Genomic DNA, 161,747 nt, shown 5'->3' on the forward strand with positions numbered 1-161,747 from the left:
TCATTTACTTTTGCCTTGGGCTCAGCGCTTGCAGGTGCAGCCGGTGTCCTGATTGGGATGTACTATAACCAAATTGACCCATTAATGGGGATGACGCCAGGAATTAAAGCATTCGTAGCAGCTGTTTTAGGTGGAATTGGCTCAGTACCTGGAGCATCTCTTGGTGGTTTCCTAATTGGGATATTGGAAACATTTTTCCAATCAATTGGTCTTTCTGCGTACAAGGATGCCGTAGTTTACTTTGTGTTAATTGTTATTTTGCTCTTTTTACCAGCAGGTATTTTTGGCAAAAATACTAAGGAAAAGGTTTAGGTGGCAAAATGAAAGCAAATTGGAAATATATTTTGTCGTGGCTTGCAATCATGGTTGCCGGCTTTTATCTAATCAATACGCTGATTATGGTAGGTGTCATTGACGACTTCATCGAAAATATGTTAGTTACGATTGGAATTAACATTATTTTGGCATCGGGATTAAACTTAATTATCGGATTCAGTGGCCAATTTTCGCTAGGTCATGCTGGCTTTATGGCAATTGGTGCGTATACGACCGCAATCATTACGCAGCATATCAATAGTGAATTAGGCTTTATTGCTTCTGTACTGATCGGAATGGCGCTAGCGATTATTATTGCTGCTGTCATTGGTACCGCAACCTTTATCAGACTAAAAGGTGATTATTTGGCAATTGCCACTTTAGGTGCTGCCGAAATTATCAGAAACATTATTAATAATTTGAAAATTACGGGCGGTTCCGCTGGGATGTTTAATATTCCGCAGTTTTGTTCGTGGCCAACTGTTTATATCTTGGTCTGCTTGACGACCATTGTTTTGATGAATTTCATTCGCTCACGTGATGGTAGAGCGATTAAGGCTGTTCGTGAAGATGAAATTGCTGCTGAAGCAATGGGCATTAATACAACTAAGTGGAAATTAGCTGCCTTCGTTTTAGGCGGGGCAACTGCCGCAATTGCCGGTAGTTTACAGGCCTCATACGTCCAGACGATTTCACCTTCTAATTATGGCATTATGGAATCTATCTCAATTCTGGTAATCGTTGTTTTAGGTGGTGTTGGCAGTATGACCGGAACCTTTGTGGCAGCTACCGTATTAGGCATACTTGATACGGTTTTGCAGAACTTTGGCTCGTTGCGGATGGTGATATACGCAATTGCACTGATTCTGATTATGATTTTCAAACCATCAGGACTGCTGGGTAACTGGGAATTCTCCCTGAAGAATTTAACGCGTCGTTTTGGTAAAAAAGAGAGGGGCTAAAGAATGGAACATTTATTGCAAGTTGAGCATGTGGTGCGTAAATTTGGCGGACTGACAGCCGTTAATGACGTCTCCCTTCACTTAGACAAGCATGAATTAGTTGCTTTAATTGGTCCCAATGGCGCAGGCAAAACCACCTTGTTTAACCTGCTGACCGGTATGGTTCAGGTAACAAGCGGTAAGATTGATTTGCACGTTGACCAGCAAAACTATGACTTAACGCGAAAAAGCGCTGTTCAAATAGCTGATTTGGGGCTATCGCGTACTTTCCAAAATATTCGGTTATTTAAAAATCTGACGGTTATGGATAATGTATTAACGGCCATGACTAATGAGTACAAAGAGGGCTTTTTAACGACGGTTTTCCGTTTACCTAGTTTTTATCGCACAGAAAAAGAAATGCGAGTTGCGGCTGAAAAACTTTTAGACATTTTTGACTTGACCGCCAACAAGCAGACTTTGGCCAAAAATTTACCATATGGAACGCAGCGTCGGCTCGAGATTGTTCGGGCACTTGCAACAGAGCCTCAAATTCTCTTTTTGGATGAGCCGGCCGCAGGGATGAACCCAGAGGAAACAGCAGATTTAACTAATTTGATTAAGCATATTCAACAAGAATTTCAAATTACCGTCTTGTTGATTGAGCATGATATGTCCTTAGTCATGAATTTAGCGGAACGGATTTACGTCCTTGATCAAGGTCAAATGCTTGCCACTGGTACTCCAGAAGAAATTAGGTCAAATCCGAAGGTAATCGAAGCATACTTAGGAGAAGGTGAAGACTAGATGGCAATGCTAAAAGTAAGTGATCTTTCCGTTAATTACGGGGTCATTCAAGCGGTAAAAGGGGTCAGCTTTGAAATCAATGAAGGTGAAATCGTCACCCTTATCGGCGCTAATGGTGCTGGAAAATCAACTATCGTAAAAACGATTTCTGGTCTGCTCAAACCTAAAGAGGGGCAAATTATCTACCAGGGTAAAGACATTGTGCATCAAAAAGCACCGCAAATTGTGCTAGATGGGATTTCGCAGGTTCCGGAAGGACGGCATATTTTTTCAGGCTTAACGGTAATGGAAAACCTGCAAATGGGGGCTTTTTTACAAAAAAATAGTAGTGAAGCCGCCAAGAGCTATCAAGAAGTGTTTGACCGGTTTCCAATTCTTGCTAAACGCAAGAATCAGGATGCGGCAACTTTATCTGGTGGGGAGCAACAAATGTTGGCTATTGGCCGTGCACTGATGGCTAAACCCAAATTATTGCTGCTTGATGAACCGTCAATGGGTCTGTCACCTCTGTTTATCCAGCAAATTTTCACGATTATTAAAGAGTTAAATGAAAAAGGAACCACGATTCTTTTGATTGAGCAAAATGCCAAACAAGCGTTGTCAATTGCCAATCGGGGTTATGTTTTAGCAACAGGTCAGGTTCAGTTAACAGGTTCAGGCCATGAATTGCTAGCCAACCCTGAAGTTCAGAAAGTATATTTTGGTGGTTAGCTAAGTTAAAATAATTTTGCATTAATATGCATCATTTTATTTTAATTTAATTACCATTTTTGATTGACTTTCTTAAAGCCAATCGCTATAATTTTAAACATCAAACTAAATTCTGAGGAGGAAATTTCAATGGAAACTAATGATCATAATTCGATTGCTATTAAAATGACTTATACTCAGAATTTAGCAGCCTTGTTGTTGTCGCGAAGGACTTAACGAAATGAATTGCTTTTAGTAATTTATTGATGGTTAAGCCCTTGTTTGCGTCTTAATGAATGGGGCTTAACTACTTAGTAACAATGAGCCTCGTTCATTAAATGAACGAGGCTTTTTTATTGCCACTAGTAGTTTAAAGGAGAAAATAATGAATAAGTTTACTAAAAAAATGCTGGGAGTAATGACTGCCTCAGCTGCCGTGATAATGATGTCAGGATGTAGTGTTGCGAAGAATAGCAGTAATGCGGGAACAAAGCAAGATCATGCGGTAGTAAAAATTGGAGTTAACATGGAACTGTCAGGCGCAGCCTCCGGTTATGGCGAAGCCGAAAAACAGGGTATTCAACTAGCTGCCAGTGAAATAAACAAAGCGGGTGGAATCGACGTTAATGCTCATAAAAAGAAAATTAAACTAATAATTCGTGATAATAAAACGGCTATTGCCACTTCGGCTTCAGTAGCGGCGCAATTGACAACAAAGGATAAGGTAGCGGCCATTGTTGGTCCAGCTACGACTAATGCCGGAACTGCTCAGATACCTAATATAACTAAGGCAGCCGTTCCTAGCGTTAGTCCATCAGCCACGGATCCCAAATTTACTTTACAAAAAGATGGTAAGGTTCAACCATACGTCTTTCGTGCCTGCTATCAAAATAACTTCCAGGGTGGCAGCGCAGCGAAATTTGTCTTTAATCAGTTAAAGGCAAAGAGAGTTGCAATTTTAGCTGATAATTCAAGTGATTATGGCACTGGTTTGGCTAAGGCCTTTAAAAAGGCTTATCAAGGCAAAATCGTTGATAGTCAAACATTTTCAGCAGGTGACAAAGACTTCAATGCCATTTTAACTTCATTTAAATCAAAAAAAGTTGATGCAATATATGTTCCTGGATATTACACAGAAGCTGGTTTAATCATCAAGCAAGCGCGGCAAATGGGGATTAAAGTTCCAATCGTTGGTAGTGATGGCATGGCCGATCCTAAATTAGCCCAAATTGCTGGTAATAAAAATGCAACTAAGATCTACTACACGACGCCATTTTCTGTTCGGGCAGCTGCCAAGGATCCAGTTGCAGCTAAGTTTATGAAGGCATATAAGGCGCGTTATCACGAACAAGCACCGACTTTTTCAGCCCTTGCTTATGATGCAGTTTATATGATTAAAGAAGCAATTGAAACAGGTAAATCGGATGATTCAGCTAAGATTGCAACCAATTTAGCCAAGATTAAAGACTTTACCGGAGTTGCTGGCAAAATAACGGTTGACCAAAAGCACAACCCGGAAAAGCCAATTGCGACAGAAGAACTGACTAATGGACAGGTAAGCAATTCATTTAAAATTGAATAATTGAGTTACTTAGTAAAGTTAGCTGGTAGGTAACAAAAAATGCTTTTAAGGACAAATTAGATATTCAATCTAAGTCCTTAAGAGCATTTTTCGTTGGCTATAAATGTTTTACTGCCAGCTTATTTACGGTAGATTTTTTTAATTTTTTTAATATCAAGTGGCTGAATGGTATATTTGCACTCAGGATCCATAACTGATGGCGCTTTTTTATAATGACTAAGGCCAATAGCGTGACCCAATTCATGTTCAACCACTTTGACAATGTCTTCATGAGTCAAAATGATTTTTGAATGGTTTTGCAAGTAAAATTGATTTAACAAGATGGTGGCATCATGCATTCGCTTATTCTTAAGCTTGTAATGCCATGAAGTATATCCAGCAAAGTCGGTGGTGGTATTGTACCAAGGCATAATGACAATCTTAGCCTTATTAGGCTTCTTGGTCTTAACAAACCTAAACGCCTTGGTTTTGTTCCATGCCTTAATTGCGTCGTTTGAAGCGGCAATTAAATCCTTGTTTTTACCTAGTTGTAAGTAAACAGTTGCCTTAGCTTTATCCCAACGCCGGTAAGTGGTTGCTTTAGCCGCAGCGTTTTGGGTCGGTATCACAGGATTGTTAACAGTAAAGCAGCTTCCGATAGCTGCTGAAACCAATATTGTACTAATAAATTTATTTATAAAATGATATGTCCTATTCATTTTTTAACTTTCTATCTTTTTAAAAAATTAATTGCAACAATTCTAGCTGTAAAGCAAATAATATACATTATAACCTCAAAATGCTAAAATAAGAACACATATATATCGGGTTTTTACCTGCTATATATTAGCTACTTTTTAAATAGGCTAGAAACCAATTTGGAATTAGGTTAGCTAGAAGAGAAGCTTTTTGGCACCAAAATAAATGCCTTGATGATTAACCAAAATAATTTTTGGTTAATTTTAAGGACAAAACAACCTCACTTACCATTTTTGGCAAATGAGGCTGTAAGCAAAAAGTATTGATTGCTGCTGGTAAATGAACCTCAAAGTAATAAGAGCTTTTGACAACTTAGAGTTTCATTTTATTATATGAGACAATTTTTTTAGAATGTTCAGTCATATTCATAATTGTGATTGAAGAATTACGAGGCCCTTCACTGATATCAACGTCACCAAATTTAGCAGCGATGCTGCGAATGGTAAATCCGTGAGTTACAAGTAAGATGTTTTCTGCACCATCAAGCTGACTAATTAAGTTAAATCCTTTTCCGATCCTGTCCCAATATTCTTGGGCATTTTCAGCTTCGTGAAATGGATCAGCTTCCTTAATCCAGTCTTTGACTTTATCAATGGGCTCATTCTTAAATAAATCATAGTGATTTTTATAACCATGAGGTCCACCGATCATTTGCCAAGCCATGTCAGTATCCATGCCTTCAAAATAGCCATAGAAGTGTTCCCGGAAAAATGGGGTGGCAATGTGCTGTATTTCATCGCGATTAACGTTATGATTAATAATGATGTCGCAGGTGTCACTAGCACGTTTCAAATCGCTAGATAAGGCAATATCAAAAGGTACGTCTTCTAGTGCTTCACCTGCTTCATCAGCACCCTTAATTCCTGTTTCAGTTAAAGGAGTATCACACCAACCTTGCATCTTATTGTACCGGTTGATGTATGTCTGACCATGACGAACAATATATATTCTCTTCATTTACCTACTCAAATTTCTTTTTACTAATTTGCATATAGCTTTTTGACGTTTTGAATGTCAATATCTTGAATTGGGTAAATTGAACCAGTTGGGTACATGACAGATTGACCATTATTATGTTTAAGGCCGATTGCATGTCCTAATTCATGTTCAACGGTATTGACTACCCGTTCATAACTATAGTTGTATGAGGAGAAATTATCAAGGTAGTAAGTGTTTAATTTAGTATCAGCTGAGAATAATAAGCCGCTTTTTACATAGTAATGAAAAGTTGTGTAGCCAGCATAATTGGTGTTTGGACTATAAACTTGCTCAACTGTGATATCTGCGTTTTTCTTGTTCTTAGTTTTAACAAAGGTAAAGGCTCCGGTGTCATTCCAAGTCTTGATCGCTTCATCGGAAGCAGAAAGCAAGTTTTTGTTACCGTCTAAGTCAAGATAAACAGTGGCTTTTGGCTTTGGCCATCTCCAATCAGTAGAAGCATTAACCTTTTTAGTTTTCTTAGCAGACTTCTTAGCATGCTTTTTTGCTCGCTTAGCCTTTTTGACTTTTTTGGCTTTTTTCGCATAAACGACCTGATTTGGATTACTGGATAAGACATTGTTGTCAAGTGGTTCAAAACATCCGCTGATAGCGATAACGGCAATTAAAGCACAAGCTAGTTTATTTAAAAAATGGTGAAAGTTCCTCATAATTTATCAGCTCCGTTACTTTATATTTCTAGAGGATAATTGTAATATTATTAAATGTCTCGTTAACATTATTATAGACATATTTTCCTTTAATTTCATGGATAATCTTCTAATAACAAAAATTTTTTTAAATGAGCTCCGTGAATATCCCTGAAATCGATATCATGGTAAAATAGTAGACAGCTTTTTAAAAAACTAAAGATAACGTTATGTTAAAAAGCTGGTATTTTTTTAAAACGTATAGGTGACGTTATGTTAAACGCGACAGATGATAAAAAATTTGAACAAAAACATCTCGATCAAATCTTAAAAATGGTTCGAGCAAAGAAGGCGGAATTATCCTCGTCAATTAAGTCGGCAGAAGGCGAAGCCAAAGATATTAATTCGCATTTTTTCGACGATGTGAAATTGGATTATGATGGCTACTCGACTTCAATGGAAACCGCATTATCGATTCATCAACAGCAGCAACTGCTCGATGAACGTGAGAATGCATGGCAGCATGCCGCTAGACAACTGAGTACGATTCAAAAACTTGAAAAAAAGCCCTATTTTGCCCGGGTAGATTTCAAAGAAAATGGGCAAAAACCTGAGACTATTTATATTGGCTTAGGTTCATTTGCTGATAAAAATAATCACTTTTTGATTTATGATTGGCGGGCACCAATTTCCTCTATTTACTATGACGGAAAACTGGGAGATGTTTCATACCATTCACCAGAAGGTGAGATTACGGTTGAAATGACCAAAAAGCGGCAATTCATGATTGATGATGGTCAAATTGTTAATATGTTTGACACTAATGAATCAATTGGTGATCAAATGCTTTTAGAAGTGCTGGGCGAAAAATCCAGTACGCAGATGAAGTCAATCGTAACTACCATTCAGCGTGAGCAAAATAAGATTATTAGAAATACTGACGCTGACTTGTTATTTGTTCAAGGCGCAGCCGGATCGGGAAAGACTTCCGCCATCTTGCAGCGAATTGCCTTCCTGCTTTATCGCTATCGGGGCAACTTGACTAGTAGCAACGTCATTATGTTTAGTCCGAATCAATTATTTAATGACTATATCAAAAATGTTCTGCCAGAAATGGGTGAACAAAATATGGTCCAAATGACTTATTGGCAGTTTGTTGCCCGGCGTTTACCAGGAATGAGCGTTGAAAACCTCTTTGACCAATTCGAAGATGCGGCTGCTGATTCTGCGATTAGTCGTTTTAAAGATTCAACTAATTTCTTTGACCTCTTAACGCGCTATGCTAAACACCTCAATCGTCGGGGCATGGTTTTTAAAAACATTTACTTTCGGGATAAGAAGCGGCCATTTTTTACTAAAGAAAAAATTGGTGAAATTTATTATTCATTTAATTCCAATTACAACTTGAATAACCGGATTGATGCAACGCGTGAAGATTTAATCAAGATGTTGAACCGTAAAATAAGCTCTGAGAGCAAAAAGGCGTGGGTGTCAGATGCAATTCAAAGTTTGAGTCAAGAACAGCTTAACCAGTTGTATGACCGCCCAGATCAAGAGTTTGAATCTGAAGAAAAAGAAGAGAAATTCTTGAGCCGCAAAATTGTTGTGAAGGCTTTAGATAAGGTGTTCCAGCAAATTCGACGCAACAACTTTATCAACATGCGGGCACAGTACCTGAGTTTCTTACGTGCAGTGCCGAAAATGACGGATTTGGCTAAATGGGAAATTACGGAAAACGATTGGCGTGATCACGTTAATAAGGTCAAGGAAAGCTTTAAAAAGCATTACATGCATATGAACGATGTTTCAGCCTACCTTTACCTTTATGACCTGATTACGGGACGGCACGTCGATTATGAAATGCGCTATGCCTTTATTGATGAAATTCAGGACTATACGCCATTTCAGCTTTGCTACCTTAAATACAACTTCCCCCGGGCGAAGTTTACAATGCTCGGTGATTTGAACCAAGCGATTTTTACTAAAGACGAAAGTAAGAGTCTGCTAAAACAAATCAGTGGCTTGTTTGATCCTGAAAAAACTGACGTTGTTCAGCTGACTAAGTCTTATCGTTCAACTAAGCAGCTTACTGATTTCACCAAGCAGATTTTACGTCAAGGTGAAAAAATTGAGTCTTTCAACCGGCAGGGGCCAAAACCAGTGCTCTGGGGCCGAGAGAATGATCAACAGGCAATTGCACTACTCCAAAAGATTTTGGCAGATAATGATCAAGAGCAATTGACCACCGCCGTTATTACCAAAGACCTTGAACAAGCAAAATTTGTTGCTGACAAGCTAAAACAAGCAGGCGTTAAGGCTACCCTGATTGCAACTGCCAACCAGCGCTTGGTCGAGGGAACACTGATCATTCCGTCATATCTTGCTAAGGGGCTTGAGTTTGATGCCGTTATCATGTGGGGAGCTTCCCGCGAAAATTATCATCGAACTGATGAAACCCAATTAGTCTATACGATTACTTCTCGGGCAATGTATAAACTAGATGTTGTCTATGTTGGTCAAAGAAGTCCGCTGCTTGATGTTGACCCGCAGACTTTTATTGAAAAATAGGTGGCACGCAAAATGGAAAATGAGAAGTTTACTTTTAAAAAGATTGCTGAAATGACAGGGCGAGAGGTCTATTGCGTTGCCCGGCTCAGAATTGATACTTTTGTGACGGAACAAAAGATAACTGACCCAGAGCTTGATGACCAAGATCTAACCGCAATTCAAGTCTTCTTGCTTAATGAAAATCAGACCAATGCCTTAGCTGTTTGCCGGTTATTCGTGAATGATGGTAAATGGATGCTTGGCCGGGTCGCGGTTGCAAAAGCTGCGCGTGGTCAAAATCTTGGAACTAAGATGATGGCGCAAGTTCATGAATATTTGCAAAAGATTGGGGCGAAGCGGTTATATTGCCATGCACAGATGCAAGCCAAACCATTTTATGATTACCTTGGCTACCAGGTTCAGGGAGATGTTTTTACTGAAGCTGGCATCAAGCATGTGATGATGGCTTATGATTTATAAAAATTACAAACTCGCGTTAATGTACGCGAGTTTTTTAGTTAGAAAATGCCTGCTCTGACGGTTTTTGGTGCAAGGCAGAGATTTATTTTATAATGAATAAAAAAGATTAAGGAACTATTACTGATGAAAAATTATTTGCGTTTTAATCGCGATGAATGGGCCTCATTTTCATCTGAGGCTGCGGTTAAAATTACTAAAGAAGAGTTGGCTAATATTAAGTCATTAGGGGATGTTATTAATCTTACTGATGTCCAAGAAATTTATGGTAGTTTAATCAATTACCTCTATTTGGTTTACCAGGAAAAGTGTCGGCTGCAGCAAAAGCAAAGCGAGTTTTTACGGCAAAAAGTGACGGCAGCCCCTTTTATTATTGGAATTTCCGGTTCGGTTGCGGTCGGCAAGTCGACGACAGCCCGCTTGTTGCAGGTTTTATTGAGTAGAACATTTGCTAATTTAAAGGTCCACTTGATGACCACTGATGGTTTTATTTATCCCAATGATGAGCTAAAAAGACGTGGCTTATTTGATCGCAAAGGCTTTCCTGAAAGCTACAACATGAATTTGCTCAGGAACTTTTTGCGTGATGTCCTTAGTGGTAAAGATAATATCGCGTACCCACTTTATTCCCAGGAATTAAGTGATATTGTTCCCGGCAAGTACGGTCATGTTCAACGGCCAGATATTTTGATTATTGAAGGAATTAACACCTTACAGTTGCCGACAAATGGGCAAATTGTCACGAGTGATTTCTTTGATTTTTCAATTTATATTGATGCGGACGAAGATTTAATTGAAAAGTGGTTTATGCAGCGGTTTGTACGTGTCTTGGAACTTAATAAGAATAATCCCACTAACTTTTATTACGAGATGGCTAACGGGCCACGAGAAGATGCTTTACAACTGGCTCAGGATACTTGGCAAATGGTTAACTTGGTTAACCTGCGGGAGTATATTGCACCAACGAGACAACGTGCTAGCCTAGTTTTGCATAAAACGACAGGTCACCGAATTGATGAGATTTATTTAAGGCAATTTTAGTAATCTGTTTAGTTAAAAAGATGGCGAAAGCTGTGCGGGAGAAAAACGATGTTAGTATTAACAAAAAAGGACATTGAAAAGTGTTATTCACTTAAAGAGTGTATCGATGCAGTAGCAGAAGCATTCAAATACTTTTCAGCAGGCAAAGTTGACGTTCCCTTGCGAACGCAGATTGTGAAAAAGAATGGGCGCGATACTTTCTTATGTATGCCGGCTTTTTGTGAAGAAAAAGATGCTGCTTGCGTGAAGATTTTGAACATGTTTCCGAATAACATTGAGCATGGCCTACCCTCAATTAACGCGCAGGTGTTAAATATTGATGCAAATACCGGTGTCGTAAATGCCATTATTGATGGTAATTACCTGACGCAATTACGCACTGGGGCGGCTTCAGGTGTTGCACTTAAATATTTAGCAAGAAAAAATTGTACTAAGGGTGCACTAATTGGTACGGGTGCACAAGCGGCGACACAACTAGAGGCAATGCTACTTGTTCGCGATTTGGCTGAAGTTTTGGTGAGTGACCTTAACTTTGAGCGTGCACAGGAATTCGCTAGCAAAATGCAAACTAAGCTAGCCAAATATCAGACTAAGATTAAAGCCGTAAAAACAGGTAATGAGGCCGTTCGGGATGCAGATATCATCATTTCAGTTACCCCATCGCATAAACCCGTTTATGATTTTAGCAATGTTAAAAAAGGGGCAACAATTTGTGGCGTTGGTTCGTATCAACCACAAATGGAGGAAACCCCGGCAGAGCTGGTGGCACATGCTGATAAAATTTATTTTGATGCGAAAAAAGCGGTTCTAGCAGAAGCCGGTGATATTATTATTCCACTACAGCAAGGATTGATTGACGAAAGTCATTTGCAAGGTGAAATCGGTAAGGTAATCAGTGGTGAACTAGTTGGGCGTGAAAATGACGAAGAGACTATCTTCTTTAAAACAGTTGGCATTGCGGCACAAGACCTGATGGCCGCCAAAGCAATTTACGCTAAAGCCGCAGTAGCCAACAATTAGGTGAGTTAAGGCAGTTGTTATAATCACTAAAAACGCTAATTTTTTGGTACCTAGATGTGCGCAACTTTGTTATACTAAACACTATGAATACGATTTATTTACTATTAATAAAAAAATTTGCCTTGCCTCCGGCGCCAACTTTCTTGATGAATAATAATTAAAGTGAGTTTTAAAGGAGACAAAAATGGTACAGGCAATTAACTTAAAAAAAGGTATGGTTTTCAGTCAAGACGGCAAAATGATTAAGGTACTCAAGGCCAATCACCACAAGCCCGGAAAGGGTAATACCGTTATGCAAATGGACTTGCGCAATATTGAAAGTGGCGCAGTGGTTCATAAGACAATGCGTCCGACTGAAAAAGTCGAATTAGTTGATATTACAAAGAAAAATGCGCAGTTTCTTTACAATGAAGGTGATGTTTACACCTTCATGGATACTGAAACTTATGAGCAATATGAGGTCTCAGGCGAACAACTTGGTGACGATAAGCTATACTTAATGCCTAATATTGAAGTTCAACTTGAATTTGCGGATGGTACTAAGCTGCTTGGTGTTGAGCTGCCTTCAACCGTAACAATGAAAGTCGCTCATACTGAGCCTGGAATTAAGGGTGCAACTGTCACTGGTTCCGGTAAGCCTGCCACAATGGAAACAGGTTTAGTGGTTCAAGTTCCCGACTTCATTAAAGAAGGCGAAGAGCTGGTAATTAACACAGCCGAAGGTGCTTATAAGTCAAGAGCAGAAAGCGGAAAATAAGCTAAAACAAAAAGCCAAGGTCATAATTTTGACCATGGCTTTTTTTGTATATAACTTAGCGATCATCAACGGCAATTCTTGTTGTAGTCATTGAGTTTTTAAAACAATCTTCTTCTTGCAAACAAGAAGTTAAGATATCGATTAGATACATGTTGGAAAACTGCGAGTTAATAAATTTTTCGTTATTGGCAAAGCGGGGATTGTACACGTGAAATATTAAGTCACTTAGTTGTGCAACCGGATTGTCCATGTAACTAGTGATTGAAACAATCTTAGCGTCATTTTTCTTAGCTAAAGTGAGTGTATCGACAATACATTTGGTGACACCGCTATTGGAGATTGCTAAGAATAAGTCCTGCTTGCTGGCGATACTAGCGCGCATTTTCATCCAGTTGGGATCAATAAAGCTTTGTGCATCAAGTCCCATACGCATTAATCTAAGCCCGAAAGTATCAGCCGAAACACCGGAACTACTGGAACCGATGACAATAATGTGCTCCTGCTTTTTTAATAAGGCAATAAACTGCTTAATCATATTGTGATCAATCATCTGTTGCGTATTCTTAATCACGGTCTGGTAGAAAGTAAAAACTTCACTTACAATGTCATCATCGTTTTTGGCAATATTGGTGATTAAGTGGTGTCCGATATTAACCTTCATATCGGAATAGCTCTTACAGCCAATTTTTTTCACAAATCGCGTAATCGTTGCGCTAGACGTTGAAGTTTGCTGAGCTAATTCCGTAATTTTCATATTATTGATTTTAGGACTGTTCTGTAAAATATAATCCGCAATTGTTTTTTCATTTTTAGAAAAACTCAAATAATTTTTTTGGATTGCAACAAGTGGATTCAAAGTGGTTTCCTCCCGTGGCTTTGTTAAACCAGCTATATAATATTAATTTCACTTACCATTTATTATACTAACTACTGAAATGGGTGAAAATTATTTTCTTCAATTCGAAGATATCGTTAAATTTTTTATTTAGTGTAAACCCGTAAGTCACATTGGCAAGTTAAGCAGGAAAAATTTAATAAAAAAGTTCGCTGCATGATAAGTGGGCAATTTTGACCAGGTTAAAATGATTTTTAGACTTTTCTAGGGCATAGCGCCATAATTACAGCCAATTTTATCTTCCCAAAACATGGCATATTTTAGGCTAAAATGAAAATTATTTTCTAAAATGTAATATTGCGTAAATTATTTTCTTGTAGTATTATCAAAAATGAAAGGGGTATCAAACAGCAAAATGAAAAAACAGCCATATATATTACCACGAATTTGGATGAAACGTGATGACGATCAATTAACAATTAAAATATTAAATTGTCCGAAAAAAGAATACCAATTGTTTATCGGTGATACGCCAAATAAGACCGCCATTTCTACATTACTAGCAGTTAGTGCTAATGGCGAGTTTAAGGTGGAAGTCCCACGTGAACAATTACCAAAGTATTTTATTATTAAGGCCTCTGATGAAAGTTGTGGCACTAATTTATTTGCGGAACGGGTTTTACCGTTAAAAAATGCGATTAATGTTCGCGACATGGGTGGTTACGAAGCAAACGATGGTCGCTTTTTAAAGTGGGGTCAATTATTCCGTGGCGATCAACTGTCAAAACTAGATGAACAAGATCAGAAAATATTGACCAATTATCATCTGCAAACGATTGTTGATTATCGTTCCCCGCACGAGCGGCAATATCATCCCAACCATTTTTTACCAAGTATTTTGCAAGTATTAAATTGTGATCCGCAGTCAAGTTTTTCCGAAGCGGCGGCTAATGTAGTTGACCTGCAGGGCGAAAATGAAAAGCTGGTGCAATCGCTTAAAAATGGTGAGGTTCCGGAAAAATATATCAATGATCGCGGCGAAAACGTTATTGCAAGCTATCAAGACCTAGTGACCTCCCCGGTTGCGCAAGAAGCTTATGGTCGAATGCTCAAAGCAGTTGTGCGAAGGGAATGTTTACCTTTGTTCCATCATTGCCGCGGGGGAAAAGACCGAACTGGATTTGGCTCCATGCTTATTTTGCTCTTATTGGGTATAAAAGAAGATGAGATTGTCAAAGATTATATGCTGACTAAGACGATCAGAAAAGAACGTAACCAGCTGAAATATGATCTTTACCGAGAATTAGTTCAAAAGAAATCATACCTAGATTACCTAATGGCTATGATTGATACACGAGAATCTTACATTAAAGCGGCAATTGCGAAGATCTTTGCTTTATTTGGTACTCCTGAAAACTATTTTCAACAACATTTTGGTTTAACAATGGCGGAAATTACCGCCGCACGAGATTTTTATTTGGAAGAGGGGATTCATTATGACAGATAAAACTGCAAAAGTAGCAGTAATTTTAGCAAGTCACGGTTATTTTGCTAAAGAAGCACTGCATAGTGCAGAAATGATAGTTGGTAAACAGGATAATTGCGCCTATTTAGCGGTTACTGAGGACTTAAATCTTCAGCAGGCAAAAGAGCAAATGGAAGAAATGTTTACCCAGCTTGATACAAGTAACGGCACGGTGATTTTATGCGATATTTTAGGCGGAACGCCTTCGAATGTTAGCGGTACTTTTTGTCTTGAAAAAGAGAATACCTTAGTTTTAAGTGGTTTAAATTTACCGATGCTGCTAGATTTATTTACCAACCGGCAGCGCAGTCTAGATGAACTAGCCGAGTCCCTTGAAAAATCATATAAGATGGGCTTTCAAAATATTTCAGCAAGATTTAAAGAAGAGGAGCAGGAAGAAAATGGCAGTGGAATTTTGTAGAATTGATGACCGCTTGATCCATGGTCAAGTTGTAACAACCTGGCTCAACGTTAAGGAAATTGAACAAGTAATAATTGTTGATGATGCGGTAGCTAAGGATAAGATTCAATCAAATGTTTTAAAAATGAGTGTGCCGCGCAATGTTAAACTGCACATTTTTAGTACAGCTAAATTCTTAAAAATTGTCCCTAATAATCCAGTAACACGCAGAACAATGCTGCTTTTTGCTTCACCCTTTACCGTGGAAGATATTGTGGCAAGCGGCTACCAAATACCTAAATTAAATATTGGCGGTATTCGTGGTAACGATGAGCGTAAGCAATATACTAAAGCCGTCTTTTTGACTGATGAAGAAAAGCAGGCACTAGAAAAATTGCTGTCTCAGGGCGTTGATATTGAAATTCAAATGGTTCCAAGTGATGGAGCAGTAAAACTAAGCGAGGTCTTGCAAAAATGAAAGTCTTTATCTTAACGGCTTTAGCTTTTCTTTTGGGAATTGATGATGTTAGTACCAAGATGTTTCGCAGGCCGCTATTAATTGCACCAATTGTTGGTCTTATTTTAGGTAACTTACAGGCTGGATTAGTCATTGGCGCTACGCTTGAAATTATGTGGATGGGCATTGGTGATGTCGGTGCATATATGGCACCAGACATAATTACGGGGACCATGATTAGTACTTCGCTTGCCATCATGGGCAATAGTAATGGCTCAATTTCAACAATGGTGGCAACCGCAATTACTTTAGCCGTCCCGACCTCAATTTTGGCCCAGCAACTTCTTGTTTTGATTGAAACGATTAACTGTTCTTTGAACGGTTGGGCTAAACGGCTTGCTGATAATGCTGATGTTAAGGGGACTTATTGGCTTACTTGGCCACCAGCACTGTTATATGGGTTCACAAGATCTTTTCCAACCTTTTTAGCTTTGCAATTTGGTGCCGGTGCAATTCAACAAGCGATTAATGATTTACCTAAGTTCATTATCAATGGCTTGAGCACTGCGGGCTCGATTATTCCAGCGGTCGGAATCGCTTTGTTAATGATGACAATGCTAAAAAAGAGTGAACTATGGATGTTCGTTATTTTAGGCTTTGTGTTGTCTTCATATCTCAAGTTAGATATTTTACCGATTACGCTCATTGCACTCGTATTCGCATTCTTGTACGAACGGGCAACCCGTGAGCCAGCTGCTAAACCGGCAGCAAGTCAGGCAGTGCAAGCAACTGGCACAATTACTAGTGACAGCGATGAAGATGAGGAGGATTACGACTTATGACGGAAGAAAAGCTGACTGCACCGGAGCATAAATTAAACAACCGTGACATTTGGCGGATGTTTATGCGGTTGAATACAATGCGCATCACGCTTAACTATGAAACGCTGCAAGGAGTAGGCTTTATGCGTGCCATTGCTCCGGCTTTGGCTAAAATTTATCCTGATAAAAAAGATTTGTCCGAGGCGATGAAGCGGCACCTGGTTTTCTATAATTCTCATGTCAATTTTGATGCAGTCATTTTGGGATTATCTGCGGCCATGGAAGAGACAACGCCACCTGACGAAAAGGATGGTATCAACCCCTTAAAAACAGGGCTGATGGGTCCGTTGGCTGGTTTAGGCGACAGCCTAATTAAATTCACGTGGCTGCCAATTGTTGGAAGTATCGGTGCTTCGATTGCTTTTGGTGGCAGCATTTTTGGCCCAATCTTAATGTTTATTCTTTATAACGTGATTAACATGGGCGCGCGTTATTATGCTGTGTCGTTTGGTTATAAAAAGGGAATTGACTTTTTAAATAATAACCAGCAAAGTGACGTTATTCAGCGCATTTCAACGATGGCAAATGTAGTCGGGTTGATGGTCGTTGGAGCATTAATTTCAACGGTTATTAAAGTCAAGACGCCATTAAAAATTGTGGTGCACTCTAATGTTTCAAGTAAAGTCGGTGGCAATGTAATTAGTTTGCAATCGATGTTTGATAAAATTATGCCGGGTTTGCTAAGCTTGCTAGTGACAGTGGCAGTTTATTATTTGCTAAAAAAGACCAACGGCAAGCATGCGGCTTTACTTATTATTTTGATGATGATTATTGTTGTTGGACTAACGTATTGCAAGATTCTTTAATAAAAGTCAATGGCAATAAGTACTACCTGAAATCTTTGAAAGTGTTTACAATAAAAGATTTAAATGGTATATTTGTACTAAATAAGGACGTTACTTTTAGGAAGGCGTTACTTACAGTTTTTTACCTAATTAAACTGTGAGTAGCGCCTTTTTTTCTGGCGTTTATTACAAAAGAGGTGATAAATTTGTGGATTTTAAAGAATAATTTGAATAATAATGCAATTTTGATTACGGACCAAGCGGGAAATGAACGGATAATTCTTGGTAAGGCAATCGGTTACGGGAAGAAAATTGGCAGTACTGTTGATTTACAGCAAGCTCAAATTGAGCAAAATTACGTAATTGTCAATCACGAATCAGTGAAAGCCTTTCAGGAACTAATTAAAAGAATTGATGCGGCGAGTATTGAATATGCCAGACAGATTATTCAGAAAGGCGAGCAAGTGTTAAACCTAAAATTTAATGACATGTTGTTATTAACGCTATCGGATCATATTAGCTTTATGCTCAAAAGAGTTAAGCAAAACTTACAGTTTAATGCTCCCTTAGAGTGGGATGTTAAAGTAATTTACCCTGAAATTTTTGATTTTTCTGAATGGGCAGTTTCATTTTTGCGTGAACAAACTCATCTTAATGTGCCTCACTCGGAAGTTACTTATATTGCTTTACACCTTATTAACGCCAATTTTGCAATTAATGACATGGATACGACAATCTCGAGCACTAAAATTATTGAAGAAGTTTTAGCAATTGTTGCAGAGTATTACCACCAAAATGTCAAGGAAGACTCTTATAGCTTTAAGCGTTTAGTTAATCATTTAAGGTATTTTGTTTTGCGTGAGTTAAATAATGAAACCCCGAATTCAAAAAATTCAATTTTAAATGTAATAAAAATCAAATATCAGCAAGATTACCAGTGTGCTGTAAAAATTAGGGATTTTCTGCAACAAAAATATCAGTGGCAAATAGGAGATGATGAAATGTTATATCTGACGCTCCATTTAAATCAGTTATCACTACTTAATCATGAAGATCAAAATGAAGAAAAGAAGTTGAAATAAAAATGAAGAAAATTGAACAGGAAGCAAGTACCATTTTGAATTATGTGGGTGGAACAAGTAATGTCACTAGCCTAGTTCATTGTGCAACAAGACTTCGTTTTGTACTTAAAGATAATAATAAAATAGAAAAAGATAAGTTAGAAAAATTACCTAGCGTTTTAAGCGTAGTTTTAAGTGGTGGGCAATGCCAAGTAGTTATCGGCCCAAATGTAACAGATTTTTATGATGTCATTCAACAGGAATTAAAAGCCCAAGAACCAAGTAATGAAAACGAAGAAAATAAGAAAGAAAAGTTTTCTTTAACGAAGGTAATTTCGGGCGCCTTTTTGCCATTGATTTCAATCATGGCGGGTGCTGGCATGGTAAAAGCTTTATTAACGGTATTAGCCACACTGCACTGGCTGTCACCTACAAGCACATTGTATTTGGTCTGCTCAGCAGCTGGTAATTCTGTATTCTATTTTCTCCCTATTTTTTTAGGAGTAACTTTATCTAAACAATTTAAGGCTGATCCATTTGTTGGCGGAGCATTGGGTGCAGCTTTATTGGAACCCAATTTTACCGGCTTGATTGGTAAACATGGGTTAAAACTGTTGGGACTAGGACTAGAACCAATCGATTATTCGATGACGGTTTTTCCTATTTTTGTAATTATTGCGGTTTATGTCTTACTTGATAAACTGCTTAAAAAAATTATTCCCCGGCAATTACAATTGTTTTTGAATCCAATGATTTGTTTATTACTATTGGTTCCAGCAACAGTTTTAGTATTTGGTCCATTCGGTACCAATGTTGGTAATTGGATTTCAGCAGCAATTATGTGGCTATTTGGGAAGAGTCGCTTGATAGCAGGTCTTGTTTTAGGTGCCGCCTATCCGTTTTTGACAGTTTTAGGATTACATTGGGGTTTTACACCGATAACGTTACAAAACCTAAAAAGTGTTGGTGGAGATGTCGTTGAGGGTGTCAATGTTTGTGCTGTATGGGGACAAATCGGGATTGCATTAGGAACATTTCTGTATACTCTTCATAAAAAAGATAGTACTAAATTGCGTGAAGTATCTGGCTCTACAGCGGTAACAGGAATTTTTGCTGGTGTTACCGAGCCAATTTTATATGGTCTAATCATGCAATCCAAGCGCTTAATGATTATCACGGCAATTGCTGGCGGAATTGGTGGTGCTGTGAGTGGATTATGTCATGTCATGATGACATCGTATGTTTTCCATAACATCTTTTCGATTTTTATGTTGTCTTATAAACCGATTGGTTCAATGATAATGAGCTCTGGAATATCTTTAATATTAGGTATCATTTTGACTTACTTCTGGGGCTTTAAGAAAGATGAGGTAAATTCAGCTAAAGTAGCCGCAGATTTAATGCAAGCTGCCAATAAGGACCAAAAACCTAAAGCAAGTAGTCCATTAATTATTACCTCTCCGTTTGCAGGTAAGGTAATTGATTTGGCTAGTGTGCAAGATAAAGTTTTTGCAAGTAAAAGTGTTGGCAAAGGTCTGGCATTTATTCCAAATTCAAATCACGTTGTGGCTCCATTCAATGGTCAGGTCATTACAGTATTGCCAAGTCAGCATGCCATTGGCTTACGTGGCGAAAACGGTGTTGAAGTTCTCATTCATATTGGTTTAGATACGGTTAAATTAAATGGAAAATATTTCAAGATGCTAGTAAAAAATGGCGAACGAGTCAAGCAGGGACAGGAACTTTTAATAGCAGACTTAAAGCAAATCAAAAACGCCGGTTATGTACTAGAGTCACCAGTAATTATTACCAATCCGGAGCAATATCAGATTGAATTTAATGTCAAAGCAGGCGATCTTGTGCAAGAGCAAGACCAAATTATGACGGTACAGTAAAACTTAAAAAGCGCTTGCATAAAAATAACGATTAGTTATAATAAGAGATATAAATCATTAAAAATGGATTGTTACTCTTTGAGGCATTACCAGTAAGAGAAAGTATGTAAAGTACTTTCTAGTTGGTAATGGTCGCAAAGAGTTTTTTGTTTTGGAGGAGAAATCTTGTTTGGATTATTAAAAAAGCACAAACAAAAGTTAAGCGTTGTAGCACCTATTAGTGGAGTCTTTACTGAACTTGAGCGTGTTTCTGATCCTGTTTTTGCTCAAAAATTAATGGGTGATGGTTTTGCAATAAAGCCGCAGCCAGATGAAAGCGTTGTTTATTCGCCAGTCGAAGCTAAAGTAGTTTCACTCCCTGAATCTAAACATGCGGTTGGGCTCGTAACCGGTGACGGTGATGAGGTACTGCTTCATATTGGAATTGATACGGTTAATTTGAACGGTAAAGGATTTACAACATTAGTTAAGCTGGGCGACAAGGTAAACAAGGGCCAGGAACTGATTGAACTCAACCGGCAATTTTTAACTGCAAAGCAGGCGGATTTGACCACTATTGTTGTTTTAACCAAATTAATACCAGAGCATCAAAATTGGCACTTTGTTAAAACATTTGGCACGCAAGTAACAAGACAAGAAGATATAATCACGCAGTCAATTGATTAGGAGCACTAAATGCAAGTTATTAAAAAAATCAATAATAACGTGGCAATTTGCTTAGATCAAAACAATGACGAATTGGTAGCTTTTGGCAAAGGCATCGGTTTTCCGGCAATGCCTTATAAACTGACAGATTTGCGTAAGATCAGAATGACTTTTTACCGCATGGATACCCACAATTTTAAGTTAATCCAGGAATTGCCAGCAAATATATTGGATATCAGTGCCGAGATTATTCACGAGGCACAAGTTGTTCTTAAGCACGATCTAAATCCAAATATTTTGTTTAGTTTAGCGGATCACATTAATTTTGCGATTGAGCGGGCTAAGCAAAATCTTAAAGTTGAGTACCCTTTTTCCTATGATATTCAGGCGTTTTATCCGCAAGAATACCATGTAGGTGAATTAGCAGTGAAATTAATTAATCAAAAGCTGAATGTCAAACTACCACCGGAAGAAAAGATTGCCATTGCAATGCATTTCATTAATTCACAGATGGTAACAACATTGCAGTTAAGTGAAACTAGTTTTAATTCAATTGCTGAAATGGCCGTCAAAGAGGTGGAAAAGCAATTTGGTTTAACTGTTGACCGTAAATCGTTTATCTATAACCGTTTTGTTACCCACTTAAGGTATTACTTAAAGCGGCTAGAAAGTAAAAAGCAAATTAATGATGGTTCAAGCAAATTAATTAGAACAAGCTTTAAACAAAGTTACCCCAAGGTTTATCAGTGCACGGTAGATATTGTTAATCAGATTGATGGGCAGTTGCACACGACTAGTACGGATGATGAAGTTTTCTATTTAATGATTTATGTTCAACGAATGATTGTACAGGCAAGAGGAGGACAGAATGAGTAAACAAATAAAAGAAATGGCCAGACAAATTATTCAAGATATCGGTGGAAGTGGCAATGTTGTTAGTGTAACGCACTGTATGACTAGGCTTCGCTTTAATCTAAAGGACATGAGCATCCCGCAAGATGAAACAATTAAGCAGATTGCTGGTGTTCTCGGGGTGGCCCGTTCGGGAGGCCAATATCAGATTATTATTGGGCAAACAGTTAATGAGGTTTATGATGCGGTGGTTGCTGCTGGTAATTTGAATCAGTCAGCTCCAGTTAATGAACAAATCACCGAAGACCTGGGAACGAAAAAATGGACGTGGAAAAGTGTTGGTAACACAATTTTAAACAAAATTGCTGGCAGTTTGACACCGCTAATCCCCATGTTAATTGCAGCATCAATGTTTAAGATGCTGGTGGCAGTTTTGGGGCCGACAATGCTAAATGTGATTTCAGTTAAAAGTGACTTATACCAATTATTCAGTTTAGTAGGTGATGCCGGCTTTTACTTTTTCCCAGTGGCGATTGGTTATACCGCTGCTAAGCAATTTGCTGCTTCGCCAATCTTGGGGATCTTTTTAGGCGCAATTATGCTTGATCCCGGCTTAGTTAAAATTGTGGCTGCAGGCAAACCATTTACGGTTTACGGCATTCCCATGCACTTAACTAACTATGGTAGTACGGTTGTACCTATTCTGCTATCAGTTTGGATAATGTCTTATGTTGAGCGTTTCTTTAATCAGAAGATTCCGGCATCACTAAGGACAATTTTTGCACCTACCTTGACGATTGCCGTGATGTTGCCATTATCATTATGTGTATTAGGGCCATTAGGTGGTTTTTTAGGCGAATATGTTTCAAAGGCCATTATTTCTTTTGGACAATTAGGCGGAATAGCAGCAATTATTGGTGTTGGCTTGATTGGTGCACTATGGGAAATTCTAGTTATGACTGGTATGCATTTGGTATTGATTAGTGCAATGATTACAATCGTTGCCCAAACTGGGCATGATAATTTCATTATGCTTGGTTCGATTGCGGCAAGTATGGCAGTTGCCGGAATGAGTTTAGGAGCTTCACTGCGAATCAAAGATAAGCAAGAAAAGTCATTGGCATTAAGTTATTTTATTGCTAATTTTATTGGTGGTGTTACCGAGCCGGGACTGTATGGCCTAGCGATAAAGTATCGGCGACCATTTTTGGGGATGATGATTGGCGGCTTTGCAGGTGGCATTTATGCCGCAATAACACATGTTTCGGCATATGTTGTTGTTCCGGTTGCTAATTTTATGTGTTTAAGCGGCTACGTTGGCGGCTCAACGGCTAACCTAATTAACGGCGTGATTAGTGGCGCAATTGCACTAATTGTTGCAGCAATTGCGACTTACATGATAGGCGTTGAACCTAAAGCAAAATTGCAGTAAAGATAAGGAGAGAATGAGATGCATAATTTAATTATTAGAGCTGACGATTTAGGTTATTCTAAAGGCGTCAATTATGGTATTTATGAAAGTGTCAAAAACGGTGTAATCAATAATGTTGGCGTCATGGTCAATATGGCGGATACTTTGCACGGCTTAAGCTTATTAAAAGGGCTCGACTTTGATTTGGGGATGCACACGGTAATTTGTGCGGGTAGCCCTTTGACTGACCCGGCATTAATTCCTAGTCTGGTAACGGCAGATGGTAAATTCAAGCCTTCAAAGGCCTACCATGAAACTGACCATGATTTAGTAAATTTGGATGAAGTAGTTTTAGAAATTGAGGCCCAGTATCGCTATTTTTTGAAAATTGTTGGTCATAAGCCGGCTTATTTTGAAGCCCATGCAGTTTATAGTGATAACCTGCTCAAAGGCTTGGCAATTGTTGCTAAACGGCATGATTTACCATTGTTACCATTTGACTTAAACTTAGATCCAGTTAAGTTTAAGAAGAAAACAACGATCACGACCTTTATGGATAGCATGAAAAAGCATTATGATCCTTATCGCACCTTTACTAAAGCGGTTGAATTCGCCCGAACTCACGCTGAAGACGATGTTCCGATGATGGTCTGTCACCCGGGTTATCTTGACCAAAGTATATTGCAACAATCTAGTTTGACAACGCCGCGCATGCAAGAAGTGGATTTCTTATGTGATCCGTGGATTAAGCAAGAAATTGAAGATAACCAAATTCACTTGGTTCGTTATTCAGAACTAAATTAAAGTATGTTTGCGTGACTACGAAATTTGGCAAATAAAAACTCCGACGAGTAATTTACTCTCGGAGCTTTTTAGTCTTTACTATTTAATTTACTTAGATTAATGATTTGTCCTAGGACTAATTGAATATTAACTAAATAAAAAGGCAATGCAGTATGTTTAGATAACCGCAAACCGTGATAAACACGTCGAACCTGTAAAAACATGAACTTGCAATACTAAAGAAGGTGACGTCCCTTTACCTCTTATTTCTTACAGCTTTCACTTTAGCAGTTTTATCAAGTCGGAAGGGCACTTTAGCCTTCATATAGCAAGGTGTTTACTAGTCTTCCCACTTGCATAAAGTATATCCCTGATTAATTGCCTGTTGCAGCGTCATTTTTGTAATGTTGCCGTTAGCTGGTCGCAGGCCACGGCAATTAGGACTAAAGTGATATCTTCTGCCAGATGTAGGAGCAACATATACGGTCCGACTGTGATGGTCACTTGCGGCAGCTTGCTCTTTTTGAGCTTTTTGCTGCTTGCGTTGCTGTTGTCTGCGCTGCTTTTTTTGTAATTTAAGTTGTTTTTGCTTTTGCTGTCTGATAGCGGCTAGACGCTTTTGCTCAGCTTTTTGTCGTTGTTTTCTTTGCCGCTTTTGAGCATCTAACCGTTGCTGCTTCTTTCGTTCACGTTGCTTTTTTGCGGCTAATTGCTTTAGCCTTTTTGTTTGCTCTTTTTTCTTAGCGGCTAGTTGCTTACTTTTGGTTTTGGAAGCAGCCGTACTTTTTTGTTTGACTTGAGCAGATCGTGGCTCGGCTGGGTGGCTAGCAGCAGATTCAGAACTGCTCCTGAAAATATTAGCCGTCAAGATTACGATGACTGTTAATATCCAGAACCACCACTTCTTATAAAATGGTTTGTTAGTTTGCATAATTTACTCCCCTTTTAGATAACTGAAACCATTTTAAATAATCAAACCAGATATAGAAAATAATGTTGTGAAAATTCACTCATAAAATAATTACTTAGACCAATTATCCAAAATAAACGGGTAATTGGTCTTTTGGTGCAAGAAATTGTAAAAAGCTGCAGTTTGCTTAGTGCAGTCACTTACATTGGATTGCAGTTATTATCTAATTGAAAAGAGGAAAGCAGGTGAGAAAACCTTGTTATATCACGAATATTTGCTATTAAAAATATTGTTAAATTCAAACTCACTGTTGGGAATCGATCAGATTGTTGCCCAGCTTCAAACTACTAAGAGAACAGCTTATTCGGTAATTAATGGTGTAAATGTTTGGCTTGAAACACATGGCCTTGATCCGTTAATGGTTGTGCGTACTCATGGCTATTATATTCAGCCAGCTGAAATTAAGAAGGTTAAATCGTGGCTTAGTTGGGATTTGGAAAATGGCAAGATTAAGTTGCCACCACCTGCGCGAATTGCGGTAATTGAATTCACTTTGCTATGCAAAAAAAATCCGGTCACGTTGCAATACTTAAACGATTTAAATGGGGTAACAACTAGAACAACTCGTAGTGATCTTGCGCAAGTTAAAGCAGAAATTGAAAAAAGAAACTTAACCCTAAGCCTGCATGAGCATGGCTACCAAATAACTGGCTTAGAAGAGGAAAGCAGAAAATTCGCTGTCCAAAAGCTAGCCAATATTCAGGACACAATTGTTTATGACAAAATCGCGGGGTATCTTGACTTGGATACTAAGGATAAGCTGCAAATTGAGCAAATGCTCTTAAGTTTGGAACAAAATTCGGGCTGCTATTTAACGGATGAATCAATTTTTCAAGTAAAAGAATATATTTGCTTTGCCATAACTAGGTACCGGCAGGGACACTATTTAACACCAATTGGCCAAACGCAACGGCAGCTGGCGGATGAATCTAGTGAAACCAGTACTGCTGTTAGAAGTCTGTTGTCGCACTTGGGCGTTTCAGACCAACATTTACAGGCTGAGAGTCAACTACTGTTGAAAATTATTGATTCTAGGCAGATTAGCAAGACCAGTAAAAAAATTAGTTCACAAAAAATATCACAGATAGCAACAGAGATCATTAGAAACTTCTCGGTTATTTCTGGAATTGATTTAGTTAATAGTTCGAATTTACAAAAAGCACTGACAACGCATTTGATTGCAGCCAAAAGACGGGTCGAAGATAATGTGCAATTTTTAAATTCGAGTCTGATTAACGTTAAAAGCAAGTATCCGGAGATTTATTTTTTAACTAAAAAAGCTGTTTATCCTTTTGAACAATATCTAAATCAGTCACTGACTACAGATGAAATTGAACTGATTGCCATCTATTTTGGCGGTGAAATTGAGCTGCGAAATCATCTAGCCGATCAAGAAGCGCGTAAAAAAGTAGTGCTTGTCTGTGGTAGTGGAGTTGGCACATCGCGTTTGTTGAAAATTCAGTTGGAACAGTTATTTCCAAAGCAGCTGCAGATTAGCGTTGTTACCAAACAAGATTACGAGGAACTTGCCAGTCTTAATGCAGATGTAGTAATTGCAACCTTGCCTGTAACTAGCAAGGGACCACCAATTATTAATATTAATCGCATTTTAACGGATTATGATTTACAGACGATAAAGCAATCTTTGCTGGCACAGCCTAATGATTCTGCTACTTTGCATAATTCGCCAGCAGTAAAGACAACGCAAGTGTTGGATATTGTGAGCGAGTTTGCCCAAGTTAAGGATTTTCCCGGACTTACAACTGCGTTACAGAGTTATTTTGCTAAACGCGGTAAACCGGTTAAGAAAAAGCAGCCTTTTTTACCTAGTCTTAGTGAACTGTTGCCATCAAACCGAATTGTTTTCACGACTAAGCGGTGCACGTGGCCAGAAGCCGTTGAACTTGCTGGTAAATTATTGCAGCGCGATCAAGTTATAGACGGACAATATGTGACTAAAATGCGGCAGCAAATCGATCGGTATGGGCCTTATATGCGAATTATGGATGACGTAATGCTGCTTCACGCTAAACCGGATCAACCATGTAAGTATTCGCGCCCGGGGATGAGCTTAGTTTGCTTTAAGTACCCGGTTGATTTTGGCCAACAAGTTAAAGCCAAATATGTGTTTAGTTTATATGCACCGGCGGGCCAATCGCACTTAAAGGCATTAACGCAATTGACGGAAATTTTTTCTAAGCAAAAATTATTAGAGCAATTTAGAAATTCAAGAACAGCAGCCGAGTTAGATCGCTTGTTCAGTACAGTTATGAAAGGAGATGAGAAAGTAAGTGACGCCGCTAATAATGCCGGAGCTAGTTCAACTGAATGTTGATGTCAAAGACTGGCGGGATGCTATTTACCAATCGGGTGCCCCACTTGTTAAAAAGCACTTGATTACTAAAAATTATTTGGATAGTGTCATTAAAATTGCCGAAGAAACCGGACCATATATTGTTTTTATGCCTCATGTGGCGTTGTCACATGCCAAAACGGAAGATGGCGCACTGGGAGATGGCATTGGGTTAACGGTTTTGAGAAATCCCGTCCTGTTTGGCAATAAAAGCAACGATCCAGTTAAATATATTTTTACTTTAAGTTCGCTTAAGCCTGATGGCCACCTAGAGCAGATGGCTCGGTTAGTTAATCTGCTATCCAAGAAGGACTTTTTTCAAAGAGTAGCACAAGCAACTACTGTGCAAGAAATTATTAAAGTTATAGATGATATTGAAGGAGAAAAATAAGATGAAAAAAGCAATTATTACGTGTCGTGCAGGCATGGGTACAAGTACAATGCTAACGGTTCAGGTAAAAAACGTTGCTAAGAAAAATAATTGGGAGCTGGAAGTTAATCACACCAGTCTTGATGGCGTTGACAGCTTTAATGGCGACTTTATTATTGCCTTGAGCGATGTCGCGGATGATCTCCGGGCCAAAAGAAAAGATATTCCAATTGTGGGGATTAAAAACATGATGGATCAAGATGAAATCACCCAAAAATTGGCACCGTTAATGGAAAGTTAGAGAGGTGGAATTGAATGTTAAATTTTATTATTAGTTTTCTGAGTCAACCAGCCGTATTACTAGGTTGTGTGGCGTTTATCGGTCTAGTTGCACAAAAAGACAAGGATTGGACAGATGTAACTAAAGGAACAGCTAAAACCGTAATTGGTTTTTTAATCTTTGGTATTGGCTCAAGTACATTAACTGGCGTTCTACAGAATTTTAATGTTCTCTTTCAATCAGCGTTTCATATCCACGGCTTGATTGCATCACCTGAAGCCGCAACTGCGGCGGCGCAGACTAAGTACGGCTTTGTAGTTGCCTTAATTTTAATTTTGGGCTTTGCAATGAATATCGTGTTTGCCCGAATTACGCCGTTTAAAAACATTTTCTTCACGGGCCAGCACAGCTTATATTTTGCTTGTGTTTTAGGACTGGTTTTGAAGTTTAGCGGACTCAGCAACACTTGGGCAATCATTATTGGAGGCATTATCTTAGGACTTTGTGCCAGTGCCTTACCAGAGCTTTGCCAGCCGTTTATGCGAAAAATAACGGGTAATGATAATCAAGCGATTGGTCATTACAACATGTTTGGTTACGCCTTGTCAGGAGCAATTGGCTTATTATTTAAAAAACATCAAGATGAAACTACTGAAAACTTTAAGTTGCCGAAGTCATTATCAATTTTTAAAGACTTTTTGATGGGGCTGGCAATCGTAATGCTTATCCTATTTTATTTTTCAGCTTTAGTTGCTGGCCCGGTAGTAACTGGAAAATTGGCAGGACCTGTTGATTGGCTTGTTTATCCGTTTATTCAGGCAATGACCTTCACGGCAGGAATGGGCGTATTAATGTATGGTGTCGGCATGTTCTTAGAGGAAATCACCAATGCGTTCGTAGCGATTTCAACTAAATTTATCCCCGGCTCGCGGCCAGCGCTTGATGTCCCAACTGTTTTCCCATTTGCCCCAACCGCTGTTTTGATTGGCTTTGTTAGCTCATATGCAGCTGGATTAGTTGCAATCGGAATTATGGTTCTTTTGCACAGTCCGATTATTATTATTCCGGCAGCACATATTTGCTTTTTCTCTGGCGGAACTGCTGCTATCTTTGGCAATTCAACCGGTGGCTGGCGTGGCGCCATTGCAGGTTCGTTCGTAGTTGGGCTGCTATTAGCTTTTCTGCCGTTAATTTTAGTTCCCGTCTTTCAGCAGATGGGAATTAATAGCTCAACATTTCCAAACATCGACTATAATATCGTCGGCTCGCTGCTCCACGGCATTTTACAGTTAGTTCATTAGAGGTGCTTAAATGTTACAAAAAAATAGTTATGTTCAGCAAATTAGCGACTTAAATATTATGGCCGTAGTAAGAGACACCCCTGAAGAAACATTAAGAATTGCGCAAGCTTGTTTAAAAGGAGGCGTAAAAGCAATTGAAGTCAGTTTTACGGTGTCAACTGCTTTACGGTCTTTGACAAAAATCAGTGATGAATTGCCGGAAATGGTTGCTTGTGCCGGCACGGTATTAGATGCGGCAACCGCCCGTTTAGCTATTCTTAGTGGGGCAAAACTAATTCTGTCTCCGGCTTTTAGTCAGGAAGTAGCTGAAGTGTGCAATTTGTACCAAGTTCCTTATGCTCCGGGATGCAACAGCATGACTGAAATTACCACGGCTTTACGTGCCGGTGCTTCTTTTATCAAAGTATTCCCCGGTTCGACTCTAGGCGGAACTAAAGAAATAACGACAATTAAAACACCGATTCCGTTTATGCCGCTTCTTGTTTCTGGGGGAGCCACACTAGCTAATTATCGGGACTTCCTGCTTGCTGGAGCTGACTGTGTAAGTTTTGGCTCAGCTTTAACAGGTGACTCTGAAAAAATAACCAAAAATGCACTGTTGCTAAATAAGATCTTGAGCAATTTTCGAATAGACAAGAGGTAAAAATGGATATTATTACTAATATTTGTGCTGTGGTTAATGATGAAGCAACCGCTTTAAAGCAAGTTGAAGCAAGCATCAGGCATAATAATGAAGATTATCTAGAACTAGTTAAGCAAATTATTGCCTTAAACGGGCGACTGATATTTACCGGTGTGGGTAAGTCTGGTCATATTGGACGAAAATTAGCGGCAACATTTGCGAGTATGGGAACACCAGCATTTTTTGTTCATGCCACTGAGGCAATGCACGGTGATTTAGGCATGATTACCCCTAATGACTTAGTAATTGCTATTTCAAATTCTGGTGAAACAAAAGAAGCAACCACTGTCATTGCGCCAATTCACAGAATAGGTGCAAAGGTGGCCGCTTTAACTGGTAATAAAAACTCGTTACTGGCACGGGAATGCGACTATTTAATATTGGTTCATGTTGCGCGAGAGGCAGATCAGTACAATTTGGCGCCAACCAATAGCTCAACAGCCGCTTTAGCCGTAGGCGATGCTATTGCGTTAACAGTTGCAAAGGCTAAAGGATTTTCCGAAAAGGACTTTGGGATGTTGCACCCTGGTGGCAGTTTAGGTAAGCGATTGGTTCAAGAAGGCGTAATTAAGTAAAGCAGGAGGTAATAATGTTTAAAGGAATTATCACACCAATTGTCACGCCGTTTAACCGTGATCAAGAGCAGTCACTTAATTATCCAGCGGCCCAAAAGCTAACCGATTACCTAATAAAGGCTGGTGTTAGTGGGATTTTCGCATTAGGAACAAACGGTGAATTTCATGTTTTGTCACGGCAAGAAAAAATTGCATTTACAAGTAAAATTGTTCAATTTGTTAATCATCGTGTTCCTGTTTTTGCAGGAGCGGGTGCTTGTTCAACACATGAAGCCATTAGGCTTGCAACAGAAATGGCGCAAGTTGGCGTTGACGCTTTATCTGTAATTAGTCCGTATTTTATCAGGCCAAGTGCTAAGGAATTAATAGGTTATTATCAAGAGATTGCAGCAAGTGTTGATCTGCCAATTATTTTGTACAATATACCGCAAAACACTGGGTACAATCTTCCAGTTAGTGTAGTTAAAGAATTGGCGAAAAGTGAGAATATCGTTGGTATTAAAGACAGTAGCGGTGATTTAGAGCTGCTTAAACAATACCAAAGTATTGCCTGCGCAGCGGATTTTCAAGTATTAATTGGTTCTGATTCAAAAATTTTAGATGCTTATCATTACGGCGTGCGAGCTGCAATTGCAGGCACAAGCAACCTAATTCCGCAGATTTTAGTTGCCTTGGACCACGCCCTAAATGAGCAAAGGCAAGAAAAAGCACAGGAATTGCAAGAGAGTATTTCTGTTTTGCGTGCGGCACTTAAATTGGGGACGGTACCGGCTGTTTTGAAAAGAGCACTAGAACTAGCCCAAATTGCGGAGGTTGGCCCTGCCCGAAAACCGGTAGCGGAAACTACTCCCCAAGTTGATGACCAAATAATTGCAATGCTTAAGTTTTATCACCTATATTAATAAATACCGTTAATAAAAAATCATCTTGCAAAAACTATTTTATTGTATTATTGTATTGCATTGATACTGATGAAAATATCTGTATCTAGCAACTATAATAATGGTATGGGGTGATTTTATGGAGTTAGGGCCAATATCAGAATGGGTAACTGCAGTAGCAGAGATCGCTGCTGTCTGTGTAGCACTTTTTTTACCAGTTTATGATAAGAAAAAAGAAAAAAATAAGAGAACACGTAATATGAAGGCTATTTTTGGTTATTTAATCAAAAAAGCCTTGGATGAACATGATACCTCTAACTTGGAATCTTACTTTAAAATTGGCTATTTAATTATCGATAGTGACGATGATAAGCAGGTTTATTCAATGGTTCAACATGCGATTGAGATTTTAAAGAACGAAGATATTCCGCAAGATAAGAAGACCCAAGATATTACAAAGGTGTTGGAATATTTAAAACACTAGATAAAGTAAAAATTCACTTAGTTCGTATAACTAGGTGAATTTTTTAATAGTAAGTATTTTGCTTTTGGATAAATAATTAGCCAGAAGTGCTTGAGCCATATTTTTAGCTTGATTATCTTTTTAAGCTTGCTTTATTAAGCATAAAGCCTTATGTTTTTAGTAAAAGTTAACTATTCATAGCACAAAAATTGTTGGTAAATGAAATATAGCAATTTAGTTCAATGCTGATTTTTAAACCAAAGTGGGGTGAAAGCTAATGCAAGCCGGGCAACAACTATTCATAAACATTTTTCAAGCTGGCCAATTAGTTTTAATAATTGGCGTAGTAATTGCAGCTTTTTACGTTAAAACACATGAGCGAGAAATCTATAGTAGGCCAAGGCTCTATCCTAAAAAGATTGAATTATTCTTATCTTGTATACCTTTTTTAGTTCCATGGGCTGCGTTAATTGGTTACTTTATTTTTCCACTAAAAGCTGATTTTTCTGTTTACGTCAAGCGTGTACTAGATGTTTGGCCATTAATCATACTCTGCATAGTTTGGACACTAATTATGGTTTTAGCAATCCATCATGATTTGAAACTACGGAAAAAATATGGCGGTGACCCATAACCAGTAGGAGATAAATAAAAAAGAATCTGAGACTTACTACCAAAATATCTTTTAACTAAAAGCAGAAATCCTATTAAATCAAGGTTTAGCAATACCGAAATTTAATAGGATTTTTTGTTTAGAAGACTTTTTGCTCAGACTCTTTTTTTATAACTGAACTTGGACTACCTGAACACCAGCTTTGATGAATTCCGTAATTGTTTGACTAGGTGTAAAAGAGTCGGTAATTAGTAAATCAATGTCTTCTGCGTGACCAATGGTGAAGTTCGAAAACTGACCAAATTTGCTGTAGTCTGCAACCACAATTAGCTTGCGTGAATGCTTAATAATTGCCTGGTTAACTTTGGCTTCTTCGATGAAGGGAGTTGAGATGCCATGCTCGAGACTTAATCCGGCGCAACCAATAATTGCCCAGTCGGCGTAAATTTTTAGGAACGGATCAACTGCTAGATCACCGCTCATAATCATTTTGCGACTGATGTTGCCGCCACTAAGGATAATTTTGCTGTTGCTGTTACGCATATCGAGATTGCCAGCATAGCCATTGTTAGTCAGAATATTGACGTCTTTTTGCAATAAATAAGGAATTGCTTCGAAAGCAGTTGTACTTGAATTAATGAAAACCCAGTTATGTTTTTCGATGTGACCCGCTGCTTCTTCACCGAGTCGCTTTTTGATGTAACTGACAGAATCGGTAAAAGGCACTTCTTCAGGTTTGACCAGCGAAACCGTCCCTTTATCCTGAATGATTTTGCCTTGATTAGCTAAATTACTACAATCTCGCCGCACAGTCATGATTGATACGCCCAGTTTTTGACAAAGTTCATCTAAGGAGATGTTTTTTTGATGATTGAGCAAGTCAATTATTTTTTTGCGCCGATTTTTGATTACTTGATATGAATTTTTCATTTTGAGCTACCTATAACCTCTTGAATAACACTTGTTGATTATGAAAAATATCATAAAACCAATTAATTATCAATAAATATTGATGTTTTTTGCTAAAACACCATATAAAACATTATTTATCATTTAATATGGTTGAAAGCGTTATCAGATTAAAATATAATTACCATGAAAACAAGCTTAAAGGAAAAATTTTAGGAGGAAAACATGACAAATCCAACGAATATCAATCAAGTTACACCAGAAGTCTTTGCGGAAAATAATTTTCCAGAATGGGGCACTTTTTTAAATGAACAAATTGCAGCTAAAAAGGTCCCTGCAAAATCATTTGCAATCTGGTGGCTAGGCTGTATGGGTACTTGGCTTAAGACACACGAAGGAACAAATATTGCGATTGACATGTGGAACGGTACCGGTAAACACACTCATGGTGACGGTAAAATGCGCAAGGGTCACCAAATGATGCGGATGACTGGTGGCGAAGCAATGCAACCAAATCTTCGTAATAAACCTTATGTCATTGATCCATTTGCAATTAGAGATTTAGACGCACTTTGCGTGACGCATACACACCATGACCATTTGGATATTTATACTGCAGCTTGCGTTAACAAGTTTTGTCCGAACGCTAAATTTATTGGCCCGCAAGGCGTTGCCGATGAGTGGGAAGAATGGGGTGTTCCCGCTGAAAAAATTACGGTTGTCAAGCCCGGTGATGAAGTTAAGGTTGGTTCCGTAACAATTAAGGCTTTAGAAGCATTTGACCGGACTGAACTGGTAACAGAAGATGACCCTAACGTAAAGCTTGCCGGTACTAAACCAATCGAAATGGCTAAAGTTGCCGTTAACTATTTAGTTGAAACTTCAGGCGGCAATGTCTACCACTCGGGTGACTCACACTATTCCAACACATTTGTTAAGCATGGTAATGAAAATAAAATTGACGTTGCTTTATGCGCATATGGTGAAAACCCACGCGGTATTACCGATAAATTGGATGATTCCCAAGTTTTAAGAATGGCTGAAGCACTTAATACAAAGGTTATCATTCCAATGCACTATGACATTTGGAGTAATTTTTACAGTGACCCAAAGGATATTTTAGCTCTTTGGGATCGTAAGAGATACCGCTTACAATATCAATTTAAGCCATATATTTGGCAAGTCGGTGGTGAATTTAACTTCCCACAAGATAAGGACAAGTTTGAATACATGTATGATAGAGGATTCCATGATGCCTTTAAGAATGATCCAGATTTGCCATTCCCAGAGTTATTATAATTCACTTTTTGGTTAATTATCTGGTAGGAGGAATCATGTTACGTTATTTTTTTGAAAATCATCTGATTAATATCAGTCAAAAGCATCCCCAAAATTGGCAAGAAGCCATCAGAGTCTCCGGGGAAGTAATGAAGGCAAATAACCTTGTTACCGATAAATATATTGATCAGGTCATAGAAGATGTCAAGCAATATGGGCCATATATTGTAATTGTACCCGGAGTTGCAATGCCCCATTCACAAGCTGATAGTTCTGGGGTTTTAGGGACTGGTATTGGTCTAACGATTTTTGAACAACCGGTTTCCTTCGACCAAAATGATCCAGAAAAAGACGCTCAGTTGTTCTTTATGCTAGCTGCCAAAGATAATGCTACCCATATGAAAAATATTGCTAATTTATCTAACTTACTAATGGAAGATGGCATGATTGAAGACCTGTGTCACGTCAAAAATCTTACCGATTACCAACAAGTCATGGCTAAGCATGACGAAAGTAAAGAAAAGAGCAGGTAAAGAAAATGCAAAATATTTTGAATGTCTTACTAGCTATTTGGAGTTACTTCGCCACGAACGTATTAAATCAACCAGCCTTTATGATTGGTTTTATCGTTTTGATTGGTTATATCTTAGAGCACAAAAAGTGGTACGAAGTATTATCAGGCTTTTTAAAGGCAACTGTTGGGTATTTCATCTTAGCTGCGGGATCAGGCGGGTTAGTTAATACTTTCCGTCCCATCTTAGTCGGCTTAAAAGACCGTTTCCACCTCAGCGCCATGATTATTGACCCTTATTTTGGTCAAAATGCGGTTAACGCGGGAATCATGCAGCGTTTTGGCCGGTCATTTGCGGATACAATGCTGCTATTATTATTTGCTTACATTATCAATATTTTATTGGTGCGATTTTCTAAATACACTAAATTACGGGCGGTTTTTACGACCGGTAATGTCCAAGTTCAACAGGCAGCAACAGCGTTTTGGTTAATTTTATTCTGTTTTCCAAAACTGAACCGCTTTTCAATTTTAGCAATTATGAGTTTAATTCTTGGCCTTTACTGGGCTGTTGGTTCCAATTTAACCGTTGGTATTACGCAGGAACTAACTGATGGTGCGGGTTTTGCCGTTGCGCACCAGCAAATGTTCGGAATATATTTCTTCGCTAAATTATCAGAGATTATTGAAAAGCACGCGCTAAAGAAAAACCAAAATAAAAATAAACGGCTTGAAGATATTAAATTGCCAAGTTTCATGTCAATCTTTAATGACAACATGGTTTCAACTTCTATCTTAATGTTGATTTTTATTGGTGCAATTCTGGTAGTCTTAGGACCTGATTATTTGATTAAAGCGCACTTTATGCAAAAAGGGCAAAGCTTCATTTTTTACATCTTACAGACTGCTCTACAATTTTCCGTTTATCTTGCAATCTTACAGCTCGGCGTTAGAACTTTCGTTAATGAACTAACGGAATCCTTTACCGGTATTTCTGACAGATGGCTACCTGGGGCAGTTCCTGGTATCGATGTTGCTGCAACACTGGGTTTTGGTTCCCAAAATGCACAAACCATTGGTTTTATGTTTGGTGCACTAGGTCAGTTTACGATGATTATTTTGTTGTTAATTTTCCACTCACCAACCTTAGTCATTGCTGGCTTCATTCCGTTGTTCTTTGACAACGCTGCTATCGGCTTGTATTCCAATAATCGCGGCGGCTATAAATGTGCAATGATCATGCCGTTTATTTCCGGCCTGATTCAAGTTGCCGGCTCGGCATTAATTGCTACCTGGGTTGGCATGGCTAAATACGGTGGTTACCTTGGCATGTTCGACTGGGCAACAGTTTGGCCATTCTTCACTGTCGTCATGAAATACTTAGGTTACTTCGGTGTCGCACTCATTATTATCATGCTTTTGGCAATACCACAGCTGCAATACCGGGCAGATCCAGAAGGGTACTTCTTGATTACCGAAGATTATCCAGAATGGCAAAAATTAAATGATAAAGAAAACAATTAGAAAGGAAAGATTTAGTTATGAAGATTTTAACTGCATGTGCGAATGGTTCTGGAACAAGTTTGATGTTACTCAGAACAGTAAAAAAGACGATGGAAAAATTGGGTTACCAAATTACACAGGCTGATCACACTTCAATTTCAGAGGCAAAGGGAATTGCCCGCAACTATGATGTTGTTTTTACCTCTGTCCCATTCATTAAGATGTTTGATGAGGTAAAAAAGCGCGGTGGAGAAGTAATTGGCATTAAAAATGTTATTTCCGCTAAAGAGGTAGAAGACAAAATTAATGCTTCAGACATTCCAGCTAAGTTTAAAAAAGATTAGGAGCAAAAAATGAATTTACCAATGATGCAAGTAGCATTGGATTGTAACGATACGGCCCAGGCAATCAATGTTTTACGCCAAGTAGAAGATCAAATCGATGTCGTTGAGGCGGGAACAATTTTAATTTACCGCGACGGAATGAGTGCCGTTAAGAACTTACGGGCAATGGCTCCCGATAAGATTGTTTTAGCCGATGTTAAATGTGCCGATGCCGGGACAAAATGTGGTGTATCTTGTCGTGAAGCAGGGGCAGACTGGATGACCTGCATTAATGCCGCAACAGTCCCTACAATGAGCAATGCCCAAAAGGAAATTGAGGTTCAGGTTGAGCTTTATGAGGGCTGGGATAATAAGGACAGAATGCAAGAATGGCTTGATCACGGCATCCACCAAGTGGTTTACCACCAAAGTCGCGACGCCAAATTTGCTGGTCAAAAGTGGTCTGAGCAAGACGTTGAGAACGTCAAGAATTTAATTGCAATGGGCTTCAAGGTCTCCGTCACTGGCGGTGTTCATCCTGAGATTCTGCAACTATTTAAAGGTGTTCCCGTTTATACTTTTATTGCTGGCCGGGCAATTACTGGTGCTGATGATCCTCATGCTGTCAGCAAGCAGTTTAAGGACGAAATTAAGCGAATCTGGGGCTAACTGATAAAGGGGAGCAATGAATTAATCATTGGCGCCTCTTTTTTGTTAGGTCACTAAAAATTATTTAGGAGTAGAAAATGACCGTTAATTCACTAGGTATTTATGAAAAAGCTCTGCCACAAGAGCTAACTTGGCAAGAAACATTTGAACTCACCCATGAACTGGGCTTTAATTTTTACGAATTTTCCGTTGATGAAAGTGATGAGCGCTTGGCCCGGCTTGACTGGAGTCACGAGGAACGCAGCCGCATGCGGGATCTGATGTGGCAAACAGGGATGCGGATCAACAATCTGATGTTATCAGGACACCGCCGCTTTCCACTGGGGTCAAAGGATCCTGCTGTCCGGCAAAAGTCTGTGCAGATGCTGGCCAAAGCCGTCGACCTATGCGTTGATTTAGGCATTCACAATATTCAGATGGCCGGCTATGATGTCTATTATGAAGACAAAAGTGCCTTATCGCGCGAATTATACGTTGAAAATCTAACGAAGTGTGTGCACCTAGCAGCTAAAAAGAACGTGATGCTATCGATTGAAACCATGGATGACCCGTTTATTAATAACCTGGCCAAAATCAGTCATTATCATGACCTGGTCAAAAGCCCGTGGCTGCAGGCTTACCCTGACTTGGGCAATCTAAGCGCCTGGCCTGAAAACGATGTCCCGGCAGAATTAGAAAACTACATTGACACCATTTGCGCGATTCACTTAAAAGACAGTAAACCAGTAACGGCCACTTCCAAGGGACAGTTCAAGAACGTGCCCTTTGGTCAGGGTTGCGTTGACTTTGCCGGCCTGCTGCGGCTGCTTGTCCGATTAAACTATAGTGGCAGTTTTACCATTGAGATGTGGTCCGGTGATAACGGCGATGAACAGGCAGTGGAGGAAGTCAAGGCTGCCAAAGCCTTTTTCGATCAAATTTTTGCTCAAGTAGGGATTGAGCAGGAAGCAATTTAAGTAAGAGAGGAGCCAAAGATGCTCGAACAATTAAAACAAGAAGTCTATGAGGCCAACATGCAGCTGCCTAAGCTGGATCTAGTCACCTTTACCTGGGGCAATGTTTCTGGCATTGACCGCAAGCAGGGGTTATTCGTTATTAAGCCTTCTGGCGTGCCATACGAAGAACTGACGCCCGAGGATTTGGTTGTGGTTAATTTAAAGGGCGAAGTGGTAGAAGGCAGCCGCAACCCGTCAAGCGATACACCGACGCATACATATTTGTATAATCATTTTCCTAAGATTGGCGGAATCGTCCACACGCATTCACCATGGGCCGTAGCGTTTGCGGCGGCACAAATGGACATTCCGGCACTAAACACGACTCATGCCGATACCTTCTATACTGATGTCCCGGCCGCTGATGCTCTGACTAAAGCTGAAATCGAAGAAGACTATGAGGGCAACACTGGCAAGACGATTGTGCGTACCTTAAAAGAGCGCCACCTCGATTATGAAGCAACGCCGGGCTGTTTGGTCAGTCAGCACGGCCCGTTTACTTGGGGTGAAACTGCTGCTAAGGCGGTTTATAATGCGAAGGTCTTAGAAGTAGTGGCTGAGGAAGATTACCACACCTTGCAGTTAACGCGGGCAAATAGCCACTTGCCGCAATATCTGCTGGATAAGCATTACTACCGCAAGCACGGCCAAAATGCGTATTACGGGCAGGACAATGCACAATCAAAGACACATGCTAAACGAAAATAAGGTAAAATAAAACGGCTTTAAATAAAGCCGTTTTTCCATTTAGAATTTAGTTTCTTTGATATCGTCTTCTGGGCGATGTTCTTGAATACGAATAATTTGCCAAGGCAAGTTGCTACTAGTAATTTCTGTTAAGTCAATGGTCAACGCGTTATCTTGGAACGTGAATGCAGGTTCACACCGATTTTCAATCATTTCAACGCGGTTAGGCGCCACTGTTAGACCAGACACAATCACTTGTTTTGGCAAAGGCTTGTTGACAAAAACGTATTTTTGATAATGTAAATGACGATTTTGGAGAACAAAGCCCGAATCTGCGGTAAGATTGCATGGCTGGCTATCATTAAACGCGTGGCCAAAAATATGCATCCAGTTATTAACCGTGGTGAGTACCTCTTTTGTTGCAGAACTAATTGCATTTTTTTCAGTAACTTCGACATTAATAAAAGAGCTTTGCCCAATTTTGCGGTTAGCAACAAGTTTGTCGATGACATCGTCACTTGTTGCATCAATGCCATCACGACCATCAACGAGTGCAACCGTGTACTTAGCACAAGCAAGTTTAAATTCATCCTGCAGCTGATTAGTGGCAACTGCCCGTGCACCGATATCGCGCGCTGTTTTAACTAAAAAATCGGCGTCTACATCTTTCGTGCTTTTTAGTTTAAAATTTAAGATGATTGCAAAATCAGGATTCATTAATTCTCTCTCCTCAAAACATATTACTAAATAAGTTTAACCCAAAAGGTGGTAAATACGAAAGATGAAAATTATTATCTCACCAGCAATGAAGATGAAAGTCGACCGTGATTCATTTCCGGCTCGCTCACACCCCCAGTTTCTTAAACAGGCAAAAGAACTGGCGGCTTTTTTGCAGCAATGCAGTTTTACGCAGTTACAAGCAATCTGGCAATCAAGCGAGCGGACGACTAAAGAAGGACAAGAGCAAATCAAGCAGCTTAACCTAGCTAAAACGGACAACTTAACACCAGCAATTATTTCTTATTCTGGGATTCAGTATCAGTATATGGCACCTGACTTGTTTTCAGCCCAAGCACTTAATTATGTCCAAGAAAATGTGCGCATCTTATCTGGCTTATACGGTGTTTTACGGCCATTTGACGGTGTCTGGCCTTACCGCTTAGAAATGAAGAACAAGGCGACAGGTTTCACCGAACCAAATTTGTACCACTATTGGGGTGAAAAACTAGCAGATAATCTTTTTGGTGAGGATCATATTTTGATTAATTTGGCCTCTAAGGAATATTCTAAAAATATCGCGCCTTATGTAACAAAAACGCGGCGAATGATTACTATCGACTTTCAAGAATTCGTCAAGGGTAAGTGGAAAACCGTTGGGGTTCATGCCAAGATGGCCCGAGGAGAAATGGTTCGTTTTGCTGCAGAACACCAATTAACTAAGCCAGAGGAATTACAGAAATTTAATGATTTTGGTTTTCAATATATTGCCCAAGAAAGCACCACAGATAATTATGTCTTTCGAACTGAGTTTGATTTCAAACGGCGATAGTAAATTACTTATTGGGATAGCATAGACAACTTAAGAAATGAGGTTAATCATGGAAATAGTTTTTGTACGTCACGGCCAGACCGACTTAAATAAAACGAGAAAAATTCAGGGAGCACTTTTTGATCATGATCTTGATCACGAAGGACGCGCTTACGCCGAAAAGGCAGCCGCTAATTTTGATCCTTCAAGCTTTGATCTTGTTTTTTCTAGTCCGATGAAAAGGGCAGTCACAACGGCAAAAATTTTTACTAAAGGCCAAAAAGAAATCAGATTAGATAAAAGATTAATGGAGTTTAATTTTGGTGAATGGGATGGCCAATATTTAACTGAATTGGGTAAAAAATATCCCGATGCTATTGACCCATGGGGTAAAGCAGCTGCTAATTATGTTAAATATGCACCAAGTGGCGAAACTTTTGCTGAATTAAACGAGCGCTGTGGTGATTTTTTAGCTGATTTACACCAAAATTACCCGGATAAAAAGATTCTGGTTGTGTGCCATGGTACTTTAATCAGAATGATGTTCGCTCATTGCTTTACTGATGGTGATATTAATGCCTTTGAAACAATGGCTAACTGCGCTCTAGCCAAGATTTCAGTACGTGAGAATATTTTCCGGACTAATTATTATAATCGCGTATTAGTTCTATAATTCAGCTAAAAGCCGCAAAGTCGCGGCTTTTTTATTTGCTTACGGTAATAATTAGACTGCATATTTTTGCAAAAGTTCATTTACTTGACGATTAGGTTTAGTAAATGTATTCTGTTATCAAAGTGACACGGCGTCACTTTGGTGAAAAAGAGGTGTGCTCATGGTTAAGACTACTTTTATTAATTTACCGCAAGAGAAGAAGGAGCGGATTGAGCAGGCACTCCTTCATGAATTCAGCAATCATTCGCTTTCCAAGGCACAGGTTGCGCGAATTGTGAAGGAAGCAGACATTGCTCGTGGTGCTTTTTACAAATATTTTGCTGATTTAACTGATGCTTACCAATACATCTACCAGCGTGCGTTAAAGCAGATTCATGCTGAGATCAAGCTTTCAGAGCAGTACGATCCGCAAATGTTTTATCAAAGCGTTGTTACTTTTCTTGAGCAAACTTTGTGCAGTAAGTATGCCAAAATGGTTAAAATGCATGTGTTGTATAACGAAAGCTTAGTTAAGCAGCCATTCGCAAGCGAGAAATTAGTAAAACTCAGCGCGCAAAACTGGAGTGCAATGATGCTTAGCCATGCGGCAATTAGGGAAATTTTGGCAAACCCTACTTTAAAAAGTGCCATCCTTGCCCAGCTGCAAGCGGGCTTGTTACTGTTAAAAAAGGAGACTAAATAGTGTTTTTAGCAATTAAAGAAATCAAAAGGGAAAAATTGCGTTATGGCCTAATCATTTTGATGATTTTTCTAATCAGCTACTTGATTTTTGTTCTATCGTCCCTTGCTCTCGGCTTAGCAAGCGAGAACACACAGGCAATTGAATCATGGAATGCTAAACAAGTAGTGTTAAATAAAAATGCTAATGTAAGCATGAGCCAATCTGTTTTAAATAAAGATGACTTAAAAAAGGCTAAGATTGGAAAAGATGAGGCGTTACTTGGGCAAACGCCCGTGGTGGTAAAAAACAAACAGCGAAGCCAAGTTTCCGCTCAGTTCATTGGCGTTAAGAAAAGCCAGTTCATTTACCATGATCAGGAATTAATTGCTGGAAGAAAAGCACGCAAAGCTCATGAAGTAGTTGTTGATCAGGCTTTTAAAGTTAAGGGCTACAAAATTGGTGATCAATTAGAACTCAACGGAATGAAGCAAAAGTATCAGATTGTGGGCTTTGTTCAAAACGCCAAGATTAACATTGCTCCGATTATCTACGGAACACTGGCCAGTTGGAAAACCTTACGGCAGGGAATGCCAAATATGCGTGCTTCAGCAATTATTTCCCGCAATGCCAACTACCGCTATAACGATGGCAATAGCAAGACATATCCGATCAAACAATTTATTAATAAATTGCCAGGGTATACAGCACAAAATATGACTTTTCAATTAATGATTGGATTTTTGTTTATTATTTCACTAATTATTATTGCAGTCTTTTTATACATCTTAACTATGCAAAAAATGCATAATTTTGCTGTTATGCGCGCACAAGGAATTCCTAGTGGAACCTTGGTTTGGTCAACGGTTAGTCAGGCTATTATTCTTGTGGGAATCGGAGTAATTATCGGCTTGCTAGCAATGCTGTTAACGGCTAAAGTTTTACCAGCGGCAGTTCCAATGAGTTTTACGCCAACTATTATGCTCAGCGGCACTTTAGGCATGCTTTTAACAGGCATTATTGGCAGTTTAATTCCAATCAGATCAATCTTAAAAGTAGATCCAGCAAAAGCAATAGGTGAATAAGATGACAGTCATTGAATTACAAAATGTCCAAAAGATTTACGGTAAGGGCGCTGCACAAGTTCAGGCCCTAAAAGATATTAATTTCAAGGCCAATGAAGGTGAAGTTGTATTGATCATGGGACCTTCTGGGGCTGGGAAAAGTACTTTTCTAACTATTGCAGGTTCACTGCAAAAGCCAACAACTGGTAATGTTTTTATTAGTGGCAAGGATATTGCTAATATTTCGACTAAGCAGAGTAACTCTTTGCGCTTAAACCAGATTGGCTTTGTTCTGCAAGCTTATAACTTGGTTCCTTTTTTGACCATTCAAGAACAGTTCGAACTGGTCGATCACGTTAAAAAGCAGGGCAACATTACAAAAGAAACGTTGCAGCAATTGCTTGATAAACTGGGGATTACCAGCTTAGTAAGTAAATATCCGGGTGAATTATCGGGTGGTCAGCAGCAGCGAGCAGCAATTGCCCGCGCACTGTATGCTAACCCGCAAATCTTACTAGCAGATGAACCAACGGCATCACTTGATAGTGCGAAAGTTGATGAAGTTGGGCAATTATTTAAGGATTTGGCTAAGAGCTATCATAAGGCAGTAATCCTGGTTACCCATGATCCGCGTCTGGAAAAATATGCAGACCATATTTATGAGATGATGGATGGCGAAATGACAAAAAAACAATAGTTCTTAAATTAATATATTCTTTTAAATAATCTGAAATATAATTATTGGATACGCAATTTTAGCAAAATCTAAAATTGCGTATTTTTTCTTCCTAATTACTGAATACTAGGAATAGCAATGGGTTTAATAACGAGGGTAATTTTTTTGCTGGATACAAGTTACTATTTTAAGTGTAAAAAAAACACATTGTTCTTGACAAAACTGATTTAAATTTACTATTCTAATTAATAGATAATTAATTGTTATTTTATAAAACCATATATTCGCTAAATTGCAGCGAACTAAAAAATCTAATTTGCTTTTAAAAAAATTGTTTGAAATATCTAAAAAAATAATTTTTTATCAAAAATAACAAAAAATTATTAACCATGATGTGTTTTTGTATTGTGGTATGAAAAGCTTACTAAAAGCTTACTAGGTTAACACTTCAGTTAATCTAGTAGGATTGGATATGAAAATTACACGGAATTATTTGATAGTTGAGGTTTCAAAATGAGTGAAATACCAGAAGATAAAGCGATAGAAATATCGACAGATTATGAAAATCAAAGTATTAATATGCGCTTTTCTGAGAATTTAACGGATGATCGTGAGCGGGGCTACATTTTGTCTGCTGCTTTCTTTTCTTTCTGTGCATCTCAGGGATTGAGTAAAGATGAAATCAAAGATATGGTTTCATCATATTATGATGAGTTTTTGGATAATTAAAGCTAGCAGTTATTGATAGCTAGTATTGCTTTACCCTAATCACATATTGCGATGAGTAAAATGCTGAAGTTAATCAAGGGAAGACCAAAATGGCGAGAAAAAAAGAAATTGGAAGAAATAAAATTTTAAATATTGCCTATCGAATGGTTGTTAAAGATGGTATTGAGAGTCTTACTGCACGAAATATTGCGAAGGCGGGACACTTTTCAACGCAGCCTTTATATCTTGAATTCAACAGTATGGATGAACTGCGAACAGAAGTTTTGCGCAAAATTGCAGAGAACTTGAAGAGCAATATCTTGCAAAAAAAGTATACGGGTAAACCCATGATTGACATGGATTTATCATATATCGACTTTGCTAAAGAGCATGAAAATCTGTTTCGGGCCATGTTTGTTGATGGCAAGTTTGGCAGTAAAATAATTTCTGATACCTTAATAAATCTCGGAATTGCCAAGTTTAAGGAGCAATATAAGGATACGAAGCATCCGGACGAGAAGATTATGAACATCGTTATTGCTAATTGGATTACCACCATTGGCATCGCCTCTTTACTTGTTAACGGGATTGCCAACTTCTCACAAACGCAGATAGTTAATGTCTTGTCAGCTCAAATCAATGATGCAATTTTAAATGATTGGTTGAGTGAATCTAGCACAGTTTCTTTGTTTGAAACTGATAATAAGGAAAATAAAAAGAAGGGTAAAAAGTAAAACCCCGATTAGGAAAAGCGGCTTAACTGCCGTTTTTTTGCTACTTGAAATTTAAAAAAGCAAAATCATGGTTTAAGCCACAAAAATATAGATATGATATAATTGTCAAAGAAATTAGTTTCTGAAAGGTGGTTTTTATGAAAATCCTTGCATTATCTGGCTCAAATGCCAATAATTCGTTTAATGAGGCATTGCTTAAGTTTATTGCTAAGCAATTTGCTGACAAATATGACTTTAAACTAGCAACTGTTAAGGGATTGCCAATGTTTAAAGAAGGCGAAGACGCTCCTGAGTCCGTCCAAACCTTGAGTAAAGAAATTGAGGATGCTGATTTAGTATTAATCGGTTCTCCTGAACAACAACACTCGGTAACTAGTGCTTTGAGTAGCGCCTTAGAATGGCTTTCATGCACTTCACACCCATTTAAGGGCAAGCCAGTTGCTATTGTTTCAACTTCACCAATGCCTCAGGGTGGTTCTCGTTCACAAAGCCGTTTAAAGAGTCTTATGACTGCACCAGGCTTTAGTGCAAAGATCTTTAATGGTGATGAATTTATGATGGGTACTGCACCGAAGCAATTTGATGAAAATGGTGACTTAACTGATAAGTCTTCTGTTGAATTCTTAGGTCACTTCTTCGATGAAGTTGATGATTGGTACGCACAAGTTACTAAGTAGGAGGACCAAGAATGAAGATTTTAGCAATTGTTGGTACAAATGCCGCTTTCTCATACAATCGCTTTTTAGCACAATTTATTGCAAAGCGTTACGGTGATAAGGCAGATATTGAAGTAAAAGAAATCGATAAATTGACACCTTTCTGCAGAACAGAAATGGCTGATGATTCAATTAAAGCTTGGATCGAAGACATTAAGAGTGCGGATGGTATCGTTATTACTACACCAGAATATGATCACACAATTCCAGCTGCATTAAAGAGTAGTCTTGAATGGTTGGGTTCACATGCTGGTCCTAACGTAATGAAGATGAAGCCTGTTGCAGTAGCAGGTACTTCATACGGTAGCCAAGGTACTGGTCGTGCTCAAGAAGATATCCGTGAAATTTTACTTTCACCTGATATGAGTGCTAATGTTTTGCCAGGTAACGAAGTTTTAATTGGTCAAGCCCCAAGCAAGTTTGACAAGGAAACTGGTGAATTAACTGACGACGCAACCATCAAGCAATTAGATGGCATGATGGACAACTTCTTCAAGTTCGTTGAACAAGCTAATAAATAATCTTTTGCTAGTTTGACTAGCAGAGAGTAAAATAACCGGATAGGATTAACTATCCGGTTATTTTTGGTTAGAAGGGAAATTCTTATGTCTGATCCAGTAGTTTTACCAATTAAATCTGTGCGCAATCCACGTGATATCGGTGGATATACGGGTCTTTTGGGACGTAAAGTAAAAAAGCATCGCTTACTGAGAACTGGTAATATGAGTAAGATTGTACCCAGTGACGAACAGTTTTTAGTGGACTACGGCTTAAAGCAGATTATTGATTTACGTTCACCGGCTGAATGCAAGCAAAACCCTGACCAAGCAATTGCTGGAGTAAAACATTATAGTTGCCCACTTTCAGTTGAAGACAATACTGGTGGAAACGGTCTTGATATGCAAAAGGAGTTCGCAGAATATCGACGTGATCAGTATGCGGGCTTTCGGATGATGTGTCGGCGTTATCATAATCATATTTTGACTGAAACTGCACAGCATAGTTTTCACCATATTATTGAACTAATTGCACAAGAAGATGATGGTGCAACGCTTTATCATTGTTCCGAAGGCAAGGATCGCACCGGCTTAGTTACCGTGATCTTGTTATACATTTTGGGCGTTGATCTGGAAGTAATCAGGCAGGACTACCTGTATTCAAATTATCTGCTAAATGATTACCGGGCAAGCCGTGATCGGCAATTTAAAAAGGCGGGTGAAAATGACCGCTTTCGCGCCAATATGCGTGTATTGGGTTCAGTTGCCAATGCCTTTTTTGACACTAGCTTAATTACTGTTAATGAAAATTATGGCAGTCTTGATTCTTATATTGTTAATGAACTTGCAATTGATCAGGATCTGCAAGAAACGATTAGAGAAAAGTATTTGGAGAAATAGGAAAAACACACAAATGATTGAAAATTTAGCTTTAGAACAAGCAGTTGGACAGCATCACGCTTTAGGAACAGCGATTACTCTACAAATTTTTGGTACAACAGATGATACATTAATTAACGAGTCATTTGATTTAATTGATCACTACGAAGACCTGTTAACGGTAAACCGTGAGTATTCTGAAGTGATGGATATTAATCATGCTGCTGGCAAAAAGCCAGTTCAGGTCTCTAGTGCGGTTTATGATTTAGTTAAGCTAGCCGTAGAACAAAGTCGGGAAAACTTTGGCTTTAACGCCCTAATTGGTCCATTAGTCAAACTTTGGGCGATTGGCTTTAAAGGCGCGCATGTACCAACTGACGAACAGATTAAAGCCAAAATGAAGTTAACGGATCCTTTCAGTGTTGACTTAGATGATGAAAATCAGACTGTTTTTCTACAAAAAGAAGGAATGGAACTTGACCTAGGCGGAATTGCCAAAGGCTGGATTGCCGATCGGATTCGTGATTTTTGGCGTGCTTATGGCGTACGCGCAGGAATTATTAATCTTGGTGGCAATATCTTATTAGTAGGCGATTCGCCTAAGCGAGCTAGTGGTCAATGGACTGTTGGTATTCAAGATCCTAAAAAGCCACGAGGTAAAAATATTTCTTCAGTCATGGTTTCCGCATGTTCTGCTGTTACTAGTGGGACTTATGAACGTTATTTAATTGTCGATGGTCATAAATACCATCACTTGATTGATCCACGAACTGGCTATCCAGTCGAAACGGATCTGGCCGGCGTGACAACATTTACTAAAAATTCGGTGCAAGCTGAAATTGAATGTAAGCGACTCTTTTTTGCGGGTCATCCAATTGCAAATTGGCATGATGATCCTGACCGCATTGGTGCAATTTTCGTTTATAACGATGAGCACGTTGAGTATGATAATTTTGAGCAATAAAAAGCACTCATCCGTTTGTGACAAGCAGTAATTAAAAAAGCCGTAGCTAACTAGTAAAATTTAGCTACGACTTTTTTTGTTGGTCAATTTATTTAATTGTAATTGCTTTATGACAAAACTCTTGTTGAATTGTCGCTTTCTTTAGCCAAGCTTTTGCGCCATGGTCATAGTTCATGTTCTTACCGCCAGTGCCAGCACCGTCATTGGCAGAATAATACAGAGGATCGTAGACAAGAAACTTCCCTTTGCGGTAGCCGACAATTACCTTGCAGTGATTGCGGTGATTATCCCCGGGTTTTTGGTAAGAAGAAAAGCCGTAATACAAGACAGGGCTGCCACCTTGAACGTACATCTTGATATCGTTTAGGCTCAACTTTTTGCTTGAGATGTTGGCTACCTTTTTTCCAGTCTTAAAAGTTCGTGCATATTTTGCTAGCGCGCCCGGGCTGATTACATACCCAAAGCCGACACCAGTATAAACATTACCTTTTTGGCCACCTTTAATGGGTTGCATTGGCAGATGGTTTTGAACTTTAGTTAAAAACCTGGCAGTGATTTTTTGTCCTTGCGAGCCTAAAAGCATTGCCATTGAAGCGCCCGCACACCCCCAAGGCGTTTTTACCGGAACATATTGGCTAACATATGGAACCTTAACAACTTTGGCTTGATTGGGTTTAGCGACAGCATTTTTGTTAATATAACCAAATGCTTTTTTTCCTTTTTGATTGAGCCAATAATAGTGGTGTCCGTTATGGGTGAATGTTTTATTGACATTAAAGGTTTGATGAAAATACTTTGAGCTAGATTTTTTATTAGTGAAGTTACCCTGGTAAATGCCGTAATTCTTTTTGACAATTGCGACTTTAAAAGTTTTAACCTTTTTAGTTTGTGAAACTGCAGGATTAGCATCATTAACTGTGTTACTTGTACCAGGCTGTTTGGCCGTACCAATAGCAGGTTTAGTATCTTGATTTGCTGGCGTATTTATTACGGCACGAACATTTGTCGTTAAATTATTGCAATAAATTGGTGCCGTCAGTATAACGGCGGCAGAAATCGTCATGACTTTTTTAAAAATATTTTTTGCTCCCACTTTATCCTCCGTATAAACAATTACTTAATTTTTTGTACCAAAATAGTTTACTACAACAACTAATAAAATAGCTAATCAAATTTTTAAAGTATATATGATTTGCTAACAGCATGCTTTGATAAACTTGATGAGATAAAAAAAGCCTGAATCTGGTCAGATTCAGGCTTTGTAAATAGCATCTTAAAGTTTGTTTATGCGGCTGTTCGACTAATACTAAAGATATAGTTAAACATTCCGTTAGATAGACCTGGGGTACTGTAAATGATGAACCGTAAAAACGGTGAATTTAAGGTCTGCTGGATAAACCATTGATTTTGCAGAGCATTAAGCATTGATAGGATAATGTAAACAAAGAAATAACTGGCAAAAAAGGAAACAATTGCGCCTAATACACCGTCTAGCAGTGAGCCAAAACTAGTTGAGTGGGGATTTTTACTTGGAAACCAACTTTTGAAAACTTTAGTAACCATTTTGCCAATAAAAAGAATGACGAAAAAGGCTAAAAAGCGAAAAATCATTAAATTAGCGCTCGGAGTCAGTGTGGTTTGAATGTTTTGGCCGGTAATTTGACCATAAAGCCAATTGCCGACAGGATTTTGAAATAAAATTGCCGCAATAAAGACGATTGCCGCAAATATTAAATTAATAATTAATTTGGTAAAACCAGTATGATAGCCTTTATATGTTTTCCAGGCTAAATAGGCTAAAACAATTAAAGTAATAATCATGTTTATCTCCTTTGACGATATTATAGCTTATTTTGTTCATTTAGACTTTGACGGCTGTCGAAAAATATTTCATAATTATAGAGATGTAATGGCTTTACAATAAGCCATTTTTAGCGTTAAATTTATAGGGTGTGAAACAAGGTTTCACGGGTGAAAAATGAATCCTGAACAATTTGTCCAAGAATTATCAAAGCGTAATTTTAAATTAAATGAAAAACAAATCAACCAATTTAACCAATATTTTACCAGCTTAATTGCGGCTAATCAGAAGGTCAATCTTACTCGGATAACCGAAGAAGATGATGTTTACCTAAAACATTTTTTTGATAGTCTTACGCCGTTATTTACTTTTTCTGAAGTCTTTAAGCCAGGTGATACGGTCTGTGATGTCGGTGCGGGCGCGGGTTTTCCGTCGATTCCGCTCAAAATTTTGCAACCAGAATTAAAGGTAACAATCGTTGATTCACTGGGGAAAAGGTTAACTTTTTTACAGGACTTAATTGAAAAATTGCAATTGCAAGATGTGACACTTGTTCATGGGCGTGCTGAGGATGTTGGTCAAAACAAACTTTATCGCGAACAATTCGATATTGTGACGGCTAGGGCAGTGGCTAATATGGCAGTTTTAAGCGAATATTGCCTGCCGCTAGTTAAAAAAAGTGGGTACTTTGTTGCACTTAAGGGGCCAAAAGCGGAAAAAGAACTGCAAGATGGCCAAAAGGCAATTAGTCTCTTAGGGGGCAAAGTAATCCAGACCGAGGAACTCCAACTGCCAACTAGCAGTGAGGAACGGACACTGATTCTGGTCCAAAAGGTGAAAGCAACACCTAAAAAGTATCCACGGCAAGCGGGCACACCGCATCGTAAACCAATTCAATAAATAGGGGGACTCTTATATGTCATTATTTTCTTCTTTACGACATCGTGATGAAATTCCTAAAGATAAACAAATTCAAGATATTGAATTAACTAAAATCATTCCGAATTCTTATCAACCAAGGCGCGAGTTTTCCGATGAATCGATTCGTGAACTAGCTTCAACCTTAGACAAAGAAGGCTTGCTTCAACCAATTGTTGTTCGTGAACAAGGCGATAAATACGAAATTATTGCCGGTGAACGACGCTACTGGGCGGCGAAGCACTTAGGCTGGGAGAAAATTCCAGCAATTGTTAACAATATGGATGAAGCACAAGCAGCTTCACTTGCGTTAATTGAGAACTTGCAGCGCGAAGATTTAAATCCAATTGACGAAGCGCAAGCATATAACAACTTAATGAAGCTAAACAACTTAACGCAGACTGCACTAGCACAAAATATTGGTAAGTCGCAGTCATATGTTGCCAATAAAATGCGGTTATTAAAATTATCACCAAAAGTGCAAAGTTACCTTGCTAGCGGAGAAATTTCTCCTCGTCATGGCCGTTGTCTAGTTGGTTTAACGCAAAAAGATCAAGGTCGTGTGCTTGATGAAATTTTAGCAAATAACCTCAATGTCAGCGATACAGAAAAAATCGTTAAAGACGTTGACGGCTACTTTGAAGATAAGAAAACGCATGAACAGGATAAAGCGGAAAAGACCAAGCGTGCCGTTAACCGGATTCCTAAGGATTTAAAGGTACAGATCAACACGATTAAGCGTGCCGTTAAATTAGCCAAAGAATCAGGCATCAAGGTTAAGGTTAAAGAAAATAATAATCCTGATGATTATATGATCACGATTGAATTGAAGAGAAAGTAGGTTGAGCATGGAAAATATGGTAAGTGTAATTTCGGTTGCTAACCAAAAAGGCGGCGTTGGTAAGACAACGACAACGATTAATTTGGCAGCTTCGATTGCTGAACGTGGCTATCACGTTTTAATTGTTGATATTGATCCCCAAGGTAATGCTACTTCAGGCTTAGGAATTGAAAAGTCGGAAATCGATCAAGATATCTATAGTGTTTTGATTAATGATGTTCCTTTAAAAGACACGATTTTCCACACATCAACTGAAAAACTGGACTTAGTGCCTGCAACAATTAATTTATCTGGTGCAGAAACGGAATTAATCAGCATGATGGCGCGTGAAACTCGGCTTAAGTCAGCTCTTGACACGGTTAGTGAAAACTATGACTTTATCTTTATTGATTGCCCGCCATCTTTAGGACAGCTATCAATTAATGCCTTTACAGCTTCCAACTCAATCTTGATTCCGGTGCAAAGTGAATACTATGCTATGGAAGGTTTGAGTCAATTGCTGAATACTATTCGCTTGGTTCAAAAACACTTTAATAAAGATCTTGGCGTTGAAGGCGTATTGATGACTATGCTTGATGCACGGACAAATTTGGGTGCGGAAGTTGTTAAAGAAGTGAAGTCTTACTTTACTAACAAAGTGTATAAAACAATTATTCCACGAATCACTAAGTTAGCTGAAGCTCCAAGCTACGGCGAAGCAATTACAGAATATGCCCCTAACTCACGGGGTGCCAAAGTATACGATGATTTAGCTAAGGAGGTGTTAAAGAATCATGGAAAGAGACTCAAGAAGTAAAGAGACTAAGAGAAAAGGCGGCCTTGGGCGCGGAATTGAAGCTTTATTTGAAGATGAGCCACAGATTGAAGAAACTGAGGAAGAAATTCAAGATATCGACCTGAGTGCTATTCGCCCGAATCCATACCAGCCACGGAAAAACTTTGATGATAAGACACTAAAGGAATTATCAGATTCAATTAAAGAAAATGGCGTTTTTCAGCCAATTATCGTGCGCAAATCGGTTAATGGCTACGAAATTATTGCTGGTGAGCGGCGTTTCCGTGCTTCAAAGATGGCTAAGAAGAAGACCGTGCCCGCAATTGTTCGTGACTTTACTGAAAGTCAGATGATGGAAGTTGCTGTCTTAGAAAACTTGCAACGTGAAGATTTAACACCGCTGGAAGAAGCTCAGGCATACGAAATGCTGCAAAAGAACTTGGGCCTAACCCAAGAAGAAGTTTCTAAGAGAATGGGTAAATCACGGCCGTACATTGCTAATTATCTTCGGTTACTAACTTTACCTAATAAAACTAAGCACCTCTTGCAACACGGCGAACTGTCAATGGGACAGGCGCGGACATTATTGGGACTTAAGAACAAGGATAAAATTGACGAAGTAGCCAAGCAGGTCGTTAAAGAAGGGATGCCTGTTCGCAAGGTTGAAGCCCTAGTCGCCAACCTGAACGCGAAAAAGCCTCGCAAGAAGACGGTCCAAAAGTCAGCTTTTATTCGTGAAAGTGAACATCAGTTGGCAGATAAGCTAGGTTCAAACGTTAATATTTCTGAAAGTAAGAAGGGAAGCGGCCGCTTGTCGATTGGCTTCTCATCGGTCGATGAATTAAACCGAATTTTAGATATTTTAGGTGTGGATCTTGATGAATAAGGAAATCACTTATAATTTAGCGGATACGGTTTTAATGAAAAAGCCCCATGCATGCAAGACCAATGATTGGGAAATCTTGCGCTTAGGTGCTGATATTCGGCTAAAATGTATGGGATGCGGACATATCGTCATGATGCCGCGAGCAAAATTTACGCATAACCTAAAGAAGGTTTTGCATAAGGCGAATGATCCGGTAAATACGAAAAAAGAACTTTATGTGCCTAAAGAAGATATTGCTTTACCAGGTTTAAACCAAGATAATAACTAGTTTTAAAAAAGAAGAGGATAAGAATGTCATTAACTGCAGGTATTGTTGGCTTGCCAAATGTAGGTAAGTCTACTTTGTTTAACGCGATTACTAAAGCTGGTGCTGAAATGGCCAATTACCCGTTTGCTACGATTGAACCAAACGTGGGAATGGTTGAAGTACCAGATAAGCGTCTTGCTCGGATTCAGGAATTAATTCCGGCCAAGAAAATCGTCCATACCACTTTTGAATTTACCGATATTGCCGGCTTAGTTAAGGGGGCCTCTAAGGGTGAAGGCCTTGGTAACAAGTTCTTGGAAAATATTCGGCAAACTGATGCAATCATTCACGTGGTACGTGCTTTTGAAGACGATAATATTACCTCAGTAACCGGTAAAGTTGATCCTGAAGAAGATATCAATACCATTAATTTGGAACTGGCAATCGCTGACCTTGATGCTGTTAACCGTCGCATTGATAAGGTAAAGAAAATTGCCCAGCAAAATGATAAAGAAGCAAAAGCTGAATACAATGTTTTAGAAAAAATCAAACCGGTCCTAGAAGAAGGCAAGGCCGTTCGGTCAATTGATTTTACTGAAGATGAACAAAAGATTGTTAAGGGCTTGTTTTTATTAACGGCTAAGCCGGTCATTTATGTTGCTAATATTGCAGAAGAATCAATGGCTGATCCCGAAAGTGATCAGTACTTCCAGATTGTCAAAAAGCATGCTGAAAGTGAAAAGGCTGAGTGCCTTGGCATTTCTGCAGCAACCGAAGAAGAGATTGCTGGTCTAGATGACGATGAAAAAGCCGAATTTTTAGAAGCTGAAGGCGTTACTGAGTCAGGTCTTGACCGCTTAATTAGGGCAGCTTATCATATTCTAGGTCTCAGAACATTCTTTACGGCTGGCGGTCCGGAAACACGTGCTTGGACATTCCATGAAGGGATGAAAGCCCCACAAGTAGCTGGTGTTATTCACTCAGACTTTGAACGTGGATTCATTCGGGCTGAAGTTGTTTCCTATGATGACTTAGATAAATATGAAACAATGCAAAAAGTTAAAGAAGCTGGTAGATTACGTCTTGAAGGTAAAGACTACGAAGTTCAAGATGGTGACATTATTGAATTTAGATTTAATGTTTAGGAAGAAATAATGGCAGAAAAAAATAACGAAGAACAGTCAAAGATTGATAATTCTAAGCAAGAAAAGCTGAAGGAAAAAGTTGCAAGCCAAAACATGGAGGACGAAGTTAAGCAAACAGAGCCCGCACAATTGCGTGAGCAGCTTAGCAATAAAAACTCTGATTATGTTTACCGTTTGCAAAAAGAACTGGAAGCTCAAGGGTCAATGAGTGAAGAAGATGCAGTTAAACATGTAGACGGTCTTCTGTCTGACTTGGTAATAGCTCAACGTCATGGGCAACCGGCCAGTACATTTTATGGCATGTCACCTAAATTAAAGGCAGCCGACATGTTAAAGCCTAAGGTAAAAACTGCGGCTGATATTCCGTTTTGGCAATATGCAACCGATAGTGCCTTGTTATATGTAGCCTTATTTGTTGGTCTTTTTGGTGTGATTGCTTTATTTACACCTAACTCAAAGAACAACTCACAAATGGGAATCTTAACTTTGGTCATTGTTGGTGCCGGCATGGGCATTTTCATGACGAAATATAATGACTGGGTTTTACCTGCAGGTGGTAAAAATAAGAAGATACCATGGTCAAAATTGATTTTAGGTATGTGTGCAATCGTGCTAATTTTAATCGTTCTTATTTTCTTGTTATCAATTCCAGCTCTGCATGCGATCAATCCAGTATTACCTGGTTTTGCTGATATCATTATTGCTGCCGTTACTTATGGCGCTCGCTGGTTATTCCGGCGTCACTACCAAATTATTGGTTCCGTTTTCAATCCGGCTTCAAGAAATAAATAGAGTGCTATTTAATTTAAAAAGCGCTATACTAAGTTAACTATATATTTTTAGGGATAAATAGATTTTAAAATCTATTTATCCTTTTAAAATTTAGGCACATATGAAAGTCATTTCACATAGATAGAAAGAGGTATTTAATGATTAACACACTGCGTAAATCAATTAGGCAGTATAAGAAACAATCCTTATTGTCGCCGCTCTTTGTTACTGGTGAAGTTATCATTGAAATGTTAATTCCATATCTGGTTGGAATTTTAATTGATAACGGCATCATGAAAGGTAATATGCCTTATATTACTAGAGCTGGACTATTACTACTGATAATCACAATCGTTTCGCTTATTTTAGGTGCCGGAGCCAGCTACTTTTCCGCACATGCGGCAGCTGGTTTTGCAGCTAATTTGCGTAAAGACATGTTTTACCATGTCCAAGACTTTTCTTTTGAAAATATTGATAAATTCTCAAGCTCAAGTCTTGTTACTAGAATGACGACTGACGTTAACAATGTTCAAATGTCATACCAAATGCTAATCAGAATTGCGGTTAGAGCCCCAATGATGCTGATAGTTTCGATAATTATGTCTTTGATCATTAGTCCACGTTTGTCACTAATCTTTGTTATTATTGCACCAATCTTTGTCATTTTAATGGCCCTGATTATTAAGAGTGCTAACCCATATTTCCCTAAAATCTTTCGGGGATATGACCGAATGAACCAAGTCGTGCGCGAAAATATTCGGGGAATTCGCGAAGTTAAAACTTACGTTCAAGAAGAGCCGCAAACCGTAGAGTTTAAAAAATCTTCTGGTTTTATTTACAAGCTTTTCTCAACGGCCCAAAAAATTATGTCACTCAACGCGATGGTGGTCATGGCCGTATTGAATATTTCCAACTTGGCTATCTGCTGGTTCGGTGCTAAAGAAATTGTTGGCGGCAGTTTACAAGCCGGTCAATTAATTTCAATGTTTTCTTATTCAAACTCAGTTTTGAACAGTTTAAACATTTTGGCCATGATTTTTACTCAGCTGGTTGTTTCTGCGGCAAGTGGTCGGAGAATTGCTGACGTAATTAATGAAAAGCCATCAATTGAGAATCCGCGTAAACCATTAAAGCATGTTACTAATGGTGAAGTTATCTTTGACCATGTTAATTTTAAGTACAATCCGGATGATAAAAACCTTGCTTTGAACAATATCAATTTAAATATTAAGCCGGGTGAAACACTTGGAATTATTGGTAAAACGGGTTCATCTAAGTCGACGTTAGTAGCAATGATTCCGCGACTATACGACACTGATTCTGGTGCTGTCCGCGTTTCAGGTCATAACGTTAAGTCATATGATTTAAAGACTTTGCGTGATAATGTTGCCGTTGTTTTGCAAAACAATGTTTTATTTTCCGGTACGATCAAGGATAACTTGAAGTGGGGAAATGAACATGCAACAGATGAACAAATTCTAACTGCTGCCAAGATTGCACACGCCGATGACTTTATTCGTGAAATGCCTGATAAATACGACACAATGGTTGAGCAAGGCGGAAACAATGTTTCTGGTGGTCAGAAACAAAGAATTACGATTGCTCGTGCCTTACTAAAGAACCCAAAGATTTTGATTCTGGACGATTCAACTTCTGCGGTTGATACGCATACTGAACGGGAAATTCGTGAGTCTTTGGCAAAAGATATGCCGGAAACGACCAAAATTATCATTTCACAGAGAATTGTTTCAATTAAGGATGCTGATCGAATCGTTGTCATGGATGATGGTAAGATTCAGGATATTGGCACGCATGACGAATTAATGGAGCGTAATGATCTCTACAGTTCAATTGCCAAGTTCCAAGAAGAGCAAAAGAAGTAGGTGATAAATTTGGATAAAGCAGCAGAAAATAAAAAAACAAGTATGAAGGGTCAGCGGACCACAACCTTGTACCGCTTGCTCAAATTAATTGCGAATACTAGCCCTTGGATGTTAATTACGTCAATCATTGCTATTGTATTGACGGCCGGTGCCAATGTTATTGGTTCGCTTTTTATCGAGCGTTTAATTAACGTTTATATCATTCCGTTGACTAAGCAAGCTCATCCTAATTTTGGCCCACTTTGGCAGGCAATTACGGTAATGTTTGGCTTTTATGCTATCGGCTTTATTTCAAACTACCTGTTTGCAATGCTGATGGCCGTTTTGGCACAAAAAGTACAATATCGCGTTCGTAACGAAATGTTCGAGCATATGGAAAAATTGCCGATTTCTTATTTTGATGAGAATGATTATGGGGATATTATGAGTCGTTATACCAACGATATCGATACCCTGATGCAGATGATTTCGCAATCAATTCCGCAATTTATGAACTCGATGCTTAACATTGTGTTTGTTTTAGCAGCGATGTTTAGTTTAAGCTGGCAACTGACTATTTTTACTTTGATTATCTTTGCATTGTCAATTGGAATCGTGCGCTTTTTAACTACGCGTTCATCACACTACTTCCAAATGCAGCAAAAAGAATTGGGTCAAGTCAACGGGTACAACGAAGAAATGCTTAATGGGCTAAAGGTAATTAAGGTCTTTAGTCATGAGCCTGAAGTTGAAAAGGATTTTAACGTTTATAACAAGGCCTTAGAAGATGCAGCAGGTAAAGCTAATACTTACGCTACTGTCTTATTCCCAATTATGGGAAATGTTGGTAATTTGCTTTACGTTTTAATCGCCGTTTTGGGTGGTGCTGTTGCGCTTAACCATATTGCTCCCTTGTCTTTGGGGGTAATCGGTGCCTTCTTGCAGTTATCTAAGCAGTTTGCTATGCCAATTGCGCAAATCTCGCAGCAATTAAACTCAATTGTTATGGCGTTAGCTGGTGCAAAAAGAATTTTCGACTTGGAAGATGAACCGGTTGAAATTGATGATGGCGATGTCACCATTTCGAAAAATAAGGATGTCAAGGGTTCATGGTACTGGAATGTTCCGCAAAAAGATGGTTCAGTCAAGAAAGTTACCGTTAAGGGTCACATTGTTTTTGACAAAGTAAACTTTGGTTACTCACCTAATAAGCAAATTTTGTACAATATTTCGCTTGATGCTAAACCAGGCATGAAAGTTGCTTTAGTTGGTGAAACTGGTGCAGGTAAGACCACTATCTCCAACATGCTTAACCGTTTTTATGAAATTGGTTCAGGAACAATTACCTATGATGGCATTCCAATTAAACGGATCAAAAAAGATGACTTGCGACGGTCACTATCGATTGTTCTGCAGGAAACGCACATGTTTACCGGCACTATTATGGACAATATCCGCTTCGGTAACATGGAAGCCAGCGATGATGACGTCTACCAAGCAGCACACCTTTCACACGCGGATGAGTTCATTCATAATTTAGATGAGGGCTATAAGACTGTGATTGATGGTAATGGCGGCGATTTATCCCAAGGACAAATGCAGCTATTAAGTATCGCACGGGCAATGATTGCTGATGAACCGGTTATGATTTTGGATGAGGCAACTTCAAGCATTGATACTCAAACTGAGAAGTTGGTTCAAGCCGGAATGGATAACCTGTTAGCAGGACGAACAAGTTTTGTCATTGCGCACCGTTTATCGACAATTGTTAACTCGGACTTGATTTTAGTTCTTGACCACGGTCATATTATTGAGGCTGGTAACCACGAAGAGCTTCTCAAGGAGAAGGGTTACTACTACGAACTCTACACTGGCAAGAAAGAAATTGAATAAAATAAATTAATAAGAATCCTAATATCTACAATAAGTTGTCAAAGATATTAGGATTTTTTGTTTGCTGATTTTTAAAAATAATTGTTGATAATTGCTGATATCAGTGCACTTAAAGCTTACGCAAGCAAGGTTAAAGAAGCTTAAGGTTAACAAAGTAAAATTAACTTTCTACTAAAAAAGTATCTAATCAGAGCACATTTTTAGATGAAAACATCAGTTTGTGTTATTGTAATAAAAGAATAAATTCACGTGAACGTGTTATTGCGGTTAAAGTGCTACCTAGCAATAATTTAGCCGTTAACTAGTGCAGTGCTGAGTAAAAAGGAAATTATCAATGAACCAAATTATACAAATCCTCAATGATCGCCGGGGAGATTTATGGGTTGCCCTGTTGCAGCACTTACAAATATCGTTAGTATCATTGTTATTAGCAATGTTGATAGCAATGCCGCTTGCCTTTTGGGCAACAAAGCATAAAAAGGCGGCTGAATTTTTATTACAGCTAACCAGTATCTTGCAAACAATTCCGTCCTTAGCCCTTTTAGGTCTTTTGATTCCGTTAGTTGGGATTGGCACGATTCCGGCAGTGATTGCCTTAGTTGTTTATGCCTTGTTGCCAATTTTTCAAAATACTTATGTTGGACTAACCGGCATTGATCCCGCACTTGAAGAAGCTGCCAATGCTTTTGGGATGTCTAGACTGCAAAAACTGACCAAGGTTGAATTGCCGCTTGCGATGCCAACAATTATTTCGGGAATTCGGACTGCGCTAGTTTTAATCATCGGTACAGCAACGATGGCTGCGTTAATTGGTGCAGGTGGATTAGGAAGTTTTATCCTACTGGGAATTGATCGTAATAACACTGCCTTAATCATTATCGGTGCTGTTTGTTCCGGTCTATTGGCAATCACTTTAAGTGCGCTAATCAAGTGGCTTGAACATGCCTCAATTAGAACCACCCTTGGTGTTTTCGGCGTCTGCCTGCTTTTTTTAGTCGGTTCAGGTGTTTATCAAACAATCAATAGCCAGACGGAAACGGTGACGATTGCCGGTAAATTAGGTGCAGAACCAGAAATCTTAATTAATATGTACAAAGAACTGATTGAAGACGGTGATAAGCACGTCAAAGTAACCCTTAAGCCTAATTTTGGGAAGACAACCTTTTTGTTTAGTGCACTTAAAAATGACAAAATTGATATTTATCCGGAATTTACCGGAACAGTGCTGGAAACTTTAGCCAAAAAGCCGGTCACGACGACTAATTTAACCGAAAAGCAAACTTATCAGCAAGCGCGTGCAGTTCTTGCTAAGCAAGATAACCTTACCTTGCTTAAGCCAATGGCCTACGATAATACTTATGCGCTCGCGGTTAAAGCCAGTTTTATGAAAAAACATCAGCTAAAGACAATCAGTGACTTAGCAAACATTCAGAGCCAGTTAAAGGGTGGAATGACCATGGAATTTATTGATCGTGGTGATGGTTTTAAGGGTATTAAAAAGCTTTACCAGATTAATTTCCCGGTTAAATCGATGGAGCCAGCACTGCGCTACCAGGCAATTGAGCAGGGAAAAGTTAATATTGTTGACGCATATTCCACTGATAGTGAACTGCGGCAATATCACTTAAATATTTTAAAAGATGATAAGCATAACTTCCCAATCTATCAGGGAGCACCACTCATGCGGTCTGATTTTGCTAAACGGCACCCACAGATTGTAGCTAGTTTGAACAAACTGGCAGGCAGAATTACGGAAAAAGAAATGCAGGAAATGAATTATGAAGTAAACGTCAAAAATGCGGATCCAAGCCAAGTAGCCCATAAATATCTAGTGCGACATCATTTAATTAAGGAGAACTAGCCATGACAACAGCAATTAAATTTGAACACGTAAAAAAAGCCTTTGCTGATCAAGTGGTAGTTAATGATTTCAATTTAGACATTCAGCAAGGCGAGCTATTTGTTTTGGTAGGTAATTCTGGTAGTGGCAAAACGACTTCAATTAAAATGATTAACCGGTTGGAGGACCCCAGTTCCGGTAGGGTACTAGTTAATGATCAGCCCACCACTGATTATAATGTCCAAAAACTGCGGTGGAACATTGGTTACGTGCTGCAGCAAATTGCCCTTTTTCCTAATATGACTGTTGCTAAGAATATTGCTTTAATCCCTGAAATCAAGGGCGAAGTGAAGGGTAAAGAACAAGAGCAACGCGAAAAGGTACGCAATTTATTAAAGCAAGTCAACCTCGATCCAGATAACTACTATGATCGCTATCCGCGAGAACTATCTGGTGGTGAACAGCAACGGATTGGAATCTTACGGGCAATTGCTTTTAAGCCGCCAATTGTGTTAATGGATGAGCCCTTTAGTGCCCTTGATCCATTGTCGCGGACTAATCTCCAAGATCTTGTTATTAAGCTTCACCGGGAGCTGCATAATACCATTGTTTTTGTTACACATGATATGAGTGAAGCACTTAAACTGGCTGACCGAATTGGTGTTATGAAAGATGGCAATTTATTACAAGTAGCTGAGCCGCAAGAAATTCTGCGTCATCCTGCTAACCAGTTTGTCCGCGAATTCTTCCAGGGAAGTCTTGGCAATGATTTATACGAAACGCCTGTGCGTCAAGCAATCCTGTTTAATGAACTTAAAGAGGAGCAAGGAGATAGTCCTAAAGCGGCGCCTGTAATTAGTGTTGATGATAAATTAGCTAACTTGTTAGCTCTTTTAAGCGAGCATCCAACAATTGCTGTTCAAAATTCAAATCAAGAAATATTGGGCTATGTTGACCGGCAATGGATTATCAGGTATTTAAGTGGAATAAATGATTTTAACTAGCTAAGTTGGACCAAGTTGTCCAGCTTTTTTAATAAAAAGATAAGTTATGCTTGAATATTAGGTGATTATCAGATAATTGGCTAAAATAGATGGCAAAGAGTCTGCTACACTATAGTTAGCAAAAATAAAACGAAAAAATAATTTAGATAAATCTAACAAAAAGAAAATTAAAGAAGGGAATATGCCCGATGAAAATTTTAGTAGTTGATGACGATAAAGAAATCGTTGAATTATTAAGTATTTACCTTAAAAATGAAGGTTATACCCCTGTTGTAGCTTATAGCGGCAAAGAAGCCATTACTAAGCTCACTACTACTCCTGACATTGCTCTAATGATTTTGGACGTAATGATGCCTAGCATGAGTGGAATTGATGTAATTAAGGAAGTTCGGAAAGACTCGGATATTCCGATTATTATCGTTTCCGCTAAGACAGGCGACATGGATAAAATCCAGGGACTAATTACTGGTGCCGATGATTATGTTTCCAAGCCGTTTAATCCGTTAGAGGTAATGGCCCGTGTCCGTTCACTGTTACGTCGTAGTCAAAAGCAGGTTAAGGATGATGAACCTGATGTTCTTGAAATTGGGCCACTCATTATTAACCGTGATTCACATGAGGTGAAAACGATTGACGGTAAGGATATTCAGTTGACGGCACTGGAATTTGGAATTTTATATTTACTTGCCAGTCACCCTAACCGGGTATTTTCAGCCGATGAAATATTTGAACGTGTTTGGCAGCAAGAATCCATTGTTTCTGCCAAAACGGTCATGGTTCACGTTTCGCACTTGCGTGACAAGATTCAAAAAGCAACTGGTGGCGAAGATGTCATCCAAACTGTTTGGGGCGTAGGCTATAAGGTTGAGGCTTAGCTAAATGAAAAAAGAACGTGTCAAGTTAACAGCCGCGGAAAAAAGTGAACTTTTCGCTGAAGGCGTAATTACGGTTGTATTATTGTTGCTGCTCAATTTATCAATCGTTATTTTAATCAATCTGACCATTCTGCAAAATAAAAACTTGGTAAACGGTATTTATTTTTTAAAGAAAACAATTACTTTTGCTGGTGGACGGCATCTCTGGTCTTGGCAAAACACCTTTTTGGTAATTATGGGCATCGGGGATTTAATTGTCCTTTATTGGCGACTCATCAGGCGCTATCACCAGATGCAGTTGCGTCACGTTATTTCAGAATTGCATTATATTGCTCAGGGTCATTTTGATCACACCATTTCTTTTAAAGTGAAAACAGACCTGCAAAAAGTTATCGACTCGATTAATTCGCTAGTTGATAGCACGGTAACTGCTATCAATGAAGAAAGAACAATTGAAAAGTCCAAAGATGAATTAATTAGTAATGTTTCTCATGATATTAGAACGCCGCTAACCTCAATTATTGGCTATTTGGGCTTATTGAAATCAGGGGTCTCGGATCCTGAAGACCAGCAAAGATACCTCAATATTGCGTACATGAAAGCCGAGCAAATGAAATCACTTGCTCATGACCTGCTTGAATATACGACACTTAAGTCAACTAGTACTAAGCTTAGTTTGTCTTCTTTACACATCTTTTCGATGCTAGAACAAGTTGCTGCTGGCTTCGAATTTGAAGCGGATGAAAAGGGAATTATTTTTAATATTGAAACAAGACCTAAGGACCTAACGATTCAAGCCGACCCAGAAAAGCTTGTCAGAGTCTATAATAACTTGATTTCTAATGCTTTAAAATATGGTACTGGGGCAACGCAAATTAACTTGATAGCTAATTTAGTCAATAACAATGAAGTTGAACTGCGGGTAGAAAATAACGGTGCACGCATTCCAGAAGAATCATTAAAAAAGATTTTTGAGCGTTTTTACCGGATGGAGACTTCCCGAAATACTAAAACTGGCGGAACTGGGCTCGGGCTCTCGATTACTAAGAGTATTGTCGACTTGCATCATGGCAAAATTCACTGCGAATCAGATGATAATTGGACACGTTTTATCATTTGTTTGCCATTAGATCCAAAGAATGCAAAAACTCACGCCTAGCTGTGATATAATTTTGACTAGATAACTAATAGAGGGGTATAGCATGAGTATTTCTTTAAATACCTGTATTTTAATTTTAAAAGAACATCACCTGCTTAAGTCTAGTGCAGTTCAAGATACGGTGATTACGCGGATGGAATATGTTTCCTATGATTCACGTGATATCCAAACTAATACCTTGTTCTTCTGCAAAGGAGCAGGTTTTCGACCAACTTATTTATCAATGGCAAAAGATAACGGTGCTAATTGTTATGTTGCTGAACAGCCTTATCCGGAAGGAAAAGGAATGCACGCCTTGATTGTACGTGATGTTGCCAAAGCAATGGCCTTGTTATCGGCAGCATTCTTCCGGTTTCCACAGGATGATTTATACGTAATTGCCATTACTGGAACTAAGGGTAAGACAACGACGGCATACTTTTTAAAGGGGATGCTTGACCAAGTTAATGGCGGCAGAACGGCATTAATTTCTTCCGTTAATAATGTTGTGGGGCAAAAACCAGAAGATACGTTCAAGTCTAGCCTGACCACACCAGAATCACTTGATTTGTTCCGTGATATGCGTAATGCAGTCGATAATGGCATGACTCATTTAGTAATGGAAGTTTCAAGTCAAGCTTATAAACGTAACCGGGTATTTGGCCTAACTTATGATCTCGGGTTCTTCTTGAATATTTCTCCAGATCATATTGGTCCAAACGAGCATCCTAATTTTGCGGATTACTTACACTGCAAGCTGCAGTTATTGGTTAATGCACGTAAGTGTATAATCAATGCACAAACTGCGCACTTTAACGAAGTTTATGCGGCTGCTACCACTACGACTGATCCTGATAGCATTTATTTATTTGCTGATGAGAAGTTTGAAAATCCTACTTTACCGCAAATAATTGATTTCCGGTATTCTTCTGAAGAACTTGATATGGCACGGACTAAGTTCAAAGTTTCATGTATCAGTGACCAAGCTAAAAAGCTAAAAATTGCGGGTGATTACGAGCTAAAGATGTTGGGTGATTTTAATGAGTCCAACGGAACAGCTGCTGTGATTGGTGCAGGCTTAGCTGGAATGGAACATGATGCTGCTGCTAGGGGCATTCGCGATGTTAGTGTTCCCGGAAGAATGCAGACAGAAGTAACTAAGGACCATGGTGTAGTAATTGTTGATTATGCGCACAATGAAGCCTCAATGATGGCACTGATGGGCTTCATGCAACGTGAATTTGATAATCCAAAAATCATTGTGGTTGTCGGTGCACCTGGAGATAAAGGCGTTTCTCGCCGTCCTGGCTTTAGTAAGAGCTTGAATGCGTACGCCGACAAGGCCTTCTTGACTACTGATGATCCCGGCTTTGAGGATCCACTAGAAATTTGCCAGGAAATCGATGCTGGTATCGATCATTCAAAAGTGGACGTAACAATTGAACTTGACCGGCAAAAGGCCATTCACGATGCAATCAGCATGGCGAAAAAAGGTGATGTTGTTTTAGTCTGTGGCAAGGGCGAAGATGGCTTCCAGAAAGTACGTGGTATTAATACCCCTTATCCTTCAGATATTACTGTTGCTCAGCAAATAATTAACGAGTTAGAAGGACAAGACGAGCACTTTAATTAGTGAGAAAAGCAGAACATATGAAAAACTTTTTTACCATTCTTGGCGGAATGGGAACGATTGCGACGGAGAGCCTAGCTCGCCAATTAAATCACCGAATTAAGATTACTAAGGATCAGGACTACTTAAATTACATTTTGGTCAATGATGCTCAAATTCCTGATAGAACAGCATATATAAAAGATCATTCGCAACCTAATTTCTTTCTTAATTTGCGTGAAGATGTTTTACAGCAAGCGCAACTTAAGCCAGATTTCTTTATTATGCCGTGTAACACGGCACACTATTTTTATGATGACTTGGCAGCGCTGACCGATGTTCCTTTCTTGCATATGATGCGGATTGCTGTTCACCGGTTTGTGCAAGATTACCCGGACGAAACAAAAATTGGTTTAATTGCGACTGAAGGATCAATTTATGATCATCTTTATGTTGATGAATTAGCCAAGGTAGGGCGAAAAGCTGAATTAGGCGGCCCAGAAATTCAGCCGTTAGTAACTGAATTAATCTACGACAACATCAAGCAAAAGGGTGTTGTTGATGCTGAGTTGTATCACCGCATATTGCGCAAAATGCATGATGAGTATGGCTGCGAGGTTATTTTGCTGGGTTGTACCGAGTTATCTTTGGCACAAGAAAAAGCGCCAGACCACCCGTATAATATAATTGATCCCCAATCAATTATTGCGGATGTGGCAATTGAATTGGAATTAAAAATTCGTGCAGGAATGGCTCCTACAGAAGCTGTAAAAAAATATTTATACTAAATTGCTTTTTCATTATTGCTTGCTAGATTAACAATAATAATTAAATAAAGAAGACTAAAATGATATAAACCCCGAAGTTAGAACAACTTCGAGGTTTTTATTATGGCTAAATTATCTAAGCAAGATAAAATTGAAATTTTCAATCTTTGGCGTATTCAAACGGGCAATACTCTACGGCTTTAAAACTAATTTAAGAATGTAAACGAACTTGAAGAAGCAATCCCAAAATATATTAGTCACTATAACAAGCAAAAAATCAAAGCAAAACTAAAAGGACTAAGTCCGACTAAATAGCGGAAGTTAGTCCTTAGTTGAAATTTATTATACTGGCCTAAATTTGTGGTTCACACATGTTTTAGCATAGACTCTTTTTAATTTACATTTAGTTAAAATGACTGGATGTACTTACTATGAAAGTAACACCATTAGAAACATAACCATTATAGTTGGTTGTTGCCAAACCGATACCAATGGTTTTAAGTGAAGCCTGTTTTAGAATATCTCTGTGAGCAAAATTTGACGAAGCATCCTTATAAACAAGTTGTTGAAATGCTTCTTGTGCCATTTTCTGAGGGTTATTATTTATAACTAGAGTTTCTAGCTCACCATAATTTGTACCTTTTGCACCAGCGTGTTTGTCAGATACCTTATATTTGTCATAATGCTGAGCATCTTGAACAGCTCTTGAGACATCATAATCATATCGACTGGTGACATAAGTTACTTTTGTGGCAATTCCTTGATTTGCCCGCCAGTCATTGACAAGTTTTTCAAAGCACCTTGCAGTTTCTTCGATAGTGTTTCGGTCTAGAGCTGTCCCGCTCGGAAGATTACTTTTCATCTGTTTTTCAGAGCTAATACTGGTATTATCAACTTCAATACTAGTATTATCATTTGGATCGTCCCAGTTGGCTGAAGTTGGGACTTCTTTATCTTCTTTTACCTTTGATTTTTGTGTATCGCTTGATTTTACCCAGTTTTGGTACTTAATGCGATACCACGTATTCCCATTATTGTCATTATAAGTTTGATAGACATTTTGTTTTCCCATCAGTGTATAAAGTGAAGGCTTACCATTAGGCTTTGTATAAAATTCAGCGTCATCTTTCAAATATACAGTAAATAAAACTGGATCCTTATCTTCTTTAGGAGGAATCACAGTATTAACTTTCTTAATATAGCGACCCTTTCCAATTTTGTAAAATGTTTTTCCTTTAATTGATCTTTTGCCGAAAGTCTTAAGGTATGTTCCTCTTTTTAGCGAAGCTTTTCCCTTTCTCTTTCCGGTGGAAGAGTACACATAAAAATTATGTCTTAATTGCACTCTGGGAGAAGAGGCAGCCGAAACAGAGCTCGGATTTTGTTGTAATGTTACAAGACCTAAACCAATTAAAAGACCTGATGAAATCTTAGTAATAGATTTCTTATTTATCATAAAGTTCTCCTTGTTCAAATTAGAATAAATAGTTTATATTCTCTATTTTAGACAATAAAAATTTAGAAGTCAGAAAAAAGTTGAATTTTTGAAAAAATGGAACAGAAGAATATCATTTCCAGGGTCTTGGTCTGTTTATACTATAGCAGCTGAATGCATCAATTATTGAGCCGCAAAATGGAAAAATAGTAACTTCAATCACTGATAGTTATGGTAAAGAATGTGGCAAAGTTACAGTTATTCGAAAGGGTGAAAGTTTATTAATACGTTCTAGTGGAATTCAGTCTTTTGATGTTAAGCTTTACTGCGCTGGCAAAGAAATTGCGACCTACAAGAATCTAACGGGAGAAAGTAGGTTAACAATTGAATAGTAATTTTAAGACCAAGATCTTTAACGCAAAAGATTTAATGCCGTTTAATTAAGGTTTCCAACTTTTCATCTAATACCTTACTAATTTAATGCGATGAAAATAATAACTTAAGTATGACAACTGATGGGGTGGCTATGAAGGTACCACGAAAGTTTTTATTTAAAAATCTTAAAAGCAAAACTTACTTAATAATATGGTATATACTTGATGTATATTGAGAATAAAAAAGTATAATTTAAGAAGAATCAATATTTACTTAAATGGTTTTTGTAGGAAGTGGTTAGATGAGAAAAAATAAAAACTTGAATAACGGTGAAGACACAATTGATGTATTAGAAACCGTAGGCTTGATCCTGACGGTTGGACAAGTGATTGTCACGGTACTTAATTTTCTTCGTCGATTCAAAAAACAATAAATATTAACCGTTAGAACTAAAGACTAAATTAGACTATTAATTGTTGCTTGACAGTTAATAGTCTTTTTTTAGCGAAACCAAAGTGTCAAATAATCATAAAAGTTTAATTTTGCCTTAAAAAATCGTTGACATTTATTCATTATGATAGTACTGTATTAGATAAGTAGTACAGCTAAACTTTTAGGAGGGAATACCATGCTTTACCTGTTATACGTTTTAATCGGATTGTTAATAATTGTTTTGACTGATTTACTTGTGACGGCTTGTATGACACTAAATGACATTTACCGTTATCGTCATGAAGATAGGTTAGAATTTATCACCGCTTTTAAAAAATATTTTAGTAAAAACAATAATCTCCCTCTTAAAGCTTCAGATTGGAAACTTAAGCGGGAATAATTGCAGCTAGCTTTTCAATTCTTTTTGCTGGGTCTATTGACGCAATCAAATTAGTATATTATTCTGTAACTAATTGAATACGGTTTCTTCGGGGCAGGGCGAAATTCCCTACCGACGGTGACAACCAGTAAGGTTGAAGTCCGTGACCCGCGTACGCGCGGTGGAACTAGTGCAAGTCTAGTACCGACAGTTAAAGTCTGGATGGGAGAAGAACAAATTAAGCTAATTTAATCTTAGCGTTGTTTTTAAACTTCGCTGAAATCTTATTTAATTAGAAAATATTAGTGCCTCGTTGATTCTGAAAATCAACGAGGTTTTTTTGTGCTTAGGAAGTGAATTTTTTGCAGGATACAGACTATATGGAAATAGCAAGCAAAGAGGCCGTTAAGGCACTGGGAATGACATGGACCAATCCTTTAGTTGGTGCGGTTATTGTTAAAAACGGCCAGGTCTTAGCTTCCGGCTATCATCATCAATTTGGACAAGAGCATGCGGAAGTTAATGCACTTAATCAGCTAGACGATATCAAACAAGCTCAAGGTGCAACACTTTACGTGACGCTGGAGCCGTGCAGTCATTACGGTAAGCAGCCGCCTTGCTGCCAAAAAGTAGCTGAGGCCGGAATTAAAGAAGTGATTATCGGGCAAATTGATCCCCACGGAATTGTGGCTGGTAAAGGAATTAAGTATTTAAATGAGCACGGCGTTAAAACCAAGGTGCTAGGGGGAACAGAGAAACTAAACAAGGCATATAACTTCTTTTATCAGCATCACCGACCACTCGTAACCTTGAAATATGCAATGTCACTTGATGGGAAACTTAATGGTGCAGGAAAAGCGCGCACGCTTCTGACTGGCCCTAAAGCCCAGTACGATGTGCAAAAGCTGCGCTTGCACCAGCAGGCGATTTTAATTGGAGCGAACACATTGCGAATTGATAATCCGCAATTAACGGTACGAATAAAGGCTTTACCACAGCCGCCCATTCGAATCATTTTAACGCATGATGCAAATCAACTTGATTTAACGCAGAATCTGTTTAAATTACCTGGCCCAATTTGGCTACTTAGTCAGACCGAGTTAAAGGGCAAGGCCCAGGCCAATGTGCATTGCTTTGTCTCTCACAAATGGACGCCCCAAAAAATTGGTGAGCTTTTAGCTGAACGTGAAATTCAGTCGCTATTAGTTGAGGGTGGCAGCAATCTGTTAGCTGAGTTTTTGGCAGCCGGATTAGCTGATCAAATAGTTGCTTATATTGCTCCAATAGTATTGGGCGGAACCGCTCTGCCTGTAGCCGTGGGTGCAGCACTCACACAAAAATTGGAGTACCAATTAATAGCTGTCCAAGAGCTAGGACAAGATATTCGGATTACGGCAAGGAGAAAATAAATGTTTACAGGAATAATTCAGGCAACTGGTAAAATCACTCGGTTAGAAATTACCGAAAAGCACGCTAAGCTAGGCATTTCGGCCGCTGAAATTGCGAAGCAAAACTTGCCACTTGGCGCTAGTGTTGCGGTTAATGGAATTTGTTTAACCGTGACTTCTTGGCAAAATAATGAGTTTACGGTTGATGTAATGCCGGAAACGATGAAACGGACTAACTTAGGTAAGCTGACTAACGGCAGCTTAGTTAACTTGGAGCCATCGCTCTCCTTGAACGGCAAGCTTGATGGTCACCTTGTAGCTGGTCATGTTGATACTACGGCAGAAATTATTAGTAGAAGTGAAAATGAAAATGCAATTGAATTACGTTTTAAGGTACCGCATAAATATGATCCTTATTTAGTTGAAAAAGGCTCGGTGGCAATTGATGGTATCAGCTTAACGGTGACGATGGCACAAAATGACGAATTTGGCGTAAGTCTGATTCCTTATACCATTGCTAATACCACCTTGGCGCATTATCACGTTCATGATCAGGTTAATCTTGAAATGGATATGATTGGACGTTATGCGGTAAAGCAAATTCAGGCATGGAAAAAAGAATTTTAATGGAGCAAAAAATGGACGAACAATTAGAACAAAAAATGAAGAAAATTTTACGGCACATGCTAAAGGGTGGATTAGTGATCGTTGCCGATTCCCCTCAGCGTGAATCTGAGGGCGATATGATTGGCTTAGCCGAAAAAGTAACTCCCGAAGCAGTCAATATGATGATTAGCAAAGCTCGGGGACTTTTATGCGTGCCGATGAGCAAAGCATTTGCGGATAGACTTCAACTTGAACCGATTGAAACGGGGTCAAATGATACTTTTGGCACAGCATTTACCTTAAGCGTTGACTCGACAGAAACTACTACTGGAATTTCTGCTTTTGACCGGGCAAAAACAATCAAGAAGTTGGCTAATCCTGATAGTCAATGGGATGATTTCTACCATCCTGGTCATGTATTTCCGCTTGTAGCTAAAGAAGGTGGAGTTCTAGAACGAACTGGTCATACAGAGGCAGCTTTAGACTTAGCTCGCTTAGCTGGTGTGGCCCCAGTTGGGTTTATCTGTGAATGTATTAAAAAAGATGGTCATATGGCGCGGCGAAAGGATTTAAAGGCCTTAGCAGAAGGCTTGGGAATACCATATTTAACCATTGAAGAATTGATTGAGTACCGTAAACACCATGAAGCAAAAGACTTGGATATCGAATCTTTTACTAAAGTTGACTTCCCGACGAAATATGGTCACTTTCAGCTTGAGGGTTTTAAAGACAGCGAACACCCAGACAAGGAGCCAACTTTACTTATTAGCAAGGGTGATATTAAGCAAGGAAGCCCATTGTTGCTGCGGCTTCACAGTGAATGCTTGACTGGTGACGTATTTGGCTCAAAAAGGTGTGATTGTGGCGCTCAATTAGCTGAGGCCTTAACTAAAATAGAGCAAAACGGTTCAGGTGCGGTATTGTACTTGCGGCAAGAAGGCCGGGGGATTGGACTTACGAACAAATTGCGCGCTTATCAATTGCAGGACCAAGGAATGGATACGGTCCAGGCAAATCAGCATTTGGGCTTGCCCGTAGATGCTCGCCGATACGACATTGCTGCCGAAATTTTACGCCAAAAAGGAGTAAATGAAGTTGAATTAATGACAAATAATCCTGATAAGGTCGAGCAATTGGAAAATTATGGGATAAAAGTTACTAAGCGCATTCCCGTCGAAGTTGGAATGACCGCAGAAAACAGGGATTACTTGAAAACTAAGAAACATGCGATGAACCATTTATTAAGTGAGGTTGATTAAAATGAAGGAAATTACGGGAAATATTGCGGCTGGTCAAAATAAAAAAATTGGTATTGTTGTTGCGCAATTTAATGGCGTTGTGACTGATCGCTTACTTGAAGGGGCTATCGGTCAATTACATAAGTCAGGTGTTAAGGACGACAATATCGTAGTTGTTCATGTTCCAGGTGCCTTTGAAATTGCCCGGACAGTTAACTGTTTAGCAAAAAGTGGCAAAGTTGACGGCATCATTGCTTTAGGTGCAGTTATTCGTGGAGCGACCGCTCACTTTACCTATGTTTGTGAAGGAACAACTGCGCAGCTTGCCGCAGCCACTGCTAATGGTAAAGTTCCTGTCATGTTTGGTGTTTTGATGACTGATACGGTTGAACAAGCCACCGATCGTGCTGGTGGAAAAGCAGGCAATAAGGGGGCAGAATGTGCAACTGATGTTTTAGAAGTACTGAACTTAGAAGAACAGATTAACCAGATTTAGCCAAAATACATTACTACTTAATTTGCGCCATTAAAATAGGCCATTTCTCCTGAACGAGAAATGACCTATTTTTACTTGCTTTTTAATTTGGCAATCTGTCCTGCCAAATTATCTTTAAAAATAAAAGATCCGACAACTGCAATATCTAAGCCAGCTTTTGTCAGTTTAACAATATTGTGATCATCAATACTGCCATCTGCTTTGATTTGGTAATGATAATTATTTTGCCGTCTTAATTCGTCTAACAGCTTTACTTTTTCGATTGTTGAGTCAATAAAGTTTGCACCGCTTGTTCCCGGATCAACCGACATAACCATTACTTGGTCTACTAATCTAAGGACAGGGATGATTGTTGAAACAGGTGTCCCGGGATTGATAATCACCTCGCATTTTTGACCCAATTTTTTAATTAAAGTTAAAATGCGGTGAATGTGCGGTGTCGATTCAACATGAATACCAATTATTTCCGTTGTTGGGAAAATATATTGCTCAATTAAAGTTTCAGGCTTTTCGACCATCAGATGAATATCTAATGGAATTTGGCAGTTTTGACTAATTTCTTGCACAAGTTTTTGACCAAAATCAATTTCAGGTACAAAATGACCGTCCATTACATCAATATGAAGAAAATCAGCGCGGGCACTAGCAAGGCTCTTCAGGGTTTTGTCTAAATTCAATTTCGGTCCGCTGTGTAGTGAAACAGCTATTTGACACATCATACATCACTCCTTTACTACAACTTTTAAACCAATATGATGTCTAAACCAAAATAAAATTTGCCTAGTTAAGGTGAAATAAGTGGCACCCGTATTTTCCCCTTAACGTGCAAATCTTGTTTTTATTCTTTGTGTGATAGCGCTTAATATTTGAAGATAGAAAGGCGGATGAGGAATGTTCTTTAATCAAAAAATTATTAAGCTGCAAGCTGATGTGCAAAGCAGCACGGAAATAATCACACTGCTTGCCCAGATGCTAAAGCAAAAAACAATCGTTAAGGATAACTATTTAACTCATGTTTTGGCTAGGGAAAAGAATTTCCCAACGGGTTTACAACTTGAAAATGGAATTGGAGTTGCTATTCCCCATACTGATTCTGAATATGTTAATACATCTCAAATAGCGGTAGCGACTCTAAAAAAGCCGGTTGTCTTCAAAAGCATGGTTAATAAGGCAGTTGACGTAGAGGTTAGTTTGGTGTTCATGATCGCGATGAGTAAGCCGCATGAACAAGCCCAGCTTTTAAGTAATCTAATGACTTTTTGCCAGAATAAGCAAGCAATTGCCGAGTTATTGGCCGAAAGAAATCCCCAAAATGTAGAGCAAATTTTAAATAAGTATGATTTGAAATAGAAGGAGTGAAGAAAATGTTTGTACAGGCAATCCACTGGTTCCTAAATTTAGGCTCAACAGTTGGTATCCCAATTATTATTATCATTTTGGGCCTAATTGTAGGCCTAAAGCCAGCCAAGGCGTTAATTTCGGGATTAACTTTGAGTGCCGGCTTTATTGGGATGAATATGGTGGTTAATATGATGGCCACCGATTTACAACCAGCAATCAAGTTGATGGTGACGCGTTACCATTTATCTCTAAGTATCATGGATGTTGGCTGTGGTGTTGGTGGTCCTCTTGCTTTTTCAAGTTCACTTGGGGTTTTAGCAATTCCGTTAACCATCTTAATTAACTTGATCCTAGTTTGGGTTGGTTTAACTAGAACCTTAAACGTTGATATCTGGAATTTATGGCAACCAACATTTATTGGTTTGCTCGTCTGGGCGGTAACCGGGAATTATGTATATGGCATTATTGCTTTAGGCGGTGGCTTCTTACTTGAATTGCTTTTAGCAGATTTGATGCAGCCGATCACGGAAAAGTTTTTCAACTTACCGGGTATTGCAGTAACTCATACGATGGCACTTTCAGCTACTATTCTAGCGGTTCCTTTAAATTGGCTATTTGATAAAATTCCAGGTTTCAATAAGCTCGATGCTAGTCCTGAAAAAATTCAAAAGCGTTTTGGCGTTTTGGGCGATCCCCTTGTTATTGGCTTTATCGTAGGTGTAGGTATTGGCCTATTAGCAGGATTCGATTTTGCCGGTATTTTACAACTGGGAGTTGAAATGGGTGCAACTCTTAAGATTATGCCAAAAATGATTTCCATGTTTATGGAAAGTCTGACCCCGATTTCTTCAGCTACACAAGAATTTACTAAAAAGCACTTGCGGGGCAAGAAAGTCAATATCGGAATGGATGCAGCTTTGACTGTTGGACATCCAGCTGTCATAGCAACTAGTGTTTTAATGATTCCTATCTCGTTATTTTTAGCAAGCATTTTACCAGGTAATAAAGTTTTGCCTTTAGGGGATTTAACACTTTATGTTTATGTTTTCACACTATTAGTTGGTGCATTTAAAGGCAATATTATTAGAAGTTTAATTGGTGCCACAATTTACTCAATTCCAATGCTCTATCTGTCAACCTGGCTTTCGCCCCTTGTTATGAAGAGCTTTAAGTTAGCTAACTACAGCATTAATACTAAAGGAGCATTTTCATTTGAGCTTTCTGGTTTGTGGACCAATGCAGCGTTTGTATGGATGGCTCAGAATATGGGCTTAATCGGACTAGTTATTTTAATCGTTGTTTTATTAGGATTGCTTTTTTACTTAAATGTAGTAAAGAAATTTAATGTTAATGAATAATAAGAAAGGTGAATAATAATGAAAAAAATGCTAATTATGTGTGGCGCAGGCCATGCTACATCAACAATCGTTCATGCAAAGGTAAATGATTGGTTAAAGGAAAATAATTTTGCCAATGATGTTGAAATCAAGCAGTCTGCAGTTAGTCAAGAAGTCGATAATATTCAAAATGGTCTTTATGACATTGTTATATCGACGACGATTGTTCCGGATGCTATTAAAGACCGAGTAATCAACGGGGTAGCTCTGTTAACAGGAATTGGAACAGAGCAGGTTTGGGATCAAGTAAAGGCAGCGCTTGAATCATGACATTTTACTATCAAGAAATTCAATTGGAAACCGTCTCGGGCAGGCCATCTTATCACATGATTACGGATCAGGTTAAACAAATTGTGGCTGATAGCCAAGTTCAAAATGGTCTTTGCTTGGTTCAGACTGTACATACTACTTGTTCAATTTATTTTGATGAGTACATGCATGACCGCAACTATTATGATGATGATTTTCTTCAAGTGGATCTTAATCATGTTTTAGAAAAAATTGTTCCCCGCCAAACCACGGAAAATTATCCTTATCTGAGTCCTGGTCCCAAGCACATCGCTTATGGTATGAAAAAGACGGACCCAAATTATCCAGCAGTTAAGTGGACAATGTTAAATACTGATGGGCACTTAAGAGCAGATTTGTTGGGCTCAAGCATTTGTTTAGGGGTTCGGCAAAATGAGCTATTGCTGGGAGCAGTTGGTCAAATTTTCTTCGTTGATTTTGATCAGACAAGAGAACGTCAACGAAAGATTGAAGTTATTGTTTTAGGAGAACAAAATGAATAGTTATTCGGAATTGTTCCAAATTGAGGGTGAAGAAATAAGTGCCCTAGGGCAAAGTATTGCCCCAGATGAGATTACTCATCTGGTAACGATTTTAAAAAAGAATACTCATAATGTTTTTCTCACCGGTTGTGGCACCTCGGCAATGGCAGCCAGAAAAATTACTCATACACTGAATGTAGTTGGTCTAGCTGCTTTTTATTTAAATCCTTCGGATGCGGTTCATGGCGGCTTAGGACAAGTTAAGCAAAATGATGTAGTTATTTTTATCTCAAAGGGTGGCTCAACTAAAGAACTGACCAGCTTTGTTGCTAATATTGAATTTAAAAAGGCCAAAATTATTACTATTACGGAAAATCTTGATTCAGTTTTAGCTCAAAAAGCGGACTTGGCTGTCCAAATTAAGGTTAAACGCGAACTAGACAAATTTAATTTGTTAGCTACTACCAGTACTTTGGCTGTTATCTCTTTGTTTGATGTAATTGCTGTTTTGTTGATGCAAGAACAACATTTTTCTAAAAATGACTTTTTATTAAATCATCCTGCTGGCAAAGTCGGTAAGCAGCTAGCAAAAGAGGTTAAAAATGATTAAAGAGTTTGCTCAAATTTGTACAGAATTAACTACTATTAATTATGATTTATCAGAGCAGAAAGCACAAAAAATTCTACAACTAATCTTTTCTGCTAAGAGAGTTTTCCTGTCAGGAGAGGGTCGAAGCGGTCTGATGATTCGCGCACTCGCTAACCGCTTGACGCAAGCGGGGTTACAAGTTCACGTTGTTAGTGAGATCACCTGTCCGGCAATTAATGCTGAAGATTTGCTAATATTGAATTCTGCTAGTGGCACGTCCACCTTTTTACTCGGACAGGCTAAAAGCGCTAAGCATGTGGGAGCAACGATTTTGACTTTTACAGCTAAAAGGACTGCTCCTTTAAGTCAAACAAGTGATGAAGTTATTGTCATTGAGGCGCAAACAAAGGACACTAACCAGAATTCTGTCCAGCCAATGGGAAGTTTATATGAACAAGCCTCATTACTGCTTTTCGATAGCTTAATTTTAAAGGCATTGCATGCTAATTTGATTACAACTAGGCAATTACGGGATACACACTCTAATTTAGAGTAATTAAGGAGACTAAAACATGAGCGACAACAGAGATTTACTTGATTTTTTAAGGCAAAATAATGAATCTTGGATCACTGCTAAAACTCTTGCGATGAAATTGGCCGTGTCTGAGCGAACGGTAAAAAGTAAAATAGCTCAATTGCGTAAAAATAATATTGAAATTGAGAGTGGACCTAAAGGATATAGAATAAAAGGCAACTTTGATACTCCGGAAATAAGCGAATATTTACCTGATAATGCGGGCCAGAGGAGTTCGTGGTTAATTCGTAAACTAATCAAAGCTAAAAAGCCACTCAATATTTATGATCTATCTGGTCAACTTTACATCAATGAAGTTGAGTTACGTAAAGAATTAAAAAAGCTAACGAGTGAATTCAGTAATTTTGACTTAAGACTGATTCGCGAAGGCGATTTTTACCATATTGATGGTGAAGAGGAAAACAAGCGTAAGCTTCTTTCGTCAATGATCTATCACGAATTAAACGGTACCTTGCTTAATGAAAAGGCTATTCAAAAGTATTTTCCTGAAGTCGATGTAAAAACAGTGGCGGATATCTTGCGGCAAAGTGCTAAAGTCGCTAATATTAAATTTGATTCCTTTAATTTCAGTAATCTTCTCTTACACCTAGTAATTATGCTAGATCGTTCCGATAAGATTGCACTTGTAGCAGAAAAAGATCAAATCTCTAATCCAGTAGTTAAGTCAATTGTCACTAAGCTTAATCAGAGAACAAGATATCATTTATCAGACGAAGATATTAAGCAATTAACGAAAATGGTCCAGCTATTATCAGATAATCACTCTGCTGATTTACCACAAAATTCGCAGCTTAATAATTTATTTAAAAGAATCGTAGCATTTGTCCGTAAAACTTATAATCTTGATCTTGATGAAGAACTTTTCAAAAACCGCTTTTTGCCACATTTGTTGCGTTTAATTGCCCGCTTTAAAAATAATAATACAGTACATAATCCATTAGCTGAAAATATCAAAAATTCTTCGCCGACAATTTATGAATGTGCGACTCTGATTGCCTATGAAATAAAAAAGGAACTAGGAATTGCCGTTAGTGAAGAAGAAATTGCTTTTATTGCCCTTCATGTTGGTAATATCGTAACGGAACAAATTAGGAATGAAAACAAAGTGATTTGTCAATTGCTGATACCTGAATATCACAATAATGCACAAAATGCAGTTTCGCTGCTTGACCATAAATTTGGCAATGATTTGGTTATTTTAAATACTGTTAGTTCAGAAACCGATTTATTAGCGGAAACGCAGTTAGTAGTTGTCGTTGATTCAAAGCAAATTATCAAAAAGCATCAGTTTGTCCAAGTTTCTAGTTTCCTTTTACCAGGTGATATTAATAAGATTCAAAAGGCAATTAACCAAATTAAGGATGCCAATTCAGCACATAAACTGCAGAAGGGGTTAGACAAATTTACGTCTGCTGCTAACTTTATTACTGAAAATCATACTCGGACAGCCCATGAAGTTATTCATTTTATAAGTGAGCGGTTTTTACAAGAAAAAATTGTCGCCAAAGACTTTGAAGAACAGATTTGGGAAAGAGAGCGCCTTTCCAGCACGGCATTTGGTTCTGTAGCAATTCCTCATGCAATTAATTATCATGCTAGGCTGAGCCAATGGTTTATTTATATTAATGAAAAGGGTGTCGAATGGGGAAACCAGCGAGTTTATTTAATTATTATGCTTGCTTCAAGTCCAAAAGACGAAAAAAGGTTCCGGCAAGTTTTTGATGAACTTTCTGAAGTGATCATTAATGATAATAAAGTTGCCAAATTATCTAGGTGTAACAGTTATCAAGAATTTATCAAAGAAATTATCAAAATTGAATAAGCTGTTGGAAGTCTATTACCATTTGTTTAGGTAATAGGCTTTAATTTTGCTTGGGCGGTTGGCGAAAAACAAAATTGTTTTTATAATTCTAGAATCTCACTTAAACATAAAAGTTGCCTGTGACAGAATTTTTTAAAATTATACGGTTTGCTATTTTAAATAGTTTATAATTGCTTAGCAGACAATACTTTGTAAAACAAAAATGTAGTGGCTGAAATTTCTGCTTTAATTTAAAGCTGTCGGATGAATATTCTGTTAATAATTTAATAAATAAAAAATATTGATATTGAAAGCATTAATATGAAAAATACCTTTCTAAAATGGTGTATTTAGTTATATAATTGTAGAAGTATTTTGATTTAAGTGGGAGTGGGGAATGAAAAAGTTATTAGACACATTGTTAAAAATTGAATACGTACTAATATCATGGCTGATATCGTATTCAATATGCAATTTTATTGTTGTGGAAATCTATCGCTTAGCATCATCGCATGTTCTGCAAGATACGGGCTATGGAATTTTGTATCTCGTAGTCCTCGTACTTTCATTAATTTTGAGCTTTTTTGTATACAAACTAGTTAATCTTATTTCTGATGGTGTAGTAAAACTATGGGATAAGGTGTTAGCTAAATATACCCTTATACAATCCCAAAATGATAGCAGTGCATTTTATTGTTTAGCTGTTTTGACTATTTTTGTTTTCACGTTGTGGTTTACCCAAATTCAACAAACATTTTTGGGAATTAGAATGAGTATTGGCGAACTTTCGGTAATAATTGCTTTACTAGCTATAGCAATAACGTATTACGATGTAGTTAACCCTCATAGTAAATTCGAAATTTCAGAAATGAGTAAAACCAAGAATATTCTCGAATTGGGCCAAGAACAGATGATTGGACTAAAAGGTTCCGGCGAACCGATTGTCAATGAAGCGAGTTTTTACATTTGGTGTACAAATACGAGCAGACATATTGGCAATATTAAGTATGTTGGCTGGTGCTATGCCCAACACGTTGATGAAGAAAATGATAGTTATAGTTTTGAAGATATTAAGCAGAGCCATGTTAAGCCAGGGATCGATTGGGATTTTGTTAAAGTAAATCCAGGTGAAATGACACCAAAAATCAAATTTTACCGTTCAATAAGTGGTGAAACAATCTCAGGTACAATCTATGTGATTTTCATGGATTCTGTTGGTCAAACATACAAAAAGAAAATCACTTTTTCATAAATTAGCGCTTTTATTAGCAATAAGAACAGGCATTTCAATAGATTTGAAATGCCTGTTTTTTGCATACACTTTTTAACTAAGGCACTTTTACTTCCACAATATCCTTTTTATAATTGCTTTTGTAAGCGCTATTAAAGTTGTCCATTATTGTGGACATAAGTCAAAATTTTTAAAAGAGCAAAGTCACTAAAATGATAATTGAATCTTTAAAAAGTCGGAAGTTAGGGGGTGAATATGAGAAATTCAGAGAGGACGCATGAATTATTTAGTCTTCTTTTAAATAGCAATGGATATTTGACAGCTAAAGAAATTGCTCAGGTACTCTATGTATCTGAAAAAACAGTTTATCGTCTAGTCGATGATATTAATGAAGATATGGCTACCACTTTAATTAAGTCTCAAAGAGGTCGTGGCTTTAAGCTTAATTATCAGTATTACGTTCAGCCAAAAAAATATCAAAAATTAGAACAAAGCTCGGCTGTCAATCTTTCACCTGTTGAAAGAAGAAATAGAATCATGAAACGATTACTATTGATTTCTCCACAGAAAGTTAAGGAAAGTGAGGTTTTTAATCAATTTTATGTTAGTGCGAATGTTCGTCACCATGATAAACAAATTATTAAAAAGATTCTCAGTGAGTATTGCATTAATTTGATAATCAAAAACTATAGTATTTGAATTGGATGTTTAAAATATATCAAATGTTGTACCAAGATAAGCTAAAGCATGATCTATAAATGCATTTTGGCTAAATTGCAGTCAAATTTAAATAACAAAAAGTAAAAATGCTCAGAAGAATTTAATCTTCTGAGCATTTTCTCTCTGCAATTTTTTACACTAGATGTGTTGAACAAAATTGGAATTCTTTTAGTGACTACGCTTACATATAATTTACATAAAGAAAGGAGTAAGCAAGATGGTTCTAATTTCTAGGCAGGCTAATATTGCAGCTAATTTATTAAATAATCCACATATTTATCAAGTTAAAGACTTAGCTAAAAAATATAAAGTGTCGGTTAGAACCTTAAGAAATGATCTAAAAAAAATAGCGGAATGGTTAAATGGACAGCCAGGCTGTCAGTACAATACAAAACCAGGTAAAGGTATATGGATAAGCTGTACTAGTGATGATAACAGAAAAAAAGCAGTTGATTCTCTGCAATTATGTGAAAGTGAAGGTGATATAGTAACACATTATTTAAGTCCAAATCAGAGAAAATGGAAGCTTTTAACGGAGCTAGCTTTTACCGATGAATATTTAACTGGCAAAAAACTAGCAAAAATGTTAGATGTTTCGGCAAATACATTTTTAGCTGATTTGGCCAATGCGAAGAAAGAAGCCAAAAAGTTCAATTTAGATTTAATTGGCAAAAATTATTATGGCTATTGTTTGGATGGAACTGAAATCGATTTACGTTCTTTAATGGAATATATTTTGCAAAAGCATATCAATAGGTTCTCATACAATACCAAAAATTTATTGGAAATGATAACTAAGATTATGACTAAATCACCCAATAACAGTTATTTGCCAGTTAAAATAGGCAAGTTGTTAAACTATGTTGCACTAATTCTTGTAGATCAGTTGCCATTTACTAAGTCTCTTAATTCTAGTTCTGACTTGAGTATAGTCAAATCAATGATAAATCGGCTAACTATTATTCTTGTGGAAAACCAAAGACATCGCTATTTAAATACCAAATTGTATGATAGAAAGTTAAATTCAAAGCAAGAAAGTTATAGTCAAATTTATCATTTAGTTAGCAAAATATTTGGTCTTAAGCCTATTAAAAGTGAAGAAAAGTATTTTATTTTTGGTGTTAATCTTTCAGAAAAACGAATGGAAATCAATGAAATTGTTGAAAAAGTAATTTCATTTGTTTCTGAAAAGACAAATTTGCCATTGACTGATGATTTACAATTACGTGATTCGCTGTCGCAGCACTTGTTTAGAGAGCTAAACACAAATTATCAACATGCAAGTGAGTATACACCTTTTACTGAAGAAGTAAAAAATCGTTTTAATAGCCTTTTTGAAATTGTTAAAGAGGCTTTAGAAAAATATATCTCAAAAAGTCCAATTATTATCGAAGACACTTTTATTACATTGGTTTCCCTGCATTTTTTAATTTCAATTATTGATATGGCAAAGGTAAAGCCTGTTAAGGTTCTATATGTATGTTCTTCTGGCTTAGGAGCAACACGATTATTAGAAAAAATAATAGAAAAAAGGATCCCCTACGTTGTTAGTGCAGGCTTTGCTTCTGTCGTAAATTATCAGTTGAAAATTCGAGAGCTTAATCCAGACCTAGTTATTAGTATTTTTCCGTTGGAAAAGGTAAAGGGAACGATGATAGTTCAGGTTAATCCTATTCCAAATGAAAGAGATTTATCTCTAATTGAGAAAAAGCTTGGTCAGGTCGTCAAAGAGCCTACATATACTCATGGTGTTCAAATCAAAAACGTTTTGAAAAAAGAAAAAAGTATAAGTCTTACGGACAAAGTACTTTCTATTTGTCTAGAAGCTTTTATTGAAATCAGTAATTATTTTTCTTTTCGTATTAATCAAAAATACCAAAAAGCCTTTATGATTCACGTTCAGTTAGCAACAGAAAGGATTTACTTTAATGAGCAATATGATAATAGACCGTCCGAACACCAAATTAAAAAATTTGCAAAAGAAGATATTACTAAAATAAAAGAAATATATCATGGCTTAAATTTAGAAATTAATATTAGTGAAGTAGTAGCAATATTGCGCTACACGTTGTTGAAATAGATGAGATGAATTAAATGCAGGTAACGCTTTATAAAGGATTTGAAAATTTTATTGAGGCTAGCAGTTATAAAAGTAGCCTAGAAAAACTAATGAGATATGTCATTTATTTAATTAATGAAAATAATCTTCAGCCTAGTGATTTAGAAATAAAAATTCTTGGTAATCATTTAATGGAAATGGTAAATCGTGCTGAAAAGAACGAACAACTTGAACCAATTGATCAAGAAATTTTTTCTAATATAACGCAACAATCACTAAAAATATCTCAAAAAATAATTGATTATATCAAAGAAAATATAGGTCCACTTTCAGCCTCTGAAAAGTACGTTTTATCAATTCATTTTGAAAATATGCAGTCAAAATAAGGAGGAGTTTAAATGTTAACAATAGTTGTAGCCGATCGTATGGGCAAAGGAGCAAATGTTGCTAAAGGAATTGAAAATGCAGGTGGGAAAGCCATTTTAATTCCTGGAATAGGAGCTGATATGAAACTGGGCGATGTTATGAATGAAAAACAGGCAGATTTTGGCATTTCATTTTGTGGAAGTGGAGGAGCCGGAGCATTGATTGCAAATAACAAATTCGGCTATCCGGAAAGACATGGGATGCGATCAATAACTCAAGGAATCACAGCAATAAATGATGGGAAAAAAGTACTTGGATTTGGCTTTATGGATAAAGAAGAATTAGGTGAGGAAATCGTTAAGGCAATTTACCAAAAATATCCAGGTAAATTTTAGGTGACACAATGGAAAACATAATTAATGAAAAAACCAAGCAAGTTTTGGTTACAGGAAAAGCTTCTGACAAAAAACAAGCATTTGTAAATGCTCTTAATAAGATAGCCAAAAAGGTAGTTAGTGAAGAACCTAATTTAGTCTTCAAAGTTGAGCCGGATACATTTGAGATTGAGGAATTAAAAGAAATAAGTAAAAAAGAATATTTTTTATTTTTCTTTTTTCCAAGGATAAGAAAAACATATGAAGTACGACTTAAAGCAACTGTCCGTATCAAGATGGCAAATATAGCAAAGGCAGAATGTCAGAAAGTTAATCCAGATGTTCAACACCAGCTTCTTAGGATATAGGAAGGAGTATAAAAATGCATATTCTCATTATTTTAAGTGAGTCGATAATTATTGGTGGATTAGTGGGCTTGGCGGCAGGTATTGGTGCAGCAAGGATGTTTAATGCACCAACAGTCCAGGCTTTAGGTGCCTTCAGGACATTAGGTGAAATGAATGCTAGTGAGGGTGATCCAGCTTCACACTTTTCGTTTGGTTTAGGTTTCTTTTTTAATGCATGGGCCTCAACTGTCGCAGCTGGTTCGTTTACGCAAGATGTTACGCACCGAGTAATTCCAAATTGGGCAGCAGCAATTTTGATGTTGAAAAATCATGATGAAAGTGAAATGCATGATGCCAAAAAAATGGGGATAGCCGGAGCATTTGTCGGAGCAATTGTTGTAACCTTTTTGAATTTAACAAGTTCAGCCTTGCCACAATCACTGCAAATTACTGCAGTTAAAGTTCTAGTACCAGCCGCTACCTTATTGATTAATACGGTAATGCCAGTAATTTTCTGGCTTGCTGCTATAGATGGTGGAAAACGATCGGGTACTTTTGGAACTATTTTTGGTGGTCTTGCTCAACTAATTATGGGTAATGCAGTACCAGGAGTTGTTTTAGGAATCTTAGTTGGTAAAGGTGTTGACGAAAGTGGCTGGAATAAGATAACTCGTATCATTCTTATTGCTACGATTTTACTATTTGTTATGAGTGCCTTTTTCCGTGGAATCGATCTTACTTTACTAAAACAGTTAAATTTAAAAGCTCCACTATGGTTAAAGCAATTTCATGCAATTTTTGGAGGCTAAATAACTTGGTTAGAGAGGTGAAAAAGTAATGAATGAAAAATCTTCAAGCGAAAAAAAGTTACAGCTCGAAAAAACTAAAAGCTTTTGGTATGCAGACTGGAGCTTTCCTTTAATAGTTGGATTTATGTCGGCTGGAGTTTTTGCTGGAACCTCAATGTATTTTAATTATGGAACCGGTGCATTTAATGAGGTAGCATTTGTAGCTATGCTAAAGGCTGGTATGACAGGAGGCTCATATGGTGCCTGTGCTGCTTTTGGAGCAAGCTTTCTTTTTGCACGAGTACTCGAAGGTTCGTTAGATGGAATTCTTGATTTGGGAGGTTCAATTCTAACTGGTGTCGGTTTAGGGATTCCTGCTATTTTATTGAGCATGGGCATTAAGAAGCCAATTGAAAATTTCCCATTGGCCTTATTAACTGGAGCAATTATTGGAATTTTAATTGGCTTGGTTATTTATGCGATTAGACATTTTACGTTGAAACAAGCAAATTCAACTTTTGGTGCTGACATTATGATGGGTGCGGGAAATGAAACTGGCCGCTTTTTAGGACCTTTAATTATCATTTCAGCTACACAGGCTTCAATTCCAATCGGATTAGGAGCAATTATCGGAGCAGTACTTTTTTACGCATGGAAAAAGCCAATTACGGGTGGCGCTATAATTGGTGCAATGATTACTGGCTTATTTTTCCCAGTTAAAGTATAGGAGAAGTAATGATTGAATTATATTTAAAAAATGGAAAAAATGTTGCTGATGATTCACCAGCTGAAGTAGCCGTTTCTGGGACTAAGATTATGGCTGTTGGGCATCATTTAGATGGAGTGCGAGCACATAAGACAATAGATTTAAAAGGTAAGTATATCTCTCCCGGTTGGATTGATGATCATACGCATTGTTATGAGAAACTGAAGCTTTATTATGATGATCCAGATGAAGTTGGTTACAAGTCAGGTGTAACGACCGTTATCGATGCAGGCTCAACAGGGGCAGAAAACATTGGTGATTTTTATCAAATAACCAGAAAGAAAGTTACCAATGTCTATTCAATGATAAATGTTGGTGAAACAGGTATTTTAGCTCAAAATGAATTGGAAGATCTTAAAACTATTCAAAAAGCTCCCCTAATGAAGGCAATTGAGCAATACAGCAATTTTATTGTAGGTATCAAAGCTAGAGAAAGTCATTCTGTTGTAATTAATAATGATGTAAAGCCGTTAAAATTAGGAAAATTATTTCAAAAAGAATTGGGAGGAAACTTTCCTATCATGGTCCATGTTGGTGCTAATCCGCCTGAGCTAAAAAGTGTTTTAGCTTTAATGGATGAACATGATATTTTGACGCATGGTTATAATGGCAAGCCAAATGGAATTTTGGATCAGGCAGGTAATATCCAGCAGTTTGTGTGGGAAGCTTATCGTAGAGGCATTACTTTTGATGTTGGTCATGGAACAGATAGTTTCAATTTCCATACCTTTGATATAGCAAATGCTGCCGGATTGATTCCACAAACCATCAGTACTGATATATATTGTCGCAACAGAATAAATGGACCTGTCTTTAATATGGCAACCACTTTAGATAAATTTTTAATGTATGGCTACTCACTTAAAGAAGTTATTAGTAAGGTTACAGAAAAGCCAGCAGCAAGTTTCAATCTTGTCAATAAAGGATATCTACAGCCTGGCTATGATGCTGATTTGACCATTTTTAGTTTAAACAAGAATACTGAAATTACACTTATTGATTCAAATCAAAATAAGAGAAAATACAATCAGAAAATTTGTCCACAAATGACCGTTGTAATGGGCAAAGCTTATCAGATCGGAGGCTAAAATGGATTATTATCAAAAATTAAATCTTAAACATGTTATCAATGCAAGTGGAAAAATGACCATCTTAGGTGTTTCAAAAATTACTAGTAAAGGGTTGGCCGCTCAAGAATTTGGCGATAATAATTTTTTTGAAATGGCAGATTTAGATAAAAAAAGTGGTCAATATATTGCTAAATTGATTGGTGCTGAAGATGCTATTATTGTTAATTCGGCTTCGGCTGGAATCGTACAATCTGTTGCGGCATTAATAGGTCAAGGAAGCATTTATCATGTGTATCATCCTTTCTCGCCAAAATTTAAGAATAGAAAATTTATTATTCCTAAAGGTCAAAATGTTGATTATGGTACGCCAGAAGAAGAAATGATCTCTTTAGGTGGTGGAGAAGTAGTTGAGGCAGGTTATGCCAATATGTGCTCTCCCGAACATATTGAAATGATGATTGATGATGAAACTGCGGGTATTTTCTATGTTAAAAGTCATCATGCAGTACAAAAAAGTATGCTGACAGTTGAAGAAGCACTTAAGGTTGCACATCAACATAATTTACCTTTAATTTTAGATGCAGCAGCTGAAGAAAATTTAGAAAAGTATCTCGCTTTAGGAGTAGATATTATTATTTTTAGTGGGGCCAAGGCAATAGCGGGACCTGCTTCAGGATTAGTTTTCGGCAAATCGCAATATATTACTTGGATCAGAATGCAAAAGAATGGCATTGGACGAGCTATGAAAATTGGTAAAGAAAATATTTTGGGATTAGTGGGAGCTATAGAAGACTATTTAAAATCTGGTCCAGAAGATGGTAAGCACATGCACAAACGATTAGTTCCTTTTATTAAAGATTTAGCACAAATTCCAGGATTATCAGTAAAAGAACAGCAGGACCAGGCAGGAAGAGAAATATATCGTGCAGATGTCAAAGTTGAAAAGAACAGTCGAAAGAGCGCAAAGGAAGTAGTAAAGGAATTGAAGGCAAAGGATCCTGCTATTTACACTAGAGAATACCGCGCAAATGAAGGAATTATTGAATTTGATATTAGAGCACTTGATGCAAGTGATATGAAACAAATCGTAACAAGTTTACGGGAGGTCATGAAATAAATGGAATATGAACCTAATTATTATCAAGACAGAGTAGCGCTTAATGTTTTGGCTGGCTCCGTTACCAATGCAAAAGATATTTATCAAGCTGCCAAAGGGCATGTAGTTTGTGGTGTTTTGACGAAAAATTATCAAAGTAATGAATCTTGTATTACTGATTTAAAAAAATATCAAAAAGCAGTTAATAATGCTATTTCAGTTGGTCTGGGTGCAGGAGACCCTAATCAAAGTAAAATGGTTAGCGAAGTTTCTAAGGTTATTCAACCACAACATGTTAATCAGGTTTTCACGGGGGTTGGTTATTCAAGGGCATTATTAAATCAAAACAAAACAGTTATCAATGGTCTGGTTTCTCCGACAGGAAAAGTTGGCTACGTTAATATTGCTACTGGTCCACTTAGTTCTAAGGAAAAGACTACAGAGGTTCCAGTTACTACAGCAATAGCACTTTTGAAAGATATGGGTGGAAGTTCATTTAAGTTTTTCCCAATGCATGGTTTAGCTCATAAAGAAGAATACGAGTATATTGCCAAAGCATGCGCAGATAATAATTTTAGTTTGGAACCAACTGGGGGTATTGATCTAGAGAATTTTGAAGCTATTTTAGATATTGCTCTGAAAGCAGGGGTCCACAGAGTTTTGCCGCACGTATATTCATCTATTATTGATCAAAATACGGGTTTAACTAAACCAGAAGCGGTTGCCAAGCTCTTCGAAATTATTAAAGTCAAGTTAGACTAAAGGCTAGGTAAGAAAATGAGGCGAAAGTTAGGGATATCAATTTATCCAGATGATAGTGACATTGCTAAAGATCAGTGCTACTTAAAAAAAGCTAGTGAATTCGGTTTTTCTCGAGTATTTATGAGCATGCTCAAAGTTAATGATCAGGAAATCGTTCTACAAAAATACCAATCTTTGATAAAGTTGGCCAAGCAGCTTAATTATGAGGTGATTATAGATGTGTCGCCTCTAGTTTTTAAATCTTTGGGTATAACATATGATAACCTGAATTTTTTTGCCAATTTGGGAGTCGATGGACTACGCCTTGATGAAGGCTTTGATGGGAAAAAGGAGGCACTTCTTAGTTTTAATTCACAGAAATTAATTATTGAATTAAATATGAGTAATGATGTGGCATATGTCGATAACATTCTATCTTATCAGGCCAATAAACCATTTATTTATGGATGCCATAATTTTTATCCTCAAAAAGGTACAGGATTATCTTTTGATTTCTTTATGAAATGTAGTAAACGATTTAAAAATTATAACCTACATACAGCTGCGTTTATTACTTCTCAAGCTGGAAAAGCAGGCCCTTGGAGTGTAAATGATGGGTTACCAACATTAGAGGAAGATCGAAATTTACCAATTGAAGTTCAGGCCAAGAAAATGTTTGCGACAAATTTAATTGACGATGTGATTATAGGCAATGCATATGCGAGTGCTGATGAGTTATGGCGGCTTAGTCTAATTGATCCTTATCAAGTCGAATTTTCAATTGCCTTGTCGCCAAATATTAACAGAGTAGAACAAGAAATCGTGCTGTCTAATCAACATGTTCGCCGAGGAGACATTACAAAGCAAGTAATTAGATCAACGGAAGTTAGGAAAAAATACCGTGCTTTAGCTAACTCATGCCATGACAATGATAATGAATTTCATCGTGGGGATGTTGTAATTGGAAATGATATGTTTGGTAAATATAAAAATGAATTACAAATAGTTTTGATTCCACATCGTGATAAACGTAAAAATCTTGTGGGACATATTGTGACAGATGAACTACGATTACTTGACTTTATTAAGCCGTGGTCAAAATTTAAGTTTGTTAGTATCAATAATTGAATTGAAGAAGCATGAGGTAGAATAAAATGAATAATTTTGTAAATTTTTTGGAAACAAATATTTTACCAATAGCAAATAAGTTTGGACAACAAAGGCACATGACGGCAATTAGAAAAGGTATTATTGCTACCTTGCCTTTAACGATTGTGGGCTCTTTTTTTACTATTCTTAGTAATATGCCCATACCAGCTGTTGCTAAATTTTTAGCTCCATATCAAGCTATTTTAGATATCCCTTTTCGTTTTACCGTTGGAATACTATCATTATATGCTGCTTTTGGTATAGCTTCTGCATTAGCTGACAGCTATAAAATGGATACGTTGTCTAGTGGTATTTTAGGTGTACTTGCATTTTTGGTTTCTACGGTTCAACCAGTAAAAATTAATAATGATATTAAAGGTGTAATATCTGCAGGCCGGTATATGAACATTGCCAATTTGAGTGCATCGTCCCTATTTGCGGCAATTGCTACAGCATTAATTTCAGTAGAAATCTATCATTTCTTGCAAAAAAGAAAAATTACAATAAAAATGCCAGAAGGTGTTCCTCCTGAAGTTTCTAACTCATTTGTAGCCCTTTTTCCAGCAGCAATCATTTTAATTTTATTTTGGGTTGTTAGGGATATCTTTAACTTCAATATTGCTACTTTTATTTCTAACTTACTGATGCCCTTAAAAGGCTTTTTGGTCGGTAATAGCTTAGCTGGAGGGCTAACGACAATCTTTCTAATATGTGGCTTTTGGACACTAGGTATTCATGGTGCGGCAATTATGGATCCTATCGTTAGACCCTTTTGGGAAATGTCGATTGCAAATAATATGAACCAATTTCACGCAGGTGTATCGGCTATGAAATTACCAACGATATTTACAGAACAATTTTTGCAGTGGTTTGTATGGATTGGAGGAGCAGGCGGCACATTAGCATTGGTTGTTTTATTTATGTTTTCAAAGTCGAAATATTTAAAGGACTTAGGAAAGCTGTCAATTTTACCTGGTCTGTTTAATATTAATGAACCAATAATTTTTGGTGCACCAATAGTATTGAACCCAATACTAGGTATTCCATTTATAATAGGACCATTAGTGACAGCAACAGTCTCGTACTTTGCGACCATTACGCATATGGTTCCAATGATGATGGTAAGACTACCTTTTACAATTCCTGGACCGATAGCAGCATTAATTAGTACGAATTGGAGCTGGAACGCGTTAATTTTATCAGTAATTAACTTCATAATTTATTTAATAATATATTACCCATTTTTTAAGGTCTTTGAAAAACAGCAGCTTGAAAAAGAAAAAGCTGAATTAAATAAATTATAGTTGGTGAATACAAATGGTTTATTTAATTGCGTTGGTTATATACTTTATTTTATGTCAGATAATTGTGTCAAGGTATTCTAGGATAAAGGTACTGTTACAAGTAAAAAGTTCTTCTAAGATATTGTTTTATGCAATTTGTGTAATTGCATTAGGAATGCTTTTGAGTATTATTTTCAAGTGGTCTTGGCTAGTTATTGGTGCTATTACAGTTTTTGAGTGTTCAATAGTCTTTGAAAAATATCGGCTAGTCTTTGAAGATATGGAAAAAGGTAAAAAAATTTAAAACTTTTGCTCCACAAGAACATCAAAAAATGCTTCAAAACAGCTAGGATATGACATAGGTTTTCATATCACTTCAAGTTGTTTTAAGAAGCATTTTTGTATTTATTGAAAAATAGATCAAAATTTTGCAGGAATAACTAGTGGATCAAAGCTAGTCTTGTTATCTTTTTTATTTAAAAGCTTAAGTAAAATTTCTGCTGCACTTGCTCCCATTAAATAAGGATTCTGCGAAATTAATTTCGATGTTGGAAGAAGTAAATGAGCAAGTTTGGTATCGGAAAAACCAGTAACATAAACGGAATTATTAGGGAAATAGCCGTCAGCGATTAACAAAGGGATGAATTCCAATAGCCACCTTTCTTTAAAGGAAAAAATCAATGTCTTTTTTTGTAATTTTTGCTGTTTTTGTAAAAAAGCTTCGATTTTTTTCTTGATAATTGTGTGGTTATAACTTTCTTCATCAATTTGAATTAAATGAATTTGCTTTTCATCAGCAACAGAGCAGATACCCTGATAGCGATCTTGCCGCGTAGAGGCAATCTTGACTTCGGAAGACAAAATCAAAATGTCATTGCAGCCCTTGTCTAAAAAATATTGAGTAGCAGTTTTAGAAACAGCTTCATTATTGGAAATTACTTGAGGCCATTTAGTAGTATCAAGTCTACGGTCTAGAATTACGGTAGGAATATCATGAATAAATTCGGATGCAATTTTTTTAGCATCACTTCCTAAAGGTTGAAAAAGTAGACCATCAAAAAAGCTGCTGCTCACAGTCTTAATTAATTCTTTTTCTTGGTTTTGATCGGCGTTAGTGTCTAGTAAAAAAGCATCATAATCCTTAAGATGTAGGATATTTGAGGCTCCTTTAAATAATTCTGTCGAAAAATAGTCATCGATATTAGAAACGACAACGGCAATAGTTTTGCTTTGGTTAGTAGCCATTTGTCTAGCGGCTAAATCTGGAATATAGTTTAACGTTTTTATTGCCTGTTCAATAGCCTGAGCTTTTTCTTTTGATAATCGGCCAGCGGCTTTGTTATTCAAATACCTTGATACAGAGGCAACTGAAACATTAGCTAACTCGGCCACATTACGAATTGTTGCTTTCTTCATAGTTATTTTCTTCTCGTTTAGATTTCTTTAAGTAATAGTATATCATTTAGAACAATATAAAATAAATTTCCATATATACCATAAAATTATCAAATAATAAGCAAAAAAACGCTTGCAAATAAATAATTAAAGATTTATATTGATAGGGTAACCGGTTACCTCAAACGTAAAAAAGTGTAGTTTCAAATAATAACTTAGTAAAGTGAAGAACTTTTTGTATGCCTAATGTTAGCCAATTTGTGCCAGATTAATATCCAAGCAAAGATTGGCATAGTTATTGAATGAAACTCTCGTTTTAATTAAAAATGAAAAGAGGAAACAGCATGTCTGAGGTAATTACAATTGGTGAACCACTTGTAAATTTCTGTTCTGAAGAACCCGATGTTTCATTAACTGATGCGTTAGAATTTCATAAAGTTATGGGCGGAGCTGAATTAAATGTTGCTATTGGTGTAAGGAAATTAGGACATTCGGTTGAGTATGTAACTCGAGTTGGACAGGATCCAATGGGAAAGTTTATTCAAAAAGCACTTGCCGCTCATGATGTGGGGACAAGTTATGTTAGCTATGATGATGTTTATTACACTGGTCATCAAATGAAGCAGTTAGTAACACAGGGAGATCCTGTCGTAGTTAATTATCGCCGTGATTCTGCAGCTAGTCATCTTGAGGCAAGGCAGCTAGAAAAGATTGATTTGAGTGATGTCAAAATAGCTCATACAACGGGGATTTTTCCTGCTATTTCACCAATTGCTGAAAAAACTTTTCGCTCATTTTATCAAAAACTAATTGCTGCCCAAAAGTTAATCACATTTGATCCCAACCTTCGCCCGTCTTTATGGAAAAGCAAAGATTACATGATCAAAACGATTAATGATATAGCGGGAATGGCTGATATTGTTTTACCAGGCATAAATGAAGGAAAAGCATTGGTTGGAACGGATAATCCTAATGAAATTGCTGATTTTTATTTAAACGGTGAACGAACGCATGCCGTAATCATTAAATTAGGTGATCAAGGTGTCTTTGTTAAAACAGACCAAGGGCAAAAGTATACTATTCCAAGCTTTAAAGCCGAGAAGGTAGTTGATACTGTTGGAGCCGGAGATGGCTTCGCTTTGGGACTAATTACAGCATTACTTGAAAAGAAAAATTTAAAAGCTGCTGCTATGCGTGGGAACGCCGTTGGTTGTTTACAGGTACAAACTTTAGGAGACAATGATGGCTATCCTAATCAGGAAGAATTGCAACAATTTTACGCCAAGCAGGGTGTTTCGGAAGACGAATTTGCTAATCAAGCATAAATGTCATCTTTTAATCTTCTTTGATAAATAAAGCATCAAGAAAGCTGGGTAAATTATGGTAGAAGAAACAGCGCACTTAATTGATCAAGTTTTAAATGAAATAGATGCAGTCTTGCACAAAGTCGATGTAAGACAAATTGATCAAACCACAAAGCTAATCACAAAAAACAAAAGAATATTTGTTTTAGGCTCAGGCCGTTCAGGTTTCGCGGCGAAGGGCTTTGCTATGCGGTTAATGCATATTGGCTACCAAGTTTATGTGGTTGGCGAAACTATTACTCCTTCAATCCAAAAAAATGATCTTTTAGTTGTTGTGTCCGGATCAGGAGAAACGAGAACTGTTCTTGATTTAGCAAAAATGGCTCACGATAAGGGAGTAAAAATGATTGCAATTACCAGCAATGTCAAATCTTCTTTAGCCAAACTAGCAGATGGACTGTTGCAAGTACCTGGAACTACCAAAAATGGTGATGGAATCAACTCCATTCAATTATTAAGTACGCTATTTGATCAAAGCGCACAGATTGTTATGGATATTTTGTGCTTAAAGCTAAGTATGCGTGATGAGATTTCTGACGAAGAAGCGAAAAGCAAACATAGTAATATTGAGTAATTAGAGGAAAAGATAATGTTATTAAAATACGAAATAATCAATAAAGTTCATCAAGCAGGTGTAGTTGCCGTTATTAGAGGATATAGTGAAGAAAATTCATATGAAACTGCCAAGGCATGTATCAAAGGAAATATTACAGCAATTGAATTGGCATTTACTTCTCCGAATGCTGACGTAACAATCAAAAAATTAAGATCAAAGTATCAAACAGATACAGATGTAATTATTGGAGCAGGAACTGTTTTGGATCCTGCCACAGCGAGACTAGCAATTGTTGCAGGAGCACAATTTATCGTGAGTCCATCATTTAATGAGGAGACTGCTAAATTGTGTAATTTATATGAAGTACCTTATATGCCGGGCTGTCTTACGCCAACCGAAGTGCAGTCAGCACTAACTTATGGTGCTGATGTAGTCAAAGTTTTTCCTGGCTCAGTAGCGGGCAAGTCGGTAATTAATGAAATTCACGGACCGTTTCCAAATGTTAACGTTATGCCTACAGGTGGAGTTTCATTAGAGAACATGACAGATTGGTTTAACAAAGGTGCATTTGTTGTTGGTGTGGGTGGTAGTATGGTCGCACCAGGCAAAAAGGATGATTATCAGGCTGTAACTGTAAATGCGAAGAAATTTCACGCTAAGTATCTTGATCTAATAAAGAAGTAAACTTAAGTATTAATAGAATCGGAAAAGTCAGGATTATCCAGCTAAAAAAACTAGGTCAAACATTTAACCGTGTTTGGCCTAGTTTTGTATTATCTTGTGGTTTCTCTGTTAATAAGTTTTGTTGGAATAAGAAATTGGCTGCCCTTTTCATTTTGCTTATTAATTGCATTCATCATGCTGTTGACAGCAGTCTGCGCAATCTTTTTAGTGTTTTGCTGAATGGTTGTTAATTTAGGAGTAAGCACATTGGCTGCGGGAATATCATCAAAACCAATAATTTGTATTTGCTTGGGAATCTGATAATTAAGCTCCTGTAGGTACTGAATCAGACTAATGGCAATATTATCATCTACTGCAAAAAAGCCATCGACTTGTGGATTTCTTGTTAAAAAGGTTTTAAGTGCACTTTTATTTGTGAGCTTAAGTTCTTGATGTGATTTTAAAAACTTTACCTGATGACTTTTAAGTGCTTCTTTAAAGCCCGCAATTCTCGATTTGGTTGAAGTGTTAACTTTTTTAACAACAATTGCTGGAAATTGACTACCCCGATTGAAGAGATAATTGGTAGCATCTAATCCGCCTTGATAGTGATTAGAAGAAATAAAGACCGTATTGTGGAAATTTTCTGGTTCTCGGTCGATACAAATATAGGGGATCTCTTTTAAGGAACTCTGGAATTTGAAACCATGCTGATATGACCCGGAAATAACGATAATTCCATCCACCTTTTTATTTTCAAGCATATGCAAATATGCTTGTTCTTTTTTCTCATTTTTGTCTGTATTGCAGATTATTGTGGAATAATTTTTAGAAAAAAGCAGTTCTTCAATTTTTTGCACAAGGTCAGCAAAAAATGAGTTTTTAATATCTGGCACTAAAATGCCAATTGTATAAGTAACATTTGTACGTAGACTGCGCGCACTATCGTCAATCTTATAACCAGTCTGTTTGATAACTTCTAAAACCTTATTTTTGGTTTCTTCGGAAAAACGTCCATTATTATTAATAACTCGTGAAACTGTTGCAGTTGAGACATTACTAAGTTTGGCAATGTCCTTGATTGAATATTGCTTCATCGTTAACTCCTTTATGCTAGATATTATAGCATTAAAAGTGTTGCTCAATTCTACCCTGTGGTTAAACGATTACTTATTAATTTTATTAAAACGTTTACGAATAAAAATTAAAGTGCAATAATGTCAGTGAAAGTTGTGAGTAATCGATTACTCAAAAAGGAGGAAAATGATGTCTTTAATGTTGAGTCCCTCAATGATGTGTGCAGACTTTAGTAATTTAGCAAGCCAAGTGAAGCAACTAGATGAAGCCGATGTTGATATGTATCACATGGATGTTATGGATGGACAATATGTACCAAATTTTGCTTTAGGTCCAGAAGATTACCGGACTATTCGTAAATTGACCAATAAGCCACTTGATGCTCATCTAATGATTGAAAATCCACGTAATTACGTTGAATTTTTTAGCGAATTGGGTGCTGACCTAATTTACTTTTGTCCAGATGCTGAAGTGCAGCCAACGCGAACAATTGATGATATTCATGCTTTAGGCAAAAAGGCTGGCATTGCTGTTAATACTGGTACTTCTTTTGCAATGGTTGAAGAGCTGCTACCTAAGATTGATTACGTGTTAGTAATGACAGTTCATCCAGGATTTGCTGGTCAGCCTTTTCAAGACTTTGTTTTGCCAAAGTTAGACCGTTTTATTAGTGCAAAGAAGAAATATGGTTATGTCTTAGGAATTGATGGTGCCGTTTCAAGAACAAAGATAACTAAATTACACGCTCAAGGGGTAGATAATTTTATTCTTGGAACATCGGCTTTATTTGGTAAGGGGAAGTCATTCGCCGAAACAATCAATGAGATAAGAAGGGAAAACGAGTAATAATGACAAACAAAAAGTTGAAAATTGCGTTTGGTTCAGATCATGTTGGTTTGGAATTAAAGCCAACCATTATTGAATATGTTAAAAGCTTAGGTTATGAAGTACATGATTTTGGTACTAAGACTGCTGAGCGAACTGACTATCCTATTTATGGCAAAAAGGTTGGTGAGGCAGTTGCTAGTGGAGAATATGATTTAGGGATAGTTATTTGTGGCACCGGCGTCGGTATTTCACTAGCCGCAAACAAGGTTAAAGGTATTAGAGCATGTGTATGCAGTGACTGTTATTCAGCTAAACTGTCAAGAATGCATAACAATACTAATGTTTTGGCATTTGGCTCTCGTGTAGTTGGTTCAGAACTGGCCAAGATGATTGTAAAAAATTGGCTTGAAGCAAAATTTATTGGTGGGCGGCACCAAAGAAGAATTGAAGAACTAGCTGCGATTGAAGATGGTGATGATGATAAATTTACTGAATTAAAGGATTCAGATGAATATAACGGTCAAGAAGAATTTGAAAATCAACCGTTGTAGAAAGTTGAGGTCAGATTAATGTCACAGAATCTTGGTAAAACCATTTTGACCTTAGTTGGTGGTGAAAATAATATTAATAATATTACTCACTGTGCGACAAGATTAAGAATGCGTTTGGCTAATAAATGTGTAAAATAAAAAGAAATGCTAAAAAAGACGATGTTTGCTAATTCTCTGCGATTAGTTCCTCTGACTAAAACTGCTATTAACCGACAAATAAAGAAAAATTGTTGGTTGTTTGCAATTTTCCCGTCGCTATAATTAAAACCAATTAAATTTGAAAGAGGAACAAACATGTCTACAAAGAAAGCCAATTTAGTTTTTGGAACACTTTTAACGGGTGCTGTAGTGACATCGCTATTACAGACATCCTTGACGACAGCATTACCACAAATAATGCGCGAATTAACACTATCGGCAGCGACCGCCCAATGGCTGACAAGTGCGTTTAGCTTAACAATGGCGATTATGGTACCGATGACGGCCTATCTAATTAAACGCTTTACAACCAGGCAGGTCTTTTTAGCAGCAATGATTCTGTTTACGCTGGGGACATTAATCAGTTGGTGGGGACAAAACTTTAATATTTTGCTGCTGGGACGAATTTTTCAAGCTTTAGGAAGCGGAATTATTTTGCCGTTAACGCAAGTCGTCATTATGACGCTATATCCGCTAGAAAAGCAGGGTACTGTGATGGGTATCTTGGGACTCGCCTCTGGTGCTGCTCCGGTAATTGCGCCAACTTTAACTGGAATTGTGATTGATTCTTGGGGCTGGCGCAGTATTTTCCTAATGGCAGGAGTAATTTCTGTTATCATCATTATTTTGGCATTTTGCTGTGTTAAGAATGTTACCCCTACTGAGAAGATCCCATTAGACTACATTTCTTTATTGCTTTGTACGGGCGGGGTAACCGGTATTCTACTTGGTCTGAGCAGTCTGGCAACAAACTTCATGGTTAGCCTGTTTGAACTAATTATCGGGGCTATTTTATTAGCTATTTTTAGTAAAAAACAATTGAATAGCAGTGAACCTTTTCTTAACTTACGGATTTTGCAAAAGCCTAAATTTCGCCTAGCTGTCATCATTAGTATGCTGCTTTATGCAGTAATGATGGGCAGCTCAACCATTTATCCGATTTTAATTCAAACGGTAATGAAAAAATCAGCAGTGATTTCCGCCCTAATAATGTTGCCAGGCTCGTTGGCAATGGCGTTAATTAACCCGCTAACAGGAAAATTTTATGATCGTTTTGGCATCAATAAATTAGCAATTGGTGGCAGCTTAATGTTACTGATTAGCTGCTGGGGTGTAACTTTAATTAATTCTTCAAGTCAGCTGCTTTTATTAGGCGGACTGTATCTGCTTCGGTTATTGGGAGTTGGCTGTCTGATGATGCCAATTGTCACGTGGGGGATGCAGAATCTACCACAAGAAGAAGTAGCCCATGGGACCGCGCTTTTAACGGCTTTAAGAACGCTAAGCGGTGCATTAGGAACAGCTATCTTAATGGAGATAATGACAAGTGCAACCCACTTTAATAACCCACATGTGACGGCAAATTATGCCGGAATTCAGTTCACGTTTGCAGTAATGACAGGATTAGCTCTTATTCAAGTAATAATTAGTTTATGCAAGTTTAAAAAGAATTAACCGAAACACATTTTTTGTGGCATAATTGTTTTTATGAATAATAAGCGAAGCCGCGCTGTCTCTCGGCAAAAAATTCAGGCAGCTGTCATCGATCTGCTAAAAGATCATGAATTACAGGATTTACGAGTAACAACGATTTGCCAAAAAGCTCAAATTAACCGATCATCTTTTTATGATAATTACATTGATATTTATGATTTGACAGACAAGCTTCGTGAATATTTGGTTGATGAATATCAACGATTACAGGATGATATCAGCGAGCCGTCCTTTACCATATTGCTGCAGCATATTAAGGATCACCAGGATCTTTACCGGATGTTTTTTAAACTCAATTTACAAATGGGTTTAGCTGAAAGATTTACTGATCAAAAACAGCAGAAGAACTATTTTGATCAAACTTTTTTCCGCAATGGGATTGTTGCTGTGATTGGTGAATGGCTAAAAACTGATTGTGCTGCTCCGGTTGCCGAAATTGTTGAAGTAATTGACGCTCACCATCATTGCCTAGAAAAATGAAATCTCAAACGGACTAAAAGCTAAATTAAACAAAAAAACAATCTGAATATAGTTCAGATTGTTTTTTAGTTAGTATTTAGGCTAATAGCATCGCATCATCGCCAACTTCACTACCAACTTGTTTTTGGAATAGTTCCATTAATTTTGGTACGGTTAGGTTTTGCTTTTCTTCACCAGCCAAGTTAATAGCAACCCGTCCTTGGTGAAGCATGATGAGACGATTACCATAGTGAATCGCGTCCTCCATGTTATGGGTTACCATGAATGCCGTTAAGTGCTGCTCACTAATTAATTTTTGTGTGAGTTCCATCACCGTAATTGAAGTTTTAGGGTCAAGAGCCGCGGTGTGCTCATCTAATAAAATTAAGTCAGGCCGCTGCAAGGTTGCCATAAGCAGGGTAATTGCTTGCCTTTGACCACCAGAAAGCAGGCCAATTTCAGTTTCCAACCGGTTTTCCAAGTTTAAATTCAGCTGGGCTAATTGTTCTTTAAAAAACTTGCGGTCCTGTTTTTTAACTCCTGGTAAGAAACCGCGATGTTGGCCCCGTTTCATTGCTAAGGCCAAGTTTTCTTCAACCGTCAGTCTGACCGCCGTTCCCATCTTAGGATCCTGAAAGACCCGGCTAATATTTTTAGCTCGCTTGGTTACAGGTAATTTGGTAATGTCATTACCGTTCAGGATAATTTGTCCTTCTTGGATCGGGATCGTGCCAGCAATACTATTTAATAATGTGGATTTTCCGGCACCGTTACTTCCAATAATTGTTACAAAGTCACCGGCATCTAAGCTGAGATCGATCCCTTGTAGTACGCGGTTTTCGTTAACAGTCCCACGTTCAAAAGTTTGGTGTAAGTTTTTAATCTTTAGTACTTCTGGCATTCTTGTTTCCTCCTTTTAGATTACGTGGTAGGTGAAAGTTAGGCAGGGTTAGACAAACAACTAAGACCAAAGCCGAAGCTAATTTAGCATCCGATGGTTCGACATTCATTTGGAAAACTAGTGCTAAAATCAACCGGTAAATAATTGCACCGAGAACTAAAGTCAGCAAACGACCCCAGATTGGTAAATTCCGTACAATGACTTCAGCAATAATAATTGAGGCTAAACCGATAACTAGGGTTCCGACCCCGGAGTTTAAATCTGCAAAGCCGTTATTCTGGGCGAGCAGTGCTCCTGAAAGGGCAATACAAGCATTAGAAATCATGTAGCCTAGAATTTTCATTCCTTGAGTTTTAATTCCATTAGCAGCACTCATTTCTGGATTATCGCCAGTCGCACGCATCGCTAAGCCGATTTCTGTGCGGAAGAATACTACCAATAAGCCGATAACGACTAAAGCAATAATTAGCCCCATCACGATAACAGCATTATTCCTCGTTAAGCCCCAGTTTTGGGCAATAGTAAAAATGGTCTCTTTACCTAATAGTGAAACATTAGCAGCATTTTGCATTACCCGAGAAGTAATGGAGTATAGGCCAGTCATTGTGATAATTCCAGCCAGTAATGATGGAATGCGTAATTTAGTATTTAAAAATCCTGTTACCAGGCCAGCAATCATGCCGCCTCCAAAAGCTGCCAGTGTTGCTAAAATCGGATTAACTCCTTTAACAAGGCACATTGTGGCAATTGCACCACCTAAGGGGAAGCTTCCTTCAGCAGTCATATCAGCTAAATCTAAAATACGAAAAGTTAAGTAAACCCCAATGGCCATTAGTGACCAGAGTAATCCTTGTGAAGTTGCAGAAAGAAATAATTCCCAAAAAGTATTTAACATTGTTTTGCGTTCACGCTGCCTTTCTAAACTTATTTTGGTGACTTAATGGTTTTAGGATCAATTCCTAAAGCCTTGGCCATCTTGTGGTTAACAACTAGTTTTAATTCATTTGCTTTTTCAACTGGCATGTTTGCTGGCTTAGCTTTACCCGCTAAAATTTTAGCGGCCATTTTACCAGTTTGTTCACCAAGTGCTTCGTAGTCAATTCCAATTGAGGCTAAACCACCGGTTTTTACTTGATCAGTTGAACCTGCTACTAGCGGAATCTTCTTTTCCTTAACAACTTTACCAATAATCGAGGAAGCTGAGGCAAAGGTATTATCAGTTGGAACGTAAATTCCCTGAACCTTGCCCGCCAAAGTTTCTGTTACCTGCTGAACATCATTTGTAGTGTTGGCCGTCTTAACTAACACTTTCACACCGGCTTTTTTGAGTGCTTTAATTGCTAAATCTGCTTGGATTTTAGAATTGGCCTCGCCGGCATTATACATGACGCCGATTGTTTTAGCCTTGGGCACAATTGATAATAACAGCTTAATTTGTTTATCAATTGATACCATATCAGTGGTTCCAGTAACATTTCTGCCGGGTTTTGCGTCTGAATTAACGAGCTTAGCTGCTTTTAAGTCGGTTACTGCAGTTACGACAGTTGGAATATCCTGTGTGGCATTAGCAACGCTTTGGGCAGCCGGTGTGGCAATTCCCAGAATCAAATCTGATTTTTCGTTAACCAATTTTTCGCTCATACTCTTTAAATTATCTTGACTGTTTTGCGCGTTTTGGTAATCAATTTTAAGGTTTTTACCCTCAACATAACCTTCTTCTTTTAAACCTTTTTTAAAACCTTCGTAGGCTTTATCAAGGGAGGGATGCTGCACAACTTGCAGCACACCAACATGTTTGACAGATTGGCCGCTATCACTCTTTTTGTTATTACTACAGCCGCCAAGTAATAATAATCCTGCTAAACCAAGTCCCGTAATTAATTTTCTAATATGCATCTACTAAAAATCCTCCATAAAAAATACCCACTTACTTCTAAGTGGGTATACAAACATTGTTTTGTAAATTAATCGTTGCGATTAGCCACTTAGAGTTATGTGGCTAACCGTAATCAAATCGTTCTAGCCATCATAGATAAATTCAAACTTGCGTTTCATTTGAACTCATCTAGATGAATTCAAATGCTATCTAAAGTAGCTAAAGTAATAACGGTTATTCAGTTGTGATTTTTGATTTATATTCATGATCAAAAGTACCTCCAACCTTGATGAAAAAATTATAAATTATTAAGATTTTAAAGTCAAGAAAAACCTGGCTGATAAAAAAGCTATGTGTGAGTAAGCTCAATAATAATCCTGTTAGAAAGGGCATTTGAGCTCGGCTAATTATTTAATCTTAATTTTTGGGAGCCTTGATTGATTTAGGATCAATTCCCAGGGCATTGGCCATTTTTTTATTAACCACTAAACGCATGTCGTGGGCTTTTTCAACCGGCATATCAGCAGGTTTTGCTTTGCCAGCCAAAATCTTAGCAGCCATTTTACCCGTTTGTTCGCCAAGGGCTTCATAATCGATGCCAATTGATGCTAGGCCACCCGTCTTAACCTGATCAGTTGAACCCGCAACTAGTGGTACTTTTTTCTCTTTGACCACCTTGCCGACAACTGAGGCTGCCGAGTCAAAGGTGTTATCGGTTGGAACGAAAATTCCTTGCACTTTAGAGGCTAAGGTTTCAGTTACTTGTTGAACATCATTAGTTGTATTAGCTGTTTTAATCAGCACCTTTACTCCGGCCTTTTTCAGAACTGCAGTTGCCATGTCCGCCTGAATTTTAGAATTGGCTTCACCGGCATTGTACATAATCCCGATTGTTTTTGCTTTGGGCACAATTGATAGCAGTAGGTCAATTTGGCGTTTGATTGAAACCATGTCGGTAGTACCGGTAACGTTTCTACCAGGCTTAGCATTGGAATTTACCAATTTGGCTGCCTTTAGGTCGGTTACGGCAGTGACAACTACCGGAATATCTTGCGTAGCGTTAGCCACACTTTGTGCGGCGGGTGTAGCGATTCCTAAAATCAAATCAGATTTTTCCTTAACTAACTTATCGCTCATGCTCTTTAAATTATCCTGACTGTTTTGAGCATTTTGGTAATCAATTTTGAGGTTCTTACCCTCAACATAACCTTCCTCTTTCAGCCCCTTTTTAAAGCCCTTGTAGGCTTTATCAAGCGAAGGGTGCTGAACTACTTGTAATACGCCAACATGTTTAACAGCTTTGTTATCGTCAGCTTTTTTACTGCTGCATCCTCCCAATAAAAGTAATCCTGCCAGACTGATTCCTGTCATTAATTTACGTAAATGCATTTTTTTCCTCCAATAAAAAATACCCACTCATTTCTAAGTGGGTAACACAAGATTGCCTTGGGATTAATCATTCATTGTTAATGCAAGATTAGCCACTTAGAAAGTCGTGTGGCTAATCATACTTAAAAAGCTATAGCCATCACTGATAAATTCAAACCTTGATGTTTGAACTCACCGTGATGAATCCAAACCTTTACCTGTAATAGCTATAGTAATAACGGTTATTCTGCTGTAATTGATGATTTTTAGTCTTAATCATTGAAATTACCTCCAACCTTTGATGAGAAAATTATAAAATATTAAAAAATACAAGTCAAGACTAAATTTTTAGTTACTACTCGGTACTAATTGGGGGTAAAAACTACCTAATTGTTAACAGTAGTTATTTTTTAAATTAATACGTACCAAAAAATAAAAAGGGGCAACTTTCCTTACGTAATAGGACGACTAGCCGATTTACAATGCTTGCTAAAAATTTAATTTTTGCAAAAATTAGAACTTAAACTATTTTTATATAGAAAGCGTTGTTATAATTCGGTATAATTAAGAAAAAATTAGTCTAAGGAGAATTGTGATGAGTAGCGCTAAACAACGAGTTTTAAATCAAATTGAAAAATTATCCGGTAACGAAACAATTAATACTAGCGATTTAGCGCGGCATTTGCAGTTGTCCAGATCAGTTGTTAGCCATTATCTTAATCAGCTTGTGAAAGAGAAGAAAGTAAAGAAAATAGCCGATAGGCCTGTTAAGTGGCAAAAAATTGCTGCCAGGGAAACTAATTCTGATTTTTTTGGTGGAATTATTGGTGGTCACGGCTCACTTGAGAAAACAATCCAGCAATTATCAGCCGCTGCCGCCTATCCTCCTGATGGGTTGAACGTTTTAATCACTGGGAATTCAGGTGTTGGTAAAAGCTATTTAGCCAATAAATTGTATACTTACGCTCAAAAAAGTGGCGTAATTGCACAAAAAGCTCCTTATATTGTCTTAAATTGTGCCAACTATGCCAATAATCCAGAACTAATTTCTAGTATGCTATTTGGCTATGTTCGCGGCGCCTTTACCGGTGCGGATACCGAAAAAGATGGTCTGCTAAAGCAGGCCGATGGTGGTTACTTATTTTTGGATGAAGTCCATCGATTAAGCAATGAAAATCAGGAAAAATTGTTTAGTTTTATTGATTCGCACCAATTTTATAAAATGGGTGACAACGTTCACCCGATAAAAGCAAAAGTGCGCATCATAATGGCGACTACGGAAAATCCTGAGCAAGTCTTATTGCCTACTTTTTTACGGCGAATTCCGGTTAGGGTCAATCTGCCAGATTATATTGAGCGGCCAGTGGATGAGCGGTTAGAATTGATTAACTCATTATTTCATGCCGAAGCCCATAAAATTGCTAAAAAAATAATTGTTGATAAGCAAGTTACCTCTGCTCTGGTACAGCTCAAGCATCCAGGTAATATTGGCTATTTGAAAAATGTTATTGAAGTTTCTTGTGCCGCTGCTTACCAAGACAGCAGCAGCGAAGAGGAAATCGTCCTGCACTTAAAGGATTTGCAGATTGACCAGTTGCCCCGCTTTAAGGATTATGGCGCAATTAGTGTCGAGCCGCATGGTCAGCACTTTTTACCTTCCAACTACAGTATGACGCGCAAATTAACCAACATCATTTCTTCGTTAAAGGAATTGTTGACGGACTATTCGACAGCTAATTTAAATAAGTGTCGACTGCAGATTCAAGCGATTAACCAATTTATCAATAAGCAGTCGCTAAATTCAGGCTTACATGTTCAACATGAATATTTATTTCAAAAAATAATTGAAAAGCAATACGGTTTAGCGAAAACAGCGTACTTAGAGCCGATTATTTATGCGCTATATGAGCATCATTTCCGCTTAAGTTATGATCTACCTCGTTTAGGTGAAGTGATTGCCGAGCATTTACCTCGCTCGCTCCATGTAGCTGAAAAATTTTATGAAGAGCTGCCAGTTTTAAATCCCAAAAGTAAAATCAGCCTAACTTATCTGTTTGCAATTTTACTTAGTGATCATGTTGATGAAAAAATCCAGCTACGTGGACTGATGGTTGCTCATGGGGAAAATACGGCAACTAGTATTCAGGCAGTTATTAATTCGCTTTGCGGTAATTATGTGTTTGATGCAATTGATATGCCGATTGATGCTAATATTGCAACGATTGCCGGTGAGGCTAATAAGTTAATTGCCAGTTTTAACACTACTAACGGCTTTATTTTAATGGTCGATATGGGGTCATTGAGCCAGCTCTATTCTCAGATTAGTTCTCAACTAGATGGTGATTTATTGGTAGTCAATAATCTGACGACTTTAACGGCACTAGATTTAGGCTTAAAAATGAAACAGAATTTGCCGTTTAAGCAAATAGCCGAAAAGGCCGAGCAAGACTACCAGATTGGGGTTAAATACTATGAAGGGTTCTCGCAGTCGGTTAATATTTTGGTTTCCTGTATTTCGGGGTTAGGAATAGCTGAAAAAATCAGTGACCTTTTGCGAAAATATTTACCGGTCAATATCAAAGTAATTCCGCTGGGCTACAATGATTTAAAAGAAAAAATTGAAAATCAAAAGTGGGCGTACTTTAAGCAGACCCTATTTGTTTTAACAACGATTGACATTACTGAAAAAGTTAAATTTAACCATATGAACCTTTATGATATTTTGGATTCAAGTGGTGAAAATAAGTTGAAGCATTGGTTATCGCCATATTTAAATCAACAGGAACTTGACCAATTCAATAATGAGTTGTTGCGTTTCTTTTCTAAAGAAGGAATTTCTGAGCGGCTGAGCTTTTTAAATCCAGACGTGGTTTTGGGTGAAGTTGAGACGATTAATAAAAAGTACGAGGATTTTTATAATCTTAAGTTAGATGGTAAGGTCAAATTAAATCTTTATATGCATATTGCTTTGATGATTGAGCGGTTGATGGTTCGTAATACCGGTAAGATTGAAGTTGAACCGGAATCTGCAAAAGAGAAGGCCTTTTTTGAAATAACTAAAAGTATTTTTCAACCAATCGAATTAAAATATAATATTAAAATTTCTACCTATGAAATATCTCTATTGTATGAATTGTTTAAACAGTTCATCTAGAAGTGTTTAATATTGCCTAAAAGAAGTGTTTAAAACTAAAACACTTCTTTTTTATTGCCCGAAATAGCAGCCTTTCTAAGTCTTGGCACGGTTGTTGCTAATAAAAAAGTAAAGGAGGTGACAAAATGACCGATATACTAGTTGCTAGTCACGGGCATTTTGCAAGCGGACTTAAAAGTTCAATTGATATTTTGACTGGTATGGGTGACAAAATTAAAACAATTGATGCATATGTTGATGATACTGATTATACCGATCAAATTACAGCTTTTATAAGAACTGCTAAACGGCCTGCGGTAATTTTTACCGATTTAAAAGGTGGAAGTGTAAACCAAAAGGTGATTTTAAAGGTCGCTAGCGAAAAAGACATTTATGTTATTACCCAAACCAATTTGGCGATTGTGATGGCGGTCTTACTTGATAGTGAAAAATTATCTAAAAAGCACTTACAAGAACTAATTAACCAAAGTCAAGTAGAACTTTTTGAATTTGAGGACAATGAAAATAATCAAGAACAAGAAACAGATTTTTTTGAATAAGGAGGAAAAGTAATGATTGCACAGCTAAGAGTGGATGATCGATTAATTCACGGTCAAGTTGCACTAGTTTGGACAAAAGAATTAAATACACCAGGTATTGTTGTTGCTAATGACAATGCTGCTAATAATCAAATGGTACAAATGACTTTAAAAATGGCAACTCCAACCGGTAAAAAACTATTAATCAGATCGGTTGATGATGCGATTAAAGTTTTTAATAATCCCAAGGGTGCAAATATGAGAATCTTTGCTCTAACAAATAATGTTAAAGACGCACTGAAAATTGCTCAAAACGTTAATAACATTGAGGGTATTAATGTGGCTAATGTTGGCCGATTTGCTGATGATGCAAAGGATTCAGTTCAAATATCTTCAACTTTGATGCTTTCTAAGGATGAATTAGAAGCGCTAAAAGAGTTAGCAAAGATAGACATTCCTGTATTTAATCAAGTTGTTCCAAGCAATGCAAAAACACCAATTAAAACTTTATTGAAAGATAAATAATAATACTTTGAAGGAGGATAATTATGTTACAAACTGCCTTTTTGGCTTCACTTTGCGTGTTTGTCTGCCTTGGCGGTAATTGGCTCTGGGGCCAAACTATGATTGAGCGACCTTTGGTCGTTGGTACAATTGCCGGAATAATAATGGGCGATATGAGGACAGGCATTTTAATCGGGGCATCATTAGAAGCTATTTTCATGGGAGCAGTTGATATTGGCGGTGCCTTGTCTGCAGAACCTGTTACAGCTACAGTATTAGCTACTACATTTGCGATTACCTTAGGCGTAAATACTAAAGCAGCTCTAGCATTAGCTGTGCCAATCGGTGTCTTTGCTGCATTTATTTTAATGTTTATGAAAAATGTAGTTATGAACATTTTTGCGCCAATGGTTGATAAAGTTGCTAGTGATGATAATGCTAAAGGATTAACCCATCTTCATTTTGGTATGTGGTTTTTAAATTATTTTGTATTTTCATTGGTAACATTCTTTGCCGTTTTGGCTGGAGCACGTCCAGTACAACACTTAGTAGCCCAAATTCCTGCGAACTTAATGGCTGGTCTGGCTGCAACTGGTGGACTTTTACCAGCAGTAGGATTTGCAATTTTGATGAGAATGCTTTGGAGTAAGCAATTGTCTCCATATTATTTCTTGGGATTTATTTTGGCTGCTTATATGAACTTGCCTTCTGTAGCTGTAGCTGCAATTGGAATTATTATCGTAGCTTTACAATGGATGAGAGATAAGCAAGTTATGGAGCTTGAGAATAAACAAAAGACGATGGCTGCTAATAATCAAAACACTCAAGTAGAAAGTAACGTTTCAGCCTCGACAGAAGAGCAAGAAGAGGAGGACTTTTTCTCATGAAATTAACTAAAAATGTTTCACCTACAGATAAAAAAATAATTAACCGTATTTTTTGGCGGTCTTTTACGGTGTTTGCGAGTCGAGTAGGAGCAACTAAAGCTCATGCACCTGGTTTTATGTATTCTATTATGCCAGCTCTTGATGAATATTATAAAAATGATAAAGAGGGCCATCGTAAGGCTATGATGCGTCATACCACTTGGTACAACATTACACAAAATGTCGGTACATTTGTTATGGGACTTGTAGCTTCAATGGAAAAGAAAACTGCCCAAGATCCTAATTTTGATCCCGAAACAACGGTTGCTATTAAGACTTCATTGATGGGACCTTTGTCTGGAATTGGAGATTCAATCTTTTGGGGTGTTTTAAGAGTAATTGCTGCCGGAGTTGGTATTAGTTTAGCTAGTCAAGGATCAATCTTAGGGCCACTATTATTTCTAATTATTTATAATGTACCATCGATTTTAGCTAGGTACTATTTAACTTATATGGGATTTACCTTGGGTGATACTTTTATTCAAGATATGTACGAAAGTGGAAGTATGAAGCTTCTCAATAAAGCCGCTTCTACTTTAGGCTTAATGATGATCGGGTGCATGACAGCTACGATGGTCCAATTTAAATCAAAATTAAGTATTCCAATCACTGGTGGTAAGCCAATCTTAATTCAAACTTATCTTGATCAATTATGGAAAGGATTAGTTCCTTTATTAGTTACTTTAGGATGCTATTGGTTACTATCTAAAAAAGTTAATGTTAACTGGATATTACTTGGTGTTTTAATTTTAGCAATTGTTTTAGGTTTAGTAGGAGTGGTTTAACTTGAATATAGCCGTAACACTACCAGAAATTATTGTCAGATTGGTGCTGTCAGTCATAGTTGCTAGTGTTATTGGCTTTGATCGAGAGCATAAAAACAGACCGGCAGGAATTAAAACACATGTTTTAGTTTGTGTTGGTGCTTGTATTATTGCTTTGATTCAAAAGAAAATCGGCTATGATGCATTACAAATCGCTTTAACAGAGCCCAAGTTTGCAGGGGTTGTACGTGCTGATGAAGCTAGGTTAATTGCACAAGTAGTTTCTGGGATTGGCTTTTTAGGTGCAGGAACAATTTTAGTTCAACATCGAACAATTATGGGTTTAACAACGGCTGCTAGTTTATGGGCAGTTGCAGGTTTAGGATTAGCTTTAGGTATGGGAGATTACGCGATAGGTGTTGCAGGTGCTGTAACAGTCATTTTGGTATTAGTTTTCTCAAAACGGTTAATTAATATCCATCCAATGAAAAAACTAGAAATTAAATACAAGCATAAGGTTGAAACCAAAGAATTTATCAATGACTATTTTAGAAAGCATGATATTACTGTAATCAATGTGAACTTTAAAGTAACACAAACTTTGAATAATACCACATATGTTAATATATATGATATAGAAACACCACGTTCTCTCGATTATGCCAATGTAATTGAAGACCTTTCAATGAATAAAAATGTAATGGAAATTCAGTTAGTAAGTATTTGACTTAAAAAAGGAGAAAAAGCCGATGACACGATTGCAAAAAATGGTCTTAAAACCGAAAGAGCAGTTAGTTACGCGGCTTTTTTTGTCGCCCAAGCTCAAGCAAAACCTAACTGTTTTATCCTATAGTACGTATGACTTAGTCGCTGCAATGAAAGACTTAAGCGAAAGTGATCCTTTTGTTTCCTTGGGTAAATCACAAGAAGAAAGTCATAATTTAGAATGGCTTAAGGATAGTGAAAGTGAGAGCTTACTCGATCATTTGCTAGCACAGGTACGTTTAAGCGACTGGAATAATAAAGTTAAAAAGGCAGTTAAGCTCTTAATCTATCATCTGGCTGATGACGGCTATTTACGGACCGACTTGGCTGAAATTGCGCAGGGAGCTGAATTTTCAATTGATGAGCTGCAAAAGGCTAAGGAATTTTTGCAGACACTTGACCCGTGCGGAATTGGAGCTAAAGACTTAAATGAGTGTTTATTAATCCAGGCAAAACAAAAAAATGATTTTGACCAAGTTGCGTTACAGATCTTATTAGCTGATGACTTAGAAATGCTGGCAGATCCGCAAAAGTGGAGACTTACGCAATTCTCTGAAAAGCAATTAGAAAATGCCTTAGCTTGTATTCAAACATTGGATCCTGCTCCAGCAAGTGAGTATACAACTGGTACTAGCACACAATACTTACTACCAGATTTAATTTTTAAGGTAGAAGATCAGCGACTGACTATTGAAACTTTTCAAGCGCAAATTCCAGAGTTATTGTTTGATGAGCACACCTTTCAGGAATTGAAAGGCCAAGCAAAAGAGCGGCAATATTTTACGGAACAAAAACAGAGGTATCTTGAGTTAAAAAACGCAATTGAGCAACGACAACAGACCATTTTGCGGCTTGGTAAATACGTGGGGGAGTATCAACATGATTTTTTAATCACGTTGCAAAGAGAAAAGTTGAAACCATTGGGTCTTAAGGAAACCGCAAAGGCGTTGGATCTTGCTCCAAGTACGATTAGTAGGGCAATTAAAGACAAATATATCCAGTGTCAAAATAAGATTTTTAGTTTGAAAATGTTATTTCCGCGCCAAGTGGCACAGGATTTATCCCAAGAACGAATTGAATATGATTTACAAGAATTGGTAAAAGCGGAAAACAGTCTTGAACCCTTTAGTGACCAGCAGCTCGTTGCCATTTTTGCAAAACATGGAGTAGAGCTGAGTCGGCGGGTAATTGCAAAATACCGGAAAAAATTGGGCATACCTAATAGTTATCACCGTAAAAGAAGCTAATAATTTTACCCAAATAAAAAGCTTAGTGCTGTAGCACTAAGCTTTTTTGTTGATAATTTTTAAGGTAAGTCATTGCCAGCTGCTAAGTAGATATCGTACCATTCTTGTGCGGTCAGTCGAATATCTGCCCCTTTGGCACTGTCAACGATATGTGCTGGCGTCATTGTCCCAATAATTACTTGGTCGATTGCAGGATGACGCAAAATCCATGCCGCCGCGATGGCATTCTTGGAAACACCTTTTTGATCCGCAATTTTTTGTAAAGCATCATTAACTTCAGGGAATTTAGGATTACCAATGAAGTTGCCCTCAATTTGACCATATTGGAATGGTGACCACGCCTGCACCGTCATGTGGCGCAAACGTGAGTAATCAAGGATGCCGCGATCATGATCAATACTGCGTGCATCTGTCATATTGGTGTGAATATTAAAATCAATTGGACCAGTATGCATGACACTTACTTGCAATTGATTAATTAATAGTTTTTGACTTAAACCAGCTTGCAATAACTCAACTTGCATTGGGTTAAAGTTGGAGACACCAAAGTGCCGTACCTTGCCTTCCTGTTGCAGTTGATCGAAGGCAGCAGCGATTTCTGCTGGATCCATTAAAGCATCAGGTCTGTGAAGTAGTAAGCTATCCAAGTAATCAATTTTCATTCTCGAAAGAATACCGTCAACGGCAGCTATGATGTGCTTTTTAGAAAAATCGTACCGCGTAGTTTTATAATCAAGGGCTTCGTTTTCATAAATACCCGTCTTAGATTGAATATAAAAGTCGTCGCGCTTAAGTGAAGACTGTGCCAAAGCTTCACCAAAAATTTCCTCGGACTTGCCGTGTCCATAAATATCAGAAGAGTCGATATAGTTGATACCGCAGTCATGTGCCGTTTCAAGGGCTGTTACTGCATCAGCTACTTTTAATTGATTCATCCGCATAATGCCAAAAGCAATTGCAGAAGCTGTGAAGTTGGTATTGCCAATTTTAATTTGTCTCATATTATACCTCCTGCTTTTTAGTATAAGACAAACTGGCGGGAAAGTGCGCGTTACAGTGAAATTTAATTTTTACTGAAAACATCTCTTAAAAATACTAATATTTTTTTAAAGTTAAATTTATTTTAGGATAAAAACGTAATATAATAAAAGATACAATTTTTATTTATGAGAAAGACTTAAAGTCTAATTAGGAGGGAAAAGTTATGAGTAATAAGATTGGGATCATCGGTGACGGCCATGTTGGGAGTACTGTGGCACAACAGTTAATTATTTCGGGATTAGTTGATGATTTGGTTTTAATTGATGAAAATAAGGCAAAAGTAACCGCTGATGAACTAGATTTTCAAGATGCCATGGCTAACTTAAAGCACCACGTTAATATTGTCATCAATGATTACTCCGCCTTAAAAGATGCGGATATTATAATTAGTGCTTTTGGTAATATTGCGTTAGAAGCTGGCGGCGAGCGGTTTGCGGAATTGAAATTTAATAAAGAAAGAATTGGTGCGATTGCTTCCGCAATTAAGGAAAGTGGCTTTAACGGTATTCTAGTTGCAATCACTAATCCAGTTGATGCGATTACTAGCATGTACCAAGAATTGACGGGCTTACCGAAAAAGCACGTCATTGGTACTGGTACCTTGCTCGACACTGCACGGATGAAACGAGCAGTGGGCTCCCGCTTGCACGTTGATCCCCGCTCAGTTGAAGGCTTTAACCTAGGGGAACACGGTAATTCACAATTTACGGCTTGGTCGACAGTTAAGGTCTTGGAAAAACCAATTACGGAGCTGGCTAAAGAACAATCGTGGAAATTGGAAGACTTAAATGATGAAATTAAATTTGGTGGTCAAACTGTCTACAAGGGCAAGCAATATACTAACTATGGTATTTCAGCGGCTGTAACTCGCTTGGTTGAAACAATTGAAAGTGACGCCCACACTGAGATGCCAGTTTCTAATTACCAGGAAAAGTACGGCACTTATTTATCATATCCAGCAATCGTTGGTCGCGATGGAATAATTCAGCAAGTTGAATTATCATTAACCGAGGAAGAAGAAAAGCTGCTAGAGGCTTCTGCCGCAACAATTAAGGAAAAATCACAAGATTAAGTAGCATTCTGGGGAAATGGTGACTATATAGTTGCCATTTTTGTTTGAATTTAAAAATAAGGTGCATATGAAAATTAATTGCGGTATTCTTATAGTAATGAAAGTGATTACAGGAGACTCATATGAATAAAATTAAGGATGACTATATTTTAGGACTCGATATCGGGACCAATTCCTGTGGCTGGGCGGTCACGGATAAGAAAAATACTCTTTTGAAGTTACGCGGTAAGACGGCAATGGGCTCACATTTATTTGAAGAAGGGCATTCTGCAGCCGACCGGCGCGGCTTTCGGACTACACGTCGTCGCCTTAAAAGACGCAAATGGCGACTAGGTTTGTTAGAAGAAATCTTTGCGGAGCCAATGGCTGAAGTTGATCCGGGCTTTTTTGTCCGTTTGCATCAATCTTGGGTATCGCCATTAGATAAAAAACATCAAAAGTACGAGGCCATTGTTTTTCCGACTGCCAAAGAAGATGCTGCCTTTTACAAGGATTACCCGACAATTTATCATCTGCGGCAGGCCTTAATGACAGAGGACAAAAAGTTCGATTTGCGTGAAATCTTTTTGGCGATGCATCATATTGTTAAGTATCGGGGCAACTTTTTACAAGATACGTCAGTTAACGATTTTAATGCTTCTAAAATTGAAGTAGAGCCGGTACTTGAAAATATCAATAACGCTTTTGCCGATTTGGCGGAAGACCAGGAAACCGGTTTAAAATTTGAAACAGCTAATGCAGCTAAAATTGAAGCTGTTATCAAGGGAAAAGACGTAGACCGAACGATTTACAAGGTCGATAAGGTTAAGAAAATAGCCAAACTTTTGACAACATCGACTAGTAAACTTGATAAAAATGTTGCTAAGCAAATTGCCAATGCCATCATGGGTTATAAGACGCAATTTGAAACGATTTTAGATAAAGAAATTGATAAAAGCGATAAAGCTGCTTGGGAACTTAAACTAACCGATGCAGATGCGGATGATAAACTTGAAGCGATGCTTCCAGAACTAGAAGAGCCAGAACAAACAATTATTGCTGAGATTAGAAAATTATTCAGTGCAATTACCCTTAGCAATATTGTTGATGAAGGCAAGACTTTGTCTGAGTCAATGGTAAATAAATATAATAAACATGCGCAAGATTATCAATTGCTCAAGAAAGCAATTAATAGTCAAGCGGATAAGAAAAAAGCCAAGATGTTGGGCCTAGCTTACGATTTATACGTTAATAACCGGCATGGTAAATTGCTTGAAGCTAAAAAAGAATTAAAAGTTAAGGGCGCTTTAGCTAAAGATGATTTTTATAAAATAATTCAAAATAATGTCGATGACTCAGATGCAGCTAAACAAATTTTACATGAAATTGAGCTTGATAATTTCATGCCAAAGCAGCGCACAAATAGTAACGGTGTCATTCCATTTCAGCTGCACCAAATAGAGCTTGACCGAATTATTGCTAAACAAAGTAAATATTATCCATTCTTGGCAGAGAAAAATCCGGTGGAGCAGCACCTAAAACAGGCCCCGTATAAGCTTGATGAGTTAGTTAGATTTAGAGTACCGTATTATGTCGGTCCAATGATTACAGCGAATAAGCAGGAGCAAACTTCAGGTAAGAGCTTTGCCTGGATGGTGCGTAAAGAAGCAGGTAAGATTACGCCTTGGAATTTTGAAGAAAAGGTTGATCGAGAAAAATCTGCCAATAAATTTATTAAACGCATGACACTTAAAGATACTTACCTTCTTGGTGAAGATGTTATACCGGCGAATAGTTTACTCTATCAGAAGTTTACTGTTTTGAATGAGCTGAATAATATCAAAATTAATGGTAAGCGTCTCAGTCCAACCAAGAAGCAGAAAGCTTACGAGGAACTTTTTGAAAAGAATAAAACAGTTACAGCTAAGAAATTCGCTACTTGGGTGCAAACTAACTATGGCTCGAATGATATTAAAGGATTAGCCGATCCGACTAAGTTTAATTCTAGCTTGTCTAGTTATTACCATCTCAAAAACTTAAAGGTCTTTGATAAAGAACTTGATGATGCTAATTATGAAAAGGACTTTGAAAAAATAATCGAGTGGTCCACTATTTTTGAAGATAAGAAAATTTATCAAGAAAAATTGCGTGAAATTAATTGGTTAACAAATGACCAATTTAAGGCGATTGCTAATTGGCGCTTGCAAGGCTGGGGCAGATTATCTCGCAAATTGCTAGTAGGCTTACATGATCAAAACGGCCAGAATATCATGGCTCAATTATGGGATAGTCAAAAAAACTTTATGCAGATTGTTACGGAGCCGGACTTTAAAGATGCGATTGAACAAGAAAATCAGGTTATCGTTAAGAAAACAGGTGTTGAAGATATTTTGGCCGATGCGTATACTTCGCCAGCCAATAAGAAAGCCATTAGGCAGGTAGTTAAGGTTGTCAACGATGTTGTTAAGGCTGCCGGTGGCAAAGCGCCCGCGCAGTTTGCTATTGAATTTACTCGTAACCCTGAAAGTAATCCAAAATTGTCTCAGGTAAGAGGAAGTAAACTGCTAAAAGCATACCAAGATACTGCCAAAGAGTTGGTCGATAAGGATTTAACCAATAGTCTTAAGAATGCGATTACTAGTAGAAAACTTGCACAAGATAAATATTTCCTTTATTTCATTCAGGGTGGTCGGGATGCTTATACTGGTGAAAGGATCAATATTGATGACATTGAGTCAAGGTATGATATTGACCATATTTTGCCACAGAGCTTTATTAAAGATGATTCTTTTGACAATCGTGTTTTGACTTCTAAAAAATTCAACGCACAAAAATCAGACGATGTACCACTTAAGCGGTTCGGCGGTAACTGGGTACCAGAGTTAAAAATGACTATTAAAGATATGTGGTCTATGTGGCAAAAAACGGGACTCATCAATAATCGCAAAAAGAACAACTTGCTGCTTGATCCAGCTAATTTGAATAAGTACCAAAAATCAGGTTTTATTAATCGGCAATTGGTTGAAACCAGTCAAATTGTCAAACTAGTGTCGGTCATCTTGCAAAATATTTATCCTAAATCTGAAATTATTACGGTTCGCGCGGGTGATAACTCAGCTCTGCGTAAGAGGCTTAATCTTTATAAGAGCCGTGAAGTAAATGACTATCATCATGCACTTGATGCGTATCTCTCCATTATCTGCGGTAATTTTCTTTATCAGGTCTATCCGAAACTTCGACCATACTTTGTTTACGGTCAATTTAAAAAATTTAGCAAAGATAAAAAGTTGCAGGAAGATACTGTCAATAATACTAAAGAATTTACGTTCTTGTGGCCACTACTACAAAAGGATAATGATCAAAGAAAAGCACCCGAAGAAATCAAAGAGGATAAGAGTGACCGTGTAGTTTTCCTTAAACACCCTGATATCTTTGATAAATTACGCCGGGCATATAACTTCAAGTATCTTTTGGTCTCGCGCGAGACAACTACGCAAGATCAGGAAATGTTTAAAATGACTATTTTTCCACGTGCTGAACGGGATACTGCTAAATCACGTAGTTTAATTTCTAAAGGAAAAGATCTAAATCCTGAAATTTATGGAGGCTATACAGGAAATACTGATGCATATATGGCAATAGTAAAAATTCGTAAGAATAAGGATTCAATCTATAAAGTTGTTGGCGTGCCGATGCGTGCTTTGGCTAAATTGAAGAAAGCACAAAAGCAGGGCAATTATGATGAAACACTAAAGCAAGTTTTAACGCCACTAGTTATGTTTGACAAGAGGGGAAAGACGAAGCGGGGGATAAAAGACTTTGACATCGTTGCTGGCCACATTTTGTATAAGCAGGTAATCCTTGATGGTGAACGTAAATTCATGCTTAATTCATCTAGTTACATAAGTAATGCCAAACAATTAACTTTATCATGGGAAACAATGCGGATTGTTACCGATAATTTCATTAAAGATGAAGATCAGGACCAGTTGTTAATTAAGGCTTATGATGAAATACTTGCTAAGGCTGATAGTTATCTTCCTTTGTTTGATATAAGTAAATTTAGACAAGGTTTACATGACGGTAGAGAGAAGTTTGCTAGTTTCAATCCAGCAAAGAAAAAGGAAATAATTAGCCGGATCCTGAATGGCTTACATGACAATATGGTAGCTAGTGATCTTAAAGAAATTGGAGTAAAAACACCATTTGGTCAGATGCAATTTAAATCTGGTATAGCCCTTACTCCAGATGCAATGTTAGTTTTCCAATCGCCAACGGGTTTATTTGAAAAAAGAATCAAAATTTCTAAATTATAAAAGCCAAAAAAGGGAGCTGACGGTTGTCAGTTCCCTTTTTCAGTGCATAAAAAAACCTCCGCTATAGAGCTGAGGCAGGACGATAAAAATATCGCGTTGAAACTTTGCATAAAAATGCATTGTTTGATTTTAAATCTGGTTGTTAGATCAGTGATGATTAGTTATCATCAATCGGGAGCTACCCGATAACATTATTTTATCATTTTTTGAAGAATATACAAGGAGGAAATATGGGATGGAGATCAGTTATCATTACGCAACATGCAAAGATGACGTATTCGATGAATATGATGGTTGTTCAAACGCGTGATGGAATTAAACAAATACCAATTGCAGATATTAACTTGCTGTTAGTTTCGACTACTCAGGCCGTGATCACCAGTGCGCTAATTAGTAAATTGGCAGAAAACCAGACAAAAGTGATTTTTGTCGATGAAAAAGATGAGCCGGTTGTAGAAACCGTTGGTTATTATCCTGGTGCTAGAAACTTATCTAAGTTGAACAATCAGTTTAACTGGGATTTACAGTTAAAAGAAAAGTTGTGGACTAAAATAGTTGACCGCAAAATTACTAATCAGATTGCGGTTTTAAAAAATTACCAGTTGGAATGGCAAAATGTCCAAGATGAGCTTGATCAGCTGGAACTAAATGATGCCACTAATCGGGAAGCAATTGCTGCACGGAAATACTTTATGACTTTATTTGATAAGACTTTTATCCGGCGTGATAATAACGCGGTCAACGGGGCGCTTGATTATGGTTATGCGATTTTATTAGCGAGTTTTAACCGTGAGATTGCCGTCAATGGGTATCTTTCATATCTAGGAATTCACCATCATTCTGAAGAAAATTGCTTTAACTTGGCGTCGGATTTAATGGAGCCCTTTCGTCCATTCGTTGATTATTGGGTAAAAGCTCATGAAAAGATTAAGCAGCTGACGCCTGATATTAAATATGGTTTAGTCGAGTTGTTGAGTTTAGAAATAAAATATAACAACAAAAAAACGATCTTATCGAATGCAATTTCTAAATATGTGCATGACTGCTTGTGCTTTTTAAACGAAAAAACGAAAGAGTTACCTGAAATGGAGATGGCATTAACTAATGAGGTACCGAATGATGCGCTTAATGATAATGTTTGATTTGCCAACAGAAACTGCTCAGCAACGAAGAGAATACCGTCAGTTTCGGCAAAAATTACTTAATGAAGGCTTTTTAATGATTCAATTTTCGGTTTATGCCCGGGTTTGTGTCACCAGGCAAACGGCAACTTTTCTGGAAAATAGGGTTAAGAAGTTTTTACCCCATGGCGGAGTAGTACAATCATTGATGGTTACGGAAAAGCAGTATAATGATATGCACTTTTTAGTCGGTAAGCCAGTGGATGATGTTCGTAATAGTTCTGATCGGACGGTGATCCTGTGATCTTAGCGTATTTAACACATAAGAAATGGGTTTTCTCAGATTCTGGAATCAAAATATTGGCCACTCGAAGTTCAATTGTGTATCGCGACTTAGTTCAAGGTATTCAAGGAAAAAATAAAATGTTAATCTGTTCGAGCGACAATTATGATCCGGTTGAAGTTACTAAAACTTTTGACATGGTAGGAGACCCTTTGTTAAGTGGTGATATTACTAAAAAATATTTAACCAAAATTGTTAGTACTTATATCACTAACTTAGATGAAGCCACGCGTAATAAGATATTCTGTGCTTTTAGCAATTTAGAATTAGCATTATCTGATTCACTGCTTCTTGAAGATTTACCACTAGCAATTAACTTTGGTGAAGATTTAAAAAAGGTACTTAAAATGGCCGATTTGCATCTAGACGAGAATATATTGAGTGATCCATATGCTATAATTGAAACGGTTCTAAAGATTCATCAAAATTGTAATTTAAAAACAGTTCCCGTGTTTTGCAATGCAACAAATTATTTAGATAATCGGGAATTAGCTGAATTAGCACAAATTGCAAAACAAATGAGGTTAATGGTTGTTCTAATTGAATTCACATCTACAGATTTTTTGGTTGTTCCCGAGGATGCGCAATTTTATTACATTGACGAGGATTTAGTCGACTGGTACTAACTACTACATTAAAATTTGATGATAAAATATCGGTTTTAGATGGTTGTTAGATCAGTGATGACTAGAACTAAGCAAGTGAGCTTAACTCCAACAGTTTAGTTTTAGATGGTTGTTAGATCAGTGATGACTAGAACATGACTAAATATTTAATGGAACGACCACACGTTTTAGATGGTTGTTAGATCAGTGATGACTAGAACTTAATTCGATCACCTTTTTTGAACGTGAAGGTTTTAGATGGTTGTTAGATCAGTGATGACTAGAACGAATTAAAGCCATCAACAACGTCTTGAAATGTTTTAGATGGTTGTTAGATCAGTGATGACTAGAACACTGTTTAAGAATATTGATGCTAACTTTAAGTTTTAGATGGTTGTTAGATCAGTGATGACTAGAACTATCGGTGTATTGCTTACGTAAATCTTTTAGTTTTAGATGGTTGTTAGATCAGTGATGACTAGAACAATAGACTGGTTTTTTCAAATCTAGCCCGAGTTTTAGATGGTTGTTAGATCAGTGATGACTAGAACATTAAGGGACGGTCTATTTATGTTGGTCAGGTTTTAGATGGTTGTTAGATCAGTGATGACTAGAACTCGCATTAGCATCTTTGTCTTGCATTATTCGTTTTAGATGGTTGTTAGATCAGTGATGACTAGAACCTAATGGAATATCATTTAGATTAACTTCTCGTTTTAGATGGTTGTTAGATCAGTGATGACTAGAACAAAAGCAGTTGTTAACACTAAGTGGACGCAGTTTTAGATGGTTGTTAGATCAGTGATGACTAGAACACTTGGGTTGCAGAGACATACCTACTTCGTGTTTTAGATGGTTGTTAGATCAGTGATGACTAGAACTCGTAGCCATGTTATTGGCACTTTCAGCGCGTTTTAGATGGTTGTTAGATCAGTGATGACTAGAACAATTAAAAATTAAATACGATAATTTGAAAAGTTTTAGATGGTTGTTAGATCAGTGATGACTAGAACATTTGAAAAAACCAGTCTACTTAAGACAGGGTTTTAGATGGTTGTTAAATCAGTGATGACTAGAACCGGCAACCTTGTTAAATCAGTTTTAACATTGTTTTAGATGGTTGTTAGATTAGTGATGACTAGAACAACATGATGCTATTGCACGCAGAGTTGTTGGTTTTAGATGGTTGTTAGATCAGTGATGACTAGAACGCTCACCGGTTAATACTGAAAAACCGAGTAGTTTTAGATGGTTGTTAGATCAGTGATGACTAGAACAATAGAGTTATCATATGTCCAACCATCAGAGTTTTAGATGGTTGTTAGATCAGTGATGACTAGAACTACAATGAGTAGCATTGATTTACTGGACGTGTTTTAGATGATTGTTAGATCAGCGATGACTAGAACTTGAAGGACTTTCCGGCAGCTTCCACGAAGGTTTTAGATGGTTGTTAGGTCAGTGATGACTAGAGTTAAAAATTCATCTATCAATAAAGTTTGTTTTAACTTACCTTTATTGTCGAGTCTGAGCCGGTGGCTTTTTATGACATTTTTGGACGCACAATTTTAGAAAGTAGCGAGTTCACGCCCTCTTTACTGGCAGCAACTTCAAGGATTGTTTGCCCCAGAGTTTTACACCGCTTGCTTAATTATCTGAATTAACTAATTTTGTTCAAAAAAAAGCACATCGGTTGTGATGTGCCTTTTTTAGTGCATTTACATATAACTAGCTGTGAGCTGTTTTTACCCATGAATCATTCCCTTTTAATTGGCGGATTATGGCGCGATAGGGGATAAAGGCTAGCACCCAGCGATAAAAGGCAAAGCTAAAGATTATTCTAAAAATTATTAAACGATTTTTAGGTGGCTCTAAATTCGATTCGTGCCATTGTTTTTCAATCATTAACGTATTGACCAGGTTTTCTGTGAATAATAATGTGAAAATAATTGCTAAACCAATTAATGGCCGATAGAAAGCATAAAAGATCAAAACTGAAACCGAAATAATTGATGATGGAACAACTATGATGGATAGATATGGCACCATTAAGAAAAAAATGATGAAAGTTTTAACAATTGTTTGAAGATGCTTGGCTTTCATTATTGCTCCGCCATAAATCCTAAGGCATTGCAGGCCACCTTGGCACCAGCGAGTCCGCTGCCGGATAAGTTTTCTTAAGTTAGAAACACCTTCTTGCTTAACACTGACGGTATTTAAGAAAGTGCCATAATAGCCTTTCAGCAATCCCTTGAGTGAGAACTCACAGTCTTCAAGCAGGGAGGAAGACCAGCCAACATTTTTGGCCATTTTTAACGTAACGAACTGACCATTGCCAGAAGCCAAAGCCGATCCCCAATTTGTTCGTGCCATTTGCAATAGTGCATTATAAATGGAAAATTCAAAATTTTGCATTATTGTCAGGTTATCAACAGTGTTATAAACGTCAACACGCGTTTGAACAAGGTCGTAAAAGGAATTTTGAAAGGTAGCAACGACCTCTCTTAAGTAATCAGAATCAAAGTGACTATCCGCATCAATAATGCCAATAAGTGTCTTGCCAAGGGAATAATTCATTTGAATAATTTGATTGACGGTATATTCTAAAGCTGGTCCTTTCCCAATTTGCGCGTTTGGTTTAACACGGTGAATAACGTGCAAATTGGCGTGATGTGACCATTTATCGAGTAATTCTGTTGTGCCATCACTAGAATCATCATCGATAAATACTAGCTCTAAATTGATAAAATTCCTGCATTGATTGTGTAATTTAACCAGATATGGCAAATCTCGCTTTAGCGTTACGAATTCATTCATAGCGGGAATTAACAATAGCAAGGTGGTAAAATTCCGCGAGCTACCAGAATATTTTTCTTGCCTAATTTTTTTACTAAATGATAAATAGAGGCTGAAAATAAAGTCGAAAACAAAGGCACAGCCATTGACAATAAGCATAACCGTGATAAAAACATTCATTTCATCATCCCTAGAGTTTATTAATTACTGTTTACAAATCTATAAAAACTAATTAAATATATAATAACGCTATTACATATTTGATTACGAAATCACATCTATACAAATACTACACACTCTTATTATAAAATAAATTTAATATATTTGTAACGCTTATTTGGTAATAGTTTATTCACTGTTTAAGCAACTAAAAATCATCGAATAATAAAATAACTAATAGCAAAAATTAATTTATAATTTTTATTTATTTAAGTAGACTAAAAGGAAACAAAACATAGTATTTTATAAACTCTGAAATTGACTAAACAAATAAATTGATATAGTTAAAAAACATTTTTGGCAAAACAAAAAGCAAGCTAAATTTTGCTTGCTTTTTCATATACTATATATTTTTTTGCTTTGACAACTATTTACCAGCGAAGGAATTATCTTCGACTTGACGAATAAAGTCAGCTAAATGTTTGTAATAAACAGCAGGATTATCAACCATGTGGTGGTGGCCGCCGTCAGGCGTAGTAACCAAACGCGAATTAGGAATTTCCTTTTGCATAATTTTAGCAGTAGCAATCGGCATGGTTTCTTCCTCACCAAAGGTAATTAAAGTTGGCACCTTAATATTCTTTAATTGGTCTCTGAAATGCCAATCTTTCAACTTCCCGGTAATGACAAATTCATTATCCCCTTGGAAGGCATGGTAAACTTCGCTGCCACCGATATCATTTAGGTGGTAAAGCTTAGAAGGCTGCTTACGGTCAACAAAATTAATGTTGAGAATATTGACATCTTCTTGATAGCGTTTGTTATCATAGTCATCGTTTTGTTCGCATTGATGCATAAAGTCGATTTCCGTTTGTGGTAAGACTTCTTGACGGCGCCGATTAACAGCCTTTACGTAGTCGTCAATGTCATCGACCATTGATGAGATGATTGCCCCTTTCAGGTGTTGACCGTATTTAACGGCATATTCTTGAACTAACAGGCCACCCCAGCTTTGCCCAATTAAATAGAAGTTATCTAGTCCGAGCTTTTCGCGCACTTCGTCCACTTCATCTAAAAAGTAGTCATAAGTTAAATATTTGCTTGCGATTTCTGGGTCAGAATAATCTGGCTGATCCGAATAAAGGGAACCCAGTTGGTCGTACATTGTTACTTGTACATCCAAGCCCTGCTTTTTTAATTGTTCGGCTGTGTCTTCCCAGTATTCATGATTGCCACCAGGACCGCCGTGTAAGCAGAGTAAGTGAATATCACCGTGTCCTTGAGTATTTGTCCACAAGTGGTAACCATTGTCTAAAGTAATGATTTTGGAACCAGTTTTCATTTTGTTCTCCTTCTTAATATGATTAATTTCTATTTTAGCTCATGAGCATTGAAAGAAAAACCATGCAGATAAAATACGTGGTAAAAGTAATAGCAAGATTTTTATTAGGGTAAAAGTGGCGATATTATTGCTATTCTTACGTTTTGGTGAAGCGCATACATGATATAATTGAAGAATAATTATGGAAAATAAGGAGAGATATTATGGCAGAACCAAACTGGCTAAAAAAGATGGCTGAAAAAGAATATTTAGCAGAAAATTTTACCGCCGCGGGTAAAAGTCGCTACACGGTGAGTGATGTTGCTCCTGATGATCCGGACTGGTTAGAACAAGCGGCGGCCAAGACGCACGCGGCAAGTGGTGATGATTACGTCAAGCTTGATAGTGGTCTATTGACAGTGAATCAAATTAACTGGATGCTGCGCAACACGATTGGAGAACTGACTTTTGTTGACGATAACAATCAGTTTTTGTGGTACAACCGTCCGGTAGATCCAGCTACAAAGATGAAGGCAAAAAGAACGCCTGATCAAGTAGGAAGTTCGATGGGACAAGTTCATCCAGATGTACGCGATGTCATTCCTGAAGCTAAAAAAGTTGTCCACGCATTGCGGACCAAACAGGATGGTCATGATGAAGTCTATATGCCTGTCCCGACTGGTAATTTGCATCAATTAGTTTTACATTACTACAAGCGCGTAGAAGATGATGAGGGTAATTATGCTGGGATCTACGAGTGGGTACAAGATCTTTATCCGTTAGTTAAGTATTTCTGCGAAACGACTGGACAAAAATTGGTTAATGACCCAGATGCAGTTACAGGCGCTACTTATCGGCGCAATTCTTCTCCGGATGCTGCAACGGGAGCATCGACTAAGGCAGCTGCTGAAAAAGACGAACAGCCTACAGTAAAAGAAAAAGAAAAGGTGCCAGATGATGCGACAACTTCGGCATCGCTAAAATAAATATTCACAAGTGGTGGTTAGACAGGTTCTAACCACTTTTTGATATACTGATATTAGGTAGACTTATAAACATAGTTTAGTGAGCTAACCATGATATTACATTAATGCATCGCTTTTAATACCCGGTGCGGAGTTTTTAACTAGAGGTGGTAGTGTTATGACTTTTTACACACTCAAGTACATTGAGCAGAATCAAAATACTAGTAAAACAATTTTGTATGTCTTAATCGCAATTGCGGCGTTAACGATGATTGCTTTTACAGTTCTTTACTTGCGGCACCGGTTCGATACTCGTTACCGTGACCTAGGAATTATTGCGTTGCTTTTCTTATTATTATTTGTTGGAACACAATATGAAAAGTATGTTCAAACCAATTTGGTAAAATCCCAGTCTGAACAGATCATTCCGTTTATTAAGTCGGTTGCTAAAGACCACGGTGTTTCTAATAGTGATGTCATGGTTAGTTCAACTAATTTACAAAATGGTCTAATTGTCAGACTTCATTCAAAAGATATTGATTACCAATTGGAACTGAATGATGATAATAATAGCTACACCTTAAAGAAAGCTCATGTTATTAATCATGAAGTTAATGTCAAAAATTGATAGGGGGAAATTGACATGGATTATACGCAACTTTTTATTAAATTTGTTTTAGGTGTGTTAACATTAATTTTCCAGATTAATGTTTTTGGTAAAAGCAATATTGCCCCAACCACGGCATTAGACCAATTGCAGAACTATGTTCTTGGTGGCATTATCGGTGGGGTCATTTATAATTCCAGCATCACGGTGCTGCAGTTTCTCCTAGTGTTAATTGTCTGGACTTTAGTGGTCTTTATTCTTAAATTTGCCCGTGAACACAGCAACATTATTCGCGTGTTGATTGATGGCAAACCAATTCAAATTATTAAGGATGGAAAAGTTCTGGTTAAGAACTGTTTATCTGCCGGGATTTCTGCTAACGAGTTGATGTTTAAGCTACGGAGCCAAGGTGTTTATTCGGTTAATGAAGTCAAAAACTGTATTTTTGAGAAGAATGGTCAACTAACTGTGATTCAAGAAGATGAAAAAAATCTTCGTTTTCCACTAATTAATGATGGTCAAATTAACCAAGAAGTGCTTGAATTTATTGATAAGGATGAAGACTGGTTAAAAAAGGAAGCAAAAGATGCAGGCTATGACAATATTGGCGATATTTTCTTAGCTGATATTGAAAATGGCAAGCTTTCATTTACTAGCTATGATCAAAAATAACAATTAGAAAGTAATAGGAATAGATGGAAAATTTGAGTAAGGCAAAGCATCTGGTTGCTGATGCCGATGTGATGATTATCGTTGCGGGTAATGGAATGGCAAAATTGGAGGGACTTGACCTACTGGGGCAAGCAAGTTTTGCACAGGACTTTCCCACAATTGCAGAAAAGTATCATGTGAATTCCGTGGGAGAAGCGTTAGACCAGCAATCTGCTTCTTGGTCTGACAAATGGCTTTGTTGGAGTCAACTGATTGCGCACTATTCGCTTGAATATCAGCCAAGCCAAACAATGAAAAATTTACGCAAATTAATTGGCCAGAAAAAGTTTTTTATTGCAACATCCAGCTTTGGTCATTTCTTTGAAAGTGCTGGCTTTAATGAAAACCGGATTTTTAATGTTTTTGGCGATTGGACAAAAATGCAGTGTTCAAGTGGCATTAATCACGGACTTAGAGATAGTCGTGGTGCTGTCCAAAAAATCTTAACTGCTAAACAGCAAAAGCAGGATTTAGCGGCGGCTTTTGTGCCTAAATGTAAAAAATGCGGTCAGCCAATGGAAATTCACATGCCGTTAAATGAGCATTTTTACCCGGATACAGATGCTAATACTCGTTTTCGGTGGTTTTTAACTGGTAATGAAGAGGAAAAAACGGTTTTCCTTGAATTGGGGGTAGATGAAACCAGCCCGCAACTGCTTCAGCCAATTATTCACCTTGTCCAGCAATATCCGCAGTGGTCTTATGTTGCTGCTGATTATCGTCAAGAGCAATTACCGCTTGATATCCAAGCCAGAAGCGCTGGCGTAAACGCCGATTCAGCTATTCTATTACAGAACTTGCTTTAAAAAGGGGGCTTGTGATGAGTATTTATATCAAAAACGGTGTTTTGCATGTTACTGGTGCGCAAGATAAACTCCGTGCCAAGGGCCAAGAAAATCCGGCTTTTATTGCTGACTATACGTTGCTTGATATTGAGACCACGGGGCTTAACCCTTACCGTGATCATGTAACTGAGCTTGGTGCCATTAGGGTGCGTAATAACGAAATTGTTGATCAGTTCAGCAAACTGGTAGTTTATCCGCGCTCGAATAAGGTTCCGGCTTTTATTACTAAATTAAACGGCATAACTGAAGAGCTGCTGTTAACAAAGGGTATCCCAGTTAAAGAAGCAATGACGGAGTTTCGGCAATTTATCGGTGATGACATTATTATCGGCTACAACGTCAACTTTGACTTGAATTTTTTATATGACTTAACGGAAAAGTTTAAGCTGCCTCAACTAAATAATGATTATGTTGATGTGCTTCGCCTGGCCCGAGCTTACTATCCGTTCCAGCATAATCGCTTGCTTGACTGTATGCAGCGCGCAGGCATTGCAGAAACCGAACAGCATCACGGCCTAGATGATTCAATCGATACCAAAAAAGTTTACGATGATTTTCGTGCTAATTTCACAGATGAATTACTGGCTAAGGCTCAGGGTAAGATTAAAAACATGGATTTACTTGCCGCCGAACTGGAAGCTTGGGAACTTGGCTACCGCAATCCGGTCAACAATAAAAAGGTTGCGTTCGTTGACGGAATCAATATGGATAATGCGGAAGCTGCTTTGATGGTTAATAATATGAATGGTCAGGCTCAGACAATCGTTACGCCTGATACTAATTTTTTAATTATTGATGACGATAGCTTTTTTGATAAAAACAATGAGGCAATTCAGCAAGCACGAGAATATAATAAATCCGGCAGTAAAATTAAACGTCTTTCCGAGAGCTATTTTTTGAACATGCTTGACGAATGGGCTAGAAATTAACATCTTAAGGCAAAGTAAAAAGCTTTGCTTTTTTCTTACAGCTATTGCAAACAAAAGTTCGATTGGCTATACTTAGTTATTATCAAATAAGGAGCGGATGTAATGGCACGCAGGCGGAGAAGACAAAGCAGAAAGGTAATTAATGGTGACTTTTGGGCGATAGTCATTATTATTTTGTTCTTGCTATGGTTTGTTTCGACTAAAGGCGGTACGGATCCAAGCGGTCGACAGACAATTAATCAAATAACGCGCAATGAGCCAGCAAAGAAAAATAAGATTGAGCAGGCTAAGCCAGCAGCTAAAGTCTACGGTGGTTTGTCACAGCAAGATTATGCTAAACTGGCACAGCTCAATTTTAAGAGTGGTTCTTCAGCTTATATTACGGTTAATAATGACAAGTCAACTTTGATTAAAAACGCATGGCGCGTCAACCGCGTTATTTATTCGAACCTAGATAATCTTAACCGAACATCCCATTCCAATACTGCTTTTTTAGAAAAACGCAACGTTGCCAACGGTAGCTTGCGGGTTCAGCAATTTGTGCAGCCAACTGCTTGGCATTATAATCGCCGCAATGGAACACAAATATACAACCGCGGCCACTTGATTGCCTATTCTGTTTCTGCGGGGATAGACCAGGAAGGTAATTTTAATCCGCGTAACCTTTCAGGAGATCAAAATAATCCCAAAAATTTATTTACGCAGTCCGCTTTTTCCAATCAGCGCATTCAGACGATCTTCGAAAGTCGCGTTCGGACCGCATTGCGGGAAAATAAGCGGGTAATTTACCAGGCGACTCCGATTTTTCGCGGAGAAGAATTGATGGCGCGGGGAATTAACCTGCAAGCCGTATCGACTGATGGCAGTTTAGATTTCAATGTTTATTTATTTAATGTTCAGCCCGGTTTTTCTTTTGATTATAATAATGGACGAGCAAAAATAGACCACGAAATGCTGGTGAAAGAACAATATTAAAGCGTTGCATTTGTGTGCAACGCTTTTTAGTAATGTGAAATAACAGAACAATTTAATTACTGCTACTTATTACCCCTTAAAATTTAGGTAAAGGTAGGTGAGAACAAAAACTTAAGGGGACGCGACTTAGAACATGGAATGAATTTTCCCCGAATATAATTCTTTTAATTAAAACGATAAAATATACCCTGCTAAAGGCTATTGCATTGCAATAGCCTTTAGTCTAATTTTTTAGTTTTCGTTAAACCGATCAGCGAACTCCTTTATTTCGGTTTGTAAACCGCGATACACATCAAGAGCTTCCATTGCTTTCAAAGTATTTAAGCATTTGACAGCTTCTTCTTTATTTTTTTGACAAATGGCTAGACGACCTTTAGCCATAAATAATTTATCGTATCGAAATGTTGATTTAGCTAAAGAAATAGCCTTGAATAAAATTCTTGCTGCTGAATCAAATTTATTCATGTTCATAAGGATAACAGCTTTATTTAAAGCAAAATTTTCTTCTAGAGATTCGAGAAATGGATATTTATTTTCAATGGTTTCAATTGCTCGATTAGAAATGCCAATCATGCTTTCTTCATCAAAGACGAAGAAAATCATATTTAATAGATAGAGGTCTAAAATATTCCAATTATCAACTTTTGATCCTTGAGATTGCCAAAAAGGTAAAATTATTTTTCTAGCAGAGTTCAAATTTTCGGATTTAAATGCTTTTAAAATAAGACTAATTTTCTTAATTTCATTATCGTCGGGAAATTCGGAACATCTTTTAAGTAAAGTATCTATTTTGGCAGATTCCGTATTATAAGCAATATTGAAAAAATCAAAAATTATTTTTTCTTTTGGACTAAAGTTATAATCATTTCTAATATAGTCAAATTCCACTTGAGTGATACCTAAACGTTTAATTAATCGTGAAGCATTTTGATAGGAAGGCTCTTCAAGTGAGTTTTCTATCTTGGATAAAGTTGTCCGATTTAATAAGTTATTGGAAAGTTCAGCTTGAGTGATTCCACGTGACTTTCTGATTTTCTGGATTGTCTCACCAAAAGTTTTCATTGTTTTCCCCCGCTTTCACAGTTTGACTGTTGCATCATAAATGTGAAATAAGCCCACATTTTACTTCGTATAATCATTTTGAGTACTATTATTTAAGTGTTTAGAGGATATACTAGCATCACTTTATGAAGTAACAGTGAACATACATCCTTTAAAAAATGTTTTTAAGAAAGAGGGCGGGTAAAATGATTTCTAATTTCTTGTTCTTATTTGGTTGCTTAGCAGCATTTTTCTAAATCATTAGAATTTTTCTGTTTTAAGCAAATTACCAAAGTTAATTAATCTGAAACAGTACAGACATTAAATGTGTTTTCATTTATACTTAGTCAAGCGGCTCAATTTGTACTGTTGTTGGTTATTAATGAAGTAATAGAATAATTAGTGTGTACTTGTCTAACAGGTATATTCTTACTAACGCATCCTTAAAATGTATTTTAAGGATGTGTTTTTGTAATAGAAAGAGGGCAAAAAAATGTCAATTTCAAACTTTTTTATTTTTTTAGTAGGCTTTAGTGCAATGCACTAATCATTAACAAATCTGAAATAGTACAGACATTAAATGTGTTTTCATTTATATTTAGTCAAGCGGCTTAATTTGTACTGTTATTGGTTGTTGATGAAGTAATAGAATAATTAGTATGTACTTGTCTAACAGGTATATTCTTACTAACACGTCCTTAAAGTGTAATTTAAGGATGTGTTTTTGTATGCGAAAAATAAAAATGCAAATAAAATATACAAGAATATATAAAATAACGAAATCAAGATTTTTGCATGATTAAACTAAAAAGATAAAAATAATAATGAATGTTCGGATTAAATCCTAAGAGGCAAATAAACTCGCAAGAGCAAGTCTTGTGGTTTGATGACGCCTTTTTTGCAGTTTGCAAAATAAGAACATTAATTCTGATTTCTAACAGATAATTAGTAATTCAAGCTTAAAATACGAATAATTAAGAAAAAAAGTGATCTTTTAAGCTTAAACTCCGAATTTTTATTAAGTAAATTAAGTTGTATTCAAGCGGTTTTTATCTTAAAATTAGAGGGACAAAAAATTATTTAATACAAGATATAGTGGTGCGAACTTATGGATAACAACAAATTCGTTGAAGTGAAAAATCTCAGAAAGGTTTACGATAATGGGCATGAAGCTATTAAGAATGTCAGCTTTTCTGTCAAAAAGGGGGATCTTGTTTGTCTTCTAGGTCCTTCTGGCTGTGGTAAGACGACAATTTTGAATATGCTGGCAGGTCTGCTCAACCCAACTTCAGGTGAAATTCTCTTTGATGGTAAGTCAGTGGTGAATGTCGAACCTAAGGATCGACATATTGGCTACGTTTTTCAAAACTATGCATTGTATCCTCATATGACTGTCTTGCAAAACGTAATGTTTCCATTAATTGTAGGGAAAAATAAAAAGCCTAAGGCGGAAGCCGAAAAGGTCGCACAAAAATATATGGAACTGACGCAAATTACAGAATTGGCTGATCAAAAGCCAGGCAACTTATCAGGTGGTCAACAGCAACGGGTTGCGATTGCCAGAGCGTTAGTTCAAGAACCCAAAATTTTATTAATGGATGAGCCTTTAAGTAATCTTGATGCAAGATTGCGCTTGAAAATTCGAGAAGAGATTCGCGCTCTAGTTAAATCAGTGGGAATTACAACCTTGTTTGTTACTCACGATCAAGAAGAAGCGTTATCAATTGGTGATAAAATCATTTTATTTAATGACGGCATTATCCAACAAGATGATTTAGGCCAAAACTTTTACTTGGAGCCAAATAATTACTTCGTAGCTAACTTTGTTGGCAATCCGGTAATTGATAACTTTAAAGTAACTAAAACTGAAAATGAATTAAAAGCTAACGACTTTACTATTCAATTAGCTGATTTAAAACAAGCACGATTTAAACGGGAACTACCTGATGGGGAATACACCTTATCGGTTCGACCAGAAAATGTTGTTCTTGCACCAGATGGCTTCTTGCACGCAACGGTTGATGATATAGAACTAATCGGACGCGAACGAGTATTGAAATTTACTTATGACAACGTTCAAGCACGGTCATTGATTGACTTGGAAGTACCAATCAAGCATGGTGATCAGGTTAATCTGACGATGAAATTGGACCGGGTATTTCTATTTACACCTGATGGAGAGCGGGTTTACTAATGAAAACTAATCAGAAAAAAGCGTGGCTTTTTTTAGCGCCAACAATCATTTTTGTCACTTTATTTAGTATTTATCCTATCCTGCGGGCTTTTGGCATGAGTTTCCAAAGCGGGTCACTCATTGATTTGACTTGGACGGGATTTAACAATTATAAGTATATTTTTAATGATCCAGAATTCTGGTTGGCAATTAAGAATACTTTGTTATATGCAATAATTTCCGTTCCGGTCGGGTTAGCAATTTCGATTATGCTTGCCTGGATTATTTTTGACAAAGTTAAGCATAAGTCGTTGTTTGAAACAACCTTCTTTATGCCATATGTTACTTCAACTATCGCGATTGGGATTGTCTTCCGTTACATTTTTAACGGTGATTATGGCATGTTGAATTTCTTATTAAGAAGTCTCCATTTGCCAGCACCTGATTGGATTGATGACCCGGCAATGTCACTGACCACGATTATCATTTTTGGTATCTGGTCATCGCTGGCTTTCAATATTGTGATCTTGATGGGTGCACTCAGAAATATTGACCCTAATTTTTATACGATTGCAGATATGTATGGAGCTAGTGGTAAGGATAAGTTCTGGAAGATTACAATGCCAGAATTAGTGCCAACGATTGCCTTTTTACTAACGATGAATATTATTGGGGCATTTAAAATCTACACGTCAGTGTATGCGCTGTTTAACGGGCAAGCTGGAGTCGGTAATTCCGGTACGACGGCAGTCTTTTATATTTACAATAAGTTCCAAACCGTTGGTACTCCGGGAGTGGCCATGGCCGCAACAGTGATCTTATTCCTGATTATTTTATTTGCTACTTTCTTGCAACGCAAAATGATGAAGAAGATAGGAGAAAATTAAATGAAACGAATTCGCTTAGGAGTCATATTCAGTTACATTATTTTGTTCATCTTTGCCTTCATTACGGTTTTTCCATTTATCTACATGATTTTGGGCGGACTAATGAATTTTCAGGAAACAACCTCAATTCCGCCAACACTCATTCCGCATCATTTCGAATGGGGTAACTATGCGAAAGTCTTCGCTCGGGCGCCATTTGCCAGATACTTTTTCAATACGGTCTTAACCGCCTCAATTACTACGCTGGTCAGCTTATTTAATTCGCTGCTTGGTGCGTTTGCGATGGTTAACTTACGCTTTAAGGGTAAGGGCGTTGTTCAGATGGTAATGCTCTCCTTATTGATGGTTCCCGGTGAAGCAATTATCTTTACCAATTACAATACGATTGCACATATGGGTCTACTTAATACCTATATTGGTCTGGTTTTACCATTCTTAACGTCCATCTTTTATATGTATTATTTACAAAGCTACTTTGGTTCCATTTCGGAAACAATTTATAAAGCTGCCATGATTGATGGTGCAAGTGATTGGGACTACATTTGGAAAATTTTGGTGCCAATGTCTAAAAGTGGTCTTTTCACTGTAGGACTTTTGAGCTTTATCTCAGGCTGGAATTCCTTCTTGTGGCCACTACTTGTGACTAACGAAGATACAATGCGCCTTCTTAACAATGGTCTTTCAGCTTTTGCTTCTGATGCTGGTAGTGAAACCCAATTGCAATTAGCAGCGGCAACTTTAACGGTTGTTCCAATCCTAATTTTGTACTTTATCTTTAGAAAGCAAATTATTAAGGGGGTAGTTCGTAATGACCTCAAAGGCTAAGACCACAATTACCTTTTATAACGGTCTGACAACAATTGGCGGACCAATGATTGAAGTGGCTTATCGCCGCTCGCATGTGTTGTTTGACCTCGGCGAAGTCTATCGTCCTGAACTTGCTTTACCCGATGAAAAATATGAAACATTGGTCAAGCATCAACTGATTGGGGATGTTCCCAATTTTTACGATCCTGCAATTACGGGTAAACCAATTGATCATGAGCGCTGGGAACATGCGGCAGCATACATGTCACATTTACATCTTGACCACAGTAAGGCAATGAATTTTTTGGCGCCAGAAATTCCACTTTATGCTGGGCCAATTACGGCACAGATGATGCCAGCACTAAATGAACATGGTGATTTTCTTTTGCCAGCTTCTGGTCATTCTTCAAGCTATGTAAGACCAATCATTGCTGCTAAATATCAACAGCCAATCCAAGTCGGTGACATTACGCTGGAAATATGGCCTAGTGATCACGATGCGTATGGGGCAACAGGATTGATTATTACCACCCCGGATAAGCGAATAGCTTACACAGGAGATATCAGGTTGCACGGGTATCATCCTGATTGGGTACACGCCTACTTAGCTGCTGTCAAAAACTGTGATGCACTGATTATTGAAGGTACGGGCGTTTCTTGGCCGGAAGAAAAAAGTGCTGCAAGTAGCGAAGAATTTACTGGTCCAAAAAATGAGCGGGAATTGACTGCTGAAATTGTTCAATTGCAACAGGATAACCCACATAAGCAGATTACTTTTAATACTTACCCAACTAATGTTGAACGGCTATTACGCATTATCGCTGATTCGCCGCGTCAGGTTGTTTTATATGCGCAGAGGGCACATTTGCTTAAGGAAAGTATTGAGCAGGATTACCCTTACTACTACTTGCCAGGGGATAAAATATTCACAGATCTGAAACCGGAATTAGCAGTTTCGTATGATGAACTGTTAAATGATGATCATGAATACCTCTGGCAAGCAGTTGGGAATTATGCTAATTTGCAAAAAGGCGGAATCTATATTCACTCTAACGCTGAACCGTTAGGTGATTTTGATCCGGCATATAAGCCTTTCTTGCAAGATTTAGCCCATAATGAAATTGAGTTCAAAGATTTGCGTTGCTCCGGTCATGCAGACGAAATGGAACTCAAAGAAATTATTAAAGAGGTTCAACCAGCAAAATTGATTCCGGTGCACACATTGCATCCGGAGCTGGAAGAGAACCCATTCGGAGAACGGATTTTACCGAAGCGTAATGAAACAATCACGCTTTAGTTAATCAAAAAATTGTTGTTTAGTTTTTATTTTTGGGAGGTTTACCAAATGAAGTTTAGTAAGAAGCTTGCTGCAGCTTTTGCTGTTGGTTTGACACTGGTAGGTACTGCTGCTTGTTCGAATGGTGGAAATAGTTCTTCATCATCATCGTCTAGTAGTTCAGCTAAGATTGCCAAGGTGAAAAAGAATACCAATATTGTATTCTGGCATGGTATGACAGGTGTTCAGCAAGAAACCTTAAAGGAATTGACCAAGGAATTCGAAAAGGATAATCCAAAGATCAAGGTCAAATTGGAAAATCAAGGTGCATATCCTGACTTGCAGGCAAAGATTAATTCAACTTTGCAGTCACCAAGCAACTTGCCAACCATCACGCAGGCATATCCTGACTGGCTTTACACAGCAGCCAAGAACAAAATGCTTGTTAACTTAACACCATACATCAACAGTAAAGAAGTAGGTTGGGGTAGTAGTGATGCTTCTAACATTAAGACTGCTCTTTTAGATGGTGCCAAGATTGAAGGTACACAATATGGTATTCCATTTAACAAGTCGATTGAAACTTTGACTTATAATGCTGATATATTCAAGAAGTATGGTATTAAAAAGGCTCCTACAACAATGGCTGAATTGAAGGAGGATGCTGAAACAATCTACAAGAAGAGTAATCACAAAGTTGTTGGTGCTGGCTTTGATTCATTATCAAACTACTACACTTTGGGAATGAAAAACGAAGGTGTCGACTTCTCAAGCAAGATTGACTTTGCTGGTGCTACTTCGAAGAAAGTAATTAATTACTATGCTGACGGTATTAAGGCCGGTTACTTTAGAGTAGCTGGTTCAGAACACTATCTTTCAGGACCATTTGCTAACCAAAAGGTGGCAATGTTTATTGGTACTTCAGCTGGTGAAGGTTTCGTTAAGCAAGGCGTTGGTAACAAGTTTACTTATGATGTTGCTCCTCGTCCTGGCAAATACACGATGTCACAAGGTACAGATATTTACATGTTTAACCATGCTTCTGCAGACCAAAAAGCAGCTGCATTTACTTACATTAAGTTTTTAGTTTCAAAATCTAGTCAACTTAAGTGGGCTAACGCAACTGGCTACATTCCAGTTAACAATGCTGCCGCTGATTCAGCTGAATACAAGGATAATAAGAAGATTAAGCTTCCAGCTAAGTTAGAAGATGCCATGAAGAACCTTTACAGTGTTCCAGTTGTTAAGGATGCTGGTGCTGCATATGGTCAACTTAATCCAATTATGCAAAATATTTTAGCTGCTGCCCAGAAGAAGCAAAATGTGAATAGTGCAATTAATTCAGGCAAAGCAAAATTTGATGCTGCTTGGAAACAATAAAAACTAAATAGCAAGATTACTTAAAAAGGATTTGTCATAGATGACAAATCCTTTTTTATTTACCACTGGGTTTTTGAAATATTAATTGCTTGAGCAATATATTGGTTGATTTTATTAATATTGTTCTTTTTGTCAGAATTGACTAAAGATAGTATCCCATAAGACAGTCGTTGTTCAGTATTTAAAGGAATATATCTTAAATCTGTATCATCTTTATTGTACAGAATGCTTGGAACGATACCAATTCCCATTTTGGCCCGGACATAGGCAATTAAAATTGAGGAGTCAATCTCCTCATGAAAGTTAATATCAGTGTCGCTACTCTGCATGCTAAACTTCAGACTTTCAATAGCAGGAAAATTATCGTGTCCATTCCATAAATAGATTCGTCGATTGGCAAGATCATGAAAATTAATGCTGCTTTTAACAAAAAGACTATCTCCTTGATAAACAACGACTGAAAATCCTTTTTTGAGTATTTCCTGGTACCGTGTCTCTTCTTTTTCGTGGATAATATCTTTTTGCATTAGCATTAAATCGATGGTTCCATCGCTGATTAATTTATTAATGTTTTGCTCCTGTCCCGGATCAACAAAAAATGGTACTAGTTCGAGATTGGTCTGGGTATTAATCAATCTAAGCGCTACTGGTAACCACTTCTTTTCAAAGGGTAAATCTGTATAACCCATCTTGATTTTTGGTCTGGTAATATTTCTACTTTGGCGCAAGTTCTGAATTGTGTCATCAATTTCTGCGGCAGATAAAACCATTTGATTATAAAAAATTTTTCCTTTTTCGGTTAGGATTATTTGATGATATTTACGGTCAAATAGTTTAACCTGAATTTCTTTTTCCAAATTCTTAATATTCTTGGAAACTGTGGATTGAGAAAGATACATATTGCGGGCAGATTGGGTGAAGTTAAGTGTTTTGGCAAGAGATAAGAAACACTTAATTTGGGTAGAATTCATTGATTATTATTCCTATTCGTCATAGTGCTATTCGGTATTTAGTTCATCATAACGCTATCATTAGTTTATTATCAAGCTGTACTCAATGAAGTTTAAAAGATGAGGTGATCTAATGAGTAAGCAAAAAAGGAATATTAGACCGTGGATAGTCATGTGTTGCATTGGGCTAATTTCTGCTGCCTGTTTAGGTTCCAGTATGGTTTTGATGGGTTCGTTTTTGGCTCCTTTGAGTCAAACGCTTCATACTAAAGTATCTACGCTATCTTACTACTATACAGTTTTAGTTTTAACGATGGCGGTTATGACACCAAATGTTCCTAAAATTTTGGCTAAAGTGAATAATAAAATCTTATATACAATTGCTAGTTTAGCCGTTGCCGTCAGTCTAGCCCTGATGCCGCATTTTACTAGCATCTGGTTCTTTTTTATTATTGCTGTGATTATTGGCGTCGCAATCTCCTTTATGTCATTTACTCCTGTTGGAATATTGCTTGATAATTGGTTTGCGGAAAAAGCAGGTTTTGCAATCGGCTTATGCTGGGCAATCACATCTGTTTTTCAAGGAATTATGAGTCCTATTTTGTCTATTTTAATTGCCAAAATGGGATGGCAAGCAAGTTTAACCTTACTTGCACTGATTGTTGCTATCTTAAGCATTCCCTGTGCATTGTTTGGGATTAACTTTACCCCAGCACAAGAAGGGCGCAAGCCATATGGTGATAATGAAACAGCCAAAAAGCCTTCTGCAGAAAAAGTGTCAACTGTTTCTAATCATGAATTATTTAAATCAGCGACTTTCTGGATTTTGTTAGTCATTGTGATTTTGTTACAATTTCCGGCCGTATTAAATCAAATGTTTCCAACTTATGCTGTTTCAGCTGGCTTTAGTGGTGCTGTCGGTGGCTTGATGGTCACGTCGGCAATGATCTTTGATATCTTTTTAAATCCACTGGTTGGCTCGACCTGTGATAAATATGGGGCTGAAAAAGCAAGTATTGTCTGGCTAGCGATCTCAGTCATTTCATACGGGTTGTTGATTATGGCTACTAAGATGCACTCCGCCAATTTGGCAATTATTAGTGCAGGAATTAATGATATTTTTTACGTTTATTTGGGAACAGGAATCACTACGATTGCGACAGCAGCTTTAGGTAAAAGAGCTTTTGCTAAAGGTTTTTCCTACATTAACTCAATTGCTTTTTTAATTGGTGCGTTTGCAATGCCAGTTAATAACCTGATTGCCGAAAAGTTTGGTGGTTTCATAGCCGTTTATCTTTTCTTTGCGGTAATTGCTCTAATCATCATGTTGTTAATTGTAGTAATTTCAAGAAATCATTTTGATCAAGGAAGTAATTAAGAGGTAGTTCAATGAAAAAGCGCGAATACGAAATAATTGTTGTCGGTGCAAGTAATGCTGGTGGCATGGCAGCAGCTGCTGCGGCAGAAAAAGGGGCTAAGGTTTTAGTAATTGATAAGATGGGAAGTGCAGGCTATTTATACCGCGAAACGATTGCGGCTATTCATAGTAAGGCTCAGAAAAAAGCGGGAGTAGAAATTGATCGGAACGAATTAGTTAATTTTCTTTCTACTTTTAACCAAGGTAATGTTGACCAGAGACTGCTAAATACTTGGGCAGATAATAGTTCGGAAATGGTTGACTGGCTTGATGAGCAAGTTTTACGACCTCATGGAGCATATATTAAAGCAACACCTGACGCATATTATGAGACAGAGCGCAATCATGCGTTTCCAACTGGTAATGAGGCCACAGCACCTGATGGCAAGTATTGGCAAATGGGCTATGGTAATTGGGTAATTGCCAAGGCAGAAGAGCTCGGCGCTGAATTTGCCTGGCACACGAAATTAGAAAAATTGGTAGTTGAGCATGGCAGGGTAACCGGTGTAATTGCTAAAAACATGAAAACCCAAGAACCGCTCGCTATTAAAGCCACAAAAGCAGTTATTTTGTGTACTGGTGGTTATGGATCTAATCAGGCCTTAATGGCAAAATGGAATCCATTAGGATTAAAGACAAATGTTTACACTGATAGTCAAAGGGATGATGGTTCAGGAATTACAGCTGCGATGGCAATTGGAGCAGCTAAAGATGAAGAACCCGCCTCCATTGTTTTTAACCGCGGTGCTGTGCCGGTCGGAACAAATGCTGAAGATTTTTATGAAGTTGATTTAACACCTCCTGATGATCCCGGCTATTTGTGGCTTGGATCTTATCCGATGCTAAAGGTTAACCTTAATGGTGAACGGTTCTTTAATGAAAGTGCGCCATATCAGTTCCAAATGACTGCAGCTTCAAAGCAACCGGGATATTTGAGTGCCATGATTTGGACTGAAGATACAATGAGCGATGAAAATCTTAAGCAATACCATACCTTAGGCTGTTCACGCTTAGGCTTTCCTGGAATTTTTACGGGTGAAGAGGCTCGCAAAGAAGTGAATGATCGCCTAAAGGAAGGTCTAGTTCAAAAAGCTGATAGCATTGATGAACTCGCGAAGAAATTAGGTCTTCCTGCAAATAATTTGAACAAGACAGTTGAGCGTTACAATAAAATGGTGGCATCTGGCAACGATACGGACTTTGGCAAAGAAAGCTACCGTTTAGAACCGGTTGCCAAGCCTCCTTATTATGGCGCAATTGTTGGCGGGCGTTTGCTTGCAACGTTAGATGGTCTGCGTGTGAATTTACAAATGCAGGTCATTAATCAGCAGGGAAACGTGATTCCTGGACTTTATGCTGCAGGGAACTGCTCCGGTGGCTTTTTCTGGGGCATTTATCCTGATCATGTTCCTGGACTAACGGCTAGTCACGCCTTAACTTTTGGGCGTCTGGCTGGAAAATATGCGGCAGAATAACTAAAAAATGACTTATTGAGGCAATAAGTCATTTTTACTTTGTCACAAAGTAAGGAACTAGAACAAAATACGACTAATTCTAGTCAAATTGATCTAAAGCCGAACTATTTTTACTAAAATAATAAATAAACGAAATAAAACCGAATTTTTCAGCTAATTTTTATTGTAATCTTACTTTTCATGCTATACAATAAATAAGAATAAAATGATCAACTATTTATTGTTGGTTAAACCAGTATTTTGGAGGAAAAATAGAAAAAATGAAATTTGGTAAGAAGCTAGCTGCAATTGCTGTGGCCGGTTTGGCTTTAGTAGGAACTGCTGCTTGCTCAAACAATAATTCATCTTCAACATCAAATAAGATTCCTAAGGTAACAAAGAAAACCACGGTGGTCTTCTGGCACGGAATGCAGGGAGCTCAAGCCGATACATTAAAGAGTCTTGCAAAAGAGTTTGAAGCCAAGAATTCTAATATTAAAATCAAGTTGGAACAACAAGGAAATTACGATGATTTACAGGCAAAACTGAATTCGACGATGCAATCACCGAAGAACCTGCCTACAATTACCCAAGCTTATCCTGGTTGGCTTGAAAGTGCCGCTAAAAATAACATGTTGGTCAATTTAACTCCTTACATTAATAACCATGATGTTGGTTGGGGGAGTTCAGCTGCTTCAGGAATTAAAGCTGATATGCTTAATGGCGCTAAAATTAACGGCAAGCAATACGGTATTCCGTTTAATAAATCAACTGAAGTCTTGATTTATAATCCTGCAATGCTTAAAAAGTACGGTGTAACCAAAGTACCAACCACCATGGCAGAATTAAAACAGGCTGCGCAAAAAATTTACCAGAAGAGTAATCATCAGGTAGCCGGTGCCGGCTTTGATGATCTTGATAACTACTACGTGTTGGGCATGAAGAACGAGGGCCAAGATTTTTCTAGTAAGATTGATTTTACCGGCAAGGCTTCCAAAAAAGTGCTTAATTATTATGTAGCTGGTGAAAAAGCAGGCTACTTTAGAATGGCTGGTTCTGATAAGTACTTATACATTCCATTCACAAATAACAAGTTAGCGATGTTTGTGACCTCATCTTCAACAGAAACTTGGATTAAGCAGGCGGCAAGAAAAGGTTTTACCTATGAAGTTGCAGCACGTCCAAGCAAGTATACGATGCAGCAGGGAACCGATATTTACATGTTTAATCAGGCAAGTGCAATGCAAAAAGCTGCTGCCTTTAAGTTCATGAAGTTCCTGTCCTCGAAGCAAAGTCAGATTAAGTGGGCCAAAAAGACGGGCTATATTCCTGTTAATGAGGATGCAACTAAGTCTACAGAATACAAGTCAATTAAGCAGTTTAAATTGCCAGCAAAATTAGAGACAATCTGGTCAACTAATTCACTTTACAGTGTTCCGGTTATTAAAGACTCAAGTGCCACTTTTAGCCAATTGACGCCAATTATGCAATCAATTCTTTCTGCGGCTCAGAAAAATAGAAATGTGAACAAGGCTATTAATACTGGAAAGACCAAGTTTGATGCAGCCTGGAAACAATAATCATTAATTGACAGAAATAAAAAGCAGGTTTTTACGCCTGTTTTTTTATTTATCGTTTTTCACATGAATGGTAAAATAAAAGAACATTAATATGACTTTTTGCGTCTATTAATTCATCAACCTAGGGGTGAAGAAAATGATTAAAGAACAGAAATTTCCGGTGGCAACCAAGTATCGGTGGTTTGACATTAGTAATCTAAGTGAAGATGACAGTAATACATTACAGGACGAGTTTAATTTTACGCCTGATATGATTTCTTACATTTCTGACCGTCATGAGCGCCCACACTATGATTACGATACCCACACGCATATCCACTTGATGGTTTATGATGTACCAATTTGGCCTACTAAAACGATTAAGCACTTTACATCACATCCGGTTACTTTTTTGGTCTCGGGTGAGAATATCTTTACTTTTCACACTGAATCAACCAGTTACGTTTTTGATGAATTCAATGATTTAGCAATGAGACGTGAATTGTCGACAGCACAAGATGTAACGGAATTATTGATGAAATTCCTGTTATTTTTATCGCAATACTTTCAGCGAGCAGTTACACAATTAGATGTACAGCGGAATACGCTTGATCAAAAATTATCAGATGACATTGATAATAAGGATTTAGTTGAATTATCAAGCATTGAAAAAAGTTTGGTCTACTTATCCAGTTCAATTCAAACCAATTTGATGATGCTGCACAGTTTAAAATTGTCGGAATTGGATTTCACTAAGCCGGCACGCGAGCGACTGGACGATGTTTTAATCGAATCAAATCAGTCAGCAGAAATGGTTAAGATTTCGCAACAAGTAACGCAAACTCTCTCGGCAACATCCAATAACATGATGAACAATAACCTAAATGACACGATGAAATTCCTCACGGTGTGGTCACTAGTTTTGACTATTCCGACCATTCTAACGGGTTTTTACGGGATGAATGTTAGCTTACCAGTAAGTCATAATTCGTCTGATTGGATTGCAATCATGTTGATCACGATTCTTTTAATGGTCTGGTTGATTGTATTAATGAAACGACATCATTTCTTCTAAATTGAGGCAAAAAAATGAAAAATAAAGTCCTCATCGGCTCTTTAATAACAACATTACTAGCATTTATGTTATATTCGGTTAACATTAAGCGAGTAGAGAATTCGCAAGTTCAAATTGTAAATCAAAAAAATACCACCAATAAGTCTAAGGGTAAAACTGCCCATGAACCAAAAATGGCAGCAGTTGAATATCCCAATCACATTAAAGTTGCTTCTGGCAGTAATCAGGATTGGTCAAAGCAAATTGAAAAGGTGATGGGAAAAGATCAAAGCTATCAAGTTAGTGTTCAAGACTTGAATTCAGGTAAATTTGCGCGGGTATCAAATACTGCAAAAGCACATGAAGTTGGTGCTACGGGTAACCTCTTTTTGCTTGCGGCTATTTACTATCAGGAGCAACATGGTAAACTGAGTGACCATACTGCGATTAAGGTAAAAAAAGCGGATCGAGCCAAGGGTGAAAAAATGCTTAAACCCGGAATTGCATATGGCGTAACCTTTTTAAAGCAGACTTTAATGCGTAAAAATAAGACTGCTGGGAATACTTTAACAAGAAAAGTTAAGCCCGCTAAAATCAATGAAGTAGCGCATAAAATGGGTGCGACCAACACCAAATTCGGTGAACATTATTCGGCTGGCCCGGTGGCAACAACAACGGCTGCTGACTTAGCTGCAGTGATGAACAATTTGTACCAAAATAAAACTTTGAACCGGCAATATGCCAATATGGCGCTGGGTTCACTTAGTCTAACTGGTAAAAAGCCCAAGATTGTGGCACAAACTAACGGTGCAACCATTTATGCCATTGGTGATAGCAGAGCAAACGTTGCACTTGTGCAAAGTCACGGCCACGCATACTGTGTGAGCGTCTGGGCTAGTTCTGACCGCAGTTTTAGTAATTTAGGTAAAACAGTTAACGGCTTTTTTAAGTAAAATAAACTAATTAATCCAAGTTTTTGGATTTTTTTATGTCCAAAAAAGTCTTGTATCACAGGCCTTCACCTAACTTTTAGCAAAAAAATAATAATAATTTACACTTTGTAGATTGTAATCTTCAAACTGTAGTGCTATATTGTTCACTATGCTGTTATAAGGAGGGGTGAATTTGGTTAAAAAGAGAAGCCTCGATCTTGATAAGGTGATTGCGAAGGCGACGGAGCTGATTGGTCAAAAAGGACTTTCTGCGACTACTCTGCCGAACCTAGCTAAAGAGTTAGGCGTTCGTTCACAGTCACTCTATCACTATGTTTCAGGTCGTAAGCAATTATTATCACTTGTTGGTGCAAGCAGGATTAAGATATTAAGTAAAAAGCTGGTTGAAAATCTGATGGGCATTGCAGGAGAGGAAGCTTTACTGAGATTTGCGGATATTGTACGTAATTTTATTTTGAATGACCCCGCACTTTTTAGTATTCTTTATCACCTGAATGAGTATAAACCCGAGGATGCTATCACTAAGGAAATCATGAATGTAATCGCATTGGCCGATAAATTGAATTTAAGAAGTGACAGTACTGTTTCACTTCATTCTTTAATCGGTGCGGTATTAGGATATGTTTTTTTAGACGTATCAGCATCTTTTGAGAATGAAACTAGTAAAGAGGCCGATCAAGGTTACCATGATTTGATTCTCAAATTAGTTCAGCCAAAAAATATTTAATTAAGAATAGAGAGGAAAAGCAGAGTGCAAAAACTATTAAAGAACCATATTTTTTCATTCATTGCATGGATTTTAATTTTAATTATTTCTGTTGTGGCTTTGCCAGATGTTACCGGATTAACGCGTGAGCACTCAAATATTTCCTTGCCGCAAGATGTTCAAAGCGAGGTCGCTAAGTCAATTCAAAATGATTGGGGACCTAAGCAAAAGGACACTTATCAAATAGCAGTTGTCTTCAACAAGGAAAAAGGCAAATTAACCGCAGATGATAAAAACGCAATCAATGAAACGATTGACCAATTAAAAGAAAACAAGAGTAAGTACGGTATTAAGATGGTCATGGCACCGGATGATAATATCGCAACGAAAAAGCAATTGCAGTCCAAGGATGACAAAGCCTGGATTTTGCAGCTTAATGTTGCGAAAAAGCATGGTCCGGTCAATGATGTTGAACAAGAGCTGAATAAAGCTGTTAAAACAACGGGAATTCGGACTTATGTTACGGGAGCCGATGTTTTACAGAATTCCTTTTCAAATTCAATCCAAGAAGGGATAAAGAAAACAGAGGTTATTACTGTCATCTTCATCTTTATCGTATTAGTGATTGTATTTAAGTCACCAATTGTGCCACTGATTTCGTTATTAACAGTTGGGGTGTCTTTCATTACCGCCTTTTCAATTGTTACTAACTTAGTGAAATTCCAAAACTTCCCATTTTCAAACTTTACACAGGTTTTCATGATTATTGTTTTGTTCGGAATTGGTACGGACTACAATATTCTTTTGTATGATAAGTTTAAAGAAGATCTGGGTAAGGGAATGGATCGCTATGAAGCGATGAAAAGCTCCCTCAAAGTTGCTGGGAAAACCATTCTATATTCGGGCTCATCTATCCTGATTGGATTTTCTGCCCTAAGCTTAGCTAACTTCTCCATTTACCAATCAGCAGTTGGTGTGGCAGTTGGTGTAGCAATCTTATTAATTGTTTTATTAACCTTGAACCCATTCTTTATGGCTGTTTTAGGTGAAAAAATGTTCTGGCCAGTTAAGAAATTTACTGGTGAACAAGAAGATAAACTATGGCATGGTATTTCTAAGGGAACATTAGCACACCCAATTATTTATTTAATTGTCCTTGCAGTTGTGGTAACTCCATTTGCTTTGATGTACTCAGGTCATCTAAATTATGATGACACCGACGAAATTGATAACGCAGAGCCAGCAAAAGCAGGGATGCGTGTAGTTCAAAAGCACTTCTCAGCTGGTATGGCTGAGCCTTCTACTTTGTATATCAAAAGTAATCATCGTCTTGATAACGAAGCAGACTTGCGCTTAATCGATCAACTGACGAGACAATTAAAGTCCTCAGGGGATGTCTCACTAGTAACTTCTGTCACCCAACCTTACGGTGAAGAGATTGATCAGCTTTATGTTAAAAATCAGTTGAACACTGTTAATCAAGGGGTTGACCAGGCACGTGCTGGTCTAGGTAAACTAAGCAAGGCAAGTAAGAAGTTAGCTAATGGTGCAAGCCAATTAGCCGACGGTACTAGTCAATTACAGGATGGAACAGGTAAGCTTCAGAGCGGAGCTAACCAGTTACAAAGCGGCACTAGCCAATTACAAAGTGGTGCTGGTCAATTGCAAAGCGGCTCCGGCCGTTTACAAAGCGGTACTGCTCAGATGACTAGCGGCTTAAACCAATTAAATTCGCAGCTATCTGCAGGTTCTCAAGGAATTGCAGCCGCACAATCAAATACTAAAGCTGCACTTGAAAAGAGCTATAAGGCTAATCTGGCACAAAGCATTAATAGTGTTCCCGGATTAACGCCACAACAAAAGATGGCCGCCATGCAAGCAGCTGGCGCAGCTCTTGAAAAATCATGGTCGCAAGTTTCGGCTTCTATGCCAAACGTCTCGGGCCAAATGGGTCAATTGCAGTCAGGTGTAGGCAGATTAGCCTCTGCATCTGGTCAATTGAATTCAGGTGCTACCACATTAAACGGTGGTGTCGGTCAACTAAATTCAAATCTTGGTAAATTAAATTCAAGTGTAGGCCAGTTTAGCTCCAGTATTGGTCAACTAAATTCAAGTGTCGGTCAGTTAAATACCGGTGCAGGGCAACTTGCTTCAGGAACGCCTAAATTAACTTCAGGTGTTGATGAAGTTAACAGCGGCTTAGGCCAAGGAGCAGCTTACTTAACGGGTCTTGCTAGCTCATCTGCAGCAGATAGTTTTTACATTCCGAAGGAATTTATCAAAAATGATACTTTCCAGACTTCAGTTGATAACTACCTTAGTCCAGATAAAAAATCAGCAATGATTATGATTGTCTTTAATTCAAACCCGAGCGGAACTGAAGCAACTGAAAAAGCGCAGGAGCTCAGTTCAATGGCTAAGAAGTCATTACAAGGAAGTCGCTTAGGTAAAGCAACGATTGCCATGGGTGGTGAAAGTTCCAACATTGCGGATATTAAGGATATTGCTAATAAAGACTTTATTAGAACAGCTGCAATTATGTTGATCGGAATTGGCATTGCGTTAATCTTTGTCACTCGTTCATTGCTGCAACCAGTTTATATTCTGGGCACGCTTCTCATTGCTTACTTCTGCTCATTATCAATTACTGAATGGGTTGTAAAAGCTACAATGGGCAAGGACTTATTAACTTGGAATACGCCATTCTTTGGTTTCATTATGTTAATTGCCCTCGGAGTTGACTACAGTATCTTCCTCATGACACGTTACCGTGCAATTGAAGGTAATAAGCCAAGTGAACGAATGCTTAAAGCTTGTGGTATTATCGGAACAGTTGTTGTTTCAGCCGCAATTATTCTAGGTGGTACTTTCGCAGCCTTAATTCCATCAGGCATTCCAACTTTGATTGAGGTTGCATTAGCAGTAATTATTGGTTTGATTATTCTCGTCTTCATTATGCCAATTACCTTATCTGCAGCAGTTAAGCTGACTTATGAAGGTGTTCATTGGAAAAAGAAGAGTAGACGAGTAAAAGGTTAAATAACTTGAAAAAGAAAGATTGATTTCTCAAATTGAGAGGTCAATCTTTTTTGTTTACCTTTAAAACTCAGGCTGCACTTGATAATATGGTGGTTTTGCAATCAGATGAATAATGAAATACAATTAAGTAATAAATGAAAAAATTAATCTAATGGAGGAAAGAGTCATGTCAAGAATAGTTTTTAATAGGTAACGCAAATTAGCATTGATGGCCTTTTTTATCAAACGCTAATAGTGGCACCTACTAGTTTAACGATCGTTATTAATATCTAGGAGGGCAGTCCAATGAAAACTGAAACTGGCATCAATCAGATCAGTTAATCTATTACCGAGGTAAAAATTGGAATTAATAAAAATCAATCACTTAACAGTAAATGTGGCAGCAAAAAAATTATTTGAAATTGCTAGCCTTGGAATTAATTCAAAGCAAAAGATAGGCTTGATCGGAAATAATGGGGTTGGTAAAACCACTTTGATGAAGCTAATTGCTGACATAAGTAACCCGTCTGAGCAAATTAAAACTACGGGATCAATAACAAGACTCTGTAATTGGGCTTATGTTCCGCAGCTCTTAAATGCGCAAGATAAAAGTGGTGGCCGGCGTGAAAAGTTAGCCATTAGTAGGGCAATTGCACAATTAAGAAACGCACCAAAAGCATTGCTCTTATTGGACGAGCCGACTTCAAACTTAGACTTTGAGCAGCAAAAATGGCTAATTAACTTAATGCGTGGTCTAAAAAGTTCGTGTCTAATTATCAGCCACGATCAGCATTTTCTAAATCAAGTTTGTGACACGATTTGGTGTGTTAAGGACCAGCGTGTAATCACTTTTAAGGGAACCTACTCAGAATTTAAACGAGCGCAGGAAAAGCAGGCTGCACGTATGCAATTAGAATATAACGAGCGGGAAAAGCATCTTAACCAATTAAAAGCTAGTTTTAAACGGCATGCTAAACAAGCTGATTCCTTTAGCCATCCGAAAAAGCACATTAGCAGTTCTGACTGGCGCTCAAAGTCGCTAGGAAAAGTAAAAGCCGCTAATAATGTCGCTCGTGCAACCAAAAATTTATCAAGGCGAATTGAAAAAGAAGCGAAAACGCTAACTAGGCCAGTTGTTCGTAAACAAATCACCTTAAAAAACGGTGCTGCCCAGATGAAGAATGATGCAATTGCACCTAAAAGCAAGGCTTTAAGACTCAATCCGCAAAAAGTAGAGGCATACCACAAATTACTTTTTACGATTGAACAAGAAGTGAATTTGACCTACCAAAATAGGCTTATCCTAACGGGTGCCAACGGTGTGGGTAAATCAGTTTTTCTAAAAGAGCTGTTTGAGCGTAAGCTAACCGGCTTTTACCATCCCCAGCTGCAGATAGGCTATTTTACGCAAAATATCATTAAGCTGCAATCAGACCAAACGGTGCTCGAAGCGATTATGAAAAACAGCATTTTTGCTACCAGTGTTACTATGCAAGTTTTGGGTGATCTTCACTTATGGCAGATACGGCATCAAAAAATTGAAAACTTATCTGGTGGTCAGTTAGTTTGTTTTAATTTGGCGCGAATATTGACGGGCAAATATAACTTGCTGCTACTGGATGAGCCTACTAATTTTCTTGACCTAGAAGCCCTTGCTGCTCTTGCGGACTTTATTGCCGCTTATCCTTACGCACTGATTATCGTTTCGCATGATCAATCATTTATTGAGCAGTTAGGGTTACCAAAATGGACGATTACTCATCAGCGGCTATCTACTAAAGTGGTGGCTAGCAAGCAATCATCAGCTAGTAATGACAATAATCTTGAATTGTTAAAGTTTCAGCGCGACCAGTTAATGCTTGCTCCAGAAGCTTCAGTTACAAAAATCAAGCAATTAACAGCTGAAATTGAACAATTGCAAAACCATTAGACGAGCGCCGTTTAATAGTAAAGATAAAAAAGTACGATAAAGAAGTTTTCTTTATTGTGCTTTTTGTTTTATGATTAACATATTAAATAAATATCTGAGCAAAGGGAGTTTCTTATGACTACTTGTCCAAATTGTGGCCGGTCAATTACTGATAATGACAAAGTTTGTCCTAACTGTCAGTTTAATTTACAAAAATATCGTGATACGTTCTTTACGGATCAGCACCAGACCGCCAATTATGAAAATAAAAATACTGCGAAGAAAATTGCCAGTCGTGAGGCATACCGGCAAGAGTTTTATCCTAAAAAGCAAAACTTAACGATTAAGAAAATGCTGCAATGGATGCATCTTAATAGTATGATTGTCTTTTTGCTGGGAATTGCATTGTTGCTAATAATGAGTTTTTCGCGAAGTATTGGTTGGATCTGCTTTTTTGCCTTACTAGTTTGGCTGTATGCTGTTTGCGTCCGAACTGCTGACATTGAGCGTTACACGGTAGATGAGCGACTGACAGAAAAAGTTAATCAAATCGGCTCTAACTTGTTTAATAATGTTGAAGATTCAAAACAAAAGGTCAAGTCCAGGAAGAGGTCAACCAAAGGCGAGCAACGTGTGGAAGAAGAGGTAGCAACGGTTAAAAAGCATTTTAATTATGTGCAGCTGCTTGTAATTTTGATGGCAGTTATTAACCTGGTCGTCTTATTCACGGGCTCAGGTGCATCAGTAACTGATATTTCGTATAGTGGCAAAATGTCGATTACTAGGGTGGCATTTGGCTTAGCCGGCCGGTTATTCTCATCTAGCGAAACCATGCTTTCTGGGGTAATTGTCTGTGTGATTTGGCTACTAATTCTGCTCTTTCCGCTGATTATTACCTATAATACGTTGAAAGATACGGCTAAAGGGCGCCAGATTTCCTTTGTCTTATCGTTAATTGAGACGGTATTTCTCGTCTATTTAATCTATCGCATGTCAAACAGTGCATTATCAAATACGGGTATTTTAAAGAATATTACTAGCCAGCTGCTCTTATACGCAGTTTCAATCGGAGCATCGACTTACTTCTTGATTTTATCAAGTGTGATGATGACAATTTTACTTGGCTACAACTTATTTAAAAATAAAAATTAGGGACAATAAAAAGGCCAGACGCATATCGTCTAGCCTTTTTTATTACTAGTTAAATTATTCGGTTGGCATACTGATTACTAGGTGCTCATTGACAAAAGCCATCATGCCAAGATCACTTAGCTCACGACCATAGCCGGATTTTTTAATTCCGCCGAATGGCAATTCGCCTGAACTGATCCAGGTGCCGTTAATAACGGTCATGCCTGTTTCAATCTGAGCAGCTACTTCTTGTGCATGCTTTACGTCGGCGCTGATAACTGATGAGCCTAAACCATAACTTGAGTCGTTTGCTAAAGCTATGGCTTCATCTTCATCTTCGACTTCATACACAATTGCAACTGGGCCGAAAAATTCTTGATCATAAGCTGGGTTTTGCTTGTCAACATTAGTTAAAATAATTGGCCGGAAAAAGGCGCCAGCAGAATCAATTTCTGGATATTGGTAAAAGACCTTGGCACCTGCTTTAACTGCTTCATCAACTTGCTTAGTTAACTTGTCTTTAGCGTTAGCAGAATTCATTGGTGGCAAAGTAGTAGCTGGATCAAGCGGGTCACCTGGCTTCAGTGCAGCAAAAGAATTCTTTAATTCATGTAAGACTTCGTCGTAACGGGTTTTAACTGTAATGATTCTCTTAGAAGACGTGCAGACTTGTCCGTCGTTGTATGTTCGCGCGGTACTCAAAGCCTTCTTTAAGACTTGTGGGTCAGCATCATCCAAAACAATAAACGCATCATTTCCGCCTAATTCCATCGTTGATTTCTTTAGATTCTTACCAGCATTTTCGGCAACGGATGAACCGCCCCGTTCGGAGCCAGTTAAAGCAACTCCTTGAACTCGTGGATCAGCGATAATGTCATCAAGTTGGTCATAACTTGGGTAGAGGTTGATTAAGCTGCCCTCTGGTGCACCAGCTTGCTTAATAATCTTGGCAGTCATGGCTGCTGATCCGGGAACATTGTGGGCGTGCTTTAATAAAATCGGGTTTCCAACGATAAAGTTAGGGGCAAACACGCGAATTACTTGATAAAGTGGGAAATTCCATGGTTCACATGCCATGATTACGCCAGTAGCTTGCTTAAGGTAATAGGCCTTGCCCAGCTTAGACTCGATCGGTTGTGGCTTAAGCATTTCAGGACCATGATCGGCGTAGTAATCACAGATTGAAGCACAAAGTTCAACTTCACCCTTTGATTCACCAATCATTTTACCCATTTCACGGGTCATGATTTCTGCCATTTCTTGTTCATGTTCACGAAAGGCTGTCGCAATTTGATGTAATGTCTTGCACCGGCTTTCTGGCTCTTCATGACGCCATTTTTGGTAAAGTGCATGTGCTAAGTTGATTGAGTCTTCAATTTGGCTAGCGGTCGGATTGTCGTAACTGGCAAAGGTTTCGTTAGTGTACGGATTAATTGATTGATATTTAGCCATCTTGTTATCTCCTTAGGTACTGCAACTAATTGCAGTAAAATTTATAACAACTATTATAAACCGTTTTCATCAAAAAGTGGGGTTTTTCTGGTTACCTTTACTAATTATTTATAAGTAACCTGCTTAACAAGTTTTTTTAGCAAGGTAAGAGATGGACTCGGCAAGATAATCGTTAGCATAGGACATGGCATGGCGCTTGCCGGCAATTAGTTTGAGGTCAACGCTATGATCGGCTTTAGCTAGTTGACTAATAAAATCAAGTAAGTAGTCAGTTGGCGATAATTCGTTAGTGGAGTTAAGCATTAATAAACGCCCTAGATTGTCGTAGTCATAGGATTGTGCGTCTAATTTTTTCAAAGTCTCCTGCTTATCCGTGCCCGTGTAGGTAAGAGTAAAATACTTGTAAAAGGCATCATTAATTTGCTTTAAATCAGTTATGCCAAATTCAAAATTTGCTTGCTGAGATGGACGAACATCTTGGTGGTTTTTCATCCAAGAAGAAAAAGAAACAGGTGCAGACCAAGTTACAGTTGGGAAGCCGTATTTACCCGCTAAAAATAGTGCTATAACGCCGCCGCTGCTTGCACCTAATTGGGTAATTGCGTTAGTTCTATTTTGCCCATACGAACTGTTAAGCAGCCAATTTACAAAAGTAACACTGTCATTATGAGCGGCTGGAAAAATATGTTTGGGCGCTAGCGAATAATTGGGCGCAAACACAATAAAATTCTGCTCCGTAATTTGGGTGCAGTAATCCTTCAGGTTACTTTTATCACCGCGAAACCAACCACCACCGTGCCAGAATAACAGGATTTTAGTTTCCGCATTTGTTTTCTCGGGTAAATAAATATCGGTTGCCAACTGTTTTTTTTCATCATAAAGAACATCATTAATAATAGTCGTCATTGCTAACCTCCAATTCGTTCTTGAATTTATTATACTTTAAAAGGCAAAAGTGTTTATGTTTTGAAAAACAGTTACCTTCTTGGTACCTTATTTTTAGTTACTTAACTTGGAATGATAAATTGCTATCTTTTAATTACCTTTTCTATAATTAATTTTAAAATATTTAAGTTATTATAATTATTGTGCTGAAGAGCTAAAAAAGTAATCATCTGAGTGAATTTTTTGGTAAAATTAGCCTAATATTGGAGGTAAGTTATGCATCTTTCAGCTAAAGCTAGTCGAAGATTAATCAATATCTTGACCGTTGTCAGCGGGATTATTATTATTCTATTGTGTATTTATTGGTACCGCTTAGGGATTTTTACTAGTCAAGCGAAGATGAAGGCATATTTGGCTGATAAGCGCATCATCGGGCCGGTGATTTTTGTCTTAATTCAAATTATTCAAGTAGTCATCCCAATTATTCCGGGTGGTGTCTCTTTGTTGGGCGGAGTAATTTTCTTCGGTCCATTAGCCGGGTTTATCTACAACTATGTCGGAGTTTGCATTGGCTCAATCATCAACTTTTTCCTTGCGCGTTTTTATGGACGACCATTTATCCTGCACATTGTTTCGGAAAAAACGCTCGATAAGTATATGAAGTGGACCAAAAACCAAAATAAATTTAACTGGTTTTTTGCAATCTGTATTGTTGCGCCAATGGCACCTGATGACGTTCTTTGCCTGCTAGCCGGGTTAACCGATATGAAATTCTGGACTTACTTTTGGATTATCATTTTGGGTAAGCCATGGACAATTGCCGCCTACAGCTTTGCCCTAATGTTTGGAATGGACTGGCTTCTTAAGGTAGTTGGCAAATAATGACTGCACGAATCTATTTGCGACCATTTAAGGCTGAAGATGCAACGACACTTTTAAAATGGGGCCAAGATAAGTACTATCACCAGTTAGCGGGTTTTGATCATTACCAAAATCTGACTCAGGCCGAAATTGCAGCTGGCCAATATGCGGCTAGAAAGTATAGTTATGGGGTCTGCTTGGAAAAAACGCATAAACTAATTGGCCTAGTTGAACTATATAACCGCGGCACTAATGAAGTCGAACTACTTACTTCTAAGGAAGTCGGCTTCTTATTAGATAAAGAGTTTTCAGGTCATGGTTACATGACGGAGGCCTTAACTTTGTTGTTTAATTTTGCTTTTGGCAAGTTAAAGCAAGAGCAGATCTGGGCCGGTACTTTTACCAATAATGAACGCTCGCAAAGATTATTGCGAAATTTAGGTTTCAAATTTATTTATGCCGTTGATTTGAGTAAAATCAGCAACTTATTTTCGTATGAAGAAAAATATTATCTGCTTAAACGGGCGGATTGGATTAACTTAAACTAGAAGAGACTAGGAAAATTGCTTTCTTAGTCTTTTTTTGTACTTAAAAATATTTTTTTCTTTTTTATCAAAATCAGTTAAGCAAAAATATTAATAAGTCAAGTGATTTTATTGGTAAGCTCAATTATTTGAACTATCACTATAATGGGAATAAGCTAAAAGTGTTAATAACCAAAGAAAAATTTCGTCTAGATTGGAGAGTGGAATTATGGAAAAGACAGGACAAGATCGGTTAAATGATCCTTTTTTGAATCATGGCACAGCTTTTACCGAAGAGCAACGTAAGCAATATCATTTAGAAGGGATGTTGCCGCCGCAAGAGCAATCGCTTGAAAGCCAGGTACGTGAAGTCTATTTGCAGTACCAAGAAAAGTCAACTAACTTAGAAAAACGCATTTTTTTAATGACTATTTTTAATACCAACCGGGTGCTATTTTTTAAAATCTTTAGTGAACATGTGACCGAATTCATGCCAATTGTTTATGATCCGACAATTGCGGAAACAATTGAAAATTACAGTCACCTGTTTGTTAATCCGCAAAATGCCGCTTTCCTTTCAATCGATAAACCTGATCAAATGGAAGCCAGTTTAAAAAATGCTGCAGATGGTCGCGATATTAAGTTGATTGTAGTTACTGACGGTGAAGAAATTCTCGGAATTGGCGACTGGGGAACTCAGGGAGTTGATATCTCTGTTGGTAAATTGATGGTTTATACGGCTGCAGCTGGTGTGGATCCGGCCTGCGTTTTGCCAGTGGTACTCGATGTCGGTACTAATAACGAAAAATTACTCAAAGATGATCTTTACTTGGGTAATAAACACAGTCGGGTTAATGGCGATAAATATTACCAGTTTGTAGATCAATTTGTTCAGTGTGTTGAAAAGCTTTTCCCAGGATTGTATTTGCACTTTGAAGATTTCGGCCGTGATAACGCAGACAATATCCTGAAAAAGTACCGTGATCATATTTTGACGTTTAATGACGATATTCAAGGTACTGGAATTATTGTGTTAGCCGGAATTTTAGGAGCATTAAAGATTAGTGGGCAAAAATTGACTGAGCAAAAGTATGTCTGCTTCGGAGCCGGTACCGCCGGTACTGGCATTGTTGAACAAGTATATTCTGAAATGTTGCAAGCGGGCTTAAAGCCTGAAGAGGCCCGGCAGCATTTCTACTTAGTTGATAAGCAGGGATTATTGTTTGACGATACACCTGATTTGACGCCAGCCCAAAAGCCTTTTGTCAGAAAGCGGTCAGAATTTACCAATGCGGATCAGTTAAAGGATCTGAAGAGTGTAGTTCAAGCGGTTCATCCCGACATCTTAGTTGGAACATCTACTCGTTCTGGTGCCTTCACTCAAGATATTGTGACCGAAATGGCGGAGCACACTGAACGGCCAATTATTTTTCCATTATCCAACCCAACGCAATTGGCGGAAGCAAAAGCGCAAGATTTAATCGAATGGACCAAGGGCAAGGCGTTAGTTGCTACGGGAATTCCAGCTGATCCGGTTGATTATCAAGGTGTTAAGTATGAAATTGGTCAAGCAAACAATGCCTTAGTTTATCCAGGACTTGGACTTGGTGCTTTAGCAGTTAATGCTAAAGTCTTGAGCGATGAAATGATTAGTGTGGCTGCTCACTCATTAGGTGGAATCGTTGATTCAACTAAGCCGGGAGCTGCTGTTTTACCACCAGTTGAAAAGCTCAATATCTTTTCGCAAACAGTTGCACATGCCGTGGCTAACCAAGCAATTAAGGATCACCTCAATCAAAATGAATATGACGACGGTAAGCAAGCTGTTGAAGCTTTGCGCTGGGCGCCGGAATATAAAAATGAATAGGAGTGAGGATCAATGCAAGCCTTTATTACTTCTTTAACTAGTGTTGTTGAACTGTTATTGGTCATTGCGTTAGGCTACTGGCTACGCAGCAGTGGAAAACTAGGAGATCAGTTTAAAGGCAATATTTCATATTTAATCATGAATATTGCTTTACCAGCTTCAATTTTTGTTTCCGTGTTGAAATATTTGACCCGCGATAAATTGTTTGGTTTAACTGGCGGCCTCGTTTATGCCATCATTTGTTTCGCCCTTAGCTATTTGTTTGCTTGGCTCTTGTGTAAAGTTCTTCGTATCCGCAAAGGAAGACGCGGGACTTTCATCAATGCTATTACTAATGCCAATACGATTTTTATTGGCTTACCATTAAACATTGCTTTATTTGGGCAAAAAAGTATGCCTTACTTCCTGATTTATTATGTGTTAAATACTGTTTCTACTTGGGCAATTGGGGTCTTCTTCATCTCAAGTGATGATCCAACTGTGCAAAAACAGAAACAGCAGAAATTTAATTGGAAGAAATTGTTGCCTGCTCCATTAGTAGGTTTCCTAATTGCTTTAATATGTTTATTAGTTGAAGTACCAATTCCGGGATGGATTACAACTGTGCTAAGCATGGTGGGCGGAATTGTTACACCAATGTCACTAATTTATATCGGAATTATTTTAGCCGATGCTGGTTTGAAATCAATTCACTTAGACCGTGATACAATTTGGGCGCTACTTGGAAGGTTCATTTTAGTACCAGCGCTAATGATTATCTTGATTGTCTTTGGTGCTAATTGGGGCCCAGCATTACCAAACCTTGCAAAGGAAACTTTAGTAGTTCAATCTGCTACGCCAGCATTAGCCGTTTTACCGATTTTAGTCGGTGAATCTCACGGAGATGTTCAATATGCAACTAATGTTGTTACTACTTCAACGGTCTTATTTGTAATTGTTGTTCCACTCGTTTTAGAGTTAACCGAATTTATTTTGTAATTGGTAATTTGACGATTTATCTTGAAATAAAAAAGCCTGAGAATTTTCCCAGACTTTTTTTATTAAAATCAAACTAGTTCACATTCATTATTCGATCGGCATTTTCTTCCATTACTTGTCTAGCTTTGCCGAACATCATCCAAATTGAAAACAGAAGTGGAACGCCAACGATCAAGATAGTGTAAATGTAATCTGTCGCATAACCATGCCAGTCCCATCCTGCAGAATTCCAGCCAGTAAGCATATCAGCGACGAAGTCTAATGTGAAGTGAGCCAAAATTGCTGGCCAAAGCTTTCCCGTATAAAGATAAAGAACAGCCCATAAAAATCCACTACCGGTTACACCAATTGCCTGTGCAATAGTGGCCGAAAGGGTTTCACCATACCAACCAATATTTCCAAGATGGGCAAGTCCAAAAAGGAGTGCGGAACCATAAATGGCAATCGGAACCCGCCATTTTGGCAAGCGGTTAAAACCTGCTAGCAGGATGATGATGTTTAGATAGCGTTCAGTTTCCTCTAGGATACCCGGTTCGATCGCACTGGTTAAATTAGGTAAGGAAAATTTCAGATTATTAAAGTTATATCTAAAAAAGACGGTCCAAATATCTTTGGAATAAGCGTTAAAGCAGTTGTAAAACAAGTCTAATAATGTAAAAAGAATGAGTAAAACAAAAGTCACTTGCTGGAAGTTTTGGCTTTTGTTAAATTTCAAGTTGGGATTAAACCTAAAGCCCCAAGCCTTTCCTAGAAAACATGCCAAGATAAATAGGCTAATGGCCGCGATTACTCCTTGTCCCGTAAGTGAATGCATAATTTTGAAACTTCTAGCAACTTGTAACTTACTGTCGGGTCCATATTGGATATCTAGTAAGAAAACAGCCAGCAGTCTTAAGAACCAGTTCTTAATTTGGGCGGCATAAACCATGGCAATTGGTAGTAGCAAACCAAGATACGCTGCCCATAATAGCAGTACCCAAATAATTTCAATTTGGGGCAAACGCACTAAAAGCAAGTTGCCGATTTTTAGCCAAAAAATGCAAAGGATGCCGGGGCCAAAAAGTAGGCTTAGCCACCGCGTAAACTCGTAAATGAATTTATTTTTAACTTTCATTTTTTGAACATAAACTGTGAGTGCTAAAAAAAGCACAAGTAAAATAATTGCAGTTACCTGATTTTTCGTCTTTGTTGCGTTGTGCAAGCCGCTCACCATCAGCAATACTTCTGCAAGTAAGCAAAAAAGAATCTGGAAATCATATATTTTTTGCCAAGTCTTTTTAGGTAGATTAGTAATTTTCATTTTGGCCTCCTGATAATCAGTATTATAAGCTAAAAAAGGTAATAGATGATTTGCTTTTTCAAAATACTTCATATAAGTAGAAATAGTATTTGCTAAAAACAAGAGAATGACTTAAAATAATATCCAAACACGGAATCCTAAGACTGTTTTAGAGAGTGCACGTAGTGGTGAAAGTGGACAGAGGTCGTTTCCAGATTCCATTAATGTGGGTAATTAATAGTTACACGGTTTGCGGCACCGTTATCGCCAACTTAATGAAGTGCAGTCATGCTAATGACTGAAACTGGGTGGTACCGCGAAGCCATGTAGAGCCAATTCGTCCCAATTTGAGGGATGAATTGGCTTTTTTGATGGAGGTAAAAAGATGCTAGATATTAAAGTGATTCGTGAGAATCTTGATTGGGCTAAGGATAAATTAGGTAGACGTGGCATTAAGCCCGAAGAACTTGATGAATTAGTCAAAATTGATGCCGAGCGCAGAGACGGCTTAAGTCGTAGTGAACAATTAAAGGCTAAGCGGAACAAGGTTTCAAAAGATATTGCTGAAGCTAAAAGAAATAAGGAAGACGCTTCAAATGCAATTGCTGAAATGCGGCAAGTTGGACAGGAAATTAAAGAATTAGACGAAAAAGTCGAGAAGTTAACTGAAAAACAAAATTACATTTTACTCAGATTGCCTAACTTCCCAGATGATTCAGATCCAATTGGACCAGATGAAAGCTATAATGAAGAAATCCGTAAATGGCATGAGCCAACCAAGTTAGACTTTAAGCCAAAGGCTCACTGGGATATCGGTACTGATTTAGATATTTTAGATTGGGATCGTGGTGCTAAAGTTTCTGGTGCACGTTTTGTTTACTATAAAGGTGCGGGAGCTTTGCTTGAAAGAGCGGTTTTTAACTTCTTCTTAGACGAAAATACTAAGGAAGGTTATACCGAAGTAATACCACCATACCTAGTTAATGACGAATCAATGCAAGGAACAGGTCAATTCCCTAAGTTCCGTGAGGATGTTTATACAATTGTCGATAATGATGATCCAGATAAGCCACTAGACTTAACTTTGATTCCAACAGCCGAAGTACCACTTGTTAACTACTTCCGTGACGAAATTATTCACGAAGATAGACTGCCAATTAATGTAACTGCATTGTCACCAGCATTTAGAAGTGAGGCTGGATCAGCAGGCCGTGATACCCGGGGTCTAATTAGAATGCATGAGTTTAGAAAAGTCGAAATGGTTAAGGTCTGCAAACCAGAAGACTCATGGGACGAATTAGAAAAACTGACTAAGAATGCAGAACACTTATTACAAAAACTTAACTTGCCATACCATGTAGTTGCTTTATCAACTGGGGATGCCAGTTTTACAAGTGCAAAGACTTATGATTTGGAAGTATGGATGCCAGCTCAAGATAAGTACCGTGAAATTTCTAGTTGCTCAAATTGTACTGACTTCCAAGCTCGTCGTGCACAAATCCGTTACCGTGATGAAGAAGGTAAATTACACTTGGCACACACACTAAATGGTTCTGGTTTGGCTGTAGGACGGACAGTTGCCGCTATTTTGGAAAATTACCAAAATGAAGATGGAACTGTTACTGTTCCTGAAGCACTTGTTCCTTACATGAATGGAATGACCAAGATTACCAAAGAAGAAAGCTTAATCTAAGAAATAAAATCCCTTTTTACGGGATTTTTTTGTTTTCTTCAAAAAAATTTCCATCTTTTTACGCAAAATGTTGCGCTCAAAAAAGGCAAATTACGAATAATTAGCCCAATAAGTAGTCAAAAATCAGAAAAAATAGGTAATAATGGCCATTAGACAAAACTAATTTTACTTTTCTAATTAGTAAATAACGAACAAAATCTAAGATTTGACGTGTTATAGCAAAAAGAGTAAAGTATTATCTGTGCTTGAGAGAGCTAGCGTGAGTTAACTGCTCAAGTAAAAAAATCCGAAAAAACTAGTTGACAACTAAGAGCTAGTTTAGTAAGATAATAAACGCTGTTGTAAAAAAGGCAACAGCGGGGT

Annotated in this window: 159 protein-coding genes, 1 pseudogene, 1 CRISPR repeat array and 1 riboswitch (1 of these 162 cut by a window edge); of the genes and pseudogenes, 135 read left to right on the plus strand and 25 right to left on the minus strand. The window is 37.7% G+C overall.

The window, feature by feature from the left end:
* The 5 genes from J3U69_RS03870 to J3U69_RS03890 form a co-directional block, all read left to right on the plus strand.
* Positions 1 to 312, plus strand: partial view of a branched-chain amino acid ABC transporter permease gene (locus J3U69_RS03870; RefSeq protein ID WP_103752806.1) — the 3' end only. 567 nt of this gene lie to the left of the window's left edge; only the last 312 of its 879 coding nucleotides appear in the window; its start codon lies beyond the left edge, outside the window; it ends in the stop codon at positions 310 to 312.
* 8 nt (positions 313 to 320) lie between these two features.
* A complete protein-coding gene (locus J3U69_RS03875; protein ID WP_220220603.1) occupies positions 321 to 1,277 on the plus strand; it encodes a branched-chain amino acid ABC transporter permease in 957 nt (318 codons plus the stop codon).
* A 3-nt stretch (positions 1,278 to 1,280) separates the two neighbouring features.
* Positions 1,281 to 2,063: an ABC transporter ATP-binding protein gene (locus J3U69_RS03880; RefSeq protein WP_103752808.1), complete on the plus strand. Its 783-nt coding sequence runs from the start codon at positions 1,281 to 1,283 to the stop codon at positions 2,061 to 2,063.
* On the plus strand, positions 2,064 to 2,774 hold the full coding sequence (locus tag J3U69_RS03885) for an ABC transporter ATP-binding protein (protein WP_164715403.1): 711 nt from the start codon (positions 2,064 to 2,066) through the stop codon (positions 2,772 to 2,774).
* A 361-nt stretch (positions 2,775 to 3,135) separates the two neighbouring features.
* Positions 3,136 to 4,335 (plus strand): ABC transporter substrate-binding protein, encoded by a 1,200-nt coding sequence (locus J3U69_RS03890; RefSeq protein WP_416381937.1) that lies wholly within the window; start codon positions 3,136 to 3,138, stop codon positions 4,333 to 4,335.
* 119 nt (positions 4,336 to 4,454) lie between these two features.
* Here the strand turns inward: J3U69_RS03890 and J3U69_RS03895 are convergent, their stop codons facing one another.
* The 3 genes from J3U69_RS03895 to J3U69_RS03905 form a co-directional block, all read right to left on the minus strand.
* Positions 4,455 to 5,033, minus strand: a complete 579-nt coding sequence (locus tag J3U69_RS03895; RefSeq protein WP_267413091.1) for a matrixin family metalloprotease — start codon at positions 5,031 to 5,033, stop codon at positions 4,455 to 4,457.
* 352 nt (positions 5,034 to 5,385) lie between these two features.
* Positions 5,386 to 6,030, minus strand: a complete 645-nt coding sequence (locus J3U69_RS03900) for a histidine phosphatase family protein (protein WP_267413092.1) — start codon at positions 6,028 to 6,030, stop codon at positions 5,386 to 5,388.
* A gap of 23 nt (positions 6,031 to 6,053) precedes the next feature.
* Complete coding sequence (locus J3U69_RS03905; RefSeq protein WP_267413093.1) at positions 6,054 to 6,722, minus strand: matrixin family metalloprotease; 669 nt, start codon at positions 6,720 to 6,722, stop codon at positions 6,054 to 6,056.
* 252 nt (positions 6,723 to 6,974) lie between these two features.
* On the opposite strand from J3U69_RS03905, the gene helD reads away from it, so the two are divergent.
* From helD to efp, 5 genes are all read left to right on the plus strand, one after another.
* On the plus strand, positions 6,975 to 9,269 hold the full coding sequence (gene helD, locus J3U69_RS03910; protein WP_267413094.1) for an RNA polymerase recycling motor HelD: 2,295 nt from the start codon (positions 6,975 to 6,977) through the stop codon (positions 9,267 to 9,269).
* Between the two features lie 12 nt (positions 9,270 to 9,281).
* A complete protein-coding gene (locus J3U69_RS03915; RefSeq protein ID WP_267413096.1) occupies positions 9,282 to 9,728 on the plus strand; it encodes a GNAT family N-acetyltransferase in 447 nt (148 codons plus the stop codon).
* A gap of 123 nt (positions 9,729 to 9,851) precedes the next feature.
* Complete coding sequence (gene coaA / locus J3U69_RS03920) at positions 9,852 to 10,766, plus strand: type I pantothenate kinase (RefSeq protein WP_103752815.1); 915 nt, start codon at positions 9,852 to 9,854, stop codon at positions 10,764 to 10,766.
* A 48-nt stretch (positions 10,767 to 10,814) separates the two neighbouring features.
* Complete coding sequence (locus J3U69_RS03925) at positions 10,815 to 11,786, plus strand: ornithine cyclodeaminase family protein (protein ID WP_267413097.1); 972 nt, start codon at positions 10,815 to 10,817, stop codon at positions 11,784 to 11,786.
* Positions 11,787 to 11,970: 184 nt separating this feature from the next.
* Complete coding sequence (efp, locus tag J3U69_RS03930; protein ID WP_103752817.1) at positions 11,971 to 12,543, plus strand: elongation factor P; 573 nt, start codon at positions 11,971 to 11,973, stop codon at positions 12,541 to 12,543.
* A 55-nt stretch (positions 12,544 to 12,598) separates the two neighbouring features.
* On the opposite strand, the gene J3U69_RS03935 is transcribed toward efp, so the two are convergent.
* Positions 12,599 to 13,399, minus strand: coding sequence for a MurR/RpiR family transcriptional regulator (locus tag J3U69_RS03935; protein WP_220220612.1), 801 nt, complete (start codon positions 13,397 to 13,399; stop codon positions 12,599 to 12,601).
* A gap of 394 nt (positions 13,400 to 13,793) precedes the next feature.
* Here J3U69_RS03935 and J3U69_RS03940 point away from each other — a divergent pair, with 394 nt between their 5' ends.
* The 11 genes from J3U69_RS03940 to J3U69_RS03990 all read left to right on the plus strand — a co-directional run bounded on the left by J3U69_RS03940 (position 13,794) and on the right by J3U69_RS03990 (position 24,094).
* Positions 13,794 to 14,885 carry a tyrosine-protein phosphatase gene (locus J3U69_RS03940; RefSeq protein ID WP_220220613.1) on the plus strand — a complete coding sequence of 364 codons (1,092 nt, stop codon included), beginning with the start codon at positions 13,794 to 13,796 and terminating at the stop codon, positions 14,883 to 14,885.
* On the plus strand, positions 14,875 to 15,324 hold the full coding sequence (locus J3U69_RS03945) for a PTS sugar transporter subunit IIA (protein ID WP_267413098.1): 450 nt from the start codon (positions 14,875 to 14,877) through the stop codon (positions 15,322 to 15,324). Before J3U69_RS03940 ends, J3U69_RS03945 begins: the two co-directional genes overlap by 11 nt.
* Positions 15,305 to 15,781 carry a PTS system mannose/fructose/N-acetylgalactosamine-transporter subunit IIB gene (locus J3U69_RS03950; protein ID WP_220220615.1) on the plus strand — a complete coding sequence of 159 codons (477 nt, stop codon included), beginning with the start codon at positions 15,305 to 15,307 and terminating at the stop codon, positions 15,779 to 15,781. The genes J3U69_RS03945 and J3U69_RS03950 overlap by 20 nt, the downstream gene beginning before the upstream one ends.
* Complete coding sequence (locus J3U69_RS03955) at positions 15,778 to 16,602, plus strand: PTS mannose/fructose/sorbose/N-acetylgalactosamine transporter subunit IIC (protein WP_267413101.1); 825 nt, start codon at positions 15,778 to 15,780, stop codon at positions 16,600 to 16,602. Before J3U69_RS03950 ends, J3U69_RS03955 begins: the two co-directional genes overlap by 4 nt.
* Complete coding sequence (locus J3U69_RS03960; RefSeq protein ID WP_220220617.1) at positions 16,599 to 17,447, plus strand: PTS system mannose/fructose/sorbose family transporter subunit IID; 849 nt, start codon at positions 16,599 to 16,601, stop codon at positions 17,445 to 17,447. The genes J3U69_RS03955 and J3U69_RS03960 overlap by 4 nt, the downstream gene beginning before the upstream one ends.
* Before the next feature lie 185 nt (positions 17,448 to 17,632).
* Positions 17,633 to 18,508, plus strand: coding sequence for a BglG family transcription antiterminator (locus J3U69_RS03965; RefSeq protein ID WP_267413103.1), 876 nt, complete (start codon positions 17,633 to 17,635; stop codon positions 18,506 to 18,508).
* A 2-nt stretch (positions 18,509 to 18,510) separates the two neighbouring features.
* Complete coding sequence (locus J3U69_RS03970; protein ID WP_267413105.1) at positions 18,511 to 20,382, plus strand: glucose PTS transporter subunit IIA; 1,872 nt, start codon at positions 18,511 to 18,513, stop codon at positions 20,380 to 20,382.
* Between the two features lie 165 nt (positions 20,383 to 20,547).
* On the plus strand, positions 20,548 to 21,048 hold the full coding sequence (locus J3U69_RS03975) for a PTS sugar transporter subunit IIA (protein WP_267413106.1): 501 nt from the start codon (positions 20,548 to 20,550) through the stop codon (positions 21,046 to 21,048).
* A gap of 9 nt (positions 21,049 to 21,057) precedes the next feature.
* Positions 21,058 to 21,903: a PRD domain-containing protein gene (locus J3U69_RS03980; protein ID WP_267413107.1), complete on the plus strand. Its 846-nt coding sequence runs from the start codon at positions 21,058 to 21,060 to the stop codon at positions 21,901 to 21,903.
* Positions 21,896 to 23,311, plus strand: a complete 1,416-nt coding sequence (locus tag J3U69_RS03985) for a PTS transporter subunit EIIC (RefSeq protein WP_267413108.1) — start codon at positions 21,896 to 21,898, stop codon at positions 23,309 to 23,311. Before J3U69_RS03980 ends, J3U69_RS03985 begins: the two co-directional genes overlap by 8 nt.
* An 18-nt stretch (positions 23,312 to 23,329) precedes the next feature.
* Positions 23,330 to 24,094: a ChbG/HpnK family deacetylase gene (locus tag J3U69_RS03990; RefSeq protein ID WP_267413109.1), complete on the plus strand. Its 765-nt coding sequence runs from the start codon at positions 23,330 to 23,332 to the stop codon at positions 24,092 to 24,094.
* A gap of 319 nt (positions 24,095 to 24,413) precedes the next feature.
* Here J3U69_RS03990 and J3U69_RS03995 read toward each other — a convergent pair whose 3' ends face one another.
* Entirely contained in the window at positions 24,414 to 25,004 is a 591-nt protein-coding gene (locus tag J3U69_RS03995; protein ID WP_220220618.1) for a hypothetical protein, read from the minus strand.
* Between the two features lie 235 nt (positions 25,005 to 25,239).
* On the opposite strand from J3U69_RS03995, the gene J3U69_RS04000 reads away from it, so the two are divergent.
* From J3U69_RS04000 to J3U69_RS04040, 9 genes are all read left to right on the plus strand, one after another.
* Complete coding sequence (locus J3U69_RS04000) at positions 25,240 to 27,378, plus strand: BglG family transcription antiterminator (protein ID WP_267413111.1); 2,139 nt, start codon at positions 25,240 to 25,242, stop codon at positions 27,376 to 27,378.
* On the plus strand, positions 27,335 to 27,787 hold the full coding sequence (locus J3U69_RS04005) for a PTS sugar transporter subunit IIA (RefSeq protein WP_267413113.1): 453 nt from the start codon (positions 27,335 to 27,337) through the stop codon (positions 27,785 to 27,787). Before J3U69_RS04000 ends, J3U69_RS04005 begins: the two co-directional genes overlap by 44 nt.
* Before the next feature lies 1 nt (position 27,788).
* Positions 27,789 to 28,067: a PTS sugar transporter subunit IIB gene (locus tag J3U69_RS04010; RefSeq protein ID WP_267413116.1), complete on the plus strand. Its 279-nt coding sequence runs from the start codon at positions 27,789 to 27,791 to the stop codon at positions 28,065 to 28,067.
* A gap of 14 nt (positions 28,068 to 28,081) precedes the next feature.
* A complete protein-coding gene (locus tag J3U69_RS04015) occupies positions 28,082 to 29,347 on the plus strand; it encodes a PTS ascorbate transporter subunit IIC (RefSeq protein WP_267413118.1) in 1,266 nt (421 codons plus the stop codon).
* 10 nt (positions 29,348 to 29,357) lie between these two features.
* On the plus strand, positions 29,358 to 29,990 hold the full coding sequence (locus J3U69_RS04020) for a ketohydroxyglutarate aldolase (RefSeq protein WP_267413119.1): 633 nt from the start codon (positions 29,358 to 29,360) through the stop codon (positions 29,988 to 29,990).
* Positions 29,991 to 29,992: 2 nt separating this feature from the next.
* Positions 29,993 to 30,604: a KpsF/GutQ family sugar-phosphate isomerase gene (locus J3U69_RS04025; protein WP_267413121.1), complete on the plus strand. Its 612-nt coding sequence runs from the start codon at positions 29,993 to 29,995 to the stop codon at positions 30,602 to 30,604.
* A 14-nt stretch (positions 30,605 to 30,618) separates the two neighbouring features.
* Positions 30,619 to 31,506: a 4-hydroxy-tetrahydrodipicolinate synthase gene (gene dapA, locus J3U69_RS04030; protein ID WP_267413123.1), complete on the plus strand. Its 888-nt coding sequence runs from the start codon at positions 30,619 to 30,621 to the stop codon at positions 31,504 to 31,506.
* Between the two features lie 118 nt (positions 31,507 to 31,624).
* Positions 31,625 to 31,969 carry a hypothetical protein gene (locus J3U69_RS04035; RefSeq protein ID WP_220232676.1) on the plus strand — a complete coding sequence of 115 codons (345 nt, stop codon included), beginning with the start codon at positions 31,625 to 31,627 and terminating at the stop codon, positions 31,967 to 31,969.
* Between the two features lie 256 nt (positions 31,970 to 32,225).
* Positions 32,226 to 32,582 (plus strand): hypothetical protein, encoded by a 357-nt coding sequence (locus J3U69_RS04040; RefSeq protein ID WP_267413124.1) that lies wholly within the window; start codon positions 32,226 to 32,228, stop codon positions 32,580 to 32,582.
* Positions 32,583 to 32,729: 147 nt separating this feature from the next.
* Here the strand turns inward: J3U69_RS04040 and J3U69_RS04045 are convergent, their stop codons facing one another.
* Complete coding sequence (locus J3U69_RS04045) at positions 32,730 to 33,491, minus strand: DeoR/GlpR family DNA-binding transcription regulator (RefSeq protein WP_220220627.1); 762 nt, start codon at positions 33,489 to 33,491, stop codon at positions 32,730 to 32,732.
* A gap of 204 nt (positions 33,492 to 33,695) precedes the next feature.
* On the opposite strand from J3U69_RS04045, the gene ulaG reads away from it, so the two are divergent.
* The 7 genes from ulaG (at position 33,696) to J3U69_RS04080 (ending at position 39,457) form a co-directional block, all read left to right on the plus strand.
* Positions 33,696 to 34,769, plus strand: a complete 1,074-nt coding sequence (gene ulaG, locus J3U69_RS04050) for an L-ascorbate 6-phosphate lactonase (RefSeq protein ID WP_220220628.1) — start codon at positions 33,696 to 33,698, stop codon at positions 34,767 to 34,769.
* Positions 34,770 to 34,804: 35 nt separating this feature from the next.
* Positions 34,805 to 35,281 carry a PTS sugar transporter subunit IIA gene (locus tag J3U69_RS04055; protein ID WP_220220629.1) on the plus strand — a complete coding sequence of 159 codons (477 nt, stop codon included), beginning with the start codon at positions 34,805 to 34,807 and terminating at the stop codon, positions 35,279 to 35,281.
* A gap of 5 nt (positions 35,282 to 35,286) precedes the next feature.
* Entirely contained in the window at positions 35,287 to 36,783 is a 1,497-nt protein-coding gene (locus J3U69_RS04060) for a PTS ascorbate transporter subunit IIC (RefSeq protein ID WP_220220630.1), read from the plus strand.
* 17 nt (positions 36,784 to 36,800) lie between these two features.
* Complete coding sequence (locus J3U69_RS04065; RefSeq protein WP_103752849.1) at positions 36,801 to 37,106, plus strand: PTS sugar transporter subunit IIB; 306 nt, start codon at positions 36,801 to 36,803, stop codon at positions 37,104 to 37,106.
* A gap of 9 nt (positions 37,107 to 37,115) precedes the next feature.
* The gene (locus tag J3U69_RS04070) at positions 37,116 to 37,754 is read left to right on the plus strand and encodes a 3-keto-L-gulonate-6-phosphate decarboxylase UlaD (protein ID WP_103752850.1); all 639 of its coding nucleotides are present in this window, start codon (positions 37,116 to 37,118) and stop codon (positions 37,752 to 37,754) included.
* Between the two features lie 77 nt (positions 37,755 to 37,831).
* Positions 37,832 to 38,710, plus strand: coding sequence for an L-ribulose-5-phosphate 3-epimerase (locus J3U69_RS04075; RefSeq protein WP_267413125.1), 879 nt, complete (start codon positions 37,832 to 37,834; stop codon positions 38,708 to 38,710).
* A gap of 18 nt (positions 38,711 to 38,728) precedes the next feature.
* Positions 38,729 to 39,457: an L-ribulose-5-phosphate 4-epimerase gene (locus tag J3U69_RS04080; protein WP_267413127.1), complete on the plus strand. Its 729-nt coding sequence runs from the start codon at positions 38,729 to 38,731 to the stop codon at positions 39,455 to 39,457.
* A 39-nt stretch (positions 39,458 to 39,496) separates the two neighbouring features.
* Here the strand turns inward: J3U69_RS04080 and J3U69_RS04085 are convergent, their stop codons facing one another.
* Positions 39,497 to 40,153, minus strand: coding sequence for a hypothetical protein (locus tag J3U69_RS04085; protein ID WP_267413128.1), 657 nt, complete (start codon positions 40,151 to 40,153; stop codon positions 39,497 to 39,499).
* 64 nt (positions 40,154 to 40,217) lie between these two features.
* Here J3U69_RS04085 and yaaA point away from each other — a divergent pair, with 64 nt between their 5' ends.
* The 11 genes from yaaA to J3U69_RS04140 all read left to right on the plus strand — a co-directional run bounded on the left by yaaA (position 40,218) and on the right by J3U69_RS04140 (position 48,533).
* Positions 40,218 to 40,985 carry a peroxide stress protein YaaA gene (yaaA, locus tag J3U69_RS04090; protein ID WP_267413129.1) on the plus strand — a complete coding sequence of 256 codons (768 nt, stop codon included), beginning with the start codon at positions 40,218 to 40,220 and terminating at the stop codon, positions 40,983 to 40,985.
* A 49-nt stretch (positions 40,986 to 41,034) separates the two neighbouring features.
* Positions 41,035 to 41,637, plus strand: a complete 603-nt coding sequence (locus J3U69_RS04095) for a histidine phosphatase family protein (RefSeq protein ID WP_267392514.1) — start codon at positions 41,035 to 41,037, stop codon at positions 41,635 to 41,637.
* 160 nt (positions 41,638 to 41,797) lie between these two features.
* Positions 41,798 to 42,319, plus strand: a complete 522-nt coding sequence (locus J3U69_RS04100) for a TetR/AcrR family transcriptional regulator (RefSeq protein WP_220232682.1) — start codon at positions 41,798 to 41,800, stop codon at positions 42,317 to 42,319.
* Positions 42,319 to 43,380: an FtsX-like permease family protein gene (locus J3U69_RS04105; protein ID WP_267413130.1), complete on the plus strand. Its 1,062-nt coding sequence runs from the start codon at positions 42,319 to 42,321 to the stop codon at positions 43,378 to 43,380. Before J3U69_RS04100 ends, J3U69_RS04105 begins: the two co-directional genes overlap by 1 nt.
* A gap of 1 nt (position 43,381) precedes the next feature.
* The gene (locus tag J3U69_RS04110; protein WP_267413131.1) at positions 43,382 to 44,056 is read left to right on the plus strand and encodes an ABC transporter ATP-binding protein; all 675 of its coding nucleotides are present in this window, start codon (positions 43,382 to 43,384) and stop codon (positions 44,054 to 44,056) included.
* Between the two features lie 492 nt (positions 44,057 to 44,548).
* Positions 44,549 to 44,764, plus strand: a complete 216-nt coding sequence (locus J3U69_RS04115; RefSeq protein ID WP_220220640.1) for a hypothetical protein — start codon at positions 44,549 to 44,551, stop codon at positions 44,762 to 44,764.
* Between the two features lie 89 nt (positions 44,765 to 44,853).
* Complete coding sequence (locus tag J3U69_RS04120) at positions 44,854 to 45,477, plus strand: TetR/AcrR family transcriptional regulator (protein ID WP_220220641.1); 624 nt, start codon at positions 44,854 to 44,856, stop codon at positions 45,475 to 45,477.
* Positions 45,478 to 45,614: 137 nt separating this feature from the next.
* Positions 45,615 to 46,154 (plus strand): NADPH-dependent FMN reductase, encoded by a 540-nt coding sequence (locus J3U69_RS04125; RefSeq protein ID WP_220220642.1) that lies wholly within the window; start codon positions 45,615 to 45,617, stop codon positions 46,152 to 46,154.
* Positions 46,155 to 46,165: 11 nt separating this feature from the next.
* Positions 46,166 to 46,714, plus strand: coding sequence for an NADPH-dependent FMN reductase (locus J3U69_RS04130; RefSeq protein WP_103752862.1), 549 nt, complete (start codon positions 46,166 to 46,168; stop codon positions 46,712 to 46,714).
* Positions 46,715 to 46,798: 84 nt separating this feature from the next.
* Entirely contained in the window at positions 46,799 to 47,590 is a 792-nt protein-coding gene (locus J3U69_RS04135; RefSeq protein WP_103752863.1) for a tyrosine-protein phosphatase, read from the plus strand.
* Positions 47,591 to 47,603: 13 nt separating this feature from the next.
* Positions 47,604 to 48,533, plus strand: coding sequence for an FAD:protein FMN transferase (locus J3U69_RS04140; protein ID WP_103752864.1), 930 nt, complete (start codon positions 47,604 to 47,606; stop codon positions 48,531 to 48,533).
* Between the two features lie 88 nt (positions 48,534 to 48,621).
* Here J3U69_RS04140 and J3U69_RS04145 read toward each other — a convergent pair whose 3' ends face one another.
* Entirely contained in the window at positions 48,622 to 49,626 is a 1,005-nt protein-coding gene (locus J3U69_RS04145; RefSeq protein WP_267413133.1) for a C39 family peptidase, read from the minus strand.
* A 191-nt stretch (positions 49,627 to 49,817) separates the two neighbouring features.
* The gene (locus J3U69_RS04150; RefSeq protein ID WP_220220643.1) at positions 49,818 to 50,354 is read right to left on the minus strand and encodes a CvpA family protein; all 537 of its coding nucleotides are present in this window, start codon (positions 50,352 to 50,354) and stop codon (positions 49,818 to 49,820) included.
* Positions 50,355 to 50,511: 157 nt separating this feature from the next.
* Between J3U69_RS04150 and rsmG the strand changes: the two genes are divergently transcribed.
* From rsmG to J3U69_RS10430, 16 genes and pseudogenes are all read left to right on the plus strand, one after another.
* On the plus strand, positions 50,512 to 51,234 hold the full coding sequence (rsmG, locus tag J3U69_RS04155) for a 16S rRNA (guanine(527)-N(7))-methyltransferase RsmG (RefSeq protein WP_220232686.1): 723 nt from the start codon (positions 50,512 to 50,514) through the stop codon (positions 51,232 to 51,234).
* Positions 51,235 to 51,250: 16 nt separating this feature from the next.
* Positions 51,251 to 52,093: a nucleoid occlusion protein gene (noc, locus tag J3U69_RS04160; protein ID WP_267413134.1), complete on the plus strand. Its 843-nt coding sequence runs from the start codon at positions 51,251 to 51,253 to the stop codon at positions 52,091 to 52,093.
* Positions 52,094 to 52,109: 16 nt separating this feature from the next.
* Positions 52,110 to 52,889 carry a ParA family protein gene (locus J3U69_RS04165; RefSeq protein ID WP_220221163.1) on the plus strand — a complete coding sequence of 260 codons (780 nt, stop codon included), beginning with the start codon at positions 52,110 to 52,112 and terminating at the stop codon, positions 52,887 to 52,889.
* Positions 52,867 to 53,754: a ParB/RepB/Spo0J family partition protein gene (locus J3U69_RS04170; RefSeq protein ID WP_220220646.1), complete on the plus strand. Its 888-nt coding sequence runs from the start codon at positions 52,867 to 52,869 to the stop codon at positions 53,752 to 53,754. The genes J3U69_RS04165 and J3U69_RS04170 overlap by 23 nt, the downstream gene beginning before the upstream one ends.
* Positions 53,747 to 54,022: a DUF951 domain-containing protein gene (locus J3U69_RS04175; RefSeq protein WP_103752869.1), complete on the plus strand. Its 276-nt coding sequence runs from the start codon at positions 53,747 to 53,749 to the stop codon at positions 54,020 to 54,022. Before J3U69_RS04170 ends, J3U69_RS04175 begins: the two co-directional genes overlap by 8 nt.
* Before the next feature lie 23 nt (positions 54,023 to 54,045).
* Complete coding sequence (gene ychF, locus J3U69_RS04180; protein ID WP_103752870.1) at positions 54,046 to 55,146, plus strand: redox-regulated ATPase YchF; 1,101 nt, start codon at positions 54,046 to 54,048, stop codon at positions 55,144 to 55,146.
* A 9-nt stretch (positions 55,147 to 55,155) separates the two neighbouring features.
* Positions 55,156 to 55,938: a DUF1129 family protein gene (locus tag J3U69_RS04185; RefSeq protein ID WP_220220647.1), complete on the plus strand. Its 783-nt coding sequence runs from the start codon at positions 55,156 to 55,158 to the stop codon at positions 55,936 to 55,938.
* A 137-nt stretch (positions 55,939 to 56,075) separates the two neighbouring features.
* A complete protein-coding gene (locus tag J3U69_RS04190) occupies positions 56,076 to 57,800 on the plus strand; it encodes an ABC transporter ATP-binding protein (protein ID WP_103752872.1) in 1,725 nt (574 codons plus the stop codon).
* Between the two features lie 42 nt (positions 57,801 to 57,842).
* On the plus strand, positions 57,843 to 59,672 hold the full coding sequence (locus J3U69_RS04195) for an ABC transporter ATP-binding protein (protein ID WP_220221164.1): 1,830 nt from the start codon (positions 57,843 to 57,845) through the stop codon (positions 59,670 to 59,672).
* Positions 59,673 to 60,006: 334 nt separating this feature from the next.
* Positions 60,007 to 61,533 carry an ABC transporter permease/substrate-binding protein gene (locus J3U69_RS04200; RefSeq protein WP_267413136.1) on the plus strand — a complete coding sequence of 509 codons (1,527 nt, stop codon included), beginning with the start codon at positions 60,007 to 60,009 and terminating at the stop codon, positions 61,531 to 61,533.
* Positions 61,534 to 61,535: 2 nt separating this feature from the next.
* Positions 61,536 to 62,516 (plus strand): ABC transporter ATP-binding protein, encoded by a 981-nt coding sequence (locus J3U69_RS04205; RefSeq protein ID WP_267413137.1) that lies wholly within the window; start codon positions 61,536 to 61,538, stop codon positions 62,514 to 62,516.
* Positions 62,517 to 62,704: 188 nt separating this feature from the next.
* Positions 62,705 to 63,391, plus strand: a complete 687-nt coding sequence (locus J3U69_RS04210; RefSeq protein WP_103752875.1) for a response regulator transcription factor — start codon at positions 62,705 to 62,707, stop codon at positions 63,389 to 63,391.
* Between the two features lie 4 nt (positions 63,392 to 63,395).
* Positions 63,396 to 64,550, plus strand: a complete 1,155-nt coding sequence (locus J3U69_RS04215; protein WP_220220650.1) for a sensor histidine kinase — start codon at positions 63,396 to 63,398, stop codon at positions 64,548 to 64,550.
* Between the two features lie 43 nt (positions 64,551 to 64,593).
* On the plus strand, positions 64,594 to 66,162 hold the full coding sequence (locus J3U69_RS04220) for a UDP-N-acetylmuramoyl-L-alanyl-D-glutamate--2,6-diaminopimelate ligase (protein WP_267413140.1): 1,569 nt from the start codon (positions 64,594 to 64,596) through the stop codon (positions 66,160 to 66,162).
* Between the two features lie 17 nt (positions 66,163 to 66,179).
* Complete coding sequence (locus J3U69_RS04225; protein WP_267413141.1) at positions 66,180 to 66,926, plus strand: aspartate/glutamate racemase family protein; 747 nt, start codon at positions 66,180 to 66,182, stop codon at positions 66,924 to 66,926.
* 201 nt (positions 66,927 to 67,127) lie between these two features.
* A pseudogene (locus J3U69_RS10430) lies at positions 67,128 to 67,220 on the plus strand (IS3 family transposase); the annotation flags it as partial.
* A gap of 88 nt (positions 67,221 to 67,308) precedes the next feature.
* Here J3U69_RS10430 and J3U69_RS04230 read toward each other — a convergent pair.
* Positions 67,309 to 68,361, minus strand: coding sequence for an SLAP domain-containing protein (locus tag J3U69_RS04230; RefSeq protein ID WP_267413142.1), 1,053 nt, complete (start codon positions 68,359 to 68,361; stop codon positions 67,309 to 67,311).
* A gap of 655 nt (positions 68,362 to 69,016) precedes the next feature.
* Between J3U69_RS04230 and J3U69_RS04235 the strand changes: the two genes are divergently transcribed.
* The 6 genes from J3U69_RS04235 to ribH all read left to right on the plus strand — a co-directional run bounded on the left by J3U69_RS04235 (position 69,017) and on the right by ribH (position 73,254).
* On the plus strand, positions 69,017 to 69,148 hold the full coding sequence (locus J3U69_RS04235) for a hypothetical protein (protein ID WP_258562415.1): 132 nt from the start codon (positions 69,017 to 69,019) through the stop codon (positions 69,146 to 69,148).
* Between the two features lie 195 nt (positions 69,149 to 69,343).
* Positions 69,344 to 69,547: a hypothetical protein gene (locus J3U69_RS04240; RefSeq protein ID WP_220269087.1), complete on the plus strand. Its 204-nt coding sequence runs from the start codon at positions 69,344 to 69,346 to the stop codon at positions 69,545 to 69,547.
* A gap of 80 nt (positions 69,548 to 69,627) precedes the next feature.
* Positions 69,628 to 69,764, plus strand: a riboswitch (FMN riboswitch).
* A gap of 115 nt (positions 69,765 to 69,879) precedes the next feature.
* The gene (ribD, locus tag J3U69_RS04245) at positions 69,880 to 70,935 is read left to right on the plus strand and encodes a bifunctional diaminohydroxyphosphoribosylaminopyrimidine deaminase/5-amino-6-(5-phosphoribosylamino)uracil reductase RibD (RefSeq protein ID WP_267413143.1); all 1,056 of its coding nucleotides are present in this window, start codon (positions 69,880 to 69,882) and stop codon (positions 70,933 to 70,935) included.
* On the plus strand, positions 70,936 to 71,541 hold the full coding sequence (locus tag J3U69_RS04250) for a riboflavin synthase (protein ID WP_103752879.1): 606 nt from the start codon (positions 70,936 to 70,938) through the stop codon (positions 71,539 to 71,541).
* Between the two features lie 11 nt (positions 71,542 to 71,552).
* Positions 71,553 to 72,779 (plus strand): GTP cyclohydrolase II, encoded by a 1,227-nt coding sequence (ribA, locus tag J3U69_RS04255; protein WP_267413144.1) that lies wholly within the window; start codon positions 71,553 to 71,555, stop codon positions 72,777 to 72,779.
* A gap of 1 nt (position 72,780) precedes the next feature.
* Positions 72,781 to 73,254 carry a 6,7-dimethyl-8-ribityllumazine synthase gene (gene ribH, locus J3U69_RS04260; RefSeq protein WP_103752881.1) on the plus strand — a complete coding sequence of 158 codons (474 nt, stop codon included), beginning with the start codon at positions 72,781 to 72,783 and terminating at the stop codon, positions 73,252 to 73,254.
* A 71-nt stretch (positions 73,255 to 73,325) separates the two neighbouring features.
* On the opposite strand, the gene J3U69_RS04265 is transcribed toward ribH, so the two are convergent.
* A complete protein-coding gene (locus J3U69_RS04265) occupies positions 73,326 to 73,973 on the minus strand; it encodes a ribulose-phosphate 3-epimerase (protein WP_267413146.1) in 648 nt (215 codons plus the stop codon).
* Between the two features lie 172 nt (positions 73,974 to 74,145).
* Here J3U69_RS04265 and J3U69_RS04270 point away from each other — a divergent pair, with 172 nt between their 5' ends.
* From J3U69_RS04270 to J3U69_RS04365, 20 genes are all read left to right on the plus strand, one after another.
* Positions 74,146 to 74,604, plus strand: coding sequence for a PTS sugar transporter subunit IIA (locus J3U69_RS04270; RefSeq protein WP_267413147.1), 459 nt, complete (start codon positions 74,146 to 74,148; stop codon positions 74,602 to 74,604).
* Positions 74,605 to 74,618: 14 nt separating this feature from the next.
* Positions 74,619 to 75,953 carry a PTS galactitol transporter subunit IIC gene (locus tag J3U69_RS04275; RefSeq protein ID WP_220232701.1) on the plus strand — a complete coding sequence of 445 codons (1,335 nt, stop codon included), beginning with the start codon at positions 74,619 to 74,621 and terminating at the stop codon, positions 75,951 to 75,953.
* An 18-nt stretch (positions 75,954 to 75,971) separates the two neighbouring features.
* Complete coding sequence (locus J3U69_RS04280; protein WP_220220659.1) at positions 75,972 to 76,262, plus strand: PTS sugar transporter subunit IIB; 291 nt, start codon at positions 75,972 to 75,974, stop codon at positions 76,260 to 76,262.
* A complete protein-coding gene (locus tag J3U69_RS04285; protein ID WP_220269091.1) occupies positions 76,259 to 76,783 on the plus strand; it encodes a YjbQ family protein in 525 nt (174 codons plus the stop codon). Before J3U69_RS04280 ends, J3U69_RS04285 begins: the two co-directional genes overlap by 4 nt.
* Positions 76,776 to 77,372, plus strand: coding sequence for a KpsF/GutQ family sugar-phosphate isomerase (locus tag J3U69_RS04290; protein ID WP_220220661.1), 597 nt, complete (start codon positions 76,776 to 76,778; stop codon positions 77,370 to 77,372). Before J3U69_RS04285 ends, J3U69_RS04290 begins: the two co-directional genes overlap by 8 nt.
* A complete protein-coding gene (gene hxlB / locus J3U69_RS04295) occupies positions 77,365 to 77,907 on the plus strand; it encodes a 6-phospho-3-hexuloisomerase (protein ID WP_267410212.1) in 543 nt (180 codons plus the stop codon). Before J3U69_RS04290 ends, hxlB (J3U69_RS04295) begins: the two co-directional genes overlap by 8 nt.
* A 16-nt stretch (positions 77,908 to 77,923) precedes the next feature.
* Positions 77,924 to 79,768 carry a BglG family transcription antiterminator gene (locus J3U69_RS04300; RefSeq protein ID WP_267413148.1) on the plus strand — a complete coding sequence of 615 codons (1,845 nt, stop codon included), beginning with the start codon at positions 77,924 to 77,926 and terminating at the stop codon, positions 79,766 to 79,768.
* Positions 79,769 to 80,144: 376 nt separating this feature from the next.
* Positions 80,145 to 80,999 carry a hypothetical protein gene (locus J3U69_RS04305; protein WP_267413150.1) on the plus strand — a complete coding sequence of 285 codons (855 nt, stop codon included), beginning with the start codon at positions 80,145 to 80,147 and terminating at the stop codon, positions 80,997 to 80,999.
* Positions 81,000 to 81,233: 234 nt separating this feature from the next.
* On the plus strand, positions 81,234 to 81,677 hold the full coding sequence (locus tag J3U69_RS04310; RefSeq protein WP_267413151.1) for an HTH domain-containing protein: 444 nt from the start codon (positions 81,234 to 81,236) through the stop codon (positions 81,675 to 81,677).
* 238 nt (positions 81,678 to 81,915) lie between these two features.
* On the plus strand, positions 81,916 to 83,778 hold the full coding sequence (locus J3U69_RS04315) for a BglG family transcription antiterminator (RefSeq protein ID WP_267413152.1): 1,863 nt from the start codon (positions 81,916 to 81,918) through the stop codon (positions 83,776 to 83,778).
* 14 nt (positions 83,779 to 83,792) lie between these two features.
* Complete coding sequence (locus J3U69_RS04320) at positions 83,793 to 84,143, plus strand: PRD domain-containing protein (RefSeq protein ID WP_220232707.1); 351 nt, start codon at positions 83,793 to 83,795, stop codon at positions 84,141 to 84,143.
* A gap of 12 nt (positions 84,144 to 84,155) precedes the next feature.
* The gene (locus tag J3U69_RS04325) at positions 84,156 to 84,518 is read left to right on the plus strand and encodes a glycine-rich SFCGS family protein (RefSeq protein WP_220232708.1); all 363 of its coding nucleotides are present in this window, start codon (positions 84,156 to 84,158) and stop codon (positions 84,516 to 84,518) included.
* Between the two features lie 8 nt (positions 84,519 to 84,526).
* Positions 84,527 to 84,865, plus strand: a complete 339-nt coding sequence (locus J3U69_RS04330) for a DUF4312 family protein (RefSeq protein ID WP_267413153.1) — start codon at positions 84,527 to 84,529, stop codon at positions 84,863 to 84,865.
* Positions 84,866 to 84,879: 14 nt separating this feature from the next.
* On the plus strand, positions 84,880 to 85,653 hold the full coding sequence (locus J3U69_RS04335) for a DUF4311 domain-containing protein (RefSeq protein ID WP_267413154.1): 774 nt from the start codon (positions 84,880 to 84,882) through the stop codon (positions 85,651 to 85,653).
* Between the two features lie 28 nt (positions 85,654 to 85,681).
* The gene (locus J3U69_RS04340; RefSeq protein WP_267413155.1) at positions 85,682 to 86,359 is read left to right on the plus strand and encodes a DUF4310 family protein; all 678 of its coding nucleotides are present in this window, start codon (positions 85,682 to 85,684) and stop codon (positions 86,357 to 86,359) included.
* 8 nt (positions 86,360 to 86,367) lie between these two features.
* Positions 86,368 to 87,486 carry an amidohydrolase/deacetylase family metallohydrolase gene (locus J3U69_RS04345; protein ID WP_267413156.1) on the plus strand — a complete coding sequence of 373 codons (1,119 nt, stop codon included), beginning with the start codon at positions 86,368 to 86,370 and terminating at the stop codon, positions 87,484 to 87,486.
* Position 87,487: 1 nt separating this feature from the next.
* On the plus strand, positions 87,488 to 88,585 hold the full coding sequence (locus tag J3U69_RS04350) for a DgaE family pyridoxal phosphate-dependent ammonia lyase (RefSeq protein WP_220232713.1): 1,098 nt from the start codon (positions 87,488 to 87,490) through the stop codon (positions 88,583 to 88,585).
* Positions 88,586 to 89,326: a 2-dehydro-3-deoxy-phosphogluconate aldolase gene (gene dagF / locus J3U69_RS04355; RefSeq protein WP_267413157.1), complete on the plus strand. Its 741-nt coding sequence runs from the start codon at positions 88,586 to 88,588 to the stop codon at positions 89,324 to 89,326. It begins immediately after the preceding gene.
* Between the two features lie 15 nt (positions 89,327 to 89,341).
* A complete protein-coding gene (locus J3U69_RS04360; RefSeq protein WP_220232715.1) occupies positions 89,342 to 90,433 on the plus strand; it encodes a DUF871 domain-containing protein in 1,092 nt (363 codons plus the stop codon).
* 26 nt (positions 90,434 to 90,459) lie between these two features.
* Positions 90,460 to 91,758 carry a PTS sugar transporter subunit IIC gene (locus J3U69_RS04365; protein WP_220232716.1) on the plus strand — a complete coding sequence of 433 codons (1,299 nt, stop codon included), beginning with the start codon at positions 90,460 to 90,462 and terminating at the stop codon, positions 91,756 to 91,758.
* Between the two features lie 399 nt (positions 91,759 to 92,157).
* Here the strand turns inward: J3U69_RS04365 and J3U69_RS04370 are convergent, their stop codons facing one another.
* Positions 92,158 to 93,153: a LacI family DNA-binding transcriptional regulator gene (locus tag J3U69_RS04370; protein ID WP_267413159.1), complete on the minus strand. Its 996-nt coding sequence runs from the start codon at positions 93,151 to 93,153 to the stop codon at positions 92,158 to 92,160.
* A 323-nt stretch (positions 93,154 to 93,476) separates the two neighbouring features.
* On the opposite strand from J3U69_RS04370, the gene J3U69_RS04375 reads away from it, so the two are divergent.
* From J3U69_RS04375 to J3U69_RS04385, 3 genes are read left to right on the plus strand one after another with little or no spacing between them, the layout of a single operon-like run.
* Positions 93,477 to 94,457: a sugar kinase gene (locus J3U69_RS04375; RefSeq protein ID WP_267413160.1), complete on the plus strand. Its 981-nt coding sequence runs from the start codon at positions 93,477 to 93,479 to the stop codon at positions 94,455 to 94,457.
* 55 nt (positions 94,458 to 94,512) lie between these two features.
* A complete protein-coding gene (gene hxlB, locus J3U69_RS04380; protein WP_267413161.1) occupies positions 94,513 to 95,070 on the plus strand; it encodes a 6-phospho-3-hexuloisomerase in 558 nt (185 codons plus the stop codon).
* 15 nt (positions 95,071 to 95,085) lie between these two features.
* Positions 95,086 to 95,736: a bifunctional 2-keto-4-hydroxyglutarate aldolase/2-keto-3-deoxy-6-phosphogluconate aldolase gene (locus J3U69_RS04385; RefSeq protein WP_267413165.1), complete on the plus strand. Its 651-nt coding sequence runs from the start codon at positions 95,086 to 95,088 to the stop codon at positions 95,734 to 95,736.
* Between the two features lie 89 nt (positions 95,737 to 95,825).
* Here the strand turns inward: J3U69_RS04385 and J3U69_RS04390 are convergent, their stop codons facing one another.
* The gene (locus J3U69_RS04390) at positions 95,826 to 96,812 is read right to left on the minus strand and encodes a LacI family DNA-binding transcriptional regulator (RefSeq protein ID WP_267413166.1); all 987 of its coding nucleotides are present in this window, start codon (positions 96,810 to 96,812) and stop codon (positions 95,826 to 95,828) included.
* A 169-nt stretch (positions 96,813 to 96,981) separates the two neighbouring features.
* Between J3U69_RS04390 and J3U69_RS04395 the strand changes: the two genes are divergently transcribed.
* The 5 genes from J3U69_RS04395 to J3U69_RS04415 all read left to right on the plus strand — a co-directional run bounded on the left by J3U69_RS04395 (position 96,982) and on the right by J3U69_RS04415 (position 100,343).
* Positions 96,982 to 97,638, plus strand: coding sequence for a ribulose-phosphate 3-epimerase (locus J3U69_RS04395; RefSeq protein WP_323848317.1), 657 nt, complete (start codon positions 96,982 to 96,984; stop codon positions 97,636 to 97,638).
* 17 nt (positions 97,639 to 97,655) lie between these two features.
* Positions 97,656 to 98,171 (plus strand): ribose 5-phosphate isomerase B, encoded by a 516-nt coding sequence (gene rpiB / locus J3U69_RS04400; RefSeq protein WP_296289890.1) that lies wholly within the window; start codon positions 97,656 to 97,658, stop codon positions 98,169 to 98,171.
* A gap of 18 nt (positions 98,172 to 98,189) precedes the next feature.
* A complete protein-coding gene (locus J3U69_RS04405) occupies positions 98,190 to 98,309 on the plus strand; it encodes a PTS transporter subunit EIIB (protein ID WP_267413169.1) in 120 nt (39 codons plus the stop codon).
* 156 nt (positions 98,310 to 98,465) lie between these two features.
* Positions 98,466 to 99,824 (plus strand): DHA2 family efflux MFS transporter permease subunit, encoded by a 1,359-nt coding sequence (locus J3U69_RS04410; protein WP_267413170.1) that lies wholly within the window; start codon positions 98,466 to 98,468, stop codon positions 99,822 to 99,824.
* Between the two features lie 33 nt (positions 99,825 to 99,857).
* On the plus strand, positions 99,858 to 100,343 hold the full coding sequence (locus J3U69_RS04415; RefSeq protein WP_267413171.1) for a TetR-like C-terminal domain-containing protein: 486 nt from the start codon (positions 99,858 to 99,860) through the stop codon (positions 100,341 to 100,343).
* A gap of 76 nt (positions 100,344 to 100,419) precedes the next feature.
* Here the strand turns inward: J3U69_RS04415 and J3U69_RS04420 are convergent, their stop codons facing one another.
* The 4 genes from J3U69_RS04420 to J3U69_RS04435 form a co-directional block, all read right to left on the minus strand.
* Positions 100,420 to 101,223 carry an ABC transporter ATP-binding protein gene (locus J3U69_RS04420; RefSeq protein ID WP_103752896.1) on the minus strand — a complete coding sequence of 268 codons (804 nt, stop codon included), beginning with the start codon at positions 101,221 to 101,223 and terminating at the stop codon, positions 100,420 to 100,422.
* On the minus strand, positions 101,201 to 102,118 hold the full coding sequence (locus J3U69_RS04425) for an ABC transporter permease (protein ID WP_220220687.1): 918 nt from the start codon (positions 102,116 to 102,118) through the stop codon (positions 101,201 to 101,203). Before J3U69_RS04425 ends, J3U69_RS04420 begins: the two co-directional genes overlap by 23 nt.
* 29 nt (positions 102,119 to 102,147) lie before the next feature.
* A complete protein-coding gene (locus tag J3U69_RS04430) occupies positions 102,148 to 103,119 on the minus strand; it encodes an ABC transporter substrate-binding protein (protein ID WP_267413172.1) in 972 nt (323 codons plus the stop codon).
* A 397-nt stretch (positions 103,120 to 103,516) separates the two neighbouring features.
* The gene (locus J3U69_RS04435) at positions 103,517 to 104,488 is read right to left on the minus strand and encodes an ABC transporter substrate-binding protein (RefSeq protein ID WP_267413173.1); all 972 of its coding nucleotides are present in this window, start codon (positions 104,486 to 104,488) and stop codon (positions 103,517 to 103,519) included.
* 574 nt (positions 104,489 to 105,062) lie between these two features.
* Here J3U69_RS04435 and J3U69_RS04440 point away from each other — a divergent pair.
* The 7 genes from J3U69_RS04440 (at position 105,063) to rpoN (ending at position 112,345) form a co-directional block, all read left to right on the plus strand.
* Complete coding sequence (locus tag J3U69_RS04440) at positions 105,063 to 107,621, plus strand: sigma 54-interacting transcriptional regulator (RefSeq protein WP_267413174.1); 2,559 nt, start codon at positions 105,063 to 105,065, stop codon at positions 107,619 to 107,621.
* 125 nt (positions 107,622 to 107,746) lie between these two features.
* A complete protein-coding gene (locus J3U69_RS04445; protein ID WP_103752900.1) occupies positions 107,747 to 108,160 on the plus strand; it encodes a PTS sugar transporter subunit IIA in 414 nt (137 codons plus the stop codon).
* Positions 108,161 to 108,172: 12 nt separating this feature from the next.
* Positions 108,173 to 108,664, plus strand: coding sequence for a PTS system mannose/fructose/N-acetylgalactosamine-transporter subunit IIB (locus J3U69_RS04450; RefSeq protein WP_103752901.1), 492 nt, complete (start codon positions 108,173 to 108,175; stop codon positions 108,662 to 108,664).
* Between the two features lie 23 nt (positions 108,665 to 108,687).
* Positions 108,688 to 109,530, plus strand: coding sequence for a PTS mannose/fructose/sorbose/N-acetylgalactosamine transporter subunit IIC (locus J3U69_RS04455; protein ID WP_103752902.1), 843 nt, complete (start codon positions 108,688 to 108,690; stop codon positions 109,528 to 109,530).
* Positions 109,527 to 110,354, plus strand: a complete 828-nt coding sequence (locus J3U69_RS04460) for a PTS system mannose/fructose/sorbose family transporter subunit IID (protein ID WP_103752903.1) — start codon at positions 109,527 to 109,529, stop codon at positions 110,352 to 110,354. Before J3U69_RS04455 ends, J3U69_RS04460 begins: the two co-directional genes overlap by 4 nt.
* A 1-nt stretch (position 110,355) precedes the next feature.
* Positions 110,356 to 111,060 carry an MgtC/SapB family protein gene (locus J3U69_RS04465; RefSeq protein WP_220235111.1) on the plus strand — a complete coding sequence of 235 codons (705 nt, stop codon included), beginning with the start codon at positions 110,356 to 110,358 and terminating at the stop codon, positions 111,058 to 111,060.
* A gap of 22 nt (positions 111,061 to 111,082) precedes the next feature.
* Positions 111,083 to 112,345, plus strand: coding sequence for an RNA polymerase factor sigma-54 (gene rpoN / locus J3U69_RS04470; RefSeq protein WP_267413176.1), 1,263 nt, complete (start codon positions 111,083 to 111,085; stop codon positions 112,343 to 112,345).
* A 59-nt stretch (positions 112,346 to 112,404) separates the two neighbouring features.
* Here the strand turns inward: rpoN and J3U69_RS04475 are convergent, their stop codons facing one another.
* Positions 112,405 to 113,346, minus strand: a complete 942-nt coding sequence (locus J3U69_RS04475) for an aldo/keto reductase (protein ID WP_267392472.1) — start codon at positions 113,344 to 113,346, stop codon at positions 112,405 to 112,407.
* Positions 113,347 to 113,549: 203 nt separating this feature from the next.
* On the opposite strand from J3U69_RS04475, the gene J3U69_RS04480 reads away from it, so the two are divergent.
* From J3U69_RS04480 to csn2, 5 genes are all read left to right on the plus strand, one after another.
* Complete coding sequence (locus tag J3U69_RS04480; protein WP_220220699.1) at positions 113,550 to 114,458, plus strand: L-lactate dehydrogenase; 909 nt, start codon at positions 113,550 to 113,552, stop codon at positions 114,456 to 114,458.
* A gap of 122 nt (positions 114,459 to 114,580) precedes the next feature.
* Positions 114,581 to 118,753 (plus strand): type II CRISPR RNA-guided endonuclease Cas9, encoded by a 4,173-nt coding sequence (gene cas9, locus J3U69_RS04485; RefSeq protein WP_267413179.1) that lies wholly within the window; start codon positions 114,581 to 114,583, stop codon positions 118,751 to 118,753.
* Positions 118,754 to 118,983: 230 nt separating this feature from the next.
* Complete coding sequence (gene cas1, locus J3U69_RS04490) at positions 118,984 to 119,895, plus strand: type II CRISPR-associated endonuclease Cas1 (RefSeq protein ID WP_267413181.1); 912 nt, start codon at positions 118,984 to 118,986, stop codon at positions 119,893 to 119,895.
* Complete coding sequence (cas2, locus tag J3U69_RS04495) at positions 119,873 to 120,178, plus strand: CRISPR-associated endonuclease Cas2 (RefSeq protein WP_103752921.1); 306 nt, start codon at positions 119,873 to 119,875, stop codon at positions 120,176 to 120,178. The genes cas1 and cas2 overlap by 23 nt, the downstream gene beginning before the upstream one ends.
* Entirely contained in the window at positions 120,175 to 120,843 is a 669-nt protein-coding gene (gene csn2 / locus J3U69_RS04500; protein WP_267413182.1) for a type II-A CRISPR-associated protein Csn2, read from the plus strand. The genes cas2 and csn2 overlap by 4 nt, the downstream gene beginning before the upstream one ends.
* A 32-nt stretch (positions 120,844 to 120,875) precedes the next feature.
* A CRISPR array of direct repeats spans positions 120,876 to 122,297; the repeat unit is 36 nt; unit sequence GTTTTAGATGGTTGTTAGATCAGTGATGACTAGAAC.
* A 253-nt stretch (positions 122,298 to 122,550) separates the two neighbouring features.
* Here the strand turns inward: csn2 and J3U69_RS04505 are convergent.
* Together J3U69_RS04505 and J3U69_RS04510 are read right to left on the minus strand one after the other, a co-directional pair.
* The gene (locus tag J3U69_RS04505) at positions 122,551 to 123,798 is read right to left on the minus strand and encodes a glycosyltransferase family 2 protein (RefSeq protein WP_267413183.1); all 1,248 of its coding nucleotides are present in this window, start codon (positions 123,796 to 123,798) and stop codon (positions 122,551 to 122,553) included.
* A gap of 406 nt (positions 123,799 to 124,204) precedes the next feature.
* Complete coding sequence (locus J3U69_RS04510) at positions 124,205 to 125,119, minus strand: proline-specific peptidase family protein (RefSeq protein WP_220220703.1); 915 nt, start codon at positions 125,117 to 125,119, stop codon at positions 124,205 to 124,207.
* Positions 125,120 to 125,322: 203 nt separating this feature from the next.
* Between J3U69_RS04510 and J3U69_RS04515 the strand changes: the two genes are divergently transcribed.
* The 6 genes from J3U69_RS04515 to J3U69_RS04540 all read left to right on the plus strand — a co-directional run bounded on the left by J3U69_RS04515 (position 125,323) and on the right by J3U69_RS04540 (position 130,130).
* A complete protein-coding gene (locus tag J3U69_RS04515; protein ID WP_267413184.1) occupies positions 125,323 to 126,084 on the plus strand; it encodes a PAS domain-containing protein in 762 nt (253 codons plus the stop codon).
* Positions 126,085 to 126,241: 157 nt separating this feature from the next.
* Positions 126,242 to 126,691 carry a DUF3290 domain-containing protein gene (locus tag J3U69_RS04520; RefSeq protein ID WP_220220705.1) on the plus strand — a complete coding sequence of 150 codons (450 nt, stop codon included), beginning with the start codon at positions 126,242 to 126,244 and terminating at the stop codon, positions 126,689 to 126,691.
* Positions 126,692 to 126,706: 15 nt separating this feature from the next.
* A complete protein-coding gene (locus tag J3U69_RS04525; RefSeq protein ID WP_174683356.1) occupies positions 126,707 to 127,342 on the plus strand; it encodes a DUF421 domain-containing protein in 636 nt (211 codons plus the stop codon).
* 23 nt (positions 127,343 to 127,365) lie between these two features.
* The gene (locus J3U69_RS04530) at positions 127,366 to 128,187 is read left to right on the plus strand and encodes a Sir2 family NAD-dependent protein deacetylase (RefSeq protein ID WP_267413185.1); all 822 of its coding nucleotides are present in this window, start codon (positions 127,366 to 127,368) and stop codon (positions 128,185 to 128,187) included.
* Between the two features lie 14 nt (positions 128,188 to 128,201).
* Positions 128,202 to 129,155 (plus strand): exonuclease domain-containing protein, encoded by a 954-nt coding sequence (locus J3U69_RS04535; protein WP_267413186.1) that lies wholly within the window; start codon positions 128,202 to 128,204, stop codon positions 129,153 to 129,155.
* 102 nt (positions 129,156 to 129,257) lie between these two features.
* Entirely contained in the window at positions 129,258 to 130,130 is an 873-nt protein-coding gene (locus J3U69_RS04540; RefSeq protein WP_103753150.1) for a DNA/RNA non-specific endonuclease, read from the plus strand.
* Positions 130,131 to 130,361: 231 nt separating this feature from the next.
* Here the strand turns inward: J3U69_RS04540 and J3U69_RS04545 are convergent, their stop codons facing one another.
* Positions 130,362 to 131,192, minus strand: coding sequence for a helix-turn-helix domain-containing protein (locus tag J3U69_RS04545; protein ID WP_267413187.1), 831 nt, complete (start codon positions 131,190 to 131,192; stop codon positions 130,362 to 130,364).
* A 1,087-nt stretch (positions 131,193 to 132,279) separates the two neighbouring features.
* Between J3U69_RS04545 and J3U69_RS04550 the strand changes: the two genes are divergently transcribed.
* Genes J3U69_RS04550 through J3U69_RS04570 form a run of 5 tightly spaced genes read left to right on the plus strand, consistent with a single transcriptional unit; the run spans position 132,280 to position 137,694 of the window.
* Positions 132,280 to 133,365, plus strand: a complete 1,086-nt coding sequence (locus tag J3U69_RS04550; RefSeq protein WP_220232746.1) for an ABC transporter ATP-binding protein — start codon at positions 132,280 to 132,282, stop codon at positions 133,363 to 133,365.
* The gene (locus tag J3U69_RS04555) at positions 133,365 to 134,231 is read left to right on the plus strand and encodes a carbohydrate ABC transporter permease (protein WP_103753147.1); all 867 of its coding nucleotides are present in this window, start codon (positions 133,365 to 133,367) and stop codon (positions 134,229 to 134,231) included. The genes J3U69_RS04550 and J3U69_RS04555 overlap by 1 nt, the downstream gene beginning before the upstream one ends.
* A complete protein-coding gene (locus J3U69_RS04560; RefSeq protein ID WP_103753146.1) occupies positions 134,232 to 135,056 on the plus strand; it encodes a carbohydrate ABC transporter permease in 825 nt (274 codons plus the stop codon). It abuts the gene before it with no gap.
* The gene (locus J3U69_RS04565; protein WP_267413188.1) at positions 135,040 to 136,335 is read left to right on the plus strand and encodes an MBL fold metallo-hydrolase; all 1,296 of its coding nucleotides are present in this window, start codon (positions 135,040 to 135,042) and stop codon (positions 136,333 to 136,335) included. Before J3U69_RS04560 ends, J3U69_RS04565 begins: the two co-directional genes overlap by 17 nt.
* 48 nt (positions 136,336 to 136,383) lie before the next feature.
* Positions 136,384 to 137,694 carry an extracellular solute-binding protein gene (locus tag J3U69_RS04570; protein ID WP_267413189.1) on the plus strand — a complete coding sequence of 437 codons (1,311 nt, stop codon included), beginning with the start codon at positions 136,384 to 136,386 and terminating at the stop codon, positions 137,692 to 137,694.
* A 59-nt stretch (positions 137,695 to 137,753) separates the two neighbouring features.
* Here the strand turns inward: J3U69_RS04570 and J3U69_RS04575 are convergent, their stop codons facing one another.
* Positions 137,754 to 138,665 (minus strand): LysR family transcriptional regulator, encoded by a 912-nt coding sequence (locus tag J3U69_RS04575; protein WP_267413190.1) that lies wholly within the window; start codon positions 138,663 to 138,665, stop codon positions 137,754 to 137,756.
* Between the two features lie 112 nt (positions 138,666 to 138,777).
* Between J3U69_RS04575 and J3U69_RS04580 the strand changes: the two genes are divergently transcribed.
* From J3U69_RS04580 to J3U69_RS04620, 9 genes are all read left to right on the plus strand, one after another.
* Entirely contained in the window at positions 138,778 to 140,022 is a 1,245-nt protein-coding gene (locus J3U69_RS04580) for an MFS transporter (RefSeq protein WP_267413191.1), read from the plus strand.
* 11 nt (positions 140,023 to 140,033) lie between these two features.
* A complete protein-coding gene (locus J3U69_RS04585) occupies positions 140,034 to 141,536 on the plus strand; it encodes an FAD-binding protein (protein ID WP_267413192.1) in 1,503 nt (500 codons plus the stop codon).
* Between the two features lie 260 nt (positions 141,537 to 141,796).
* On the plus strand, positions 141,797 to 143,095 hold the full coding sequence (locus J3U69_RS04590; protein WP_267413193.1) for an extracellular solute-binding protein: 1,299 nt from the start codon (positions 141,797 to 141,799) through the stop codon (positions 143,093 to 143,095).
* A gap of 136 nt (positions 143,096 to 143,231) precedes the next feature.
* Positions 143,232 to 144,149, plus strand: coding sequence for a magnesium transporter CorA family protein (locus J3U69_RS04595; RefSeq protein WP_103753139.1), 918 nt, complete (start codon positions 143,232 to 143,234; stop codon positions 144,147 to 144,149).
* A gap of 14 nt (positions 144,150 to 144,163) precedes the next feature.
* On the plus strand, positions 144,164 to 145,081 hold the full coding sequence (locus tag J3U69_RS04600; protein ID WP_267413194.1) for a serine hydrolase: 918 nt from the start codon (positions 144,164 to 144,166) through the stop codon (positions 145,079 to 145,081).
* A 172-nt stretch (positions 145,082 to 145,253) separates the two neighbouring features.
* Positions 145,254 to 145,808, plus strand: coding sequence for a TetR/AcrR family transcriptional regulator (locus J3U69_RS04605; RefSeq protein ID WP_103753137.1), 555 nt, complete (start codon positions 145,254 to 145,256; stop codon positions 145,806 to 145,808).
* A gap of 24 nt (positions 145,809 to 145,832) precedes the next feature.
* Positions 145,833 to 148,826 carry an MMPL family transporter gene (locus tag J3U69_RS04610; protein WP_220220715.1) on the plus strand — a complete coding sequence of 998 codons (2,994 nt, stop codon included), beginning with the start codon at positions 145,833 to 145,835 and terminating at the stop codon, positions 148,824 to 148,826.
* Between the two features lie 340 nt (positions 148,827 to 149,166).
* On the plus strand, positions 149,167 to 150,735 hold the full coding sequence (locus tag J3U69_RS04615) for an ATP-binding cassette domain-containing protein (protein WP_267413195.1): 1,569 nt from the start codon (positions 149,167 to 149,169) through the stop codon (positions 150,733 to 150,735).
* A gap of 114 nt (positions 150,736 to 150,849) precedes the next feature.
* On the plus strand, positions 150,850 to 151,866 hold the full coding sequence (locus J3U69_RS04620; RefSeq protein ID WP_103753134.1) for a zinc ribbon domain-containing protein: 1,017 nt from the start codon (positions 150,850 to 150,852) through the stop codon (positions 151,864 to 151,866).
* Between the two features lie 54 nt (positions 151,867 to 151,920).
* On the opposite strand, the gene J3U69_RS04625 is transcribed toward J3U69_RS04620, so the two are convergent.
* A complete protein-coding gene (locus J3U69_RS04625; RefSeq protein WP_267413196.1) occupies positions 151,921 to 153,297 on the minus strand; it encodes an NAD-dependent succinate-semialdehyde dehydrogenase in 1,377 nt (458 codons plus the stop codon).
* A 123-nt stretch (positions 153,298 to 153,420) separates the two neighbouring features.
* Entirely contained in the window at positions 153,421 to 154,203 is a 783-nt protein-coding gene (locus tag J3U69_RS04630; protein ID WP_267413197.1) for an alpha/beta hydrolase, read from the minus strand.
* Positions 154,204 to 154,458: 255 nt separating this feature from the next.
* Between J3U69_RS04630 and J3U69_RS04635 the strand changes: the two genes are divergently transcribed.
* The 4 genes from J3U69_RS04635 to J3U69_RS04650 all read left to right on the plus strand — a co-directional run bounded on the left by J3U69_RS04635 (position 154,459) and on the right by J3U69_RS04650 (position 158,412).
* Positions 154,459 to 155,064, plus strand: coding sequence for a TVP38/TMEM64 family protein (locus tag J3U69_RS04635; protein ID WP_103753131.1), 606 nt, complete (start codon positions 154,459 to 154,461; stop codon positions 155,062 to 155,064).
* The gene (locus J3U69_RS04640) at positions 155,064 to 155,591 is read left to right on the plus strand and encodes a GNAT family N-acetyltransferase (RefSeq protein ID WP_267413198.1); all 528 of its coding nucleotides are present in this window, start codon (positions 155,064 to 155,066) and stop codon (positions 155,589 to 155,591) included. Before J3U69_RS04635 ends, J3U69_RS04640 begins: the two co-directional genes overlap by 1 nt.
* Positions 155,592 to 155,796: 205 nt before the next feature.
* Positions 155,797 to 157,434, plus strand: coding sequence for a malolactic enzyme (locus J3U69_RS04645; RefSeq protein ID WP_267413199.1), 1,638 nt, complete (start codon positions 155,797 to 155,799; stop codon positions 157,432 to 157,434).
* A gap of 12 nt (positions 157,435 to 157,446) precedes the next feature.
* The gene (locus J3U69_RS04650) at positions 157,447 to 158,412 is read left to right on the plus strand and encodes an AEC family transporter (RefSeq protein WP_103753128.1); all 966 of its coding nucleotides are present in this window, start codon (positions 157,447 to 157,449) and stop codon (positions 158,410 to 158,412) included.
* Between the two features lie 73 nt (positions 158,413 to 158,485).
* On the opposite strand, the gene J3U69_RS04655 is transcribed toward J3U69_RS04650, so the two are convergent.
* Positions 158,486 to 159,712 carry a CPBP family intramembrane glutamic endopeptidase gene (locus tag J3U69_RS04655; RefSeq protein WP_267413200.1) on the minus strand — a complete coding sequence of 409 codons (1,227 nt, stop codon included), beginning with the start codon at positions 159,710 to 159,712 and terminating at the stop codon, positions 158,486 to 158,488.
* Positions 159,713 to 160,076: 364 nt separating this feature from the next.
* On the opposite strand from J3U69_RS04655, the gene serS reads away from it, so the two are divergent.
* Positions 160,077 to 161,384: a serine--tRNA ligase gene (serS, locus tag J3U69_RS04660; protein WP_220232758.1), complete on the plus strand. Its 1,308-nt coding sequence runs from the start codon at positions 160,077 to 160,079 to the stop codon at positions 161,382 to 161,384.
* Positions 161,385 to 161,747: the final 363 nt, after the last annotated feature.

Source organism: Lactobacillus sp. B4026, from assembly GCF_026535825.1.
Taxonomy (GTDB): Bacteria; Bacillota; Bacilli; order Lactobacillales; family Lactobacillaceae; genus Lactobacillus; species Lactobacillus panisapium.

Excerpts from the sequence above, each read along its gene's own strand:
- J3U69_RS03875 (WP_220220603.1), top strand. The coding sequence starts at position 321 with ATGAAAGCAAATTGGAAATATATTTTGTCGTGGCTTGCAATCATGGTT.
- J3U69_RS03880 (WP_103752808.1), top strand. The coding sequence starts at position 1,281 with ATGGAACATTTATTGCAAGTTGAGCATGTGGTGCGTAAATTTGGCGGA.
- J3U69_RS03885 (WP_164715403.1), top strand. The coding sequence starts at position 2,064 with ATGGCAATGCTAAAAGTAAGTGATCTTTCCGTTAATTACGGGGTCATT.
- J3U69_RS03895 (WP_267413091.1), bottom strand. The coding sequence starts at position 5,033 with ATGAATAGGACATATCATTTTATAAATAAATTTATTAGTACAATATTG.
- J3U69_RS03900 (WP_267413092.1), bottom strand. The coding sequence starts at position 6,030 with ATGAAGAGAATATATATTGTTCGTCATGGTCAGACATACATCAACCGG.
- J3U69_RS03905 (WP_267413093.1), bottom strand. The coding sequence starts at position 6,722 with ATGAGGAACTTTCACCATTTTTTAAATAAACTAGCTTGTGCTTTAATT.
- helD (WP_267413094.1), top strand. The coding sequence starts at position 6,975 with ATGTTAAACGCGACAGATGATAAAAAATTTGAACAAAAACATCTCGAT.
- J3U69_RS03915 (WP_267413096.1), top strand. The coding sequence starts at position 9,282 with ATGGAAAATGAGAAGTTTACTTTTAAAAAGATTGCTGAAATGACAGGG.
- coaA (WP_103752815.1), top strand. The coding sequence starts at position 9,852 with ATGAAAAATTATTTGCGTTTTAATCGCGATGAATGGGCCTCATTTTCA.
- J3U69_RS03925 (WP_267413097.1), top strand. The coding sequence starts at position 10,815 with ATGTTAGTATTAACAAAAAAGGACATTGAAAAGTGTTATTCACTTAAA.
- efp (WP_103752817.1), top strand. The coding sequence starts at position 11,971 with ATGGTACAGGCAATTAACTTAAAAAAAGGTATGGTTTTCAGTCAAGAC.
- J3U69_RS03940 (WP_220220613.1), top strand. The coding sequence starts at position 13,794 with ATGAAAAAACAGCCATATATATTACCACGAATTTGGATGAAACGTGAT.
- J3U69_RS03945 (WP_267413098.1), top strand. The coding sequence starts at position 14,875 with ATGACAGATAAAACTGCAAAAGTAGCAGTAATTTTAGCAAGTCACGGT.
- J3U69_RS03950 (WP_220220615.1), top strand. The coding sequence starts at position 15,305 with ATGGCAGTGGAATTTTGTAGAATTGATGACCGCTTGATCCATGGTCAA.
- J3U69_RS03955 (WP_267413101.1), top strand. The coding sequence starts at position 15,778 with ATGAAAGTCTTTATCTTAACGGCTTTAGCTTTTCTTTTGGGAATTGAT.
- J3U69_RS03960 (WP_220220617.1), top strand. The coding sequence starts at position 16,599 with ATGACGGAAGAAAAGCTGACTGCACCGGAGCATAAATTAAACAACCGT.
- J3U69_RS03970 (WP_267413105.1), top strand. The coding sequence starts at position 18,511 with ATGAAGAAAATTGAACAGGAAGCAAGTACCATTTTGAATTATGTGGGT.
- J3U69_RS03980 (WP_267413107.1), top strand. The coding sequence starts at position 21,058 with ATGCAAGTTATTAAAAAAATCAATAATAACGTGGCAATTTGCTTAGAT.
- J3U69_RS03985 (WP_267413108.1), top strand. The coding sequence starts at position 21,896 with ATGAGTAAACAAATAAAAGAAATGGCCAGACAAATTATTCAAGATATC.
- J3U69_RS03990 (WP_267413109.1), top strand. The coding sequence starts at position 23,330 with ATGCATAATTTAATTATTAGAGCTGACGATTTAGGTTATTCTAAAGGC.
- J3U69_RS03995 (WP_220220618.1), bottom strand. The coding sequence starts at position 25,004 with ATGCAAACTAACAAACCATTTTATAAGAAGTGGTGGTTCTGGATATTA.
- J3U69_RS04010 (WP_267413116.1), top strand. The coding sequence starts at position 27,789 with ATGAAAAAAGCAATTATTACGTGTCGTGCAGGCATGGGTACAAGTACA.
- J3U69_RS04015 (WP_267413118.1), top strand. The coding sequence starts at position 28,082 with ATGTTAAATTTTATTATTAGTTTTCTGAGTCAACCAGCCGTATTACTA.
- J3U69_RS04020 (WP_267413119.1), top strand. The coding sequence starts at position 29,358 with ATGTTACAAAAAAATAGTTATGTTCAGCAAATTAGCGACTTAAATATT.
- J3U69_RS04025 (WP_267413121.1), top strand. The coding sequence starts at position 29,993 with ATGGATATTATTACTAATATTTGTGCTGTGGTTAATGATGAAGCAACC.
- dapA (WP_267413123.1), top strand. The coding sequence starts at position 30,619 with ATGTTTAAAGGAATTATCACACCAATTGTCACGCCGTTTAACCGTGAT.
- J3U69_RS04035 (WP_220232676.1), top strand. The coding sequence starts at position 31,625 with ATGGAGTTAGGGCCAATATCAGAATGGGTAACTGCAGTAGCAGAGATC.
- J3U69_RS04040 (WP_267413124.1), top strand. The coding sequence starts at position 32,226 with ATGCAAGCCGGGCAACAACTATTCATAAACATTTTTCAAGCTGGCCAA.
- J3U69_RS04045 (WP_220220627.1), bottom strand. The coding sequence starts at position 33,491 with ATGAAAAATTCATATCAAGTAATCAAAAATCGGCGCAAAAAAATAATT.
- ulaG (WP_220220628.1), top strand. The coding sequence starts at position 33,696 with ATGACAAATCCAACGAATATCAATCAAGTTACACCAGAAGTCTTTGCG.
- J3U69_RS04055 (WP_220220629.1), top strand. The coding sequence starts at position 34,805 with ATGTTACGTTATTTTTTTGAAAATCATCTGATTAATATCAGTCAAAAG.
- J3U69_RS04060 (WP_220220630.1), top strand. The coding sequence starts at position 35,287 with ATGCAAAATATTTTGAATGTCTTACTAGCTATTTGGAGTTACTTCGCC.
- J3U69_RS04065 (WP_103752849.1), top strand. The coding sequence starts at position 36,801 with ATGAAGATTTTAACTGCATGTGCGAATGGTTCTGGAACAAGTTTGATG.
- J3U69_RS04070 (WP_103752850.1), top strand. The coding sequence starts at position 37,116 with ATGAATTTACCAATGATGCAAGTAGCATTGGATTGTAACGATACGGCC.
- J3U69_RS04075 (WP_267413125.1), top strand. The coding sequence starts at position 37,832 with ATGACCGTTAATTCACTAGGTATTTATGAAAAAGCTCTGCCACAAGAG.
- J3U69_RS04080 (WP_267413127.1), top strand. The coding sequence starts at position 38,729 with ATGCTCGAACAATTAAAACAAGAAGTCTATGAGGCCAACATGCAGCTG.
- J3U69_RS04085 (WP_267413128.1), bottom strand. The coding sequence starts at position 40,153 with ATGAATCCTGATTTTGCAATCATCTTAAATTTTAAACTAAAAAGCACG.
- yaaA (WP_267413129.1), top strand. The coding sequence starts at position 40,218 with ATGAAAATTATTATCTCACCAGCAATGAAGATGAAAGTCGACCGTGAT.
- J3U69_RS04095 (WP_267392514.1), top strand. The coding sequence starts at position 41,035 with ATGGAAATAGTTTTTGTACGTCACGGCCAGACCGACTTAAATAAAACG.
- J3U69_RS04100 (WP_220232682.1), top strand. The coding sequence starts at position 41,798 with ATGGTTAAGACTACTTTTATTAATTTACCGCAAGAGAAGAAGGAGCGG.
- J3U69_RS04110 (WP_267413131.1), top strand. The coding sequence starts at position 43,382 with ATGACAGTCATTGAATTACAAAATGTCCAAAAGATTTACGGTAAGGGC.
- J3U69_RS04115 (WP_220220640.1), top strand. The coding sequence starts at position 44,549 with ATGAGTGAAATACCAGAAGATAAAGCGATAGAAATATCGACAGATTAT.
- J3U69_RS04120 (WP_220220641.1), top strand. The coding sequence starts at position 44,854 with ATGGCGAGAAAAAAAGAAATTGGAAGAAATAAAATTTTAAATATTGCC.
- J3U69_RS04125 (WP_220220642.1), top strand. The coding sequence starts at position 45,615 with ATGAAAATCCTTGCATTATCTGGCTCAAATGCCAATAATTCGTTTAAT.
- J3U69_RS04130 (WP_103752862.1), top strand. The coding sequence starts at position 46,166 with ATGAAGATTTTAGCAATTGTTGGTACAAATGCCGCTTTCTCATACAAT.
- J3U69_RS04135 (WP_103752863.1), top strand. The coding sequence starts at position 46,799 with ATGTCTGATCCAGTAGTTTTACCAATTAAATCTGTGCGCAATCCACGT.
- J3U69_RS04140 (WP_103752864.1), top strand. The coding sequence starts at position 47,604 with ATGATTGAAAATTTAGCTTTAGAACAAGCAGTTGGACAGCATCACGCT.
- J3U69_RS04150 (WP_220220643.1), bottom strand. The coding sequence starts at position 50,354 with ATGATTATTACTTTAATTGTTTTAGCCTATTTAGCCTGGAAAACATAT.
- rsmG (WP_220232686.1), top strand. The coding sequence starts at position 50,512 with ATGAATCCTGAACAATTTGTCCAAGAATTATCAAAGCGTAATTTTAAA.
- noc (WP_267413134.1), top strand. The coding sequence starts at position 51,251 with ATGTCATTATTTTCTTCTTTACGACATCGTGATGAAATTCCTAAAGAT.
- J3U69_RS04165 (WP_220221163.1), top strand. The coding sequence starts at position 52,110 with ATGGTAAGTGTAATTTCGGTTGCTAACCAAAAAGGCGGCGTTGGTAAG.
- J3U69_RS04170 (WP_220220646.1), top strand. The coding sequence starts at position 52,867 with ATGGAAAGAGACTCAAGAAGTAAAGAGACTAAGAGAAAAGGCGGCCTT.
- J3U69_RS04175 (WP_103752869.1), top strand. The coding sequence starts at position 53,747 with ATGAATAAGGAAATCACTTATAATTTAGCGGATACGGTTTTAATGAAA.
- ychF (WP_103752870.1), top strand. The coding sequence starts at position 54,046 with ATGTCATTAACTGCAGGTATTGTTGGCTTGCCAAATGTAGGTAAGTCT.
- J3U69_RS04185 (WP_220220647.1), top strand. The coding sequence starts at position 55,156 with ATGGCAGAAAAAAATAACGAAGAACAGTCAAAGATTGATAATTCTAAG.
- J3U69_RS04190 (WP_103752872.1), top strand. The coding sequence starts at position 56,076 with ATGATTAACACACTGCGTAAATCAATTAGGCAGTATAAGAAACAATCC.
- J3U69_RS04195 (WP_220221164.1), top strand. The coding sequence starts at position 57,843 with ATGAAGGGTCAGCGGACCACAACCTTGTACCGCTTGCTCAAATTAATT.
- J3U69_RS04200 (WP_267413136.1), top strand. The coding sequence starts at position 60,007 with ATGAACCAAATTATACAAATCCTCAATGATCGCCGGGGAGATTTATGG.
- J3U69_RS04205 (WP_267413137.1), top strand. The coding sequence starts at position 61,536 with ATGACAACAGCAATTAAATTTGAACACGTAAAAAAAGCCTTTGCTGAT.
- J3U69_RS04210 (WP_103752875.1), top strand. The coding sequence starts at position 62,705 with ATGAAAATTTTAGTAGTTGATGACGATAAAGAAATCGTTGAATTATTA.
- J3U69_RS04215 (WP_220220650.1), top strand. The coding sequence starts at position 63,396 with ATGAAAAAAGAACGTGTCAAGTTAACAGCCGCGGAAAAAAGTGAACTT.
- J3U69_RS04220 (WP_267413140.1), top strand. The coding sequence starts at position 64,594 with ATGAGTATTTCTTTAAATACCTGTATTTTAATTTTAAAAGAACATCAC.
- J3U69_RS04225 (WP_267413141.1), top strand. The coding sequence starts at position 66,180 with ATGAAAAACTTTTTTACCATTCTTGGCGGAATGGGAACGATTGCGACG.
- J3U69_RS04230 (WP_267413142.1), bottom strand. The coding sequence starts at position 68,361 with ATGATAAATAAGAAATCTATTACTAAGATTTCATCAGGTCTTTTAATT.
- J3U69_RS04235 (WP_258562415.1), top strand. The coding sequence starts at position 69,017 with ATGAGAAAAAATAAAAACTTGAATAACGGTGAAGACACAATTGATGTA.
- J3U69_RS04240 (WP_220269087.1), top strand. The coding sequence starts at position 69,344 with ATGCTTTACCTGTTATACGTTTTAATCGGATTGTTAATAATTGTTTTG.
- J3U69_RS04250 (WP_103752879.1), top strand. The coding sequence starts at position 70,936 with ATGTTTACAGGAATAATTCAGGCAACTGGTAAAATCACTCGGTTAGAA.
- ribA (WP_267413144.1), top strand. The coding sequence starts at position 71,553 with ATGGACGAACAATTAGAACAAAAAATGAAGAAAATTTTACGGCACATG.
- ribH (WP_103752881.1), top strand. The coding sequence starts at position 72,781 with ATGAAGGAAATTACGGGAAATATTGCGGCTGGTCAAAATAAAAAAATT.
- J3U69_RS04265 (WP_267413146.1), bottom strand. The coding sequence starts at position 73,973 with ATGATGTGTCAAATAGCTGTTTCACTACACAGCGGACCGAAATTGAAT.
- J3U69_RS04270 (WP_267413147.1), top strand. The coding sequence starts at position 74,146 with ATGTTCTTTAATCAAAAAATTATTAAGCTGCAAGCTGATGTGCAAAGC.
- J3U69_RS04275 (WP_220232701.1), top strand. The coding sequence starts at position 74,619 with ATGTTTGTACAGGCAATCCACTGGTTCCTAAATTTAGGCTCAACAGTT.
- J3U69_RS04280 (WP_220220659.1), top strand. The coding sequence starts at position 75,972 with ATGAAAAAAATGCTAATTATGTGTGGCGCAGGCCATGCTACATCAACA.
- J3U69_RS04285 (WP_220269091.1), top strand. The coding sequence starts at position 76,259 with ATGACATTTTACTATCAAGAAATTCAATTGGAAACCGTCTCGGGCAGG.
- J3U69_RS04290 (WP_220220661.1), top strand. The coding sequence starts at position 76,776 with ATGAATAGTTATTCGGAATTGTTCCAAATTGAGGGTGAAGAAATAAGT.
- hxlB (WP_267410212.1), top strand. The coding sequence starts at position 77,365 with ATGATTAAAGAGTTTGCTCAAATTTGTACAGAATTAACTACTATTAAT.
- J3U69_RS04300 (WP_267413148.1), top strand. The coding sequence starts at position 77,924 with ATGAGCGACAACAGAGATTTACTTGATTTTTTAAGGCAAAATAATGAA.
- J3U69_RS04305 (WP_267413150.1), top strand. The coding sequence starts at position 80,145 with ATGAAAAAGTTATTAGACACATTGTTAAAAATTGAATACGTACTAATA.
- J3U69_RS04310 (WP_267413151.1), top strand. The coding sequence starts at position 81,234 with ATGAGAAATTCAGAGAGGACGCATGAATTATTTAGTCTTCTTTTAAAT.
- J3U69_RS04315 (WP_267413152.1), top strand. The coding sequence starts at position 81,916 with ATGGTTCTAATTTCTAGGCAGGCTAATATTGCAGCTAATTTATTAAAT.
- J3U69_RS04320 (WP_220232707.1), top strand. The coding sequence starts at position 83,793 with ATGCAGGTAACGCTTTATAAAGGATTTGAAAATTTTATTGAGGCTAGC.
- J3U69_RS04325 (WP_220232708.1), top strand. The coding sequence starts at position 84,156 with ATGTTAACAATAGTTGTAGCCGATCGTATGGGCAAAGGAGCAAATGTT.
- J3U69_RS04330 (WP_267413153.1), top strand. The coding sequence starts at position 84,527 with ATGGAAAACATAATTAATGAAAAAACCAAGCAAGTTTTGGTTACAGGA.
- J3U69_RS04335 (WP_267413154.1), top strand. The coding sequence starts at position 84,880 with ATGCATATTCTCATTATTTTAAGTGAGTCGATAATTATTGGTGGATTA.
- J3U69_RS04340 (WP_267413155.1), top strand. The coding sequence starts at position 85,682 with ATGAATGAAAAATCTTCAAGCGAAAAAAAGTTACAGCTCGAAAAAACT.
- J3U69_RS04345 (WP_267413156.1), top strand. The coding sequence starts at position 86,368 with ATGATTGAATTATATTTAAAAAATGGAAAAAATGTTGCTGATGATTCA.
- J3U69_RS04350 (WP_220232713.1), top strand. The coding sequence starts at position 87,488 with ATGGATTATTATCAAAAATTAAATCTTAAACATGTTATCAATGCAAGT.
- dagF (WP_267413157.1), top strand. The coding sequence starts at position 88,586 with ATGGAATATGAACCTAATTATTATCAAGACAGAGTAGCGCTTAATGTT.
- J3U69_RS04360 (WP_220232715.1), top strand. The coding sequence starts at position 89,342 with ATGAGGCGAAAGTTAGGGATATCAATTTATCCAGATGATAGTGACATT.
- J3U69_RS04365 (WP_220232716.1), top strand. The coding sequence starts at position 90,460 with ATGAATAATTTTGTAAATTTTTTGGAAACAAATATTTTACCAATAGCA.
- J3U69_RS04370 (WP_267413159.1), bottom strand. The coding sequence starts at position 93,153 with ATGAAGAAAGCAACAATTCGTAATGTGGCCGAGTTAGCTAATGTTTCA.
- J3U69_RS04375 (WP_267413160.1), top strand. The coding sequence starts at position 93,477 with ATGTCTGAGGTAATTACAATTGGTGAACCACTTGTAAATTTCTGTTCT.
- hxlB (WP_267413161.1), top strand. The coding sequence starts at position 94,513 with ATGGTAGAAGAAACAGCGCACTTAATTGATCAAGTTTTAAATGAAATA.
- J3U69_RS04385 (WP_267413165.1), top strand. The coding sequence starts at position 95,086 with ATGTTATTAAAATACGAAATAATCAATAAAGTTCATCAAGCAGGTGTA.
- J3U69_RS04390 (WP_267413166.1), bottom strand. The coding sequence starts at position 96,812 with ATGAAGCAATATTCAATCAAGGACATTGCCAAACTTAGTAATGTCTCA.
- J3U69_RS04395 (WP_323848317.1), top strand. The coding sequence starts at position 96,982 with ATGTCTTTAATGTTGAGTCCCTCAATGATGTGTGCAGACTTTAGTAAT.
- J3U69_RS04405 (WP_267413169.1), top strand. The coding sequence starts at position 98,190 with ATGTCACAGAATCTTGGTAAAACCATTTTGACCTTAGTTGGTGGTGAA.
- J3U69_RS04410 (WP_267413170.1), top strand. The coding sequence starts at position 98,466 with ATGTCTACAAAGAAAGCCAATTTAGTTTTTGGAACACTTTTAACGGGT.
- J3U69_RS04415 (WP_267413171.1), top strand. The coding sequence starts at position 99,858 with ATGAATAATAAGCGAAGCCGCGCTGTCTCTCGGCAAAAAATTCAGGCA.
- J3U69_RS04420 (WP_103752896.1), bottom strand. The coding sequence starts at position 101,223 with ATGCCAGAAGTACTAAAGATTAAAAACTTACACCAAACTTTTGAACGT.
- J3U69_RS04425 (WP_220220687.1), bottom strand. The coding sequence starts at position 102,118 with ATGTTAAATACTTTTTGGGAATTATTTCTTTCTGCAACTTCACAAGGA.
- J3U69_RS04430 (WP_267413172.1), bottom strand. The coding sequence starts at position 103,119 with ATGCATATTAGAAAATTAATTACGGGACTTGGTTTAGCAGGATTATTA.
- J3U69_RS04435 (WP_267413173.1), bottom strand. The coding sequence starts at position 104,488 with ATGCATTTACGTAAATTAATGACAGGAATCAGTCTGGCAGGATTACTT.
- J3U69_RS04440 (WP_267413174.1), top strand. The coding sequence starts at position 105,063 with ATGAGTAGCGCTAAACAACGAGTTTTAAATCAAATTGAAAAATTATCC.
- J3U69_RS04445 (WP_103752900.1), top strand. The coding sequence starts at position 107,747 with ATGACCGATATACTAGTTGCTAGTCACGGGCATTTTGCAAGCGGACTT.
- J3U69_RS04450 (WP_103752901.1), top strand. The coding sequence starts at position 108,173 with ATGATTGCACAGCTAAGAGTGGATGATCGATTAATTCACGGTCAAGTT.
- J3U69_RS04455 (WP_103752902.1), top strand. The coding sequence starts at position 108,688 with ATGTTACAAACTGCCTTTTTGGCTTCACTTTGCGTGTTTGTCTGCCTT.
- J3U69_RS04460 (WP_103752903.1), top strand. The coding sequence starts at position 109,527 with ATGAAATTAACTAAAAATGTTTCACCTACAGATAAAAAAATAATTAAC.
- rpoN (WP_267413176.1), top strand. The coding sequence starts at position 111,083 with ATGACACGATTGCAAAAAATGGTCTTAAAACCGAAAGAGCAGTTAGTT.
- J3U69_RS04475 (WP_267392472.1), bottom strand. The coding sequence starts at position 113,346 with ATGAGACAAATTAAAATTGGCAATACCAACTTCACAGCTTCTGCAATT.
- J3U69_RS04480 (WP_220220699.1), top strand. The coding sequence starts at position 113,550 with ATGAGTAATAAGATTGGGATCATCGGTGACGGCCATGTTGGGAGTACT.
- cas9 (WP_267413179.1), top strand. The coding sequence starts at position 114,581 with ATGAATAAAATTAAGGATGACTATATTTTAGGACTCGATATCGGGACC.
- cas1 (WP_267413181.1), top strand. The coding sequence starts at position 118,984 with ATGGGATGGAGATCAGTTATCATTACGCAACATGCAAAGATGACGTAT.
- cas2 (WP_103752921.1), top strand. The coding sequence starts at position 119,873 with ATGCGCTTAATGATAATGTTTGATTTGCCAACAGAAACTGCTCAGCAA.
- J3U69_RS04505 (WP_267413183.1), bottom strand. The coding sequence starts at position 123,798 with ATGAATGTTTTTATCACGGTTATGCTTATTGTCAATGGCTGTGCCTTT.
- J3U69_RS04510 (WP_220220703.1), bottom strand. The coding sequence starts at position 125,119 with ATGAAAACTGGTTCCAAAATCATTACTTTAGACAATGGTTACCACTTG.
- J3U69_RS04515 (WP_267413184.1), top strand. The coding sequence starts at position 125,323 with ATGGCAGAACCAAACTGGCTAAAAAAGATGGCTGAAAAAGAATATTTA.
- J3U69_RS04520 (WP_220220705.1), top strand. The coding sequence starts at position 126,242 with ATGACTTTTTACACACTCAAGTACATTGAGCAGAATCAAAATACTAGT.
- J3U69_RS04525 (WP_174683356.1), top strand. The coding sequence starts at position 126,707 with ATGGATTATACGCAACTTTTTATTAAATTTGTTTTAGGTGTGTTAACA.
- J3U69_RS04530 (WP_267413185.1), top strand. The coding sequence starts at position 127,366 with ATGGAAAATTTGAGTAAGGCAAAGCATCTGGTTGCTGATGCCGATGTG.
- J3U69_RS04535 (WP_267413186.1), top strand. The coding sequence starts at position 128,202 with ATGAGTATTTATATCAAAAACGGTGTTTTGCATGTTACTGGTGCGCAA.
- J3U69_RS04540 (WP_103753150.1), top strand. The coding sequence starts at position 129,258 with ATGGCACGCAGGCGGAGAAGACAAAGCAGAAAGGTAATTAATGGTGAC.
- J3U69_RS04545 (WP_267413187.1), bottom strand. The coding sequence starts at position 131,192 with ATGAAAACTTTTGGTGAGACAATCCAGAAAATCAGAAAGTCACGTGGA.
- J3U69_RS04550 (WP_220232746.1), top strand. The coding sequence starts at position 132,280 with ATGGATAACAACAAATTCGTTGAAGTGAAAAATCTCAGAAAGGTTTAC.
- J3U69_RS04555 (WP_103753147.1), top strand. The coding sequence starts at position 133,365 with ATGAAAACTAATCAGAAAAAAGCGTGGCTTTTTTTAGCGCCAACAATC.
- J3U69_RS04560 (WP_103753146.1), top strand. The coding sequence starts at position 134,232 with ATGAAACGAATTCGCTTAGGAGTCATATTCAGTTACATTATTTTGTTC.
- J3U69_RS04565 (WP_267413188.1), top strand. The coding sequence starts at position 135,040 with ATGACCTCAAAGGCTAAGACCACAATTACCTTTTATAACGGTCTGACA.
- J3U69_RS04570 (WP_267413189.1), top strand. The coding sequence starts at position 136,384 with ATGAAGTTTAGTAAGAAGCTTGCTGCAGCTTTTGCTGTTGGTTTGACA.
- J3U69_RS04575 (WP_267413190.1), bottom strand. The coding sequence starts at position 138,665 with ATGAATTCTACCCAAATTAAGTGTTTCTTATCTCTTGCCAAAACACTT.
- J3U69_RS04580 (WP_267413191.1), top strand. The coding sequence starts at position 138,778 with ATGAGTAAGCAAAAAAGGAATATTAGACCGTGGATAGTCATGTGTTGC.
- J3U69_RS04585 (WP_267413192.1), top strand. The coding sequence starts at position 140,034 with ATGAAAAAGCGCGAATACGAAATAATTGTTGTCGGTGCAAGTAATGCT.
- J3U69_RS04590 (WP_267413193.1), top strand. The coding sequence starts at position 141,797 with ATGAAATTTGGTAAGAAGCTAGCTGCAATTGCTGTGGCCGGTTTGGCT.
- J3U69_RS04595 (WP_103753139.1), top strand. The coding sequence starts at position 143,232 with ATGATTAAAGAACAGAAATTTCCGGTGGCAACCAAGTATCGGTGGTTT.
- J3U69_RS04600 (WP_267413194.1), top strand. The coding sequence starts at position 144,164 with ATGAAAAATAAAGTCCTCATCGGCTCTTTAATAACAACATTACTAGCA.
- J3U69_RS04620 (WP_103753134.1), top strand. The coding sequence starts at position 150,850 with ATGACTACTTGTCCAAATTGTGGCCGGTCAATTACTGATAATGACAAA.
- J3U69_RS04625 (WP_267413196.1), bottom strand. The coding sequence starts at position 153,297 with ATGGCTAAATATCAATCAATTAATCCGTACACTAACGAAACCTTTGCC.
- J3U69_RS04630 (WP_267413197.1), bottom strand. The coding sequence starts at position 154,203 with ATGACGACTATTATTAATGATGTTCTTTATGATGAAAAAAAACAGTTG.
- J3U69_RS04635 (WP_103753131.1), top strand. The coding sequence starts at position 154,459 with ATGCATCTTTCAGCTAAAGCTAGTCGAAGATTAATCAATATCTTGACC.
- J3U69_RS04640 (WP_267413198.1), top strand. The coding sequence starts at position 155,064 with ATGACTGCACGAATCTATTTGCGACCATTTAAGGCTGAAGATGCAACG.
- J3U69_RS04645 (WP_267413199.1), top strand. The coding sequence starts at position 155,797 with ATGGAAAAGACAGGACAAGATCGGTTAAATGATCCTTTTTTGAATCAT.
- J3U69_RS04650 (WP_103753128.1), top strand. The coding sequence starts at position 157,447 with ATGCAAGCCTTTATTACTTCTTTAACTAGTGTTGTTGAACTGTTATTG.
- J3U69_RS04655 (WP_267413200.1), bottom strand. The coding sequence starts at position 159,712 with ATGAAAATTACTAATCTACCTAAAAAGACTTGGCAAAAAATATATGAT.
- serS (WP_220232758.1), top strand. The coding sequence starts at position 160,077 with ATGCTAGATATTAAAGTGATTCGTGAGAATCTTGATTGGGCTAAGGAT.